At 37.2% G+C, this 230,686-nt stretch carries 220 protein-coding genes, 7 tRNA genes and 2 pseudogenes (2 of these 229 running past the window's edge); 128 read left to right on the top strand and 101 right to left on the bottom strand.

Annotated elements, in window-relative coordinates; all coding sequences use genetic code 11:
• Window positions 1-117, bottom strand: partial view of a hypothetical protein gene (locus NSCAC_RS05070; RefSeq protein ID WP_197743774.1) — the 5' portion only. The gene continues 63 nt to the left of window position 1, outside the view; only the first 117 of its 180 coding nucleotides appear in the window; its start codon is at window positions 115-117; its stop codon lies off the left edge, out of view.
• Between the two features lie 132 nt (window positions 118-249).
• Window positions 250-825 carry an HdeD family acid-resistance protein gene (locus NSCAC_RS05065; protein ID WP_197743773.1) on the bottom strand — a complete coding sequence of 192 codons (576 nt, stop codon included), beginning with the start codon at window positions 823-825 and terminating at the stop codon, window positions 250-252.
• A gap of 701 nt (window positions 826-1,526) precedes the next feature.
• On the opposite strand from NSCAC_RS05065, the gene NSCAC_RS05060 reads away from it, so the two are divergent.
• Complete coding sequence (locus NSCAC_RS05060; RefSeq protein WP_197743772.1) at window positions 1,527-2,684, top strand: GNAT family N-acetyltransferase; 1,158 nt, start codon at window positions 1,527-1,529, stop codon at window positions 2,682-2,684.
• A 16-nt stretch (window positions 2,685-2,700) separates the two neighbouring features.
• Window positions 2,701-3,339, top strand: coding sequence for an MBL fold metallo-hydrolase (locus tag NSCAC_RS05055; protein ID WP_197743771.1), 639 nt, complete (start codon window positions 2,701-2,703; stop codon window positions 3,337-3,339).
• A gap of 2 nt (window positions 3,340-3,341) precedes the next feature.
• Here NSCAC_RS05055 and NSCAC_RS05050 read toward each other — a convergent pair whose 3' ends face one another.
• The 3 genes from NSCAC_RS05050 to NSCAC_RS05040 all read right to left on the bottom strand — a co-directional run bounded on the left by NSCAC_RS05050 (window position 3,342) and on the right by NSCAC_RS05040 (window position 4,880).
• Window positions 3,342-3,749, bottom strand: a complete 408-nt coding sequence (locus tag NSCAC_RS05050) for a thiol-disulfide oxidoreductase DCC family protein (protein ID WP_197743770.1) — start codon at window positions 3,747-3,749, stop codon at window positions 3,342-3,344.
• A gap of 3 nt (window positions 3,750-3,752) precedes the next feature.
• Window positions 3,753-4,079, bottom strand: a complete 327-nt coding sequence (locus tag NSCAC_RS05045) for a YkvA family protein (RefSeq protein ID WP_197743769.1) — start codon at window positions 4,077-4,079, stop codon at window positions 3,753-3,755.
• Window positions 4,080-4,454: 375 nt separating this feature from the next.
• The gene (locus tag NSCAC_RS05040; RefSeq protein ID WP_232085888.1) at window positions 4,455-4,880 is read right to left on the bottom strand and encodes a methyltransferase family protein; all 426 of its coding nucleotides are present in this window, start codon (window positions 4,878-4,880) and stop codon (window positions 4,455-4,457) included.
• Between the two features lie 159 nt (window positions 4,881-5,039).
• On the opposite strand from NSCAC_RS05040, the gene NSCAC_RS08955 reads away from it, so the two are divergent.
• Window positions 5,040-5,378: an ArsR/SmtB family transcription factor gene (locus tag NSCAC_RS08955; protein ID WP_197743767.1), complete on the top strand. Its 339-nt coding sequence runs from the start codon at window positions 5,040-5,042 to the stop codon at window positions 5,376-5,378.
• 177 nt (window positions 5,379-5,555) lie between these two features.
• Window positions 5,556-6,278 carry an arsenical resistance protein ArsH gene (gene arsH, locus NSCAC_RS05030; protein ID WP_197743766.1) on the top strand — a complete coding sequence of 241 codons (723 nt, stop codon included), beginning with the start codon at window positions 5,556-5,558 and terminating at the stop codon, window positions 6,276-6,278.
• A 47-nt stretch (window positions 6,279-6,325) separates the two neighbouring features.
• Here the strand turns inward: arsH and NSCAC_RS05025 are convergent, their stop codons facing one another.
• Complete coding sequence (locus NSCAC_RS05025) at window positions 6,326-7,468, bottom strand: aminoglycoside phosphotransferase family protein (protein WP_197743765.1); 1,143 nt, start codon at window positions 7,466-7,468, stop codon at window positions 6,326-6,328.
• Between the two features lie 10 nt (window positions 7,469-7,478).
• Window positions 7,479-7,805, bottom strand: a complete 327-nt coding sequence (locus NSCAC_RS05020; RefSeq protein WP_197743764.1) for a YbjQ family protein — start codon at window positions 7,803-7,805, stop codon at window positions 7,479-7,481.
• 150 nt (window positions 7,806-7,955) lie between these two features.
• Here NSCAC_RS05020 and NSCAC_RS05015 point away from each other — a divergent pair, with 150 nt between their 5' ends.
• The 4 genes from NSCAC_RS05015 to NSCAC_RS05000 all read left to right on the top strand — a co-directional run bounded on the left by NSCAC_RS05015 (window position 7,956) and on the right by NSCAC_RS05000 (window position 10,699).
• Window positions 7,956-8,675, top strand: a complete 720-nt coding sequence (locus NSCAC_RS05015) for an LOG family protein (RefSeq protein WP_197743763.1) — start codon at window positions 7,956-7,958, stop codon at window positions 8,673-8,675.
• Window positions 8,676-9,896: a hypothetical protein gene (locus NSCAC_RS05010; RefSeq protein WP_197743762.1), complete on the top strand. Its 1,221-nt coding sequence runs from the start codon at window positions 8,676-8,678 to the stop codon at window positions 9,894-9,896.
• 60 nt (window positions 9,897-9,956) lie between these two features.
• Window positions 9,957-10,574 (top strand): inorganic pyrophosphatase, encoded by a 618-nt coding sequence (locus NSCAC_RS05005; protein ID WP_197743761.1) that lies wholly within the window; start codon window positions 9,957-9,959, stop codon window positions 10,572-10,574.
• A 49-nt stretch (window positions 10,575-10,623) separates the two neighbouring features.
• A tRNA-Asn gene (locus tag NSCAC_RS05000) sits at window positions 10,624-10,699 on the top strand.
• 128 nt (window positions 10,700-10,827) lie between these two features.
• Here NSCAC_RS05000 and NSCAC_RS04995 read toward each other — a convergent pair.
• The 4 genes and pseudogenes from NSCAC_RS04995 to NSCAC_RS04980 form a co-directional block, all read right to left on the bottom strand.
• Window positions 10,828-11,245, bottom strand: a pseudogene (locus NSCAC_RS04995) (IS607 family transposase); the annotation flags it as partial.
• A gap of 296 nt (window positions 11,246-11,541) precedes the next feature.
• A complete protein-coding gene (locus tag NSCAC_RS04990) occupies window positions 11,542-13,221 on the bottom strand; it encodes a hypothetical protein (RefSeq protein ID WP_197743760.1) in 1,680 nt (559 codons plus the stop codon).
• A 243-nt stretch (window positions 13,222-13,464) separates the two neighbouring features.
• Window positions 13,465-15,273 (bottom strand): DUF8189 domain-containing protein, encoded by a 1,809-nt coding sequence (locus tag NSCAC_RS04985; RefSeq protein WP_197743759.1) that lies wholly within the window; start codon window positions 15,271-15,273, stop codon window positions 13,465-13,467.
• A 12-nt stretch (window positions 15,274-15,285) separates the two neighbouring features.
• Window positions 15,286-15,804 (bottom strand): PLL family lectin, encoded by a 519-nt coding sequence (locus NSCAC_RS04980; protein WP_197743758.1) that lies wholly within the window; start codon window positions 15,802-15,804, stop codon window positions 15,286-15,288.
• A gap of 529 nt (window positions 15,805-16,333) precedes the next feature.
• Between NSCAC_RS04980 and NSCAC_RS04975 the strand changes: the two genes are divergently transcribed.
• From NSCAC_RS04975 to NSCAC_RS04965, 3 genes are read left to right on the top strand one after another with little or no spacing between them, the layout of a single operon-like run.
• On the top strand, window positions 16,334-16,759 hold the full coding sequence (locus tag NSCAC_RS04975) for a pentapeptide repeat-containing protein (protein ID WP_197743757.1): 426 nt from the start codon (window positions 16,334-16,336) through the stop codon (window positions 16,757-16,759).
• 29 nt (window positions 16,760-16,788) lie between these two features.
• Complete coding sequence (locus NSCAC_RS04970; protein ID WP_197743756.1) at window positions 16,789-17,226, top strand: DUF29 domain-containing protein; 438 nt, start codon at window positions 16,789-16,791, stop codon at window positions 17,224-17,226.
• 56 nt (window positions 17,227-17,282) lie between these two features.
• Complete coding sequence (locus tag NSCAC_RS04965) at window positions 17,283-17,912, top strand: GIY-YIG nuclease family protein (protein WP_197743755.1); 630 nt, start codon at window positions 17,283-17,285, stop codon at window positions 17,910-17,912.
• Window positions 17,913-18,043: 131 nt separating this feature from the next.
• Here the strand turns inward: NSCAC_RS04965 and NSCAC_RS04960 are convergent, their stop codons facing one another.
• Entirely contained in the window at window positions 18,044-19,228 is a 1,185-nt protein-coding gene (locus NSCAC_RS04960; RefSeq protein ID WP_269474117.1) for a pyridoxal phosphate-dependent aminotransferase, read from the bottom strand.
• A 91-nt stretch (window positions 19,229-19,319) separates the two neighbouring features.
• On the opposite strand from NSCAC_RS04960, the gene uvrB reads away from it, so the two are divergent.
• From uvrB to NSCAC_RS04900, 12 genes are all read left to right on the top strand, one after another.
• Window positions 19,320-21,332 (top strand): excinuclease ABC subunit UvrB, encoded by a 2,013-nt coding sequence (gene uvrB / locus NSCAC_RS04955; protein ID WP_197743754.1) that lies wholly within the window; start codon window positions 19,320-19,322, stop codon window positions 21,330-21,332.
• An 80-nt stretch (window positions 21,333-21,412) separates the two neighbouring features.
• Window positions 21,413-21,489 (top strand) — tRNA-Val (locus NSCAC_RS04950).
• A 70-nt stretch (window positions 21,490-21,559) separates the two neighbouring features.
• On the top strand, window positions 21,560-23,494 hold the full coding sequence (gene thrS, locus NSCAC_RS04945) for a threonine--tRNA ligase (RefSeq protein WP_197743753.1): 1,935 nt from the start codon (window positions 21,560-21,562) through the stop codon (window positions 23,492-23,494).
• Between the two features lie 3 nt (window positions 23,495-23,497).
• On the top strand, window positions 23,498-24,028 hold the full coding sequence (infC, locus tag NSCAC_RS04940; RefSeq protein WP_456298417.1) for a translation initiation factor IF-3: 531 nt from the start codon (window positions 23,498-23,500) through the stop codon (window positions 24,026-24,028).
• Window positions 24,029-24,099: 71 nt separating this feature from the next.
• Window positions 24,100-24,297, top strand: coding sequence for a 50S ribosomal protein L35 (rpmI, locus tag NSCAC_RS04935; protein WP_197743752.1), 198 nt, complete (start codon window positions 24,100-24,102; stop codon window positions 24,295-24,297).
• 25 nt (window positions 24,298-24,322) lie between these two features.
• Window positions 24,323-24,682 (top strand): 50S ribosomal protein L20, encoded by a 360-nt coding sequence (gene rplT / locus NSCAC_RS04930; protein WP_197743751.1) that lies wholly within the window; start codon window positions 24,323-24,325, stop codon window positions 24,680-24,682.
• 31 nt (window positions 24,683-24,713) lie between these two features.
• Window positions 24,714-25,736 (top strand): phenylalanine--tRNA ligase subunit alpha, encoded by a 1,023-nt coding sequence (gene pheS, locus NSCAC_RS04925; protein WP_197743750.1) that lies wholly within the window; start codon window positions 24,714-24,716, stop codon window positions 25,734-25,736.
• A 21-nt stretch (window positions 25,737-25,757) separates the two neighbouring features.
• A complete protein-coding gene (pheT, locus tag NSCAC_RS04920) occupies window positions 25,758-28,142 on the top strand; it encodes a phenylalanine--tRNA ligase subunit beta (RefSeq protein ID WP_197743749.1) in 2,385 nt (794 codons plus the stop codon).
• Between the two features lie 3 nt (window positions 28,143-28,145).
• Window positions 28,146-28,445 carry an integration host factor subunit alpha gene (locus NSCAC_RS04915; RefSeq protein ID WP_197743748.1) on the top strand — a complete coding sequence of 100 codons (300 nt, stop codon included), beginning with the start codon at window positions 28,146-28,148 and terminating at the stop codon, window positions 28,443-28,445.
• Window positions 28,426-28,788, top strand: a complete 363-nt coding sequence (locus NSCAC_RS04910; protein WP_197743747.1) for a MerR family transcriptional regulator — start codon at window positions 28,426-28,428, stop codon at window positions 28,786-28,788. Before NSCAC_RS04915 ends, NSCAC_RS04910 begins: the two co-directional genes overlap by 20 nt.
• A gap of 15 nt (window positions 28,789-28,803) precedes the next feature.
• Window positions 28,804-28,880 (top strand) — tRNA-Pro (locus tag NSCAC_RS04905).
• Between the two features lie 140 nt (window positions 28,881-29,020).
• Complete coding sequence (locus NSCAC_RS04900) at window positions 29,021-30,205, top strand: O-succinylhomoserine sulfhydrylase (RefSeq protein WP_197743746.1); 1,185 nt, start codon at window positions 29,021-29,023, stop codon at window positions 30,203-30,205.
• 522 nt (window positions 30,206-30,727) lie between these two features.
• Here the strand turns inward: NSCAC_RS04900 and NSCAC_RS04895 are convergent.
• The gene (locus tag NSCAC_RS04895; protein WP_197743745.1) at window positions 30,728-32,101 is read right to left on the bottom strand and encodes a uracil-xanthine permease family protein; all 1,374 of its coding nucleotides are present in this window, start codon (window positions 32,099-32,101) and stop codon (window positions 30,728-30,730) included.
• Window positions 32,102-32,142: 41 nt separating this feature from the next.
• On the bottom strand, window positions 32,143-33,051 hold the full coding sequence (locus NSCAC_RS04890; RefSeq protein WP_197743744.1) for a ring-opening amidohydrolase: 909 nt from the start codon (window positions 33,049-33,051) through the stop codon (window positions 32,143-32,145).
• Window positions 33,052-33,230: 179 nt separating this feature from the next.
• Here NSCAC_RS04890 and NSCAC_RS04885 point away from each other — a divergent pair.
• Both NSCAC_RS04885 and NSCAC_RS04880 read left to right on the top strand, forming a co-directional pair.
• A tRNA-Gly gene (locus tag NSCAC_RS04885) sits at window positions 33,231-33,304 on the top strand.
• A 62-nt stretch (window positions 33,305-33,366) separates the two neighbouring features.
• Window positions 33,367-34,467, top strand: coding sequence for an acyltransferase family protein (locus NSCAC_RS04880; RefSeq protein ID WP_197743743.1), 1,101 nt, complete (start codon window positions 33,367-33,369; stop codon window positions 34,465-34,467).
• Here NSCAC_RS04880 and NSCAC_RS04875 read toward each other — a convergent pair.
• Both NSCAC_RS04875 and NSCAC_RS04870 read right to left on the bottom strand, forming a co-directional pair.
• Complete coding sequence (locus tag NSCAC_RS04875; protein WP_197743742.1) at window positions 34,444-35,268, bottom strand: type ISP restriction/modification enzyme; 825 nt, start codon at window positions 35,266-35,268, stop codon at window positions 34,444-34,446. The genes NSCAC_RS04880 and NSCAC_RS04875 overlap by 24 nt on opposite strands.
• Window positions 35,269-35,480: 212 nt before the next feature.
• A complete protein-coding gene (locus tag NSCAC_RS04870; protein ID WP_197743741.1) occupies window positions 35,481-35,705 on the bottom strand; it encodes a type ISP restriction/modification enzyme in 225 nt (74 codons plus the stop codon).
• A 170-nt stretch (window positions 35,706-35,875) separates the two neighbouring features.
• On the opposite strand from NSCAC_RS04870, the gene NSCAC_RS04865 reads away from it, so the two are divergent.
• From NSCAC_RS04865 to NSCAC_RS04855, 3 genes are read left to right on the top strand one after another with little or no spacing between them, the layout of a single operon-like run.
• The gene (locus NSCAC_RS04865) at window positions 35,876-36,595 is read left to right on the top strand and encodes a retropepsin-like aspartic protease family protein (RefSeq protein WP_197743740.1); all 720 of its coding nucleotides are present in this window, start codon (window positions 35,876-35,878) and stop codon (window positions 36,593-36,595) included.
• Window positions 36,596-36,604: 9 nt separating this feature from the next.
• Window positions 36,605-38,533: a S9 family peptidase gene (locus NSCAC_RS04860; protein ID WP_197743739.1), complete on the top strand. Its 1,929-nt coding sequence runs from the start codon at window positions 36,605-36,607 to the stop codon at window positions 38,531-38,533.
• Between the two features lie 18 nt (window positions 38,534-38,551).
• A complete protein-coding gene (locus NSCAC_RS04855; protein WP_197743738.1) occupies window positions 38,552-39,103 on the top strand; it encodes a YbhB/YbcL family Raf kinase inhibitor-like protein in 552 nt (183 codons plus the stop codon).
• A gap of 3 nt (window positions 39,104-39,106) precedes the next feature.
• On the opposite strand, the gene gshA is transcribed toward NSCAC_RS04855, so the two are convergent.
• On the bottom strand, window positions 39,107-40,675 hold the full coding sequence (gshA, locus tag NSCAC_RS04850) for a glutamate--cysteine ligase (RefSeq protein WP_197743737.1): 1,569 nt from the start codon (window positions 40,673-40,675) through the stop codon (window positions 39,107-39,109).
• 89 nt (window positions 40,676-40,764) lie between these two features.
• Between gshA and NSCAC_RS04845 the strand changes: the two genes are divergently transcribed.
• The gene (locus NSCAC_RS04845) at window positions 40,765-41,661 is read left to right on the top strand and encodes a DNA-3-methyladenine glycosylase 2 (protein WP_197743736.1); all 897 of its coding nucleotides are present in this window, start codon (window positions 40,765-40,767) and stop codon (window positions 41,659-41,661) included.
• A gap of 70 nt (window positions 41,662-41,731) precedes the next feature.
• On the top strand, window positions 41,732-43,438 hold the full coding sequence (locus NSCAC_RS04840; protein WP_197743735.1) for a carbon-nitrogen hydrolase family protein: 1,707 nt from the start codon (window positions 41,732-41,734) through the stop codon (window positions 43,436-43,438).
• A gap of 671 nt (window positions 43,439-44,109) precedes the next feature.
• Here the strand turns inward: NSCAC_RS04840 and NSCAC_RS04835 are convergent.
• The 4 genes from NSCAC_RS04835 to NSCAC_RS04820 form a co-directional block, all read right to left on the bottom strand.
• Window positions 44,110-44,430 (bottom strand): hypothetical protein, encoded by a 321-nt coding sequence (locus NSCAC_RS04835; protein WP_197743734.1) that lies wholly within the window; start codon window positions 44,428-44,430, stop codon window positions 44,110-44,112.
• Between the two features lie 42 nt (window positions 44,431-44,472).
• The gene (gene gorA / locus NSCAC_RS04830) at window positions 44,473-45,822 is read right to left on the bottom strand and encodes a glutathione-disulfide reductase (RefSeq protein WP_197743733.1); all 1,350 of its coding nucleotides are present in this window, start codon (window positions 45,820-45,822) and stop codon (window positions 44,473-44,475) included.
• A 6-nt stretch (window positions 45,823-45,828) separates the two neighbouring features.
• The gene (locus NSCAC_RS04825) at window positions 45,829-47,259 is read right to left on the bottom strand and encodes a c-type cytochrome (RefSeq protein WP_197743732.1); all 1,431 of its coding nucleotides are present in this window, start codon (window positions 47,257-47,259) and stop codon (window positions 45,829-45,831) included.
• Window positions 47,260-47,322: 63 nt separating this feature from the next.
• Window positions 47,323-48,486 (bottom strand): lipocalin-like domain-containing protein, encoded by a 1,164-nt coding sequence (locus tag NSCAC_RS04820; RefSeq protein WP_197743731.1) that lies wholly within the window; start codon window positions 48,484-48,486, stop codon window positions 47,323-47,325.
• A 433-nt stretch (window positions 48,487-48,919) separates the two neighbouring features.
• Between NSCAC_RS04820 and NSCAC_RS04815 the strand changes: the two genes are divergently transcribed.
• Entirely contained in the window at window positions 48,920-50,803 is a 1,884-nt protein-coding gene (locus NSCAC_RS04815; protein WP_197743730.1) for a S8 family serine peptidase, read from the top strand.
• A 121-nt stretch (window positions 50,804-50,924) separates the two neighbouring features.
• Complete coding sequence (locus NSCAC_RS04810; RefSeq protein ID WP_197743729.1) at window positions 50,925-52,994, top strand: S8 family peptidase; 2,070 nt, start codon at window positions 50,925-50,927, stop codon at window positions 52,992-52,994.
• A gap of 16 nt (window positions 52,995-53,010) precedes the next feature.
• Here the strand turns inward: NSCAC_RS04810 and NSCAC_RS04805 are convergent, their stop codons facing one another.
• The 3 genes from NSCAC_RS04805 to NSCAC_RS04795 form a co-directional block, all read right to left on the bottom strand.
• Window positions 53,011-54,351, bottom strand: coding sequence for an FAD-binding protein (locus NSCAC_RS04805; RefSeq protein WP_197743728.1), 1,341 nt, complete (start codon window positions 54,349-54,351; stop codon window positions 53,011-53,013).
• A 30-nt stretch (window positions 54,352-54,381) separates the two neighbouring features.
• Window positions 54,382-55,245 carry an MBL fold metallo-hydrolase gene (locus NSCAC_RS04800; RefSeq protein WP_197743727.1) on the bottom strand — a complete coding sequence of 288 codons (864 nt, stop codon included), beginning with the start codon at window positions 55,243-55,245 and terminating at the stop codon, window positions 54,382-54,384.
• A 306-nt stretch (window positions 55,246-55,551) separates the two neighbouring features.
• Complete coding sequence (locus NSCAC_RS04795) at window positions 55,552-56,415, bottom strand: MBL fold metallo-hydrolase (protein ID WP_197743726.1); 864 nt, start codon at window positions 56,413-56,415, stop codon at window positions 55,552-55,554.
• 326 nt (window positions 56,416-56,741) lie between these two features.
• On the opposite strand from NSCAC_RS04795, the gene NSCAC_RS04790 reads away from it, so the two are divergent.
• A complete protein-coding gene (locus NSCAC_RS04790) occupies window positions 56,742-57,317 on the top strand; it encodes a TIGR00645 family protein (protein ID WP_232085886.1) in 576 nt (191 codons plus the stop codon).
• A 69-nt stretch (window positions 57,318-57,386) separates the two neighbouring features.
• Here the strand turns inward: NSCAC_RS04790 and tal are convergent, their stop codons facing one another.
• The gene (tal, locus tag NSCAC_RS04785) at window positions 57,387-58,484 is read right to left on the bottom strand and encodes a transaldolase (protein WP_232085885.1); all 1,098 of its coding nucleotides are present in this window, start codon (window positions 58,482-58,484) and stop codon (window positions 57,387-57,389) included.
• Window positions 58,485-58,628: 144 nt separating this feature from the next.
• Window positions 58,629-58,961, bottom strand: coding sequence for an EF-hand domain-containing protein (locus tag NSCAC_RS04780; protein ID WP_197743725.1), 333 nt, complete (start codon window positions 58,959-58,961; stop codon window positions 58,629-58,631).
• 137 nt (window positions 58,962-59,098) lie between these two features.
• On the opposite strand from NSCAC_RS04780, the gene NSCAC_RS04775 reads away from it, so the two are divergent.
• From NSCAC_RS04775 to NSCAC_RS04760, 4 genes are read left to right on the top strand one after another with little or no spacing between them, the layout of a single operon-like run.
• Window positions 59,099-61,780 (top strand): PD-(D/E)XK nuclease family protein, encoded by a 2,682-nt coding sequence (locus NSCAC_RS04775; protein ID WP_197743724.1) that lies wholly within the window; start codon window positions 59,099-59,101, stop codon window positions 61,778-61,780.
• A gap of 3 nt (window positions 61,781-61,783) precedes the next feature.
• Window positions 61,784-65,197, top strand: a complete 3,414-nt coding sequence (locus NSCAC_RS04770; RefSeq protein WP_197743723.1) for a UvrD-helicase domain-containing protein — start codon at window positions 61,784-61,786, stop codon at window positions 65,195-65,197.
• Window positions 65,198-65,208: 11 nt separating this feature from the next.
• Window positions 65,209-65,412 (top strand): hypothetical protein, encoded by a 204-nt coding sequence (locus tag NSCAC_RS04765; RefSeq protein ID WP_197743722.1) that lies wholly within the window; start codon window positions 65,209-65,211, stop codon window positions 65,410-65,412.
• 8 nt (window positions 65,413-65,420) lie between these two features.
• Window positions 65,421-65,996: a thioredoxin family protein gene (locus NSCAC_RS04760; RefSeq protein ID WP_197743721.1), complete on the top strand. Its 576-nt coding sequence runs from the start codon at window positions 65,421-65,423 to the stop codon at window positions 65,994-65,996.
• Between the two features lie 61 nt (window positions 65,997-66,057).
• On the opposite strand, the gene pyk is transcribed toward NSCAC_RS04760, so the two are convergent.
• Together pyk and fabB are read right to left on the bottom strand one after the other, a co-directional pair.
• Window positions 66,058-67,503 carry a pyruvate kinase gene (gene pyk / locus NSCAC_RS04755; RefSeq protein ID WP_197743720.1) on the bottom strand — a complete coding sequence of 482 codons (1,446 nt, stop codon included), beginning with the start codon at window positions 67,501-67,503 and terminating at the stop codon, window positions 66,058-66,060.
• A gap of 101 nt (window positions 67,504-67,604) precedes the next feature.
• Window positions 67,605-68,843, bottom strand: a complete 1,239-nt coding sequence (fabB, locus tag NSCAC_RS04750; protein WP_197743719.1) for a beta-ketoacyl-ACP synthase I — start codon at window positions 68,841-68,843, stop codon at window positions 67,605-67,607.
• A 635-nt stretch (window positions 68,844-69,478) separates the two neighbouring features.
• Between fabB and NSCAC_RS04745 the strand changes: the two genes are divergently transcribed.
• The 3 genes from NSCAC_RS04745 to folE all read left to right on the top strand — a co-directional run bounded on the left by NSCAC_RS04745 (window position 69,479) and on the right by folE (window position 72,254).
• Window positions 69,479-70,330, top strand: a complete 852-nt coding sequence (locus tag NSCAC_RS04745) for a DUF4114 domain-containing protein (RefSeq protein WP_197743718.1) — start codon at window positions 69,479-69,481, stop codon at window positions 70,328-70,330.
• Window positions 70,331-70,514: 184 nt separating this feature from the next.
• Complete coding sequence (locus NSCAC_RS04740; RefSeq protein WP_197743717.1) at window positions 70,515-71,576, top strand: NAD(P)-dependent alcohol dehydrogenase; 1,062 nt, start codon at window positions 70,515-70,517, stop codon at window positions 71,574-71,576.
• A gap of 78 nt (window positions 71,577-71,654) precedes the next feature.
• Complete coding sequence (gene folE / locus NSCAC_RS04735) at window positions 71,655-72,254, top strand: GTP cyclohydrolase I FolE (RefSeq protein ID WP_197743716.1); 600 nt, start codon at window positions 71,655-71,657, stop codon at window positions 72,252-72,254.
• 56 nt (window positions 72,255-72,310) lie between these two features.
• On the opposite strand, the gene NSCAC_RS04730 is transcribed toward folE, so the two are convergent.
• From NSCAC_RS04730 to NSCAC_RS04715, 4 genes are read right to left on the bottom strand one after another with little or no spacing between them, the layout of a single operon-like run.
• Complete coding sequence (locus NSCAC_RS04730) at window positions 72,311-72,973, bottom strand: class I SAM-dependent methyltransferase (protein WP_197743715.1); 663 nt, start codon at window positions 72,971-72,973, stop codon at window positions 72,311-72,313.
• Window positions 72,974-72,982: 9 nt separating this feature from the next.
• On the bottom strand, window positions 72,983-73,804 hold the full coding sequence (thiD, locus tag NSCAC_RS04725; RefSeq protein ID WP_197743714.1) for a bifunctional hydroxymethylpyrimidine kinase/phosphomethylpyrimidine kinase: 822 nt from the start codon (window positions 73,802-73,804) through the stop codon (window positions 72,983-72,985).
• 26 nt (window positions 73,805-73,830) lie between these two features.
• Window positions 73,831-76,386: an ABC transporter permease gene (locus NSCAC_RS04720; RefSeq protein WP_197743713.1), complete on the bottom strand. Its 2,556-nt coding sequence runs from the start codon at window positions 76,384-76,386 to the stop codon at window positions 73,831-73,833.
• Window positions 76,387-77,070, bottom strand: coding sequence for an ABC transporter ATP-binding protein (locus NSCAC_RS04715; protein ID WP_197743712.1), 684 nt, complete (start codon window positions 77,068-77,070; stop codon window positions 76,387-76,389). It lies immediately after the preceding gene.
• Between the two features lie 41 nt (window positions 77,071-77,111).
• Here NSCAC_RS04715 and NSCAC_RS04710 point away from each other — a divergent pair, with 41 nt between their 5' ends.
• On the top strand, window positions 77,112-77,783 hold the full coding sequence (locus NSCAC_RS04710; protein WP_197743711.1) for a CPBP family intramembrane glutamic endopeptidase: 672 nt from the start codon (window positions 77,112-77,114) through the stop codon (window positions 77,781-77,783).
• Between the two features lie 6 nt (window positions 77,784-77,789).
• On the opposite strand, the gene hflD is transcribed toward NSCAC_RS04710, so the two are convergent.
• Genes hflD through queF form a run of 6 tightly spaced genes read right to left on the bottom strand, consistent with a single transcriptional unit; the run spans window position 77,790 to window position 83,383 of the window.
• Window positions 77,790-78,434, bottom strand: a complete 645-nt coding sequence (gene hflD / locus NSCAC_RS04705; RefSeq protein WP_197743710.1) for a high frequency lysogenization protein HflD — start codon at window positions 78,432-78,434, stop codon at window positions 77,790-77,792.
• On the bottom strand, window positions 78,431-79,537 hold the full coding sequence (gene mnmA, locus NSCAC_RS04700) for a tRNA 2-thiouridine(34) synthase MnmA (RefSeq protein ID WP_197743709.1): 1,107 nt from the start codon (window positions 79,535-79,537) through the stop codon (window positions 78,431-78,433). Before mnmA ends, hflD begins: the two co-directional genes overlap by 4 nt.
• Window positions 79,538-79,595: 58 nt before the next feature.
• Window positions 79,596-79,919 carry a YnfA family protein gene (locus NSCAC_RS04695; protein WP_197743708.1) on the bottom strand — a complete coding sequence of 108 codons (324 nt, stop codon included), beginning with the start codon at window positions 79,917-79,919 and terminating at the stop codon, window positions 79,596-79,598.
• On the bottom strand, window positions 79,919-81,703 hold the full coding sequence (locus NSCAC_RS04690) for an AMP-dependent synthetase/ligase (RefSeq protein WP_197743707.1): 1,785 nt from the start codon (window positions 81,701-81,703) through the stop codon (window positions 79,919-79,921). Before NSCAC_RS04690 ends, NSCAC_RS04695 begins: the two co-directional genes overlap by 1 nt.
• Window positions 81,693-82,985, bottom strand: a complete 1,293-nt coding sequence (locus NSCAC_RS04685) for an FGGY-family carbohydrate kinase (protein WP_197743706.1) — start codon at window positions 82,983-82,985, stop codon at window positions 81,693-81,695. The genes NSCAC_RS04690 and NSCAC_RS04685 overlap by 11 nt, the downstream gene beginning before the upstream one ends.
• Before the next feature lie 8 nt (window positions 82,986-82,993).
• Window positions 82,994-83,383, bottom strand: a complete 390-nt coding sequence (gene queF / locus NSCAC_RS04680; RefSeq protein ID WP_197743705.1) for a preQ(1) synthase — start codon at window positions 83,381-83,383, stop codon at window positions 82,994-82,996.
• Window positions 83,384-83,447: 64 nt separating this feature from the next.
• Here queF and smc point away from each other — a divergent pair, with 64 nt between their 5' ends.
• From smc to NSCAC_RS04660, 4 genes are all read left to right on the top strand, one after another.
• Window positions 83,448-86,972 (top strand): chromosome segregation protein SMC, encoded by a 3,525-nt coding sequence (gene smc, locus NSCAC_RS04675; protein ID WP_197743704.1) that lies wholly within the window; start codon window positions 83,448-83,450, stop codon window positions 86,970-86,972.
• A gap of 18 nt (window positions 86,973-86,990) precedes the next feature.
• The gene (gene zipA / locus NSCAC_RS04670) at window positions 86,991-88,001 is read left to right on the top strand and encodes a cell division protein ZipA (RefSeq protein WP_197743703.1); all 1,011 of its coding nucleotides are present in this window, start codon (window positions 86,991-86,993) and stop codon (window positions 87,999-88,001) included.
• Between the two features lie 9 nt (window positions 88,002-88,010).
• Window positions 88,011-90,044 carry an NAD-dependent DNA ligase LigA gene (gene ligA, locus NSCAC_RS04665; protein WP_456298404.1) on the top strand — a complete coding sequence of 678 codons (2,034 nt, stop codon included), beginning with the start codon at window positions 88,011-88,013 and terminating at the stop codon, window positions 90,042-90,044.
• 95 nt (window positions 90,045-90,139) lie between these two features.
• Window positions 90,140-90,343 (top strand): (2Fe-2S)-binding protein, encoded by a 204-nt coding sequence (locus tag NSCAC_RS04660; RefSeq protein ID WP_197743702.1) that lies wholly within the window; start codon window positions 90,140-90,142, stop codon window positions 90,341-90,343.
• Here NSCAC_RS04660 and NSCAC_RS04655 read toward each other — a convergent pair.
• Window positions 90,340-91,197 (bottom strand): HAD family hydrolase, encoded by an 858-nt coding sequence (locus NSCAC_RS04655; RefSeq protein ID WP_197743701.1) that lies wholly within the window; start codon window positions 91,195-91,197, stop codon window positions 90,340-90,342. The genes NSCAC_RS04660 and NSCAC_RS04655 overlap by 4 nt on opposite strands.
• Before the next feature lie 30 nt (window positions 91,198-91,227).
• Between NSCAC_RS04655 and NSCAC_RS04650 the strand changes: the two genes are divergently transcribed.
• Window positions 91,228-91,653 carry a secondary thiamine-phosphate synthase enzyme YjbQ gene (locus tag NSCAC_RS04650; RefSeq protein ID WP_197743700.1) on the top strand — a complete coding sequence of 142 codons (426 nt, stop codon included), beginning with the start codon at window positions 91,228-91,230 and terminating at the stop codon, window positions 91,651-91,653.
• Between the two features lies 1 nt (window position 91,654).
• On the opposite strand, the gene NSCAC_RS04645 is transcribed toward NSCAC_RS04650, so the two are convergent.
• The gene (locus tag NSCAC_RS04645) at window positions 91,655-92,317 is read right to left on the bottom strand and encodes an esterase/lipase family protein (RefSeq protein WP_197743699.1); all 663 of its coding nucleotides are present in this window, start codon (window positions 92,315-92,317) and stop codon (window positions 91,655-91,657) included.
• A gap of 100 nt (window positions 92,318-92,417) precedes the next feature.
• Between NSCAC_RS04645 and NSCAC_RS04640 the strand changes: the two genes are divergently transcribed.
• The 3 genes from NSCAC_RS04640 to NSCAC_RS04630 are packed head-to-tail and all read left to right on the top strand — an operon-like array spanning window position 92,418 to window position 94,293.
• On the top strand, window positions 92,418-92,993 hold the full coding sequence (locus tag NSCAC_RS04640; protein WP_197743698.1) for a Slp family lipoprotein: 576 nt from the start codon (window positions 92,418-92,420) through the stop codon (window positions 92,991-92,993).
• A gap of 5 nt (window positions 92,994-92,998) precedes the next feature.
• Window positions 92,999-93,583, top strand: coding sequence for a DUF1134 domain-containing protein (locus NSCAC_RS04635; RefSeq protein ID WP_197743697.1), 585 nt, complete (start codon window positions 92,999-93,001; stop codon window positions 93,581-93,583).
• Window positions 93,584-93,615: 32 nt separating this feature from the next.
• Window positions 93,616-94,293, top strand: a complete 678-nt coding sequence (locus tag NSCAC_RS04630) for an EipA family protein (protein WP_197743696.1) — start codon at window positions 93,616-93,618, stop codon at window positions 94,291-94,293.
• 1 nt (window position 94,294) lies between these two features.
• On the opposite strand, the gene NSCAC_RS04625 is transcribed toward NSCAC_RS04630, so the two are convergent.
• From NSCAC_RS04625 to NSCAC_RS04615, 3 genes are all read right to left on the bottom strand, one after another.
• A complete protein-coding gene (locus NSCAC_RS04625; protein ID WP_197743695.1) occupies window positions 94,295-95,593 on the bottom strand; it encodes an OprO/OprP family phosphate-selective porin in 1,299 nt (432 codons plus the stop codon).
• A gap of 68 nt (window positions 95,594-95,661) precedes the next feature.
• On the bottom strand, window positions 95,662-96,462 hold the full coding sequence (locus NSCAC_RS04620) for a sulfite exporter TauE/SafE family protein (protein WP_197743694.1): 801 nt from the start codon (window positions 96,460-96,462) through the stop codon (window positions 95,662-95,664).
• A gap of 512 nt (window positions 96,463-96,974) precedes the next feature.
• A complete protein-coding gene (locus NSCAC_RS04615) occupies window positions 96,975-98,402 on the bottom strand; it encodes an OprO/OprP family phosphate-selective porin (RefSeq protein WP_197743693.1) in 1,428 nt (475 codons plus the stop codon).
• 87 nt (window positions 98,403-98,489) lie between these two features.
• Here NSCAC_RS04615 and NSCAC_RS04610 point away from each other — a divergent pair, with 87 nt between their 5' ends.
• The 6 genes from NSCAC_RS04610 (at window position 98,490) to NSCAC_RS04585 (ending at window position 103,156) form a co-directional block, all read left to right on the top strand.
• Window positions 98,490-99,776 (top strand): glycosyltransferase, encoded by a 1,287-nt coding sequence (locus NSCAC_RS04610; RefSeq protein ID WP_197743692.1) that lies wholly within the window; start codon window positions 98,490-98,492, stop codon window positions 99,774-99,776.
• Window positions 99,777-99,836: 60 nt separating this feature from the next.
• Entirely contained in the window at window positions 99,837-100,079 is a 243-nt protein-coding gene (locus tag NSCAC_RS04605; protein ID WP_197743691.1) for a DUF4342 domain-containing protein, read from the top strand.
• A gap of 94 nt (window positions 100,080-100,173) precedes the next feature.
• Window positions 100,174-100,902, top strand: coding sequence for a 6-phosphogluconolactonase (gene pgl / locus NSCAC_RS04600; RefSeq protein WP_197743690.1), 729 nt, complete (start codon window positions 100,174-100,176; stop codon window positions 100,900-100,902).
• Entirely contained in the window at window positions 100,899-101,915 is a 1,017-nt protein-coding gene (locus NSCAC_RS04595) for a glucokinase (protein ID WP_197743689.1), read from the top strand. Before pgl ends, NSCAC_RS04595 begins: the two co-directional genes overlap by 4 nt.
• A 19-nt stretch (window positions 101,916-101,934) precedes the next feature.
• Window positions 101,935-102,315, top strand: a complete 381-nt coding sequence (apaG, locus tag NSCAC_RS04590; RefSeq protein ID WP_197743688.1) for a Co2+/Mg2+ efflux protein ApaG — start codon at window positions 101,935-101,937, stop codon at window positions 102,313-102,315.
• 4 nt (window positions 102,316-102,319) lie between these two features.
• Window positions 102,320-103,156 carry a symmetrical bis(5'-nucleosyl)-tetraphosphatase gene (locus NSCAC_RS04585; protein WP_197743687.1) on the top strand — a complete coding sequence of 279 codons (837 nt, stop codon included), beginning with the start codon at window positions 102,320-102,322 and terminating at the stop codon, window positions 103,154-103,156.
• A 68-nt stretch (window positions 103,157-103,224) separates the two neighbouring features.
• Here NSCAC_RS04585 and NSCAC_RS04580 read toward each other — a convergent pair whose 3' ends face one another.
• From NSCAC_RS04580 to NSCAC_RS04570, 3 genes are read right to left on the bottom strand one after another with little or no spacing between them, the layout of a single operon-like run.
• A complete protein-coding gene (locus NSCAC_RS04580) occupies window positions 103,225-103,809 on the bottom strand; it encodes a beta-class carbonic anhydrase (protein ID WP_197743686.1) in 585 nt (194 codons plus the stop codon).
• Window positions 103,810-103,866: 57 nt separating this feature from the next.
• Complete coding sequence (locus NSCAC_RS04575; RefSeq protein WP_197743685.1) at window positions 103,867-104,508, bottom strand: hypothetical protein; 642 nt, start codon at window positions 104,506-104,508, stop codon at window positions 103,867-103,869.
• 32 nt (window positions 104,509-104,540) lie between these two features.
• Window positions 104,541-105,497, bottom strand: a complete 957-nt coding sequence (locus NSCAC_RS04570; protein WP_197743684.1) for a DNA/RNA non-specific endonuclease — start codon at window positions 105,495-105,497, stop codon at window positions 104,541-104,543.
• Window positions 105,498-105,705: 208 nt separating this feature from the next.
• On the opposite strand from NSCAC_RS04570, the gene NSCAC_RS04565 reads away from it, so the two are divergent.
• The 5 genes from NSCAC_RS04565 (at window position 105,706) to NSCAC_RS04545 (ending at window position 109,006) form a co-directional block, all read left to right on the top strand.
• Window positions 105,706-106,251 (top strand): hypothetical protein, encoded by a 546-nt coding sequence (locus NSCAC_RS04565; protein ID WP_197743683.1) that lies wholly within the window; start codon window positions 105,706-105,708, stop codon window positions 106,249-106,251.
• Between the two features lie 31 nt (window positions 106,252-106,282).
• Window positions 106,283-108,115 carry an excinuclease ABC subunit UvrC gene (uvrC, locus tag NSCAC_RS04560; protein ID WP_197743682.1) on the top strand — a complete coding sequence of 611 codons (1,833 nt, stop codon included), beginning with the start codon at window positions 106,283-106,285 and terminating at the stop codon, window positions 108,113-108,115.
• A gap of 89 nt (window positions 108,116-108,204) precedes the next feature.
• A complete protein-coding gene (gene pgsA, locus NSCAC_RS04555; RefSeq protein WP_197743681.1) occupies window positions 108,205-108,768 on the top strand; it encodes a CDP-diacylglycerol--glycerol-3-phosphate 3-phosphatidyltransferase in 564 nt (187 codons plus the stop codon).
• A gap of 53 nt (window positions 108,769-108,821) precedes the next feature.
• Window positions 108,822-108,897, top strand: a tRNA-Gly gene (locus tag NSCAC_RS04550).
• Between the two features lie 35 nt (window positions 108,898-108,932).
• Window positions 108,933-109,006 (top strand) — tRNA-Cys (locus tag NSCAC_RS04545).
• A 490-nt stretch (window positions 109,007-109,496) separates the two neighbouring features.
• On the opposite strand, the pseudogene NSCAC_RS04540 reads toward NSCAC_RS04545, so the two are convergent.
• Window positions 109,497-109,641: pseudogene (locus tag NSCAC_RS04540) on the bottom strand (type I restriction-modification system subunit M N-terminal domain-containing protein); the annotation flags it as partial.
• A 166-nt stretch (window positions 109,642-109,807) separates the two neighbouring features.
• On the opposite strand from NSCAC_RS04540, the gene treZ reads away from it, so the two are divergent.
• From treZ to NSCAC_RS04405, 27 genes are all read left to right on the top strand, one after another.
• Complete coding sequence (treZ, locus tag NSCAC_RS04535; protein ID WP_197743680.1) at window positions 109,808-111,643, top strand: malto-oligosyltrehalose trehalohydrolase; 1,836 nt, start codon at window positions 109,808-109,810, stop codon at window positions 111,641-111,643.
• Window positions 111,644-111,663: 20 nt separating this feature from the next.
• Window positions 111,664-114,600, top strand: a complete 2,937-nt coding sequence (gene treY, locus NSCAC_RS04530; RefSeq protein WP_197743679.1) for a malto-oligosyltrehalose synthase — start codon at window positions 111,664-111,666, stop codon at window positions 114,598-114,600.
• A 7-nt stretch (window positions 114,601-114,607) separates the two neighbouring features.
• Window positions 114,608-115,117, top strand: a complete 510-nt coding sequence (locus NSCAC_RS04525) for a hypothetical protein (RefSeq protein WP_197743678.1) — start codon at window positions 114,608-114,610, stop codon at window positions 115,115-115,117.
• 53 nt (window positions 115,118-115,170) lie between these two features.
• A tRNA-Leu gene (locus NSCAC_RS04520) sits at window positions 115,171-115,255 on the top strand.
• Window positions 115,256-115,325: 70 nt separating this feature from the next.
• The gene (tig, locus tag NSCAC_RS04515; protein ID WP_197743677.1) at window positions 115,326-116,627 is read left to right on the top strand and encodes a trigger factor; all 1,302 of its coding nucleotides are present in this window, start codon (window positions 115,326-115,328) and stop codon (window positions 116,625-116,627) included.
• Window positions 116,628-116,685: 58 nt separating this feature from the next.
• Window positions 116,686-117,297 (top strand): ATP-dependent Clp endopeptidase proteolytic subunit ClpP, encoded by a 612-nt coding sequence (gene clpP, locus NSCAC_RS04510; RefSeq protein WP_197743676.1) that lies wholly within the window; start codon window positions 116,686-116,688, stop codon window positions 117,295-117,297.
• Between the two features lie 69 nt (window positions 117,298-117,366).
• Window positions 117,367-118,647, top strand: a complete 1,281-nt coding sequence (clpX, locus tag NSCAC_RS04505) for an ATP-dependent Clp protease ATP-binding subunit ClpX (protein ID WP_197743675.1) — start codon at window positions 117,367-117,369, stop codon at window positions 118,645-118,647.
• 73 nt (window positions 118,648-118,720) lie between these two features.
• Window positions 118,721-121,132, top strand: coding sequence for an endopeptidase La (gene lon, locus NSCAC_RS04500; RefSeq protein ID WP_197743674.1), 2,412 nt, complete (start codon window positions 118,721-118,723; stop codon window positions 121,130-121,132).
• A gap of 42 nt (window positions 121,133-121,174) precedes the next feature.
• Window positions 121,175-121,696, top strand: coding sequence for an SPOR domain-containing protein (locus NSCAC_RS04495; protein WP_197743673.1), 522 nt, complete (start codon window positions 121,175-121,177; stop codon window positions 121,694-121,696).
• A gap of 8 nt (window positions 121,697-121,704) precedes the next feature.
• Window positions 121,705-122,199, top strand: a complete 495-nt coding sequence (locus tag NSCAC_RS04490) for a CvpA family protein (protein WP_197743672.1) — start codon at window positions 121,705-121,707, stop codon at window positions 122,197-122,199.
• A gap of 2 nt (window positions 122,200-122,201) precedes the next feature.
• Window positions 122,202-123,719, top strand: a complete 1,518-nt coding sequence (gene purF, locus NSCAC_RS04485; RefSeq protein ID WP_197743671.1) for an amidophosphoribosyltransferase — start codon at window positions 122,202-122,204, stop codon at window positions 123,717-123,719.
• Between the two features lie 24 nt (window positions 123,720-123,743).
• Window positions 123,744-124,223, top strand: coding sequence for a YceD family protein (locus NSCAC_RS04480; RefSeq protein WP_197743670.1), 480 nt, complete (start codon window positions 123,744-123,746; stop codon window positions 124,221-124,223).
• Window positions 124,224-124,274: 51 nt separating this feature from the next.
• Window positions 124,275-124,469, top strand: coding sequence for a 50S ribosomal protein L32 (rpmF, locus tag NSCAC_RS04475; protein ID WP_197743669.1), 195 nt, complete (start codon window positions 124,275-124,277; stop codon window positions 124,467-124,469).
• 7 nt (window positions 124,470-124,476) lie between these two features.
• Window positions 124,477-125,499: a phosphate acyltransferase PlsX gene (plsX, locus tag NSCAC_RS04470; RefSeq protein WP_197743668.1), complete on the top strand. Its 1,023-nt coding sequence runs from the start codon at window positions 124,477-124,479 to the stop codon at window positions 125,497-125,499.
• Window positions 125,472-126,467 carry a beta-ketoacyl-ACP synthase III gene (locus tag NSCAC_RS04465; RefSeq protein ID WP_197743667.1) on the top strand — a complete coding sequence of 332 codons (996 nt, stop codon included), beginning with the start codon at window positions 125,472-125,474 and terminating at the stop codon, window positions 126,465-126,467. The genes plsX and NSCAC_RS04465 overlap by 28 nt, the downstream gene beginning before the upstream one ends.
• 9 nt (window positions 126,468-126,476) lie before the next feature.
• Window positions 126,477-127,421 (top strand): ACP S-malonyltransferase, encoded by a 945-nt coding sequence (gene fabD / locus NSCAC_RS04460; RefSeq protein ID WP_197743666.1) that lies wholly within the window; start codon window positions 126,477-126,479, stop codon window positions 127,419-127,421.
• Window positions 127,418-128,161, top strand: a complete 744-nt coding sequence (fabG, locus tag NSCAC_RS04455) for a 3-oxoacyl-ACP reductase FabG (protein WP_197743665.1) — start codon at window positions 127,418-127,420, stop codon at window positions 128,159-128,161. The genes fabD and fabG overlap by 4 nt, the downstream gene beginning before the upstream one ends.
• A 97-nt stretch (window positions 128,162-128,258) precedes the next feature.
• Window positions 128,259-128,498, top strand: a complete 240-nt coding sequence (gene acpP / locus NSCAC_RS04450; RefSeq protein WP_197743664.1) for an acyl carrier protein — start codon at window positions 128,259-128,261, stop codon at window positions 128,496-128,498.
• A gap of 66 nt (window positions 128,499-128,564) precedes the next feature.
• Complete coding sequence (fabF, locus tag NSCAC_RS04445) at window positions 128,565-129,809, top strand: beta-ketoacyl-ACP synthase II (protein ID WP_197743663.1); 1,245 nt, start codon at window positions 128,565-128,567, stop codon at window positions 129,807-129,809.
• Between the two features lie 25 nt (window positions 129,810-129,834).
• The gene (pabC, locus tag NSCAC_RS04440; protein ID WP_197743662.1) at window positions 129,835-130,677 is read left to right on the top strand and encodes an aminodeoxychorismate lyase; all 843 of its coding nucleotides are present in this window, start codon (window positions 129,835-129,837) and stop codon (window positions 130,675-130,677) included.
• Complete coding sequence (gene mltG, locus NSCAC_RS04435) at window positions 130,670-131,689, top strand: endolytic transglycosylase MltG (RefSeq protein ID WP_197743661.1); 1,020 nt, start codon at window positions 130,670-130,672, stop codon at window positions 131,687-131,689. Before pabC ends, mltG begins: the two co-directional genes overlap by 8 nt.
• Window positions 131,690-131,700: 11 nt before the next feature.
• Complete coding sequence (gene tmk / locus NSCAC_RS04430; RefSeq protein ID WP_197743660.1) at window positions 131,701-132,339, top strand: dTMP kinase; 639 nt, start codon at window positions 131,701-131,703, stop codon at window positions 132,337-132,339.
• On the top strand, window positions 132,332-133,330 hold the full coding sequence (locus NSCAC_RS04425) for a DNA polymerase III subunit delta' (protein WP_197743659.1): 999 nt from the start codon (window positions 132,332-132,334) through the stop codon (window positions 133,328-133,330). The genes tmk and NSCAC_RS04425 overlap by 8 nt, the downstream gene beginning before the upstream one ends.
• Before the next feature lie 6 nt (window positions 133,331-133,336).
• Complete coding sequence (locus NSCAC_RS04420) at window positions 133,337-133,687, top strand: PilZ domain-containing protein (RefSeq protein WP_197743658.1); 351 nt, start codon at window positions 133,337-133,339, stop codon at window positions 133,685-133,687.
• Window positions 133,688-133,697: 10 nt separating this feature from the next.
• Window positions 133,698-134,465, top strand: a complete 768-nt coding sequence (locus NSCAC_RS04415; protein ID WP_197743657.1) for a TatD family hydrolase — start codon at window positions 133,698-133,700, stop codon at window positions 134,463-134,465.
• A 14-nt stretch (window positions 134,466-134,479) separates the two neighbouring features.
• Window positions 134,480-135,697, top strand: coding sequence for a TerD family protein (locus NSCAC_RS04410; RefSeq protein ID WP_197745197.1), 1,218 nt, complete (start codon window positions 134,480-134,482; stop codon window positions 135,695-135,697).
• 28 nt (window positions 135,698-135,725) lie between these two features.
• Window positions 135,726-136,301: a TerD family protein gene (locus NSCAC_RS04405; RefSeq protein ID WP_197745196.1), complete on the top strand. Its 576-nt coding sequence runs from the start codon at window positions 135,726-135,728 to the stop codon at window positions 136,299-136,301.
• Here the strand turns inward: NSCAC_RS04405 and NSCAC_RS04400 are convergent.
• Both NSCAC_RS04400 and NSCAC_RS04395 read right to left on the bottom strand, forming a co-directional pair.
• Entirely contained in the window at window positions 136,298-136,708 is a 411-nt protein-coding gene (locus NSCAC_RS04400; protein WP_197745195.1) for a DUF6691 family protein, read from the bottom strand. The two genes, NSCAC_RS04405 and NSCAC_RS04400, sit on opposite strands and share 4 nt — an antisense overlap.
• A gap of 14 nt (window positions 136,709-136,722) precedes the next feature.
• Window positions 136,723-137,160: a YeeE/YedE family protein gene (locus NSCAC_RS04395; protein WP_197745194.1), complete on the bottom strand. Its 438-nt coding sequence runs from the start codon at window positions 137,158-137,160 to the stop codon at window positions 136,723-136,725.
• A gap of 55 nt (window positions 137,161-137,215) precedes the next feature.
• Here NSCAC_RS04395 and NSCAC_RS04390 point away from each other — a divergent pair, with 55 nt between their 5' ends.
• Window positions 137,216-138,064, top strand: coding sequence for an FkbM family methyltransferase (locus tag NSCAC_RS04390; RefSeq protein WP_197745193.1), 849 nt, complete (start codon window positions 137,216-137,218; stop codon window positions 138,062-138,064).
• A 51-nt stretch (window positions 138,065-138,115) separates the two neighbouring features.
• Here NSCAC_RS04390 and NSCAC_RS04385 read toward each other — a convergent pair whose 3' ends face one another.
• Complete coding sequence (locus NSCAC_RS04385; RefSeq protein ID WP_197745192.1) at window positions 138,116-138,517, bottom strand: DUF4168 domain-containing protein; 402 nt, start codon at window positions 138,515-138,517, stop codon at window positions 138,116-138,118.
• A 230-nt stretch (window positions 138,518-138,747) separates the two neighbouring features.
• Here NSCAC_RS04385 and NSCAC_RS04380 point away from each other — a divergent pair, with 230 nt between their 5' ends.
• The 6 genes from NSCAC_RS04380 to NSCAC_RS04355 all read left to right on the top strand — a co-directional run bounded on the left by NSCAC_RS04380 (window position 138,748) and on the right by NSCAC_RS04355 (window position 142,691).
• A complete protein-coding gene (locus NSCAC_RS04380; protein WP_197745191.1) occupies window positions 138,748-139,416 on the top strand; it encodes a hypothetical protein in 669 nt (222 codons plus the stop codon).
• 175 nt (window positions 139,417-139,591) lie between these two features.
• Window positions 139,592-139,816: an SHOCT domain-containing protein gene (locus NSCAC_RS04375; RefSeq protein WP_197745190.1), complete on the top strand. Its 225-nt coding sequence runs from the start codon at window positions 139,592-139,594 to the stop codon at window positions 139,814-139,816.
• Window positions 139,813-140,256: a DUF29 domain-containing protein gene (locus tag NSCAC_RS04370; protein ID WP_197745189.1), complete on the top strand. Its 444-nt coding sequence runs from the start codon at window positions 139,813-139,815 to the stop codon at window positions 140,254-140,256. Before NSCAC_RS04375 ends, NSCAC_RS04370 begins: the two co-directional genes overlap by 4 nt.
• 196 nt (window positions 140,257-140,452) lie before the next feature.
• Entirely contained in the window at window positions 140,453-141,196 is a 744-nt protein-coding gene (locus NSCAC_RS04365) for a hypothetical protein (RefSeq protein WP_197745188.1), read from the top strand.
• A gap of 60 nt (window positions 141,197-141,256) precedes the next feature.
• Window positions 141,257-141,913, top strand: a complete 657-nt coding sequence (locus tag NSCAC_RS04360; RefSeq protein ID WP_197745187.1) for a hypothetical protein — start codon at window positions 141,257-141,259, stop codon at window positions 141,911-141,913.
• A 37-nt stretch (window positions 141,914-141,950) separates the two neighbouring features.
• Entirely contained in the window at window positions 141,951-142,691 is a 741-nt protein-coding gene (locus NSCAC_RS04355; RefSeq protein ID WP_197745186.1) for a hypothetical protein, read from the top strand.
• An 87-nt stretch (window positions 142,692-142,778) separates the two neighbouring features.
• Here NSCAC_RS04355 and NSCAC_RS04350 read toward each other — a convergent pair whose 3' ends face one another.
• Both NSCAC_RS04350 and NSCAC_RS04345 read right to left on the bottom strand, forming a co-directional pair.
• A complete protein-coding gene (locus NSCAC_RS04350; protein WP_197745185.1) occupies window positions 142,779-142,949 on the bottom strand; it encodes a hypothetical protein in 171 nt (56 codons plus the stop codon).
• Between the two features lie 2 nt (window positions 142,950-142,951).
• A complete protein-coding gene (locus NSCAC_RS04345; protein WP_197745184.1) occupies window positions 142,952-143,329 on the bottom strand; it encodes a DUF937 domain-containing protein in 378 nt (125 codons plus the stop codon).
• A gap of 230 nt (window positions 143,330-143,559) precedes the next feature.
• Here NSCAC_RS04345 and fumC point away from each other — a divergent pair, with 230 nt between their 5' ends.
• Both fumC and rpoS read left to right on the top strand, forming a co-directional pair.
• Complete coding sequence (gene fumC / locus NSCAC_RS04340) at window positions 143,560-144,969, top strand: class II fumarate hydratase (RefSeq protein ID WP_197745183.1); 1,410 nt, start codon at window positions 143,560-143,562, stop codon at window positions 144,967-144,969.
• A 209-nt stretch (window positions 144,970-145,178) separates the two neighbouring features.
• Window positions 145,179-146,093, top strand: a complete 915-nt coding sequence (gene rpoS, locus NSCAC_RS04335; RefSeq protein WP_232085998.1) for an RNA polymerase sigma factor RpoS — start codon at window positions 145,179-145,181, stop codon at window positions 146,091-146,093.
• Window positions 146,094-146,105: 12 nt separating this feature from the next.
• Here rpoS and NSCAC_RS04330 read toward each other — a convergent pair whose 3' ends face one another.
• The 13 genes from NSCAC_RS04330 to NSCAC_RS04270 all read right to left on the bottom strand — a co-directional run bounded on the left by NSCAC_RS04330 (window position 146,106) and on the right by NSCAC_RS04270 (window position 160,200).
• On the bottom strand, window positions 146,106-146,531 hold the full coding sequence (locus tag NSCAC_RS04330; RefSeq protein WP_197745182.1) for an Mth938-like domain-containing protein: 426 nt from the start codon (window positions 146,529-146,531) through the stop codon (window positions 146,106-146,108).
• 25 nt (window positions 146,532-146,556) lie between these two features.
• Window positions 146,557-146,838 carry an integration host factor subunit beta gene (locus NSCAC_RS04325; protein ID WP_197745181.1) on the bottom strand — a complete coding sequence of 94 codons (282 nt, stop codon included), beginning with the start codon at window positions 146,836-146,838 and terminating at the stop codon, window positions 146,557-146,559.
• A gap of 42 nt (window positions 146,839-146,880) precedes the next feature.
• On the bottom strand, window positions 146,881-148,554 hold the full coding sequence (gene rpsA, locus NSCAC_RS04320; RefSeq protein WP_197745180.1) for a 30S ribosomal protein S1: 1,674 nt from the start codon (window positions 148,552-148,554) through the stop codon (window positions 146,881-146,883).
• Window positions 148,555-148,665: 111 nt separating this feature from the next.
• On the bottom strand, window positions 148,666-149,346 hold the full coding sequence (gene cmk, locus NSCAC_RS04315; RefSeq protein ID WP_197745179.1) for a (d)CMP kinase: 681 nt from the start codon (window positions 149,344-149,346) through the stop codon (window positions 148,666-148,668).
• 16 nt (window positions 149,347-149,362) lie between these two features.
• Window positions 149,363-150,010, bottom strand: coding sequence for an HAD family hydrolase (locus tag NSCAC_RS04310; protein WP_197745178.1), 648 nt, complete (start codon window positions 150,008-150,010; stop codon window positions 149,363-149,365).
• A 43-nt stretch (window positions 150,011-150,053) separates the two neighbouring features.
• Window positions 150,054-151,382, bottom strand: a complete 1,329-nt coding sequence (gene aroA, locus NSCAC_RS04305) for a 3-phosphoshikimate 1-carboxyvinyltransferase (protein ID WP_197745177.1) — start codon at window positions 151,380-151,382, stop codon at window positions 150,054-150,056.
• 25 nt (window positions 151,383-151,407) lie between these two features.
• The gene (locus NSCAC_RS04300) at window positions 151,408-152,262 is read right to left on the bottom strand and encodes a prephenate dehydrogenase (protein ID WP_197745176.1); all 855 of its coding nucleotides are present in this window, start codon (window positions 152,260-152,262) and stop codon (window positions 151,408-151,410) included.
• Entirely contained in the window at window positions 152,262-153,371 is a 1,110-nt protein-coding gene (gene hisC, locus NSCAC_RS04295; protein WP_197745175.1) for a histidinol-phosphate transaminase, read from the bottom strand. The genes NSCAC_RS04300 and hisC overlap by 1 nt, the downstream gene beginning before the upstream one ends.
• Before the next feature lie 20 nt (window positions 153,372-153,391).
• Window positions 153,392-154,486: a prephenate dehydratase gene (pheA, locus tag NSCAC_RS04290; protein ID WP_197745174.1), complete on the bottom strand. Its 1,095-nt coding sequence runs from the start codon at window positions 154,484-154,486 to the stop codon at window positions 153,392-153,394.
• Window positions 154,487-154,504: 18 nt separating this feature from the next.
• Complete coding sequence (locus NSCAC_RS04285) at window positions 154,505-155,668, bottom strand: phosphoglycerate dehydrogenase (protein ID WP_197745173.1); 1,164 nt, start codon at window positions 155,666-155,668, stop codon at window positions 154,505-154,507.
• Window positions 155,669-155,724: 56 nt separating this feature from the next.
• Complete coding sequence (serC, locus tag NSCAC_RS04280) at window positions 155,725-156,810, bottom strand: 3-phosphoserine/phosphohydroxythreonine transaminase (protein WP_197745172.1); 1,086 nt, start codon at window positions 156,808-156,810, stop codon at window positions 155,725-155,727.
• A 30-nt stretch (window positions 156,811-156,840) separates the two neighbouring features.
• Window positions 156,841-159,378 (bottom strand): DNA gyrase subunit A, encoded by a 2,538-nt coding sequence (gene gyrA, locus NSCAC_RS04275; protein ID WP_197745171.1) that lies wholly within the window; start codon window positions 159,376-159,378, stop codon window positions 156,841-156,843.
• Between the two features lie 111 nt (window positions 159,379-159,489).
• Window positions 159,490-160,200, bottom strand: coding sequence for an ABC-type transport auxiliary lipoprotein family protein (locus tag NSCAC_RS04270; RefSeq protein ID WP_232085997.1), 711 nt, complete (start codon window positions 160,198-160,200; stop codon window positions 159,490-159,492).
• A gap of 89 nt (window positions 160,201-160,289) precedes the next feature.
• On the opposite strand from NSCAC_RS04270, the gene NSCAC_RS04265 reads away from it, so the two are divergent.
• Together NSCAC_RS04265 and NSCAC_RS04260 are read left to right on the top strand one after the other, a co-directional pair.
• Complete coding sequence (locus tag NSCAC_RS04265; RefSeq protein WP_232085996.1) at window positions 160,290-160,811, top strand: adenine phosphoribosyltransferase; 522 nt, start codon at window positions 160,290-160,292, stop codon at window positions 160,809-160,811.
• A 66-nt stretch (window positions 160,812-160,877) separates the two neighbouring features.
• Window positions 160,878-161,054 carry a hypothetical protein gene (locus NSCAC_RS04260; RefSeq protein WP_197745170.1) on the top strand — a complete coding sequence of 59 codons (177 nt, stop codon included), beginning with the start codon at window positions 160,878-160,880 and terminating at the stop codon, window positions 161,052-161,054.
• Window positions 161,055-161,400: 346 nt separating this feature from the next.
• On the opposite strand, the gene NSCAC_RS04255 is transcribed toward NSCAC_RS04260, so the two are convergent.
• Together NSCAC_RS04255 and nhaA are read right to left on the bottom strand one after the other, a co-directional pair.
• Entirely contained in the window at window positions 161,401-163,182 is a 1,782-nt protein-coding gene (locus tag NSCAC_RS04255; protein ID WP_197745169.1) for a M61 family metallopeptidase, read from the bottom strand.
• 15 nt (window positions 163,183-163,197) lie between these two features.
• Window positions 163,198-164,520, bottom strand: coding sequence for a Na+/H+ antiporter NhaA (gene nhaA, locus NSCAC_RS04250; protein ID WP_197745168.1), 1,323 nt, complete (start codon window positions 164,518-164,520; stop codon window positions 163,198-163,200).
• Window positions 164,521-164,677: 157 nt separating this feature from the next.
• On the opposite strand from nhaA, the gene NSCAC_RS04245 reads away from it, so the two are divergent.
• Complete coding sequence (locus tag NSCAC_RS04245; RefSeq protein ID WP_197745167.1) at window positions 164,678-165,727, top strand: 3-deoxy-7-phosphoheptulonate synthase; 1,050 nt, start codon at window positions 164,678-164,680, stop codon at window positions 165,725-165,727.
• An 8-nt stretch (window positions 165,728-165,735) separates the two neighbouring features.
• On the opposite strand, the gene NSCAC_RS04240 is transcribed toward NSCAC_RS04245, so the two are convergent.
• Both NSCAC_RS04240 and acpA read right to left on the bottom strand, forming a co-directional pair.
• Window positions 165,736-166,341, bottom strand: a complete 606-nt coding sequence (locus NSCAC_RS04240) for a DUF938 domain-containing protein (protein ID WP_197745166.1) — start codon at window positions 166,339-166,341, stop codon at window positions 165,736-165,738.
• Between the two features lie 26 nt (window positions 166,342-166,367).
• Entirely contained in the window at window positions 166,368-168,056 is a 1,689-nt protein-coding gene (acpA, locus tag NSCAC_RS04235; protein ID WP_197745165.1) for an acid phosphatase, read from the bottom strand.
• A 156-nt stretch (window positions 168,057-168,212) separates the two neighbouring features.
• Between acpA and NSCAC_RS04230 the strand changes: the two genes are divergently transcribed.
• The 5 genes from NSCAC_RS04230 to NSCAC_RS04210 all read left to right on the top strand — a co-directional run bounded on the left by NSCAC_RS04230 (window position 168,213) and on the right by NSCAC_RS04210 (window position 176,011).
• A complete protein-coding gene (locus NSCAC_RS04230) occupies window positions 168,213-169,163 on the top strand; it encodes a LysR family transcriptional regulator (protein ID WP_197745164.1) in 951 nt (316 codons plus the stop codon).
• Window positions 169,164-169,277: 114 nt separating this feature from the next.
• Window positions 169,278-171,686, top strand: a complete 2,409-nt coding sequence (locus NSCAC_RS04225; protein WP_197745163.1) for a TonB-dependent hemoglobin/transferrin/lactoferrin family receptor — start codon at window positions 169,278-169,280, stop codon at window positions 171,684-171,686.
• Between the two features lie 183 nt (window positions 171,687-171,869).
• Window positions 171,870-174,242, top strand: a complete 2,373-nt coding sequence (locus tag NSCAC_RS04220; RefSeq protein ID WP_197745162.1) for a TonB-dependent hemoglobin/transferrin/lactoferrin family receptor — start codon at window positions 171,870-171,872, stop codon at window positions 174,240-174,242.
• A gap of 76 nt (window positions 174,243-174,318) precedes the next feature.
• On the top strand, window positions 174,319-175,020 hold the full coding sequence (locus NSCAC_RS04215) for a DUF6607 family protein (protein WP_197745161.1): 702 nt from the start codon (window positions 174,319-174,321) through the stop codon (window positions 175,018-175,020).
• 148 nt (window positions 175,021-175,168) lie between these two features.
• Window positions 175,169-176,011 (top strand): inositol monophosphatase family protein, encoded by an 843-nt coding sequence (locus NSCAC_RS04210; protein WP_232085995.1) that lies wholly within the window; start codon window positions 175,169-175,171, stop codon window positions 176,009-176,011.
• A 4-nt stretch (window positions 176,012-176,015) separates the two neighbouring features.
• Here NSCAC_RS04210 and NSCAC_RS04205 read toward each other — a convergent pair whose 3' ends face one another.
• The 24 genes from NSCAC_RS04205 to apbC all read right to left on the bottom strand — a co-directional run bounded on the left by NSCAC_RS04205 (window position 176,016) and on the right by apbC (window position 200,868).
• Window positions 176,016-177,410 carry an undecaprenyl-phosphate glucose phosphotransferase gene (locus NSCAC_RS04205; RefSeq protein WP_197745160.1) on the bottom strand — a complete coding sequence of 465 codons (1,395 nt, stop codon included), beginning with the start codon at window positions 177,408-177,410 and terminating at the stop codon, window positions 176,016-176,018.
• 9 nt (window positions 177,411-177,419) lie between these two features.
• Window positions 177,420-178,160 carry a polysaccharide biosynthesis/export family protein gene (locus NSCAC_RS04200; protein WP_197745159.1) on the bottom strand — a complete coding sequence of 247 codons (741 nt, stop codon included), beginning with the start codon at window positions 178,158-178,160 and terminating at the stop codon, window positions 177,420-177,422.
• Window positions 178,161-178,170: 10 nt separating this feature from the next.
• Complete coding sequence (locus tag NSCAC_RS04195) at window positions 178,171-179,007, bottom strand: polysaccharide biosynthesis/export family protein (RefSeq protein WP_197745158.1); 837 nt, start codon at window positions 179,005-179,007, stop codon at window positions 178,171-178,173.
• Between the two features lie 88 nt (window positions 179,008-179,095).
• Complete coding sequence (locus NSCAC_RS04190; RefSeq protein ID WP_232085994.1) at window positions 179,096-180,349, bottom strand: glycosyltransferase WbuB; 1,254 nt, start codon at window positions 180,347-180,349, stop codon at window positions 179,096-179,098.
• Window positions 180,350-180,392: 43 nt separating this feature from the next.
• On the bottom strand, window positions 180,393-181,514 hold the full coding sequence (gene gmd / locus NSCAC_RS04185; RefSeq protein WP_197745157.1) for a GDP-mannose 4,6-dehydratase: 1,122 nt from the start codon (window positions 181,512-181,514) through the stop codon (window positions 180,393-180,395).
• Window positions 181,515-181,608: 94 nt separating this feature from the next.
• Complete coding sequence (locus NSCAC_RS04180; protein ID WP_197745156.1) at window positions 181,609-182,775, bottom strand: glycosyltransferase; 1,167 nt, start codon at window positions 182,773-182,775, stop codon at window positions 181,609-181,611.
• A gap of 57 nt (window positions 182,776-182,832) precedes the next feature.
• Window positions 182,833-183,024, bottom strand: a complete 192-nt coding sequence (locus NSCAC_RS04175; protein WP_197745155.1) for an NAD-dependent epimerase/dehydratase family protein — start codon at window positions 183,022-183,024, stop codon at window positions 182,833-182,835.
• A 97-nt stretch (window positions 183,025-183,121) separates the two neighbouring features.
• Window positions 183,122-185,539 (bottom strand): right-handed parallel beta-helix repeat-containing protein, encoded by a 2,418-nt coding sequence (locus tag NSCAC_RS04170; protein ID WP_197745154.1) that lies wholly within the window; start codon window positions 185,537-185,539, stop codon window positions 183,122-183,124.
• A gap of 124 nt (window positions 185,540-185,663) precedes the next feature.
• Window positions 185,664-186,797 (bottom strand): glycosyltransferase family 4 protein, encoded by a 1,134-nt coding sequence (locus NSCAC_RS04165; protein ID WP_197745153.1) that lies wholly within the window; start codon window positions 186,795-186,797, stop codon window positions 185,664-185,666.
• Between the two features lie 16 nt (window positions 186,798-186,813).
• Window positions 186,814-188,217 carry an oligosaccharide repeat unit polymerase gene (locus NSCAC_RS04160; RefSeq protein WP_197745152.1) on the bottom strand — a complete coding sequence of 468 codons (1,404 nt, stop codon included), beginning with the start codon at window positions 188,215-188,217 and terminating at the stop codon, window positions 186,814-186,816.
• Entirely contained in the window at window positions 188,214-189,155 is a 942-nt protein-coding gene (locus NSCAC_RS04155; RefSeq protein WP_197745151.1) for a sulfotransferase family protein, read from the bottom strand. The genes NSCAC_RS04160 and NSCAC_RS04155 overlap by 4 nt, the downstream gene beginning before the upstream one ends.
• Before the next feature lie 3 nt (window positions 189,156-189,158).
• Window positions 189,159-190,484, bottom strand: coding sequence for a flippase (locus NSCAC_RS04150; RefSeq protein WP_456298409.1), 1,326 nt, complete (start codon window positions 190,482-190,484; stop codon window positions 189,159-189,161).
• A 304-nt stretch (window positions 190,485-190,788) separates the two neighbouring features.
• Window positions 190,789-190,938 carry a hypothetical protein gene (locus tag NSCAC_RS04145; RefSeq protein ID WP_197745149.1) on the bottom strand — a complete coding sequence of 50 codons (150 nt, stop codon included), beginning with the start codon at window positions 190,936-190,938 and terminating at the stop codon, window positions 190,789-190,791.
• A gap of 134 nt (window positions 190,939-191,072) precedes the next feature.
• On the bottom strand, window positions 191,073-191,315 hold the full coding sequence (locus tag NSCAC_RS04140; protein WP_456298416.1) for a nucleotidyltransferase domain-containing protein: 243 nt from the start codon (window positions 191,313-191,315) through the stop codon (window positions 191,073-191,075).
• A gap of 48 nt (window positions 191,316-191,363) precedes the next feature.
• Entirely contained in the window at window positions 191,364-191,786 is a 423-nt protein-coding gene (hepT, locus tag NSCAC_RS04135) for a type VII toxin-antitoxin system HepT family RNase toxin (RefSeq protein ID WP_197745147.1), read from the bottom strand.
• Window positions 191,786-192,208 (bottom strand): type VII toxin-antitoxin system MntA family adenylyltransferase antitoxin, encoded by a 423-nt coding sequence (gene mntA / locus NSCAC_RS04130; RefSeq protein WP_197745146.1) that lies wholly within the window; start codon window positions 192,206-192,208, stop codon window positions 191,786-191,788. Before mntA ends, hepT begins: the two co-directional genes overlap by 1 nt.
• A gap of 15 nt (window positions 192,209-192,223) precedes the next feature.
• The gene (locus NSCAC_RS04125; protein ID WP_232085992.1) at window positions 192,224-193,573 is read right to left on the bottom strand and encodes an O-antigen ligase family protein; all 1,350 of its coding nucleotides are present in this window, start codon (window positions 193,571-193,573) and stop codon (window positions 192,224-192,226) included.
• The gene (locus tag NSCAC_RS08815; RefSeq protein ID WP_232085991.1) at window positions 193,543-193,731 is read right to left on the bottom strand and encodes a hypothetical protein; all 189 of its coding nucleotides are present in this window, start codon (window positions 193,729-193,731) and stop codon (window positions 193,543-193,545) included. Before NSCAC_RS08815 ends, NSCAC_RS04125 begins: the two co-directional genes overlap by 31 nt.
• Window positions 193,732-193,747: 16 nt before the next feature.
• Window positions 193,748-194,230 carry a hypothetical protein gene (locus NSCAC_RS04120; RefSeq protein ID WP_197745145.1) on the bottom strand — a complete coding sequence of 161 codons (483 nt, stop codon included), beginning with the start codon at window positions 194,228-194,230 and terminating at the stop codon, window positions 193,748-193,750.
• Between the two features lie 124 nt (window positions 194,231-194,354).
• Window positions 194,355-195,548, bottom strand: a complete 1,194-nt coding sequence (locus NSCAC_RS04115; protein ID WP_232085990.1) for a tetratricopeptide repeat protein — start codon at window positions 195,546-195,548, stop codon at window positions 194,355-194,357.
• Window positions 195,549-195,671: 123 nt separating this feature from the next.
• The gene (locus NSCAC_RS04110) at window positions 195,672-196,472 is read right to left on the bottom strand and encodes a J domain-containing protein (protein WP_197745143.1); all 801 of its coding nucleotides are present in this window, start codon (window positions 196,470-196,472) and stop codon (window positions 195,672-195,674) included.
• 20 nt (window positions 196,473-196,492) lie between these two features.
• Window positions 196,493-198,793, bottom strand: coding sequence for a GumC family protein (locus NSCAC_RS04105; RefSeq protein WP_197745142.1), 2,301 nt, complete (start codon window positions 198,791-198,793; stop codon window positions 196,493-196,495).
• Window positions 198,794-198,919: 126 nt separating this feature from the next.
• Window positions 198,920-199,723, bottom strand: a complete 804-nt coding sequence (locus NSCAC_RS04100) for a tyrosine-protein phosphatase (protein ID WP_197745141.1) — start codon at window positions 199,721-199,723, stop codon at window positions 198,920-198,922.
• A 62-nt stretch (window positions 199,724-199,785) separates the two neighbouring features.
• Window positions 199,786-200,868 (bottom strand): iron-sulfur cluster carrier protein ApbC, encoded by a 1,083-nt coding sequence (gene apbC, locus NSCAC_RS04095; protein ID WP_197745140.1) that lies wholly within the window; start codon window positions 200,866-200,868, stop codon window positions 199,786-199,788.
• Between the two features lie 142 nt (window positions 200,869-201,010).
• Between apbC and NSCAC_RS04090 the strand changes: the two genes are divergently transcribed.
• The 10 genes from NSCAC_RS04090 (at window position 201,011) to NSCAC_RS04045 (ending at window position 210,718) form a co-directional block, all read left to right on the top strand.
• Window positions 201,011-201,730: an ion transporter gene (locus tag NSCAC_RS04090; protein WP_197745139.1), complete on the top strand. Its 720-nt coding sequence runs from the start codon at window positions 201,011-201,013 to the stop codon at window positions 201,728-201,730.
• Window positions 201,731-201,791: 61 nt separating this feature from the next.
• Window positions 201,792-203,930 carry a methionine--tRNA ligase gene (metG, locus tag NSCAC_RS04085; RefSeq protein ID WP_197745138.1) on the top strand — a complete coding sequence of 713 codons (2,139 nt, stop codon included), beginning with the start codon at window positions 201,792-201,794 and terminating at the stop codon, window positions 203,928-203,930.
• Window positions 203,931-204,515, top strand: coding sequence for an electron transport complex subunit RsxA (rsxA, locus tag NSCAC_RS04080; RefSeq protein ID WP_197745137.1), 585 nt, complete (start codon window positions 203,931-203,933; stop codon window positions 204,513-204,515).
• Complete coding sequence (gene rsxB, locus NSCAC_RS04075; protein ID WP_197745136.1) at window positions 204,515-205,039, top strand: electron transport complex subunit RsxB; 525 nt, start codon at window positions 204,515-204,517, stop codon at window positions 205,037-205,039. The genes rsxA and rsxB overlap by 1 nt, the downstream gene beginning before the upstream one ends.
• A 5-nt stretch (window positions 205,040-205,044) precedes the next feature.
• A complete protein-coding gene (gene rsxC / locus NSCAC_RS04070) occupies window positions 205,045-206,541 on the top strand; it encodes an electron transport complex subunit RsxC (protein ID WP_197745135.1) in 1,497 nt (498 codons plus the stop codon).
• 11 nt (window positions 206,542-206,552) lie between these two features.
• Window positions 206,553-207,548, top strand: a complete 996-nt coding sequence (locus NSCAC_RS04065) for an RnfABCDGE type electron transport complex subunit D (protein ID WP_197745134.1) — start codon at window positions 206,553-206,555, stop codon at window positions 207,546-207,548.
• Window position 207,549: 1 nt separating this feature from the next.
• The gene (gene rsxG / locus NSCAC_RS04060) at window positions 207,550-208,161 is read left to right on the top strand and encodes an electron transport complex subunit RsxG (RefSeq protein WP_197745133.1); all 612 of its coding nucleotides are present in this window, start codon (window positions 207,550-207,552) and stop codon (window positions 208,159-208,161) included.
• Window positions 208,161-208,880, top strand: coding sequence for an electron transport complex subunit E (locus NSCAC_RS04055; protein WP_197745132.1), 720 nt, complete (start codon window positions 208,161-208,163; stop codon window positions 208,878-208,880). Before rsxG ends, NSCAC_RS04055 begins: the two co-directional genes overlap by 1 nt.
• A gap of 3 nt (window positions 208,881-208,883) precedes the next feature.
• Complete coding sequence (gene nth, locus NSCAC_RS04050; protein ID WP_197745131.1) at window positions 208,884-209,525, top strand: endonuclease III; 642 nt, start codon at window positions 208,884-208,886, stop codon at window positions 209,523-209,525.
• Window positions 209,526-209,617: 92 nt separating this feature from the next.
• Entirely contained in the window at window positions 209,618-210,718 is a 1,101-nt protein-coding gene (locus NSCAC_RS04045; RefSeq protein ID WP_197745130.1) for a hypothetical protein, read from the top strand.
• Between the two features lie 183 nt (window positions 210,719-210,901).
• Here NSCAC_RS04045 and NSCAC_RS04040 read toward each other — a convergent pair whose 3' ends face one another.
• Both NSCAC_RS04040 and NSCAC_RS08810 read right to left on the bottom strand, forming a co-directional pair.
• Entirely contained in the window at window positions 210,902-211,726 is an 825-nt protein-coding gene (locus NSCAC_RS04040) for a 23S rRNA (adenine(2030)-N(6))-methyltransferase RlmJ (protein WP_197745129.1), read from the bottom strand.
• Between the two features lie 291 nt (window positions 211,727-212,017).
• Window positions 212,018-212,161, bottom strand: coding sequence for a hypothetical protein (locus NSCAC_RS08810; RefSeq protein WP_232085989.1), 144 nt, complete (start codon window positions 212,159-212,161; stop codon window positions 212,018-212,020).
• A 651-nt stretch (window positions 212,162-212,812) separates the two neighbouring features.
• On the opposite strand from NSCAC_RS08810, the gene NSCAC_RS04030 reads away from it, so the two are divergent.
• Entirely contained in the window at window positions 212,813-212,989 is a 177-nt protein-coding gene (locus NSCAC_RS04030; protein ID WP_197745127.1) for a hypothetical protein, read from the top strand.
• A gap of 357 nt (window positions 212,990-213,346) precedes the next feature.
• Here the strand turns inward: NSCAC_RS04030 and NSCAC_RS04025 are convergent, their stop codons facing one another.
• The 4 genes from NSCAC_RS04025 to NSCAC_RS04010 form a co-directional block, all read right to left on the bottom strand.
• Entirely contained in the window at window positions 213,347-213,595 is a 249-nt protein-coding gene (locus tag NSCAC_RS04025) for a BrnA antitoxin family protein (RefSeq protein WP_456298415.1), read from the bottom strand.
• 32 nt (window positions 213,596-213,627) lie between these two features.
• Window positions 213,628-213,783, bottom strand: coding sequence for a BrnT family toxin (locus NSCAC_RS04020; RefSeq protein ID WP_197745125.1), 156 nt, complete (start codon window positions 213,781-213,783; stop codon window positions 213,628-213,630).
• Between the two features lie 199 nt (window positions 213,784-213,982).
• Window positions 213,983-214,738 carry an Npun_F0296 family exosortase-dependent surface protein gene (locus tag NSCAC_RS04015; protein WP_197745124.1) on the bottom strand — a complete coding sequence of 252 codons (756 nt, stop codon included), beginning with the start codon at window positions 214,736-214,738 and terminating at the stop codon, window positions 213,983-213,985.
• Window positions 214,739-215,060: 322 nt separating this feature from the next.
• Window positions 215,061-215,816 (bottom strand): HAD family hydrolase, encoded by a 756-nt coding sequence (locus NSCAC_RS04010; protein WP_197745123.1) that lies wholly within the window; start codon window positions 215,814-215,816, stop codon window positions 215,061-215,063.
• 150 nt (window positions 215,817-215,966) lie between these two features.
• Here NSCAC_RS04010 and dksA point away from each other — a divergent pair, with 150 nt between their 5' ends.
• Window positions 215,967-216,407, top strand: coding sequence for an RNA polymerase-binding protein DksA (gene dksA, locus NSCAC_RS04005; RefSeq protein ID WP_197745122.1), 441 nt, complete (start codon window positions 215,967-215,969; stop codon window positions 216,405-216,407).
• A gap of 64 nt (window positions 216,408-216,471) precedes the next feature.
• On the opposite strand, the gene NSCAC_RS04000 is transcribed toward dksA, so the two are convergent.
• Window positions 216,472-217,071, bottom strand: coding sequence for a peroxiredoxin (locus NSCAC_RS04000; protein ID WP_197745121.1), 600 nt, complete (start codon window positions 217,069-217,071; stop codon window positions 216,472-216,474).
• A 142-nt stretch (window positions 217,072-217,213) separates the two neighbouring features.
• Between NSCAC_RS04000 and acs the strand changes: the two genes are divergently transcribed.
• The 12 genes from acs to wsfD all read left to right on the top strand — a co-directional run bounded on the left by acs (window position 217,214) and on the right by wsfD (window position 230,122).
• On the top strand, window positions 217,214-219,187 hold the full coding sequence (gene acs / locus NSCAC_RS03995) for an acetate--CoA ligase (protein WP_197745120.1): 1,974 nt from the start codon (window positions 217,214-217,216) through the stop codon (window positions 219,185-219,187).
• A 3-nt stretch (window positions 219,188-219,190) separates the two neighbouring features.
• Window positions 219,191-220,153, top strand: a complete 963-nt coding sequence (locus NSCAC_RS03990) for a hydrolase (RefSeq protein ID WP_197745119.1) — start codon at window positions 219,191-219,193, stop codon at window positions 220,151-220,153.
• A 10-nt stretch (window positions 220,154-220,163) separates the two neighbouring features.
• Window positions 220,164-220,553, top strand: a complete 390-nt coding sequence (locus NSCAC_RS03985; protein WP_197745118.1) for an RNA-binding S4 domain-containing protein — start codon at window positions 220,164-220,166, stop codon at window positions 220,551-220,553.
• Window positions 220,554-220,631: 78 nt separating this feature from the next.
• A complete protein-coding gene (locus tag NSCAC_RS03980; protein ID WP_197745117.1) occupies window positions 220,632-221,501 on the top strand; it encodes a UbiA prenyltransferase family protein in 870 nt (289 codons plus the stop codon).
• A gap of 20 nt (window positions 221,502-221,521) precedes the next feature.
• Window positions 221,522-222,688: a hypothetical protein gene (locus NSCAC_RS03975; protein WP_197745116.1), complete on the top strand. Its 1,167-nt coding sequence runs from the start codon at window positions 221,522-221,524 to the stop codon at window positions 222,686-222,688.
• Between the two features lie 209 nt (window positions 222,689-222,897).
• On the top strand, window positions 222,898-224,034 hold the full coding sequence (locus NSCAC_RS03970) for a hypothetical protein (protein WP_197745115.1): 1,137 nt from the start codon (window positions 222,898-222,900) through the stop codon (window positions 224,032-224,034).
• Window positions 224,035-224,048: 14 nt separating this feature from the next.
• Complete coding sequence (locus NSCAC_RS03965; RefSeq protein ID WP_197745114.1) at window positions 224,049-225,644, top strand: ArnT family glycosyltransferase; 1,596 nt, start codon at window positions 224,049-224,051, stop codon at window positions 225,642-225,644.
• The gene (locus tag NSCAC_RS03960; protein ID WP_197745113.1) at window positions 225,635-226,021 is read left to right on the top strand and encodes a GtrA family protein; all 387 of its coding nucleotides are present in this window, start codon (window positions 225,635-225,637) and stop codon (window positions 226,019-226,021) included. Before NSCAC_RS03965 ends, NSCAC_RS03960 begins: the two co-directional genes overlap by 10 nt.
• 9 nt (window positions 226,022-226,030) lie before the next feature.
• Window positions 226,031-227,305 (top strand): FAD-binding protein, encoded by a 1,275-nt coding sequence (locus NSCAC_RS03955; RefSeq protein ID WP_197745112.1) that lies wholly within the window; start codon window positions 226,031-226,033, stop codon window positions 227,303-227,305.
• Entirely contained in the window at window positions 227,302-228,042 is a 741-nt protein-coding gene (locus NSCAC_RS03950) for an SDR family oxidoreductase (RefSeq protein ID WP_197745111.1), read from the top strand. The genes NSCAC_RS03955 and NSCAC_RS03950 overlap by 4 nt, the downstream gene beginning before the upstream one ends.
• A gap of 13 nt (window positions 228,043-228,055) precedes the next feature.
• Entirely contained in the window at window positions 228,056-228,649 is a 594-nt protein-coding gene (locus tag NSCAC_RS03945; RefSeq protein WP_197745110.1) for an HAD family hydrolase, read from the top strand.
• Between the two features lie 12 nt (window positions 228,650-228,661).
• A complete protein-coding gene (gene wsfD, locus NSCAC_RS03940) occupies window positions 228,662-230,122 on the top strand; it encodes a glycan biosynthesis hexose transferase WsfD (protein ID WP_197745109.1) in 1,461 nt (486 codons plus the stop codon).
• On the opposite strand, the gene ampD is transcribed toward wsfD, so the two are convergent.
• A protein-coding gene (ampD, locus tag NSCAC_RS03935; protein WP_197745108.1) for a 1,6-anhydro-N-acetylmuramyl-L-alanine amidase AmpD crosses the window boundary here: on the bottom strand, window positions 230,112-230,686 show its 3' portion. 7 nt of this gene lie beyond the right edge of the window; the window shows 575 of its 582 coding nt (coding positions 8-582); its start codon lies off the right edge, out of view; it ends in the stop codon at window positions 230,112-230,114. The genes wsfD and ampD overlap by 11 nt on opposite strands.

Below are 230,686 nucleotides of genomic sequence, written 5' to 3'. Positions count from 1 at the left end.
TTCTGCTTTTTCTACAGAAACAATGATTTCATCACTGATTCGAATTAATCTTTGGGCTTCTTCATAAACATCTTTATATAATTCTGGATCGCTACTTTTCTCAATGTAAATACCCATTTATAAATTCAAAGAGTTTTTAGAAATGCTCATAGGGATCTTTACCTCAATGAAGGCAAGATAAAGATCCCTAAATGTTTTTTGAATTAATTTGTAAGACGGAGATGAGCTATTCTAAGCTTCTGTTTATGATTATGCTTTCAGCACCGTGGATAAGCTTCTTAGATCAAAGGCTAGGAATATTTGGGTAAGTCCAAAACTGAAAAAAGTAAAGGCAGTAAGAAAGATAATGCTAATACCGGCAAATAATGGATTATCAATGAGAATAAAGGAGAGGATAAGGCTTAATATCCCAAGAATTAGCGAAATCCACCAATACCTTACTTTAAATTTTTGTAATTCTATGGCAACTCCAATTGCCCAAAATCCCCTAAACATCACCCAAAAGGCAAATAATATGGGTAAGATTATCATGGTGATCTGAGGATAAATAATTAGGATGATACCAAGAATAAAATCTATAATGCCCCCAGCTAAGTGCCAACCCCAGCCATGAATCTTATTTTTGTTAGAAAGAGCAAAAGAGATGCCTGATATTCCTGAGACAAACATCATAACACTGAAAAATACGCTCAATGCTAAGTAACTAGCCATAGGGGTTTTAAGCACCCAAAACCCACCAATAATAAAAAGAATACCTACAACTAAGTGGGTCCACCAATTTTTTATGGTATAGGTTTCTTCAGTTTTTTTGGTTATTTTTTCCATATTTCATTGTGCTCCAGTGATTAAAATAAGCAATCTGTTCTATTGTGTTATGGGGGCAAATCTAGGAATTACAAGTAGATTGAAGTGAGCGAGCATAGACTAATTTTAGGCTTATAAATATCCTTTGCTGCCCTCGCTAATTTCTTTCGACTATTGTTTGTGCTGTTGGTTTCATTTGTTTTTCTTTTAGCTCTGGTGCTTCTTGTTGTTAGGGCTATCTATCCGATAGGGATTACCTGCCCCATAGGGATTATTGATACTATCAGGAGAGAATCGATTGCTATAGCGTCCATAGAGATTAGAGATAGAATCTGGATAATAGGGGTTGCTACTTAATTTTCCTCGATAGTTCCCTTAGTTATCATAAAGTTTAGGGGTATCAGTGGCATAGGGGTTTTGTGCTAAATTGATTTAAATAAGTGTCCGCATGGGCACTGGAAAAAAGCATTCTTAAAATGCCAATCAGTATTTTAGATTTATTCATTTTTTGGGCTCCTTGTGTTTATAATTAAAACTCTACTAAACTAGAACAATAAATAATATATTGAATTTATTAATAAAATTAATTTTATATAATTAAACCTATAAGGGATAGAAAGCATAACTTACTGATTACTGATATTTACTCCTCATCTTTTTATTTTGAAAAGATCTTTTAGATTCAGTCGGGCTTAAGATAGGCTATAACTTAGGAGACTTATTTGCCTGATTTTGATTCAAAGTTAATTTTTACTCTTAGTCAATCTATCCAAATAGTTTCTGCTAACCAGTGGAATAGATTAGTAGGAACGGATAATCCTTTTCTTCGCTATGAGTTTTTTGCTGCCCTTGAAGTAGGCAATTGTCTTGGATCTCATATAGGTTGGTTTTCCCAATATCTTTTAGGTAAAGATCCGGAAGGTAATTTAATTGGGGCGCTTCCTTTATTCCTAAAAACCAATTCCTTTGGAGAGTTTGTGTTTGATTATCCTTGGATTGAAGCGTGGGAACAGATGGTAGGGCACTATTATCCTAAACTGGTAGTAGCTGTACCTTTTAGTCCAGTCACTGGATTTCGCTTGCTTTTACAACCTAATATAAAAACAGAAGTAGCCCAATCTTTTATTCAACAAGTTATTACCTTAGCTGAAAAATGGGGTGTTTCTTCTCTTCATTGGCTATTTCCTCAAGAACAAGAGCTAACTTCTCTTACCCAAGGTGGGCATATTCAACGGTTAGGCTATCAATTCCATTGGTATAACCAAGGCTATCATAATTTTGATGAATTTTTAGAAAGATTTACCTCTAAACGGCGTAAAGAGGTACGGCGAGAGCGAAAACAAGTACAAGAACAGGGGATTACCATTTCTATTATTCACGGTGATGAAGCTTCCGAATCCCACTGGCAAGCCATGTATCAGTTTTATTTGACCACTTTTGAAGAAAAGGGAAATTATCCCGCATTAAGTTTGGCATTTTTCAAATCTCTTGGAGATTCTATGGGAGATTCGGTGATTTTGATGCTAGCACAAAATTCACAACAAAATTGGATTGCTGGGGCTTTTTATTTACGTAGTGATACTACCCTCTATGGTCGTTACTGGGGGTGTACAGAAAATATTCCCGGGCTACATTTTGAGCTGTGTTACTATCAGGGGATTGGCTATTGTATTGATCATAAAATTCATGCTTTTGAGCCGGGGGCACAAGGAGAGCATAAAATTAGCCGTGGTTTTTTACCTACCCCCACTTGGTCTGCTCATTGGTTTAGTCACCCTGGATTTCAAACCCTAGTCACTCAATTCTTTACTAAAGAGCATAAAGTAGTGCTACAAGATATGACAGAATTATCAAAACATAGTCCCTATAAACAGACATAAATTTTGTAACCAACCTATGGATTTTGAAATTATTCCTGTCACTAAGTTTCATCAAAACTGTACTTTGCTGATGTGCAAAAAGACGAAAAAAGCAGCGGTGGTGGATCCGGGAGGAGAAATAGATCATATTTTGGTTACAGTGGGAAAACATGGAGTAAGTCTAGAAAAAATATTGCTTACCCATGGTCATATTGATCATGTAGGGGGAGCAAAAACACTGGCTAATCAGTTAAATCTTCCTATTGAAGGTCCTCATATTGAGGATCGAGCTTGGCTTCAAATGCTCTCTACCCAAAGTGAAATGTTTAGTTTTCCACCTACCCAAGGATTTAGCCCAGATCGATGGCTTGCTCAAGGGGATCAAATTTCTTTTGGAGAAATTACTTTAGACGTATATCACTGCCCAGGACACACCCCCGGTCATGTGGTATTTTTTCATCCCCAAAGTAAGCTAGCTTTAGTGGGGGATGTGTTATTTAAAGGATCTATTGGGCGGACAGATTTCCCCCGGGGAAATTATGAAGATCTAGTTCGCTCTATTCGAGAAAAACTATTTCCTTTAGGGGATGAAGTACAGTTTGTACCAGGCCATGGTTCCATGTCTACTTTCGGGGTAGAACAAGAAACCAATCCCTTTGTAGGGAAAAATATCTAAAGCTAGTCTTTAGATTGATATGTGCTAGGTTGCCAATGGTTTTTCCATAAATTCCAACGGTACAATCCTTCGGCAAATAAACTATAACCTAACGCAGAAGCCTGTTTAATGACAGGTTGGGTAATTAACTTGCTCTTCCAAACTTCTTTAGGGGAGTGCCTCCAGATTTCTGCAAAAGCATCAATACCTATTTTTACTTCTCCTTTTTGATCAATTACATGAAGTTTCTTTCGTACTAACTCAAGATTATGAGAAACATCATGATAAACCCTTGTTTGGGTATGTACATCATGCCAAATGACACCTTTATTAGGCATTTTTGCTTTTTGAGACTTGATCCCTGCATTGCAAACAGGGCAGGCACTATTGTAGTAAACCTTAATCGGCTTACTCATATCTCTTTTATCCATACACTAATCTACCAAAAACCACTCTTGGACTTTAGCTTTAGCCTGCACTCCATGCTCTTCTTTAATATGAGCAGAAATAGTTGCCGCAGCAGCTACTAGCGTACCTAAATCATCTGTGTAACCAGCAAAAGGTAAAATATCAGGAATTGCATCAATGGGGGAAATAAAATAGATTAAAGCTCCGTACACTATTCTTTTTGCCCACTTTGGGGTTTGCTCATCCCGGGAAGCATAATAGAGCTTAAGTGCCGTTTCTATCACCTCAATCCCTGCTGATTTACCATGGGTAACAACTTTATTCCAAAAAGGATGATGTAAACGTGACTGCATTGATAACGTGCTTTACTGGTTAAAAATTTCTAAGATGTGCTGAGAACAGGAGTTTTTAAATTTCTAAACTTTGGAGCAATTTAACTTAATTTATTCAGTATTTCTCATATTATACACTGCAGCTAGCAGTTATATGCCACCGGTTATGATATAAAAGCTGGATGAAGTTAATGGCTTTTAGAGCGGTATAGTTATTAAGAGTTTATTAAAAAATTTAGAATTTTTTCTAAAGGTAAAAAAATTTTTGCAATAATGGATGAGTAATCATATTAAGTATTCTAGTGTAATTATTCTTGTAGATATGAAATTTTAGAAAAGAGAATCGTAATTTACAATATAGAAAATTACCTCATTGCAGGAAAAATTCTAGGAACGCTAGAAAATACAGGGAATGAATCGTTTGGTTTTCGTCATATATTCCCTGTATTCTGGGAATTTCTCTAATAATAACTTCTCTTCTTTATAAGATTTACTTATAAGCACCATGGCTAGCAGGACTAATCCTAAAAAATTAAGAAAATAATCATTATAAATTACTATCCCTGACATGGCAATAAAGAGACTAGTGTACATGGGATGGCGAATATATCTATATATTCCTGTGGTGATGAGTTGGGCATGATCCTTAATTTCAGGGTAAACGCTAAAATTGCCGGGACGATTAAAGTATAAAGTAATACAGCCAAGGAAAATACCTATCGCAAACAAATATAAACCTAAGTGAATACCCGGAGTATTACCAAAAGGTAGGACACAAAGGGATATGGCAAGAAGTTGTAGAACAACTAATATTTGGCTCATTGCTAACATACTCTATTTAGGGTAAAGATTTACATTATATTTACCAATCCTGATCTTTAAAATTTTCTTTTTTCTTATTTTTCAGTAGAAAATTAATCTATACTTCACATTGAATTATGTTAATTGACATACATACATTATGTCAATAATATATGACATATGGACATATACAATGCTATTGACAGTTTTGCAGCCCTCTCACAAGAAACTCGCCTGAAGGCACTCCGGATTCTTGTACGTGAAGAGCCTCAAGGACTTGCTGCCGGTGAAATCGCACGCCGACTATCCGTACCGCACAATACAATGTCTGCTCATCTTGCAGTGCTTTTGCGATCAGGCTGGGTTATTTCGCAGCGGCGGAGTCGATCGATTATCTATCATGCAAATTTGAAGCACATGAACGAGACGATACAGTTTCTTGTACATGATTGTTGTGCGAATCATCCGGAGATCTGTGAGCCATTTATGGTTCCGCAGTGTAGTTGTTTCGAAACCTAAGACGAGGAATAAGGTTATTTATGGAATCGCTAATTTACTGCGGACTTGAATAGATGATTAAAATCTCCAGTAAAGTATCGGAAATCGTCAAAGGTCTCAAAATATCGTTGGGTCGAGTGAGGAACGATTGGTAGATTTGCTTGGTAGTCCAATAATTATCTTTAAAAGAATGAAATCATGTATTACGCTATCGACAGTCTTCCTAATATAAATCCGGATAAATTACATCCGATTGATATCGATATATTAATTGCGCCGGGAGCATCTCGCCACCCGCCAAAAATCCTAGTACTCTACGGCTCTCTTAGAAAACGCTCTTATTCTCGTTTTGCCTCAGAGGAAGCTAGCAAACTACTAAGTTGGTACGGGTGTGATGTACGTACCTTTAATCCTTCTGGGTTACCACTACCAGATGATGCAGAATCTGACCATCCCAAAGTCATAGAGCTACGTAATTTGGTTGAATGGTCGGATGGCATGATGTGGGTAACTCCAGAACGTCATGGTGCTATGACTGGCGTTATGAAAACTCAAATTGATTGGATACCATTAGCATTGGGTGGTGTTCGCCCCACTCAAGGCAAAACACTTGCTATCATGGAAGTATCTGGTGGCAGCCAGAGTTTCAACGCAGTTAACCAATTGCGAATTCTTGGTCGTTGGATGCGAATGATCACCATTCCCAACCAGTCTTCGGTACCTAAAGCATTTGCGGAGTTCGACGATGCGGGTCGCATGAAACCATCGCCGCTATATCTGCGCATTGTCGATGTGTGTGAGGAATTGGTGAAGTTCACTTGGCTCATACGTGGTCGTACCACCTATCTTACCGATCGTTATTCAGAACGAGTTGAGAGTGCAAAAGCAGTTTCACGCCGTGTTAATCAAAGCACACACTGAACCAGAGTAAGTTGCACATGATCCTCAATTTCAGGAGTTGTGCAACATTAGCTAGACTGCTGGCGGTAGTCGGCCACCAGCCCACCTATGACCTGCCACGACGATTCCTGTTCGGGCTGGCCCTTGCCTTGGTCTGCGACGGTAATCAGTGCTTTCCACAAGGCCCACCCGCGAGCCCGATTCCACGTGTCCCTATCGAGGGGAAGCGCGGCGCGAAATGCTTCCCGGCTCTCGCCGGAAAGCAGCGTCCATGCAATCACAAGATCGCAAGCGGGGTCGCCTGCTGCCAAGCAGCCAAAATCAATCACAGCACAGAGAGCACCATCCTTCGCGAGAAAGTTGCCGGATGACATATCGCCGTGAACCCATAGCGGCGGGCCATGCCACTCCGACGATAGCGCGGCCGTCCATATGTCACCTGCAACCGACGTATCCATACGCCCGGCGAGCGCCAGCAGCGTGGAGCGGGTTTCCGCATCATAGACAGCGAGGCGGCCGCCACGTTGGAAATTATGCTTTCCGGGCAGAGGCCCGCCCGTCGCATCTATCCAATGTAAGGCAGCGAGAAAGCGGGCGACCGAACGGGCAAACTCGGTCCAGTCAGAAATACTATCTGCCGTTACCGGCTCGCCATCCAGCCATTCGTAAATCGACCAAGGCCAAGGATAACCCTCGGCCGGTGACCCCTTCGCCAGCGGGACGGGAATCGGCAGCGGCAGCGCGAGTCTCGGCAGCCATTCGTGTTCCTTCTCTACTTGCGCAACATAGGCAGAGGCGCTTGGCAGGCGCACCGACATATGATCGCCGAGGCGGAAAGTGCGATTGTCCCACCCACCGGGTTCTATGGACGTGATCGGCAAGTTCGACCATTCTGGAAACTGCGCAGCTATAAGCCGTCGCACCAGTTCGGCGTTTATGGATACGCCACGATTTTCAAGACTACCCAACATCCGCGATCCACTCCCGAAACCTGCAACATAGCGCGTTTCAGGATAAACGCTAAAATTGCCGAGACGATTAAAGTATAAAGTAATACAGCCAAGGAAAATACCTATTACGAATAAGTATAAACCTACTCTAATCAAAAAAATCAGAATAATTGGAATACTCAGAAGGATAGCAATTTCTATGATAGCAATGAGTTTGAAGATTAAATCCACAAATTTAGATGTCAAAGAGATGATATTCAAAGTATATCAATTACTTTAATTTAACTGCAGTACCATAGGCCATTACTTCTGAGGCACCTGCCATAATCATACTGGTGTTAAATCGAACATTAATAATGGCATCTGCTTTTAGCACTTTGGCATCTTTTATCATTCTTTGGAATGCTTGATCCCGAGAATTCGCTTGTAGTTTGGTGTATTCAGAAATTTCTCCACCAATAAGGGTTTTTAACCCTGCAATAATATCTCGACCCACATTTCTTGCTCTAACAGTACTTCCTCGAGCAATGCCTAGAATTTCAATTACTTCTCTGCCAGGAATAAAATCAGTAGTAGTTACAATAAGTTCATTCATCATGGGTATTTTATTTAGCTAACTGTAATGTATCGTTTTTTTTGAAAAAAAAATAAAAGGATTTTCTTAACCCCTAATAAATCTCTATGAGCTACGGTATGATAGTGCTTAACTATTGTAAAAGGTACTTAAAAGTTAAGTTAAAAATCTCCTATGAAAAGTGATGTGATTAACGCTGCATATTCTTCCTTGCTTGAAAAGGTCGCTGGTTCAGAGAAGAAATTTTTCTCAGGTAGACATCGCCATAGTCATTCGGATCTTGAAAATGCAGTTATTTATTTTTTAGAGTTTTTGCGAGGCTTTGAGAGTTTTAAAGATTTACGCCAACCCTGCGTTACTGTATTTGGATCGGCGCGTTTTGCAGAAGGACATCGTTATTATCAATTAGCAAGAGAGCTTGGCAAAACATTAGCCACTGCAGGCTATGGAGTGATTACAGGTGGTGGCCCGGGAGTGATGGAAGCTGCTAATCGGGGAGCAAAAGAAGCAGGGGGATTAAGCCTGGGATGTAACATCCTCTTATCTAAAGGGCATGAACAAAGTCCTAATCCTTATCTTGATAAATTTATTGAGTTTGAGCATTTTTTTGTCCGTAAATTAATGCTAGTAAAATACTCTACTGCTTTTATCATTATGCCCGGTGGATTTGGCACTTTAAATGAAGTTTTTGAAGTAACTACTTTGATTCAAACGGGAAAATTAGAGCGTTTCCCTGTGATTGCCATGGATAAAGCTTTTTGGCAGCATTTGATTCATTTTGCCCATGAAGCTATGGTAAAGGAAGGCGCAATTAATCCTAAAGATATTGAAGTGCTACAAATTGTAGATAAAGCAGAAGAGGCAGTTAATACTATCCAGCAAGCAACCAACTAGATGTCTACTACTGTAGATCAATTTTTCTTAGCCCTTAAAAAAGCAGGAATACCCTCTGTTCCTGATGATTTTTCTGTAGTTTCTGAAGCCCAAATTATCTCTCGGCAAGCATTTGAAGAAATTAAAACGGTTGTTCATGTATTTGAGCAAGTAACCACTCGACCAAGTTGGCAGATTGGGGTTACGGAAACCATGCCAGAGATTACGCAACATAGGAGATCAGAATCTTGCTTTTTTAGTGCATGGGATTTTCATATTCCTCCCAGTGAGAAACCTCAAATTATTGAGTTTAATGACAATGGATCAGGGTTATTTTATGCAGGGCTTATCAATGAGCAATATCATTTAGCTTTTCACGCAGATCAAGCTATAGGCATTGAATCACCTTTATCTTTTGTTCAGTTAAAAGAAAAAATCCTTGCATGTATTGCTCAGGAGATCCATCATTTTTTTAAATCCCAGCCTCAAGGAATATTTCTCATATTAGAGCACGCAGAAGTTCTTCAGCACAGCAAGTTCAAAGAAGAGCTTTACTTATTACAAAAACTTCTCCAAGATCAGGGCTATGAGGCTGTTATTGGTGCACCCGAAGAAACCAGCTATCATAATAATCAGTTATTATGGCAAGGTAAGCCAGTCATATTTATTATTAATCGCACTACAGATTTCCTCTGGGAAACAGAGAATTTTTCAAATATTCGTACCGCTTACCTTGCTGATCAATCCTGTTATATTGCCCCTAACCCTTTTACGTATGGTACTCGAAGTTACAAAGGACTATTAGAGCCTCTTTCTTTACCTGATTGGGATAAAAAACTAGGAATTAGTTCTGATGAGCGAGAAATTTTAAGCAAGCATATTCCAGAAACCCATATTTTACGGGAAGAAAACTTAGAGTTAATTGCAAAACGAAAAGAGGAATTTATCTTTAAACCTGCTCAAGGGTTTGCAGCTCAAGGACTACTTAATAATCGCCAAGTAGGGCGTTCTCGTTTGCGCCGGTTACTTAAAGACAATCGAGGTTATGTAGCCCAAAGGAAAACCCCAAAAAGCCAGCTTAATGATAAAAATGGAAAACCTATGAATTTATGGGTAGATCTTCGAGTATGGGCTTATCAAGGAGAAATTTTGGCATTATCGGGCAGGGCTTCTACCCGTGCAGATGGGATGGATTTATCACTCCCCGGTGGTTGGGTGCCTACCTATGTGGGCCAGCCATGAAAAGATTAGAATACACTATTTACTTACATTGACATAACCAAGAAATAATTAGGAGTCATTATGACCGCTACCCGAGATTTCCCTAAATACCGGCTTCATCCCTGGCATGGGGCAGAGACAGGTGCCACCCCCCCAGAGTTTGTTCATGCTTATATCGAAATTACTCCTTTTGATCCCATTAAGTACGAACTAGATAAGGTTACTGGATGCTTACGGGTAGATCGTCCTCAACATGGTTCTTCACTACCTCCTAGTCTCTACGGATTAATTCCTCGTACCTATTCAGCGGATAAAGTCGCCAGTCTATGTGATGGAGCAGATAGGGGTGATGGAGATCCTTTAGATATTTGTGTAATAACTGAGCGACCTGTTAACCGTTCAGATATTCTCTTAGAGGCTCGAGTCATTGGTGGGATTCAAACTATTGATAGGGGAGAGGTGGACGATAAAATTATTGCAGTATTAAAGGGAGATAGTGCCTTAGATTCTGTAAAAGATATTATAGATTTACCTTCTATTTATGTAGAGCGGCTTCGCCATTACTTTGTCACTTATAAAATGGTGCCCGATCAGCTCTCTCCAGTCACCCTTGGTAAAACTTATGATCGTGACCACGCCTTTCAAGTAGTACAGGCATCCATGGAAGATTATGCTGCTGCCTATATTCATGATAAATAAAAAGAATGGTTGACGAAAAGGGCAACCCCTCTTAAAATAGCTTCAATGTTCCCCGGTAGCTCAGTCGGTAGAGCGGGTGGCTGTTAACCACTAGGTCGGCGGTTCGAGCCCGTCCCGGGGAGCCAATTTTGAGTTTCAAGAGTAGAAATAAGTTCTGAGAAGGGCTTCAACAGATTAAGTTGAAGCCTTTTTTTGTTGATTTGGCAGTTTGCAAGTAGCATTTTCAAAATGTCGTGTCCGCATCATTACCCTGCCCAAAGCGCAACAACCGATCCTTGTGGGTGATGACCATGCTGCCTGATCTGGCCATCGATGATGGCCTCCAGCAGCTTCTTGAGTCCCTTCTGGTGGTAGTGCATGCCAGAGCCAAGATCGGCGATGACCTCGAACGTCCAGCCTTGGCGGGCGCAGTACAGCTCCAGCACCTGTTTTTGGCGTTCCAGATCGTCCTTCTGGTCGTGGCTGGAGACGCGGGCATAGGCCACGGTGCGACGGCTGGCTTCGACAGCAGCACGGAACAGTTCGCGTTTGCGTTTGGCGAGGTCATAGCGGCGGTGGCCGCCCGCCGTATGCTCGGCGACCAGCTTGCCCGATGCCTCCCAGCGGCGCAGGGTCGTGATGGGCACTCCCAGCGCCGAAGCGGCTTCACTTATGCCAACAAATCTTTCCATTTTGCGGATATTAGCATAGTAGATATGGGTAGATTCAAGCCAATCTGTTCGAGCCCCTTTTAATGAGCAGCTAGCACTTCTTGGTTTGCTCTTCATCTATGCCTACGGATTTAAACGCTGTGTAAACTTCTTCAACCATTAGTGCCATCACGTTCTCCTTTTAACAAAGCAATGCTTTACTGACTATCGTTGCACACTGGTTTTTAACTTATCTAAATTATGGGCGTAGATCTGCGTTGTTGTAATGTTGGAATGGCGGGCAACGAGCTCCCGCCTGCCTACACGGACAAAGGCAATCATCGGCTGGTATTGAAATCCTTTGGCCTTGACCCTCCCATGTCCACCGCGAACCCAAGCAAGAGCCCAATAAAGCTGATTCCATCGGCCACCACCAGAATAACAAATGGGACATTCTTGAAGATTTCGTTCAGAGAGCTGATCTTACAGAAAGTAAGAACCTCCGGAATACACAACATCATATCAGAGGCTATTTTTATACTGTTGCACCCGCTTTTGATGTTCTTAATTATTAGCAGGACTGCTTCGACAGCTCCAAAAATCGAGGCAATTACGGCTCCTCTATCGCCTGAAGCGCGCGCGATCCGGCTGTTCCGTTGCTCGTCGTCGAACTCATCCTCGGAAAAAAAGAAACTGGCTTCTACAATCAATGGGAGCAATTCGTATATCCAAATAATGTTTTCAAATCCCTCCCTATCGCACGAAATGAATTCAGTACTCCATGGCCAAGGGATCTTGAACGCTTGGCCGACGAATTTGAAAGTTATTGCATAAGTCGACATAGCTTTTGAAAATCTTTCGCTGCGTTGCTTACTGAGTGGATTACTGTTACTGAGTGGATTAGCATCGTTAGCATCCAGAAGAGTCCTGCAGCCTGCGTAACCAATGTCTGCTATATAGCCTAAGATTGTAAAGATCTGAGCTCCTGTTTTTCGCCAATCTTCGAGATTCGCGGACTGAGTTGCTTGGAGCAGTTGAGCATGTGTTTGTTGTGACGATTTCAGACCGCTGGATTGATGCAGCGTATCAACGTTGAAAAATGCCTTGAAGCTTGCGATGCTCTCGGTGTCTGGAAACGGGGCGACTTTGAAGATGCCCTTGTAGATTACTGTCGTCGGCACGGCGAGCAGCAGCGCCCCCAGATCCAGAGCCGTGAGTGTCGAACCACCCGTAACCTTCAAGTAGAGATCCGAAACAAAAGGAATATTCCATTCTTGGTTGAGCATCAGATTGAGCTCTGCAATAAGGCTTCTGGCTGCATTAAAGATTGCAGTAACAATTGTATTCGCAGCAACATCAAGACTCCAAACCACAACACCCTCCACAACGGACAACAATCCGGCAAGGGTATTCGAGACGAACTGATCCGGGCCGCCGGCGGTCATTGCCCGAGACAGATAGTCCTTTGCCTGGTTGAATGCGTCCGAAGACTGGAAGTCACCTGCGCTCTGTTCGAGCAGCTCCATGAGATTCGCAGCTGCCGCTCGTGCTTCCGGTCGTATTGCCGACAGATTCACACTTCCACCGGGCATCGACGGACTATTCGTCATATTATTCATTAAGCCGTTCCAAACGATGTTGTGGTCCATCGCCATCATCACTGTCATTTGATCCGGCTGTGTTGGCACGTACTTCTGTTGGATACTCTGTTGGATACCAAGTATGCTGCTTTTTCCAATGCCTTTTATGGCTTGTTGGAACGTATCCTTTACCTGACCATCGATAGCCTTGATGTATTCGCTGATTTGCTCTTGAAGCGTTGTCAGAACAGTTGGTACGAATTTGGAGACTTCGTTGATGCTGTACTTGATCACCTCGTGAGTGCGCAGGATGTCCTGCCAGTTAAAGATAAAACCGAGCCAGCGATACAACTCCTCGAAGCCGACGCTTACGGCCTTGAATACCTCCTCTACCAGATCAAACGCCTGCTCGACTGTCTGGACCGCGGCATCAAACACATAACAAGCACCCTTGATTAAAAGCTTGAACGTTGCCCGGATACCGTCTTTGGTTTTGTTGACAACGTAGCTGAAGACACTAGCGACTCCGTTCTTGATCGCGTCAAAAACATCTCCCCAGTCGACATCGATCCCAAAGAAACTGCTCGCCGTTGGAAGCCGTCTGTAATCCGATAGGAGAACATCGTATTGAGCCGGGGTTAGCGTTTTAAACGCAGGTCGACCCGAACTGAAATCAACCTCCTAGGACTGCTCAGGCACGGACGCTAGATGTATCCGGCCGGCCGAAGCGTCATCGTAGTTTTGGATGTAGCGGGCGACCCTAGGATCGGTGCGCTGATGCACGCGATTGGTGGTCATCGGTATGGTTGACGGAGCCGTCTGGGCGAGTGACATCGCACTAGTAACCGCGCCCACAATTGATTGCAAAGTCTTCCCATCTTGATGATTCGGAAGTAACAGTGTCTGAGTGCCGTCATCGGCAGTCCATGTGGCCTTTTGCAACGTATCAGCATCAATTTTTGAAAGCGTGGCTTGAACTGGCGCACTCGGATCAACGGCGATCCGGTGGTCTACCGGCATGAAGTTGGTCCACACAGTGAGCGGCGGTACTCCGAGCGATTCCGTCTTCATCGCTATGGCAATCTGTCCGCCGCTGTTGGTTGTTCCGGTCCACGGATTTAACATATCTATAAACGTGGTGGAGCCGTTGATCTCGATTGTAACCGGATCATCGCTGAAAACTCGGACTTTGGTATTGATAGCCGGTACGCCGTCGCCGTCGTAGACTGACATCAGCACGCTGTAGGAACTAAATTCCTCGATCTTTCCACGGGTTGAAAGCTCGATCTCATCAAAATGCCAGTCTCTGGATTCGGGATCTTGCCAAATGTGGTAAAGGTCATTACTGGTGGTGACCGCAAACAGATCGGAGAATCCGGCAGGGTTCTTGCTCACCACGAGTCTTGAAAACGTAAGCTCGGTGTTGAGCTTGAGGAAGAATTCCCACTTTTGGGGATCCTTTGAGTCCTGACGGCAATGGTAAAGTAATCTGTCACTGCTTATTGCGAAGACCTCCAACAGGCCGGAACAGTCCGAGCCTGCCGCCATCGACAGGATTGCGGTATCTCCACTCAATTTGAGTCTCGACAACTGATGGTCGTTTGGATTCCCTGGGTACAGATAATAAATCCCCTGATCGTCATCACACAGTGCAAAAACAGCCGAGTAACCCTGATTGCCATTGGCGGTCGCAATCTGGGTGTATTTGCCCAGGCAGTACTTACCGTCGTCGGCTAGGTTCTGACCGAGGATGCCCCTATCCCCTATAGTTACTACATTTGTTCGGCTGGCGTAGACTCCGCGGTGAATACCTCTGTCATGACTGGAAAACGGAACAAGAGCAGGTGCCCACCCGAACAACTGATGAGCATCATAGGGGATACGCATCCAGTCGCCGTTCACAGGAATCCAAAAGCTAAAAACATCACCAGCCTCCTGCAGTACAGCGGTTAAGAACGGAACATTATAGGTGTCGTAGCCCACTGCCAACCCGATCACTGAGTTTGGGCCGCTCCTCAGGCCATAATCCGGCAACGGCACCCACCCAATGGCGAGAAGGCGACCGTTTGTCCAGTTACCTTGTGCATCCTGCCAAGCAACGAGGTATGCAGAACCATCTGTTCCTAGACCAATAACTTGGAGATAGCCCTTGTTTCCGTTGCCCACAGCTAGTGTGGACCATTTGACACCGGGTGGTGGAGAGGCCAGCTTACGTCCTGCTGACCAGTTACCTTGTGCATCCTGCCAAGCAACGAGGTATGCAGAACCATCTGTTCCCAGACCAATAACTTGGAGGTAGCCACCGTTTCCGTTGCCCACCACCAGCGAGGTGATTTGAGCCGTTTGTCCGGCAAACTTTCCCCCAAGATCCCAGTGGCCGTCTTGCGCATTATTCCAGTTACCTTGTGCATCCTGCCAAGCAACGAGGTACGCACCATTTGTTCCCAGACCAATAACTTGGAGGTGGCCATCGTTTCCGTTGCCCGCCACCAGCGAGGTGATTTAAGCCGTTGGTCCGGGAAGCTTTCCCCCAAGATCCCAGTGGTCGTCTTGCGCATTATGCCAGTTACCTTGTGCATCCTGATAAGTGACTACGTAAGCAAACCCATCTTTTTGAATACCAAACACCTGAAGGGCATTATTGCCAATGCCGCTGGCTAGGCTCAAGTATGAGCTTTCGATGTAGATCTGGCTATTTCTATTTTGTTCGTCGGACGCATAAATGTCGACACTGCCGTTCAGATTCCCGGCAACCGCCAAGTGAGTTGCTTTTCCCGGAAATTTCCTATCGCTGACGTTCCACCCGGTATCGCTGCCGGAGTCCATGCTAATCCTGTAAACATGTCCGTCAGTACCGATCGAGTAAACCTCCGATTGACCATTCGATCGATTCGGCGCTGCGGCGATCTGCGTTCCAGCAAAGATAGGAGCGGCGAGTCGATAGTTCTGCATAAGCTGGGATGTGCATGTCGGTGGGATCATTGCAGTTTGTGCTGATACTTCACTCAGTGATTTATTCATAGGGTTAACTCCTCTTGCTCATATTAGGTCCCATCGTCAACTATAGACTATAAACTGTGTTATGCCAGTGAATTTTCTAAGGCTACCCAAGCTCAGCACTCTTATCTAAAACCCTATATCGTCTATATATAGCCTCCTATTATTGATTAGTTTTACTTGTGTATTCTGTATCGAATACAGTAAACGGCTAGATAAAGAATCATGATCCTCCTTATAGAGGCATTACGTACCCAACTACGGGCTTTTCGTAGCCAAGAAGCGAAATTTAACCACAGAGAGTAAGTAGCTCCTAACTAGAGCAAAATCCGTCCTTAAACCAATTATTCAAACGCTGTTTTTATGGTAGCCATATTCTGTATATCCTCTTTTTATTACTCGCTATACTGAAGAGGTGATTTATCCTTTATAGAGGATAGAGAATGGCCATGAAACTTTCTTCTAAAAATGAGCATTTTTAAAAATTAAAAACCTTGATTAGCTTATTATGATCTGGATATATGCCCCTCAAGGCTCTTGGTAAGGTGTTTTTATGGTAAAAAATAAAATATTGTTTACCATTATAAGTCTATATTTGCTTCTTTCTGCTTGTGCTTATACCCAAACTAGCACTCCTGATTCAGGAATAATATATAGTTACCCATATTGGCTTGGATTTTCTGGTGGCTTTGATAGCTTTCCGTATTACTATCCATATTACCCATACTATGGTTACTATCCAGATAGTGGACAGTATCCTGACAACGGCAATGATATGAATGGTACTGATATGAATGGTACTGATATGGGTGGTACTGATATGGGTGGTACTGATATAGGTGGTACTGATATAGGTGGTACTGATATAGGTGGTACTGATATAGGTGGTACTGATATAGGTGGTACTGATATAGGTGGTACTGATATAGGTGGTACTGATATGGGTGGTACTGATATGGGTGGCGATGGTGATTTTTAAATAAGATGTAACGATCAGAGAGCGAAACTATGAGTACCTACGAATCCGATTTTTATGGCTGGACCCAAGAAACAGCCCAATTACTAAGACAACAACGATTTAATGAAATTGATCTAGCCGCTTTAATTGACGAAGTCGAAGATATGGGAAAAAGCGAGCTACGCGCCTTAGAAAATAGGCTAATTATATTGATGGCACATTTGCTTAAATGGCAGTACCAACCAGAACATCGAAGTAATAGCTGGAAAAGTACTATTAAAGATCAAAGACTAAGGATTAGTAGGTTACTTAGAGAAAATCCCAGTTTAAAACCTAAAATAAACGAAACCATTATAGAGGCTTACGAAAATGGAATATTGCAAGCGTCTATTGAAACTAACTTGGATACAGAAATCTTTCCTACTCATTTTGAACAAACAGGATGGACAATGGAGCAAGTGCTAGATAATCGCTTTTATCCTCAGTAACCATATTTCAATAAACTTATAAGTACCTAATAATATTAATATATTTTATAACTCTTATGGCAAAAGGTATTATTTATCTTATGACAACAGCCGTACCTGGTTTAGTCAAAATCGGTCAAACTGGAACGGACAATTATCAAGAGCGTATGCGTACCTTGGAAGCTAACGGCTACTACAATGTGGTCGGACTAAAGCGGTTCTTTGCTATCGAGCTTGAAGACTATGAAGCTAAAGAAAAGCTGCTACACGAAATTTTTAGCAAACACAGGTTAAGCATTAGTGAGCTATTCGCACTAGATAAAGATTTAGTGCGTCAATTACTACTATCATTTGATGGTAAGGTTATCTACCCTGAAAAAATTAATAAAGAAAAAGAGTTTGAGGAAATAGCTATCACTCGTAATTCTGAGGAAACAGCTACCACTCGTAAGCAAGGTGCTTTATTCAGTTTCTACAAAAAAGGCTTAAAAGATGGTGAGCAGATTAGGTTTGCAGCAGATAATGCCATTATAGCTACGGTAGCTGGTGAACGTGAAGTGGAATATGGCGGTCAGACATGGAAGCTATCGCCACTTACTCACAAAGTGTATAAAGACAAAGGTCAGTTAAATATTAGTGATTCTTATCGTGGTGCTAGCTACTGGCAATACAACGGCAACAAACTAAAAGATCTTCCAGATATCTAGCAAATTCTATTTTTTTCGCTCCATGAAAATAGCCCTAATCACCACGATGAGGGGTATATTAGAACGTGTTAATAAATTCTTTAATTGTTTACTAATTGTCGTTTGTACTTACATAATTTTTAAAAATCTTTCTACTCTAAAAATCGATGGATTCTCTCTAACGCTTGTTCTAACTGCTCCATGCTGGTCGCAAAAGAAAGACGTAAGTGATTAGGCACACCAAAGGCAGATCCGGGGACAAGGGCAACTTCAGCTTCATTTAAAATTTTTTCCGCTAGATCTATGTCATCTTTAATATCTTTTCGAGAATGAATGATCTCCTCTACATTTGGAAAAGCATAAAAAGCCCCATCCCCAGAGGCACATTGCACATGAGGCATGCTGTTGAGTTTTGCTAGGACAAAGTCATGACGAGCCTTGAATTGCTGGCACATGGCTTTGACACAGCTTTGATCTCCTTCGAGCGCGGCTTGAGCAGCCACTTGGGAAATAGAAGTAGGATTTGAAGTACTTTGAGATTGAATAGTTTTCATGGTTTTAATCAGAGGAGCTGGTCCTGCAATATAACCAATGCGCCAGCCAGTCATGGAGTAGGCTTTTGAAACTCCATTGAGTACTAAAATTCGTTCATGAAGATCTGGGCAAGCATTGGCAATGTTACAAAAAGAATCGTTACCCCAATAAATATGCTCATAAATATCATCCGTAATAACAAATACTTGAGGATGCCGCGCAAGGACTTCTCCTAACGCTGCCAATTCTGCTCTACTATAGGCTACGCCAGTAGGATTAGAGGGGCTATTGATTACAAATAAACGGGTACGGGGAGTAATGGCGGCATCCAGTTGTTCTGGCGTAATTTTAAACTGTTGCTTTTGAGTGGTAGGAATAATCACCGGAATGGCTTCGGCTAAAGCGACCATATCTGGATAGGAAACCCAGTAGGGAGCAGGGATAATCACTTCATCTTCTGGATTGAGTAGTGCTTGAGCAAGGTTATAAAAACACTGTTTTCCTCCTACCGAAACTAAAATTTGATTGGTTTGATAATGCAGGTTATTCTCTCGAGCAAATTTAGTAAAAATCGCTTGCTTTAAACTCGGAATGCCGTCCACTGCAGTATATTTAGTAAATCCCTTTTCAATGGCTTCAATCGCAGCCTGTCTAATATGCTCTGGAGTATCGAAATCTGGCTCGCCAGCACCTAAACTAATAATATCCTTCCCTTCTGATTTAAGCGCTTTAGCTCGAGCAGTAATGGCTAAAGTGGGGGAAGGTTTAATCGTTTTAGTGCGTTTAGCAAGGCGAATGTTCAAAGGATATTCCTACCTAATAAATAAAATGAAGAAGCAATTTACGCTTAATATAACTAATTTATATTTTTTCAGAAAGTGTCTATATTAAAGAATGAAACATCAATTTCAGCTGGTCAGTGATTATCAGCCAGCAGGGGATCAACCCACAGCTATTCAAAACCTTGTTCAAGGGTTAAATCAAGGAGAGAAACATCAGACTTTATTGGGTGTAACTGGCTCAGGTAAGACCTTTACCATGGCTAATGTAATTGCCCAAACCCAACGACCTACTATTATCCTTGCACCTAATAAAACTTTAGCTGCCCAGCTTTATAGCGAAATGCGGGATTTTTTCCCTCACAACGCAGTAGGGTATTTCGTCTCTTATTATGATTATTATCAGCCTGAAGCCTATATGCCTGCCTCAGATACTTATATTGCTAAAGATGCTGCTATTAATGAATATATCGAGCAAATGCGCCTTGCAGCTACTAAGAATTTTTTAGAACGAAACGATACGGTAGTAGTAGCGAGTGTTTCTGCTATTTACGGCTTAGGGGATAAAGATCGCTATCAGCAAATGACACTTTCTCTAAAAGTAGGAGGCATTATTGATCAGCGGAAAATTCTACGGCATTTAGCAGAGTTACAGTATCGGCGTAGTGAGGGGGATCTGCAACGGGGTATGTATCGGGTACGGGGAGAAATTGTTGATATTTATCCTGCTGAATCTGATGAGAACGCTATTCGAATTACTTTATTTGACGATGAAATTGAGCAACTTACTTACTTTGATTCATTAACAGGGGAGCTTTTCGATTCTGTTCCAGAGTTTACTATCTATCCTAAAACCCACTATGCCACCCCTCGAGAGATTTTGCTCCAAGCGGTAGAGGCAATTAAAGTTGAACTTGCTCAGCGATTGGATTTTTTTTATCAAGCCAGCAAACCGGAAGAAGCTCAACGATTAGAACAGCGTACCCGTTATGATTTGGAGATGATTTTAGAGTTAGGCTATTGTTCAGGAATTGAAAATTATTCTCGCTTTTTATCAGGAAGAAATCCAGGCGATCCGCCTCCTACTCTGTTTGATTATCTGCCTCAAGATGCGTTATTAATCATTGATGAAAGCCATGTGACCGTACCTCAATTAGGGGCTATGTATCGAGGAGATCATTCCCGTAAACAAACTTTAGTGAATTATGGATTTCGGCTTCCTTCTGCCTTAGATAACCGACCTTTAAAGTTTGAGGAATGGGAAAACTTAGCCCCTCAAACTATTTTTGTCTCCGCTACCCCCGGATCTTATGAAGGGCAAAAATCAAGAATTATTGTGGAGCAAGTGGTGCGACCCACTGGATTGGTGGATCCAGAAATTGAAGTGCGATCTGCCAGTACCCAAGTGGATGATTTATCATCAGAGATTCATCAAAGAACTGTAGTCAACGAGCGAATACTTGTAACTGTGCTGACTAAAAAAATGGCTGAGCATTTAACGCATTTCTTAGATCAAAATGGGGTTAGGGTGAGATATCTTCATTCGGATATTGGTACGGTGGAGCGGGTGGAAATTATTCGGGATTTACGCTTAGGTGCTTTTGATGTTTTAGTAGGGATTAACTTACTTAGGGAAGGGTTAGACATTCCAGAAGTTTCTCTTGTAGCAATTTTAGATGCAGATAAAGAAGGCTTTTTACGCTCAGAACGATCTTTAATTCAAACTATTGGGCGAGCAGCGCGTAATCTCCATGGTAAAGCAATTCTTTATGGAGATAAAATTACTGGAGCAATGAAAAAAGCCATTAATGAAACAAAACGGCGGCAAACAAAACAAATAGAATTTAATCAAACCCATAATATTACCCCTCGAGGGGTACAGAAATCAGTGCGAGAAACTATTGATGGGATTTATACAGATCAGGATACTCATCAATATGATTCTAAAATAGCCGAGAAATCGGCTGACTATGCAGATCTTTCACCACAGAAGCTGGCAAAATATTTAAAGCAATTAGAAAAACAAATGTATGTCCATGCTCAAAATCTAGATTTTGAGCAGGCGGCACAAGTGCGTGATAAAATTAAGCAGGTAAAACGATATTACTTTGGTGAAGCAGTAGATTAAAAAAATAACTAAAGAAAATCTTAATCACTTTATTGTATTATTTGCAGAACTTGATCTAATTGTTGTAGAATTGTAAGTTCAGGCGCGTAGCTCAGCTGGTTAGAGCATCACCTTGACATGGTGGGGGTCGTTGGTTCGAGTCCAATCGCGCCTACCACCTATTAGATATCCATAATTTTTTGTTCAACAGGCTTTTAGTATGGGCCATGGACGGGATTTATTAAAGAATGCCTGTAATTACTTTACCGGATGGTAGTCAACGTCAATTTGACCACCCAGTTACTGTTTATGATGTTGCTGCTAATATTAACGGAAATTTAGCAAAAGCAGCCCTTGGTGGCAAAATCCCTAAGGGGTTAGTAGATACTTCTCATTGTATTAAAGAAGATACTACCCTTACCATTATTACCGATCGGGATCCAGAAGGGCTAGAGATTATTCGCCATTCCTGTGCTCACCTTCTTGCTCAAGCAGTAAAGCAACTCTACCCAGAAGCTCAAGTTACCATTGGACCAGTGATTGAAGATGGGTTTTACTATGATTTTGTTTATCCTAAGGGATTTACCCTTGAGGATCTTCAAATCATTGAAGATCGGATGAAGCTACTGGCTGATCAGGATATTTCAGTTCATCGGCAAGTAAAAAGCCGAAATGATTCAATTTCCTTTTTTCATGATCTTGGAGAAGAGTATAAGGCAAAAATTATTGAATCTATCCCAGAAGATCAAGATATTTCTTTATATCAACAGGGAGATTTTACCGATCTTTGCCGAGGACCCCATGTTCCTTCCACTTCAAAAATAAAAGCTTTTAAACTTACTAAAGTTTCTGGTGCTTATTGGCGAGGAGATGCTAAAAATGAAATGCTACAAAGGATCTATGGTACTGCATGGTCTGATAAAAAAGCCCTAAAAGCCTATTTACACCGTCTTGAAGAGGCTGAAAAGCGAGATCACCGGAAGATTGGTACAGAGTTAGATCTGTTTTCGATTCAAGAAGAAGCAGGAGGGGGGCTAGTCTTTTGGCATCCTATGGGGGCAAGAATCCGCCGAGTAATTGAAGATCTTTGGCGAGAACGCCATGCGGCTGCCGGGTATGAAACTTTGTACACGCCTCATATTGCTCACGAAAATTTATGGCATATCTCAGGACACACTAATTTTTATCGGGAATCCATGTACCAACCCATGGAGGATGACAATCAGTTCTACCAACTCAAACCCATGAATTGTCCTTTCCATGTATTAATTTATAAAGGACGGCTTCGCTCTTATCGAGAATTTCCTTTACGTTGGGCTGAGTTAGGTACCGTTTATCGCCATGAGATGTCCGGTGCATTGCATGGACTAATGCGAGTACGAGGATTTACCCAAGATGATGCCCATATTTTTTGCCGAGAAGGGCAAATAGAATCTGAAGTGTTAGCTATTTTAGATTTTACCTTAAATATGCTAAAAACATTTGGGTTTCATCAATATGAAATAGAGCTCTCTACCCGCCCAGAAAATTCTGTAGGATCAGATGAAATTTGGGATCGTGCAACTAAAGCCTTACGATCTGCTCTGGAAAAGAAAGAGTTATCCTATGGGATAGATGAGGGGGGCGGTGCATTTTATGGCCCTAAAATTGATATTAAAATTGAAGATGCTATCGGACGTAAATGGCAATGTTCTACCGTACAGTTAGATTTTAATTTGCCTAACCGCTTTGAGATGGAATATATTGCAGAGGATGGTACTCGTCAACGGCCGATTATGATTCATCGAGCAGTACTTGGATCGTTAGAGCGTTTTTTTGGGATTCTCATCGAGCATTTCGCTGGTAAATTCCCACCTTGGCTGGCACCAGTACAAGTGGTTGTGATTAATATCACAGATCGGCAAACTGAGTATGCAGAACAAATTGAGCAAATATTAAAGAAACAAGGATTTCGCTCAGCTTTAGACTTGAGAAATGAAAAGATCGGTTTTAAAATTCGCGAACATACTTTAAAAAGAATACCTTATTTACTTATTGTAGGGGATAAAGAAGTAACGCAGCAGCAAGTTGCAGTACGTACCCGAGCTGGTAAGGATCTAGGGGTAATGAGTTTAGATAGCTTTTCTGAGTACTTAAAAGCTCAAATTACTCGTTTTAGTTATGATATATCTGAGGAGGATTAAAACATTATTTCAAACGTTAACTCAAACTCAAAGAAAAATCGTATAAATGAAGAAATTGTTGCACCTAAGATTCGCCTAATTGGTATTGATGGTGAACAAATTGGTGTAGTTTCTGTTAAAGAAGCACTAGAAATTGCAGATGAGGCGGGGGAAGATTTAGTAGAGATTGCTCCTCAAGCGGAACCTCCGGTATGCCGAGTCATGAACTATGGCAAATATCTTTTCGAAGAAACTAAAAAACGCCAAGCTGCGAAAAAGAAACAGAAACAAATTCAGATTAAGGAAATTAAATTTCGACCTACCACTGAAGAGGGAGATTATCAGGTTAAATTGCGTAGTTTAATTCGATTTCTCACCGATGGGGATAAAGTTAAAATCAGCCTCCGATTTCGTGGTAGAGAAATGGTACATCAGGATCTTGGCTTTAAGCTCTTAGAGAGAATCCGAGATGATCTTGATGAACATGGCGTAGTTGAACAAAGCCCAAAACGAGAAGGGCGACAAATGCTCATGGTGCTTGCACCTAAGCGATAAGTATTTTGGGCCTGAAGATTGGTTTGCCCAATTACTATGGAATTATTTAGTTAATATATTAAGGAGTCAAAATGCCTAAATTAAAAACCAATCGTGGAGCAGCAAAACGGTTTAAACGTACAGGTAGTGGTAAGTTTAAACATGGTCAAGCATTCCACAATCATATTCTTACAAAGAAAAGCAGTAAGCGTAAACGTCATTTACGCCATAAAGCGATCTGCAGTGCCTCAGATCAAATTGGTTTAGTTCGTTTATTACCTTATCTTTAAAAAATTTTAAAAGGAATTTACTACTATGCCTAGAGTTAAAAGAGGCGTTACTGCTCATGCACGTCACAAAAAAATTATTGCCCAAGCCAAAGGATATCGAGGACGGCGTAAAAACGTTTTTCGAGTTGCTAACCAAGCAGTCATTAAAGCTGGACAATATGCATATCGAGATCGTCGCCAGCGTAAACGTCAATTTCGGAATCTTTGGATTGTTCGTATTAATGCGGCAGCTAGAGAATGCGGGCTTTCCTATAGCCGCTTTATCAATGGTTTGAAAAAAGCATCTATCGAGATAGATCGAAAGGTACTTGCTGATTTAGCGGTACAGGATATGACCGCATTTACTGCTATTGCAGAGCGTGTAAAAGCAGCCCTTGCGGCTTAAGCTCAACCTAAGATAGCCTGTTGAAATCCCCATGAATGAGTCTTTAGATGAAATAACACTGCTTGCGAAAAGAGCGGTCTCAGACGCTTCTGATTTGGAATCTCTAGATAGAGTACGAGTTCATTATCTAGGAAAAAAAGGAGTATTAACAAGCTATCTTAAAACTTTAGGGCAAATTAGCCCAGAAGATCGTCCTGCCTTTGGAAAAGCAATTAATGATGCAAAATTATTGCTTCAAAGCGAGCTTCAATCCCGTAAGGAAGTATTAACTCAAATATCTTTGGCAGCTAAACTTGCCTCTGAATCTATAGATATTTCCTTACCGGGACGAAGGATGGATATAGGTGGGCTACATCCTGTTACTCAAACTTTAAATCGAATTGAGAATTTTTTTTACCAGATCGGATTTAAAGTCCATGAAGGGCCAGAAATTGAGGATGATTATCATAATTTTGAGGCATTAAATATCCCCGATTCTCATCCTGCAAGAGCAATGCATGATACTTTTTACTTCGATTCTCATCAGTTATTACGAACCCATACTTCTCCCGTACAAATCAGAGCTATGATGAAGGACAAACCTCCCTTGCGAGTGATTGCTCCGGGTCGAGTTTATCGGAGAGACTCCGATTTAACTCATACCCCTATGTTTCACCAAGTAGAGGGGTTATTGGTAGATGATCAAGTATGTTTTACTGACCTTAAAGGGATTCTCTCTGATTTTCTTCGCTTCTTTTTTGAACACGAAGATTTAAAAGTACGATTTCGCCCTTCTTATTTTCCTTTTACCGAACCATCGGCAGAGACAGATATTCAATGTGTCCATTGCCATGGAGCAGGATGTCGAGTATGTAGTCACACAGGCTGGTTAGAAGTGCTTGGTTGTGGCATGGTTCACCCCAAAGTTTTTTCTAACTTAGGGATTGATAGTGAGCATTATTTAGGATTCGCTTTTGGTTTAGGAGTAGAGCGTCTTGCTATGCTCCGTTATGGAATTAATGATTTACGCTTATTTTTCGAGAATGATTTACGCTTTCTCCGTCAGTTTAATTAGTATCCTTGCGATTACATCACTATGAAATTTAGCGAATCTTGGCTAAGAACTTGGGTTAATCCGCACTGTGACACGGAAACTTTAACAAACCGATTAACTTTTTCAGGGCTAGAAGTTGATAGCATCACACCTGCTACACCTAGTTTTAAGGGAGTAGTTGTTGCTAAAGTGATAGAGCTAAGAGCTCTTGAAGGTAGTAATAAACTTCATGTTTGCCAAGTAAGCGTAACCCAACGTGAAACTTTTCAAGTAGTTTGTGGCGCCTCTAATGTACAAGCAGGACTATATGTAGCTTTTGCTCAAGTAGGTGCTAGATTACCCAATGGTATTTTCATTGAAAAAAAGAAATTACGAGGGATAGAATCTCATGGTATGCTTTGCTCTGCTACTGAGCTAGGACTGACAGAACAATCTCATGGAATTTTAGAACTTGCTCAAACCGCCCAAGATTTTTTAGGTAAGGATATTAGGGAATTTCTTAACTTAGATGATGTAATTATAGAAATTGGTCTTACTCCTAATCGAAGTGATTGTTTAAGTATTGCAGGGATTGCTCGGGAAGTAGGTGCACTTTTTAGTCAGCCAGTACAGCACCCTGAGATCGCTTCAATTCCTCCTGAAATCGATAAAACCTTACCGGTTGAAATTTTAGTTCCGGAGTCTTGTCCTCGATATTTAGGAAGGATTGTACAAGGCATTAATCCACAAACCTTAACCCCCGAGTGGATAAAGGAACGGCTACAGTGTTGTGGTATCCGTAGTCTAAATCTTCCTATTGATATTACTAACTATGTAATGGTAGAACTAGGGCAGCCTATGCACGCCTTTGATTTAAATCAAATCTCAGGTGGCATTCAAGTTCGCTATGGAAGATCAGAAGAATCTTTAACCTTATTAGATAATTCTACAATTACCCTAGATCCAAATGCATTAGTAATCGCTGATCATCAAAAAGTACTTGCTTTAGCAGGTATTATGGGAGGCAGTGATTCTGCAATTGGCGATCAAAGCCAAGATTTATTTTTAGAAAGTGCCTTTTTTATTCCTACGGCTATTGCAGGACGTAGCCGAAACTATGGGTTACATACCGAATCATCCCATCGGTTTGAACGGGGCGTAGATCCTAATCTTCCCCGCCAAGCTTTAGAACGTGCTACAGGCTTGCTGCTAAAAATTGCAGGCGGCAAAGCAGGGCCTATTGTTGAAGCTACTCATAGGGACTTTCTACCTTCCCAGCCTATAATCCATTTACGAGAACATCGTATTAAACAAATTTTGGGAATTTATCTCCCTCAAGATCAAGTACTAACCCACCTAACTGGCTTAGGGTTAGAAGTAACAACGATAGAATCAGGATGGGAAGTAAAAATTCCTAGTTTCCGTTTTGATTTAACTTATGAAGTTGATTTAATCGAAGAGTTAGGGCGTTTGCATGGTTATGATAACTTTCCAACTACAAGACCTACTGGAGCTATCAAACCTCAATTTCATACGGAAGCAAAAATTTCTACATATGATATACAGCAGATTCTAGTCAATCGAGGCTATCAAGAAGTAATCACCTATAGCTTTATTGATCCTCAAATACAACAGCTTTTAGATCCTAATCAGAAAGCTATTTCACTTGCCAATCCCATATCTTCAGATATGGCAGTGATGCGTACTAGCTTATGGCCCGGGCTAATTCAAGCATTTAAATATAATCAATATCGCCAACAAGAGCGAATTCGCTTATTTGAATCTGGACTTATTTTTACTGGTCAGTTACCCTCTGTTACCCAAGAACCTGTGATAGCTGGAGTAGTTTCTGGTCTTTATCATCCAGAACAGTGGGGTATTTATTCTCAATCTGTTGATTTTTTTCATATGAAAGGGGATGTGGAATCTTTACTTACTCTCAGCGATAAACAATCCTCTTTTCTTTTTAAACAAAGCCAGCACCCTGCATTACATCCTGGGCAAAGTGCAGAAATTATTTACCATGGTAAATCCATAGGGTGGCTAGGTGCACTACAGCCCGAACTTGCTAATAAGCTTGATCTTACACAGCAAGTTTATCTTTTTTTCTTAAAAATTAATTTACTTTTCTTAAAAAGGCATCCCGTTTTTCAACCTCTATCTAAATTCCCAGAAATCCATCGAGATATTGCATTTTTAATCGATAAGAGTATTTCAGTAAAAAGCGTTTTTGATTGTATAAAAAGTCTTAAATCTGATATACTTAAAGAACATTATTTATTTGATCTGTATACTGGAAAAGGAATTGATCCTGATAAAAAAAGTTTGGCACTCAAATTTGTTTTACAACACCAGGATTACACTTTAACAGATGAAATTGTGCATAACTTTATGGAGCAGATGGTGAAAATGCTTGTAAGTGAGCTAAATATAATCATTAGGGAGTAACTGATGGCACTCACTAAAGCAGATATGATAGAAGCGCTGAATCAGGAACTTGGCTTAAATAAACGAGAGGCTAAAGAGATTGTTGAAATGTTTTTTGAAGATATCGCAATGGTCTTAGAGCAAGGAGAAACAGTCAAGCTCTCTGGGTTTGGTAATTTTGAGCTTCGTAGTAAAGGAACACGACCTGGGCGTAATCCAAAAACTGGAGAAGAAATTCCTATTACCGCTCGGCGTGTAGTTACTTTTCGACCAGGGCAAAAATTAAGAACACGGGTAGAATCTTATGTTGGAAGCGAGCAATAATAACGAATTACCAGTAATACCCAGTAAGCGTTATTTTACTATTAGTGAAGTAAGTGAGCTTTGTGCTATTAGGCCCCATGTGTTAAGGTACTGGGAGCAAGAATTTCCTCAGCTTAAACCAGTGAAGCGTCGTGGAAATCGACGTTACTATCAACGTCATGATGTTATCATGATTCGCCAAATTAAAGCATTACTCTATGATCAAGGCTTTACTATTGGTGGAGCAAGACAACAACTCTCTAGTGATGAAGTAAAAAACGAGAATACTCAGAGTAAGCAGATTATCCGTCAAGCTCGTTTAGAGCTAGAAGAAGTTTTAGACATATTAAACAATACCATTTAATATATTCTCCATCTTCGGGGCGTAGCGCAGCCTGGTAGCGCACTTGAATGGGGTTCAAGTGGTCGGAGGTTCAAATCCTCTCGCCCCGACCATAGACTATCCTTAATGTGGGGAAAATAGCTTTCCCCTATACCACCCTTTGTTATACCCTAATTTTGTTGTACCCTAATAAAGATCTAATTTTATTTAAATAATTTTCTCGCTTCTACTTGCACTATTAGGATTAAACTCCATGGATAATTATGATCTATATGATTTTGCGACCCTTGCAGTAAGAGCAGGACAGGATCGCACCCATGAAAGAGAGAATTCTGATCCGCTCTTCCTGACTTCAAGCTTTGTTTTTGAGAGCGCTGCTCAAGCAGCAGCTTGCTTCTCAGGTAATGAATCAGGGAATATCTATTCAAGATTTACTAATCCTACAGTCAGAGCTTTTGAACAACGATTAGCAGCCTTAGAAGGTGGGGAATCTTGTGTTGCTACCGCATCAGGCATGTCTGCTATTTTAGCTACTTGTTTATCCCTATTAAAATCAGGGGATCATATCGTTTCTTCAAAAGATATTTTTGGTACTACTCGGGCTATATTTAATAAATATCTAGCACGCTTTGGGATCGAAACCACCTTTGTACCTTTAGCTGATTTAACAGCTTGGGAAAGAGCAATTCAGCCTAATACTAGATTATTCTTTCTCGAAACCCCTTCTAATCCTCTTAATGAAATTGCTGATATTGCCCAACTTGCCCAACTTTCTAAAAAATATCAGACCCTGCTAGTAGTAGATAATTGTTTTTGTACGCCAGCCCTACAACGTCCCCTAGAATTAGGAGCAGATATTATTATTCACTCTGCTACTAAATATCTTGATGGACAAGGGCGATGTGTAGGTGGTGCAGTAGTAGGGGATAAGCAACGAGTAGGTGAGGAAATATTTGGTTTTTTGCGTACGGCAGGTCCTACCTTAAGCCCATTTAATGCATGGGTATTTCTTAAAGGGTTAGAAACCCTAACGCTACGGATGGAGGCACACAGTCGACAAGCCCAAGCGATCGCAGAGTGGCTAGAAAAAAAGCCAGAAGTAGCTAGAGTATACTATGCAGGATTAGCTTCTCATCCACAACATCAGCTAGCAGCAAAACAACAATCTGATTTTGGAGGTCTACTTGCCTTTGAATTAAAAGGAGGAAAGGCAGCAGCTTGGACAATTATTGATTCAGTTTCTTTTATCTCTATTACCGCAAATTTAGGAGATACCAAAAGCATTATTACCCATCCGGCTACGACTACTCATAGTCGCCTTAGTCAAGAAGAGCGAGAGTCGTCAGGGATTAAAGATGGTCTTGTTCGGCTTTCTGTAGGTTTAGAGTCCGTAGAGGATATTAAAAAGGATTTACAACAAGGGTTTGATAAATTATAAATTAGCTTAGAGGCACTAGCTCCTAAGCTAATTGTTAATTACTAAATAATAGTTACGTTGATTTCTTTCTGAAGAACAATAAATCCAAGCCCAACAAACTCTAATAGCATCATAAATAATGAAGAAGACTCTGGTATGGATGATGAGTTATTAGGATCTCCTGAATAAAGAACGCTGTTAATTGTGGAGCTACCTATTTACCTACTAATTAGTAGTACTACTAAGAAGCCACCATAAATATAGAGAAATCCCTAAAATACATAGCAAAACAATTGTTAATATATCTTTATTCATAACCTTTAATACTTCTATAATTGTGCTAATAAGGATAATAGGGGCAAAATATGTTCCAAAAAGAACAACTCACTGATTATATTTTCTAAAAAATTGAAATTAATAGCTTTTCTTGGAAAAGAATGCTACTTATTGTCAGAATTGTAACAAAATTGGTTAGTTTAAATAGCAGTAAATAGAGTTCATGAGGGCGAGGATTAGCGATGATAACATAACCATCTGTGCACTTCATCTAAATTTAAGTATCTTTGGCATCTCGTTTAAAATTAAATTCAATACAATAGCAGTAATTGCACTAGAGGCAATACCAGATCCAAAAATAATATTTACCCATTGGGGGAAGTTCACGTAAAATTGAGGAGTTACTAAAGGGATTATACCTACTGTAATTGCTGCAGCAACAATAAGACCATTGATTGTGCCTTGTTCAGAAGTTAAATCTACATGGGATAGGGTTTGAATGCCGGTAACAGTAACAAGACCGAACACAGCGAGACATCCTCCACCTAGTACAGGCAATGGTACACTAGCAATGATTGCAGATAGTAAAGGAAATATACCCAAAATTACGAGGAGAATCCCAGTGACTGCTACCACATAGCGGCTATGTACCCGACTTAGTTGAATGATACCGATATTTTGACCATAGGCACTACATTGAAATCCATTGAGAAATGCTGAAAAAATAGATCCTAAGCAATCTGCCCTTAAACAGTTTATAACATCCTGCTTTTTAATATCTTTCCCAATAATTGCTCCGATTGCCATAATATTACAGGTAGCTTCCATCATAATAACTAACATTACAATCATCATGGAAATAATGGGAGCTATCTCAAACCTAGGCATGCCAAATGAAAGAAAGTGTGGTAATGCAAATAAATCTTGAGCCATAGCCTCTGAAAAATCTACTAATCCTATAGGCATGGCTACCAGTGTACCGATAACCACTCCAAATAATACAGATACTCGCTTTATCATTTTTGGACCATAACGGACAGCTATAATAGTAACTATAAAGGTAAAGAGACCTAAGCTAATAATGCAAGGAGATTGATAGAACGGATTATTTTCCTCTCCTTGTATCCACTCAATGGAAATAGGGATTAAAGTCAGCCCAATGACTATCACTACTGATCCTAAAACAAGGGGTGGAAAAAATCGCAATAAACGAGCATAAAGAGAAGTACCAAATATCATAAATGCTGAAGATGCGATGACAGCACCCATAATGGTTTGCATTGCAGTAAATGGGTCTGGGGACATCTGACTAATAATGAGCATAGGTGCAATACTTGAAAAAGAAACCCCTTCTACAAGGGGGAGCTTTACTCCAACTCCCGGTATACCGATTGACTGTAATATAGTCACTGCACCTGATGCAAGAATACTGGTTGATAATAAAATAGTTATATATGGAAGTGGCAAATGAATTGCTTCACCAATAATTAAAGGAGGGGCAATAATTCCAGCATAAGCAGCACATAAATGCTGAACAGCTAAAAAAAATGTTTCTTTAGCTGGGAGAGGCTTATCAAGAGTAGGGTATCTATCTTTAACCACCTCAGTAGTTTTATCTATGCCATTATCATGGTGAGCCATTTTATTTTAATATTATCCACTTTTTTACTAGGCGCATTTAACTAAGAATAAGAATCGGCTACCTTCACAATGACAGCAATAGGTGCATATCCAAGGGCACATTGATGTTCAGTGGCACCGGATATAAAAATTCTAGAGTCATGGGTTACCGAGGTAATAACTGCACCTAAGGCAGCCCGTGCATGGCGTTCGTAGTGAATATCTGCATCAGAGAGCATCGTGGTTCGCTGTCCCCATAAAACGCCATGAATGGGTGCATCTGCTTTGGCAAATATTGCAGCAATTTTTTGTACTTCTGCTTCAGTGGCTTCAGCATGAATATTTAAGCCTGCAGAGCGAATTGCAGCCCGAACTCCATCGATATCGGTGACATTAGCCAGTGTTGCATGACCAATACGATACTGACTTGTTGATGTGGGAGAATTTCCAAACACGACCACCTCGCAGCTATTGATTTCTCCGCCTGCCGATGTAGATGCCACTGATGAGTAAAGAGACATATCATGTGCAATAGACTCATTTGTTACTGCATTTTTAGGTATTTCTTTCAATCCAATTGCAACACCTAATGCCATTGCTCCTCGGGCATATTTTTTAGAGAGATTAGGATCTTCTCGTTTATCATCACTGGGGTTAGGGTTATTTGCAGAAATATCTCTTGTAAATACGGTCATATGGGGAGATAAAACCCCTTCACATCCCCCAGACCATGCTATAGCGATTCGATTTATCACTTCAGAGGAAGGCATATTTAATGCTTTGCTAAGCACTGCTGTAATGGCATGGGTGGCTAAAGCACGGGTAAAATCATTGGCTCCTCCATTACCCTCTGTTTTTCCAATGATAGCTACTATTTGAGATGCTTTAATTAGATTATTATCTAGCAGTTGTTGCAATCCTTGAGCATCGCCAGGATTTTCCATTGATAAGCGATATATTTCTATTTTCATAACCATCCTCCTTACACTCATTCCTTTGTAAGAAATACTTACATAATGTGAAGTGTAGACGTAAATTATAGAAATGGTTGTTTAAGTGCTAATTTTTCAAGGAGAAATCTAATATAAAGTGTTGCTAGTTGTTTGCTACCTAGATTTTCCCTATAATCTAAGCAAGCAATAAATTTCAAGCGGGTGTAGTTCAATGGTAGAACTTCAGCTTCCCAAGCTGATAACGTGGGTTCGATTCCCATCACCCGCTCCATAAAATGACTATCAGCTTTCCTTAATTTATTACAATTACTACTAAAGATATTACCCCTTGTCATGAATGCTTCCTTGAAGCAAAGTAATAGACTTTCCGGACTAGATTTTCTTCGAGCCTTTGCAGCGGTATGGGTTTTTCTCTTTCACTATATTGACCTTAGCCCAAATCAGCTAAAGCCCGCATTAGGTAACAATTTTTATGTAGGCGTAGGGTGGAATGGAGTAGATTTATTCTTTGTCCTTAGCGGTTTTTTAATTGGTACTATTCTCTGTCGAGAACATGAAAATATTAAATCTTTTTTAATTCGACGATTCTTTCGTATCTATCCTGCCTACTTAGTGGTTTTATTCCTTTGCCTTTATATTAATAAGCCCTATTTTTTTGATAATAAGCTACTTATCATCAGCCATTTATTAATGTTCCATAATCTAATGCCGGGGTATGGCGGTGCCATTAATGGAGTATTGTGGACTCTAGGTGAGGAGTTTCAATTTTACCTGCTTGCCGCCTTAATCCTGTTTCTACCTAAGAGAAACAAAACCTCTTTCTGGTATGGTTTATCTGTAATACTCATTACTAGTAGCGCTCTTTACCGCTGGGGGATATTTGGAATTACTACGGATACCACTATTCTTTTTTTTCTCACAACCCAGCTACCCGGAATGCTTGGGCTGTTTGGAGTGGGATTTTTGGCAGTGCAAATCAAGAAATTAGCTAGAGTTTATATTACTCGGTTTTTCCGGTTTTTTTTAACCTTAAGTATAGTAGGAGTTTTTTTCTATTTAGAATGGCTATATCCCCATGTTGGAGATTATTGGGAGCATCAAGAGGTAGTGCTATTAGGACGGGTTTACTCAGGAGCAGCGTTTTCTTTCCTGGTGCTCGTGTTTTCCTGTGCCCCTGATTCAGTCAATGATTGCCTTAAAAAAAGTGGGTTAGTGTTTATTGGTGAGATTAGCTACGGGATTTACCTCACCCATTTATTTTTCATGGATTTGCTAAGATCCTACGAGCCTTTTTTTCTTCAGCACCATTGGACGCTCTATTTTGTCATACTTGTTACTTTAATTGGGATAACTTCTAGTTTGATTTATTTTTTAGTCGAGCGTCCGTTTATTAAGCTTGGTGCTTATCTGTCAAAGAAGATGGCTAACAGGTAAGATTGCTTCAGCTAAAGCTATAGTTTCAATCTCTCCTAGTTGAGAAATTTCTGCCACAATTTTCATGGTTTCAAGGCTGACCGTAATCACCCGTTGAACCAGTTCCAGTGGATAACCTCTGTTATCCATGGTTTTATTTGCCCAATCATTAGCATTATTTTTAATTTGGCTGTCTTTATCCTGCCGCACTGATTGTCGTTTTATCACCCATTCTAGAGCAGATTTACCATTGACCACATAATTGTAGGTAGGCACGCTCTGGGATATTTCTATGGTGATAAAGTCATTGTAAATCACCCGAGTCCGATCTTCTTTTTTTACAAACTTCATTTTTCGTGCATAGAAATGCTCCGGGCGAGCATTCACAAAATCTGTACCCTTATGAATTAATGTACCTAAAAAGGTGACAGGGTAAGGAAGAGCCGATTCGTAATTTAAATGGAGATCTGCGAGCCTGCGTCCTGCTTGAGAAAGGGCAGTGAAAATAGCATAATTTTTAGCTAAAAAAATTCGGGGCAGTTGCTTGGAAAGATTGTCCTTGTACTGACCCCGATAATTCTCACAATGGAGCACATCATAAATATAGTAGAAAATATCTGCTTTGCAAATTTTATTTTTATAAGTATTTTGAAAATGAGTCAGAGTCTCATTTGTAATCCCATCCACTTGTTGATAGCCAGATTGCAGACTGCTATGAGTAAATAAATCCTGTTTTTCAGAGGAAATTTTTTCATAAAGATATAAAGGGAAATATTGCCCCTTTGAAATCATTTCTAAGTCAGGAATTACATTAGTGATCACTGCTGAAAACTACTTTGATTGCCCCTCGCCCGGTGACCGCAATCACTATATTTTCTGCCCTTTCATAGGGAAAAATTTGAGGCATTTAGTAAACCCTTTGATTTAAGTCACGATTGAAATACATCCATTGCTTAGTAAAAGGATTGGTTTTTCAACAAATTCTTTTTTAAATCATCTGTCCAGCTTATTTGGGTTGAATCAGTGTTAACAAATCAATTAATCTTTTTCTCTTGTTCTTGCTTGGTTAGGTTTGAGAAACCCTGATGAAACCGCTCTCGCTCTTGATTATAAAATCCAATGGTGGCTGTTATATTTCGTGCCAATTTATCTTTACTGCTTTGATATACCCAAGCGTCCCTATTTGTTCCTACTCCTAGTGAGGAGTTGTTAAAAATGACTAAAGCAATTTTATTCTTTATTATCCCCTTTAGTGACAAAAAAAATCCCGATATTAATATCGGGATTGTGCGTATTACCTTGGTAAGATAGTTATTAGATATAAAATATATAAATTATTAATATAATTAATTAATTATATTAATAATTCACTTTAAGTATATCTAATTTTTATTTTGTTGTATAGAAATAAATTTCCTATACTGAAAATATGAGATACAAACAGCAATTTAATTATCTTTTATTTATCTCTGGTTTATGGCTAGGAGGCTTATTGGCCATCGCAGATGAGGACTTGCCCTTATTTGAAGATAGCTTGGCCAAGGAGCTGGGAGAAATTGGGGTAAGAGAGCATATTTTAATTAAAGGATTAGAGAGAACTCGGGATATTGCGGCTCGACCTCTAGTTCAGGGCTCACTTCAAAAGCAAATTCAAAAATTACTGGTAGATTTTAATTATATTCTGGTACACACAGCCGATAATCAAAGAATTAAGGAAATTCTGATTTTAAGTGAAAAGACTGCAGCTCCTCCAGTACTTCCTAATAAAATTATTTTAAATACAACCCGTAGTGGTACCCATCATTTAGTTCAAGCATCTATTCAAGGGGTAAGCACTACTATTAACATGCCTTTATTAGTGGACACAGGGGCTTCTCTGGTGGTATTACCCGCTTCTATTATGCCTAAGTTAGGACTTAACCCTAATCAACTTAAGGATCAAGAAATTCAAACGGCTAATGGAGCACTGCAAGCAAAACTTAGCCGATTAAAAACACTCACTCTAGGATCTGAAAAAATTCCTAATGTGGAAGCTGCTTTTATTGAAGATCAGTTGTTGGGATCCTATGGTTTATTAGGAATGAATGTATTGAGTCAGTATGTGATCACTATCGATGATCAGCATAATCAAATTGTTTTAAATAAATAAAAATTATCTATGACAGTTTCCATAAAACCTTATGGTACTTGGCAATCTCCTATTACCATAGAACAGATCACTCAAGGTACCATTGGTCTAGGACAAACAACTCTAACTAAAATAGGAGTTTATTGGTTAGAAACCCGACCTCAAGAGGGAGGCCGGGGAGTATTAATGTATCGAACCCATAAAGGAGAAATTTATGAAATTAATTCAGCTTCTTACAATATTAGAACCCGAGTCCATGAATATGGAGGTGGTGCTTATTTAGTTACAGATAAAGATCAGATATTTTTTTCTCATTTTGATGATCAAAGACTATATAAGCAGGAACTAGATTCTGATCCACAACCTATCACTCCGGAAGGGGTTTATCGCTACGCAGATGGAATTTATGATAAAAAACACAATCGACTAATCTATATCCGTGAGGAGCATAGTAGTGATAGTAAAGAGCCTGTGAATACCATTATAGGTATTAGTTTAGATGGTAGTAACGTTACTGTATTGGAATCAGGTGCAGATTTTTATGCCACACCTCGATTAAGCCCCGATGGGAATTACTTAGCTTGGATTTGCTGGCACCATCCTAATATGCCTTGGGATGGTACCAAACTGTGGATTGCTCGAATAGATGATCAAGGAAATCTAGTAGAGAAGATACAAGTTGCTGGGGGTAATACAGAATCTATCTTTCAGCCTCAATGGGCTCCCACAGGAGCTCTATACTTTATCTCTGATCGTTCAAACTGGTGGAATTTGTACCGATGGGATGGGGAAAAAGCGAAAGCCATCCTACCTATGAAGGCAGAATTCGGGTTACCTCAGTGGATTTTTGGGCAATCTACTTATGGTTTTATTTCTCCTCATAAAATTCTCTGCACTTATAGTCAAGAAAGTATTCATCACTTGGCTTATATAGATACCCAGAATGGCACCTTAGAAAAAATTAATACTCCTTATACGGGAGTTAGTTTTTTACAAGCTAATGAGCAACAAGCGGTCTTTATTGGAGCAGCCTCTGGCTTATTTCCAGAAATTGTTACTCTAGATGTTAAGACGGGTAAATGTACTACCCTTCATCAATCTAATAGTACTAAATTTGATTCAGAAACTATTTCTTATGGAGAACCTATTTCCTTTCCTACAGGAAATCACGCTACTGCTTACGGGTTTTTCTATCCTCCTAAAAGTAAAGATTTTATAGGATTCGAAACAGAGCGACCTCCTTTAATAGTCATCAGTCATGGCGGACCTACTGCAGCCACAGATAATACCTTAAACCTTAAAATTCAATATTGGACTAGCCGAGGATTTGGGGTGTTAGATGTGAACTATCGAGGCAGTACCAATTACGGCCGTGCTTATCGTCAACAACTGATAGGACAATGGGGTATTGCGGATGTGGAAGATTGTATTTATGGAGCAAAATATTTAGTCCAGCACAATAGAGTGGATCCAAAGCGGTTAGCTATCCGAGGCAGTAGTGCTGGAGGATTTACTACTTTAGCTGCCTTAACCTTTTACAGCCTATTTAAAGCTGGAGCCAGCTATTATGGAATTAGCGATCTAGAAGCTTTAGCTAAAGATACCCATAAATTTGAATCCCGTTACTTAGATCAGCTTATAGGTGCTTATCCAGAGCAAATACAACGCTATAGGGATCGATCTCCAATCCATAGTATAGATAAGATAGATTGCCCAATCATTTTCTTTCAGGGACTAGAGGATAAAGTGGTACCACCTAATCAAGCAGAAGCAATGGTAAATTTATTGAAGGAGAAAAAATTACCTGTTGCCTATATTACTTTTCCTGATGAGCAGCATGGGTTTCGTAGAGCAGAAAATATTAGTCATGCATTAAAAAGTGAGCTTTATTTTTATGGAAAAATTTTTGGCTTTACTCCTGCCGACGAGCTTAAGCCAATTTATATTAATAATCTTTAAATGAGAGGTAACAATGTTATGAATAATAGATTTGAGCAGTATTTGTTTGTATTTCTATTGGGAATAAGCATGAGTAGTTTTGCTGCCGATAATTTTACTTTTACCTCGCCTGCCTTTGATCATCAAGCAGCAATTCCTGAGAAATATACCTGTGAAGGGCAGGATATTTCCCCTGAGCTTACTTGGAATCACCTTCCTGAAGGCACGAAAAGTTTGGCACTCATTATGTATGATCCTGATGCTCCTGACCCTAAAGCCCCTATGTTTACTTGGGTTCATTGGGTACTTTATAACATTCCCCCTTCCGCTAACGGACTAACTGAGGGAATAAAACTTAAAGATTTGCCTAAAGGTACTTTAGCAGGATCAAATAACTGGGGTTGGAGTAGACCGACTTATGGAGGCCCTTGTCCCCCCATTGGTCGTCATCGCTATTTCTTTAAACTATATGCTTTAGATACCATATTACCTGACTTAAAAGCGTTGACTAAGGATAAGTTAGAACAAGCAATACAAAATCATATTATTGAGGAAAAAGAATTGATAGGTACCTATCAAAAACATGGGTGATCATCATTTTTGAGCAAAATAATGGGCTAGATATTCTTTAAAAGAAAGGGTATCTGTAGCCTCCATATGTCGTTGTTGTTTCCAAGATATTTGAGCCAGTTGAGTAAAATGCTCTATTTTATCTTGAGTTAAGGGGAGCTGCTTAAAATAATTAGCATGCTGATGAGAGAGATCCATGGCTAATCGATAAAAGGTTTTTCCTGTTTTTTTCATTTCTGCCAAGATTTGTGCAGAAGGGGTTAGATTCGGATCTTCAATAAGAGGATACTGTTGGGTAAGTGCAGTAGTGTAAGATTGATTTTCTACTCCTTGATCCAGTAAAGAACAGATCTCTTCCATTTCTTGATAGATTTCTAATGCCCAAGTTTTAAGTAGTATACTCTCTCCGTTTCGTTGTAGGTTAAGCATTGGATCTCGCCCGCAACAAGCTACTTTTTGCTGGTTGTGCTCTGCCTCTTTACGCTGATCTGAATCTAAATTAGGACTTGCTTTTAACAAGCATAAAATAAGAAAAGCTTCTAAAAAGTAGAGGTGCTGCTGATTAATCCCTAGAGGTTCATAGGGGTTAATATCTAATGCTCTGACTTCAATGTACTGTATGCCTCGGCGTTTTAGGGCGAGAGTAGGTTTTTCGCCAGATTCGGCAATCTGTTTTGGGCGAATAAAGCTATAAAACTCATTTTCAATCTGCAGAATATTTGCATTGAGTTGACGGTAAAACCCATCCACTTCTACACCGATTTTTTCATAAGGAGGAAAAGGAGTTTCAATCGCCTTAGTAAGGCCTTCAATATATTCTGCAAGGCTATTGTAGGGAATATCTACCCCTGCTTGGGTATCGTTTTTATAGCCAATATCACTCATTCGCAACGAAGTAGCGTAGGGTAAAGTATAAGTAGATGAATCAGAATGGATAAATTCTTCATGGGGTGTTTTTAAAAAACACTGACAAACCGCAGGGGAAGCGCCAAATAAATAGGAAATAATCCAACCTAAGCGATGAAAGTTACGAAGTAAGTGAATATAACGCTTGTTAATAAAATCAGCTAGGGGTAATTGGCTGTGATCCTGCTCTTGTAATATCGGCCAAAAAGATTCGGACAAGGAATAGTTAAAGTGAATTCCTGCAATAATTTGCATTCCTCGTCCATAGCGATAGCCTAGCCCACGACGATACACATGCTTCATCTGCCCCACATTAGAAGTGCCATAGTAGGCAATAGGAATTTCTTTTTCATCGGTGACCGCACAGGGCATACTGGCTGCCCAAAGAATTTCTTCGTTTAAATTCGTATAGGTAAATTGATGAATATATGCTAAGAAATCGAGGGTTTGCTCTGCTTGCGCACAAGGTGGGGTTACAAACTCGAGTAAAGCCTCTGAATAATCGGTTGTAATATAAGGGTGGGTAAGGGCTGATCCTAAAGATTGAGGATGGGGTGTTTGGGCAATATTACCTTTAAGGGTAATGCGTAGGCTTTCTTTCTCTAACCCTTTTTTACTCTCCTTAACAAGCATTTTATAGTCAGGTTTAGTAAGCCATCGTAGGTGGTATTTTAGCTGTTTGTCCACGGATTATTTAGATATTCGTTACAATAATATAAACTCAGGATTATAGCTTACCTCATTTATTTATCCTTAGGGGAGGAAGATTAATCTCTATGGCTATTTCCTATTCAGGATATCTTAATTTACCCCATGGATTTCGCAGTCATGACATACTGGCATTTCATGATCGGGATTCAGAGCAAACAGCCGAACGAGTAAATTACAGTAAAAATTTATTAGAGAAAGGAATTTTATGGCAAGGCATGCCTGCTTGTCTTATTTTACAATTTAAGAAAAAACAACAAGTTGCTATTACTTTGCTAGCAGAGGGAGGCAAGGATGTTTCTGAATTAGAAATACTCCCTATAGTACAAAGAATGCTAGGGCTTAACCAAGATATTGATGATTTTGAAAAAGCGCACTATCGACACCCTCAATTAGGTACTCTGGTTAAAAAGCAAGCGGGTTTAAGAGTACCGTTATCCAGCACTCCCTTTGAAGCTCTTGCTTGGGCTATTACTGGGCAGCAAATTAGTCTTGCAGCGGCTATTTCCATTAGGAGAAAACTCATTAAAGCCTTAGGAATAACACATTCCTGTGGACTGTATTGTCATCCTAATGCAGAAGTAATTACCCAATTAGGTCAAGATAAATTGCATCAGGTAGGCTATTCTAAAACTAAGGCAAAAACACTATTCAATTTAAGCAGAGGAGTTATAGAAAATACTCTTCCCTTAGATGATTGGCTTACCCAGCAAACACCTGTGGAAGAGATTTCTAAAAAGCTTATTGAAGTGCCGGGCATTGGTCCTTGGACTATTAGTTATGGTTTACTTCGAGGTTATAGTTGGTTGAATGGATCCCTCCATGGTGATGCAGGAGTGCGAAGAGGGTTACAAAAATTGTTAGGATTAGAGTCTAAAGTTACTGCTGAAGAAGCAGAAAAATGGCTTGCTCCTTTTACACCTTGGCGTGCTTTAGTAGCAGCGCATCTATGGATGTCTTTATAAAGGAGTAGTAATAACTACTTTAGATTTAGGGTAGTTAAGATAGTAATTAATTGAGGAGAGATAATTTTAAATGAAATCTTATGAATATCGAGCAGCTGCAGTGCAGACTCTCGCTAAAATGGGTGATGTAGAAGCAAATCTTGAAATTTGTGCTCATTATGTAAAACAAGCTGCCCAGCAAAATATTCGGGTCATTGTGTTTCCAGAATGTATGAATGTGGGTTATTTATATGATTCTCAACCCCATGCTAGGCAAATTGCAGAAACGATTAAGGATGGCAAGTTTATTCATGGATTGGCAAAACTAGCCCGTCAATACGATGTGTATATTGCCAGTGGGCTTTCTGAATGGGATCCGCAAGCAGAGAAGATTTTTAATACAGGAATTCTCCTTGATCGCAAAGGAGAATTAGTTGTTCACTATCACAAGCAATTTCTCACTACCCATGATCAAAATTGGTTTAAGTTTGGGGAGCGAGGCTTTCCTGTGGTGGAAACAGAATTGGGTCGAGTGGGGATGATGATTTGCTTTGATGGTCGGATTCCGGAAATTCCCCGTTGTACTGCATTAAAAGGGGCGCAAGTCATTTTAGATATGGCTAATTTCTTTCTGATTGATCAAGCAGAATTATGGCGACCTGCTCGTGCATTAGAAAATGGGGTTTGGATTTGTGCAGCGACTAAAGCAGGGCAAGAACGATCTATTTACTATCCTGGGGGAAGTATGATTGTAGATCCTAGGGGTGAAGTAAAAGCAAAAGTGGCTTGGGATATTCATGGGATGGCAATTAGCAATATTGATCCCACCCTTGCCGATGATAAACACTATGCTTTAACCGCTGATAAATTTACCGATCGCCGTCCAGATACTTATGGTATTTTGACTAAACCCTACGAACAAACCCCTGTTTCAAAGACCAGCGTAGAACCGATTATCCCTTCTCAGATGACCTTTAATATGGCAGCGGCCCAAACCCATGTGTGTGAATCCCATCCAACTACCCTTGATCGGGTGATTGAGCAAGTGACTCATGGTGCACGGTTTGGGATTAAGGTGATGGTATTACCTGAATACGTTGCTTCACCTAATTGGCGTATTGATGAAGCTGAGGCTCGGCGGTTAGCTGGAATGAATCAGGAGTTACTGCAAAAGTTCGCAGAAGTATGCAAAACAGAAAAGTGTGCTCTGCTGGTCCCTAATGTGGAAGAAGTGGACAGTAAACTCTATCCTACTTCTTTTCTCATAGGGCTTGAAGGTGAAATTATCATGTCCTATCGTAAAGTGCACCTATTTAGCGATGAACAACAATGGGGAACAGCTGGATCGGAATATCCTGTAGTCAATACCTCCTATGGTCGCATGGGGATTATGATGGGTTATGATGGTCTCTTTCCAGAGGCGGCTCGCTGCTTAGGAGTCAATGGAGCCGATGTGATCCTATGGCCTACTCGAATGCAAGATAAAAAAGAGCGGAAGTATTTATTAGTACCTCGAGCAGCAGATAATCGCTGTGCGGTGATCCTTGCAAATCGAGTGGATGCTCCTTACGGAGGAGGCAGTATGGTAGCACTTCCTGCCCAATTCCCTGTATGGGATGTGGATAAAATAGCACCAAACTACCCTGATATGCACAAAATTGTGCTAGAAGTAGTAGAAATTGCTAGTGCTCGCCAAAAGAATATGATGGCTAATGTTCATATGTTTGCCAAACGCCAGCCTTGGACTTACGGTGCATTAACGGCACAACATAAGGTAGTAAGTGTTGCAGGTAAATAAACATATTCTGGTGGTACGATAATTTTGTATCGTACCACTTTTTTGTTGCTCATCATTTTACTTTATCTATTTGTTACAAGTTATGCGATTAGAGCAGCTACATACGTTGTAGTTATTTAATTTACCATTCTATATAGCTTAAAGCTATTTAAGTGATTTAACTAAAATTGTTATAAAACAACTATGGTAAATCACGTAAAATCATCTAATGATAAAAATGAATTATTATTAACCTGTTGTTTTTATAAAAAAATAAAAAATGGTATAAATGTTGCATTATATATGAGTGTACCTTTTATTTTTAACTACTCAATTAAAAGGAGGTGACGACAGGAAAGTATAGTTTTAATTTATTAAATCCAGTAAGTTTTTTCGCTGTCTCTGCCTAATTACCGGGGTAAGGTTTCCGTGCTTACCCCGGCTTTTTAGGAGTACATTATAATAGAATGATAAATAAACAAAACATTCTATTAAATATAGCTACATAAACAAGTAATCAAAAATAAGTACTACCCTAACTTCATACTTTTATTATCAACTAGATTCACAAGGGAGATTTTAACCACCTAAGATCAATAAAGAGTTTCGTTAGTACTGTTGCCTGTTCTTCACCTAACTATTGGGATAAGCACTTTGTTCTTATCCCAACTTTTTTATAATCATATTCCAACCTAGCTCTCTAATAATCTCATGAAAAATGGCTTCCAAGCAATGATTAAAGCAGTAATCATGGAGAGATCTAGCCCAATAATAATCCAGTAACGTAGGCGTTCTTTAGCGTCTTTATCTAATTTACCAATAAAGCTCATGAGAATATCAAGGGAAACCACAAAAAGCATAATAAAGGTTAGGGCAGGTGCTACTGCACTTGCTACTAGTCCAAATTCAGTTTCAAGTGTTACTTTTTCAGCATAGAAAGAGAACCAAATTAAAGTAATGGTAATTACAACTAGAGCAATTCGTAAAGGGCCAATATAAAAAATAGATTTCATTATTTTTTCCTAAATCCAATAGGGTTCAAATATTTTTTTATCTTAAGTTACATTCCGCATCGTGACAAATTCTTCTGCTGCGGTGGGATGGATGCCAATGGTACTATCAAATAGCGCTTTAGTTGCTCCTGCTCTAATAGCAATGGCAATTCCTTGGATGATTTCACCTGCCTCTGGTCCTAGCATATGAGCACCTACTACTTTGTCTGTTGTTTTGTCTACGATAAGTTTCATTAGGGTTTGCTCGTCCCGACCGCTTATAGTATGTTTTAGGGGGCGAAAACGGGTGCGATAAACCTTAATATCACCTATTTTATCTCTAGCCTGAGTTTCCGTAAGCCCTACAGTAGCTAGATTAGGTTGGCTAAATACACAAGTAGGAATATTGGTGTAATCTAAGGGAGTGTTGGATCCTTCATAAAGATGATGGGATAAAACCATGGCCTCTGCAGTGGCAACTGGAGTAAGGCTAATTTTTTGAATCACATCCCCAATCGCATAGATAGAGGGTAGAGTACTTTGATAAAATTGATCTACTATAATTCCTCCTGTTGGATTAAGGCGCACACCTAATTCGGCTAATCCTAAGTTAGCTGTATTAGGACGGCGACCAATAGCATACATAATTTTATCTGCTTGAAGTATCTCTCCATTATGAAGTAGCGCATTTAGTCCTTGCCCTTGTTTTTCAATGGCTTTCACTTCTGCATTAGATCGAAGGATAATGCCTCTTTTAATCATTTCAGCTTCAAGAGCTTGCCTTAACTCTTGATCGAAATGATGAAGTAATGAGTCTCCTCGATAAATAAGGGTAGCATGGCTCCCTAATCCATTTAAAATACCGGCAAATTCTACTGAAATGTAGCCTCCGCCTACAATAATAATGTTTTCTGGTAGGGTTTCAAGGAAAAACATTTCATTTGAGTCAGTGATATGTTCTTTACCTGGAATATTTGGAGTAAATGGCATACCTCCAGTGGCAATTAAAATTCTTTCCGTGCTGTAAGAGTGATTGTTTATAGTGACTTGATGGGGATTATCCACCTTAGCCCAACCATTGATTAGTGTTACATTAACTTGTTCTAAGAGGCGTTGGTAAGTTTGATTAAGCCGCTCAATTTCCTTATCTTTATTTTTAACTAGAGTGATCCAATCAAAACGAGGCTGCTCTGCCGTCCAGCCGAAATTCACTGCATCTTCAAAATCTTCTGAGAAATGAGCTGCATAGTGGAGAAATTTTTTAGGAATACAACCCACATTAACGCAAGTACCCCCTAAGTATTGGGATTCTGCTATAGCCACTTTAGCTCCTAAACGGGCAGCTACTCGGGCAGCACGAACTCCTCCTGATCCAGCACCAATAATAAAAAGATCAAAATTGTAGTTTGCCATTATTATCTATAGGGTTTTTAAGTATTCTAATAATTGATGCCTTTCCTGTTTGGATAGCACATCTCCAAAAGTATGCCCCATGTTTCCATAGCCGGAGAGGCTGGTATCATAGATCTTCTTCTGTTCCTCTGATTTTTTAGCTCCTGATTTTCCATAGTCTAACTGGGTATAATTCCAACCTAGGGTTTTATCATTGTAATCTTTAGTATCGAAAGTTCTGGTCCAGTATTTAGGTCGTTGAGCACTATTGAGTAAGGATTCTAAGGTAGGCACTGAGCCATTATGTAAATAAGGGGCCGTTGCCCAAACTCCATCTAAAGGAGGGGCTAAATAGCCGTCAACTTTTGCTACATGAGTTCCTTGACCATAAAAAGATTGTGCAAGCCAAGGTCCAGACCGATCTAAATCACTACCCATTGCCGTTTTAATATACTCAGGATCGGTACCTATTTCTGCAAGGGAAATTACTAAATTGGGATATTCTTCTTTTTCTCCATAAGTACCATGGCAACGAGCACAATGGGTATTAAAAATATCTTTACCTTGACTGGCAAGGGATTGATCTATTTTAAAAGGATAAGTAGGTGGTTTAAGGGAAGCAATATATTCTTGAATATCCGGAGCATAAGAATCCACCATTTGCGCATCTTTAACTGATTCGGCACATAGACTAGAGGCCATAATTTCAAGGCGAGCATGATCGCCACGGCCAGCGGCAGAATAAAACATCCCATTTTGTTTTTTCATTCGCCACCAAGGGGGAACACTTACTGGGAGGGGTTTTTCTGATGGAGGATCCATAAGTAATTCATTTGACCATGCGAGAGTTTTTGGATCCCTATGGGCAAAAATTCCCCAAGTGAGATTGACTGCAGAGTTCACACCGATGGTATCTGTTCTCAAATAAGGAGCTATCCCAGTGACCCGATCCACCCATTTACGCCATTCTTTAGTTTCTTTTTTACCCTCTACATAAACCCCAATGCTTTCTGCATTGGCCACTATATCTTGAGTGAGATCCAAAGACTCATTGCCTAATCCTACAATTAGCTCGCCATTAAAAGGACTGCCATGGCAGAGAAGACAGTTATTTACTACAAGACCAGTACCCTCTTGAGTTTCATAATAGGTTTGGTAATAGGGGAGATTCTTATTAATTCCTTTTCGTTCAGGAAGAGAGTATTGGGGTGGAGGAAAAAGAGTACTTTTCTGATAGGCAGAATAGGGAATGCCGCAGGTTAAATAGGGTTTATTAATGATTGCATTATAACCTGCTTTTGGATCTCCATGTCTTTGCGGTTCTTCAGGTACAAAGCCAGGAGTTACTTGAGTTATTTTTGCTGCTTCATAAGATTGAGGTACTTTATCTGAATCACAAGTAACTAATACTAATAGCATCCATCCTAAAATAAACCATTGTTTTAATAATATTTTCATTATCTTCTACCATAATAATATATTTTCTTTCATTTAATCATATTTTTAGAGTAGGCAGTTAATCTATGGTCGATAGCCAGTAAGCTCTTGAAAACCTTTTCCTATTACGCTATTGCCTTGATAGTAACCATCTACTGTAACTGAGCCACTCCAATAATCTATACTTGAGTTAAGTTCCTGATTTTCTATGCTAGGTGCAATCTTAAGATTAATATTATGCTCGGGAATTTGCAGTTGCCAGTGGGTAGGATAGGAAATATGAGTATTAGGGCTTTTCCAATTACTCAGTGGATTTAGTGCAATATCTTCTCTAGTTAGAACTTCTGCCTCTCCTTGGGTAGTCACTAAAGTACCATGATTAATAGGAGTGCCTGTGCCATCTGTACGATGGAGTCGAAGGATAAGTAAATCTACCCCATTATCTAACTGAAGTAAAAATCGATCCCATACGGTAGATCCGGTTGGGATAGGTATCTTTCCCCAACTATGATCAAACCAAGATAGACCTGTCACTGGGTAGCTACTATCTTTCATTTTTATGGTCCCTTTAGTCATCAACCGTGGTAGGGTATAAGCATAAAAGCTTCCCATTGAGATTTGGGAATCGTCGCCAAAATAGAAAGGAATCTTTAATGGCTCTAATACTAAATCAATGCTCACATTTTCAGTTTTTGCTAATAGATAAAAACTACTTTTTTCCTCTTCTTCGTTCAATATTTGGAATTGCCAATCTTCTAGCCATACTTTGATAGAATTATTTGTAGAAGAAGCACCGCTTAGCCCCACAGCTACACGGCTAAATCGTTCAATAGCATAAAATTGAGATTTTAATATATCAGTGAGCCCAAAATAACCTCGATAGAATTCCTTAGCCACCCATGGAGAAGATCGTTTGGAAGAATTTGGATTTAAACCTACCCGAAAAAAATTAAACTGAAATCCAAAATCCCTTCTCTGATCTGAGCTTAAATTACCAACAAAATTCCACGATTCATTTTGATAGCTTGAGTGTGTTCCATGATCTCTAGGAAATAGAAACTGCCATGGAATGTCTACTTGGGAGAATCCTATGCTTGTTGTGTTTAATAATTGATTAATAACAGATAAAGATTGCTTACTTGAGACTATCTTTTTCTCTTTTTTCAAAGAGATGGTTCCTTGATAAATCCAAAATAGAGTTAAAGCTAATAATGATAGATAGGTAATTATTTTTTTATAAATAATCATTTATGAATTTAGATAGTTTTAATTTTTAATATTTTTAAATAAGAAATACAAAAAATGTCATAAATAGTGACATGTAATAGCTAAATTCCTATTTGATAAATCAGTTAATTTTTATTAAAAACCGTTTTTAGTAGAATTACGTTAAAAAATTTTTTACATATAACTATAAAGTTACTGAATAACTAAAAGATTAATTTAAAAAAAGCAACATAGGTTGGCACAGCTTTTGCCCCTCTTTTTTAGAACAGTAAAGAGGAATACAGCAAAAGTGAGTGCTCATATGTGGTTAAAAATAATAATTTCTGTAGTTTTAATTAGTATTAATAATACTAGCTATGGTGCTAATTTGAATTCCCAAATAGCACCCCTGATTCAGAATTTGCTGATAAAAGAGGGTTACATTCAGAATTCAAATATACCGAGCGCTTCGTTAATGACAAAACAATCTGTTACTTTACGCTCAGAACCATCAAATAATCCTCAATTATTAAACCCTAGCTTATCTCCTACAGCCATAGTAAACGGCATCGCTGTTCGCTTTAAAGATCAAAAAATTCAAGACCTAGCAGCAGAGAATTTGCCTCCCTCTGATGAAATTATGAATGAATTAGAATCTATTTTTGGAGAAAAACTAATTTTTTCTCAATCAATGGGTAATAAAACCCATATATTTCGCTTTCAAGCTCCTAAGTCTGGAAAAGAGCTAACAGAGCTGATTGAACAAGCCAGAATGCTACCTAGTATTGATCAAATTGAAGCAGATATCCGAGTAAAAATGCAATCCATTCCCAATGATCCTTTATTTGATCCCTATCAATGGAGTATGAAAGGACAAGGCCAAGGATATATTGGCGGGATTAACGCTACTGGTGCTTGGGATACGACTCAAGGAGATTCTAGTACGATTATCGCAGTAGTAGATACTGGCGTTAATCCCCATCCGGAATTTGCCGATCGGTTACTACCTGGCTATGACTTTTTTGTAACTCCTTATGCCCCTGGAGGATCAGATCCTGGAGATTGGACAGCACAAAATGAATGTGATGACAACGAGCCTGCTGAAGAGAGCTCTTGGCATGGGACGCATGTAACTGGGATTATTGCAGCTCAAGGTAATAACGATATAGGGATGGCGGGAGTAAACTGGAATACAAAAATTTTACCTGTCCGTACCCTTGGAAAATGTGGAAGTTCTTTAAGTGATATGATAAATGGTACTTTATGGGCTGCAGGTCTACCTGTTCCCGGAGTACCCATAAATCCGTACCCTGCACAAATTATGAATTTAAGCTTATCGGGGGAAGGAGTTTGCCCACCTCTTTATCAAGAGGTAATCAATCGTGTATTAGATCAAGGGATCTTAATTGTAGTTGCGGCAGGAAATAAGCAGGGGGATATCAGTCAGTATTTTCCCGGAAATTGTGATGGAGTACTGACTACCATTGCCACTAATTTTAATGGGGATGCCACTTCTTATACTAATCTTAATGTAATCAACCCCAATACTATGGGTATTATTGCTGCCCCTGGAGGAGATGGAAGTCGCAGCCTAGGAATCATCTCCACCATTAGTATAGGTACTACAGTACCTGAAGGGTTTAGCTATAGCTTACAAATAGGCACCAGTGAATCGGTGCCTCATGTCGTTGGAATTGCCTCTTTAATGTTAGCTATTAACCCAGAGCTCTCTGGAATTGAATTAAATTCCCTGCTACCTGCAACAAGTCGAGATTTCCCTGAAGGCACTCTATGTGCTCAGTATAATAATTTGTGCGGATTAGGTATTGCTGATGCAGAAAATGCGGTTCAAGCGGCAACTACTTTTAAAAAGTACACACTTATTTACGAGTTTTATAACTCAAGTTCTCATGATTATCTTTTAGCTACTTCAAAAGCACAGATGGCAGCAATCAATCGAGGAGAAGCCGGTCCAAATTGGCAACTGACTGGGAATTTATTTTATGCTTGGTCTGGAGCTACTAATGGGGCACAATCTGTGTGTCAATTTTATAATCAAGGGGCAAATTCCTATTTTTATACGGTAAACTCAGGGGATTGTAATTATTTACAATCGCTTAATCCTACCAATGCTGTTGCCAATGATCTATGGACTTATGAAGGAATTTCTTTTTATGCCCTCTCTCCTGTTAATGGCACTTGTCCTAATAGCTCTGATCCTATTTATCAGGTTTATAATCTGATACAGGGTAGGGTAAATCATCGCTTTGCTACCTCTCTTGAAGAATATAATAGTATGATTGCTCAAGGTTGGCTCGGTGAGGGCATCACTATGTGTGTCGCTATTATAAGTTCATGATTATTTCTTCAGTTGAAAGAATTAAATAGAAAAACCATACCTATATAATATTTAAAGGTTCTATACTGAAAACAGTGCTTAATAATTTATATAAAGTTTATCTTATCTTAATAAAGCGAACATGAGTGTTTATATTATGTGGTTAGGATTATTAATCAGTGTAGTATTGAGTTTAAACAGCTTGGTTGTTCATGCTGATCTAAAATCTGGTCAGGGTATTCAGTTACCTTTAGATTCAAAGATAACGACTATGATGCAACACCTACTCACAAAAGATGGTAAGATTGAAAATCTAAGCATACCCGAATCTAGTGCGATTACCAAGCAATCTGTAAATTCACAATCAGAGAAATCAAATCCACCCCAACTCAATTCTAACTTATCTCCCAGCGCTATAGTAGATGGTCTAGTGGTGCGTTTTAAGGATCAAAAAATTCAAGACCTAGCAGCAGAGAATTTGCCTCCCCCTGATGAAATTATGAATGAATTAGAATCTACGCTAGGAGAAAAACTTACTTTTTATCGCTCCATGGGAAACCAGTCCCATATTTTTCGCTTTCAAGCACCAAAATCTGGAGAAGTAGTCACCGATCTAATTCAAAAAGTAAAAACCTTATCGAGTATTGATCAAATTGAGCCAGATATCCGAATAAAAATGCAGTTAGTTCCTAACGATCCTTTATTTGACCCTTATCAGTGGAGCATGAAAGGGCAAGCTCAAGGATATATCGGAGGAATTAATGCAACTGGAGCTTGGGATAGCACACAAGGGTCTGCTAGCACAATTGTAGCGGTGGTAGATACTGGGGTCAATGCACACCCAGAATTTGCTGATCGACTACTGCCTGGTTATGATTTTTTTGTCACCCCCTATGCACCGGGTGGATCCGATCCTGGAGATTGGACGACGGCAAATGAGTGTGGAGACAAGGAGCCGGCAGAACCGAGTTCTTGGCATGGTACTCATGTAACTGGGATTATTGCTGCTGAAGGGAATAATGATATGGGGATGGCGGGAGTAAACTGGAATACAAAAATCCTACCTGTACGTACGCTTGGAAAATGTGGAGGATCTCTAAGTGATGTTATCAATGGAATTCTATGGGCGGCTGGATTATCCGTACCTAACGTACCAATTAACCCCAATCCTGCCCAAGTAATTAACTTAAGTTTAGCAGGAGAGGGAGCCTGTCCACCTCTCTATCAAGAAACAATTAGCCTTGTGCTAGGGCAAGGGGCACAGATCGTGGTTGCCGCTGGTAATGATCAAAAAGATATTAGCCAAGCATTTCCTGGCAATTGTAATGGAGTACTTACCACGATAGCTACCAATTTTTTTGGAGATGCAGCTTCTTATACTAACCTTAACCTTGCTAACCCTAATATAGGTGGTATTATTGCCGCTCCTGGAGGTGATAGTAATGGTATTATCTCAACGACAAGCACAGGTACTACAACCCCTGAAGGATTTGGCTATAATCAACAAATAGGCACCAGTGAATCAGTCCCTCATGTCGTGGGAATTGCTTCTTTGATGTTGGGGATAAATCCAGCACTCTCTGGCATAGAGCTAAACTCTCTACTGCCTGTTACTAGTCAAGCCTTTCCTGAAGGTAGTCTATGTGCGAAATACCAAAACCTATGCGGATTAGGTATTGCCGATGCTCAAAACGCCATTGAGGCAGCAACTACCTTTAAAAACTATACCCTCATTTATGAATTTTATAATTCCAGCTCAAATGATTATCTTTTAGCCACTTCAAAAGCACAAATGGCAGCAATCAATCGAGGAGAAGCTGGTTCAAATTGGCAACTGACTGGGAATTTATTTTATGCTTGGTCTGGAGCTACTAATGGGGCACAACCTGTGTGTCAATTTTACAACCAAGGGGCAAATTCTTATTTCTATACGGTAAACTCAGGGGATTGTAATTATTTACAATCACTTAATCCTACCAATGCTGTTGCCGATGATCAATGGACTTATGAGGGGATTGCCTTTTATGCATTATCTCCTACCAATGGGGCTTGTGCTAGTAACTCTGATCCTATTTATCAGCTTTATAATAACCAAGCAGCAACCAACAACCCAAACCACCGCTTTGTTACCTCTCTTGAAGCGTATAATAGTATGATTGCTCAAGGCTGGCTCGGTGAAGGCATCACTATGTGTGTCGCTGCAGTAGCTTAGATTATACGTAAATTTTTTACTTATTCTCAACTGCTTTTTCAAACAAAGTAGGAGCTAAAGAATTAGGATCATATTTCTCTTTTAGAGCTTGGTAAGCAGTACCATTATAAAGACGATCAAAACGCCTTTTATCAATAAAAGTTGAAGAATAGAGCATTTTCCTACCACTTAGACGAAAACATTCATTATCCATAATCTTAGTATAGTAATAGTCTATATCTTCTCTTGGTTTTTCTGTAAGACAATAACTGCCTAAATTAAAGTAAGTTTTTTTTGCACGAATAGGGTAGAGAGTAGAATATTTAGAAGAAATAATTGGGAGTGCTACCCAAGGTTTATCATTTAAGTTAACGTAATTTAGAGCAAATTTAATTAAAGTAGCTGCTCTTTCCCAAGGTACTTCCCAGTCTTGAATTAACTGTTCTTTAGTATTACCAACAGAGGGCAGGAAGCTCAAAATTTTCCTCTTCCATGTGCTATAACGATTATAAAATCCAGAGCTTCTTAAAGATTTAGGAGCATATTTCCTGAATAATTGAGAAATACCAACTTCTGGGATATTCCAAAACCAATCAGGATCATAGCGAAAGATATACTGCTCTGTAGGTAAAAACATTTCTGATTTTTCTCGAGCGACTTTATAGTAAATATTTTGATAGATATCATCTAGATGAGGCGCTTCATCCACAAAATAAGCTTCAGTAAGATAAAATTCGCTTTTGCTATAAAAAAGCCCTTCAATAAAATCAGCTCGTTTTTGTCTTACTGCTTTTTTCATTGCCCATAGATAGGATCGTACCCAAGTAAAACGGGTATGATTAATTTTTACATAAGATTTAGCAGGGATAAGCTCAATTTTCGCTTTTAAAATATAGCCTAAGGTGCCGTAAGAATTAGGTAATCCATAAAATAAATCTGAATATTCATTATTTGCATTACAAGTGATTACCGTGCCATTGGGTAGTAATACATCCGCTTCAATTAGACCATCATGAACAAAGCCATAACGATAAGAACTAGATTCAATACCAATACCTACAATTGCTCCTCCCACAGTAATGTGCTTTAACTCTGGAGTAATCGTAGGTAAAAATCCTTGAGGAAGAAGCTCTGCAACAATTTGTCCATAAGTAGTTAGCCCCTCTACCTCAAGAGTAAGGTTTTCCTTATTAATCGTGAGTACATGGTTAAATTCTTTAAGTGGAATTTTAGTAGCTCTTTTAAGTTTTTGTCCTTGATAGCGAAAAAGATTAGAGGTAGTCCCTTTCTTAATACGAATATTTTTTTTCTTTTGGCTGCTATTAATACGCTGTTTTAACTGATCTAAACGTTGTTGGTAAGTGAATGCTTGTGCCATAGGATTGCCTCTAGTACTTTTAATGCCCTATTAGAATTGGTTTAATGGAATTTTAAGATAAGTAATATTGTTATTTTCTGGTAGTGGAAGATCCCCGGCAGAGATATTAACTTGTAGTGCAGGTAATATTTGGCTTGGGTTAGGTAAGTTTTGTTCTTTTGCTTTTCTTTTTTCTACAAATTCTGCTTCACTAATCCCTTGTCTAGCAATAGGATTATAGGCTTTTTGGTCCGCCACAGTAGATTCCCAACAAAGTTTACGATTATTCGGCGGGTAGTCATGGCAGGCAAGTAATCGTGTTTCATCAGGAAGTTGGTAAATCTTTTGAATAGAGCGATATAGGGCGTGAACATCTCCTCCAAAGAGATCCGTACGACCTGTGCCATAATCTGGCATGAGTAAAGTATCCCCTACAAAAGCAATGCCTTCTTCTATTAGATAATAAGTGAGACAAGCAGGGGTATGCCCTGGAGTGTGTATCGTCTGTACTTTTAAACTGCCAATTTGAAATAATTCTCCATCAGTAAAAAGATGATCAAACTGGGAGCCATCAGTTTTAAAGTCTACACCTAGATGATAGATTTGGCTTAAATCTTTTTGAATTTGTGTAATACAAGCACTTATTCCTATTTTACCGCCAAGTTGTTTTTTTAGATAGCTACTCGCACTAAGATGATCACCATGGAGATGAGTCTCTAAAATCCATATTAAAGTTAAGTTTTCTTGGTGAATATATTCAATGATTGAGTCTGCTGCCTCGGTATTTGTTCTTGCAAAGGCAAAATCATAATTAAGTACTGGATCAATGACTGCACACTGTTTATTTTCTCCATAAACGATATAGGAGATTGTATTCGTTTTTGGATCAATAAATGATTGGATATAAGCACTCATAAATAAATCACATAGCTTGAGATAAGATCAACTCTATCTAATCTTAATATATTAAGTGATTAAATTATACTTTCTTTTATTAAAAAATTTTTAGCTGTTAAGTACTTAGATTTTATCTTTATATTTAACTAGAGAAAATATCTAACAATAGATAATTAAACTATCTAAATTGAGCTTTATTTAACTTAAATAAGATGAGTAGACATAACCAAAAGGTAGATGAAATAAATCCCCTTCTTAGGAGCGTTATTTCATCTTGAGTTATTCAGTAATTAGTATGTAATGAAAGGCTATCTTTAATATTTTCTAGAATTGATTGAGTGGAATTTTTAAATAGCTAATATTATTCTCTTCAGCAGAAGGGAGTTCTCCTGCACGAATATTCACCTGCAATGCAGGTAAAATTAATCGTGGCATTGTCAGACTTTCATCTTTTGTTTTTCTTTTTGTCACAAATTCTGTCTCACTAATTCCTTGTCTGGCAATAGGATTACGGGCTTTTTGGTCAGCTACAGTAGATTCCCAGCGAATCTCACGACCATCAGGAGGATAATCATGACAAGTAAACAATCGAGTTTCATCCGGTAATTGATAAATTTTATGAATAGAATGGTACATGGCGTGAGCATCGCCTCCAGGAAAATCTGCACGAGCTGTGCCATAATCTGGCATGAGTAAAGTATCTCCTACAAAAGCAATACCTTCTTCTATTAAATAATAAGTCATACAAGCAAGGGTATGCCCTGGGGTATGAATTGCTATGGCTTTTAAACTACCGATTTGAAATAGTTCTCCATCGGTAAACATATGATCAAATTGAGAGCCATCCGTTTTAAAATCAGTGCCTAAATTATATAACTGCTTAAAGTGATGTTGGATTTGAGTAACATAAGCGCCTATCCCTGTTTTTCCACCAAGCTTCTTTTTAATATAACCCCCTGAGCTTAAATGATCAGCATGGGGATGGGTTTCTAAAATCCATGTGACGGTTAAATTTTTTCTACGGATACACTCTATCATTTGATCTGCCATTTCCGTACTTACTCTGCCTGCTGCAGGATCGTAGTCTAATACTGGATCAATTAAAGCGCATTGTTTATCTGCTCCATAAACCACATAGGAGATTGTAGAAGTTTTTGGGTCAAAAAAGCCGTGAATATTAGTGCTCATAAATTTAAAAGGATTATATAATTAAATCAATAAAATAATTATTTAATTTAAGGAAATAAATATATAAAATTTTTATATATTTATAAAAATTAATTATAACTAATAATTAATTAAAATCTATCCTGTAAGGTAGTAAAGTAAGGTTAACAGATTCTAAATTGACACTAGATAGGAGGAATATCTTAGATTCTCTAGAGAATTTAGACTAAGAGAGCGCAGTAATATCTGATTAGAAAAATATCTATACGTAGGATTGTTAAAAGTAGTATTTTATTGAAATTAGAGGATTTATAAATGATTTTTATGAAATTCTTAAAAGGTATGATGTGAAAAATATAAAAGAAAGATTAATTGAAAATACAGCGCTAAGTAAATATTTTGGAAAATATAGAATAAGAAATATAGAAAACTTACTAGAAACCATGATCTTTGCCAGTCGCTGGCTCCTCACTCCTTTTTATGTCGGGCTTGTCATTGGTATTATGCTCTTATTGGTTAAATTTACTCAAGAACTCATTCATGTGATTTGGCATATTTTTTCATTTTCTGAGAATGAAATTATCTTGGGAATTCTTAGTTTAATTGATATTTCCCTCATTGCTAATTTATTGCTGATTATTATTTTCATTGGTTATGAAAGTTTTGTTTCTAAAATTCAACATATGAAAACTCATATTGATCGACCTGAATGGATGGGGCAGGTGGATTTTTCCGGCATGAAAATTAAACTCATTGGCTCTATTGTGGCTATTTCTGCTATTGAATTACTTAAAATTTTTATTGATGTAAAAGCTTATAGTAATACTGAGTTGAGCTGGAAGGTGGGTATTCATGGAATGCTTGTAGTATCTGGACTCATGTTTGCTTTAATGGATAAAATTTCAAGCAAGCATCAAGCATAAAAGTTAAATTTTAAGAAAAAAGCCAGGGATATTCCCTGGCTTCCATATTTTAATTCCTTTAAGTGAATTTTATACACCACATTTTTTCAATGAAGTTAATATCTCTTCATAGGCATCAATAAATTTTTGTACGCCTTCTCTTTCTAATTGATCAGTGACGTCCTTAAAGTTAATTCCTAGCTTTGCAATATCTGCAGCAGTTTGTTCTGCCTCATTCATGCCTTGTTCTACTGTATTTGCTGCTACTCCATGATCAGCAAAAGCTGCCATAGTATTTTCAGGCATAGTATTTACTGTATGAGGACCAATGAGAGGATCCACATAAATCACGTCAGAATAGCTTGGGTTTTTAGTACTAGTACTTGCCCAGAGTACTCTCTGGAATTGAGCACCTTTAGCCTCTACCGCTTTCCACCGATCGCTATTAATAATTTCCTTAAAAGCTTTATAGGCAAGTTTAGCATTAGCAATAGCCATTTTACCTTGTAATGCTTTAGCCTCTGGGGTATTTTTGCAGTTTAAGTGCTCATCTATCAGTACATCAATTCGGCTAACAAAGAAACTAGCTACTGATGCAACTTCCTTAATAGATTTTCCTTCCTTTACTCGTCTTTCCAGTGCTCTTAAATAAGCATAGGCAATTTCTTCATACCGATCTACAGAAAACAATAGAGTGACATTGACATTAATGCCTTCATAAAGCAAAGTTTCAATAGCAGAAATTCCTTCCTTTGTTCCTGGAATTTTGATCATTAAATTAGGGCGATCTACTTCTCTCCATAAGCGTCTGGCAGCAACTAATGATTTTTCCGTATCATGTGCTAGGTGAGGAGAGACCTCAAGACTCACATAACCATCTAATTTATCTGATTTATCATAAACAGGACGAAGTACATCACAAGCGTCCCGAATATCAGTTACCATCAGTGCTTCACAAACTTCAGCAGGCGTTTTATTTTCTGCACATAATACTTTAATTTGTGGGTTGTAATCGCTGCTTCCAGTAATAGCTTTATCAAAAATAGAGGGATTTGAGGTCACTCCCCGTAGCCCTTCAACCTCTACCCGGCGTTTTAAATCTCCATTATGAATCATCCCTCGGGTGAGATTATCCATCCAGCAACTTTGCCCAAATTCAAACAGCTTTAAAAAAGAACTCATCATCATTCTCCTTGTTGTACGTCTGAATAGTTAATAATAGGAATTTGGTAAGGGTAATAATCTATAACATCCTTACCGGGGTAAATAAGTATTTTTAATATAGCTTAAAAAAAGAAAAAATACTTCTCTAAAATAAAAAGAACTAGCAGGTTAATTTTTTATAAAATCTTTAATAGATTCTTTTATTTTCTTCGTTTCAAAATCACTAAATTCACTTTGATCTATTTTACTGTTTTGATCTTGATCTACTGAAGCAAAATTTTTATTCAGAGAATCCCATTGTTTTGCCTCTTCTCTGCTAATCAGATTATCTCCATTTTTATCTAGTTCTGAAAAGGTAGGTTGGCGATTGCCCCAAGATTGTGCTTGCTGTAAATCAGCTCTAGGCATAATGGGTTCTACTGAATAACTCATTTGCGGGAATAGCCATGATAGAGTAAATAAAAATATAAATACTGTTCTATATGCAAATAGATTTGTCATGACCGACCTCCCATAAAATCAATTAAATATTTGAACATGCTTTAAGGCTTAAGGCTAAGGATTATTACCTCTTAATTAACTATTTGTGTGTATTACAATTTTTATTGTAACATCCATTTCAAATACTCAAAAAAGTCATGAACCAGATTACCCACCTTTTTCAGCTTTTTTCTGCTTTAGAATCAGGTGCAACCCTGATTACCGTAAATAATCGACTTGCTCGAGAATTTAATCATCGTTATGGAAAAACACAGGAAGAAAAAGGAAATTATGTTTGGGAAACACCTCAGATTATGCCTTGGTTTTCTTGGCTTCAGTCTTGTTACAATCAAGCTGCATTACTAGGGCTAACCCCTATTCTACTCAATAACGTACAAGAGCAAAGCCTATGGGAACAAATTATTAAGGAATCTAAATACTACCAAGAGTTACTTCGAGTTTCAGCCACTGCTAAAGTGGCACAATCTGCATGGCAGCTTTGGCATGGGTGGCGATTATCTATTAATCCTTTATCTCACTACGATACGGAGGAAAGTAAAGCTTTTCAAGAATGGTCAGAATCATTTAAATGCTATTGTGAAAAACATAATTGGCTGGATTCTGCAAGACTACCAGATAGCGTTAAGACTCTATTTGCCACGAATAAAATAACACTGCCTAAAAAAATCACTTTTGTAGGGTTTGATGAATATACTCCTCAACAACAGGAGTTTTTTATTGCCTTACAAAATCATGGCGTAACGATTGAAGAATTTCATCATGAGGCTGAATATAAAACAGTACAACAGCTTCTTCCAGTAACAGATCCTACTGAAGAACTGACCCTAGCTGCAAGCTGGGCGAAAAAACAGCTAGAAGTTGATCTAACCAAACGGGTTGGAATTATAACTCCTGAGTTAAATACCTTACGCCCTAAAGTAATAAAAGTTTTTGATCAAGTACTCCACCCAAAATCTACATTTTCTTTATGGGAAAAACCTAGTAATAATCGAGCTTACAATATCTCTTTGGCGCCTACTTTAATTGCCTATCCTATCATCCAAACAGCATTACTCATTCTTAAGCTAGCAAGTGATAAAAGTTTATCTGTAGCAGAAATGACAAAACTGCTCCTTTCTCCATTTCTGATAGGAGCAGATCAAGAGTATTCTAGTCGGGCTTTGTTAGATGCTAAGTTACGAACAAATCGAGAGACAGATATTAACTTGGATCAAGCCCTTGCATTAAGCCACGCTCAATCTCCTCTATTATCTAAAAAACTAAGGAATTTTAAACATGCAATAGTAAAACAACCTTCTGAACAACCCCCAAGTCAATGGGTACACACTTTTATTCAGTGGCTTAAGTCTTTTGGTTGGCTAGAAGGGCAACCTCTAAATAGTGAGGAGCGTCAATTATTAAATTCATGGCATGAAGCCCTAGAATCTTTTGCTAGCTTAGAGCTTATTCATAGGAATATAAATTTAAAGCAAAGTATTCAAATACTTAGAAATTTACTTTCAGAAAAATCATTTCAACCTAAAACAGAGCGAAATGTGCCTATTCAAATTCTAGGAGTTCTGGAAGCTGTAGAAACTCGTTTTGATGCTTGTTGGATCTTAGGACTTCACGATAGAGTATGGCCACAAGTATCTAATCCTAATCCACTGATCCCTATTTTATTACAGCGGAATAAAAAACTACCCCATAGCTCTGCAAGAAGAGAGCTGGAATTTACGCGCAGAATTACCCAGCGGTTATTGCACATTTCCCCCGAAGTAATTGTAAGTTATCCTCAGCAGCACGAAGATCAAAAACTAAGGCCTAGTCCCTTAATTACTCATTTGCCAAAAACTTCTAAAGTAGACTTAAATCTAAGATCACCTATCAATTATACTTATCATGTTTGGTTGGAACGACCCAATTTAATTAAGTACTCCGATAAGAGTGTTCCTCTAATTCAATCTTCAATAAAAGGAGGCACAAGTTTCTTAAAATCCCAAGCTCTATGCCCATTTCAAGCTTTTGCTACCTATCGTTTAAATGCTCGAGCTATTGAAAATCCTTGTTCTGGACTCTCTGCTATGGAGCAAGGAAATCTTATTCATAGAGTACTACATATTTTTTGGCAAGATACCCAAGATCATGCCACCCTTATAGGCTATACAGAAAAAGAGTTACAAGACAAGGTAGCTCTAGCAGTAAGAGAAGCTATTGAGCAGCAGAAAAAACAAACTTCACAGGTATTTACTGAAAAATTTAGCTATGTTGAACAAAATCGTTTAGTACAACTTACCCTTGCCTGGTTAGAAAAAGATAAAGCACGCTCTCCGTTTAGAATTATTGAACTTGAAGGTGAGGAAAAATTTCATTTTAATGGTCTAGATTTTAATATTCGAGTCGATCGGATGGATGAATTGGATAATAGCTTATTTGCGATTGTGGACTATAAAACAGGTGAACCTAAAGTAAAACATTGGTTTGGAGATCATCCAGAAGAGCCTCAACTTCCCTTATATGCCCTTGCTCATAAAGAATTGATTAGTGCACTTTTATTTGCCCAAATTCGCCCCAACGAAATGAAATATTTAGGCGCTACTGCAGAACAAGAAGTAATTTCAGATACTCCTTTTTTTAAAGAGGTTAAATATTTTTTTGATCTTAAAGAAGTAAAAGAAAATGGCTTAGAAACCTGGGAGGAATTATTAACCTATTGGCAACAAAACTTAGAAACGCTCACCGATAAGATAAAACAAGGCGACAGTAGGGTAGAGCCAAAAAACCAGGATACCTGTCGCTATTGTTTCCTATCGAGTTTTTGTCGTGTCAAAAGAAAATAATTTATGATAGCTCAAAATGTTTCAGATAGTAAGATTCGTAAACAAGCCTTAGATCCTAGCCAATCTTTTATTATTCAGGCCCCGGCAGGCTCTGGAAAAACAGAATTGCTTACGCAACGGTATTTAAATTTACTAGCTCGGGTAGATTCTCCTGAGGAGATTATCGCTATTACCTTTACTCGTAAAGCCGCAACAGAAATGCAGACTCGAATCATTGAAGCACTGATGATGGTAGAAGATAATCAACCTATAACAGAACCTAAAAAAACCACATGGGCATTGGCAAAAACAGTACTTATCCATGATAAAAAGCAAGGCTGGGATTTACTCCAGTATCCTAACCAGCTTCGAATTCAAACCATTGATTCTCTTTGTGCAGGACTCACCCAACAAATGCCTTGGTTGTCTTGTTTTGGTGCTCAACCTAAAACGATAGACAAGGCAGAACCCCTTTACCAGCAAGCAGCACATCACACCTTAATGCTTCTCGAGCATGGAAATGATCAACAGTCGGCGAAAATCGTACGCTTATTACATCATTTAAATAATCGCTGGGGTAATATTGAAGAATTACTGGTAGAGATGCTCGAACATCGAGATCAATGGCTAAGGCATTTTGTAGGTGAACAGCTTAATAGGGATATTTTGGAAAAAATGCTACAAGCTATCATCTCAAAAGCCTTAGTTCAAGTGCACGCTTATTTTTCAAAAGAAGTCCTTACAAAATTATTAGAATTAGCTTATTTTGCAAGTCACCGTATTGAGAAACAAGACTCTCTAATTCGAGCTTTTCAAAATTTTACTCCGCCTTTAAATATAGATGCCGCCTCTTTACCCTATTGGCAGGGGCTTGCTGAGCTATTACTTATTGAGAAAGGACAGTGGCGTAAGAGTATTAATAAAACCATTGGTTTTCCGCCAGAATATAAGGATGAAAAAACATCTTTTATGAATCTCCTTAATGAAATCCAATCACTGGAAGCCAGTGAGCAGTTGCAGAAACAATTACACCAACTACGGAGTTTACCTACCAGCCGTTACGAAGATGATCAATGGGAAATTATTCAAGTACTCTCTGAAATCTTGCTACTTGCGGTTGCTCAACTTCAATTAGTATTCCAAGTTCAAGGAGCAGTAGATTTTACTGAAATTTCTCAAAGAGCCTCTCAAGCTTTGGAGGAAGCAAATAAAACTCCCACTGATCTTGCTTTGGTTTTAGATCATAAAATTAGCCACTTACTGGTGGATGAATTCCAAGATACCAACTTAAGTCAGTATCTTCTGCTGGAAAAACTTACTCATGGCTGGGAACGAGAAGATGGACGTACCCTATTTATTGTAGGAGATCCCATGCAGTCTATTTACTTGTTTAGAGAAGCAAATGTAGGTCTTTTTTTGCGTACTTGGCACTATGGTATAGGTAATATTGCCCTCACGTCTTTAAAATTAGAAGTGAACTTTAGATCTCAGCAGTCTATTGTAGACTGGGTAAATCATGGATTTTCCCAAATTTTTCCAACACAAGAAAATATTTCACTAGGAGCAGTCCCTTATAGCCCCTCTAAACCATTTCATTCATTTGATCAACAAGCTACTGGAGTACAGATCCATCCTTGTTTTGAAAAAAATAGAACACAAGAAGCCATTAAAATTATTGAGCTGATACAACAAACAAAGGCACAAAATCCTAAAGATACTATTGCAATTTTAGTAAGTAGCCGATCCCATTTAAGAGAGGTTATTTCTTGTCTTAAAAAGGAAAATTTATCTTTTCAAGCAGTAGAGATTGATTTACTAAAAGATGAGGAAGTGGTGCGAGATTTACTCTCCTTAACTAAGGCATTATTTCATCCTGCAGATCGAATTAGCTGGTTTTCCATACTACGAGCACCTTGGTGTGGCTTAACTTTAAATGATTTGTATCAATTAGTACATGTAACACCGGAAAAAACAATCTGGGAGTGTATCCAGCAGAACAAGCAAACACTAAGCCAAGAAGGCAGGCAACAACTGGCTAAAATAAAGCAAGTATTTACTGCTGCTTTTAAGCTAAGACGATATCGTTCTCCAAGGCAGTTAGTGGAAAGTACATGGCTTACCCTAGGCGGTCCAGCTTGCATAACGGAAGAAATCAAACTGGAGTCGGCAAAAATCTATTTGGATTTTTTAGAAGCTTATACTCAAGATGGCAATATCTTTGATTTTCAAGATCTAGAAAACCATATCCAGGAACTCTATGCCCCCCCGAATAGTAGTGGTGAGCTACAAATCATGACGATTCATAAATCTAAGGGGCTAGAATTTGATACGGTGATTATGCCAGGACTTGGTTATTCTGGAAGAGCAAGCAGCCCTAAACTGCTTATGTGGGCAGAGTACTCAGCTAATAATCATATCGATGAACATATAGATAAGAATCAACTAATTCTAGCTCCTATAAAAGAAGCTGGGGGAGAGGATCATCCTACCTATAAATACATTAAAGAAATTAAAAGAGAAAAAGAGAATTTAGAAAAACAGCGGCTACTTTATGTAGGGGCTACTCGGGCTAAAAAGAGCCTTCATTTATTAGGACATACAAATTATGATCCAGAAGAGGCAAAGATTGAGGATCCTCAAAAAGAATCATTATTATCTATCCTATGGCCGCTCATTAAAGAACAGTTTGAAACAAAAATAGCTGAGATAGAACATGATACTTTAATAAGTATTGCAGAAGAAAAAAGAGAAAATACAGCAGATTCTCATTTATATAAATTAGATTCCCACTGGCAACCACCTGACTTATCTGCTGATATAGATGTTATCTACAAAAATGAAATAGAATTTATCAATAGTAATTCGGAAAGTCCCGTTTTCGATTGGGCTGGAAATTGGGCACGTTGTATTGGTATTGTAGTCCACCGCTATTTACAAATCATTGCTCAAGATGGTATTGAGTGTTGGGATCTACAGAAAATCTCCCAATTAGAGCCCAATTTTAGGCAAGCCTTACTTAAACAAGGGTTAGTGGATCAAAAACAGCTTGATGATTCTTTGCGAAAAATCCAAAATATATTTACTCGGATTTTTGAGGATAATTCAAAAGGAAAATGGATTTTATCATCTAGGCACCAACAAGCCCATAATGAATATCCTTTAAGTGGTATTGTAGATCAAGATCCAGTTCGGATTATTATTGATCGAACTTTTATTGATGAAAAAGGCTATCGTTGGATTATTGACTATAAAACTAGTACTCATGATGGAGGAAATCTAGATGAATTTTTAGATCATGAGCAAGAACGCTATCGTTCACAACTAGAGCATTATGCTAGGCTGATGGCAAGAAAAGAGCTTCATCGGCAGATATATTTAGGACTATATTATCCTGCTCTTTCTGGTTGGCGACAGTGGTGTTGGCAAAATAATAAATAGTTAGAGATAAAATGAAAAAATACGGCATATATATTACATTACCTTCAAATAGCACTATGCGTGCTGCTCATTTATTGGGAGAGAATTGGGATTCCTACCATTGGTACTATACTATAGAAGATAGGGATAAAGCCTTTGAAGAAATGCGATTTCACCTTCCTTATTATCAAAATCGTGATAATCCTAACCTGATAATAAAAAAAGTGGAACAATAGGAGAAATTATGGTTCGCACTGAATCTACAATGCTTGCACTAGGCACTCAAGCCCCTGATTTTGAATTATTGGAGCCTAAAACAGGGAATTTAGTTTCCCTTACAGATTTTAAAGATTATGCTGCTTTATTAGTGATTTTTATGTGTAATCATTGCCCTTATGTAAAACATATTGGCAAAGAGCTTGGGTTATTTATTCATAATTATCGGGCAAAAGGGTTAGCTACTGTAGGGATTAATGCCAATGATGTGGAAAACCATCCAGATGATAGCCCTGAAAAAATGATAGAGGAAATTAAAATACAAGGCTATGATTTTCCTTATCTATACGATGAATCTCAAAAAGTGGCTCAAGCTTATAGGGCTGCCTGTACTCCGGATTTATTTTTATTTGATAAGGATCGCAAGCTAGTTTATCGAGGTCAATTTGATGATAGTCGCCCCGGAAATAGTGTCCCTGTCACTGGTAAAGATCTTAAAACAGCAGTGGAGGCAACTTTAAAAGGACAAGTAGTAGCTGGCGAGCAACTACCCAGTGTAGGTTGTAACATTAAATGGAAACCTGGAAATGCGCCCAGTTATTAAGTTATTTTTGTAATGAAAAAATACAAAGTAGCTCGGCTATAGCTACTTTGTATTGTAGTAATTACCCTAAAACATGAAGCTTAATTAAATAGGATTCTTGCATTCCTGCTTTTTCCTGCCTTGCTACCACTACCACTGAATCACCAGGCTGGATAATTTCTTTTTCTTTTAATTGCTGAAAAGTAGGAGCAATTAAATTCTCTAATTGTTTTTCTTCAGGAATTGCAATCATTGAATGGCCTCGGTAAAGTATTAATCTGCGCAACAGTTGCTCTTCAGCTACCACTCCATATACTGGGGTACGGCTTCTTACTGCCGCTAAAGATTGGATAGTCTTACCTGTAGCGGAAAATACAAGAATACAACGAGCTCCCGTGTTATAAGCTAAATTCACTACAGAAGCGGCTACCTTATCACGGGTGGTTTGTTGTTCATAAATAGGAATTTCTTTTTTTGTGCTATGGAGCTCTTTTTCTGCTTCTCGCACAATCCGATCCATTTCTTGCACCGCATAAACAGGATAAGATCCTGCTGCTGTTTCCCCGGAAAGCATCACCGCATCTGATCCACTTATTACCGCATCATGGACATCAGTGACTTCGGCTCGAGTAGGCTTATTATTATAGGTCATACTCTCCAGCATTTGAGTAGCAGTAATGACTGGAACGCCAGCAGCATTTACTTGCTGAATTATTCTCTTCTGAATACCAGGGATTTTTTCTCGAGGCAGCATCACGCCTAAATCACCACGAGCAATCAGAATCCCATCGACTACTTTTAAAATTTTATCTAAATTTTCTAATCCTTCTCGATCTTCAATTTTTGCCACAATGAACGCATCTTGCTTCCCCCATGTAGCTAATCGTTTTCGCATTTCCACGATTTCTACATCAGATCGGACAAAAGACATGGCAATCATATCTACATTAAGGCTGACTCCAAATTGAGCATCCGCATTATCTTTTTCATCTATCAATGGAAAATCCAAATGAGTATCAGGAAAAACCACTCCTTTTCTACTTTTAAGATTTCCACCAAGGCTTACTTGGCAGGTAATATCTTCCCCATCTATGCTTAGTACTTTAAGCTCAATGGCACCATCATCTAAGTAAATGGATTCACCGGTAGAGACTTGTCGAGCAATTCCTTTATAGTCAATCCCAATACACTGATCTGAGACTGTTTCTCCATGACCTAAATAAATTGTTTGTCCTTTTGTGAGAGGAATATATTCTTGGTTTTGCACATGACCTACACGAATTTTATGACCTTGGAGATCTTGTAAAATGGCTACAGGTCTTCCTAAATTTTGAGATACTTTTCGAATAATTTCTGCTGTTTTTTTATGATCTTCATAGGTACCATGAGAAAAATTAAGCCGAGCTACATTCATACCAGAAAGAATCATTTTTTCAATCACTGTTTCTGAGTAACTGGCAGGACCAAGGGTACATATAATACGGCAGGAGCGAAAATCTTTTTCAAAACTAAACAGGGAAGAACTCATTGTTCACCTCTACGTAAATTAGAAAAATACTCAAGGTATTAAACCAGCTTTTAGTAATTTCACAAAATGAGAAAAATTTAGAAAATAGATAAAATTAAAAATTACCCTTGGTATTTTTGTAACACAATACAAGCATTAGTACCCCCGAAGCCAAAACTATTAGACATGACTGTATCTATTGGCTTATTGTCAATCCTAGTTTTTGCAATAGGAAGTGATACTGCTGAGGGATCCATATTCTCAATATTAGCTGAAGCAGAGATAAAGCTATGTTCCATCATAAGTAAAGAATAAATTACTTCATGAACCCCTGTAGCACCTAAACTATGACCGGTTAAAGATTTAGTAGAGCTTAACGTAGGGGTTTGTTCATTACGTTTTTCAAATACTGTTTTAATCGCTTCAAGCTCTTTAACATCCCCTACAGGGGTGCTGGTACCATGGGTATTAATATAATCAAGGGGGCGATCTACTGTAGCTAAAGCCTGCTCCATGCATCGAACTGCCCCTTCTCCAGAAGGAGCAACCATATCATAACCATCGGAAGTTGCACTATAGCCTACCACTTCTGCATAAATTTTCGCACCACGGGCAAGGGCATGATCTAAAGATTCAAGAATCACAACACCGCCACCGCCTGCAATGACAAATCCATCTCGGTTTATATCATAAGGGCGAGAGGCAGTTTCAGGGCGATCGTTATATTTAGAAGAAAGGGCACCCATCGCATCAAACATCTGGGTAAGAGTCCAATCTAATTCTTCACCACCGCCTGCAAAAACAACATCTTGCTTTCCAAATTGGATTTGCTCGACTCCATTGCCAATACAATGGGCACTGGTAGAACAAGCAGAGCTAATTGTGTAATTGACTCCTTTAATTTTAAAAGCAGTGGCTAGACAAGCTGAATTCGTGCTACTCATGGCCCTTGGCACTATATAAGGCCCCACCCTGCGTATTCCTTTTTCCCGTAGAGTATCTGCAGAGGAGACTACATTTCTAGTAGAAGGTCCTCCAGAGCCCATAATGATTCCTGTACGTACATGTGAAATAATTTCTGGGGTCAGTATTGCATCAGCAATTGCTTGTTCCATAGCAAGATAGTTATATGCGGCACCATCCCCCATAAAGCGTAGAATTTTACGGTCAATAAAATTACTTACATCAATTTTTAATGACCCATGGACATGACTACGCAAGCCAAGATCAGCATAAGTTTGACAGAACTCAATACCTGATCGACCTTCTTTCAAGGATTTTAGAACTTCTTCTTTATTGTTACCAATACTAGAGATAATTCCTAGCCCGGTAATTACGACACGCTTTACATTACTTTCCATATTATCCCAGCCATATTTAGTTTTGATTATTTAAGTACCCCAAAAACTTTATAAAAATAGGGATATTATAAAAAGATATAGAAAATACGCCAGTTTTTCTAGCTAGAATGATTTATTAAAGCGTATTTGCTCTTTTTAGTTATTTCATAGAATGAGTAATAATAGGTGTATTTTACTAGGGATGCTTTCATTTAAATCCGTACCAAATTAATGCAGAATTGTGACAAATAATGTCATTATAAATCAGGTATTTTATATGCATATGTTAATAGGTAATAGCTATTTGATTATTATAAAATATAGATATTACCTATAGATTACTTAACATAAGTATAAAATAAATACGTCTTTTAGTAGAAATTAATTCTTTATAATGAATAGGTTTGACAAAAAAGGTCACAATAATACACAAAACTTTCCTTTTTTAACGTAAAAACTGCTTTTTGTATAGTACAAAATTTTGCATTTTGCGAAGTAAAAAATTTTTTTTATATATAATTATATGATTTTACTTAGCAGTGATTATTAAATAAGTTAGTTTATTAATTTTTGGCATAATTTTTGCTCTTTTCTAGTTATAAATTTTCTTAGCCTAATGAAGGTTAAGTTTTTTAACTATAGAAAGGAGCATATTGATGCACAATTATAAAAAATCGTTTTTTTTAAGCGTTGCTGGGCTAACAACTACTTTACTCGCTAGCCAAGCCATGGCAGATCCTATATCAAGTCCGCCTTGCCCAGTTGGCTATGATGGGAATGTAACTTGTATTAATACAGTAAGTAGTGATGGTCAAAACCTACAAGATAAGCTAAATAGCATCACTACAAGTAGCACTGGTATTGATGTTTACACAGATCAGATCAATCCAAGTGCCCTATGGTCTATTGGTTCAACCGGCAGTAGTGAAAATGCCTTAATGTTTGAAATTGCAGGTAATGCAGGCTTAAATACATTTGGGATCTATGATCCTACTAATAAAGATAATAAGTTACAGCTGTTCAGCGGATCTGCATCTGATGCTTATTCAACCACCTTAAAAAATATAGGCGGCGGAAGTTATAAGGCTACCCAATTTGACAGCAGTGGAGATGTTCTGGGGCAGCAATCTGCAAATTTTGGTACTAACAATCTATTTGGGTATTATCTAGAGGGTCCAGGAGGTACTTTCTACTCTGATCCATCTTTAAATCCAAATGGGAATGCTCAAATGGTGGCTTATGAAGGCGGTCATGGGGTGAGCCTAAATCTTGGTGCGGGTTCTTCTAAGTTTCTTGCCAATGAATACATCCTTGCTTGGGAAGATATGGCTTATGGTACTGGAGATAATGATTTTAATGACTTCGCTGTCATGGTAGAGTCAGTAGATCCCAGTGGTCCTTCTGTACCAGAGCCTCATGTTTTAGGATTATTTGGTTTGGGCTTACTTTTAATGAGTATTACTCCAAAGCTTAATCCACGTAGAAAGCTCAGCACGATTGCTGCATAAGTTTAGTTCTAATCTCTAGTACAATAACTAGATACATTATTTATTCCAAACTTCAGAATACCTCCCTAAACACCATAGGGGGGTATTTTTTTATAAAGGGTTTTTACTAATACAAATTTAGTAAAGTGGCACTATACTGAAGTATAGTATTTTATAAATTCTTTTCAGAATATAGGAGAGATAAATGCCTCAGATTGCTGCTTATGCTGCTCAAAGTGCAGATCAGCCTTTAGTTCCCCATACCATTGAACGCCGTACGCCTAACTCTAAAGATATAGCTATTAATATTCGCTACTGTGGCGTGTGTCACTCTGATTTACATATGATCCGTAACGAATGGGGAAGCTGGGGAGAAACGCTCTATCCCTGTGTGCCTGGTCATGAAATTATTGGGACTGTGGTCGCAGTAGGCAAAGAGGTTACTAAGTTTGGAGTAGGAGATACGGTAGGGGTAGGCTGTATGGTAGATAGCTGTGGACAGTGTAGCCCTTGTCAAGCAGGAGAAGAGAATTATTGCGAGCAAGGCTTTACCTTAACCTATAACAGTAAAGATGATTATGGTCATACTTTTGGTGGCTATTCAGCCCATATTGTAGTTGACGAGCAGTTTGTACTCTCTATCGCTCATAAGAATAATTTAGCAGCGGTAGCCCCCTTATTATGTGCTGGAATTACCATGTATTCTCCGTTGCGTCATTGGAATGTTGACTCTACTAAAAAGATAGGCATTGTAGGTTTAGGTGGGTTAGGTCATATGGGGGTAAAACTTGCTCATGCGATGGGTGCTCATGTGGTACTGTTTACCACTTCTCCAAATAAAGCTACAGAGGCTAAAAATCTGGGAGCAGATGAGGTAGTGATTTCTAAAGATCCAGGGCAAATGAATGCCCATGCTGCTAGTTTGGATTTTATTATCAATACGGTGGCAGTGCCTCATAATCTAGATAATTATCTTAGTCTCTTGAAAAAGGATGGTATTTTATGCTTAGTGGGTATTCCAACTACTCCTCATCCTTCATCACATGTTTTTAATCTCGTTGCTAAGCGTAGAGCAATTGTTGGATCTTTAATTGGGGGAATTAAAGAAACGCAAGAAATGCTAGATTTTTGTGCAAAACATAATATTGTAAGCGATATTGAAATCATCCCTATGAAAGATATTAATCAGGCTTATGAGCGGATGCTTAACAACGATGTAAAGTACCGATTTGTCATTGATATGCAAACCCTTAGGGATGAAAGATAGCTTAGTTTTTTTAGCCCTATTTATCTAGGCTGTTATAATAAAATACTTTTAAGCTCTAGCATAAAATAGGTAAGTTACATGGATAAAAAAATTACACAGGAACAATGCAATGATTACTACGATCCAGAGCTTGAGAGTGCAGTAAAGCAGATTCTAACTTGTGTTGGTGAAGATCCAGACCGAGATGGGCTTAAAAAAACACCAGAACGAGTGGCTAAAGCTTTTGGTTTTTTAACCAGCGGCTATCACTTAACGGTAGAAGAAGTAGTGAAAGATGCTCTGTTTGATGATGAATGTGAAGAGATGGTCATTGTCAAAGATGTGGAATTTTATTCTTTATGCGAACATCATATGCTCCCTTTCTTTGGTCGAGCCCATGTAGGATACTTACCTAATAAAAAGATTGTGGGATTAAGTAAAATTGCTCGAGTGATTGACGTGTTTGCAAGAAGACTTCAAGTACAAGAACGATTGACTAATCAAATTGCTCAAGGGCTGATGTCTATTTTGAACCCTCGTGGAGTAGGGGTAGTATTGGAGGCTTGCCATTTTTGCATGGTAATGCGAGGGGTGCAGAAACAAAATAGCCATACGGTGACCAGCTCCATGTTAGGCACTTTTCAAAAAGATCCTCGTACTCGATCTGAATTTATAGAGTTGATCCATCGTACTTCTTAGGTTTTTGTAGCTAGAGTCTTTGATTTCAACCAGACTCTAGCTTTGTTATTTATTTTTTAAGATTTACGAATCAGTGTTAAACCATCGGCAATAGGAACTAAGCTTAGGGGTACGTTTTTATCATTAAAACGAGCTAAGTTAAAGTTACGAATAGCATTTGTATCTTCATCATCGAAATCTGGATCGATTACCCGTCCAGAACGAAGTACATTATCTACTGCAATTAAACCACCTGAGCGTAGAAGTTTCCATGTCCGTTGGTAATAATCTTCATATTCCACTTTTTCTGCATCTATAAATGCAAAATCAAAAGTACCACTTTCACCATTGTTAATCAGCTGATCGAGGGTTTGAATAGCAGGACCTAGCCGTAAATCAATTTTATGAGATACTCCTGCTTTCTCCCAATAACGCTTTGCTACTGCGGTCCATTCTTCGCTCACATCACAGCCTACTATTTTTCCATCTGGCGGAAGAGCAAGGGCAGTACAAAGGGAGCTATAACCGGTAAATACCCCAATTTCCAAGGTTTTTTTAGCCCCAATCAGCTCAATGAGTAATGCCATAAACTGACCTTGCTCAGGGGAAATTTGCATATTAGCACGGGGCATGGTGCTGGTTTCTTCTCGAAGCTCTTTTAAAACATCAGACTCCCTTAAAGAAACCGAGAGTAAATAATCATATAGTGCATCAGTAATTTGAAGGGTTTTTTTAGACATAATTTATTCCTAATTGTGAATTATTTCCTTTGAAAAAGGAGAAGTAACAGTATGGTTATGGTTTAAAGGACCTTTTCCCTTACCGTAGCCTACGGCAGTTTGAATAGCCTTTTGTACATAGTGATGGGCATAAGTGCAAGAATCTTCAATAGATTGCCCTTGGGCAATACCTGTGGCAATAGCTGAAGCTAAGGTACAACCCGTACCATGGGTATGAGGGGTAATAATTCTTCGGCTTTTAAAAATCTTTCTATTATTTTTAGAGATCAATATATCGTAAAGATGATTACCAAGTAGATGACCACCCTTCATTAAGATCCAAGGTATACCTAGCTCTTGTAATTGATAAGCCGCTTCACCCATTTCTTTTAAATCTCTAATGGTTAGCTCAGTTAATGCTTGAGCCTCTGGAATATTTGGGGTAATCAAAGTTGCTAATGGAAAGAGATCATGTTTTAAAGTAGCTACGCCTTCTGGATCTAGAAGGGTAGTGCCATCTTTTGCAATCATTACGGGATCTAGCACAATAGGAATATCAAAGGCAAATGATTTTAAAGTAACTGCTACCGTTTCAATCACTTCTTTAGAGTGGAGCATCCCAATTTTAATACAGTCAGCACCAATATCCATGAGTACACATTTTATCTGTTCTGCAATAAAATTAGGATTAATAGGTAAAATATCAAATACCCCTTGGGTATTTTGCACAGTCAAAGCAGTAATGGCAGTAGCTGCATATCCTCCAAGGGCAGTGGCAGTTTTAATATCTGCTTGAATCCCCGCACCCCCACCAGAATCCGATCCTGCAATTATAAGCACCCGACCTTCCATAGCACTAGTGTAAACTATATTGAAAATTATTCTTCATAAAGAGTAATAGCGGGAACAACTTGAGAGGCACGCCAAGCAGGATAAATCCCTGCCAGTAGGGAAGCAATGAGGGCAAGTAAAATTCCTTGGAATAGCTCCATAGAATCAATATGAAACCCCATAGTCCAACCAAAAGAACGATAATTAATAATATAAATTAGCCCAGCAGCAGAAACTAATCCTAAAGGAATCGCAAGTAATCCGCATATGATTCCCATTAACCCAGTTTGACCAATAATTAACCAGCGGATTTGGTGAGGGGTAACACCAATTGCTCTTAAGGTACCAAACTCTCGAGTTCTTTCCAGTTGAAGCGCCATTAAAGCACTTAAAATTCCTGCAAAAGCAATTAATCCAGCTAAAAAGCGTACTATTTTCGTAATGGCAAAGGTTCGATCAAAAATTTCTAATGATAGATCTCGAACTTCACGGTTGGTGCTGATTTCAACGCCACTATTGGGAGAGATTAGCGTAAATAACGTACTACGAAGTGCATCAAAATCAGTATGAGGCTTTACGTAGATACCCACACTAGATACTTTAGAATCAGACCAATAGCGTTCATAGTTCTTTTTATGGACAGTCACTACCCCTTGGTTTGATCCATAACTGAAATAAACCCCGGAGACCGTAAAAGCATGGGAGCCTTGCACCGTAGGTAGTACTATTTTGGATCCAGGGGATAATTGATGATGGGTGGCGTAGGGTTCAGAAATAAGCACTGCCTCGTCATTTAAAAAAGCATCCCAAGCTTTTTGAGGGTTACCTGCAACAAATTGAAAACTCTCTATGCTCTGGGGGGCAGGGTTAAAAATCACCATATCGGTAGGATTACTATCTTCACTCTCAAGGCGAAGCCAATAAGTAGTACTTACGGACTGTGTTTCAGGTAATTGAGTAATTTGCGTCACAAGCTGTGGATCTAAAAAACGACTATCTGGTCCAGTATGAGTGCCAGTGGTAGATACATAAAGATCAGCCTGTAAGGTGATTAATAACCATTGATTTACTGAATGACGAAAGCTACTGATCATTATCCCAATCCCTATAGTAGCAGCCACAGCAAGGGTAAGAGCTGCCATAGCAATACCTGAACGGCTTAAACTAGCAATAATGCTTCGAGCTGAGAGTTGACCTAGAGTGCCAAAAATATTTTTTAAAAAGGGTAATATCACTTTAAGTAAAAAAGTACCAAAAACAGGAGCAAGTAAAGTTCCGCCAATAAGGACCCCGGTGACTCCTAAAAAACCAAGGATAATACTTTTACTAGGAATAAATGAAATAATTACTCCTAGCATAAATAACCCACTGCCTATTAAAGCCGCACCTTTTATCCAACGGCGAGCTTGGGCTTCTAAAGGGGCGCGTTTAATACTTACCCCTGGAGGAGTATGAACAATTTCTAATGCAGGAATAATGGTAGCAACTAAAGTAGCTCCTATTCCCAAGAGGGCTCCTTTAAACAGGGTACTCAAGGAGATAAATAAACCTTGCACCTGCACTTGGGCGTAGAGATCATTAAAAGTCTGAATGATAGGATCTAGTAGAATCTGTGCTAGAAAAATTCCTAAAAATATGCCTCCTATGGATCCTACGATTCCTATTCCTAAGGATTCAGCAACAAGCAGTAAAAAAATTTGTTGCTGCGTCACCCCTAAGGTACGAAGTAGTCCAATGGTACGTCGTCGTTGTAACCAGAGAAAAGTAATAGTATTAAACACAATAAATGCCCCTACTAGTAAAGCAAGCAGGCTTAATGCAGTTAAATTAATTTTAAATGCACCAGTAAGCGTTCTTAACGCTTGGCTACGTTCATTAGTGGTCCTGAGTATTGTTCCTGCTGGCAGGAAATGCTTAATCTGATTTTCTTGGACTATTCTCTGCTCATCTGCAGGAAAAATAAGATCAATCCGGGTAAGCGTACCTATTTGATCTAAAATTTCTTGAGCAGTAGCAATATCAGTAATCAGTACTTGGGATAATCCTTTTTGAGTAAGAATATCTTCTTTAAAAATACCTACGACGGTAAGTAGGTGGGTTGTATTGTTAAATACAACTGGAATTTTATCTTTAAGAGCAACATGGAGTACTTGAGCAGTTGCCTGTTCAAGGATAATGGTATTAGGTTCTGTTAATAAGGCAGTGAGGTCTATTTCTGCTAAGTTATTTTTTTGATTAATATAATCTCGGAAAGGGGCTTCAGCGAAAGGATCAACACCTAAAACCCTTAATAGACGTGTTTCATCTCCTGCTAAGGACGCAAATCCTTCTAGGACAGGTGCTGCTGGTATAGATGAGCAAGTCAGTCGTAGTTGAGTATAAATTTTTTCATCTAAACCACTAGGACCGCTAATTATTTCATGGGTTGCACGCCCTGCCATGCTATTTGCAGTTAGCGTAAAAGATTGATAGGCACTCCCATTTGCAAGATCAATGGCAATTACTACAGCAACCCCAAGAATAATGCCAAGTAAGGTAAGTAAAATTTGCCAAGGATGATTAAATAGGCTTCGCCAGCTAATTCGCCAGAAAAAAGAGATCATTTAATTAAATTTTTCTGGTATTAATCCCGTCGAACCTAGTTTTAACACCCGATCTGCTTGACCTATCATCTCTAAGCTATGGGTTACCATAATTAGAGTCTTACCTTTTTGTTTGATCATCCGATCTAAAAGGGCAAGAACTTGTTGCCCTGTCTCGAAATCTAAATTTCCGGTAGGCTCGTCGGCTAAAATTAATACAGGATCATGGATAAGTGCGCGCGCAATGGCTACTCTTTGCTGTTCACCCCCAGAGAGCTCATCAGGACTACTATAAGCTCGATCGGATAATCCAATTTCTTGAAGTAGCTCTTTTGCTTTACGTTGACCTTGGGAGTTATTTTGATCATTGAGTGCTAGAGGTAGCAGTACATTTTCTTCAACCGTAAGGGTAGGAATAAGATTAAAAAATTGAAAAACAATACCCAGATAACGTCGCCGAAATAGGGTGCGTTGCTCTTCTGAAAGTTGAGTTAGATTTGTATCGTCGACTCTCACTTCTCCAGCGTTTGGATAGTCAATACCAGCAACTAGATTAAGGAGGGTAGATTTTCCTGATCCACTACGTCCTAAAAGGACAATATACTCACCTGCTTCAATTGTAGTATTTAAATTTTTCAGAATGATATGTTCTGTATTTCCCTTCCAGTAAGATTTACTTAGGTTAACTAATTCTAATGCAGGCATTACTATAGTGTAGGATTTAAATTTATAGGTAATAAATCACGATGAACCGTAGCCAAGCGTGGGCAGATATATTTTTTACATTAGCTCTTGTTGGAATCAGTGCAATAGCTGTGAAATGGTTAGGTACGTTTATCACTGCTCATCAATTATTTGTTCTATTAATTTTGCAAGGTATAACCATTTTATCTGGGATAAAAATTTTATTGGTGTATCGTAATCAAAACTGGCAGTACATAAAATTACAGCCCCTAAGACTTAATCATATCTTACAAGCCTTTATTGTGTTGGGTAGTGGTATAGGGGTCAATATATTATTGAATGTTTTTATCGCACTATTCAATATGCCACTACTTGAACAGCACCTTAGCCAACTACAAACCATTGCAAATCAATTAGATAATGATCTATCCGTATTAGAGCTGAGTTTTATGATGCTTTTTGTGGGGATTTATGAAGAAATTATGGCACGAGGCGTTTTATTAAACCGCTGCTCGATAGCCCTTGGGAGTACTCATAAAGGAATTTTACTTTCCTCACTTCTTTTTGGGTTGGGTCATCTATACCAAGGGTGGATAGGGGTAGTGCAAACTGGGCTCTTTGGCATGGTACTTGCTTTTTTTACTATCCGCTGGAATACCCTATGGCCTGCTATTTTTGCTCATGGTAGTTTAAATACTCTTTCTCTAATTGCTCTAGGTTATCTTGCTCCATAGATTTATTTACCGGTTCGACTCAATATCAGAGAGCCTTTGTAGTATAGATTCTGTTTCTCGTAATAACTGCTGATTATTAAAGAGCAGTTGGTAACGTCGTCCTCCTACTTGTCGCCAAAGCACTGCTGAACGAATCCCTGAGAGAAGCAAAGCTCGAACTAATTCAATATTCTCTGCCTGCTTTAAATGGGTTTGCTCTCCTCTAATTTGGATTCTTGGGCTAAGAGTGCTAATAGTATTGAGATAAATTTGGGCAAGACGGGCAATAGTTTCTGGCTGCATTGGGGTTAAGTTTTCTGTCTGCAGCTTAAGCACCTCTATTTCATGACCAATTTTATCTAGCATTTGGGTGTTATGTTTTAATTTTTTTTCTAGATAAATGATAGTAATTAAATAACGAAGAAGTTCAGGCTCTGCTCGGCGAAGTTTTTTATTCAGCTGCTGATTCAGGAATTTTAACCCTACGGAAAGTCCTTGGATACCTCCATAAATGTCTTCAGTAGTTTCTGGGTTAAGCTCAAAAATACTAAATAAATTAGCATTTATCGTATCAGTAGCGACACTACCATGGCGTGCTATTTGTTGTACTGAGTGCAGTGCCTGAATTATACCTGCTAGGGCTAGTACCCTATCATGCCATATTGTCTTCATAGTGCTCTTCCTGGTGCATCTGTGGTTGTAATTGTTCCACCTCCAAGGCATTCCTCATTTTTATAAAAAACAATTGCTTGTCCTGGGGTTACTGCTCGTTGTGGTGTATCGAAAATAACTTCAATAGAATCGCTAGTAATTTGTGTCAGAGTACAAGATTGATCTGGTTGGCGATAACGAGTCTTAGCAGTACACGAAAAAGGTAGTATAGGGGATTGTCCTGCGACCCAATGCAATTCATTTGCGTTAACTCTCTGGCTTTGCAACCATGGATGCTCCTTATCTTGAGCAACATATAGAGTATTTGTTGCCAGTTGTTTACTGACAACATACCAAGGTAGCCCATTACCATTTTTGTGTCCACCAATACCCAATCCTTGTCTTTGCCCTAAGGTATAATACATTAACCCTTCGTGATAACTCACAATTTCTCCTTTTGGCGTACGGATTTCTCCGGGCTTATTTAACAAATAGCGGCTGAGAAAATCCTTAAATCGACGCTCACCAATAAAACAGATTCCTGTACTGTCCTTCTTATTATAATTAGAAAACTTTGCTTTGGCAGCAATTTTGCGTACTTCTGTTTTCTCAAGATCGCCTAAGGGAAATAGGGTATAAGAAAGTTGTTTCTGACCTAAAGTGTATAAAAAATAGCTTTGATCCTTATTATTATCTTTGCCTTTAAGAAGATGGTATAAGCCATCATCAGATCGCCAAATCCGTGCATAGTGTCCAGTAGCAATGAAATGGTTACCTACACTTAGAGCATAATCTAAAAATACTTTAAATTTTATTTCTCGATTACATAGAATGTCCGGATTAGGGGTACGCCCTGCCTCATATTCTTTTAAGAAATGCTGAAAAACATGATCCCAATAATCTTCTGCAAAATTTGCTTCATAAAAAGAAATGCCTAGGGTAGAGGCAACGTTTTTAGCATCCAGCCGATCTTCTGCGATGGTACACTCTGATTCTTCTGCAAAATCCACCCAATTCTTCATAAAAAGGCCGCTCACCTTATAACCTTGCTGCTGTAATTGCAAAGCGGCTACTGAAGAATCTACCCCTCCGGATAAACCCGCTAATACTTTGGGTTTAAGCATATCTAACCATAATAAATTGGTTACTGTTTATAAAAATTAATATTATGATTATATAACTTTATGCACCTAGTATAATAATTGCCATCCCTAATAAACATAGCCCCACACCAAGCCAATCTGTCCAAGTTGGCATTACTGAATTAACTGCCCATAACCAAAATAAAGCCACACTAATATATACGCCACCGTAAGCTGCGTAAACTCTTCCCGTAGCTTGCGGGTGCAAAGTAAGTAGCCAAACAAAGCCAATTAAACTTAATGTTGCTGGAATGAGTAACCAAGCTGATTTAGCTTGTTTGAGCCATAAATAAGGAAGGTAACAGCCAATAATTTCAGCTAAAGCTGTTACTAAAAACAATATTAAGCTTTTTAAAAAAAGCATTATGAATACAGATCCTCAATTTGTCGCTGGTACTGGGAGAGAATTTTATTACGACGAATTTTAAGAGTTGGAGTAAGCAATCCATTTTCTACGGTCCAAGGTGTTAGGCTAAGGAATACATTGCGTATCTTAGCGTAACCCGGAAAAGATCTAGTATGAGATTTTACTTTCCCTAGTACTTGTTTGATCACCTTTGGATGCTTTAAGGAACACTCCTGATTGGGATTAAGATCTAAGTTTTTGGCAAGATCAACCCAGCTATCAGAATTTAATACGATCAATGCACCTAAATAGGGTTTATGCTCACCCACTACCATAATCTGCTCAAATAGCGGATCCATGCCAATCATTGCTTCCATTTCTGCTGGAGGAACTTTCTCTCCATTAGTGAGCACAATAATTTCCTTAATTCTTCCCGTAATATAAATTCTATTTTGATCTATCCGTACTTGATCGCCGGTGTGGAGCCAATAATCTTGATCGATCACTTCGGCGGTTGCCTGTGGATTATTCCAATACCCTAACATTACTCCAGGGCTTCTTATGAGTAGTTCACCAGTACCCTCTACTTTAATTTCCACATCTTGCAGAGGAGTACCTATACTACGAGGATCATTATTATCGGCAGCATTTGCACAGATTGTAGGGCTTGCTTCTGTTAAACCATATCCTTGAATAAGTGGTACGTTTAACGCTAAAAATTCTTTAGAAATTTTATAGCTAAGGGCTGCACCACCACATATAGCAACTCGGAGATTTCCCCCAAATTTTTCTAAAATGGGTTGGCTCACTTGTTTTTTAAGTAGAGGACAAAATAAACAGAGGAGATGCCATGGGATTTGCTTTTGTCGCACTCTAAATTGTTGCCATCCACTAGCTATGCCCAATCTAAATAAGTATTTCACCCATTTAGGTTTTTTCTCTAAGGTTTGATGAATTTTATCGTAAATCCGTTCATAAACCCGAGGCACACTAATCATGGTGGTAGGTTTTAGAGTTACTAAGTCTTCAGCTACCTTAGTGGAGGCTCGAGCGTAACTCACAGAGGCACCTACCATCATAGGTAGGTAATAACCTAAAGTACGTTCAAACATATGAGAGAGGGGCAAGAAGGAAAGTAAAGAATCCTCTGGATAAACAGGCACTCTTTGTAAGCTACTACAAGCATTCCATAAAATGTTTTGATGGCTGAGCATTACCCCTTTAGGATTTCCAGTAGTACCCGAGGTATATACTATCGTAGCTAGATCACTGGGCTCACAGGGAGAAAGTGCTATCTCTTCTCCATAGAGTGGCAACCATTGATCCATAGTATAAAGTTTACTTTCACTATTTTCTGCTTGGGTCAAAGAGACTACCTTATTAAGCTCGTCTAATGATGATTCCTGTTTTACTTCCTGCCATTGACGACTATTTTTAATGATGAGTAACTTTACATTAGAATCTTTTAAGATGTAACGAATATTTTCTGCTCGATCAGAGACATACAAAGGGACAACCACAAAACCTAAGCTTAATGCTGCTTGATCTGCCAGCACCCACTCGGGGCAATTTGGCAGCATAATAGCAACCCGATCTCCTTTCTTTAAATCTTCTTTAGTAAGTGCTGCTTGCCAACGTTTTAGCTCAGTATCCATATCAGCCCAGCTTAATTGCACCCATATTTTTTTCTCTGTATTAAAATATTGATATGCAATCTTATTTGGAGTCAGTCGTACTCGTTCTTGAAATAAGCCAGCTAGTGTTTTTGCTTTCTCTGGAGTAATTAGGTAATTAGTATTCATGACAAAGGGCTCCTTGCTGTGCTAATAATGCACTACCGTAAGCTGCCTCAGTGTGGGTAGCAACTGTTATTTTGGCACCTGTAGTTTGTTCTCGAATTTTTTTCCAAGGAAGATTTTTCGCTCCACCGCCTACCGTCTTAATATGGTTAGGAAAAGGTGCTCCAAGCTTATGTAACTGGTGATAACCTTGAGTTTCAATCTGAGCAATGCCCTCAAGGATTCCTTGAAAAAAAATAAGATCACTTTTAGGGCGAGGAGTCATTCTTGGTGGATAATCGGAATCACAGGTAGGAAACCGCTCTCCGGGATTAACCAGAGGATAATAGTTTAACCCTGTCGGCTCGTTAGGTTTTAATAGGGGAGTCATCTTATCTATCTGGTTTTGAGTAAAGTACTGTTGTAGTACGGCACCACCGCTATTAGAAGCACCTCCTGCCAGCCAGAAATCCCCTAATCTATGGCTATAAATTCCTTGATCCTTATTAAAAATAGACTGAGGTGTAATAATTTTTAGTACTAGGGTTGAACCTAGGGAAGTTACTGCATCTCCAGCTTGTTGAGTACCGGCTGCAATAACCGCAGCCACGCTATCGGTAGTCCCTGCAACTAAGGTAGTATCTTGATTTAATCCAAAGTCATTTACCATCTCTTGATTAACTTTACCTATAGGGGTACCTGGAGGAACTACTTTAGGTAGTAAAGAATTAGAGATGGGAAGATGATTAAGCCAAGTAGGCCACATTCTATAATAGGGATCATAACCTGTTTTCAAACAATTGTTCTCATCGCTAATTCCTAACGATGCTCCCAAACAAAAAGCAATCCAATCAGCTTGGTGGACTAAATAAGCTGTATATTTAGCCTCTTCAGGATAGTGTTGTAGTAAATAGAGTAATTTAGCCAACCCTGAAGTAGCCCCTAAAGCTCCACTTGTGGGAGGAGCATATTGAGCAATATATTGTGCTTGTTCTTTACTTAGATTATGGTGGTAAAGCAAGGCAGGAGTGATAGGTATACCTTGTGCGCTCACTAGAAATACAGTTCCAGAAGTTCCATTTACCGCAATGGATTTTACTTGATAAGCAGGTACTGTTTGAAACAGATGGGTGAGTACCTGTTTGATTCCTGCCCACCAATCTATTGGGTTTTGCTCTTTTGCCTGAACAATTTCTATAGAAGATGAAAGATAACTCTGTCCTACAATAGTACCTTCTTGCGTGATTGCAATAGCACGATAACCAGAAGTACCTAGATCAATTCCTACAAAAAAGGCTTCTGCCATATTATTTATTAGGGTAACTGTACAACAGGATCAGGACTCCAGTTTGGTTGGCGGTATTGGGCAACTACGTTAGTATAAATTCCGCCTCGTACGTTAAATTCTGAGGTCAGTCGCATAAATCTAGGATTACAGACTGCAACTAAATCCTCTAAAATTTGATTAGTGACTGCCTCATGAAATGCTCCCTGATCTCGATAAGACCAGATATAAAGCTTAAGAGCTTTTAGCTCCACACAGTGACTATCAGGGATATACTCCAAATGAAGGGTGGCAAAGTCTGGCTGACCCGTTTTTGGACAAAGACAGGTAAATTCCGGTATTTTAATCCGAATAGTATAATCCCGCTTTGGGTATGGATTAGGAAAAGTCTCTAATGTTTTGCTAGGCTGAGTACTCATTATTTAGCCATATTCCTGTAAAAATCTCCAATCTAAATACAGTATTATCCCTTAAAATAGAAGGATGCGGTTAAAAAAAATTAAGCTGACAGGCTTCAAGTCTTTCATAGATTCAGTGAATTTCCCTCTACCCAGTAATCGAGTAGTCATAGTGGGACCTAATGGGTGTGGGAAATCCAATATTATTGATGCAGTACGTTGGGTCATGGGAGAGAGTTCTGCTAAATACCTTCGTGGTGATTCGATGGCTGATGTTATTTTTAATGGATCTACTTCTCGTAAACCTATCGGTCAATGTTTTGTAGAACTTATTTTCGATAATAGCCAAGGTAGATTAGGGGGACAATATACCACTTATGCCGAACTTGCCATTAAACGGCAAGTAAGCCGAGATGGGCAATCGAGCTATTTTTTTAATAATAGCCGTTGCCGTCGTCGAGATATTGCCGATATTTTCTTAGGTACAGGGTTGGGTCCTCGTAGTTATTCTATTATTGAACAAGGAACCATTTCTCGCTTAATTGAAGCAAAACCTGAAGAACTGCGTGGTTTTCTTGAAGAAGCTGCAGGTATTTCTAAGTACAAGGAACGACGAAGAGAAACCGAGCTCCGAATGAAAAATACAAGAGAAAATCTAGCACGGATTGAAGATTTAAAAAACGAAGTGGAACGACAGCTCAATACTTTGAAACGCCAAGCAGAAAATGCAGAAAAATACCAAACCTTAAAAACGGCAGAGCACGAAATTAAAAAGAAAATATATACATTACGCTGGCAACAACTGATTGAAGAGGGAAAAAAACAACAACAAGCTATTCAAGTGCAAGAAAATAAGTTAGAGAAAACTACTACAGCCTTAGCGCATTTAGAGTCTCAATGGGTATCTTCTCAAGTAAAATTGCAAAATATCCGAGAACAAACGGAAAAAATACAAACACAGTACTACCATCAAAGTACTGAAATCACAAAATTAGAACAAAATATCCACTATAATCAAACCCAACAAATACAGACTAAAAAAGAATTAGAGCAAGTATCAGATCGATTAACCCAAATTGAGATAATTAGGACTGAGAAACTAGCAAGTATTGATCAAGTAGATTCCTTAATTATTAAAAGCAACCAAGAGTATAGTGATGCGCAAACCCAGTGGAAAAGAGCCCAAAAACTTGCCAATGAATCAAAAAATGAAATAGAGAATTGGCAAGTTCAGTGGGAGAAATTAAACCAATATAATCATAAGTTAGTACAGCAATCACAAGGAGTCCAGGCTAGCTTAAAACAATTGGAGCGAGAGCAGCTTCAGCTTTCTCAAAGAATAGAGCGACTTAATTTAGAAAAGCAACAGCTTGTTGAAAAAAAAGGAGAAGTACAAATTGATTCTATAGAAAATAAATGTTTTTTCCTAACCCAAGAAATTACAGAACAAGAAGCAAAACTTGAACAATGTAAAACCAAAATCCTAGCCAATGAGAAAGAAGAAAAACGACTGATACGAACCCTTCAAGAATATGAAAGTCATTGGAACCGATTGCAAGGACAGCTAAGTTCATTACAAAAGTTACAGAAAACAGCCCTTAGTTACAGTAATAAGGTAGGCCAATGGATTCATCAGCAAAAATTAGAAAACTATCCTAAGTTACTCAATAAAATTAAAGTAGAAGTTGGATGGGAATTGGCAGTTGAAAGAGTTATTGGTACTTATCTAGGAGCAATTTGTATAGATAATATTTCTACCTTGGATCCAATTGAGCTCGTTCCTCTAGCTGGAGAAGAGCTTATGTTAGTGGATAATACTCCAGATTTTGCATATTCAGACTCCCAATCTACTGAAGATAAATCTACCTTATGGGATAAGGTAGATACCTCTCTTCCCCTAAATTCTTTACTTTTATGGATTTATACCACTGAAACCTTAGAACAGGCCTTAATGTTAAGGCCTAAACTTACTATAGGTAAATCTGTAATTACTCGCAATGGAATTTGGCTTGGAAGTAACTGGATAAGTTTAGGAAATAAAAAAGAAAAAACACAAACAGGAATAGTGACTAGAGCACAAGAAATAAGTCAGATACAAGAAAAAATAAATGTACAGCACCAAGAATCTACCCTAATTAAACAAAAGCAAAAAGAATTGTATAATCAAATCTGTTTGTTTAAAAAAGAGCGAATTAAATACCAAGAAAATATTGATTCTTTAAAAGAGAAATTACACCATCAACAGACTCGTTTAACTCGAGCTGAGGCACAAAATGAACATTACCAAATTCGCTGGGGACAAATTGAACAAGAGTGTAATGAAGCTAGTCATCAATATGGTGATAATAAAGAAGAATCAAAACAACTTATCATTCAACTCCAAAAAATAACCTATGAACTGGATCAATCTAAGAGCTTTCAAGCCAATTACTTGGGGAGAAAGAAAGAGATCTGGGATAAAAATGAAAAAATTCAAAATGCAGCTATGCTGCAAAAAGAAGCCATCCATCAATTAGAAATGAGGGGTAAAGACCTAGAGAATAGAAAATTGACTGCAAAAGAAATTTTAGGGCAAATCCAAAAAGAATATAATGATCTTATGCAACGTCAAGTAGCACTGACATTAAAATGCTCAGATAATCAATCACTAATACAAGATTTAAAACAACAATTAGATATACAGCTTCAAGAACGGCTTGTGATAGAAAAACTGCTTAATACTCTCAGAGTAGAAATAGCCGATGAGGAGAATAAAGCATATCTATGCCAACGGCAAAAAAAAGAACAAGAAATAATTATTTCTGAAGATAGATCCCATTTATCACAGGTACAAATAGAATCTCAGGAAATTAAAGTGCGAATCCAAACTCTTGAGGAACAAATTATAGAGCAAGGGTTTGATATTGAGGAAGTATCAGCAAATTTATGCATAACGGAAAATAGTGTTTCTCAATTAGAATCTGAACATAAGAACACCTCCAAAAAAATCCAGCAGCTAGGTGCAATTAATATGGCTGCTATTGAAGAATATCAAACGCAGCAAGAGCGTCTGCAGTACTTACAATCTCAATATACAGACTTGACCGATGCTTTAAATACTTTAAATGGTGCTATTGAACGTATTGATAAAGAAACGCGCAGTCGTTTTCAGGAAACATTTGATAAGGTTAATGAAGGATTAGAGCTTCTTTTTCCAAAACTATTTGGTGGTGGAAAGTCTTATTTAGAGTTAGACAGTAATAACTTGCTCAATTCTGGTGTAACTATTATGGCACGTCCTCCAGGCAAGAAAAATAGTACTATTCATCTTCTCTCTGGAGGGGAAAAAGCACTCACCGCTATTGCCCTTGTTTTTGCTATTTTCCAACTAAATCCTGCTCCATTTTGCATGTTAGATGAGGTAGATGCTCCTCTTGATGAAGCAAATGTAGGGCGTTTTTGTAATTTAGTAAAAGAGATGTCAGAAAAAGTACAATTTATTATTGTGACTCACAATAAAACTACTATGGAAATAGGAAATCAATTAACTGGCGTAACAATGCACGAACCAGGAGTTTCTCGTTTGGTTGCAGTAGATATGGATAAAGCCATAGAGTTAGCGGCTATATAGAGAATAAAGAGAGATTTTATGAATAATTTACGTCTTACGTTATTTATTATTAGTATTCTATTGCTTGTATTAATTTATTTTTACTCTCGCTGGGAGTTAAAGAAAAAAGGAGCAATCTCTAGTGAGCAAAAAGTTACTGATGATGATCATCAAAAAGATATCGTTGATACTCATAAAGAGGATTTAGATTTAGCGGAAACTACAGCGGAATCTAGTACCTCCTATCAAGAAAAGGATTCCTTTACTTCACATCCTACTACGCTCAACGATGGCGTAGATACATCAAGCACAATTCAATTTAGGAGGAATCAAGAAGTTAAAAAAGATCAAATAAGCTCTGTGAGCTTAGATGAATCCTATGAAGTAGAGGATCCTTTTAATGAAAAAACACCCCCTTATTCTCAAGAGAAATCAAGATATTCGACCTTTTCTACGGATGAAATAAAAGGAAATAAATATTCCTTAGAAGATAGGCAGAAAGAATCAGCACTACCTTCTTCTCAAGATATTCGGTCTAAATCACCTGCTTATTCACCTAAACCTCCATTTAAACCTCAATCTAGTTTTATAGAATCTCCTACTAAAAAGCAACCTACTACGGAACTGGGGCCAGAACTTATAATTGCTCTAACTGTCACGGCTCGGGGGAAAGGGGTATTTCAAGGTAGAGATATCGCTTCCATTTTTATAGAGCACGGACTCCAATTTGGGGAAATGAGCATTTTCCATGCTTATGCCCGTGACAAACCTATTTTTAGTATAGTCAATATGGTTAAACCTGGAACATTCAATTTGGATAAAATGAATAGTTTTACCACACCAGGGCTTACCCTATTTATGAGATTACCAGGTCCTTCTGGGGGATTTGCAGCTTTTGAAGCAATGCTAAATTTTGCTCGTATTCTTGCAAGAAATCTAAATGGCGATCTAAAAGATGAAAAAAGAAATATCCTAACCACAGAAACAATTGCTCATATTAAGGAGCGAATTCTTAGTTTTAATCGTAACCGCCGATCCTTAGGAATGTAAATTTAGCGTATGTTTATGCCTACTCCTTATAATAATAGGGACCAAGGGCGCATTAAAGAGTTACGACATTTAATTTATGAGTATGACTATGCTTACTATGTACTTGATCAACCTTTAATTGCAGATTTTGAGTACGATCAACTTTTCAAGGAATTAGAGGATTTAGAGAGAAAATATCCAGCCCTTATTACACCTCAATCCCCTACCCAACGGGTAGGTTCTGCTCCACTAAAAACCTTTGCTAAGCTACAGCATAAGGTACCTTTACGCTCACTAAATAATGCTTTTGATAGGAATGAGCTAGAACATTTTGATCAAAGAAATAAGGAACGACTAGATTTATCTAAGATTTGCTATGTGGCTGAGCCTAAATTAGATGGGCTAGCGGTTAATTTGTGCTACCAAAATGGAATACTTACTCAAGGAGCCACTCGAGGAGATGGTCAAGTTGGAGAAGATATCACTCATAATATCCGTACTATTCCCACTATTCCTTTACAACTTAGGGGAAGGAATGTGCCTAATATTTTAGAAGTACGAGGGGAGGTATATATGCCTAAGGTAGCTTTCTATCAATTAAATCAAGAGAGTAAATTAAAAGGAGAAAAACCTTTTGTTAACCCAAGAAATGCAGCAGCCGGAAGTGTACGCCAATTAGATTCTAAAATTACCGCAACTCGATCCTTAGCTATATTTTGTTATGGGATAGGAGAAGTAGGACAAGGCAATATTCCTACTTCTCAAAATAGAGTCTTAATGCAGCTAAAGGAATGGGGATTTCCTATTTCTCCTTATAGTCAACTTGTTTGTGATATGGATGAATGTTGGGCATATCTTGAAAAACTATCAGGGCTACGATCTCAATTACCTTATGAAATTGACGGTGTGGTATTCAAGGTAGATGATTTAACGCAGCAAAATAGTCTAGGTTTTACTGCTAGAGCACCCCGCTGGGCAATTGCCTATAAATTTCCTGCCCAAGAAGTCTCCACTCAAGTGCTTGCCATTGAAGTTCAGGTGGGACGTACTGGTATGCTCACTCCTGTTGCACGATTAGATCCTATCTTGGTAGGCGGAGTAGTGATTCGTAATGCTACCCTGCATAATGAATCAGAAGTGCAGCGAAAAGACATTCGGATCGGAGATAGAGTCTTAGTCCGCAGGGCTGGGGATGTAATTCCTGAAGTAATAAGTGTTATCTTAGAAAGTCGCCCAGAAAATAGCACTCCTTTTGTTATGCCTCAATGCTGCCCTGTTTGTAACTCTGAGGTAGTTAAGGATCAGGAAAATACCATAGCTCGTTGTAGTGGTGGATTGTATTGTCCAGCTCAGCGAAAAGGAATGATTAAGCATTTTGTTTCTAGAAAAGCCATGAATATTTGTGGTTTAGGAGAAAGAATCATTGCTCAGCTTGTAGAGTCAGACTTAGTTAAAGATCCGGCTGATTTATATCAGCTCACTATAGAAAAATTGTCAACTTTAGAGGGTATTGGAGAAAAACGAGCTACTCAGATAGTAAGTGCGATTGAGCAAAGTAAAAAAACTACATTTGCTCGCTTTCTGTATGCGATAGGTATTCGTGAAGTGGGGGAGACTACCGCACAACTGCTAGCAAGAGAGTTTGGTTCTTTAACTGCTTTAATGGCAAGTGATGAAGAACAACTTCAAAAAATCCCGGAGATAGGTTCTGTTGTTGCTTTTCATATTGTGGTTTTTTTCCGCCAAAATCATAATTGTGAAGTGATATATAAACTACAAGAAGAAGGAGTTTTTTGGGCAGAAGATGGCATCTATAAGGAAGAAGATTCTCATCACTTACCGCTTTTAAATCAAATTTTTGTCTTTACTGGTACTTTAGCTGCAATGACTCGCAACCAAGCTAAAGAGAAAATACAAACACTAGGAGGTAGGGTAAATAGTCATATTTCATCTAAAACAAACTATGTGGTTGTCGGTACTCAACCGGGATCAACATTAAATAAAGCACAAAATCTAGGAATAGCTATCTTAGATGAATCTCAGTTTCAAGGATTACTTGATTGATTTCATTAATATATTTATTTTTTATTAAAAGTACATTGACAATCATTCTCATTTGTATTTATATGGAGGTATAAAAACAATAGAGGATAGTAGTTATGTATATCTGTGTATGCCGGGCAGTCAGTGATAAAAAATTACAACAAGCAATTGATCAAGGAACGAATAGTATTCACGGTCTGCGAGATGAACTTGGTGTTATTCAAGATTGTGGCAAGTGCGGTTGTTATGTACGAGATATGCTACAAAAAGTACAAAACAGCAGCAATCCTACTGCCGAGCTTGAAAAAATAGCTTCTTAGGTTTTTCTGCTTATTTCATGTAGCGTATGTGTTGCTACTACTCTGTCAATCATCGCTTTGACTGCCCGATCGATTGTTTTATTTTCTTCATAATTTGCAGTGGCTACTAAAGTAGTACGCCCATCTGTTACTAATTGATGCACTTTAGCTTGAGATTTACGTTTTTTTCGATTGTATACATATACAGCAATAGAATATCCTCCTTTATCTTTTACTAACCGCATACAAGGAATATCGGCTTCCCCATCTCCAATAAATACTATATTTTCAAAAGGCACTGACCGTTTCTCTAGAGCAACGTATTTATTAATTTGATTAATTTGAGAATCATCGTGCTCCTCAAGAGTGCCTTTGTTGATACGAAATAAATATTGTGTTTTAGTCGTATAGTTAATGGCAAGAGCAGGCCAGTTTGCAACTCCATTTTCATCAAACATAAATCCAGAGGCATAGATTTTTTTAAACTTCTTTGCAATGGGTGTTGCTTTTATCATTTCTCGTAATCCTGAAGAAATAATAAAATGCTCTACTTTAACTCCATGTGCTTTTCCGTATTTATCAATCCGATCAAACCAATCTTTTACACCGGGAAATAACTCAATGTCTTTTCCATATTGGATAAAATCTTCCTTTCGAATGGGTATTTGAGCTGTGCTTGCTTTTTGCAGCATAAGCTTCATATAAGCTAAAATTTTATCCGCACTTTGCTCTTTGGCGATTTTCTCTGTTTCAGTCCAGAAATCTTTTGGTTCAATGTTGAGTGCGGGAATAAAATTATACTCCTGCATATTACCAGGGGCTAAGGTACCATCAAAATCATATGCAATAATGAAAAGTATGTTTTGTTTAGCCATTTCTTTTTTAATATTTAAATACGCTAATTTATGTGGATTCAAAAAGAAATTCAATTAAACTCGTATCGGCGGGGATTTCATTTAATCACGCAAGAAATTAAAGTAGCTTGCCAGCCAGAACTTGCGCAAATCAAAACAGGGCTATTACATGTTTTCATTAAACATAGCTCCGCATCATTAACGATTAATGAAAATGCCGATCCTATTGTTCGAACTGATTTTGAAAGTTTTTTTAACCAAGTAGTACCTGAAAATGAGCCTTATTATCGCCATACTTTAGAAGGTAGTGATGATTTACCTGCCCATATTAAAAGTAGTATTTTAGGATCGAGTGTACAGATTCCTATTACTCAAGGTCAGTTTAACCTAGGAATTTGGCAGGGAATCTATTTTGGTGAACATAGAGATCATGGAGGTAGTCGGAACATTGTTCTTACCCTTTGGGGAGAGCTATAATTTATTGTTCCTTAAAACGACCCGTTTGTAAAAATCGATCAATAAAGGGTACTACTAGTGGAGAAAAAAGTAACCCATTGTGGTTGATTTCTAGCAAGCAATGTTCTGTCATTCCTTCTTGTTTTGTTTCTTCAACGGTGACGGTTCCATCATTTGGTAAAGAAAGCTGAGCAATGATTTTGCCTAAATCTGCACTGCGAGTACCGGAAATAACCCCTAGCTCTTGTTTAAAATGCCAAGGTGCTCTAGGCTCAAGTAATAATTTCTCTCCTGCACATTTTCCTAAAATATGACGGCCTAGAGGAAGAGTATAAACTCGATGAGCAGCTTTGCTGCTTGCAAAAGGGCTACCTAACGCAATCACACGTCCTGGTTTTTGATCAGGATAGGTTTCAAAAAAATGCTGAATGAGCAATCCGCCTAAGCTATGACCTACAAAATGAATAGTTTCATTTTCTAAGTGAATCACTTTTTGATGTAACGTCTCAACGATCTCCTTAGGGTATTTTCGTACGGAGGGATAACCAAAACAAATGACATGATATCCATAGCTTCTTAAGCGTTTCGCCATAGGATATAGACCAAGTTTATACATCCAAAGTCCATGAAGTAAAACAATCGTTTCTTGTTTATTTGTACTAGAATAAGATGAAGTGGGTTCCATAGTGAAAATTAGGTGAATTGATACTTGCTTATTAAAAAATTAGCCAAATAGTTTATAACTATCTCATGAATTAATTACTCTAATTTAAAAAAAATACTCTATGCTAAAAAAAATAGCACTTATTTTTACTGCTTTGATATTAATCGGTTGTGAGAGCCAAGTGCCTCAATTGATTCGAGATCAGCCTCCTAAAAACCCTAGTATTCAGGCAGTACAAGCTGATGTTCACCGATATCAAGGCAGTTTTATACGTTGGGGAGGAAAAATTGCTAGTATCCATAATAAAAAAGAGGGTACTGTTTTTGAAATCCTTGCTCAACCTTTAGGAGATGAAGGTCGACCTGTAGGAGGGGATAAAAGCGATGGCCGTTTTATTGCTACAGTTGCTGAGTTTTTAGATCCAGAGATTTATAAAAAAGATCGAGAAATTACGATTTACGGCAAAGTAATAGACTTGGAAGAAAGAAAAATTGGGGAGCTCTCTTATCCATTTCCGGTAATACAGACTGTAAAATACTATCTTTGGGAGCCGATTACAGCTCGTTATTATTATCCTTATTATGGTGGTTATGGTGGTTATGGCGGGTTTGGTTTTGGTTACCCATACGGATATGGATTTGGTTATCCCTATATGTATCCCTATGGCTTTTCTCCCTTTGGTTATTATTGGTGGTGATGCTAATGATTAAGATGAAAAGTAAACTGGCTATAGTGAAATACTTTTTATTATTTTTCTTAATAAGCTATGGTACCTTGCTTTATGCAGATACTAAGACACAGGATCAAGAGTATTCTCAACAAGGAGTCATTAGTGCAGCTTCAGACTTCTTTGGAGAATCAACCAAGGCACTGGCTGAAGTGATTGAAGGGGTATTTAAGAAGCAGGGTAACCCTAATGGTTATATTACCGGTACCGAAGGGGGAGGAGCATTAGGGATTGGCCTTCGCTATGGAGAAGGCATACTCCATAGCAAAACTTGGAAAGATAAAAATGTTTACTGGAGTAGCCCTTCTATAGGCTTTGATGCAGGGGGTAATATTTCTAAAGTATTTATTTTAGTCTATCACTTAAAAAACCCTAATGATATCTTTCAGAGAATTCCGGGTGTTGGTGGAAGCTTTTATGTAGTAGGTGGTATAGGGGTTAATTATCAGCAGGCAGGAGATCTCATTTTAGCACCTATTCGTACTGGTGTAGGTTGGCGAGCAGGGGTAAATATAGATTATATGAAATTCACTGATAAAAAATCATGGATTCCATTCTAAAAAATAAAGGGAAGTAAAAAAGTGGAGGGAATATGAATAGGATCTGGCATTTTGTGCTAACGGTTATATTTCTAGCTGTTTATACCATAGCTTATGGAGCTACAGTCAGTACAATTGATTTAATTAATGATAACAATGGTGAAGAAATAGAAGCACAACAGCTTGAATCTTCAGAGATTGAAGAGAGCAGTGATGCATCAGAGACTGAAGAGAGTAGTGATACAGCAGAAGATTTTATCCATACAGATCTTATTCGTATAGCAGCCCAATCTCTTGATGTTTCTATTAATAGCTTTCAAAAAGCAGTAAAGAATATATTTAAAAAATATGGCGATCCTACCGCCTATATTTCTGGTACAGAAAATGGAGGAGCTGCACTTTTTGGGGTGCGTTATGGTAAAGGGATATTACATGGAGAGGATTGGCAGGATCAAGAAATATACTGGCGTATCCCGTCAGTAGGGCTTGATATTGGCGGTAATGCCTCCAAAGTATTTATTTTTATTTATCATTTGGATGATCCAGAAATGCTTTTTCAAAGAATTTCGAATATGGGGAATAGTGTAGATTTTCCTGGAAATATCAAAGTCAGCTATATGAAAAAAGATGATTTAGTACTGGCAGTCATGCGCAATAGTTCTGGTTGGCGTGCCGGAGTAAATGTGGAGTACATCCGCTTTACTGAAGAGAAATCATGGACTCCATTTTAAATTAAAAGGCATATTGTAGCCTAGCCATCAGTAAGTGTTCTACCCCATTATTTCCAAGTGTTTTTCCTCCTACTCCTTGGAAAGTGACTTGCTGATAGTCCAGCATCATTTTTGTTTGAGAGGTGAAATACCAGTTCACCCCTATAGCCCATCCTTTGGCACTACTTGCATTTTGGTTGGGATTAGCAAATAAAGGAAAAGCATGAGAATCTACATAAAGCGCATTGTAGCGAGCTTTAATTTCCACTGCACCCCAATGTCCTTGGAATGGATTAAAAATTTCTTTTACGATGACTCCACCTGGAATTCTATTTGAATCAAAAATAGTATCGTCCTTGGTTAAGATATAGGAAGCGGCAATTTGCCAAGCTTGATAATAAAGGGTACGTTGAACAGCTATGTTTTGCACATTTTGGGTACGGAACACATATTCTCCAAACGCTCTAAAAGGGCCTTGAATATAATGAAATTGAGGAACAATAGTAAAATTTTGCCCAGCAGCAATGGTGCCATCTTGATAATTAAAAAAATAAATTCCTCCAATTCCTTGGGCAGGCTCTCTAAAATTAGAGAGCTCCCCATTTGTATTGCCATACATGCTGCCTATCCCAATATCAAGTGCCTTTAGCCAATGATCGGTTTGATTGATAAAAGGATGGGTCATTACTCTTGCGGCAAAATTATAGCCATGAGACTCATCAAAATCAGTAGTGTTTGTATTATCCTGCATACCTGCAAAGACTCCAAATTGATAACTTAAGCGATTTTCCCATAGATCCCCATAAAATTGTATTCCAGTACTTCGATTAGGAATTAAATCCATAGTAAGTCCTCGCTCAATGAATAAAGCATCTCGAGTAGTTTGCTGCATTTCTAACCCCACAGGAAGGCGAAATTTTCCTGCCATGATTCGAAATTGAGACCAGTAACTAAAATCAACAAATCCATCCACAACAAGGTTAGTTCTAAATTGACCTAAATCAGGTGCGTATTTAAAACTAAAATAGCGAAATAGCCTGCCATCAATAGAAGGACGGGCACGTCTAGCCATTAAAATATTAGGAGTGGGCCCAAAAAAAGATCGCTGATCTATTTGTAAATAGCCGTGAATACTTATTTCAAAATCTCGATCGGTAGTACGTAAATAAATTCCTTTTCCAGATAGAAAATCCGAACCCCACTCAAGGGATTTAGGGTTAGTTTTATCGAATTTATTGGTAGATAATTCCTGAGAAAAAACCCCTTTTGAAAGAAAAAAAATAAAGCTAAAAAAAATAATAAAAATAGTATGATATGCCATATATTCTACTACAAAGCCAGATACGAAGCAGATAAGTACATATTGCATTAATGGTTAAATTTTTATATTTAAAGAATGAATTTAATACCAATTAGCATGAGCAAAGTAGAAAGAGTAATTTGTATGGCTCTATCTGGAATACTAATACTTAAACGACTACCTAGAAAAACCCCAGGAAGAGAGCCTAAAAGGAGATTAAACAAAATATGTGTATCTACTGATCCTAAATGCCAATGCCCTAAACCAGCAATGATAGTTAAAGGGACTGCATGAGCAATATCAGTAGCTGCGAGCTGATTCATGTATAGATTTGGGTAGAGATACAATAAAGCAACAGATCCTAAAGCACCTGCTCCGATTGAAGACATAGTGACGATAAACCCTAATACCCAACCAGTAACAATCGTACTTATCATAATAAAATCTTGATTCGATCGCAGATGTCGAATGATTAGTACAACCTTAGAGGAATTGTTAGCTTTGATAGTATTTATTAGCCAACCTTTTAACGATAACGCAAGGGCTGTTAAAATTAATGCTATGCCTAAGATTAAATTAATTACATAGGTAAGCTGTTGATCATGATATTGAAAAGTTTTTAATATTTGTAAAGTAATTAATGTTGAAGGGATACTGCCTAAGGCGAGAAATCCCACAATGTGCCACTGAATGGTGTGATGGTGCCAATGGCTCCAAACTCCACCTATCTTGGTAAGTGCAGCAAAGAGTAGATCAGTACCGACTGCTCTTAAGGGAGAGAGACCAAATCCAAAAATTAAAATTGGAGTCATAAGCGAACCACCGCCTACTCCCGTCAAACCCACTACAAATCCCACGAATAAGCCAGATACTATATATCCTAGTTCCATATGTAATTTCCTATAATTAAGACAAGAATGATCTGATTAAAACTTCCTTGAATAATATTTAATATTTTATATTAAATAAAATTATATTTTTATAGTTATATATAATTAAAAATTATATATAACTATAGGGCTAAGGCTACAAAAGTTGCAACCTGCATAGGAAATAATGCAGTGGTAAAAGAAATTATTTGATAGAAAAACACAGGGAGATAGCTTAAAGCTACGAGCACTTTAACTGTCAGCATTGCCTTGTCAGGGTGCGATGAAAATCACAAGCAGGTTCTTAGTGGGAGAAGGAATAGCAATCCTCCCGACCTATCTGACTGTTTTAAGAAAGGTTAATTGAGTTAGAATTTTTAATCTAACAGGTAATTAATTTAGAATAAGAACTACTTAGCATGTATGGATATATACATTATTAAGTTTAAAAAACTGTGCATGATAAAGCGGTGGGTGTAAAAAACAGCAGACTGGTGAGCTTATTATAAAGAAATTATAAATTTCCTTTTAAGCTAGAAAACATATTGTAGCCTAGTCATAAGCAAGTGTTCTACCCCATGATTTCCAAGGGTTTTACCTCCTTTTCCTTGAAAGGTGGCTTGCTGATAGTCCAACATTGCTTTCATTTGAGAGGTGAAATACCAGTTTACGCCTACAGTCCATCCTTTTGCACCAGTTGCACTTTTATTAGGATCAGCAAATAAAGGAAAAGCATGAGGATCTACATAAAGCTCATTATAGCGAGCTTTGATTTCCACTGCCCCCCAATAGTGTTGAGATGGATCAAAATTGTGTTTTACAATGACTCCACTTGGAACAAAAACAGCATTTTCTCCGGTGAGGATATAAGAGGCAGCAACTTGCCAGGCTTGGTGATTAAGCGTTCCTCTAGCGGTAGTATTTTTTATATTCTGATTATGAAACACATACTCTCCAAAGGCTCTAAAAGGACCTCGAGTGTAGTAGAACTGAGGGGCAATATCAAAGTTCTGTCCAGCGGCAACAGTACCATTTTGATACTGAAAAAAATAAATTCCTCCAATGCCTTGACCTGGATCTCTAAAATTAGAGATCTGCCCACTTACATTACCATACATACTACCTACTCCGATCCCAAGCTCCTTTAACCAATGATCGGTTTGATTAATGAAAGGATGTGCCATCACCCTTGCGGTAAAATCATAGCCATCATAGGATTGGAAATCAGTAGTAATGGTATTGTCTCGCATACCGGTAAAAAAACCAAATTGGTAACTCAGCCGATTAGCTAGCACATCTCCGTAAAATTTGATTCCAGTTCCTCGATTGGGGACTAAATTCATAGGCAGACCTCGCTCAATAAATAAATTTTCTCGAGCAGTTTGCTGCATTTCTAGTTCTACAGGAAGACGAAATTTCCCTGCCATGATTCGAAATTGAGACCAATAGCTAAAATCAAGAAACCCATCCACTGTAAGTACTTGCCTAAATTGACCAAAGTCCGGCATATACTTAAAGTTAAGATAACGAAATACTCTGCCAGCAATATAGGGGCGGGCACGTCTTGCCATTAAAAGGTTAGGCGTTGGGCCAAAAAAAGATCGGTGATCTATTTGCAAATAACCATGAAGACCAACTTCAAAATCCCGATCAATTGTGCGTAAATATATTCCATCCCCAGAGAAAAGATCTGTACCCCACTCAAGGGATTTAGGATTAATTTCATCTAACCTGTTTCTTTGAATAAATCCTTGTTCAAATCCTTGTAGTCTTTTTGATTCTTTAAACTCGATTTCTGATTCTGATAGTTGCAGCGGCTGATTTTTACTTGCTTGAAATGCGTTAATCTTTGCCTTTTCTGCTAAGTGATGAGCAGAAAATTCTTGAGAAAAAATCTTAAACGGATAGAAAGAAAATATTATGTAAAATGTAATAAAAATAATATATTGAAAACTAATCATGACAAACTTAAATAAATGCCTATAATGTAGGCCATTTTTTAGTTATATTACTGAAACAAAAATCAATCGCTTCGGAGCCTTTTATTCATGACTCATTTTGGTATTGTTTGCCCTGCAGCAACTGGGCATTTAAACACGTTTCTCCCTATAGGGCAAAAATTAAAAGAACGTGGACATAAAGTAACTGTAATTAATTTTTTAGATGCACAAGCTAGAGTGGTCGCCGCAAACCTGGATTTCTCGCCTATAGGTACGCATGATTTTCCATTAGGAAGTATGGATGATCCTCTTGCGGAAATGGGGAAAACAGATGGACTCACTGCATTACGCCATGCAATTGCCTTATTTGGAAGAAAGGCAGCTGCTATTATGGAAGATGCTCCTCAAATAATTAAAACAACCGGGATTGATGTGCTACTTATCGATCAAACCTCCCGAGGTGCAGATGGGGTTGCTGAATACTTACAGATTCCTTTTGTGAGTATATGTAGTGCCGTAGTGCTTAACGCAGATTCATCTATTCCTCCTGTATTTATGCCTTGGCATTATCGCCCTAATAGCCTGCTTGGCAATATGAGAAACTGGATGGGATATCAGTTACTCTACTATATATCAAAACCTATTAGTAGGGTGCTAAGTAGCTATCGGAAGCAGTGGGGGCTTCCGCTTCATCCTAATCCTAATGATGATTATTCCTCCCTTGCTCAAATTAGCCAACAACCTAAAGGATTTGAATTTCCTAGAACTGATTTACCTCCCTATTTTCATTTTACAGGACCTTACCATTCGGAAGAGCACCGAGAAGAGATAGGGTTTCCATGGGAGAAATTATCATCAGATAAACCTTTAGTTTATGCCTCTTTAGGTACTATTCAAAATAAGGCAGAAAGTACTTTTCATATTATTGCTGATGCTTGTAAAAATTTAAATATTCAATTAGTACTGTCCCTAGGAGGATCGGGGGATAAAACAATGCTTCCTTCTCTGCCTGGAAATCCAATCGTAGTCAATTATGCTCCTCAATTAGAATTATTAAAACGAGCTACATTGATGATTACCCATGCAGGATTAAATTCAACTTTAGAAGCACTCACTAATGGTGTACCCTTAGTTGCTATTCCTATTACTAGCGATCAACCAGGTGTTGCCGCACGTATTGCATGGACTGGGGTAGGGGAGGTAGTACATATTTTTCGACTAACTGCTCCTAGGCTCACTGAGGCAATTAAAAAGGTGCTAGAAGATAAATCTTACAAAGAGAAGGCATTGAAAATGCAAGAATCAATAAAAAAATCAGGAGGGGTTGATTTAGCCGTTAAAATTATTGAACAGGTTGCCGCTACAGGAAAACCTGTTTTACCTAATCAAGTTTAATATATAGTTATTAATATTTTTTTTAAGTACTATCAGTACAAAATATAGGTAGTGTAAAATATGCAAAATACAGATATGTTTAAAGAACAATATGAAAAATTTATAGCGCTCATCACTAAAGTAGTAAAAAATATTAGTTTATATCGGCTCTCTATTTATGGTAATCAAGGAAGTATTTTAACTGATGTACCTCTAGCGGCAGCTCTTGTGGTAGTAGGTATACTTATTATCTTTGTGCCAAAATTAACTGCAATAAGTGCATTATTTGCTTTATTTAAGCAAATTAAGGTTGAGATCACTTAATTTAACCATGCCAATTAAGTTTAAGCCGATTGGCTAATTGCAAATAAACTTATATGGTATTTTAATCATTAATATAGGATAAATGGGGTGAATTATGGATAGAATCCGAGTATTTCCTACTCAATCTGATCTTTATCAAGGTGCAGCAGATTATTGGAAAGAGGTGGCTAATTCAGCAATTAGTCAAAAGGGTTCGTTTCATGTTGCCTTATCTGGAGGTAACACGCCAAAGGGTTTATATAAACTGTTAGCAAGTACACCCTATATAGATGAAATAGATTGGACACGAGTATATATCTATTTTGGCGATGAACGCTATGTACCTATGGATGATAAGGATAGTAATTACCGTATGGCACGAGAGTCCTTTCTCGATCAAATACCTACTCCCCCCTATCAAGTATTTAGAATACCAACCGAAGATCCTAATCCTCAAGTATCAGCAAATAGCTATGCTGAACTTTTAAAAAATTACTTACCCGATAATAAATTTGATCTTATTCTTTTAGGGGTAGGGGCAGACGGGCATACTGCCTCTCTTTTTCCTCATACTTCTATTTTGGAAATACATGATCGTTTAGTTGCGGCAGTATATGTAGAAAAATTGAGTACATGGCGAGTTAGTATCACCTATCCTTTAATTGAACAAGCACATCAAGTTTTATTTTTAGCTGCTGGAATAGATAAATCTCCAGTGATTGCTAATATTTTAAAAAATCCAGAAGGTAGGGATTATCCAATTCAACTCCTGCTACAAGCTAAAAAAGAAGTTTTTTGGTATTTAGATAAGCAGGCAGCACAAGTGTGGGAGAATAAACAATGAGAGTATTAGCAGCAGATATTGGAGGCACTAAAACCCTATTTCAGATTATCGAGTGGGCAGAGAAAAGAGAGGATCGCCACGTTCTGGTAGAACATCGTTATCATAGTAATGATTATTTGAGCTTTGATACTTTACTGCAAGAATTTTTATCTGAAGTGGATAATAAAATCACTAAAGATCTTGTAAGTGCTTGTTTTGCTGTAGCAGGTCCTGTGGTTAATGGGGTTGCTAAAGCAACTAATCTTCCTTGGCAACTTGATCCAGAGGCACTAAAAGTAAAATTTAAAATACCACAAGTCATTTTAATTAATGACTTTCAAGCACAAGGCTATGGTATTGAGTGTTTATGCCCAGATGATTTTGCGGTGTTACAACAAGGAGATCCTGAACTAAAAGCACCGCAAACACTTATTGGAGCAGGTACAGGATTAGGTCAAGCACTTTTAGTGTGGCATGAACAATTAGGACATTATCAAGTATTAGCTACTGAAGGAGGACATGTAGATTTTGCTCCTTCAGGGCCATTTCAAATTAAATTATTAGAATATCTCTCTCAGAGTTTAGCTAGGGTTTCCTATGAGCGCTTATTATCGGGTAGCGGACTTGTTAACATTTATCGTTTTCTCAAAGAGCAGAGTCCAGCTGCTGAAAATCCTGCACTAAAAGATGCGATGCGAGAAGGAGATCCCGCAGCAGCTATTAGTCGCTTTGCTATGGAATATGAAGATTCTTTGGCGAATAAATCATTGGAATTATTTGCTCAAATTTATGGAGCACAAGCAGGTAATTTAGCGCTTACTTGTATTTCTCAAGGGGGTGTATTTATAGGAGGAGGTATTGCTCCTAAAATACTTAAATATTTACAGGCAGGTGGATTTATGAAAGCTTTCCTTAATAAGGGGCGTTTATCTGTATTGTTGGAGCATATCCCAGTTAAAGTGATTTTAGAACCGAAAGTTGGCTTGTGGGGTGCATCTCTAGTTGCTGCAAGATATAAAGACAGAAAAATGTAATATTTTAATAGCTAGTCTCATGGAAGATTCCGCTTATAAAGTTGCAGTAACAGCAGAGACCTTTTTTGTTGAGGAGCAGTCAGATCCTACTGACTCTAGGTATATTTTTGCTTATACTATAAAAATTCGTAACTTAAATACGGTAGCAGTAACCCTATTAACAAGGCACTGGGTGATTACTAATGGGGAAGGGCAAATACAAGAAATACATGGACAAGGCGTGGTTGGAAAACAGCCCTATCTAAAGCCAGGTGGAGAATTTTGTTATACCAGTGGTGCCATGCTTGAAACTCCGGTAGGTACGATGCAGGGTAGTTACTGTATGGTTACCGAGGATGGGGTTGCTTTTGAAGCGAATATAGGCATTTTCTCATTGGCTGTACCTGGATGCATTCATTAAAAATATGGCGATTTATGCCATAGGGGATATTCAGGGATGCTATGATGAGTTGCAACAACTTTTAAATCATATTCAATTTAACGCTAAATGTGATCAATTATGGTTTACTGGAGATTTGGTAAATAGGGGACCAAAATCTCTTGAAACACTGCGATTTATCCGTAGCTTAGGAGATAGAGCAGTTACCGTCTTGGGTAACCATGATCTTCATCTACTTGCACTTGCTGCAAAAATTAAAGAGCCTAGCCTTTCCGATACCTTAAGCACAATACTGGATGCATCAGATAGGGAAGAGTTAATAACTTGGTTACGGTATCGTCCTTTACTTTATCAGGGCTCTTTATTAAATATTATTATGGTGCATGCAGGGTTACTGCCCCAATGGGATATTCCTAGAGGAGTAGTTTATGCACGATCTTTAGAAAAAGTGTTGCAGGGAGAGAGTTGGCAAGAATTTTTAGCCCATATGTATGGAGATACCCCAAATAAGTGGCGTGAAGATTTAAGAGGTTGGGATCGTCTACGACTCATTTCTAATGGGCTTACTCGAGTACGCTATTGTAATAGTGTAGGTGAGATTTCCTTAAAAGAAAAGTATTCTCCAAATAGTGAAACTAGCAATAAAGGATTGATTCCTTGGTTTGACATGTCTATTCGAAAACACCAAAAAACTAAGGTTATTTTCGGTCACTGGGCTACATTAAATCCAGGTATTTATAATCAATCTATGTTTGCACTAGATGGGGGATGTGTCTGGGGAGGAAAGCTAGTTGCATTAAGAATTGATAGTGATATTCCTCAATGGTTTTCTATTCCTTGCCCATGCTATAAAAACATTTAAAATAAGTAGCCATTTTTATTATTTTATTAGTTTTAAAATGGCTACTACTTTTTTCTTCCTGCAAATTCTTATTTAAGTACCGCACCTATCTCTGTTGCTTTAGGTACCTCTATGAGTCTCCCTGATTTTACATCATAAATATAACCATAAATAGGTATATGACTAGGAACTAGTGGATGTGTGCGAATCCGCTGTACATCTTCAAAGACGCTCTGAGCTTGATCAGCAATAGGGAGCCAATTAATATATTTACCTTCCAAACTTCCAGGCTTTACACCTACATCTTTCCAACCATTTTCATCTAAGACAGCAGTCTCTAAACTTTTGGCTAAAAGATCGGTCATAATTTCATTAGTAAATACTTCCATACCACAGTCTGTGTGGTGCACTACAAACCATTCATAGGTGCCTAGTAATTTATAAGAAATTACTAAAGAGCGGATAATATCATCAGTGGCTCTTCCTCCAGCATTGCGGATTACATGAGCATCTCCTTCGGAAAGGCCAGCAAATTTTGCTGGGTCTAATCGTGCATCCATGCAGGTTAAAATAGCAAAGTGTCGCCCTGGAGGCATAGGCAATTTACTTTTTTCACCAAAATTTGCCGCATATTTTTGATTAGCTGCAAGTACCTCTTTTTGAATTTCACTCATATTGCCTCCTTATATTTCACAGGGTTCTTAAATTACCTAATCATCATAATAGATTACCTAATCATCAGTACAGTACTTTGAAGCAAGTGCAGATAACTTAATTTGAGTTTCACCTAGAGATTGAGCAACATCGTACATAGCTAAGTTTAAGATACAATGTAGTTCTTTATTGAATCTATAGTCATGTTTATTATCAATATCAATCATGACTTGATTATGAATACTATGGGGGATAATGTTATCAAACATCCACCCTCCCCAATAGGCACCATCTGGTGCAGTACCTGACTTAATTAGTGTTTTAGCAAGAACTACTCCAGTCATGTTAGTAGGAGCATCAGGAAATTTAATACCACGGTCATTCATATGCTTAATTGCAGAATTAACCGCAAAATCCATTCCAGTCATCCAGCTATTAATCATCTTTGTTCCATGCTTTTCAGTTAATTTTATCACTTCTTGATTAACTGCTTTCTCTCCTAGCATAGATACTAGTGCTTTTTTAAAGCTAAAGTTTTTTTCTCCTCCACCTGCTTGAATAAGTGCAGCACTGATACTTAGATCTGGATCGCCATCATAAACAGGACCACCAAACCAACTGGTTCGAACCAGTTCTTCCTCCGCTAATAGTATTGGACTGTTTAATAAGCAGAAAATTGTAATAATGCTTATCGCAAAATTTCTTTTATTGTTAATCACGCATTACGCTCCATTATTTTATATTTTATCAATTAATAGCGGCTGGGTAGTTTAGATACTGATTTCAAATCCCAAGGGTTAGGATTAATTTCAGCTTCTAATTTTTGCTCTATCTGGTCATCTAATTTATGAAAAAAATCAAATCCTGTTTTTTCTTCTACCTCATCCACACTGACAAGATAGCGATCTAGCGGCTCATTACCTCTTACTTTTTGTGGCATGATAAATGCCAGTACTTTAGGTATTTCACCTTTTTCTTTAGGTGGAACAAGATATATCTTGTAAAAACTCTCTGGAACTTGTATTAAAAAAGAGGATTTAAGTCGCTGGGGATTATCTCCAAAAATAGGGCCAGTAAATACCCGTACTTCGCCAAATTGTTTGGCAAAGTGATTAATCCCTACCTCTTCTAACCGCTCCCAGAGCTTTTCATTCAAGTTTTTAGTTTGGGGTGTGATATTAGTGATTTTGAAAGTATCTAACTGTCCTATTTGTCCATAGATATGACTAATTGCATAATTCGGTGCCATATGTCCTCGATCATAACCACTCCCTGTATATGAATCATGATCTGTAAGGTAGAAATTACGCCAGTCTGAGCTAAATCTAGGAGGACGTTTATAAGAAGGGGTATTTTCCGATACCGGTTTTAATAAATAGCTTACCCAGAGAGGATTGCCTCGAAGATCTGAATAACCCACTATATAGCCATGATTACGAAAGATACGAGTCCATGTATAGGGAGATGTCTTATCTAAGACTTTAGGGATACCCATATATATCATTTGGGAACGGGCATATAACTCATATCCATATAATCCACCTAGGATTAAAAGTATTAAGGGGAAAAAAAGACGAGGATAGCGTTTTTCAAGTGTAAAAAGATTAGGAATAATTTTTATGAGTAAACTAAGAACAAGGGGACTGCGTTTATAGTTTCTTCTTAAGAGTTTAAAAATAAAATCTAAATTCTTTTTTTTCCCTTTCATACCAGATAGCTCTTATTTAAAGCAGATCAATAGGCAGATATAGTAAAGAACTCTGTTAGGAAAATAAATAAAAAATTAATTTTTTATAAGCTAAAAAAATGGATTTATACTATGTTAGTCATCTAATGATGTATTTATTTAGCTAGTTTTAAATAGCTATCGAATTTTTTGTAACCCCTTTCTTGAGTTTAGATAGGATAACAAGTAGATGAGCAACGATAGTAAGAAAGAAATCAGTAGTGCCCATTTAGATGGAATAAGAAAAGCATGGCTAGTTATTATTCCTTCAATCATTGCCATTATAGGTACAGCAATATTTACTGGCAGTTGGTTAGCTTTAATACACACCAGAGAGAAATCTCCAGTTAATACAGTAAAAGAGCGGATGCACCTAGCCGATCGGGTTTTATATGAGGAAATACAAAAAGATACACGCAAAGTTTATCTTCAGCTGCTTGAAGCTAAAATTGGATCAGACACAGATCAGGTTGATAAGCTTAGCGGCGTCTTAGATAATCTCGATGCACAACGAGATGAATTAATTGCTAAATATCTTCCTTCCTATGCTGCTAAAAAATCTTCTAAAAAGGAAGAAATATTAGAAACCATGGTAGGAATGCCTTACCCTGTAATTTTTACGATGGGATTATCTATTGCTATTTTACTTTTTATCCTTGTGCATTATTCATCGTTAATAATTATTAATAGAAAATATCCACCACCATCCGAAGATGAACATGTTGAGGAGATCTAATATTCATCGAGCTTTAGCTCTTTGAGTAATTATGGAAAATGATGCATCGTTTGATATTTCTCATTTTTTAAAGCATCTGACTACCTCTCCGGGCGTTTATAAAATGTTACATAAAAGCGGAGAGGTATTATACGTAGGTAAGGCTAAAAATTTAAAAAATCGGGTAAGCAGCTATTTTATAAAGGGTAATTTAACGTCTAAGAATAGTGTACTTATTAGCCAAATTAATAGTATTGAGGTCATCATTACTCATAGTGAAAGTGAAGCACTGATCTTAGAAAATAACTTAATTAAAGCATTACAGCCCCACTATAATATATTACTTAGGGATGATAAGAGTTATCCCTATATTTTTATTTCCAAGGATAAGTTTCCTAAACTTACCCTCAGTCGTAAAATAGATTACTCTCTTGGTCAATACTTTGGTCCCTATCCCCATGCAAATGCCGCACGGGAAACAATCACGCTATTACAGGAAATATTCCTTGTACGGCAATGCACTGATACTACTTTTAACAACCGTACTCGACCTTGCTTAGAATATCAAATTAAACGTTGTACTGCCCCATGTGTAGGATTCATCAGCGAGAAGGATTATCAAGAAGATATTCATCTTATTACTTTATTTCTAAGTGGAAAAAGTAAAGAAATCATTGATTCACTTGAAGTAAAAATGAAAAAAAGTGTACAAACGCTACATTTTGAGCAGGCGGCCCATTATCGAAATCAAATCGCTAGTTTAAAAAAAACCCAAGGACCGCAGTATATTGATAGTAAGTTGGGTATAGATTTCGATATTATCAGTGTAATAATCAAGCAGGATATTGCCTGTATCGATGTTTTTTTTATTAGAGGTGGACATAATTTAGGGGATAAGGCTTTTTTTCCTAAGTTTCAAGGAGAAACTACCTCACAAGAATTTATAGCTGCATTCATTTCACAGCATTACTTAAAACTTGAGCAAGATATTCCTGCTACCCTTATATTAAGTCATGAGCTTAAGGATAAAGAGTTACTCTCTGAGATACTTAGTAACAAGAAAGGAAGTAGCGTTAAATTACTTACGCCTACTCGAGGTCCAAAAGTAAAGTGGGTTACTATGGCATTGGCTAATGCAGAGAATCGTATAGAACAACGGTTGATTAAAAAGGGAAATGCTTTTACCTCCCTCGGAGATTTACAGAAACTACTTCAATTGCCCATACTTCCTAAAAAAATTGAATGTTTTGATATTAGCCATACCCAAGGAGGAGAAACAACAGCCTCTTGTGTTGTATTTGATTCTGGATCCCCGGATAAAGCTCGCTATCGTCAGTTCAATATCAGTAATGTTACTGCTGGTGATGACTATGGTGCGATGAAACAAGCACTTACTCGACACTATTCAAGAGCAAAAAAAGAAAATAAAGTACTTCCTGATCTACTAATTGTAGATGGAGGTAAAGGACAGCTAAGCTGTGCTGCTGCCAGTTTAGCAGAGATAGGACTATCTCAAATTAATATACTAGGTATTGCTAAAGGAGTTGAACGTAAAGAAGGGGAAGAAACCTTATTTTTTTTAGATAAAACCCCTATAAAACTTCTCTCTGATTCTAAAGCGTTGCACTTATTACAACATATTCGTAATGAAGCACATCGCTTTGCAATTACTCATCACCGCAAACGTAGCCTTAAAAAATACAATCACACTTTTTTAGAAAAATATATTTCTGGGCTAGGAGTATCACGTCGTCAAAAATTATTTGCTCAGTTTGGGGGAGTGCAAGAAATTTCTAAACTAAAAATTGAAGATTTAACTCAAGTGAAAGGGATAGGTGAAAATCTTGCTCATCGTATTTATAACTACTTTCACAATAGAGGTTAATTAATGATATTATTTAACCCTAAAATGAGTAATATTCTATAGTTATAAAATACTTATTCATTTTCACAAGTGAAAAATGCTATATATATATGCCTATCTATACAATTCCTAATGTAATCACCATTCTTCGTCTTATTGCTATTCCAGCTTTGGTGGTTATTTTTTATCTTCCTGATACTCGGGAGATTTGTGCTGCATTGTTTATTTTTGCTGCGATTACAGATTGGTTAGATGGCTATTTAGCAAGAAAATGGCAACAGACTTCATCTTTTGGTGCTTTTTTGGATCCAGTAGCGGATAAACTTATTGTGGTGGTATCCCTGATATTGCTTTTACAAAGTTATCCTTCTACCCTTATGGCAATTTCAGTCATGATTATTGTAGGTAGAGAAATTTTAGTCTCTGCTTTACGTGAATGGATGGCTGGCATTGGAATGCGTGATACAGTTGCCGTCTCTAAGCTAGGGAAATTTAAAACTACCTTTCAAATGGTTGCAATTTCCCTACTTTTGTATCGAAATTCAGTAGGATCTATCTCAGTATGGGATATTGGGTTAATGTTATTGTATATAGCTGCTATTCTTACCTTAGGTTCTATGTTAATATACCTTAATGCAGCTTGGACAGCACTAGTACGAACTGGGGATTATTAGTTTATATCAGTTGACATAGCTGTACCCACTGATAGAATATCTATCTTTAAGAGGCGGGAATAGCTCAGTTGGTAGAGCACAACCTTGCCAAGGTTGGGGTCGCGAGTTCGAGTCTCGTTTCCCGCTCCAGTTATATCGTATATGTTGATTAGGCCAATGGATTAGGCTGGGTGGCAGAGGGGTTATGCAGCGGCCTGCAAAGCCGTGGACGCCGGTTCAAATCCGACCCCAGCCTCCAATTATTTCAAGCCCGGGTGGCGAAATAGGTAGACGCAAGGGACTTAATAAATTTGAGCACCTAGAATGGAAACATCTAGTGTGAATGGAGTCAAATTCGGGGAAACCTCAGCATAACATAGATGGTGGTAATCCCGAGCTAAGCCTTTTTTTAAAAAGGAAAGTGTAGAGACTTGACGGCTCCTACCTAAACTATGAAAGCAACATAGCAGGGTAAAGAGAAAGTCCAAGCCACAAATATATATCGAATTTAAGATATATAGCAGTGAAAACTGTAGTAGGTATGAAAATCCCTTGGGGGAAACCCCGTGCCGGTTCGATTCCGGCCTCGGGCACCACATGAAATAAGCAATCATAGGTACACCTGTCTTTAAAAATCTGCTCTAAAATTACTAGGTAGATTAAATTTTCCTTTACTTTAACCATCTTGTTTATATTCTTGAATAGATTCCTCGCATAACGCGCTACGTAAATTGCAGCATAGGGATCGTCTTTGTATTTATCTGAAATGTATTTTACAAACAATAAAGGTAGAGTCAGGACGTAGTCCTTATACTGGGTAGTATCCATCTCTCCACGCAGCTTATCGCAAGATGTCCGAAGAGAGCTGTATAGTTCTGATTTTTTTATTGCCATAGTATTTTGTTTTGTTTATTTATTTCAGAAAGAAACTATCTTAAAGATTATTTGGTAGAGCCATGTAATAATTCCATTAATCTATCTGCTATTTCTATATTTGGTACCGTGAGAGCATCTTATCTCTGTTACAATTATCTAAGTTGGTTTAGATAGAGTATTAAAAATGCAGTACTACCATCATATGCCTTTTGGTGCCGAATTAACTCCAAAAGGTGTTCGTTTTCGCCTTTGGGCACCTTCTGCCCAGAAAGTAACCCTATTACTAGGAGAAGATGCCAGCTCGCTTGAAATGACTTCACAAAGTGAGGGCTGGTTTGAGCTAGAGACGAATCAAGCAACCGAGGGAACTCTATATAGATATAGGATAAATGATGCCTCGGTTGTCCCTGACCCTGCTTCCAGGTTTCAGCCTCAAGATATTCATGGGTTTAGCCAAGTAATAAATCCAGAGAAATTTCAATGGAGCAATGAAAAATGGAAAGGCAGGCCTTGGGAGGAGGTGGTTATTTATGAAGCACATGTGGGTGCCTTTACCCCAGAGGGTACTTTTAAAGCACTTGAGGCAAAAATTCCTTACTTAATAGAGTTAGGTATTACCGCTTTAGAAATTATGCCTATTGCTGATTTCCCGGGACACTGGAATTGGGGCTATGATGGGGTTTATTTATTTGCTCCGGATGATAGTTATGGAACTCCTGAGGATCTGAAATCCCTAATTCAAGCAGCACATCGCTATGGCTTAATGGTGTTTTTAGATGTGGTTTACAATCACTTTGGACCGGAAGGAAATTATCTACATCAGTATGCCCCAGATTTTTTTACTGAAAAATATCATACCCCTTGGGGGGCAGCTATTAACTACGATCAGGAAAATGCTGATTGGGTTCGGCAGTTCTTTATTAACAATGCATTATTTTGGCTACTAGAATACCAATTTGATGGTCTTAGGTTAGATGCGGTTCATGCTATTTATGATCATTCCGATCATCATATTCTTAAGGAATTAGCCGAAACAGTTTATCGTACGATTGATTCTGATCGGCATATTCACCTCATTCTTGAAAATGATAGTAATGAAGCGCATTACTTGATTCGTAATAGAAAGAATCAGCCTAAATGGTATGTGGCTCAATGGAATGATGATATTCATCATATTCTGCATATCTTAGCCACCCAAGAAAAGACAGGGTATTATGTGGATTATGCAGATCGTCCTACTACTCATTTAGCAAAATGCTTGAGTCAAGGGTTTGGTTATCAGGGCGAAATATCCCATTTTAGAAAAAATCAACCTAGAGGAGAATCGAGTAAAGACTTGCCGCCAGGTGCTTTTATTTCTTTTTTACAAAACCATGATCAAATAGGAAATCGTGCTTTTGGAGATCGGATTAATACCTTAGCCGATGATAGGAAGATAAAAATGTTAACAGCACTTATATTACTTGCACCATTTCCGCCTATGCTATTTATGGGGCAAGAGTGGGGATCTAAGCAACCTTTTTTATTTTTCTGCAATTTTGGTGATGAGTTATCAGAGAATGTACGGGAAGGACGAAAGCGAGAGTTTGCTGCATTTCCTGATTTTAAAGATCCAGAAACCTTAGAGCGAATCCCGGATCCAACAAAACCTGTTGCATTCCAAAATAGCAAGCTTAATTGGAAAGAACCTGAAAGTAATGAGGGAGAGGCCTGGTTAAGTTTATTTAAGCACTTATTAATGTTACGCCATGAAGTGATTAAACCTAAACTAAGCCAAATGATTTCAACCAATGGAACCTACACCTTCTTAGCTGAGAATGGGTTATGTGTTACTTGGCAGTTTAAAGATTGCTCCCAATTAATTGTATTTATAAATTTAGGAGAAACTGCTATTCAATTGCCAAAAACCCTTCCTAATCAAGCTATTTTTTCTACTGCCGAGTATTTAGATGAAGTAATTAAAACCCATATTCTACCCAGCTGGTCTCTTATTTGTTTTTTACATACTTTCTCTGATTAATATTTGGGGTTTAAAAAAATATGCCTACAGAGGTATCTTCTATTAATATTCCTCGTGCTACCTATCGATTACAATTTAATAAATTTTTTACCTTTGCTGATGGGGAAAAACTCATTCCTTATCTTCATAAGCTAGGGATTAGCCATTGCTATGCCTCACCTTACCTTAAAGCTCGCTCAGGTAGTCTCCATGGTTATGACATTGTGGATCATAGCCAGCTAAATCCAGAAATAGGTAGTTTAGAAGATTTTGAATCGATGGTAGCCTGTCTACACCACCATGATATGAAACAAATTCTAGATATTGTACCTAACCACATGGGTATTGGAGGAGATGATAATCATTGGTGGTTGGATGTGCTAGAACATGGTCCAGCATCTAAATATGCTGCTTATTTTGATATTGATTGGCGCCCTTTTAAGGAAGAGTTACGTGGTAAAGTTTTACTGCCAAGATTAGGAAAGCACTATGGTGAAGCATTAGAAGATGGAGATATCAAGCTTTTTCTTTCATCGGAAACTGGTCAATTTACTATCTGTTTTTATGATCAGTATCTACCCGTTGATCCTAGTACTTACCCTTATATTTTAGAATATAAATCTGATTCATTATCAGGGGGTAATTCGATAGAGACAGATCCCTATTTTTTAGAATACCAAAGTTTAATCACTGCTTTTAAAAACCTTCCTGATCGAAATACGCTCTTAAATGATCCGGAAAGAAGAGAAGAGCGGCTACGAGATAGTATTATTTTTAAACGACGTTTAGGGGAAATTTGTCAGAAATGTCCTGCAATTAAAGAATTCATTTTTAGTATTGTTTCTATATTCAATGGAGAGCAAACAAAAAACTTTGATTTACTGCATCATCTACTAGAAAATCAAGCTTATCGCCTCACCTATTGGCGAGTAGCTGCTTATGAAATTAATTATCGCCGCTTTTTTGATGTCAATGATCTTGCTGGAATTAATATGGAAATTCCAGAAGTTTTTATGGCAACCCATAGCTTTATTTTAGAGCTCATAAAAACAGGAAAAATAGATGGATTGCGGATTGATCATCCAGACGGTCTTTATGACCCTCCGCAATACTATCAACGTCTCACGCAGTATATTGCAGAAGCCAAAGAGCAGCCTAGCCAAGTTCAAGTGATAGATAACTCTGCTAAGCCTAACTTTTATATTGTTATTGAAAAAATTCTTGCTAGCTATGAACATCTCCCTCAAAGTTGGTCCATTTGTGGCACGACTGGTTATGACTTTGCCAATATATGTAATGGAATTTTTATTTATTCACCCACACAAAAGGAATTAGAGCAAATTTATGCTCGTTTTATTAAGTATCAATTTGATTTTGATAGATTGCTTTATAAATGTAAAAAAGTAATTATTAAAACTCGTATTTCAAGCGATCTCACTGTATTGGTGAATATGCTGGATAATATTGCTCAATCCAGCCGGTACTCTCGAGATTTTACGTTAAACGGTTTACGGGAAGCTTTAATTGAGATTCTTGCCTATTTCCCAGTATATCGAACTTATATTAATGTAGATCGAGTTTCCGAAGAGGATAAACGATTTATCCAGTGGGCTATAGCACAAGCTAAGAAAGTAAACCCCGGAGAAGATACTAGTATCTTTGACTTTATCCAAGGAATTCTTCTTTTAGAAGTACCTACGGGGGTTGATATTTATCAAGAAATTATTCCTTTTGTCATGCGATTTCAACAGTATACAGGTCCTGTGATGGCAAAGGCCTTTGAAGATACCGCACTTTATACGTATAACTATCTTACGTCATTAAATGACGTGGGCTGTGATCCGAGAAATTATGGCACAACGGTTGCGGCGTTTCATCGAGAAAACCAAGAACGAGCACAAAAATGGCCTTATGCTATGATCGCTTCCTCCACTCATGATAGTAAGCGAAGCGAAGATGTTCGTACCCGCATTAATGTGCTTTCAGAAATTCCTGCTAAATGGCGTAAATTTTTAAATCTTTGGCGAAGAATCAATATTCTAAAGATTAGAAAATCTAAAGATCATCGAGTACCTAGTTATAATGATGAATATTTATTTTATCAAACAATCTTAGGTACTTGGCCGCTCTATGAAATGGATGAAAAAGAATTAGCCAGTTATAGAGATCGTATTGAAATTTATATGATTAAAGCAGTACGAGAGGCTAAAATCTATAGCTCTTGGATTAGCCCTGATCATGAATATGAATCAGGATTAATAGAATTTATACATAGCACTTTAAGCAATATAGAGAAAAATAGATTCTTAGATAATTTTTTACCCTTTCAAAAGGAGGTTGCTTCCTACGGGTTATTAAATAGTGCATCCCAAGTTTTTTTAAAGTTAACCGCACCCGGTGTACCTGATATTTATCAGGGCAATGAACTGTGGGAGTTTAGGTTGGTAGATCCAGATAGCCGTGCGCCTGTTAATTTTTCATTAAGAGAGCAAATGCTAGAGGATTTAATTGATACAGCTAATAAGGCTCAGTCTCTTAGTACTTACACTTATGATCTACTTAAGAATAGAGAAGATGGGCGTTTAAAGCTTTTCTTAATTTGGAAGGTGCTCAATTTTAGAGCTAAATGCTCACAACTATTTGAAAATGGAGAATATGTACCTCTATCTACTCAAGGAGAAAAGGCAGATCATTTATGTGCTTTCTTAAGAAAAAATGAAAATCAAGTAGCAATTATTGTAGCCTCTCGTTGGTTCTCCATCTTGGGAAGTGATGATAATGGACTTCCTTTAGGTGAATCTTGTTGGCAAAATACCCAAGTAGAAATTCCAGAGGCGGTAGAGTGTAAGATATTTAGAAATATATTAACCGATCAGCAAATAGAAGTAATACCAGAGTTAGGGAAATACTATATAAATAGTAGTCAAGTTTTTACTCATTTTCCTTTAGCTTTACTGATACCATCAACAATGGATTAAAGACACAATGAATTTCTTACTTATCTTAAGAAATCCACGGATATGGTTAATTTTAATCATTGTTCTAATAGTTTTTACCTCTTTTCGTAAATCCCGTCCTTACATACTAGGTATTCTTGGATTATTAATTTTTGCAGGCTTTATCTTTTCAGAACCAGAGGAAATCTCGGAGCGAGCTAAAACTTTAATTCCTATTAACCAAATAAATTTAGCAGAAGTAGATTTACAGCCTAATCGAGGGGTTGGTTGGAATTTTATTGGAGAAATCTCTAATCAATCTTCTTATACACTCACTGGTTTTGATATTGAATTGATTGTACAAGACTGCAAGAGCGTACAAAATCAAGATAATTGTAGTACTATTGAAAAAACAGAGGCTCATATTGATTTATCTGTTAATCCTAACAAACAACAGTCTTTTACTAAGAGACTCTATCTTAGGGAGTTTCATCCAGAGGGTCAGATAAAATGGTCTTATCATATTCTCTCTACAGAAGCTAAGGTGAGTAAAGAGTAGGGTAGTATATATCTGTGTTTTTAGGATAGAATAACAACATTGTTAATTAAAAAGCGAAAGTGGCGGAATAGGTAGACGCGCTGGTTTTAGGTGCCAGTGGGGTGACCCGTGAGAGTTCGATTCTCTCCTTTCGCACCAAACTCATTCTAGTAAATCTGCTTTATCTACAAGGAATTAAAATAATATTAAACCACTGAGGTAAATTTTTATGGAGGTTATAGTAGAAAATATTGGCAATCTAAAACGTCAATTGACAGTTAAATTACCGTCAGAAAATATAGAATCTCAGGTTAGGACACGAATTCAGGCAATGGCTCCCAGAGCGAAAATTAACGGATTTCGTCCTGGAAAAATCCCTTACAAAGTATTGGAACGTCACTACGGTGCTGCAGTACATAAAGAAATTATAGACCATTTAGTGCAAAGCAGTTTTCAAGATGCGATTAAGCAAGAATCTCTCCAGCTTGCTAGTACACCAAAGATTGACTTTCCTCAACTTGCCTCAGAAGATCAACCTTTTCAATATATAGCAACTTTCGAGGTTTTGCCTCAAATTGAGGAAGTTAATCTATCAGGAATTAAAGTCAAGCGTCCAGCTGTTCAAATTACTAAGGATGATATACATCAGGTCATTAATAAACTTCAATACCAATATGTTCAATGGAATCCTGTAGATCGCCCTGCGCAAAAAGAGGATGGGGTTACTATTACTTACCGCGGCACTATTGATGGGCAATCTTTTCCCAGCGGTGAGCGAGAAAATTTTTTCGCTATCTTAGGTAAGCACACTATGCTTGAGGATTTTGAGGATCATTTATTAGGTACTCAGAAAGATCAACAACTCACATTTAAAATTACTTTTCCGGAAGATTATCATAATCAAGATCTTGCTAGTAAAGTTGCTCAATTTACCGTAGATGTTTTATCTGTAGCAGAGCCAAATCTTCCAGAAATCGATGAATCATTTGCGAAAAAGTTAGGAATTAGTGATGGTAGTGTAGAAACGCTTCGGCAAGAAGTTAAAAAATCTATGAATCTTAGCTTAGAGCGAGGAATTCATGCCCGTGTACGAGATCAAGTGATAGATTTACTCTTTGCTAATCACCCTATGGAAGTGCTACCCGAATCTTTAGTAAAAAATGAAGCAGAGTCTTTGCGTAAAAGAGCAAAAGAGAATCTATCTAAAAAAGGAATCAATGATCAAAAAATATCTTTAGAATCAAGTCAATTTGAAGAACAAGCACGCAAGCGTATTATCTTAGGTATTATTCTAGAGGCTATTGTTGAAAAAGCAGATATTAAAATAGATCAAGAAAAAATAAAAGAAAAAGTAGCAGAACTATCTGCTAATTATGAAGATCCAGAAGGGTTTGCTCGATGGGTTTTCAGTAACCGAGCACAACTTTCAGAAATTAGAGGTAGTATTATAGAGATGGAGGCAATCAATTGGGTATTAAGCCAAATTGAAGTTTCAGATGAGCCTATGGGATTCCAAGAAGTTGTATATTGATTTCTAAGGTTTCTAGTGGATCTCACCAAGAGAGTATATTAAATGGACAAAATAGGACATGGCTAATTTTAATACCTTAGTCCCTATGGTTGTGGAGCAAACCAACCGGGGTGAACGGGCCTATGATATTTATTCTCGACTATTAAAGGAACGAGTAATATTTTTAGTTGGTGCAGTTGAAGATCATATGGCTAATTTAGTTGTTGCTCAGTTGCTTTTTTTAGAGTCTGAAAATCCGGATAAAGATATTCATCTATATATTAACTCTCCGGGAGGATCAGTTACTGCAGGGTTATCAATCTATGATACGATGCAGTTTATTAAACCTGATGTAAGTACGCTTTGCCTTGGGCAAGCTGCAAGTATGGGAGCGGTGTTGCTTGCTGGAGGAGCTACTGGAAAAAGGTATTGCTTACCCCATTCTCGTGTCCTTATTCATCAACCTTTAGGAGGATTTCAAGGTCAAGCAGTAGACATTGATATTCATGCAAAAGAAATTTTGCTGATACGAGAGCGATTAAATCAGGTACTTTCCTATCATACAGGTCAGTCCATTGAAAAAATCCAAAAGGATACGGATCGAGATTATTTTATGAGTGCAACAGAATCTGTCACTTATGGAATAATCGATACTGTTATTGAAAAACGAGGTGAGATACCTGCAGACTAGCGTAGTGGTGTGTACTATCTATTAAATTATGAGAGCAAATTAGCTCACTTTAATGGGGAACTTTAAGTTATGAGTGATGATAAGCCTCAGAAAAGCAAGGATGACAAACTTCTTAATTGCTCCTTTTGCGGTAAGAACCAACATGAAGTAGTTAAGTTAATTGCAGGACCTGACTCAGTATCTATTTGTGATGAATGTGTAGAGCTTTGTAACGATATTATTCGAGAGGAGTTACGGGATAAACCGTTTACCGACAAAAATAGCCATCTTCCTACGCCTCATGAAATCAGAGATATTCTTAATCAGTATGTAGTTGGGCAGGATCATGCTAAAAAAATATTAGCAGTTGCTGTTTATAATCATTATAAGCGACTACAGCTGGGTAAAAAAAATAATGAGATCGAATTATCAAAAAGTAATATTTTACTCATAGGCCCTACTGGAAGCGGTAAAACTTTATTAGCGGAAACCCTAGCTCGTCTATTAAATGTACCTTTCACTATTGCTGATGCAACAACCCTCACGGAGGCAGGCTATGTTGGTGAAGATGTAGAAAATATCATCCAAAAACTGCTGCAAAAGTGCGATTATGATGTTGAAAAAGCACAAACAGGCATTATATACATAGATGAGATAGATAAAATTTCCCGTAAATCAGATAACCCATCTATTACTAGAGATGTCTCTGGTGAGGGTGTACAGCAGGCACTGCTTAAGCTTATTGAAGGAACTACAGCATCAGTCCCTCCTCAAGGAGGGAGAAAACACCCACAACAGGAATTCTTGCAAGTAGATACTACTAATATTCTTTTCATTTGTGGTGGTGCTTTTTCTGGGCTTGAGAAAGTAATTGGAGATCGATCTAAAAAAAGTGGGGTTGGATTCTTTGCTGAAGTCAGAAGTACTGAAAGCAAGCGTAGTGTTGGTGAAATACTAAAAGGGGTAGAGCCTGAAGATTTAATAAAATACGGGTTAATTCCAGAATTTATAGGACGTATGCCTGTTATTGCAACTTTAGATGAATTAGATGAGGATGCTTTCGTACGTATTTTAACAGAGCCTAAAAATGCCTTAGTTAAGCAGTTTTCTAGTCTTTTTGAAATGGAAAACTGCACTATAGAGTTTCGAAAAGATTCGTTACAAGTTATTGCAACTAAAGCGATGGATCGCAAAACAGGTGCTCGAGGACTGCGATCAATTCTTGAAAATATATTACTGGATGTAATGTATGATCTTCCGTCTATGGAAGGGGTAAGTAAGGTAATCGTTGATAAAAATGTAGTTTATGGAGAGTCTGAACCTTTACTAGTTTATAGGGATCAAGAAAACTACAGGGTAGCACCAGACTAACTTAGTAATATTATCTGTTTAAATACCGCTCTCTATTATAAATATAAATTTAAACATAAGATCAGGAGCATATATGGATAAAGATAGTACAGTACTTGATACAATTGAAGAGGCTATACCTGTTTTGCTATTACGTGATGTTGTAGTTTATCCATATATGGTTATTCCCCTGTTTGTAGGTAGGGAGAAATCTATTAAAGCACTTGATGTGGCTATGGAATTTAAACAACAAATATTATTAGTAGCCCAAAAAAATCCTAGTCTTGATGATCCTAAACTAGAGGATATTTATGATATTGGGACTTTAGCCAATATCCTTCAGCTATTAAAGCTACCAGATGGTACCGTTAAAGTACTAGTAGAGGGTAGTATAAGAGCCAAAGTGCAACATTATGTAAATAATGATAGTTATTTTTGTGCTCAACTTTCTCAATATAAAGAGAAAGAATATAAAACTGATGGTCAAGAAATAAAAGTTCTAGTTCGCTCTTTACTCAATCAATTTGAGCAATATGTTAAGTTAAACAAGAAAATTCCTCATGAGATTTTATCTTCCTTATCAGGTATAGACAATCCTAGCCGGCTTATAGATACAGTTGCTGCACATATAGCACTCAAAATAGAGGAAAAACAATCTATTTTAGAAATAGACGATATTCAAGAAAGACTTGAGCATTTATTAGCTTTTCTAGAATCTGAAATTGATATTCTACAAATAGAAAAGCAAGTACGTAATCGAGTTAAAAAGCAAATGGAAAAAAGCCAGCGAGAATATTATTTAAATGAACAAATAAAAGCTATTCAAAAAGAGCTTGGAGACATTGAAGATATACCGAATGAAGTCGAGGATCTTGCTAGTAAAATTGAAAAAGCCGGAATGCCACAAGAAGTTAAATCTAAAGCAAGAGCTGAACTTAATAAGCTACAAATGATGTCTCCTATGTCTGCAGAGGCAACTGTAGTAAGAAATTATCTTGATTGGTTGGTGGATGTACCGTGGAAAAAAAGAAGTAAGATTAGTGCAAACCTTGTTAAAGCTGAATCTATTCTTGAATCTGATCACTACGGCTTAGAGAAAGTCAAAGAAAGAATAATAGAATATCTTGCAGTACAACAACGGGTAAAATATCCTAAAGGACCAATTTTATGTTTAGTTGGACCACCAGGGGTAGGGAAAACATCAATTGCCCGCTCTATAGCTCGTGCGACTAATCGTAAATTCTCTCGTATATCTTTAGGAGGGATTCGGGATGAGGCTGAAATTCGCGGTCATCGAAGAACCTATATTGGTTCCATGCCAGGTAAAATTGTTCAAAATCTAACAAAAGTAGGTACAAAAAATCCCTTATTTTTGCTAGATGAAGTAGATAAAATGGCAATGGATTTTCGTGGCGACCCTGCATCAGCACTACTAGAAGTCTTAGATCCAGAGCAGAATCACGCTTTTAGCGATCATTACTTAGAAGTAGACTATAGCTTATCCGAAGTAATGTTTGTTGCTACTGCAAATACTTTAAATATTCCTGCTCCTTTATTGGATAGAATGGAAGTGATTAGAATTTCAGGCTATACAGAGGATGAAAAAATTAATATTGCCCAGAATTATCTCCTCTCAAAATCTATCAAGAATCATGGCTTAAAGAAGAGCGAGATATCCATGTCTCAATATGCAATTCAAGATATTATTCGCTACTACACTAGAGAGGCTGGTGTTCGTAACTTAGATCAAGAAATATCAAAAATTTGCCGTAAAATTGTTAAAAATATTCAGCTTAATGTTGCTAAGAAAATAGTAGTAACTAATAAAAATCTAGAGAAATTTTTAGGGGTAAAACAATATCGTTTTGGCCTCGCTGAAGATCAAGATCGAATAGGGCAAGTAACTGGATTAGCTTGGACTGAAATGGGGGGGGATTTACTTACAATTGAAGCAGCAACCATGTTAGGAACAGGTAAATCGGTTTATACTGGTCACTTAGGTGATGTGATGCGAGAATCTATTCAAGCAGCGACTACAGTGGTAAGAAACCGTACTGATCGTCTAGGAATCGCTCAAGATTTTTATCAAAAGTATGACTTACACATCCACGTTCCTGAAGGTGCTATTCCTAAAGATGGACCTAGTGCTGGCGTGGGAATGTGCACTGCTTTAGTTTCTGCACTAACAAATATTCCAGTACATGCACATGTTGCAATGACTGGAGAGATTACCCTACGTGGCGAAGTTTTAGCGATTGGCGGTCTTAAGGAGAAACTACTTGCAGCATTGCGGGGCGGAATAAGTGTTGTTATTATTCCTGAAGAAAATTGTAAAGATTTAGTAGAGCTTCCAGAAAATGTTAAAAGTGGGCTTGATATTCGCCCTGTTAGATGGATTGAAGATGTGCTTGCAATTGCATTGCAAAAAATGCCTCAGCCTAAAGAAATTGAAAATCACCCTGTAGATGTGAAAAAGGGAAACGAGTATCAAAAAAGTCTAAACTAATTGGAATGGATTAGTACTTGAAATACTCAAGTAGTGGTATTTATGATAGAAGGGTTAATATTAGAAAAAGAAATTAAGCAACGACTTATCGGAGCATTAGTCCTGTTAGGGTTAGGTATCATTGTAATACCTATATTATTGCGGTACCCATCTAACTTAGAACCTAATAGTTTAGGGAATAATAATACGCTTGGATCTGATCGTGAATTTTCATCATCAGTAGAATTATTGTCTAATAATGATCAGAATTTAGATGATCTTGATTCTTTTTTTGAAAGCGAAAATAGAAAGGTTATTCAAAATTCTAATATAGCTAGTAGCTATAACAATAGCTCTCCTCTATTAATTCAAGTAGGAAGCTTTTCTCATAAAGAAAATGCGATACAGATCAGAGATAAAGCCGTTTCTTCAGGATATAAAGCATTTATAGAATCAATGCAAAATGGTAATCAAATAATTTATAAAGTGAGAATTCGTTTAAACTCTAATCAACCAACTAATCCGGCAACACTTAAGAAATTATTAGAACAACAATTAGGTACAAAATCTATTTTTATTAAATAGGATTCGCCATGGTGAATCATTTCATTTGGATCGATTACTTAATTACAGGAATAATTTTAATCTCTAGTTTTATTGGTTTTTCTAGAGGGTTTGTTAAGGAATTTTTATCTCTTATCTCTTGGGGGGTAGGATTTTTAGTAGCTTGGCGTTTTTCATCTCAGATAACTTATCTAGTTGATGAAATACTACCGTCTATCCCACCATCGTTTCAAACAGTTATTGCTTTTTTTTTATTGCTTATTACAGTTTTGTTATTAAGCACTATTGTTAGTGTTCTCTTAGGATTTCTTATAAAAGAGATGGGATTAACAAATATAGATCGAATTTTAGGTATCTTTTTTGGTGCCATTCGAGGTGTAGCAATTATTGTAATTTTAATTGCTCTTTCCGACATTACTTTACTCTCCCAGGAGACATGGTGGAAACACTCTCAATTACTGGGTTACTTTCAAGGTTTTGCACTTCAAATTAAGTCTTATATACCCATGGATATCTTAAATTAATTATGTCCGGTGTTATTGGGATTGTTGCAACAGAGGCAGTAAATCAAGCTCTATATGATGGACTTACTGTACTACAGCATCGTGGGCAAGATGCTGCTGGAATTGTCACTTATGACAATGGTAAATTATATTTACGAAAAGGTAGCGGTCTTGTTAAGGACGTATTTCGTATTAATCACATGGTAACCCTTAAAGGATGTATGGGAATAGGACATGTACGCTATCCTACTTCCAATAGTTCTTCCCCGACTGAAGCCCAACCATTCTATGTAAACTCTCCTTATGGAATTACTATTGCTCACAACGGTAACTTAACTAATGCAGCAGAATTAAAACAAGCATTGTTCCAATCTGATAAACGCCATATAAACACTAATTCTGATTCAGAGATATTACTCAATGTGCTTGCTCATGAATTACAGAAGCTAGATAAAATAACGCTTACTCCAGATGATTTGTTTGCAGCGGTTTCTCAAGTTTATAAACGCTGTCATGGTGCATATGCAGCAATTGTGATGATAGCAGGTTATGGCATATTAGCTTTTCGTGACCCTTGCGGTATTCGTCCATTAGCCTTTGGTAGCCGTTTTATAGAATCGGAAAATAAACAAGAATATATTGTTGCCTCTGAGAGCGTAGCAATTGATTCTCTTGGATATAATCTTATTCGAGATATAAAACCAGGGGAGGCTATTTTTATTGATTGTAATAGCAATTTCTATACTCGTAAGTGTGTAGAGAGTAATATATATGCTCCTTGTATTTTTGAATATGTTTATTTAGCTCGCCCAGATTCTATTGTCGATAATATTTCTGTACACAAATCTCGCATGCGTATGGGGGAAAAATTGGCAAGGAAAATTCTACAAGAGTGGCCAGATCATGATATTAATGTGGTTATTCCAATTCCAGATACAAGCCGTAGTGCAGCTCTACAGCTCGCTTATGTTTTAGGAGTTGTATATCGAGAAGGTTTTATTAAAAATCGATATATTGGACGGACATTTATCATGCCGGGTCAGAGGCAAAGGAAAAAATCAGTTCGTCAAAAATTAAACCCAATTAGTTTGGAATTTAAAAATAAGAATGTATTACTTGTAGATGACTCTATTGTACGGGGTACAACCTCACAGCAGATTATTCAAATGGCTAGAGATGCTGGGGCTAAAAAAGTTTACTTCGCCTCTGCATCCCCCCCAGTTCGCTATCCAAATGTGTATGGAATCGATATGCCTGCAGTAAGCGATTTAATTGCTTACAATCGATCAGAAGAAGAAATTTCTATTTTACTAGGCGCCGACAGACTTATTTATCAAAATTTATCGGATTTAATTGAAGCTGCACAAAAATATAACCCTAATATTACGAAATTTGATACTTCTTGCTTTGATGGGGATTATGTAACAGGTAACATTAGTCCCGAATATTTCGAGTTAAATGCGATAAATCATATGGAAGCTACCTCTCCTGCTTTAGAAATAAATCCTATGAGTGCAATTGAAATTCATAATTTTATCTAGTAAAAATTAGATTTTTCTCTTTTTATGCTAGCATACTTGCCTAATGAGATATCCCCTTGGCAGCTAATAAAATCTAGTAGCACTTTAGAAGGAGAGATTTTATTTACGAATATGCCACGAGTAATAACTGATAAAGAAGTTTTAAATAAAACAGGATCAGTATGGGCAGATTTAAAATTTGGGTATGATAATAAGGGAATCCCAATTATTCAGGGTAGTATTAGGGCTAATGTATATTTTACTTGCCAGCGGTGTTTACAGCCAATGGATACTGAAATAAGTAGTAAAATAGCACTATGTTTAGTTTATGAAGATACGAATATCGATCAATATGATAAATTACTCTATGAACCTATCGCATGTAATGCTATAGATAATCTATTTCTATGGGATCTGATAGAGGATGAATTATTATTATCTTTTCCTATAGCACCTAAACATATGCAACAATCAAATTGCTTAAGTGAAAAAATCTCTTCTATACGCAATTTAAACAATACGTAAAATCCATTTTCTGTTTAAAATAAATTACTAATAACTAGGATATTTTTAAATATGGCTGTTCAAAAAAGCAAAAAATCTAACTCTAGAAGAGGTATGCGTCGAGCTCATGACGCATTAACTGGTCCAACCCTGTCTACAGACTCTTTATCTGGAGAGATTCATCGTAGGCATCATATTACCCCTGATGGTTATTATCGGGGAAGACAGGTAATAGTAAAAAAGAATAATACCGAGGAAGAGGAATAAATAAGTTTTGGCTATTACAATTGCACTAGATGCAATGGGTGGGGATTATGGTCCCCAAGTCGTTGTTCCTGCTGCATTGAGTGTACTTCTAGAAATAAAGGATGTAACCCTTATTTTAGTAGGAGATCATAAGTCAATCTATGATTTAGTAATAGCAAATAAAGGGGTACTAAATGAACGACTAGTTATCCAACATGCCTCTCAAAAGGTAGAAATGGATGAGTTGCCTTCTCAGGCATTGCGTAGTAAAAAAGACTCTTCCATGCGAGTAGCTATTAACCTGATTAAATCAGGAAAGGCAGACGCTTGCGTAAGTGCGGGTAATACGGGTGCTTTAATGGCAACTGCTCGATTTGTATTAAAAACCTTACCTGGAATAGATAGACCAGCGATTGTTTCTACCTTACCTACCGTATTAGGACATTGTTATGTACTTGATCTAGGGGCTAACGTAGATTCTAGTGCTGAGAATCTATATCAGTTTGCTTTAATGGGATCGGTGTTAGCCAGCGCTATTGATAATGTACCTAATCCTAGAGTAGGTTTATTGAATATAGGAACCGAACTTATTAAAGGTAATGATCAGATTAAAAAAGCTGGACAGATGTTGGCTAGAAGCCGCTTAAATTACATTGGATTTGTAGAAGGGGATGATATTTATAAGGGTAACACTGATGTAGTAGTATGCGATGGGTTTGTAGGTAATGTTGCTTTAAAATCTAGCGAAGGAGTAGCCCGGCTAGTTAAACATTTCTTAAAAGAATCTTTTAATAGTAATTTGCTCACCAAGCTTATGGGTTTTTTAACTTTACCTGTTCTCAATAAATTCCGCAAAAAAATGGATCCAAGGCGATATAATGGCGCTAATTTAATTGGATTAAATGGTGTTGTTATAAAAAGTCATGGCGGAGCCGATATTATGGCTTTTGCCCATGCAATCCATATTGCTATTATTGAAACTCAAAAGGACGTACCTAAACACATTAGTACTCATTTAGAGCCATGGTTAACAGAGGGGCAAGTCAATTGAAAAACTATGCTCGTATTATAGGTACTGGAGGATATCTTCCAGAGAAAGTACTTACTAATGCTGATTTAGAGCAGATGGTGGATACTACAGATGAGTGGATTACAAAAAGAACAGGTATCAAAAAAAGACATATTGCAGATACTGGGCAAACTGCTTGTGACTTAGCTGAAATGGCTTCCCGTAATGCTCTAAAAGCGGCTCAGATCTCCCCTTCAGATATTGATCTTATCATTGTAGCAACGACAACTCCTGATCGGATTTTTCCTAGTACTGCATGCTTACTTCAGCAAAAATTAGGTGTTTCTGGGTCAGCAGCTTTTGATATACAAGCGGTTTGCACTGGATTTATTTATGCCCTAAGTGTTGCGGAAAAGTTTATTCGTACAGGGAGTGCACATACTGCTTTGGTTGTAGGTACTGAAACTCTTTCCAGAATTATTGATTGGCAGGATCGAACTACCTGCGTACTTTTTGGCGATGGAGCAGGTGCTGTTGTATTACAGTCAAGCGAAGATCTTGGAGTTATCTCGACCCATTTGCATGCAGATGGTAATTATCAGCAGTTACTTACTGTTTCTGCTGGAATTTCTGAAAATTATCATAAATTAAGGGAAGAGGGAGCATTTATCCAAATGCAAGGCAGTGAGGTTTTTAGGGTAGCTGTACGTACTTTAGAGCGAATTGTAGAGGAAACCTTAGTTGCAAATAATATGGATAAGGGGGAAATTGATTGGTTAATTCCGCATCAAGCAAATATTAGAATAATTGAAGCAACTGCAAAGAAGCTAAATCTTCCTATGGAACGAGTTGTTGTAACTGTAGATTCCCATGGGAATACTTCAGCTGCTTCTGTACCTCTAGCACTTGATATCGCAGTTCGAGATGGTAGGGTTAAAAGAGGAGATACACTATTTCTTGAAGCCTTTGGGGGCGGTTTTACTTGGGGTTCAGCATTATTAAAGTATTAATATACGTTTATGAGTAGTAAGCTCGCTTTTTTATTTCCAGGTCAAGGATCACAAACGGTGGGTATGCTTGCTGAGTTATCTAGTGTGTATCCAAAAGTGAAGGAGATATTTGTACAAGCATCTACTGTATTAAATTACGATTTATGGCATCTTGTGCAAAACGGACCTAAAGAGCGTTTAAATTTTACTGAGCATACTCAGCCTGCGATGTTAGCAGGGGGAGTAGCTGTTTGGCAGATTTGGTGTAGCATGGGTGGAAAACTTCCTGAATTTATGACTGGTCATAGCTTAGGCGAATATAGTGCATGGGTTTGTGCTAATAGTTTAGAGTTTGAGACTGCAGTAGGTGTAGTAGCCCATAGAGCTGCTTATATGCAAGAGGCAGTGCCAAAAGATATAGGAGCAATGGCAGCAATCTTAGGACTTAAAGATAAAGAAGTTAAAGATATCTGTCAGCAATTAAACGATGATGGGGTTGTTGAACCAGTTAATTTTAATGCACCTGGTCAAATAGTTGTAGCCGGACATAAGTATGCTGTAGATAAAGTGATTGAAAAAGCACAAAGTATTGGTGCAAAAGCGTTACTTTTACCTGTAACTATTCCTTCTCATTGCCAGCTTATGTTACCAGCAGCAACTAAATTTAAGGAATATTTAGCCAATATTTCTATTACTTCTCCATCTATTCCAGTAGTGAATAATGTAGATGTGGCTATTAATAATAATCCTGAAGATATTCAGGATGCTTTAATACGCCAGCTTAATCATCCAGTACGCTGGGTAGAGATAATTAAGTTTCTAATAGATCAAGGAGTGAACACATTTATTGAATGTGGGCCGGGGAAAGTCCTTACTGGATTAGTAAAGAGAATAGATAAAAATGTAACTGTATTATCTATTTTTGATGTAGATAGCTTTAATAAGGCATTAAAAATTACTGGGGAAAGTAAATGAGCTTAGAAGGAAAAATTGCCCTAGTAACAGGTGCTAGCCGAGGAATTGGTTATGCTGTAGTCCAAAATTTAGCTACACAAGGTGCTGTTGTTATAGGTACAGCCACATCACAAGCTGGTGTAGATAAAATTAATTCGCTTCTAAGTAAAAATAGCTGGCTTGGTAGAGGTATTATTCTAGATATTTCTCAACCAGAATCTATTGATCAAGCATTAACTATGACCTCGGAACAAATAGGTGTTCCTACTATTCTTGTAAATAATGCAGGTATTACTCGAGATGGATTACTTATGAGAATGAAAGATGATGATTGGGAAGCAGTTATTAATACTAATCTTACTTCGATTTATCGACTCTCCAAAGGGTGCGTTAGAGGAATGATTAAATCTTCATGGGGGCGTATTATTAATATATCTTCTGTAGTAGGTATTATGGGAAATGGGGGGCAAACTAATTATGCAGCTTCAAAAGCTGGCATGATTGGGTTTACTAAATCTCTTGCCCGTGAGGTAGGTACTCGTGGTATTACAGTAAATGCTGTAGCTCCTGGATTTATTCAGACAGATATGACTGATATGCTTACTGACTCTCAGAAAAAGGGGTTACTAGCTAATATCCCATTAAATAGATTAGGTAATGTGCAAGATGTAGCATCAATTGTTGCCTTTCTTGCAAGTCCTGAAGCAGGGTATATTACAGGAGAAACAATTAATGTCAATGGTGGGCTTTGTATGGCCTGATAGGTAGTATTAAGGAATAGTGAAGATAGTATTAAAACTAATGGGATACTTCTAAACTTATTATTTTTATAGAAATATTTTGGAGAAATAAACTATTATGAGCGATATAGAATCTCGAGTTAAAGAAATTGTAGTTGAACAATTAGGTGTAAATCCCGAAGAAGTCACTAATGAATCATCATTTGTTGATGATTTAGGTGCCGATTCTTTAGACACTGTAGAGCTCGTGATGGCACTAGAGGAAGCTTTTGAATGCGAAATTCCTGATGAGGAAGCAGAAAAAATTTCTACAGTTCAGGAAGCAATTGATTATATTAAAGAGTGTCAAGATAAATAAAATATAGGCCGTGCAGTAATCAGTGCGGCCTTTTTTCTTTTTTTAGTTTAGTAATATTAAAAGCCATTGATCAATAGAAGAGTTGTTGTTACTGGTCTAGGTACTATTTGTCCGGTAGGATTAAATATAAAAGAATCTTGGAGTAATATCCTTAAGGGTAAATCTGGGATTAGACCTATTACTGATTTTGATGCGACTCGTTTTCCTGTTCATTTTGGCGGTACTATTGAAGGATTTGATGTTAAGAATTATATTCCTTCTAAGGATTCTAAGAAAATGGATCTCTTTATCCATTATGGTATTGCTGCTGCTAAAGAGGCAATTGACGACTCAGGTCTAGAAATTAACGAAGAAAATGCAACTAGAGTTGGAGTAGCTCTAGGTTCTGGTATTGGCGGGCTTCATGCTATTGAATTGTCTCATGAAGCTTATCTAAATGGAGGATCAAGAAAAATCTCTCCATTTTTTGTACCTAGCAGCATTATTAATATGCTTGCAGGAAACCTCTCCATAATATATGGCATAAAAGGTCCTAATTTAGCTATTGTTACTGCCTGCTCAACAGGTACTCATAACATCGGGGAAGCAATGCATATTATTAAACGAGGTGATGCAGAGGTGATGATTACTGGTGGTGCAGAAATGTCTACTTCTCCGATGAGTTTAGGTGGCTTTGCATCTGCCCGTGCTTTATCTACCCGTAATGACGATCCAGAAGCTGCAAGCCGTCCTTGGGATATAGATCGTGATGGGTTTGTGCTAGGCGATGGTGCTGGTGTTTTGGTATTAGAAGAATTAAACCATGCTCAAAACCGAGGAGCTAAGATTTATGCAGAACTTGCAGGGTTTGGAATGAGCGCTGATGCCCATCATATGACTCAACCTCCTGAAAATGGAGAAGGTGCAATTCGTTGTATGAGCAGTGCACTTAAAAACGCTCAAATTAATGTTGAATCATTAGATTATATTAATGCTCATGGCACTTCTACACCAGTAGGTGATCAAATTGAAGCCCTAGCAATTAAAACCTTTGTTGGGAATTTTGCGAAAAAAGTTGCTGTAAGCTCGACAAAATCTATGACAGGACATTTACTAGGAGCTGCAGGGGGAATAGAGGCAGTATTTTCTATACTATCCATCAGAGATCAAGTTATCCCTCCCACCATAAATATTTTTAATCTCGATCCTAAGTGTAAAGGATTAAATTATGTTATTGGTACATCTCAAGAAAAAGAAGTTAAAGTTGTGTTATCCAACTCTTTTGGGTTTGGTGGCACAAATGGATCTTTAGTATTTAAGCAATTTAGCTAATCCTACCTATTACTGATAATCTATATTGTTTTTCTCTGAAAAAACACTAATTAACGGTAGACCATCTTCTAAAGTCTCATTCTCTGATCGAGGGTTTCAGTATGGGGATGGTTTGTTTGAAACCATTGCCGTTTATAAAGGAAAAATTCCTTTCTATGATTTTCATCTTAATCGCCTAAAAATAAGTTGCCACCGATTAAAATTATCTATCCCAGATTTAAAGAGTTTAGATGAAGAAATAAAAGAACTCTGTAGTGAAGTTTCTCAAGGGGTTCTGAAGATTATCCTTACTCGAGGAATATCAGAGCAACGGGGTTATCGTATTCCACATAATGAGAAACCTACTCGAGTGCTTTCTATCTATCCTTGGCCAAACTATCCTATAGATTTCTTTAAATATGGTATTACACTTCGAATTTGTGCTACTACTTTAGGACATAATCCGATGCTCTCTGGGATTAAACATTTAAACCGATTAGAACAAATCCTTGCCAGAAGTGAATGGAATGATCCACAAATTCCAGAAGGGGTAATGTTAGATAGTAGAGGACAAGTAATTTCTGGAACTATGAGTAATATTTTCATCTTCATATCAGATTACTTACAAACTCCGGATCTTAATAACTGTGGGGTTGCTGGAGTAATGCGAGAGTTTATCTTACAGAAAGCTTCTACTTTAGGGATAAAAACTATCGTTAAACCAATAAACTTAGATGATCTGAAACAAGCAGAAGAAATGTTCGTTTGTAACAGCTTAATTGGTTTATGGCCAGTACGTTATTTAGAGGAAATATCCTCCTATCCAGTTAGTACTAAAACTAGGAATATTCAAAATTTTATTCAAATGTGGATAGAGAGTTATGAGTAAAAAAGGACTCTTCTTTTTTTTTCTATCTATTATATTATCTTTAGGCGTATGGATTAAACTTGAATATGGTAAATTTGTTAACACATTATTTCAAGTAAGGAAAGGTGGCTATTATTTTGAGATTTCTAAAGGAGCAACTGCTCATTCTATAGCTAGAGGGTTATATGACCAAGGGTTACTACTAACTAATCCTTTATATTTTTATTTACTTACTCGTTGGAAGGGAAAAACTCAAGCAATAAAAGCCGGAGAATACTATATTCCTTCTGGGACTACACCGCTTTCTTTTTTAGAGCAAATCGTAAATGGAAAAGTTGTACAACACAGTTTTACCATTATTGAGGGGTGGACTTTTACCCAACTAATAAACGCAATTAATAACACCCCTTATGTACAGCATACCCTGATCCAACAAGGTGGACCTACTGAAATTATGGAACGTATAGGCTATACAAGTATACATCCTGAAGGTAGGTTTTTTCCAGATACTTATTTTTTTTCTGCTGAATCTACTGATATTTCTATTTTAAAACGTGCTTTTCAACTTATGGAAAAGCATTTGGCAAGTGCGTGGGATAATCGTGCTTCAGATCTACCTTATCAGAATCCCTATGAAGCATTAACTATGGCCTCTATTGTTGAACGAGAGAGTGCACTTGAGATAGAACGACCTATTATTTCTGGTGTACTTATAAGAAGATTAAAAAAGAAAATGCGGTTACAAACAGATCCTACCGTCATTTATGGGCTAGGAGAATTATTTACAGGCACATTACATCGCTTGGACTTAAAAAAAGATACTCCTTACAATACTTATACCCGCTTTGGACTGCCTATTACTCCTATCTGTATGCCTAGTCTAAAATCATTGTATGCAGCTTTGCACCCTGATAATGGAGACACATTATATTTTGTTGCTCGTGGTGATGGTAGCCATCAATTCTCTACTACTTATGAAGATCATAAAATCGCTATTCAAACCTATATTTTAGGTAAAAATAAGCAGCACTAAATTTTTACCCTATGAGGAAAGATGAAAAAGGATATTTTATATCTCTTGAAGGTATTGATGGTGCTGGAAAAAGTACCCAAATTAAATTTATTCAACAGTTACTAGAGAGGTTAGATAAGGAGGTTATCTTAACTCGAGAACCTGGTGGTACTCCCTTAGGGGAGAAAGTTAGGGAAATACTACTCTCTAAAGATGAAGATAGTATACTTCCCTATAGTGAGCTTTTGCTTATATTTGCAGCTAGAGTTGATCACCTTGAGAAAGTAATTATGCCTGCATTAGCAATGGGTAAATGGGTCATCTGTGAGCGATTTACCGATTCAAGCTATGCTTATCAAGGAGGAGGTAGAGAGTTACCTTTAGAATTTATTCAACTCGTTGAAAAATGGACAATATCTAGGTTACAGCCTAATCTTACCTTTCTACTTGATCTCCCTGTAAATATTAGAACACAGCGGAAACAGAGTAGCGATCGTTTTGAACAAGAACAGAATGATTTTTTCGAACGGGTGCGTGTATCTTATCTTCGGCTAGCTAAACAGTATACTAATAGATACTGCATTATTGATGCTTCTTTAGAGAGGCTAGAGATACAGAAAGTTATAGAAAAAGAGGTTATAAATTTTTTAAGCAAGATAAAATATGCATGAGCTTTACCCATGGTGCCAATCCCACTGGCAGAGCATAATGACTGCGAAATCTATTGAGAGGATGCCGCATGCTATATTGCTCTATGGTCCTAAGGGTATAGGTAAATATACTTTTACTGATCACTTAGTAAATAATTTATTATGCGATTCTCCTGGAGAAAATAAGCTAGCTTGCGGTGTTTGTTCTAGCTGTGTTTTGTTTAAAGCAAATACCCATCCCGATCATCTTAGAGTGTCAATTCCAGACGAAAAAAAAGTAATTTCAATAGAACAAACTAGAGAGATTTATCATCATTTAATGCTAAAAGCTAAAAAATCAGCGTTTAAAACTGTAACCATTTTAGCTGCTGATAAAATGACTATTAGTGCTGCTAATAGTTTACTAAAAATATTAGAAGAACCCCCTAGGAATACAGTCATTACTTTAATAAGTACTTCATTGTTTGCGTTACCCGTTACTATTCGTAGTCGGTGCCAAAAATTTCAGTTTTCTATCCATAAGAGAGAAGCTGAAAAATGGCTCGCTCAGCAATTACTTTCTATAAATTCTAAGCAAGAAGATATTAACTTAATGTATCTGCTAAATTTGGTAGGAGGGGCACCATTAAGAGCATTATCCTATCTAGAACAAGATCTTTTATCACAAAGGATTAAACTAGCCCATAATCTATTTTCTTTTAAAGAAAATATTAACCCTTTAAAGACAGTAGAAGATTATATTTTGAAAATATGGGAGGAAGCTCTATATTGGATGATACTATTTACGATGGATATGATTAGAATTAAAAGAAATGTATCTACTGAGCTTTTAATTAATACAGATATAGAAGATTACCTTAGGGAATTCTCCAGAAAAGTAGAATTAAAACCATTATTTTCTCTTTTAGAAAAGATAGAATATAGTTTATGGTTACTTACTAATCGCACTCAAATTAATACACAACTTTTATTAGAGAAATTGCTAATCGATTGGTTTCTTCTTTTAGCTTAAATTCTTATGAGTGATATTACTGGATCACCTTCTATTTATCATCTATCCCTAACTATTCGGGATATTGATGCGCTTTACCAAGCTTATATTCCATTTATAAAACATGGAGGATTATTTATCCCTACTTCTAAACACTATAAAATTGATGACAGAATATCAATACAACTGACTTTACTTAGTGAGATTGAAGAAATAACCTTTTCAGGGAAAGTTATTTGGATTACTCCAGAGAGTGCACATAATAGAAATCCTGGCGTTGGAGTACAATTTGAGTCAAGCAATGATGATGTGCGTACTAAGATAGAAACCTATCTTGCTGATAGACTTAATTCTGAAAAGCCTACTTATACTATGTAATAAATACATTATGCTTGTTGATTCCCATTGTCACATTAATTTAATTGACCAACCTGCTTCTCAAACTATAGAAGAAGCCCACCAATCTGGCGTAGGACACATGCTATGCGTATCGGTAGATATGAAAAGTTTTCCAGAAATTTATAAGATTGCTCAAAAAAATGAAGATATTTCTATCTCAGTGGGGATTCATCCTAACAGTAATGAAATTAAGGAATCTACTATAGATCAATTAATTGATTCTGGTTCTCTTCCGGAAGTAGTGGGTATTGGAGAAACTGGGTTAGACTATTTTCGTAGTGAAGGTGATCTATCTTGGCAACAAGATAGATTCAGAGCACATATTACTGCCGCGAAGATTTGTAACAAGCCCTTAATTATCCATACAAGACAGGCAAAAGAAGACACTTTACGTATTCTAAAAGAAGAAGGTGCAGAAGAGGTCGGTGGCGTACTTCATTGTTTTACTGAGGATTGGGATACAGCAAAAAAAGGAATGGATTTAGGTTTTTACATTTCTTTCTCTGGAATTATTACTTTTCCTAGTGCAAGGGATTTACAGCAGGTAGCTACCAAAATTCCAGCAAATAGATTATTGATAGAAACCGATTCTCCTTACTTAGCTCCAGTTCCTTATCGAGGAAAAACTAATACCCCAGCTTATGTACAGTATGTAGCAAAACACATTGCAGAGCTAAGAAAAACTTCATTAGCTTGTATTGAAGATATAACTACAGAGAATTTTTTCTCTTTATTTACCTATGCAGCAAAACACTAGAGTATTTTTAACTTATGAATAATAGGGTAATTTTAACACCTGGCGGTAATACGCCTGTAGAATCTAAACTACCACTTTCTATAACGATTAACTATACTCCTATCACTGGGATAGATATTGATATATCAGCGTTTGCTCTGACTGCTGAAGGGAAAGTTCGTGGTGATAGTGATATGTGTTTTTATAATCAAAATAATATTTTGAGTGGTGCCCTTCAAATGAAGGGTAGCTTAGCGGGGAAAGCTGAGTTTTCACTAGATCTACACCACTTAGATTCTAATATTTGCAAAGTTGCATTAACTGCAACGATACACGAAAATAGGGCAGTATTTAATCAGGTTTCATTTTTATCGTTAGGAATCAATGATAATATTGAAGCTCAAGTTCCTACTCAAGGAATGAAAGAGGCTGCCTTAATTCTTGGAGAATTTTATCTACATAAAAATATGTGGAAATTTCGTTGCGTGGGACAAGGGTTTGAAGGCGGTTTAGAGCCGCTGGCTAAGCACTTTGGTGTTGAAATTGCTGATTCTATGCCACCATCTATAACTACCAAAGCAACAAATAATACCCAGCAATCCAACAAGTCTAATCTTAACCTTAATAAAATCACCTTAGATAAGGCTAGATCTAGTATTAGTTTAGAAAAACCTGATTCAGCAGATTATGGTGAAATAAGAGTTAATCTAAATTGGAGCAATGAAACACTTCAAGGTCAAGGAAGTAATAAAAGTGGAAGATTCCTTGGGGGTATTTTTGGTAACCAAAATAAAGGAATTGATCTTGATGTGGGCTGTCTTTTTGAGCTTAAAAATGGTAATAAAGGCGTGGTGCAAGCACTAGGAAACACATTTGGTGCTCTAGATCATCCTCCTTTTATTAAGCTTATGGGGGATGATCGTACCGGATCGATTTCTGGTGGAGAATGGCTTTATATTAATGGTAAAAAGTGGAGTGAAATAAGGCGCATTCTAATCTTTACTTTTATTTATGATGGTGTGCCTAGTTGGAAGGAAACGGATGGCGTAATTACGGTTTTTGTGCCTAATCATCCGGAAATTGAAGTTCATCTTAATGATGAAGGGGGCGATTATAGAATGTGCGCAATTGCTCTTCTTGAAAATATTAATGATACGATTAAGGTAACACGCCGGGTAGATTTTCATCGAAGACATGATGAAATGGATCACGCTTATCATTGGGGACTACACTGGCGTGCAGGAACGAAATAATAGATAAAATAATCAATGGAGATTTTTTATGGCATTGACCTTACAAAAAGGTGGTAACTTATCCTTATCAAAAACTGATCCAAGCTTGACTAAGATTATTGTTGGTTTAGGCTGGGATCCAAGAGCTACTGATGGAGCTGAGTTTGATTTAGATGCGAGCGTGTTTTTATTAGGATCAAATGACAAAGTTCGTAGTGACAGCGATTTTATTTTTTATAACCAGTTAAAAAGCCCAGAAGGTGCTGTAGAGCATACTGGAGATAACCGAACTGGAGCAGGTGAAGGAGACGATGAGGTAATAAAAGTAGATTTAACTTTAATTCCCTCAGATATAGAAAAAATAGCATTTGCGGTTACCATCCATGAAGCAGATGCACGTAAACAAAATTTTGGGCAAGTTAGTAATTCATTTATTCGTCTTGTGAATGAAACTACAGGGGCTGAGGTTGTTCGCTATGACTTATCAGAAGATGCTTCTACTGAAACTGCTATGATCTTTGCTGAAATATATCACCATAATAATGAATGGAAATTCAGGGCAATAGGCCAAGGCTACGCAGGTGGGTTACGTGCCTTAGCTAATAATTATGGTATCAATATTTAAGTTTTTAGCTTAAATTCAAAAATACCCATACCTACTACCATTGCTATTACAAATGCAATAGCTTTCATTTCTCCAAATCCTAAATTTACTAAGGCAGGTCCGGGGCATAATCCAGCTATGCCCCAACCAATACCAAAAATAAGACTACCTAGAATAAGTCTTGCATTAATTAGATTAGTGGTAGGGATTTTCATATCAAAGCCTAAAAAAGATTTAACTCGCTGACGTGTATACTTAAAGGAAATAAATCCTACAAGAACTGCACCTAACATTACAAGGGCTAGGGAAGGATCCCATTGACCCTTAATATCTAAAAAACCTAGCACCTTCTCTGGAAACACCATACCAGAGATTAATAACCCCAAACCAAATATTAGCCCAACTAGAAATGAAGTAATAATGCCCATTTTTTTCTACTAACTTATATAATTAAAACATGTCTTATAATATACACTGTTGCAAATCCTGCACTCATAAAGATAAGGGTAGCTACCAAAGATCTCGGCGAGAGTCTAGATAAACCACATACCCCATGACCAGAAGTACATCCTGATCCTAAGCGAGTACCTATCCCCACTAATAACCCTGCTGTAATTAATACAGCATAGCTAGCATCAATATTTATATTATCAAGATAAAATCCTGTATATGAAAGCAATAGAGGCGATACCATCAATCCGGTAATAAATGCTACTCTCCATGCAAAATCATATCGGGTTGGAGTAAACAATCCTCCCACAATACCACTAATTCCAGCAATTCTTCCATTAAAAAATAAGAACATTCCCGCTGCAATGCCTATGAGTATCCCACCACCTAATGCAGTCCATGGAGTAAAAGCATTCCAATCAATTGTCATTGAGATAACACCTCCAAATATTTAATTTACTATTATTATGAGTGGATATGTGGATATGAAAAAGATTATTAAAAGCTTCATTGAAAAAATAAAAATAGTAACAAGTAGCTTATTTCAATTCATTAGAGAAAAATACTGGCAATTTGTTCACATTACAACGCCCATTGTTAAGATAAAAAACACATATCATCATATAGATTATCCTACATTGAAGTGTGCTATTGCTTATAATCAATATGGTGGATATTGCGTTCCTCAATCTTCAGCGTATAGATCTGAAGTGCAGAGAATTTTACTGGGTAAAGTGCATGAACCTGAAACAATTGAATATTTACTAAATCACTGTGGAAATAAAGATATTATTCATGCAGGTACTTTCTTTGGTGATTTTTTACCTGCCTTATCTAAAGGAATTGACAAAAATGCGTTTATTTGGGCATTTGAGCCAAATATAGAAAATTTTCGCTGTGCAAAAATTACGCTAGCGTTAAATGAAATTAAAAACGTTAAATTAATTAACGTAGCTTTAGGAGCTAAAGCAGGGCAATCCTTTGTGAAAATTGCTAATAGAAAGGGTCAAGCGTTGGGTAGTGGATCGTATATTAGTCCAAGTACATTAAACAAAAATACCGTGCAATACCAACCAACTAATATTAGTACAATAGATGAAATTATTCCTAACGATAGAAAAATTGGTATTCTTCAGTTAGATATTGAAGGGTATGAAAAAGAAGCACTGTCTGGTGCACTCCATACGATTAATCGTTGCTTGCCCATCATTATGCTTGAGGTTAATGATACTAGCCTTATACAAAGCCATTGGTTCTTAGAAAATATTATAAACTTAGGTTATAAAAAACACATTAAGGTGCATAATAATTTTGTGTTTTTACATAAGGCATAATAAAAAAGAGGATTTATATGTTTTAAATATAAACCCTCAACTAATATATTGTTATTTCTTTTGCATGAGTTGCATTAGTTTTTTCTGAAGTGCTTGATCAGTTTGCATCGCAGAAGCAATTTGTTGGTATCGGTTTATAGTCAATTTATGACTCTGAACTGCAGATATCATTTTTTGTTGTGCGTCTTGTTGTAGCTTTATACGATCGTCTTCTGATTTTGCCTGTTGAATTTGAGGCAACGCATTTTGTTGTATTTTCTGTATATCTGTAGCTGCATTAGCAAAGTGACGTAATTCACTATCACTTGGTGAGCTAACATTTTGCTCTTCCTGCATTGCAGAAGAAGGTGTTTGCCCCTGTTGGGATTCTTGAGCAAAGACAACAGAAGTAAATAACACTATACCTAGTGCCGTGGTTAAAGCGGTGATTATTTTGTAAAACTGGTGAGTCATAATAATACTCCTTCGTTTTATTTGATTAGGATATATGTATTTGGAAACATATATAGAGAAGTTTTATGATTTACAAATCACAATTCTCTATCATACCACTCTTATACTTCAAGGCTCAAAATACTTTCGATCACTCCAACCCCTTATTCACTATAAGAATTACATGATAAAATTTAAAGATGCAAAGATATAAAAATAGATGCATTAAGCTGGCTTTAGTATTATTTCCTATGAGTGTTACTGCTGGAGCAGATACTTACCCGTATGACCCGAATATGCCACCATCGGCTATACCACCCCGCGTAAATCAGTACAATCAGAACCAACAGAACCAACAGAACCAAAATCAGTACAATCGCCTAAATCAATTTAATCAAGGTTCAAACCAGTTTAATCAAATATATAGTCGATCTAATGCTTGGGTTGGGGCAAAAGAATACGATCCCATTGATGAACGCACAAATTACTATGTTACAGGAACCGCTACTAGCGGAGAAAAAATTATATTTCAGTGCATTCAAGGTAAGCTAAATAGTTTTATAGAATGGCACAGATATATGGGGTTTAGCACTCACCATTTATCTATCTATAAAGTTGATTACAAAATAGATCAGGGGGGAAGAAGGGAAACCAAAATAAGAACAAGTCAGGACAATGGAGAAATAACTTATATTTATGGCGGCTCTAATTGGTATAGCCCCTCAGATTTAATGGCACAATTCTCGGAAGGCAAGCATCATGTTGTCATGCGAGCAATGCCAAATTATGAGGAAAGTGGCGAACATAACAGAAACCCTCATTTTACAAGTAATAATCCTTTATTTATTACTATCGATCTACAGGGTGCTAAAGAAGCACTTAAACCAATATTAGATCATTGCGAATGGAGACGCGAATAAATGATTACTTAGTTAGTAAATCAAAAATAATTATTAATTTATTAGAATAAGAAAGTAAACCATGGGTAACCGAGTATCGTCGTTGGATTTTTACTTTATCTTTTTATCTTAGAGAATTTCTACAGCAAGCCTATGCAAAACAATGCACTATTGATTCTCGCCTCTAAGAAAAAAGATGAGTCAAGTAAGTATATTAAAACAGAAAATTATAACAAGTCATTCTGTGGCAGATGAGTTATTAAAATGGAAAGAGCTAAAGGAGCAAGGGGTTATCTCTGAACAAGAGTTTGAAGATATGAAAAAGAAAATCATGTTCTTAAAAATCGCAATTAATCGCTTTACGATAGCCTGCTTTTTGGGCTTCTTCCTCGTAAATTTCAATCCTACGGAGAGAAGATGAGTAATATTACCTACAATACTGATTTCTACGGCTGGATACAGGAAACCGCTAAACTTCTAAGACAAGGCCGAATAAGTGAGGTAGATATGGAACATATCATCGAGGAACTAGAAGACATGGGCAGGAGTGAGCGCAGAGGATTAGAGAGCCGATTAACTGTACTACTAGCCCATTTGCTGAAATGGCAGTATCAGCCCGAACATCGAAGCTATAGCTGGCGAGGAACGATTGCTGAACAACGTTTACAGATCCGAAAATTAATCGTTAAAAACCCAAGCTTAAACCCTGAATTAAAAGAGGCTGTATTGGAAGCTTATGAAGCTGCAGTTATGCGAGCTTATACTGAAACAGGTTTAGTACCTAAAACATTTCCCACTACATTCCAGCACACTGGCTGGACAGTGGAACAAATCTTGGATGATGGGTTTTATCCAGAGTGAAATCTAGACTGTATAGAAGCTAGTATTTATGGAGATTATAGGTTTTCTTAAGTTCGTATAATATATATTATGTTAAATAATATATATTATAATTATAGTTGAAAATATTTTTAATCATGCATCTTAAATATAGATTTAATAACAAATTTTAGTTATATTTGTATAGTATCTTATTTTAATAATGGAGGATTATTAAGTGAAAAAGATAAACAAGTTTACTCAAAGATCTTTGAGTATTATTGGATTAGTAGGACTAGTCATTGGGGTTTCATCTGTGGCAAATGCAGAGGATACCACTACTCCAGCTCCAGCAGCACCAACGACTCCTGTTGCTGCCCCAGCACCAGATGATTCAGATCCTTTAGCCCCAGGATCCCATGTTGGGTCATTTAATAGCGTACGTGTGTATGCTACTATTACAACCAATGGAAGTGGCTGGTTTAGTGATGATAATGCTAGATTTGCATCAGTTATCGGTACTGTTGAAGACCATGATCAGGATAATCCGTTTAAAGCTGCAACTGGTTATGATGGAGCACACTGTGCGCCAACTAGCCTTTCTGTAACCAGTGAAAATTTAGCTGAAAATACAAATGACCCCGTAGTAATTACTCTATTTAGCGGTGCTACTCCCGATACAATGAGCGCATTACCAGTTACAGGTACAGTATCTGCTGGTCCAAATGTTGCTCCTGATAATAACAATACTCCTGATGATGAAGTAAGCCAAAATATTCTTTCTAACGGGCAAAACTTCGGTTGCACTATTCCAATAGGAAGTGATAGTTGTACCTTCACTGCTAATCCTCCTGGTACAGCAAATTCAGCTTCAACAGCTATGAATTTCTTAGCTTTCGAAATACAAAATGCCCCAAGTGACAGCACAAGGATTTACACTACGCTTGGCTCCCAATGTAGTATTAATTACTCTATTCCATAAGTCCATAAGAGTAAGGCAGTTTTTTTACTTTTTAAAAAGAGCAGCAATGGAGAATTGTATATGAAAGAAATGAATAGATTTACTCAAAGATATTTGAGTATGATTGGATTAATAGGACTAGCCATTGGTTTTTCACCTGTCATAAATGCGGAAAGCAGTACTACTAATCCAGAAGAAATAACTCCAGTTACTACTATCACTTCTGATCCCTCGCCTTTAGCTCCAGGATCTCATGTGGCAAGCTTTAGTAGCTTGCCTATATATGCCACCATAAGAATCACCGATGATAATATTAGATATGCACCTGTAATGGGTGAAGTTGATGATTCAGATCAGGATGAGCAGTATAAAAGTGCCATTGGTTATGACGGGAATCACTGTACGCCGCTAAACTTATCTGTAACCAGTAAAAATTTAGCATCAAATGCACAAAATGATGTGGTTATTACCCTATTTGCTGGGGCTACACCCAACGCAATGAATCCTGTTACAGTGGCATTACCAACATCAGGCACAATTACTTCTAGTTCTATGCCTTTTAGTTGTACCATTCCACTCGGTGGCAACAGTTGTACATTCTCCACAAATAGTCCTAGTGCAACACACTTAACAGGAGTAAATTTTTTAGCCTTCCAAATACAAAATCCACCGAGTGATAGCACAAGAATTTATACTACACTTAACTCCCAATGTGATATTAAATACTCTATTCCATAAGGGTATTTTTTAAAAAAATAGCAATGGAGAATTATATATGAAAGAAATGAATGGATTTACTCAAAAATCTTTAAGTGTGATTGGATTGGTAAGCTTAGTTATTGGGTTTTCACCTGTAGTAAATGCAGATGATACTACTACTGCTGCTCCAACACCTACTGCCGCTGCAGATCCGGATCCTTTAGCTCCAGGATCCCATGTTGGGTCATTTAAGAGTGTACGTATGTACGCTAATATTACAACTACTGGAGGGGGTTGGTTTAGTAGTGACGACACATTTGCACCTATTATGGGTGTTGTTGAAGACAATGATAATGATACTACGTTTAGAGCTGCAACCGGTTATGATGGAGCACACTGTACGCCAATCAGCCTTTCTGTAAGCAGTATAAATTTAGCTGAAAATGCAAATGATCCCGTAGTTATTACCTTATTTGGAGGTACTACCCCTAATACATTGAGTGCACTACCAATTACAGGTACAGTGTCTGCTGGTCCAAATGTTGCCCAGAATGGCAATAGCAGTGACTCTAGTGATAGCGATTCTAATACAGGTACCAATAATATTTCTAATGGGCAAAACTTTGGCTGCACTATTCCAGTAGGAAGTGATAGTTGCACTTTTACCGCTACTGCTAATCCTTCTAGCACGACAAATTCAGCTTCTTCAACAGCTATGAATTTCTTAGCATTTCATATAGAAAATGCGCCAAATAACGATACAAGAGTTTATACTACGCTTGGTTCTCAGTGTGATATTAAGTACACCATTCCATAATCGCTATAAACAAAAAGAGGATACAATCTTTTTCTATTGTGTCCTCTTTCTCTTTTTTAATCCTATTTTCTTCTACTAAAAAAGCTTTCAAGTAAAAAAGCTTTCAAGAATATTACTTAATCCTAGTTTTTTTCCGCTCAAAAGAGAAGAAATAATACTAGTGCCCAAAGCAGAGGAACTACCCTTTAATAAAGAACCTAATAACCCAGATAGATCTTTATTTCCAGACGCACCATGTTGTTTTCCAAGATACCCCATAATTATAGAGCTAGATAAACAAGAGCACTGGAAACTTTAGAAGCATCAGCTCCAGTTTTAGAAGCAAGGGTTTCTTCAACAGAATTCCTATCTTCTCCTAATATATTTCCTAAAATTTTATGCCCATCTATAGCTGTATTCTCGTGGTCAAGAGATTCAGGTATATTATCTAAAATACTTCCATCATGTTGTTCCAGAGCTTTTGACAAACTCTCCTCTCCCTCTTTGCTAGAAGAATTTTTATGAAGCATCTCCAATAATACTGATGCTGCCTCATTAAGCATTGAGCCTACTTCTTTATCTGTAGATCCTATTTTTTTACTAATTTCACTAATAATCCGAGAACCAGTCTCTCCTTGCAAAAATTCTGAAATATTCATTTTTTTATTTATCTCTTAAATTTTTAATAAAAAATTTTTTAGCATATATCTATACAATGGTAGTTTTCTAAACTTGAAAATGTAGAGCATAACTGCTGAAAATACTGCAATAATGCATAAAAGTTATTATAGATAATTCTATTAGAATAGATCTCAATCAGCACACTCCTATGGGCAAATTAACTAAATATTAATCAGCTTATTATATTATTATAAATATATTTAAATATATGATAAATATAGAAAAAAAAAGAACTCGTATTGAAAAAGATAGCTTGGGAGAAATAGAAGTCCCCATTAATCGCTACTGGGGAGCACAAACCCAGAGATCCATTACCTATTTTTCCATTAGTGAGGAATTTATTCCTAAGGAGGTGATTGTATCTTTTGCCTTGCTTAAAAAAGCAGCTGCTCTCGCAAATACAGAATTAAATAAGCTTTCTACTGATAAAGCTCAAGTTATTATTCAAGTAGCCGATGAAATTATTGATGGGAATCTTAATAATCATTTCCCACTTCATGTTTGGATGACGGGAAGTGGCACTCAGGCGAATATGAATATTAATGAAGTAATTTCCAATCGAGGAATTGAAATTTTGGGAGGGATTATTGGCAGTAAATCCCCTATCCACCCTAACGATCATGTCAATTTATCTCAATCTTCCAATGACACTTTCCCTACTGCTATGCATATCGCTGCCGCCGTAGCTATTAAAGAGCAGCTTATCCCTAGTGTGGAAGAATTAAAAAACACACTTCATAAGAAAGAAAATCAATTTAATCATATTGTGAAAATTGGTCGTACTCATCTACAAGATGCTGTTCCTCTTACTCTAGGACAAGAGTTTTCTGGCTATGTCGCACAGCTTAGCGACAATATAAAAAGAATAAAATCTACTTTACCGGATCTTTATGAACTAGCAATTGGAGGAACTGCAGTAGGAACAGGGTTAAATGCACCTATTGGTTTCTCAGAAAAAGTATGTGTTTATCTTAGAAAGTTTACAGGACTTTCTTTCTTACCTGCTGCTAATAAGTTTGCTGCACTTGCAGCACATGATGCTCTGGTAATGACAAGTGGTGTACTTAAAACACTTGCATGTTCTCTTATGAAGATCGCAAATGATATTAGATGGTTAGGATCAGGGCCTCGTTGTGGTTTAGGAGAATTGTTACTACCAGAAAATGAGCCAGGCTCCTCAATTATGCCAGGAAAAATTAACCCCACTCAATGTGAAGCAATCACTATGATAGCAGCTCAAGTGATAGGAAATGACGCTGGTATTGGCGTTGCTGGATCTCAAGGAAATTTTGAATTAAATGTATTTAAACCAATGATTATATTTAATTTAATGCAATCTATAAGAATTTTATCTGATGGGTGTCGTAATTTTAGCCAATTTCTTATAAAGGATTTAAAGGCGGATGAAAATAAAATAGCTAGTTATGTAGAGCAATCACTTATGTTAGTAACTGCACTTACTCCAAAAATTGGTTATGATAAAGCGGCAGAAATTGCTCATTATGCTCATCACAAAAATCTATCCCTAAGGCAAGCCTGTTTAGAGCTAAATATACTTTCATCTAGTCAATTTGACGATCTTATAGATCCAGTCTTGCTTACTCAACCTTCTGGTTGAATGCATAAAGTTTAGTGGTTTATTTAAACTATATATTTGGGTAGCTAGAACAATATATATTGTTTTATGCGAGGTTGGTTTAATAAAAAATTAATAAAATCAACTACTAATAAGTAACTATATATAATTTTAATTTCTGGCACGAAAGTAGCATATAGATATTCATAATAGATTTATCGCTAGTAATATCTAGTAGAAAGGAGAATATCTTGTTTACATTAGAGCCAGAACATTACAAAACTCAGAAAAGAACCCATCCCAGAAATTCTTCAGCTTCAAAGTATAACGCACTGGAGATCGATAGCACTAGGCAATACCTAAATGAGATTCGTGCAACACCTCTACTCACAGCAAAAGAAGAGATTTACTACGCACGTCTAGCTAAAAGAGGAGATGGTATTGGACGTAAAAAAATGATTGAAAGCAATCTTCGACTTGTTGTAAAGATTGCAAAACGTTATATAAATCAGGGATTATCACTACTCGATTTAATTGAGGAAGGTAATTTAGGACTTATTCACGCTGTAGAAAAATTTGATCCAGAAATGGGGTTCCGATTTTCCACTTATTCTGCTTGGTGGATTAGGCAATCTATTGAGCGAGCATTAATGAATCAGACAAGAACGATACGGTTACCAGTTTATATTATAAAAGAGATAAAGAGCTATCAGAAAGTTGCTAAGAATTTAACTCAAGAATTAAAACACGATCCAAGTTTTCAAGATATAGCATTACAAGTGGATAAGCCTACTGAAGAAGTAAGAAGGATATGGAATTTTAAGCGAAATAACACTATCTCTATGGATGAAAATAGGGACGATAAGGATGTAAATTTTCTGAATAATATTCCAGATGATAGGTCAGCCAGTCCTGATATTTTACTACAAAAACAAGATATACAATCTAAATTTAACTCTTGGGTAGATCAGTTAAATAAAAAACAAAAAGAAGTAGTAACAAGGAGATTTGGACTCTTTAGTCATGAACCACAGACGCTAGAGCAAATTGGTAATACTATTGGTATTACTAGGGAACGAGTCCGTCAGATCCAAATAGAGGCTATAAAAAAATTAAGGCAAATTTTAGACAAAGAAGAAATTTCAAGTGATTTAATCTTTCATTAAGTCACTACTTAATTAAATTAATAGTGCTGCAGCTACTCTACGATTTTCATTAACAAGAATATTGTAAGTTCTACATGCTGCAGCAGTATTCATAAATTCTACACCTATTCTATGATCAAATAATTTTTTAAATAAAGAAGGAGGTGGAAAAAAGAGATTATTCCCTGTACCTAGTAGAATAACTTCTGGGTCTATATCCAAGAATATCTCAAAATAACCCTCCTTTAATTCATCAAAAGTTCTAGGAGTCCATTCCCTAACTTTGTCTCTTGTAAGGATGACACTATGATGTATTATCTGTTTTCTCTTCTCCTGAAGATATTCATCCTCTCCATCACGTAATACTAATGAAATTGGAGAAAGAATTTCTATATACCCAATACCATAGGATTTTACTATATAAGAGTCATTTATTCTTTCATCTATCCCGAATTTCATTATAGATAATAATGCATTTGCTTCACTACAAATTATCTACTCTTTTCCTTAATTCCTTACCTGCTTTAAAATGAGGGATATATTTAGGTGGAAGAGACACTAACTCTCCTGTCTTTGGATTACGACCAGTTCTAGGAGGACGATAGTGTAGAGAAAAACTACCAAATCCACGAATCTCGATTCGTTGATTATCTGATAATGATTTACTCATTAATTCCAGTAAAACTCGAACTGCATCATCCACATCTTTATGGGATAATATTTTTTGCTGCTGAGTAAGTTGATCGATCAAATTTGATTTAGTCATATATAAGCCCTAATCCTTTGAAGGAATTAATAACGTATAGCATTACTCATTATTTTCTTTTTTCTCTATCTGCTCTTTAAGGATATCTCCTAAAGTAGTTGAGGTACTTAAATTAATATCAGAGTACTCCTTAATTGCTTCTGCCTCTTCCTCAATATCCTTTGCTTTGATAGAAATAGTAATTATTCTATTTTTACGATCAATATTGATAAGTTTAGCTTCTATTTCATCACCAACCTTCAATAGATGTGAAGCATCATCTACCTTCTCTCGAGAAATATCAGCGGCACGTAACTGCCCTTCTACTCCGCTACCTAAGTCAATAATTGCCCCTTTGCTCTCAACGTTTTTCACTATGCCTTTTACAATACTACCTTTTGTATTGTTAGTAATGTAGCCAGAGAACGGATCATTTTCTAATTGTTTAATTCCTAAAGAAATTCTCTCTCTCTCAGGATCTACTGCTAAAATAACAGTATTGATTTGTTCACCTTTCTTGTAATTATGGATTACATCTTCTCCAGTACTATGCCAAGAAATATCCGAAAGGTGAATTAATCCATCAATGCCTCCTTCTAAACCGATAAAGATACCAAAGTCAGTAATAGACTTGATTTCACCTGAAATTTGATCACCTTTATTATATTTTTGAGAAAATTGATCCCATGGATTAGGTTGGCATTGCTTCATCCCTAATGAAATGCGCCGGCGTTCTTTATCAATATCGATAATGACAACTTGAACTTCATCACCAACCTGAACTATTTTTGAAGGATGAATATTTTTATTAGTCCAGTCCATTTCGGACATATGCACCAATCCTTCTACGCCTGGTTCAATTTCGACAAAACAGCCATAATCAGTAACATTAGTTACTCTACCTGTCAGCGGTGTATCACCAGATGTTCGCTCAGTTAAATTCTTCCAAGGATCTTCTTCTGTTTGTTTAAGCCCGAGAGATACACGTTGACGTTCCTTATCAAATTTTAGTACTTTAACTGAGATTTTATCATCAATACTAACTATATCAGATGGATGCTTAATCCGGCGCCATGACATATCAGTAATGTGAAGTAATCCATCTAAGCCTCCTAAATCGACAAAAGCACCATAATCGGTTAAATTTTTTACGGTACCAGTAACAATCTTTCCTTCTTCTAAATTAGCTAGCAGTGCCTCTCGTTCTGCACCATGTTCAGCCTCCATTACCGCACGTCTGGAAACTACAATATTATTTTTCTGCCGATCTACTTTAATTAATTTAAAATCAAGGTTTTTACTTTCTAGATAATTAGACTCTCTAATAGGTCGTACATCTACTAACGATCCTGGTAAAAAGGCACGCACTCCATCTAAATCAACAGTAAAGCCGCCTTTTACTTTACCTGTTAGGGTACCAGTAACAACTTCTCCTGTACTAAAGGATTTCTCTAAATCATCCCAAACTCGGACAGCTTTAGCTTTTTCTCGGGAAAGTCTTGTGGCACCAAAACCATCCTCAATAGTCTCTAGAACAACTTCAACTTGATCTCCCTTCTGAACATTTATATTTCCATCGCTATCCCGAAATTGATCTACTGGAATTTCTCCCTCTGATTTAAATCCAGCATTAACAATGACTATATCAGGTCTAACTTCTATAACTGTTCCTAGTTTAATTGTTCCTGGGGCCTCTAATTGGCTTTCCTCAAACAATTGTGCAAAGCTTTCGCTCATTAATTTCACCAAAATCCTTAATTTGCGGAATATACTACATTAATTAGATAGCAATCCGCAGTTTATGTGTTTATTAATTAGTCTCAGCATAAATGCTAAAGACTTCCCATTTTAACTACTTAAATTTTTCTGAACTTCTAAAAGTACTTGCTGAAATACACCATCAATACTCATTGCCGTAGAATCTATAATGGCGGCATTTTCAGCCTTACGCAATGGGGAAACACTGCGATTACAATCTCGCTTATCCCTTTCAACAACTTCTTTTTCTATAGTGGTGAGATTAGCACTTATACCTTTTTCTTTCAACTGGTTATAGCGCCTTAGAGCACGTTGTTTTGGGCTTGCTGTTAAGAAAAATTTAAATACTGCATCTGGAAAAACTATGGTACCCATATCCCTACCATCAGTGACTAATCCCGGCAATTTACGAAAATCTCGCTGCTTTCCGAGTAAAGATTGACGTACAACAGGTAATGTAGCTAATCTTGAAGCGATAGCTGCATTACCTTCACTTCGAATTTCTTGGCTAATATCCAGTTTATCCCAAATAATTTTCAGTCCTAGTGTGGATAAGAAAAATTGAATATCCAATTCTTCTATAAGAGAAGATAATTTCTCTTCATCGGATAGGGAGATTTCACGCTTATTTGCTACTAAAGCTAAGATACGATATAGGGCACCACTATCTAAATAATTCCAATTTAAGTAAATAGCAAGTTTTTGTGCTAATGTACCTTTCCCAGAACCACTTGGACCATCTATAGTAATAACTGGAATATTCCTATCCATTAAATATAAAGATAACCTAAGTGAGTAACCAGTGATGAAGTTCTATTACTGAATCGAGACAATCTATTGGTGAAAACTCCTCCAGACGCTTTTTCTCATGTACGCCGTAACTAACAGCTAAAGCATCCACGCCAACATTCTTAGCCATCAAAATATCATATTCTGTATCACCCACCATTAAAGTTTCGTGTATATCTACTTGGGTATCTTCCATAATTTCTTGTAACATCTTAGGGCTAGGTTTAGATTCAGTTTCCTCTGCACATCGGGTAGTATAAAAATAATCCTTAACTCCAGAGTCTGATAAGGCTTGGTTCAGTCCAGACCTGCCTTTACCTGTAGCAATAGCCATTAAATAATTATGTTTATGTAGTTGAGCTAATAACTGTGGAACCCCATCAAAAAGCTGGCTACTTGAAGGATTACTAAAATAATTAAATCGATATCGCTCCCCTATTGTTTTTAAGTGAGATGAATCTGAATTAGGATATAGAGTATATAGTGCCTCTTTTAAACCTAATCCAATCACATTACGTAATTCGCTATCTGTACGTTGTGGGAGGTCTAATTCTTGAATAGTTTTACGCATACTATCCACAATATGTCGCTCAGAATCCATAAGTGTACCATCCCAATCAAATACAATAAGTTTATAAGAACGCATAAGTTAGATTTAAATAATTAAAAGATATCTCAATATATATTAGTTAGATAGTATGAATTGCTAATCCAGCATTTGAAGCTAATTCTAAAAACCCTGGAAAAGAAGTAGCTACATTCGCACAGTCATTAACTGTAATAGTGTCTTGGGAAGCAAGAGCTGCCATTGAAAATGACATGGCACAGCGGTGATCACCATGGCTATGAACAGATCCCCCTTTAATCTTTCCACCTTCAATAATAATCCCATCTGGTGTAGGTTGAGCTTTAATTCCTAAAGTATTTAAGCCATCGGCCATTACCTGAATACGATCGCTTTCTTTAACCCGCAGCTCCTCTGCTCCAGATAAAGTAGTGGTTCCTTTAGCACAAGCCGCAGCAATAAATAAAGCAGGAAATTCATCGATAGCAAGGGGAACTAAATGTTTAGGGATATCAATACCATGTAATTGACTGGAGCGAACATAAATAGTACCTACTAATTCACCACCTACCGTGCCTAATTCTTCTACTTCTATTTGTGCCCCCATAAGTTTAAGAATATTGATAATTCCAGTACGCGTTGGGTTAATACCTATATGTTCTAATATAACTTCTGATTCTTGACTAATAGCTGCACCTACCATAAAAAAAGCAGCAGAAGATATATCTGCTGGAATATCTATTTCTGTACTATGTAGTTTTCCGCCTCCTATAATGCAAATACAGTTATCTTTTTTTTCCACAGGATAACCAAATCCAGCGAGCATTTTTTCAGTATGATCTCGAGTAGGTGCAGGTTCAGTGATACAAGTTTTCCCTTTTGCATAAAGTCCTGCAAAAAGTAAGCTAGACTTCACTTGGGCACTTGCGATAGACATATCATAGTTCATGCCATTTAAAGTGCGATTTCCATAAATATATAAAGGGGGAGTCCCTTTATCAGTGGTTTCAATAACAGCACCCATTTTGCTCAAAGGATCGCATACTCTTTTCATAGGACGTTTGGAAAGAGAGATATCACCTATTAGGGTAGTATCAAAAGATTGACCAGAAAATAATCCCGCCAATATTCGCATAGAAGTACCAGAATTACCTAAATAAATAGGTTTACTAGGAGCTTGTAAGCCATGTATACCTACCCCAGAGATTTCAACTTTACTATTTTCTGGTCCCTTAATAGTGACTCCTAATTCACGAAAAGCCTTCAAGGTAGCCAAAGTATCTTCTCCCTCTAAGAACCCAGTAATAGAAGTCTTACCTTCTGCTAAAGCACCCATCATTATTGAGCGATGAGAAATAGATTTATCTCCAGGTACTCTTATATGACCTAAAAGAGATTGACTAGGTAATACAACAAAAGTGATCGAGTTATCTGAAGATTGGATAAAGGACATATTTTTTCTTTTAGTCTAAACTAGTCTATAGATTAGAATCTCGAATAAATTTAGCTCGAGTAAATAGCTCTGTGAGTGTATTTGCATCCTGTTGAACAATTGCTTCTCTAATATTGTCCAGCTTATCTATGTATCGATCGATTAAATTTAATAGGGGGATATGATTAGCTATACAAATATCTCGCCACATAATCGGATCACTACTTGCAACCCGAGAAAAATCTCGAAATCCACCAGCTGAAAATTGTAGAAACTCTTCTGGCTGTTCGCATTGGCTAAACAAATCAACTAAAGCATAAGCAAGAATATGAGGGAGATGACTAGTTATAGCTAATACTTCATCGTGATGAGAAATACTCGTTTTCACAACAGTTGCGCCAGCGTATTCCCACATTTTGGTCACTTGCTCAATTGCTAAAGGATTATTTTCTGGTAGAGCGGTTAGAATAACTTTACGATGCGTAAATAATTGAGAATCAGCTGCCTCTGGTCCATTTTTTTCAATTCCCGCAATAGGGTGACCAGGTATAAAATTACGAAAATGAGATCCAAGATAAGCATAGGCGGACTCAATCACAACACCTTTTACGCTTCCTACATCAGTAATAATAGTTTGAGAATTTAGATCAGGTGCTATTTTCTGAAATAAGCCCTTCATTGCACCTACAGGTACTGATAATACAACTATATTAGCCTCTCTTAAGGCATCTTTAAGCTCAGCCTCTACCCGATCAGCAATACCTAAACTTAATGCTTTTTCTCTATGCTCAGTACTGCAATCATAGCCTATGACTTCATTTACTGCTCCACAACGTTTTAGTGCAAGTGCAAGAGAACTACCAATTAATCCAAGGCCTACGATACATAAGTGTTGGATCATTAGATTGCCTCAAGTACTTGTCTTACAGATTGAATGAAAAACGTATTTTCTTCTCTCGTGCCTACCGTAATTCGTAAATGGTTAGGTAATCCATAATTTGCAATGGGCCTTACAATTACCCCCTTCCTAAGTAAAGATTCATAAACCACCCTAGCAGGCCTTCCCATATCTACTGTAATAAAATTTCCTACAGAGGGAATATAAGCTAGCCCTAGTTGAGTAAATGCCTCCACAAGCTGTTTCATCCCTTCACGATTTACTTTTAAACTACGCTGAATATGTTCTTGATCCTCTAACCCAGTTAGAGCAGCAGCTAGTGCAAGATTATTTACATTAAATGGGGGGCGTACCCTATTCATTAAATCGGCTAAATCAGGATGAGATAAACCATAACCAATACGTAATCCAGCAAGGCCATATACTTTAGAAAAAGTTCGAGTAATTAATAGATTATGATAACGATTAAGCCAATTTATAGATCTAGGGTAATTCTCTTCATCCACATACTCATAATAAGCTTCATCCAGTACAACAAATACATGTTTAGGAATAGAATCTAAAAAAGATTCTAATTCATTGTGAGATAACCATGTACCTGTTGGATTATTTGGGTTTGCAATATAAATAAGTCGAGTACGATCGCTGATTGCTGCAGCCATTGCTGTTAAATCATGACCAAAGTTTTTAGCAGGAATTTCCCTTCCTTGTGCACTTTGAATTTTAGTTAATAACGGATAAAGAGCAAAGCAATATTGGGAATAAAGCACTTCATAAGACTCGGAGATAAAAATACGAGCTATAAAATCTAATAAATCACTGGAGCCATTACCTAGGGTAATATATTCTGGATTAACACCTAAATGAGAGGACAATGCAGATTTAAGAAGAAACCCACTCCCATCTGGATATCGGGAAACACCTTTAAGGATATAATCCATTGCTTTTAATGCAAGCGGGCTAGGCCCTAAAGAATTCTCGTTTGAGGCAAGCTTAATTGCATTTTCTACTCCATATTCTCGCTCTAATTCTTCAATAGGCTTGCCAGGTTGATAAGGAGTAAGGCTTTGCACTCCTGTTGATGCAAATTGAATAAATAAATTTTCAGTCATTAATATTAATATTTAATCATCTACAAAACAGCTTTTGGATAAGATCCTAAAAGCTTAAAAAAAGAGGCTTGTTTTTTTAATTCAGGTAACGCATCTACCATGTTGGAAGAATCTTGATGTCCCTCCAAATCAATAAAAAAGATATATTCCCATAGCTGACCACACCGAGAAGGCCTTGATTCTAAATGAGTCATACTAATTTTATTTTCTGCTAGCGGTCGAAGCAAGCCATATAATAATCCTGGTCGGTTTGGTCCAGAAATAAGCAGTGAAGTTTTATCATTTCCACTAGGTGTTATCTTCTGAGTGCCAATGATAAGAAAACGAGTAGTATTTCTAGGATTATCCTCTATATGGGATGCTAAACATTGCAAGTTATAAATTTTTTGAGCACGATCTCCTGCAATAGCAGCACAATTTAGCTCATTTACAGCTCTTTGAGCGGCCTCTCCATTACTATGGATTGGAAGCCGTTCGCAAGATGATCCTAAATGAGTATCTAACCATTTCCTACACTGAGCGAGTGCTTGGGGATGAGCATATACTCGTTCTATGTTAGCGATAGTATTATTGCTGCTTAACAAATGATGATGAATAGGGAGTTCAACTTCACCACAAATTTGTAAGGACGTGTTAAAAAACTCATCTAAAGTATGGGTAACTGCCCCCTCTATAGAATTCTCTACAGGAACAACCCCATAATGGGCTAAACCTTCCTCCACATTACGAAAAATATCGCTAATGCCTGTAACAGGTCTAGTATTTACTGATAAACCAAAGTGTTTTAACACCGCAGTCTCAGTAAATGTTCCTTCTGGACCTAGATAGGAAACTGTTAAAGGTGTCTCTAATGCAAGACAGGCAGACATGATTTCACGAAATAGCCGAGCCATTTCTTTTCCACCTAGTGGTCCTTGGTTACGTGAAATAACCCGGCGTAATATATCTGCTTCACGCTCTGGGCGAAAACAGCTTGCATCCATATCCAGTGATTTCTTCAACTGTGCTGTTTTGCAAGCTAACTTTGCCCTATCGCTAATTAATGTCTGTATCTGCTCATCTATAATATCAATTTCTGCTCTAATTTTTTGTAGCTCTAATTGATTATCATCCATGATTGATGAGCAGCAAATTTATAAAACCCGTACTGAAAATATTCCTGAAGTATTTCGAAGCATATTAAGCAAATTCCCTGGAATATGCTGATCTATATCAATAAGAGTATAAGCAAGATTACCTTTTGATCTATTAATCATATCTACAATATTAAGGCCTTGATGAGCAATATGGGTAGAAATTTGTGCTACCATATTAGGAACGTTGGCATTAATAATGGCAAGTCGCCAACCTTCAGTTCTAGGCAGCATAGCATCTGGAAAGTTTACTGAATTACGTACCGTACCATGCTGTAAAAAATCACGGATTTGTTCTGCAATCATTACTGCACAATTTTCCTCTGCTTCATGAGTTGAGGCACCGAGATGAGGTAGCGTAATAATTTGTGGATGTCCTTTTAAGTGATTTCCTGGAAAATCGCAGATATAGGCAGCAATTTTACCTTCTTTAATTGCTTTGACAATTGCTTCTTCTACTACAATTTCTGCTCGAGCAAAATTAAGTATTCTTGCTCCTTTTTTAATCCCAGCTAAACTTTTTTCATTAATAAAACCTTTCGTTGAATCTACTAGGGGGACATGAAGGGATAAAAAATCTACTTGAGATAAAAGATACTCTAAGCTCTCCGCTTGCTCTACACTAGCAGATAATGCCCAAGCACGATTAACAGTAATCTGCGGATCATAACCAATCACCCGCATCCCTAAATTTAGGGCAGCATTTGCGACTTCAACACCAATTGCTCCCAACCCTACAATACCTAGAGTTTTTCCAGGCAGCTCAATACCTACAAACTTCTTTTTTTGTGATTCTACTTCTAAATGAATTTGATCATCAGTTCCAGTAAGTGCTGAAGCAGCTTGCCATGCTTGACAAATATTTCTCGCAGATAAAAATAACCCTGCAAGCACTAATTCTTTCACTGCATTGGCATTTGCTCCAGGTGTATTAAATACAGCAATACCTTGCTTACTTAATTTAGACACTGGAATATTATTAGTACCTGCTCCTGCACGACCTACCGCTTTTAGCGTAGAGGGGATAGTCATATCATGCATATTATGAGAGCGCAAAAGAATAGCATCTGGGTGTTTTGATTCTGCAACTATTTCATACTGATCTTCAGAGAGTCGTGCTAACCCTTTTTCAGAAATATTATTTAATACTTGAATTTTATACATAAAATACTCCCACTCTACTACTATATGGCTATAGTGCTAAGATGATTGATAATTAACTACCCTTTAGTACGCTCAAATTCTTTCATAAAATCCACTAAAGCGTTGATGCCCTCTTGAGGCATTGCGTTATAAATACTTGCTCTCATCCCACCAACGGATCGATGCCCTTTTAAATTGGATAATCCTGCTTGTTTTGCCAGATGAAGAAATTGCTCATCTAAATTAGAATTGGCTAAAATAAAAGGTACGTTCATCCAAGAACGACATGCTGGATCTACTGGGTTAGTGTAAAAACTACTACTATCAATAAATCCATAGAGAGTTTCTGCTTTCTTATGATTTATTTCCGCCATAGCCACAAGCCCACCTTTTCTCTTTAACCACTTAAATATTAGACTAGAGATATACCATGGGTAAGTAGATGGGGTATTGTACATAGAATTATTTTTAGCGTGAATTTGATAATCAAACATAGTAGGTGTTCCAGGTAATGTTTGACCCATCAAATCTTCTCGGATAATAATTATTGTTAATCCTGCACAGCCAATATTTTTTTGTGCTCCTGCATAAATCACACCAAATTTGCTAATATCAATGGGACGAGATAACAGGGTAGAAGACATATCCACTGCAAGAGGCACACTGCCTATTTCTGGAATCCAGTGAAACTCTACTCCAGCAATAGTTTCATTAGGAGTGTAATGAAAGTAGGCAGCCTCTTCTGAATCTAAATTCCAATCTTGTTGAGCAGGAATATGAGTAAATTTAGTACTCTTAGTATTTGCAACTACATTTACTTCGCAAAATTTTTGCCCCTCTGCTATCGCTTTTTCAGACCAATGTCCTGTGCATAGATAATCTGCTTTTTTCTTACCACGTAATAAATTCATAGGTACCATGGCAAATTGACTTGCAGCACCTCCTTGTAAAAACAATACTTTGTAATTGCTTGGAATTGACAGTAACTCTCTAAAATCCGCTTCAGATTCTTCAGCAATCTCTGTATATTGCTTGCCTCGATGGGACATTTCCATGACTGACATTCCCGTATTATGCCAGTTAAGCATCTCATCTCTTGCTTGTTCCATAACTTCATTGGGAAGCATTGCTGGACCAGGACTAAAATTATAGATACGTGCCATTGCCTCTAATTCCTCAATAATTTTAATTTATTATGTAGATTCACTTTCTTCAACAATTCGATCAATACCCACCAAACGATCGCTATTCAAAAGATTAATTAATTTAACTCCTTGAGTATTTCGCCCCATAAGAGGAATGCCCTGTACAGGGCTGCGGATTAAAGTACCATTATTTGTAATTAATACAATATCATCTTCTCTTTCCACTTGAGTAGCCCCAATCACCTGACCATTCTTAGGGGTAGTACGAATAGAAATAATTCCTTTCCCTCCCCGCCCTTGAAGACGGTATTGAGCAATCGGTGTGCATTTTCCATAACCTAACTCTGTTGTAGTTAAGATAGCACCACCTTCTGCAATTACTAGAGCAATCACTTGGCTGCCTGAATTAAGGTCAATCCCTTTTACCCCCCGAGCAGTTCTCCCCATGGATCTCACTTCCTGTTCTGAAAATCGAATCACTTTACCTTCAGAACTAAATAACATAATTTCCTGTTGACCATCGGTAAGCACTGCATTAATCAAATAGTCATCCTCATTTAAATCCAGAGCAATAATGCCATTAGCACGAGGTCTAGAAAATTCTAGTAGAGATGTTTTTTTCACAACCCCTGAAGCAGTTGCCATAAAAATATACCTGCCTTCATCAAATTCCCGGGTTGCAAGAATTGCATTTATTTTCTCATCAGAATCTAAAGGAAGCAGATTAACGATAGGTTTCCCACGAGTAGTTCTTCCTCCCTGAGGAATCTCATGAACCTTTTTCCAATATACTTTACCTCGGCTTGAAAAACACAATAGCGTATCATGGGTATTGCCGATAAAGAGTTTATCAATAAAATCTTCTTCTTTCATAGTTGTTGCCACTTTACCCTTACCACCTCGTTTTTGAGCACGATAAGTATCTAAGCTCTGTGATTTAATATAACCACCATGAGATAAAGTAACTACTACGCTTTCTTCTTGAATTAAATCCTCAAGGACAACATTAACTCGCTCATCTCTAATTTCTGTACAACGAGGATTAGTATATTGGCTTTTTATTTCTGTCAATTCTTCTCTAATGACTGCCATCAATCGTTTAGGATTAGTCAGAATCTCTAATAACGACTGAATTAAAGCAATAATTTGTACATATTCATCTATAATTTTATCTTGCTCTAATCCTGTTAATCGATGAAGGCGCATATCTAGTATTGCTTGTGCTTGAATGGGGGATAAATAGTAGCTATTTTCTATAATTCCATAATTTTTATCTAAATTCTCTGGCCTAGAAATATCACTACCTATCCGTTGTAACATGTCTGCTACAAAACCTAATGACCAAGATTGGGATAAAAGTGCTTCCTTAGCTGCTGCTGAATTAGGTGAAGCTTTAATCAAAACAATAATAGGATCAATATTGGTCAATGCTAAAGCTAATCCCTCTAAAATATGAGCCCGTTCTCTTGCTTTTCTTAAATCAAAAACAGTACGCCGAGTCACTACTTCTTGGCGATGCTCAATAAAATAGGTAAGTACTTGCTTTAGATTTAATACCTGAGGCTGCCCCTTAACAAGAGCAACCATATTAATTCCAAATACAGTCTGTAGCTGGGTGTGAAGATAAAGGTGATTTAGTATCACCTCAGGTATATCTCCTCTGCGTACTTCGATGACCATCCGCATTCCTTCCTTATCAGACTCATCTCGAAGACCTACAATCCCTTCAATCTTTTTCTCCTTAACGAGGCTACCAATTTTTTCAAGCAATCGAGCTTTATTTACGGTATAAGGTAACTCAGTAACAATGATACTTTGTTTAGCACTTTTTTCATTATTTTCTATATAAGTACGTGCCCGAACAAAAACTCGCCCTCGTCCTGTACGGTAGGCGCTTAAGATTCCATCGATACCATTAATGATTCCAGCGGTGGGAAAATCTGGTCCTGGAATATATTTTATTAGCCTATCTACTTCCAGATCAGGATCATCAATCAGAGCAATACAAGCGTTAAGCACTTCTCCAAGATTATGGGGTGGAATATTGGTTGCCATACCCACTGCAATCCCAGAAGAACCATTGACTAGCAAATTAGGTGTTTTTGTAGGTAAAACAACTGGCTCTTGTTCTACTTCATCATAGTTTGGAACAAAATTTACCGTTTCTTTATGGAGATCAGCAAGTAACTCATGGGAGATTTTCGCCATACGAATTTCGGTATAGCGCATAGCTGCAGGTGGATCACCATCCACAGAACCAAAATTTCCTTGACCATCTATAAGCGGATAGCGCATTGCAAAAGGCTGTGCCATTCTCACAATCGCATCATAAACAGAAGTATCTCCATGAGGATGGTATTTACCAATGACATCCCCCACAATTCTTGCTGATTTTTTGTAGGGTTTATTCCAATCATTGTGGAGCTGCTCCATCGCATATAATACTCGTCGGTGCACAGGCTTTAACCCATCTCGCACATCTGGTAATGCCCTACCCACAATTACGCTCATAGCGTAATCGAGATAAGATTGTTTCATCTCATCTTCAATATTAACGGGAAGAACTTCTAGGGCAATATCATCCATAACAATTTAATATTCCTTCTATGAATTTATTTAGATAGGGCAAGATGTTATTATATATCGAGATTATCCAATTGCCTAAAATAAGGAAATGAGTGATATAAATAACTAAAATTACTCATCTGGATATTCAGATGGGTTTCTCTCTTTAAAAAAATTATTTAAATCATTCTCAAAGTTTTGCAAAATACTCTCTAATCCATTATTCCATCCCTGTACTAAAGACTCTGGCGTAGGTTTTGCAATTTCCGTCTCAACCCTAAAACCTGTTTGGAGTACCATTTTTAAAGTGTCACTCTTAGCTGACTTTTTCTTCTTTTCATTCTTAATAAGGTCCTCAATAGAATAATCTGCAGGTGATAGCTCAAGGAGAAAAAATTGTATTTCCATGATAGCTAAAGGTCCTTTAGGGTTATCAAAATCCCCATACAATGCAGTAACTGCTCCCTCTAAAGTTTGAGTAATTTTAAGCTTAGTTTTACCCTGAACTACAGTATTAAAAAGTCCTGTGTGACTTAAATATCGACTGATCTGATCTGTAATCAAAATTTCTGGAGGCTGAATAAACGCTTGATTTCTTTCTGTTTGAAACCAAGAATTATTTTTTTGGTAAGTTAGGGTAATATCTTGATAACGAGGGCTTATGCGAAAAGGCTTTATCTCTAAAATTCGCTCTCTAGCCTCATCGGAGGGTTGTTCAATAACCCGATCTACTTCTAAAGTATATAGTCCTTGCTTCGCAATGTTTTTTTTATGGGATGTGCACCCGCTTACAGTGCATAGGATCAAAAAAATACAGAAAGATCTAAAAAAGGTAATCAACATAATATAAAAACTAAAAATTAATGTTATATACGCAAGAAGGGTATTAGTATTATTGTTTTATTTTCTAATATTTAAACACAAGGACACTTATGGATATAGATCAACTTAAAGGGATTGTGCGTGATATTCCAGATTTTCCAAAACCTGGCATTTTATTTAAGGACATTACCCCGCTTGTCAAAGATCCAGATGCTCTACGGTTTATTGTAGGTTACGGATTGAAATTATTCTCAGAACAAAATATTACAGCAGTTGCTGGAATCGAAGCTCGAGGTTTTATTTTTGGCTCTTTAATCGCTTGGGAGCTAGGTGTTAGTTTTATCCCCTTACGTAAACCCGGTAAACTTCCCTACAAAATACGAGAAATTTCTTATGCGACAGAATATAGTACTGCTTCTTTAGAAATTCACGAAGATGCCCTTAGCTCTAAAGATAACGTGCTATTAGTAGATGATTTATTAGCCACTGGGGGATCGGCTAAAGCAGCATGTGATTTAATTGAGCAGCTAGGAGCTACCATAGTCGCTTGCTTTTTCGTGGTGGAGTTAGATTTCCTAAATGGAAAAGAAATTCTTAAAGAATACCCAGTACACTCTTTGCTTCATTATTAGATATTAAGAAATTTTTAAAGTAATCTCAATGGTTCCGGGACAAGCTCTGAAGGCGGTAGGAAAGTAATGGTGACTAAGCCATTGCCCGAATTGACTCCGTTAAACTCCACTGAGTTCGTTGCGATTGATGCTAGAAAAGAGGGAGCACCGAAGCCGGGGCTGGCACCTTTGGTACTGCCGCCACCACCACCGACATTATCATCTGGGGTAACATCACGACCTACCCCCCCACAGCGATGGTAAGCACCTCACCCTGGGAAAGAATATCCCTCTCATCTCGTCACTAGAACCGTTACCACTAGAGTCCCCTGAGGCTCCATAAGCAATAATTTGGTAGGTACCTGATGATGTGGAAACTGTAAAGCTCTGGGCACTCCCCCTGTAGTTGAAAGTATAGGTAATAGGAAGCTGCTAAAGCTGGGGTAGCTAAAGCGGTTAGGGTGAGTAGTGCAGTACCAACCAATGTTGGTTTAAGTTGTTATTTTATCACAGAATAATATGAAATCCCCCCAAATCCCTTTCTTGAATAAATACATATGTGCATAGAAATAAATGTCTCTTATGACTGGTTATAATGTAGGCTAAAAAACTAATTAAGCCAAAATTTTTTAGCAATCATTGCCTCTGAAGAAGCCTGTTCGTTAAAACTCAAGATACAGGTATTTTTAGGAGTTGGTTTTAGGACGACTTGAAATACATGTAATACATCTATCCGAAAAGAATGAAATGTGATCGTTGCCCCTACGGGATAGGCAGCAATTAAATTTTCTAAATTCTCTGCAGTGGCTTTAATACCATCTACTGCAATAATGGTATCTCCTGCTGCCATTCCCCCAAGTTGGGCAGCACTATGATCAAAAACTTGACTGATTTTTGCCTCTAGCACTTTGGGTGTTAATTTAATCCCCAGGGTGGCTGAAGGTTGCTCCTCTTTTTTATTTGAGTAATATAACTGATAATGAATACCTACCCATTGAAACAAAGATTCTAAATCTAGATCTTCTGTGCTTCGCAAGGCATGATCAAAAAATGTGCTTAAATCTAATCCAGAAATCCTTTGGGTCATTTGTTCAATACCAATTTCACCTATTTCTGGTAGCCCTTTGCCCGTTTTACCATAGGACTGCCAAAGCACTTTTATCATTGTATCTAAGGAGCATTTTCCTTGGGTATCTCGCCTTAAAGTCAAATCTAAAGCTAGGGCAACTAAAGATCCTTTAGCATAGTAACTCACAATAGCATTAGGGGCATTTTCATCTTGCTGATAGAACTTAGTCCAGGCATCAAAGCTAGAATCAGCTAAATTTTGCTTCAGTCGCCCTGATCCTTGAAGCACTCTAGTAATAGTATGGGAGAGTAAGGACAAATAGCTCTCTGGGCTAATTAACTCTGCACGAACTAAAGCAAGATCATCATAGTAAGAAGTGATTCCTTCAAATACCCATAGTAAGCGGGTATAGTTTTCCTTAGTTAAATCATAGGGGATAAATACAGCAGGTTTAATTCGTTTTACATGCCAGGTATGGAAGTACTCATGGCTACATAAGCCTAAGAAAGTACGATATCCCTCTTTATTAAGAAGGCCAGCTAGCTGCGGAAGATGATCCCGATTGCAGATCAATGCTGATGACGCTCGATGTTCTAGTCCACCATAACTATCCCCTGTTGCTCTAATTAAAAAAACATAGCGTTTCATAGGGGCTGGCTCGCCAAAGAATCGAATATGATGTTCACACAGAATCTTCAAATCTTTGCATAACCGATCCATATCGGTTCGATGATGTCCTGAAATTACAATATCATGGGGTACCCCATCAGCCTGAAAAGTAGCCAAGCTAAATTGCCCCATTTCTACCGGGTGATCAATCAATTCTTCATAATTATCTGCCTGATAATTTCCAAAATCATAAGGCTTTGCCCCTGCGGTTTGAAAAGCAGTGGCTACTTTCCACTGACTATAAGACTCACCTATAGGAGGGGAAATGGTGATTTCACAGGGTTGATTTTCCTGCCCAGTCACTTGAAGAAAGACACTACTCCCATTAAAAAACCCTCGAAAAGTATCTAAATAAGCGGTACGCACTGAATCATCCCAAGCATAAACTTCATAAATCACTCTAAGAGGTGCAGAGACCGGAATGCATTGCCACGTAGATTTATCTATTTTTTCTATGGCTATAAGTTGCCCTTGAGATTCTGCTTTAAGTTGTATCACATGTTTTGCAAAATCTCGAATTAAATAACTCCCCGGAATCCAAGCAGGGAGTAACAATTTTTGCCCTTCAGGATCAGGTTTTAAAATAGTTAAGGTAATTTCAAATAAATGAGCTTGGAGATTTTTAGGGTAAATATGATAATGAATATCTGCCATAATTAATCTTAAGTACTAAGATTTGCGAGCGATTTGATAAAGCCAGCCTAATCCTATGATTGCAGAAAGGAAAGAGGCAAGAAAAATACCTAGTTTCGCCTGCTCTATATGGTTTATACTCGTAAAAGAGAGCTGGCTAATAAACAAAGACATAGTAAAGCCAATGCCGCCAAGCCATGCCATCCCAAAAAAATGCTGCCAAGCAACTCCGGACGGTAACCTTCCCCACCCTCGATGAACTGTAATCCAACTGAAAAGACTAATCCCAATAAATTTACCTAAGGCTAGCCCAAACATCACCCCTAAAGTTACATTTTCTGAGAACAAATCAGACCAAGTAATTTGGCTTAAATCAATCCCTGCATTAGCAAGAGCAAAAATAGGCACAATACCAAAACTAACCCAAGGATTAAGAAAATTTGCCATTCGTTTTAATGGGCTTTGGGTAACAATCCCAGTATCGATTATTTCTGAAATAGACTGATCAAGTTCTGAGTAAGATAAGTCTTTTTTATTTTTTATTTTAGAAAAATCACCAGTCTTCTGTTCAAAATCTTTAATATCCTTAGAGCCATAAATAGGAATAGCCATAGCCAGTAAAATACCTGCAACGGTTGCATGTACTCCAGATAACAACATAGCGTACCAAAGCACCACTCCTACTATTAGGTAAGGAATTAGATTTTTAATTCCGCTTAGATTAAAAAATAACAACAATAAAAATAAAAATCCTGCAGATAATAAGGCATGGGTATTAATAGCGTCAGTATAAAAAAGAGCAATGACTACCACGGCACCAAGATCATCGGCAATCGCTAAGGCAGTTAAAAATACAATGAGATTTTTAGGAATGCGATCTCCAAGTAAAGTTAAAATACCCACTGCAAAAGCAATGTCAGTAGCTACTGGAATACCCCAACCCGATATAGCTGAAGTACCTGTATTAAATCCTGTATAAATACACGCAGGAACAACCATGCCACCAAGAGCGGCAATAACAGGTAGTAAAGCGTTTTTGAATGAGGAAAGCTCTCCTACTAATATTTCATATTTAAGTTCTAGTCCTACGAATAAAAAGAAAAAGAACATCAGCCCATCATTCACCCAATAATGCCATGAGAGCTTTAGACTAACCCCTTGGCTGGCTAAAATCTCTAGAGACTGATCCCAGAAATGATAGATTGCTTCTTCCCCTAGCCAAGTGGATAAAACTAAAGCAAAAATAGTAGCAATAATTAAGATAATACCCCCAGATGTGGGGCGTTGGAGAAACGCTTTAATGGGTAGTAAAATGCAATTATAAAAAGATTCCAAAGGATAAGGGGTATTTTTCATCATAAATCATTATTTTTTAATTAATTCAAACCTGAAAATTTATACCAATCACTCTATACTATAAGCCTTTAACGTCAAAGACTAATTTATCCTAAGGAGTAAAGATCTATTTTTTTAGCATTTTTAACAAAAATGCAAAGCAATAAATCTAAGATAATTCATGAACTTTCCTACTGAAAATTTACGTATTAAAGAAATAAAAGAGCTTATTCCACCTTCTCAACTTCAGGCGGAGTTGCCCATTACTTATGAAGCAGCAACAACCGTCCATCAAACCCGACAAGAAATTCAACAAATTCTTAAAGGTGAAGACGATCGGGTTATTGTTATTGTTGGACCTTGCTCTATTCACGATGCTAAATCTGCTTGGGAATATGCTGAGAGGCTTAAGCAGTTAAAAACTAAACTAAAAGATAATTTATTAGTGATTATGCGGGTTTATTTTGAAAAACCCAGATCTACCGTAGGTTGGAAGGGATTTATTAATGATCCCCATTTAAACGATAGTTTTCAAATTAATGAAGGATTACATTTAGCACGTAAACTTTTACTTGATCTGGCTTCAGCTGGCATACCTGCGGCTACTGAATTTTTAGATTTAATTAGTCCCCAATATGTAGCCGATTTAATCTCATGGGGTGCGATTGGTGCTAGAACTATTGAAAGCCAAGTTCATCGTGAATTGGCCTCTGGACTTTCTTGTCCTGTAGGATTTAAAAATGCAACCAACGGCAGTCCAGATCCTGCTATCGCCGCTATTTTATCTGCTTCGAAACCTCACCATTTTCTTTCTGTCACTCGAGAAGGTCACTCTGCAATTGTTTCTACGACAGGTAATTCTGATTGCCATCTTATTCTACGAGGTGGAAAAGCCCCCAACTATGATAGAGAGAGTATTGATAGTACAGCTAAAAAATTGGCTAAGGCAGGACTTGTCCCTCAAGTTATGATTGACTGTAGCCATGGTAATAGCGGTAAGGATCCTCAACAACAAATTCAAGTGGCTAAAAACGTAGCAGCACAGATATCCGCAGGAGATCGGCGTATTACTGGCGCTATGCTAGAGAGTCACTTAATCCCCGGTCGCCAAGATATTGTTCTAGGACAACCGCTTACCTATGGACAAAGCATTACTGATGCCTGTATGGGTTGGGAAGAAAGTGCAGATATTCTCCATGAATTTGCGCATAGTGTGGCAAAACGAAGGTAAGTAAAATACTAAGTAAATTTCTGCCAAACTAGCAATTGATTATTTGCCGGCATGGCATAATCTTGTTGCAAGGATAATCCTACAGTCTGTGCCAACTTATTTACAGCTTCAAAATCTCGGATACCTTGTTTAGGGTTCCGGGATTTTAACCAAGTATCAAATTGTTCATTACTGGCACTAGTATAGGCATTATGATAGCGAAATGGTCCATAAATACATAAAATCCCATTGGATTTTAATATTTTTCCTACCCTTTTAAAGAAATTCTGTACCTCTTCCCAAGCACAAATATGCAAAGTATTAGCACTAAAAATACTTTCTATAGTAGAGACTGACCAAGGATTCTGTGCCACATTTAGAGTGATAGGATCATATAAATTTGTAGATGATCCTAATATACTTAAGTTTTCCTTTAAAATTTCTACAGATTCAGTATCTTTTTCACTTGGATGCCAAATTAAATATGGCAATTGCCTACTAAAATAGGCAGCATGTTGTCCGGTTCCACTGCCTATTTCCAAGACTTCACTTGTATTTTTAAGAACGACCTGAAGCCGCTCTAAAATAGGCTGCTTATTATTTTCACAAGCTTGGGAAAAATACTTTATTTGCATACAAAGCAATAAAAAATTAAAAGAAATTAGGCTTTCAAATCAAGAGCATTCGTTAAATCTCCAGGTGCAGCGGTGCCCGCTGCCTCCATTGCTTGATCCCGTCTAATAATTCCGGGTAGCGGCTCAAGCCCAAATCGTATATTTAAAAATCGTTGTATTGACCCTGTATCATAAATTGTATGATCTACAAATCCTTTTTTAGCAAATGGGGATATCACTATCGCTGGAATTCTAGTACCTGGCCCCCAACGATCCCCTTTAGGAGGTGATATATGATCCCAAAATCCCCCATTCTCATCAGGTAAAACCAAAATTAACATATGCTCCCATTGAGGACCTTGTTTAAGGGTATGGATAATATTATCAATATGAAAATCCCCAGAATCTACATCTGCATAACCCGGGTGCAGGCTTAAGCTACCTTGGGGTTTATAAAATGCCACTTGAGGTAAATTACCCGATTCTGCATCAGCTAAAAATCTATTAGCACGAGAACTATTTCCTATCCCTCCATCTCGTAGATGATTTTTTCTATCCTTAGTACCTGGAGCATAGCGCTTAAAATAGTTAAAAGGTTGATGATGGTATTGGAAATTTGGTGCTTCTGGAAAATTAGTATGAATACCATTAAATCCCTTACCCTCTAGTGCCATTTGAAATCCACCTCCATACCAAGCCCATGAGATACCAGCATCAGTTAAGCGATCCCCAATGGTCGCATGGTGTTGTGGCGGAAGGACTGCTGAACTATTCCGTTTAGTTAAGTGGGGATTTTTTTTATCCGCACCTATAGCTGAAGGCATATAAGGTGGCTCCATTGCATTGACACAATAAAAATCAGGAGTCAGCGATCCTATTTGAGAAAATTTTAAAGTTCCTTTTATAGGATTTAAAGGGGAATGTTTATCTAGTATAGGATGAATCCCATGTGCGTGATTACCCTTAATCAGGGTAATTTTATTTTTAGCGATACTCCAATCAGCGTTAGGGTAAAGTGGTGGCTGTGCAGCAATTAAATATTGATGTGCTAAAAAAGAACCTCCAAAGCTACCCATAAACCAGCGATCACATAGGGTATTTTCTTGGGCAAGCTGCCACATTTTTAAATTAGAATCGGTAGTTGCGTATCGAGCCATAGGTAAGGCACCACTATCGCTGTAAGCGACGAACATGTCATTACGCCCCCCATTAATTTGCAGCTGATTACGGTAAAATTCATGAACTAAGTCACGATGAATCACACTATGGGGTAATGGGTTGCCTTCTTCATCTGTTAAAATCCATGGAGCATTAGGAAGCGTATTGTTAAAATCTTGTAAAAGTTGGTATTTACGATCTCCTACAACTTGTTCATAGGGCACAAGACCTTTCCATATAGGAGGTAATCGCTTTAGTATATCTCCATTAATGTCCCGTTGAACTAAAAGCTCAGGAGGCATACTTGCGAGCGGATCTAGCAGTCCTGGGAAATCAGCAAATAAGCTATTAAATGAGTGATTTTCAAAATAAATGACAACTACATTATGAATTATCTCCTCTAGACGCTTCTGAATCGCCTGTTCAGTGCGGAATGTAGATGTACGAACAAAAGGAGAATGCCCAGTAGCAAATAGTGCTCCCGTTGCTGCTATTAGCTTTAATACTTTACGCCGCTCGGGATCCCTAAGAGAATTGTTATCATTAAAGCGTAGGCTCTCTTTAAAAATGTTTTCCACCACTAAGAGCTTTTAAGTATCTTATTCATTTTCTTCATCTTAATTTATTATTTATTATGAGAGAGGTGTAAAAATCTAATAAAACAGTAAAGATAAAGTAGTATAGAAAATTAGAAATAAATGCTAATGAAGGTGAACACTCACCCTTAATTCACTATGTTTATTGAGTTACGTCATTTAAAAACCTTATTAAGCCTTCACGAGCATGGTAGTGTAAGTAAGGCCGCTGATCATTTGCATCTGACCCAGTCAGCAATTTCTCATCAATTGAAATCCCTAGAAGATTATTTTGATTGTCCTCTATTTATTAGAAAAAGTTACCCACTACAATTTACTTCAGCGGGTATGCACTTATTGGAGTTGGCTACATCTATTTTACCTCAAGTAGAATCTACAGAGCGAGATTTAATTGGAATGGCTCAAGGGCAGCTTGAACGACTGCATATTGCAGTAGAATGCCATAGTTGCTTTCAATGGCTTCTACCTGCTATGAATAAATTTCGTACCCAATGGCCTAAGATAGAGATGGATCTCTCCCTTGGTTTTAGTTTTGAGCCGCTACCTGCCCTACGACGGGGCAATATTGATTTAGTCATTACCTCTGATCCAGTAGATCATCCAGATATTAGTTATGAGCCTCTATTTCAATTTCAAGGAGTATTAGTAGTTTCCCCCATTCATCCTTTAAGTAGAAAATCTTGGGTTGATCCTGCTGATCTTAAAAATGAAATCCTAATCACCTACCCTGTGGAAAAACACCGATTAAGTATTTACACTCATTTTTTAGATCCTGCGAGGATTAATCCTGCTGGACGTAGAACTGCAGAGCTTACCCTAATGATTCTACAGCTGGTTGTAAGTAATCGAGGTGTCACTGTACTACCTAATTGGGCAATTGTAGATGAGCTTGCCCGAGAGGAAGTTAAGTCTCTTAGTTTAGGCAAAGAAGGGCTATGGGCAACCCTATATGCTGCTATGCGTACTAAAGAAAGAGAATTTCATGCCATGAAAAGTTTTACCCAACTAGCTAGAGATACCTGTTTTAAACATTTGTCAGGTATTCTACCCGTATCTCATGAACATTATTCTCGCCATACAATATTTTAATCTTGACTTTCCAAAAATCGATTCTATACATAATTAATTAATATAAATAAAATTAATTATCATTTGTATTAATTAAATTATTCTAATAAATAATATGATTTCAAAGGAAATAGCATGGATAAAATATTACGAATAATAATGATTTATACTATGTTTACAGCAGCATCTGCATTTTCAGCGAATGCAGATGATAAATCAGAAGCAAAAGTTAAAGTCTTAACTAAAAAAAATAAAGATTCGAAAAAAGCGACAAAGAATCAAGAAAAAAAGTTAGAAAATATCAAAGTAACTTCGCCAGCACCGGAACCGGCACCCCTCTCATCCATTAAGATGGATGTGCCAGGAACCACTTCAACTATTGGTCGCACGCAGATGGATCAGCAAATGGATCTTACCATTCGTGATCTTGTTCGCTATGAGCCTGGGGTATCTGCTATTGGTACTGCGGGGCGATTTGGGTTAGATAGTTTTAATATTCGAGGTCTATCGGGTAACCGCACCTACATGGAAATGGATGGAGTGCCTATGCCGGATTCCTTTGGTGCAAATATTGCTGGAGGTGGCTTTCGTGGCGGACGAGATTTTATTAACTTAGATCAGCTCAGAGAAGTTGAAATTATTCGAGGTCCTGCCTCAGCCTTATATCCCTCCTCTGCTCTAGGCGGATCAGTCGTTTTTAGAACTAAGGATCCTGTTGATTATCTAAAGGATGATCAACTGTTAGGTGGATTTATTAAAGAGCAATACGATAGTGCAGATGGTAGCTTTTCTACCACCGCTTCTCTTGCGGCAGGCAACCAAGAACATAGCTTTTTACTGACTGGAAACCATCGTATCGGTCACCAACTTGCAAATATGGGTACGGTGGGAGGTAGTGGAGCAACCCGCACTTTACCTGATCCGTTGCAATATCATATTGAAAGTTTGAATGCAAAATATGTTCACAATGCAGAGGGTCGTAAGGATCTAGCAATATTTGATGTAGTGCAGCAATTTACAAATACTAATGATTTAAGTCAGTTAGTACCAGATCCAGGTGGGGTTACTCCAAATTTTTACCATTCTCAAGACAGTAGTACCCGAATTCGTGGAAGTGCAGGACAAGAGTATTCTAAACTCGACTCTATCTTTGCAAACAGACTTGATTGGACTGCTTATTGGCAGCAGAATCAAACCAAAAACAATACTCAAACTGATGCTGACGTGGGATCTAGCACAGGACTCATCGATCGGTTTTTTAACACACTGCCGCTACGAGAAACAGTGGTTGGAGGTAAGCTATTAGCTACTAAAGTATTTAGTGATCAAGATAGCCCGATTTACCATCAGTTTAGTTATGGTACTCAGATCTGGGTAACCCATGATGAATCTTCTGCTTCAGGTTACGGGGTGAATACCCTCACGGGAGCCACGGGTAGCAGTATGGAATTTTTACCAGGAAATTATCCTATGCACCTGATTCCAAGCAGTGATACCTATCGTTATCAGCTATTTGGGGAATATAAAATTGAGTTATTTGATCGTAGTTTAGTCCTGACTCCAGGGCTAAGAGAAGAATATTACAGTTACCAGCCAGAAAATGACATTTTATACCAACGGTTTAATCCTGTGTTTGCGAAACAAAACTATAATGTCAACCATCTTTCCCCTAAATTTGGACTGCTTTGGCACTTTAATAAAGAAATGAGTATTTACACTAACTATGCAAATGGCTTTAGACCTCCATTATTTAGTGATATTGCCGGCGGATGGGGTGAATCAGGACCTGGGTTTAATATTGGCTTTTTACCCAATCCAGATCTTAAAGCTGAATCTAGTCAGAATATAGAAATTGGAATTCGTGGCGAGGGCAAGCCCGGTTGGTTTAATGTAGCTGCTTATTATAATAGCTATGACAATTTCATATGGCAAGGATTTGCACTATCACCCTCAGCAGTACCTTCGTGGGCAACCCAAGGTATCACAGGGTCAGGTGCTAATTTGTTTTTCCAAACTGTAAACGCCTCTAAAGCATGGATTCAAGGGGTGGAAGTTAGCGGCTTGCTACAGCTTGGTGCCTTTAGTGATTCATTAAAAAACTGGTCTTTACGGGGCAATGCGGTGAGAACGGCTGGGCAACTTATTGAACCAGGTAATAATTTTTATTCACCCCTAAATACAGTTGATCCAGCTAAGTTAGTCGCTAGTGTTAATTACAACACTGCTACATGGGGTGCTCAATTAGTTGGTACATTAGTACATCAGCACTCACAGCTAAGTGACCCAAGTTTTTTTAGACCCCCAGGATATGGCATTATGGATTTTTTCGTCCACTACACCCCAGTTGAAAATTTAACACTATTTTTTGGCGCAAGTAATCTCACTGATGCTAAATACTGGGATTGGGGAAATCTAAACAGCGGGATATTAGGTAATTTTCTTAGCGGTAATGGGGCTAATGATGCAGGTACTGGTGGTATACCTGCTGATCGTCTTACCATGCCAGGTAGAACCTTTTCCGGGACTGTTCAATTTCTTTTTTAGTAAAATTTAATAATTATCATTTGAACTTTAATTATTATTAAAATATTTTTTATATTTTATTTTATTCTTGACTTTTAAAAGAATGGTTCTATACTCTGTTTCTTATACGAATGATAATTAGTTGCATTTGTATTAAAAAGCTTTTCTAATAAAAAATGCCGATCATGAAGAAAAAGAAATGGTATGGATACAATATTACGGATAGTAACAATTTGTGCTGTATTTACAACAGCTCCTGTACTTTCATCAGATAAATTAGAAAATAAAGATTCAGAGACGGAAAATAGTCAAACAAAAAAACTTTCAAAAATGAAGATAACTGCTCAGCCCCATGAAGCTGCACCCCTTTCATCTATTAAATTAGATACTCCAGGGACAACTTCTATCATTGGCCGTACGCAAATGGATCAGCAAATGGATCTTACTATCCGTGATCTTGTTCGCTATGAGCCTGGGGTATCTGCTATTGGTACTGCGGGGCGATTTGGTTTAGATAGTTTTAATATTCGGGGGCTATCGGGTAACCGCACCTACATGGAAATGGATGGAGTGCCTATGGCAGACTCTTTTGGTGGAGGCATTGCTGGAGGCGGTTTTCGTGGAGGTCGAGATTTTATTAACTTAGATCAGCTTAAAGAAGTTGAAATTATTCGAGGTCCTGCCTCAGCCTTATACCCTTCTTCTGCTCTGGGAGGATCAGTACTCTTTAAAACGAAAGATCCTGCAGATTATTTAAAAGATGATCAGCTCATCAGTGGGCTTATTAAAGAGCAGTATGACAGTGCTGATGGCAGTTTCTCTACCACCGCTTCTCTTGCTACAGGTAATCAGGAGCATGGTTTTTTACTGACGGGAAACCATCGTATCGGTCATCAGCTTGCAAATATGGGTACGGTGGGAGGTGTCGGTGCAACTCGCACTTTACCCGATCCCATGCATTATGATATTAAAAGCTTAAATGCAAAATATGTCCATAATGCAGATGGTCGTAGGGATTTTGCAATTTTTGACATTGTAGATCAGCATACAAATACTACTGGTTTAAGCCAGCTAGTAACCAATAGGGCAGGGTTTACTCCAAATTTTTACAATTCTCAAGACAGTAGTACCCGAGTTCGTGGAAGTGCAGGGCAAGAATATTCTAAGCTCGACTCTATCTTTGCCAATAGGCTTAATTGGACCGCTTATTGGCAGCAAAGCCAAACTAGAAATGATACCCAAACTGACACTGATACTGGGGACAGTTCAGGAACTATTGATCGATTTTTCAATACAACCCCATTACGGGAAACAGTGGTTGGCGGAAAGTTAGTAGCTACTAAAGTGTTTAGTGATCAAGATAGCCCAATTTACCATCAATTTAATTACGGTACTCAGATCTGGGTAACGAATGCTAAGTCCTCTGCTACAGGCTATGGAGTGAATACCCTCACGGGAGCCACCGGCAGCGGTATGGATTTTTTACCTGGCACTTATCCCATGCATTTGATTCCAGAGAGTAATACTTACCGATATCAGTTATTTGGGGAATATAAAATCGAGCTATTTGATCGTAGCTTGGTGATTACTCCAGGGCTAAGAGAAGAATATTATAGTTATCAGCCAGAAGATGATGTGATGTATCGGCGTTTTAATCCTATGTTTGCAAAAAAAGACTACACTGTAAACCATCTTTCCCCTAAATTTGGACTGCTTTGGCACTTTAATAAAAAATTTAGTCTTTACACTAACTACGCAAATGGCTTTAGACCTCCATTGTTCAGTGATATTTCTGGAGGCTGGAGTGAACAAGCAGGACCTGGGTTTAATATTGGCTTTTTACCCAACCCAGATCTTAAAGCAGAAACCAGTCAGAATATGGAAATTGGAATTCGTGGAGAGGGAGATCTAGGCTGGTTTAATGTAGCCACTTACTACAATAGCTATGATAATTTTATGTGGCAAGGCTATGCTCTCCCCCCCTCGGCAGTACCTTCGTGGGCGTCTCAAGCCATCACAGGTGCTGGCACTAACCTGTTTTTCCAAACTGTAAACGCCTCTAAAGCATGGATTCAAGGGGTGGAACTCAGTGGCTTATTACAGCTTGGTACTTTCAGCGACTCATTAAGAAATTGGTCTTTACGGGGCAATGCGGTGAGAACAGCTGGGCAGCTTATTGAACCGGGTAATGATTTTTATTCACCCCTAAATACAGTTGATCCGGCTAAGTTAGTCGCTAGCCTCGACTACACTACCTCTAAATGGGGTGCTCAATTAGTTGGTACATTAGTACATAAACATGAAAAATTGAGTGATCCTAGTTTCTTCCTTCCCCCAGGATATGGCATTATGGATTTTTTTGTCCACTACACCCCGGTTGAGAATTTAACACTATTTTTTGGCGCAAATAATCTTACTAATGCCAAATACTGGGATTGGGGAAATTTAAATAGCGGAGTACTTGGTAATTTTCTTAGCGGTAATGGGGCTAATGATGCAGGTACAGGCGGCCTACCGGCAGATCGCCTGACCATGCCGGGTAGAACCTTTACTGGAACTGTTCAATTTACTTTTTAGAAGAAATTAATAATTATCATTTACATTTAGTTTTTAATTTGATATATTATTTAAAGTGAAATATATAGGAGCTATTATGATACGTCACTACCATATATTGACATTAGCGACCATGATTGGAGGGGGAGTAAGTGTTGCTTTAGCACAAGAAACTACCCCTAAGGAAATGAGTAATGTAGAGAATATTTCAGGATGTTTTGATGTCACTTATCGTTTTATTGAAGATGGAGTGCATGATATGTTCTCTAAACAGCACAAGCAAGAATTGAACACGCCTAGTAGAGAGTGGATTAGCTTTAAGGAAAAAGAAGGTGAAAAGAACACATTCATTCTACAACATGTAACTTTTAGTAGAGAAGAAAAAGAACCTCAATCTCATTTCCACGAAATATGGAAATACCATCCTAATACAGGGAGCTGGACTCAAGAAGTTAGAAGTCAGGCCTATGGGAGCGAAAAAACTGAACTAAGATACCAATGCACTGCCTCTTGGAATATGAATCAATGGCAGTGTCATTCAACCAATGAAGCTGGAAAACCCTTTAGAGATAATGGTGCTCCTTTTGGCTTTAAGCGCACTGATTATGATCATTTAAATCGAAACAATTCGATATTAGTTACTCCTAACGGCTGGGTTCAAAGTGAGCAGAACAAAAAAATTTCTGCTTCAGGGGCGGTGGCTGCTTATGAATTAGGATGGATCACTTATCAACGACTTGAGGATGGATTTTGCGAAACAGCAATTAAACCTTATCCAAGAGAAATTGCGACTAAATAACGACCATAGCTAACGCTAAATTGCACTTCACTTACACTGGATTCTGTTTTAAAGAACTCCGCTTACGTAAGTCCCCGAAAAGCTCTATCCTCCTAGGGTTTTTCGGGTTTTTTTTTAGCTTTTCTTTATCTCTATATGCTGTAACATAGTGAATAGTTCACTATTTCGATATATTAAAAATAAATTAGCTATCACCATGTATCCTGATCTAGATCAACTACGCCAAATTGTTATTAATACGGCACAAGAGCATCTGCCTCACCGATTTGCAACGATTAAAAGCCGATGGAAAGCCGATGGTAGTTTGCTCACTGAAGCAGATTTAATCATGCAAAAGCAAATTAATGAATCGCTTACTACCTATTGGCCTCAATTTGCTTTTCTAGGTGAGGAGATGGATGAAATCCAACAAACTCAACTACTCTTAGATACCACTCAAGGGGTTTGGTGCTTAGATCCTCTCGATGGTACTCGAAATTTTGCTGCAGGAATTCCCTGCTTCAGCGTTTCTTTAGCTTTAATCGTTAAGCAAGAAGTAGTGATAGGGATAGTTTATGATCCTTTACGAGATGAGTGTTTTAGTGCACAAAAAAATCAAGGGGCTTGGGTAAATGAAAAAGTACTAGGGGAAATCTATCCCCATGAACCACTTAACAATGGCATTGGTTTAATTGACTTAAAACGATTACCTGCAGGGCTTGCAGCTAGGTTAGCAACCTGTCCTCCCTATAGCTCTCAGCGAAGTTTAGGATCAGTAGCGTTAGATTGGTGTTGGCTCGCTGCAGGCAGAGGTCATGTTTATCTTCATGGTAGACAAAAAATATGGGATTATGCAGCAGGAAGTTTGATTTTGAAAGAAGCAGGTGGTTATGCCACTACTCTATTAGGAGAATCCGTATTTAAACCCACACTTCAACCACGATCTGCAGTAGCTGCCTTAAAAAAAGAATTTTTTGATGAATGGATCGCTTGGTTAGGAATTAATTTATAGTTACTCAATAGGCGTTCCGATGAATAAATCCCTTATAAAGGGTAGTTAAGATAATTTTCATATCAAACCAAAAAGACCAGTTTTCAATGTAGTAAAGATCATACTCTACTCGTTTTTTCATTTTTTCAAGAGTATCTGTTTCTCCTCGCCAGCCATTGATTTGTGCCCATCCTGTAATACCTGGTTTAATTTTATGTCGTTGCATATAGCCACCAATAAGCTGTTTATATTCATCATTATGCTCTATGGCATGAGGTCTAGGTCCTACTATGGACATGGTTCCTTCTAGCACATTAAAAAATTGAGGAAGCTCATCAAGACTTGTCTTTCTTAAAAAAGCACCAAAAGGAAAAATTCTTGAATCACCCTTAGTTGCTTGGGTTACTTTCCTTTCTTCCTTGTGAATATGCATGGAACGGAATTTATACATAGTAATTGGAGCTGCCCCTAATCCATGCCTCTTCTGCTTAAAAATAATAGGTCCTGGAGAGCTCAATTTAATCCCTATGGCAATCACCAATAACAGGGGGCTAATTAAAAGCACAATTAAGAATGCTAGTACTTTATCTTCTATGTCTTTAACAAAAATATTAATACCTGTAATAGGCGTAGCGGATAAATTTAAGACAGGCAAACCAGCAATTTCAGAAATAGAATAATTAAGCAGATAAAAATCGTAGATATTTGGTATTAGACAAAGATCCACCGTTGAGTGATGTAAATTTTGGATAAACTCTTTAATTAACTCACCTTCTTCAAAGGAGATAGCAATCCACGCTTGGCTAATTTTCTCCCGCTCAATAAAATTAGCAGCCTCTTTAATATGCCCTACTACAGGTAAATTAAACTCATTTTCAAATACTTCCGGGTTCTCACAAAAAAAACCAATAATCTCAATACTTAACCAAGGCGAAGACTGAATTCGTTCAATCACTTCTAAGCTAGATTTTAGAGATCCTACTAGGATAATTTGCTTTCGATAGAATCTCTGATCAATAAACCATTTTGAAGATAAATGCCAAAAAAATCGCTCTGCTAATAATCCTCCCCAACCTATGACTGCCCACAGTAACGCCCAGCCTCTGGAAAATTTATCTCCTGTCTTCGTAATAAAGGCAATTAAAATTAAAGCGAGTAAAACACTCCCCCAACCTAAAATGATGGATTTAAACCCATCTAAAACAGAATCTTTATGCCATAATTTAAACTCATATAAACCAAATTGGGGGAACACGATTGCAGTAAGCAAAGTACTCACGCCCACGACAAAATAATATTCTGATGCAAGCAACCAAGTTCCCAAATACATTCTGTAGGCAAAACAAGCAGCAGCAAAAATAACTAATGCGTCATAAACAAAAAGTAAGCTTTGTTGTTGGTAAGGGTATTTTATTGCCATTTAGATTAGCTAAAAAAATGCAGCAGGACTTACAAATATATGAAAAAATCTGGTGAGTTCATCCCAAAATACATCAAACCTACTTTGATTCACAATCACAACATCATTAGCATGAATTTGAGGATCTATTGCTGTTTGACTACGAATTTCGTTCACATTATAAAAAGACATCTGCCTATTTCCTTTAATAGTGCGAATTAAACCTACCTTTGATAAATCTGCAAACTCTCCCTCTCCTTGAGCAGCAGAAATAGCTTGTACAAGTGTAGTGGGTCCTTCAATAGGATAAAGTCCCGGTTTTTTCACTTCTCCAGCGACCGTAAACCGCTTACTGATATGTTCTACAATAGACACGCTTACTTGAGGATTTTGTAAATATTTCTCTCCTAGGATTTTGGTAATATTGGCTTCTAGCTCGTCTGGAGTGAGTCCAGCTGCCTGAATAGAGCCAATTAAGGGTAAAGATATTGTGCCTCCATTATCTACTACAATTTCTTCTTCAGAAATTTCTTCCACCTGAAATACATCTACACTTAATACATCAGAAGGACCAATTTGGTAATCATGCTGATTTAGCGACTTTTCTAAATTTGTAATAGACAATTTTGATTTATCTGCAATAAAATCAGTATAGATAGTTGCTTTTTCTGTTTCAATGTGACTACTTAAGGATTTTTTCTGATAAGTATTGTGTGTACCACAAGAGATCAGAAATAAAGATACAAAAAAACAAGAAAAAATAGCTCTCATAAAGATATTTTTATCTAAAAATATTACCAGATGGATTAAAGAATACCCCAAAAAATCTAGTAATTTTCCTCCAAACCGCTTTACCAGCATCTTTACTTACCACAATCACATCATTAGCATGAATTTCAGGATCTACTTCTTTTTGATCACGGATTGCATTTATATTGTAAATATTGATTTTTTTACTACCCGCCACGGTGCGAATAAGCCCTACTTGGGATAAATTCCCATAATATTCTTCCCCTTCAGCAATAGAAATAGCCTCTAGTAAAGTGGTGGGTCCTTGAATAGGATAAAGTCCAGGCTTTTTGACCTCTCCAGCGACAGTAAATCGTTTGCTAATATGTTCTACCACAGACACACTCACTTGAGGATTTTGTAAGTATTTTTCCCCTAAAATCCTTTCCAATTCTATCTCAAGTTCTTTAGCCGTTAATCCTTCCACCGTAATTGATCCTACAAGTGGAAGAGACAGTTTTCCGTTGTTACCTACTCTAATTTCTTTTTTAGAAATTTCTTCTACCTGAAATACATTCACCCTAAGTAAATCAGAAGGACCGATTTGTTGATCATACTGATTTAAAACATCTTCACTATCATTAATAGGTAAATTTTCTGAATTAGGATCCATGATAGGTAATTCTTCTAATTTAAGAATATCTGCATCTTTAGTAGTTACTTCAGGAATAGACTCAACAGAGATTTGTTCAAATTTAGGTTCAGATTGGGCAGCTATTTTTTCTGATTTTTCATACCTACTTACTGATCCCCCTTGATAAGCATTGTGCACACCACAAGCAGTTAAAAATATAGAAATCAATAAATAGGGGAAAATAAGTCGAATCACTATTAAAAAATTAAATAAAAATAAACAGTAGCCGCCTAAGTTTGAAATAAATTTAAAGTAAAGTAAATAACTATTATAATAACGACTCTCAAAAACTGAGATTCTTTTCTAAATTGACCAGCACTTGCTCATAACCTAAATAATTGACTGCATAATCTCTCGCTGTCGATCCTAATTTTAATTGTAATTGGGGATCTTTAGCTAATTTCTGAATTGTTGTTATTAACCCTTTTGTATCTCCTGGAGCTACTAATTTTCCGCAAAAAGAAACAACTTTTCCAACTTGAGTTTCGGACAATGCGGTAGCAATAATAGGTCGACCACTAGCCAACATTCCTGTGAGTTTAGAAGGCATCACTAAATCTGCTGCATCTGCTTGTTGGGGCAGTATATGAATATCGGCAAGGTTTAACCAATCATTAAGCCTTTCTGTAGGCTGTAAAGGAAGCCATAGAATATTAAGTAATCCCTTACTTTGTTTCTCTAACCGAGAACGGGCTGATCCTGTACCTGCGAGAATGAATAATATCTCTGGGTAATTTTGAAGCTTACAAGCTGCTTCAATTAAGATCTCTAACCCCTGTTTTTCCCCCATCGTGCCAGAATAAAGCATAATAATTTTATCTGGACTAATATTTAATTCTTTCCGATAAGGGCTAGGATAAGATAGGGGATAAATTTTTTGGGCATCTACCCAATTAGGAAATAATATACAACGCTCCTTAGATATGCCCTTGTCATAGAGACGATCTACCATCTTCTCGGAAATGGTAGATACCCGATCAAAACTTCGTAAGCTACGCGTTTCAAAAAATTCAGCAGCTTTTCGCAACCCATTATATTGGAGTAACTTCAGCCCAACTGCAGCATCCAGCTCAAAGTCCTGAATATGAAGCCAAGCTTTAGCCCTAGAAAATTTAGCTGTTACCCAAGCAACAGGAGCACAAAATAAAGTAGGAGCAACTAAAAAAACAATATTAGGCTGCCAGAAAATTTGGCTAAACATAATGGTGATGCTAGTGAACATAAAACTAGCAAGATGAATTAATCGCTTAATTCCAGAAGGGCTACGGGGTACCCATAATGGACAACGCCATACTTTGATTTTATTACCTTGAGGAGATAAAAAATCCTCTTTATAATAACGCCAAGCTAAATAACCAGCATGTACATGCCAATCTGGATAATAAGGGGGGGCTGTCACTACCCTGACTTCATAACCATGATCTGCTAGCCATGAAGCCATTTCTCCCGTGTATTTTCCCGTACCTATAAGTTCTGGAAGAAAATTAATGCCATAAAGTAGAATTCGCATAAACCCATATAAGATGGTTAAAAACAAGAGGAAAAAGCTAGTTTAACTAGTCTAATTAAAAGAAAAACAACTACTCAAAATAGTTAAAAGTACGATACCCCTCTTGGCGACAAAGATTATCCCGTTGAGCAACTTTTAAATCTTCCATCACCATTTCTTCTACCAAAGTACCGAAAGAAATTTTTGGTTCCCATCCTAGTTTTTTCCTTGCTTTACTCGCATCTCCAAGCAAAGTTTCCACCTCAGTAGGGCGAAAATAACGGGAATCAACCTGCACAAGGGTATGCCCAGCTTTAATAGTATCTAGCTCTTGGGCCTTACCAGAAATCGACTCTACTATCCCTACTTCATCTACTCCATGGTTTTGCCAAGTCACTGTAATCCCTAAAATACTTGCCGCCTGGGTAATAAAATCTCGCACTGAATGCTGTAATCCAGTAGCAATTACATAATCTTCAGGCGATTCTTGCTGTAACATTAACCATTGAGCTATCACATAGTCTTGGGCATGACCCCAATCCCGTTTTGCTTCAAGGTTGCCCACATAAAGACAGTTCTGTAGCCCAAGGACAATTCGCGCTAATCCTCTTGTGATTTTACGGGTAATAAAAGTTTCCCCTCGTACCGGGGATTCATGGTTAAATAAAATCCCATTACAAGCATACATACCATAGGCTTCCCGATAGTTTACCGTAATCCAATAAGCATATAACTTTGCTGCTCCATAGGGAGAGCGAGGGTAAAAAGGTGTGGATTCATTTTGGGGAATAGCCTGTACTTTCCCATACAATTCAGAAGTGGAAGCTTGATAAAATCTAGTTTTTTGCTCTAATCCTAAGATTCGAATAGCCTCTAAAATTCGCAGCGTACCCAAGGCATCAGAATTTGCAGTATATTCCGGAGTTTCAAAAGAAACGGCCACATGACTTTGTGCCGCTAAATTATAAATTTCATCAGGCTGTGCTTCTTGGATAATACGAATGAGATTAGTCGCATCCGTTAAGTCCCCATAATGAAGCATAAACCGTCTTTTAGATTCATGAGGATCTTGATAGAGATGATCAATTCGATCCGTATTAAAAAGCGAAGCCCGTCGCTTAATCCCATGGACTTCATAACCTTTTTTGAGCAACAATTCAGCCAAATACATCCCATCTTGACCAGTAATACCGGTAAGTAGTGCTTTTTTCATTTTTTGCTTTAAACTAACTATATCTATATTAAACAGCTCTGAAATATAGTGCGATATTAATAAAAACTACTAGATATTTTCTTCTGTACTAGAGTTATTTATTATACTTTGAAGCCAAACTATATGCTTTTATGTGTTGCTCTGCACAAACTTCAAGAGCGGCATGCTCTTGAATGAAATGGCGACCTCGACTACCCATTTCATTTCTTATTTTTTCATCAAGTAAGTTATCTAAAGTATATTTAGCGATTAATTTTGGATCTTGATCCTGCACTAGATATCCTGTACAACCATGCATAATTAGCTCTCCAATTGATCCAACATCGAAGCTTACAATAGGTAGTTTCAGTGCCATTGCCTCTTCCATCGCAGTTGGTATTCCTTCTGAACGAGATGTCATCCAAAATATATCCATGGCTTGTACTAGCTCATGCACTCTTCCAGCTGGGTCTAAAAAAATTAAATCCTGGCCTATTTTTAGCCCGAGGTTATTTGCAAGTATTTCTAGACTCTTTGCATAATTTTTGTGATTGTTATGTATAGTACCTAAGATCAAAAAACACGTATTATGAACTTTAGCTTTCATTTGAGCAGCAGCATGAATAAAATTATCATGTCCTTTTACTAAATTTATATTCCCTACTGTACCAATGACTAGAATTGAAGTATCTATACCAAGTTCTTGGCGTACTTGATTTCTGGTAGATATTTTAGGAGAGAAATCAGTTAAATTAACTGGAGGAAAAAAATTGACTAAACGATCTGGTCTTTTTGTAACTCCTGGATGTTTATTAGCTACTTTTTGCCCCGTACACATGATTACGTCTGCATAATGCATCAGTAATGGCTTTATAGCATATCGTAAAATTACTGGTGTATGAATATCAAGAATTTGCCAAACAACTGGGACACCTACCCTATGTGCCGCAATCGCACCATGAGGGTTAATTAATCCATTAATTTGGACAATATCTATTTTTAATCGCTGAATAATTTCACTAATCTCTCGTATTTCAGCAGAAAATTGAGTGAAAAACTGAAAATGAGTACCAATGTTTAGAGTCGCTCTTGCCCTGTGTAGGGGAATCAATACTACCTGAATACCCGCATCTTTCAATTTCTCAGCAGCATTTCCATGCTCCTCTGGTAATAACACAGTTGTTTGAATACCCTTTTTTTGTAAAAAAGGTATAAGTCGCATATTACTATTATGAGGACCACCAAAAACTGGATAATGGATAATACTAAGGATATGGGTCATGAATCAGTGGTCTCACCAGAGAGTGTTTTATTTATACCTGAAAATGCTGATACAAGATCAGATTTCTCCATTATTTATTATGTCAACTTGCTTAAAATCAGCTAAACTAGGTTGCCAACCTGTTGGCGAGGAGCGTTTTAAATTATCTAAGACATGTAGGTCACAAGATTTTGAAAGTAATAATGAGGTTAAGTTAACGCCAATAAACCCACGTCCACCTGTAATAAGTACTGTTTTAGTTGGTAACATAATTAATTTAATATTATATTATTGTCATTAGCTTACTATGTATATCTTAGAGTTCAAGAACTCGTACCTGTATTTATAGCTTTAACATAAAGAGAGCTTATTTAATGATATTATTTTCTTGAATCGAAATACTATCTTTCAAATTTAATATTGGTAATTCACTTTCTTTAATATTTTTTAATAGTTCTTTGCTCTTCAAGTAAAATATATTTTCTCTAAGCACAGATGCTTGAGATCTCATATCAGAATTATAAGTTTTAGGTATATTTTTTACTATATTTTGTTCAATAATATTACCTAGTAATGAATATCCTTTATTTTTTATTGAACCCACAGGGGACCCACGCAACCCCACAGTAATCCCCTCTTTACTAGTAGTATCTATTTGATTATTCCATACTTTGTTTCCTACAGAAATAGGAAAAGCTATACCCCCTACCCTAGTACGAAAATCATCAACAGCTATGCTTATTCCGATTTTTGAATTTATTACCTTATTATTATGTACCTCATTAAAGTAACTTACTCCTATCCCAGAGTTGTATCCTGCTCTATGTAAATTACCAAATGGATAAGAGAGATCATCTTGTTTGGGATTCAATTTAAATTCAGAGGGTTTTCTACCTAATTCGCCATAAAGAAGAATACCCTCACGTTTAGTATCAGATAGTTCATTTCCAGCAATTATATTATCTGCTCCGGTAATCCATAACTGTATCCCGGATAGAGAATCAGAGATCTTATTATTTAAAATCAAATTGCGATATACTGCTTCAGAGATTACGATAATGGAGTTTTCATCAGGATTTACTACCCATGGCTTAGATAGATGTAAAGTGCGATCTTCTAATGATAATACTTGCCTAATCTGCCCCTGCCCTCTTCCAGAAACTACAATAATAAAATACCCACTAGGCAGTGTTCCTCTTTTCTCTTTATTGTTTAAGGCCTGCCAGTCAACTTCTTTATCAGGTAATACAATGAAATTATTACCTACCTTTGCAGGAGTTCCATAGTAAGGATGGCTTAATGAGCTCTCTATCAAAATTGCTTCTCCTCTGTCTTGCTCAGTGCCTTTAGGAGGATGAAAATGAGCTCCTTTATTATTAGCAATATAATTTTCATATACGGAGCCATATTGAGTACTCATATAGATTGCCCTAACACCAGATAAATTTTCTACTTGTGTGGGCAAATAAGTATTTCCTTCAATAATACAGTGTTTTACTATTCCTTCACGAGTATAAATAACACCTTCTGATAATCCTGTAACTTGATTATTAACAATAGCACTATCGGAAATATGCTCTAAAAATATAGCTGCACCATTCCCATACAACGTGCTATCTTTAATTTCAAGCCCATGTACATATCTTGCTAGTATTGCTTCTAATGATAGCTCTACACCTTTTTTACTAAGATGGCTAATTTTAATTTCTGATAATTTAATATTGTGCAATGGGTTTTTTACTGTACCCGAAATGGATATCCCTATTTGTGTACTCTTGTTACCAATTAAAGCAAGATTAGAAAGACCACTATTAGATCCAGCCACTAAAATAGCTGTCTTTGCCACAGAGCCTATGTTATATAATTCTATAGGAGACTGTTCAATACCTTTAGAAAAAGGTAATCCTTCGCCCACTAACCCTTTTATGGAGTGTAAATCTTTAACAATCTTTAAGATTGTTTTCTCTTTTCCAGCACCAACAAGCTGAATGTTCTCAGGAATAAATAAAGTTTTACCTAACTCATAAGCTCCTGCTGCTAAATGTATTTCTGTTTTATCTTTTGTATGAGAAAGTTGCGAGATAGTATTAAGCAGATCTGCAATATTAGAAACTTGTATTTTATTAATTACTTCATTTACTGCTGGATTAACTTCTATTACTAAAGGATCACTCCAACCTCTTTGTACCTTGCTAGCAGTTGCTACTCGTATTTGCCATTGTCCAGAGGTTATATCATTGGGCCATTTAAAAGTAAGGGCATATTGATTTTGCACACTAGCATTAATCCATTTACTTATTTCTGGATGATCAGTAGATTGCAAATATACTGCCGGATGAGAATTTTCAAGATAAGCTAAATTTCTGCCAAATAATCTAACCTTTTCATTTGGCTTAGGTATAGCTGGGTAATTCCACCATAGTTCGGGCGCATTTATAAAAACAGGTATACTCCAACAGTTATCCTTACCTATGCGTAAGGAATAAATGTCTTTTTTTATCGAATTAGGTAGGGTAACTAAAATGTGTGTTTTATCTACCCATTGGGTTTTTCCAGAAAAGTGAGCATTATCGCTTCCTTCAAAATTTATTTCAGAATCTAAAGGGAATAAATCCCCAATAAATAGAAGACTTTGATCTGGATTAGCAGTATGCGTCCAAGAACTAATTATAGGAATAGCGTTTTCAGAACAGGACTCAGCAGCAATCGTTTGATAAGCAGTAAAAAATAAAGTCTGGAATAGTAGAAAACTCTTTACTGTAAGAATGTCTATTAATTTTTTCATGACTACCGATAACCTCTTGTTATATTCATCAAATATATAATTCTTGAGAATAAATTTAGATTATATTTATTAATAATAAAGAGGGTTTCTAGCTTATTAGCTTATAAAAAAGATTACAAAATGATCACCTTAAGTCTGGTCTACTCATTAACTGATAAACAATTTTCTCAAAATTTTCTGCCCATCGCTCTAGAGTATGATCTGCTATTTTTTCTGCAGACGCTTTACTCATTTTTTTACAAAGCTTTGGATTGTTTACAAGATGAAGCATCCGATCAGCTAACGTTTCACTATCTTCTGGAGGCACAATATAACCATTAATTCCTTCTTCTATCCGATCGTGAATTTCTCCAGCAGCACTAGTACTAATGATAGGTAAAGCACAGGCCATCGCTTCGTCTACTACTAGCCCATAAGGATCACCTAAAGTGGGAAAAATAAAGATATCAGCAAGGGCATAATATTGGGGTAATTCTTTTTGTTGCTTAAACCCAGTAAAAATTACATTTTTAATATTTCTATCTTGACAAACTTGTTTAAGAACTGATTCTTCAGAACCATCGCCTACTAAAAGTAGGCTTACTGACACATTACTTTGTTGTTGCACTTTAGCAAATGCTTCTAATAAGTAATTTATTCCTTTACCCCACCATAGACGACCTACATAGATAAAAGTACATCCCTTTAAATTTAACTGCGTGCGTATCTCATCTCGATTTAAAAGTACTTTTTCTTGCCCTAAAGTATAATGTCTAACATTAATAACATGAATCAGAGTAAAAATTTTAGAAGAAGATGCTCCATAACGCATAGCATAGGATTTACCATTTTCCCCCGGACTAATTACTGCATCAACTAATGGGAAAATAATATGCTTTATCTTTTCTTTCCACCACCGTCGTTTTATCCAACGATCCCAGGTGATTTCACATATAAATACAGTTTTTACTCCCTTTAAATATGCAATTAACCAACTTATTAAAACTACAGGCTCTGAATACAAACTGATTAATATATCTATCTTATTAGTAAGTAATTGCATTGGTGGAAAGTGAAATTTCTTTCCAAAAAGACTAATTGCTGGTAAATAGCGATAATTAAATTTCCAGGTTGCTTCATCAATTGCCCAGCTTCTATCAGGTACTACACGATCGTTAAACCAAACTTCAAAATCTAAATTACTACGATCAGAAAGGGTATTAAACCTCTCTATCATATAAGGGGCAGGGATATTGTTCCAATAGATGATTTTAGTCATAAATAATTATACTTAGTTATTTAATATTTAAAGTAACACGAATACTACATAAGTATATAAATAGTACTATTGAGGATAAATATGCTATTGCAGGTAATAACGCCCCTCTTAATAAAAAAATTTGATAACCAGCATAAATCGGAACAAATATTAAGACTATTTTCGGGCTAAGGTTTTTTGTAGAAAATTGATACACATAATTCCAATAATCTAATGCTTGTACAAAAATACCATAGCCAATAAAACCTATAACTACGAATATCCATCCTCCATCAACGTAAAATTCCATCCATAAAGGAGCTGATAAATTAGTATATTTATACCCGACCTGCTCAGCAATAAATTCGCCTGTTGGTTTACCTTTATTGATCCATATAGATCTTGGTACCCAAAATAAAAAAGCACTACTTATTTGCTTACCTAGCTGATAGCTGGTGTTATCTATAACAACAACAGAATCCACAAGTAGTTGATATGCATCAAAATCACCTTTAGATATAAGAGTATCTATTACTGATTTTTGCTCAATACGCTCCTTTAGAGATACATCTAAAGTATTGCGAAAAAGATCTGAAAAAGGAAAAACAAGTACTAATGTTACAATTAATCCAAAAACAATATACAACCCATATTGACGCTGCCATGGAAGAATGAAAAAAAAACTCAACAATATAGTACCTATCATTAATCTTGGTGTAGATATAGGGTTATTTAATATAAGTACAAACCCAAACAGAATAATAGCTAATAATTTCCATTTTAAACTTATTTTTTTTCTATTTTTAATATAAGTAACCCAAACTACTAATGTGGCTATTAAAATAACATAAGTAGGTGTTCTTGCTAATTTATTCATTAGTGCTATTTTTGGAGCAATAGTCCCTGTTGTAGATTGATCTTGCAAATATTGGGTAGACTCTATTCTAGTTACAAATAGATTTGCTATACCACCTAACTTGTGCTGAAAATATATTGCTAAAATTATGGCTACAATAGCGAGTAGTCCTACTGTATTTAGTTGAATAGGTTTTTTTAGAATAGTAGGTGCTATAGTAGTTACAAATTTTTTTGGTAAAACACGATTTCCAATTTCAAATGAAAATATACTAGTTAGTATAATCATTCCTGCCTTAAATAATACAGCATCTTCGTAATACCCAGGCCAAGGAAATGTGTTTGTTGAGATTTGGAGAAATGGACAAATCCCTAAAAAAACATATATAAATACCCAAAAAGTAGTTGCTACTATCTCTTGTCTACCTATAGCAGAAATATATGCTAATCTATAGCCGCTATAACTAATACAAATAAAAATAGGAATTAGAGAAATTGAAAAATGCTTCTCGTACTGGTTAGTAAGTAACAATACCGGTAAAGCTAATAGAAATAACCAAGCTAGAAAAAATATTTGCGCTCTCACTTTGTTTTATTTTCCAGCCATTTATCTAATCTCCATCCTAGTAAATCTTGGAGAAGTAAAATTTCATCTCTAAATTCACATTGTAAGTATTGGTGAAATTCAGGGCGTAGAGGTAACCTTCCTCCTTTTATAATAATAAATTTATCTACCATTCTAAGTAATCCTGTTCCTGTTTCTACTCCTCTACCGGTTAGTTTTTTTAGTCTTCGTAAATTATATAAAGGCGTATAAAAATACCTTTTAATTGCTCTTAATGAAATAGCTAACCTTGGCCATTTATACCCCCGATTTTCATTAATCAGAGGGAATTCAACACGATTATCATCAGGCAAATTTAAAAATCTAAGGAGCTTTTGATATTCTTTATTTGTATCTGAGATAAAATCATCAAATAAGATGAAATGAATCTGATTACGCGGAAAAATATCTAAAAGTACCTTTACTTGGGATCCAATTTGGCAAACTTTTTTATATAAAAGAAGGCTAGAACTATAGCTACTATATTTCGGAAGTTTTCTACCCTGTTCCCGATCTGTCTGTATTGACCATGCATATTCAAAATCCAGTACAGATTCGATTCCTCCATAAACCATTTCGCTATGCCAAGCATGAGCCATATTTATAGGGTTTCTAAGCATAACAATAATTCTAGCTTCAGGGTTAAAGCTTCGAATTTTAGGGAGTGCTTCTTTAGAGTATAGATAGTGTACTGATCCTTCACCTATATATGTGTGATTAGAGTTTGCCGCAGCAAATAGAGATAAGTATTCCTCTTCACTTTGAAAGAGCGGTTTAAATATATCTTTTGAAAAAAAGCCAGGCTCCTTAGGATTGCTTAGGTAAATATTTGGGTGAGTACGAAGATATTCACTCATTGCCGTTGTTCCTGACTTAGGAGCACCCACTATAAAAAAATTAGGTTTACGTATATTTTTCATAAGCTATGAAATTTTTCCTATAACATGTGATACAAGCCCTAGGTTTTTTTGTACTTTAATAGTAAGTATTAAATTACAGATAACTATACTTATTCCTGTGGCTATTGCTGCTCCTGTTATATCCCAGAAAGGAATAAATAAAGCATTTAATAGAATATTCACTAAGGCACCTGTTGCCATTCCCTTAGCTGCATCTTTCTCATGACCTGTCATATTTAGAATTGCTCTAGATAAACCCATGCCTGCATTCATAGCTTGTGCAATACTTAAAATAATTAAGCAATTTGCTCCAGAGGTAAACTCTGATCCAAAAGCAATTGATAGAATAGATTGAGCGAATATACTTATAATTAGTGCAGTAGGTATTGAAAATAACAATATAACCCTAGTACTCATAGTAATTACTTTTTGTAGACGAGATAAATCACCACTGACATAGAGTCGTGATAGTATTGGCTGAATTACCATAGTAATAATAGTTAAGGAAAAAGTGACTAGTTCAGCTCCACGAACCGTTGCTTGGTAGATTCCAGCTGATTTACTACCAGAAATAAATGCAAGCATTAATACATCTGTTTGGGTATTAATTAAATATACTCCTCCAAGAAAGAATAAAGGTAGCATAGATTTTATCCAAGATCTGACTTGGTATTGTGGTCGTACCTGTTTCACCTCTTTAGGTATTTTTTGAAAAAAGAGATAAGTACCTATTAAAAAGGAAATTGTAGTTGCTACAACCCGCAAGGCAATTGCTTCTACTGAAGTAAAGTTAATTCCTATCAGATACCAAATAATCACTAAAATAAGAAAAATTATTGGCATAATAAAACTTTCTGGAAGCTGACCAAGAATGACATGGCTTAGCCCTCCTAGTCCAGCAGATCGCAACGTATTTAAAGGACTTATAGCCAATAGAGCCACTACCCACCATAAGATGGGTCCATGCATAAGTTCGAAATGAGTATCAAATGTTTGTACTACAAATACTACAATAGCTCCTATAGTTAAGGTAAGGATAAGTATTATAAAGTTTGCCCATAGCAATAACCCTCGCATAAATGCCCATTTTTTCTGTATTCGATAAGAGGCAAATAGTCGAATAATAAGAGTTGGTAATCCTATAGTTGAGGGTACACCAAGAAGCAATATGGATGCCATAACTGAAGCATATACCCCATAACCGCTCGCTCCTAACAAACGTGCGAGTAGCATACTGGTAATTAGCATTAAAGATTTAGATGCTACATATAATGCAAAACTACCTATTGCCCCCCATGCGAGCTCACGTTTTAGTGGTGATCCCCCTAAGAAACTTCTCCAATTGAACACTGTTTGTTATTTAGTATTAATTTGATTGTTGTAAGCTAATTACCTACTTACTTAGCTCGATTCCACAATGAAGTACATGGAATTTTGCTTTTGTCACAGCGATGAGCATACTTTTTGGTGATGTAAGTATTTTCATGGTTTTTTACTTTTATTTGTTAAGTTTAGTACTTGATAGATAAATTTTTACTTGATTAAAAGTACCAAATAATATAGGTACATAGCCGTAGATTTTATCATAGAGATTTAATAAATTATCAACCTCATATTCATGCACAATAATATTTCGTAGTTCTTTAATTTCAACCTATTGTCGAGCTGAATCTATAATTTTAAGTTTTTCCATAAAATTTAATACATCCAAAAATCTTTGCATGTCTGCAAATTCAGCAGCAATAATTGCTCGAAAAATACTTCGAGTTAAAATATCAGTCATCCGAGCAAAACGAGCTGCCAATACTGCTTGGGTTTCTAAAAAATCTAATCAGTATTAGGATTGATTTTTCATAGTAATATCAAAGTACTGCAACATTTCTTTCGCTAATATTATAAGACTAGCAAGTAGATGATATTATTCTTCTAGAATACTATTCATAAAAGAAGAGCATTTTTCTTAATACTTTTTTGAAAGGCAGTTTCAGATGTGTTGGCATAATTTATTACTAAGTCGATTTTCTGCTCATCGGTGAGCTGATAGAGTTGGGTTTTTAATTTAAAGCGAATAGAAGAATCAGCCACTCTATTTACTTCTACCAGCAAATCAATGTCTCCTCCAAGCTGAGTGTCATCAGTTCTAGATCCAAGCAAATATACTTTTGTATTTGATCCAAACAGCTTTGACTACTTGCTTTATTGCACTTATTTCTTGAGATTTAAGCCGCACTAAGGTGGCTGTTTTTTTGCCTGTTTTAAAATAATTTGTGTAAATTTTAAAAAATCATTTAAGTTATTTTCAATAATATAATGAATTATTAATAGATTTAATTTCTCATATTGATGGACTGCAATATTGCGAAACCCTACCATTTTTTTCATTTGCTGGCATAGAGTTTCGTCAATAATTTCTGCTTGATACAGTAGCTCAAATCCATCTCTACTTTCTTGAGGTGTACCTAGACGATGTGCTCGTACTACATGCATTGCGAGGCTAATCGCTGCTTCACAGGCTCGTTGTAAATTTAGTACAATAGAATCCTGACGAGTAAAATTGGTTTCTAGCTCAGTTTCATCATCATGGTATTCTTCTTTAATTCTAGCTAAGCATCGCTCAATCATAGCTATTTTGTTTAGAAGCACATCATCCATTAATAAATGTTGCCTCGTTGATAAATATCAGTGAGTATTCCTGCTCGCTCCTCGTTAAGTCGTGCATAATCGACAAAAACTCGATCTTCAAAAAATTCCACATCCAGCAATTCAGAATCTGCAACAAATAACCGCTGTCCTTTGTTGATAATTTCCATGCAAAATACGGTAGAGACTGTTTTTAGATCTACTAAATCTACTTCTTGTTTGAATATTTCAATCAGCTCTTCTTGGAGCTTATAGCGATATAATTCCTCTAAGGGCTGGGATGCCAGTACGGCTAAATCAATATCGCTTTCTTTCCAAACATCTCCTGTTGCTTGGGAACCAAATACATATACTGACCATAGATCTGGAATGTTTTGTTTTAGATAATTGATGCCATCAGAAAATTTTATTTGCAGATGCTGTATATCAAGCATAGAAATGCTCACTATCTAGTCAAACGGATTAGCTAAATTCTCTTTAGGAATTTCCTTAGGTTTAGGTGGGTAGTAAGGCAAAGAAGCGGTAGGCTTATTTTTTTTACTACGGATTTGTTGCTGCTCTAAGGGATAGAAGAATACCCCGAGTAAAAACGCAAAGAAAATAGCATTCGCTGGAATATGAAGATTAAAATCTACCAAAGTGTGGAACAATAATAATAATGTCCCAATCCCTGCTCCAATTTGGATAAAATAAAAAATTGATTCTTGTTCCCAACGCCAAACTTTGATCCATCTCCGACCATATACAAAAAGACTAGCTACAATCAAAATGGCAGCAGGTAGCCCCCCTACTAAAATCCATTCTAAATAGTCATTATGAGCTCGATGCACATAACCTGCTGTAAAATCAATAGGCTGAAATCGTTGAAATACTTCAGCAAAGCTTCCAGCACCACTCCCAAGAGGGAAAAATTCATTAATGGCTTGTAAGGTGCCAGAATAAATTAGCCCACGACCTTTTTCCATATTTTCATCTATCGCTGCAAAACGATTAAAAATAGGTGTAAGACCAATCTCGAAGGCAAAAATTAGGCTAGAAAAGATAATAAAACCAGCCGTGCCATAAAGTTTTTTTAAGTCTATTTTTCGGATAAAAACAAAAAAACTTAAAATTAGTCCAAGCATTACCAACATAATGCCAGTGCGAGATCGGGTGAAAATTGTACCTAATAGGATAATAATAGCGATTGTGAAGAAAAGTAAGAAATAATTACCTTGGTTATTACTCCAGCGTAAGAGAAGCTGATGCCAGCTTCCTCTATCTTTATTTGATGTAATATTAGGATTTTTTTTAATCACAGCTATTAATATGGATAAGACAATGGGCAGGACCATTTCTAATAAGCCTGCCAAGTGATTACGGTTTACATAAGTGCCAACGGCACTATCTCTGTAATACTCATTGCCTAGCCTGAAAAGGTTCTCTGATCCTTCGCCATACTGAATTAATCCAAGAATGGCTTCAAAAGAAGCAATCCCTAAGAATAAATAGGTTAGTTTTTTCAGTTGCTGGCTCGTCATATATCGAGTGGAAATGAAAACTGCAATAGGTGGAAGTAGTGCAAGCCAAGCAAGTTCTGTTGCACTCGGAATAAGGGCTATAGAGTGCCAGCGGTTAGAAATATCATCTTGATTTAAAGTTTGGGTAATATTATCAGCATAGAACGCTCTTCCCGGAAAAAGTTTTGAAAGTATTTCTATGGGTAGTGGAATCAGTTGAATTAAAGGAATAAGAGCTATCCCTATGAGGATAGCTCTTTCAGAAAAGGTTATCTTTTGTTTTTTTTTTGCCCTAAACAAGCCAGGGTAAGTAACGCCAGAGCCATCAATTCAAGAGTCATGAGAGGTAATGGCTGGATTCCCGCACGAAACAAAGGAGCAAACAAAATAACTGTTCCTAAAAGGAACCACAAAATATTATCCCCCTCTGATCTGGGATAAATAGTCCTAGCATTCATCAACTATTATACCTTCTTAGGCGCTTCCATCAGGGCTGCTAGGGGTAAATGGGTGATGTCCATGGTAAACAACATTATTACCCCGCCCATTTATGATAGGGCTATTATTAAAAGATACGTTATTAAAGTTAAACGTTTGATTATAATATATATTTATATAGTTGTTAATGATAGTAGTATTGAAACTAGAATTAAAGGAGTTACCCGAACCAGCGAATTGAAAGTTAGATCCACTACCTTGATTTACAAAAGAGGGATTACCTGTAAACATGCTGCTCACACTTGTTGTGCCACCTGAAAAACTTTGCAAGACTGAAGCATTTCTCATTCCTGCAGCTCCAGAAAAGTTCTGGGCGGATAGAGAAGAAAAAGATCCAGGCGTAAACGTACTTCCTTGACCGCTAGATTGGAAAAAACCCATATTTGAACGAGCATGGGCAGAAAAATGGATACCAATACCTAATGCTAGGATTAAGATAGTTTGGTTTTTTATATTCATAAAACACCCTTAATGGCAAGATTAAAATTTGAAGATGACTTATAAGTCCTTACAAGCCCATTGTGCCACTTTTTAGTGGCAAAACCAGTATGTATTTTACACTGATAATCATAATTTATTAATATTAATTAATATTTTCTTCTGCAACCTGCCTAATTATTAAGGAGTCAAACCAAATTGTTCCCTTAATCTTAAAATCGGCAGGTGCATGACCCAATAATTCTAAACGAAGTAGTTGAACCTCACAGGTTTTATCATCAGGCACATAAAAAGAGAAATTAAATAATTGCCATGAATTAGCACCTATAAACCGCTGACTTTCTCCAATTTGATTCCATTCAGGGGCAATACAGTACATTTTCCACTGCATTCCTTTAGTGGTTTCTAAATTATCTAATCTCACCTTTCCTTGCATTTCATAGCGCCCAGCAGTTAATAACATAGGCTGGGTGAAATGGCGAAATTGAACTCTTTTTCCTGAAAACGTAATACGCAATGCAGATCCACCATCTGCACCATAAGTAGCAGCTGTGCTAATTTTTACTCCTTTAGGTTGAAGAAAGCTCCAGTCAAATCCTCCTCCTGTGCTTTCCAAAGGAATTTCAAATCCCCCATTAAAAGGAGTGTTTATTGCTTTTTTTTCGTTTTTATTTAGGTCATTTAGCCAAATTTCATAAGCTGCTGTCCAATATCCTTCTTCCTGTAATCGAGTTACAAAAGCATTACGTTCTTCCTTCAGAGGTGACCCTGATTCACGCTTCATGTTATAAAGGCTATTTAAAATCTCAGGGCGAATTGTATTTTCTGTAGCGTAAATAAAGAAGTTAGGCCACCAATCTGGGGTATAGCGTACAATAGGTTCAAATACCTCTATAGTGTTAGGATTTTGAGCAATATTGAGTAAATAAGGGAAAATTTCTTTAGAAAGCCTCCGGTTCATTTGCAAGGCTACATTCCAGCTTTTTACTGCTAGTTCTGGTTGTTGTTGTCTTATCCAAAAACTAGCCGCTTCTAATCGTAGAGGCCATTGCCTTGGACTTAAATTTAGGGCAGTGTTAATAAGTTTTCGGGCAGAATAGGAATCCCCAGCTTTTTCTCGAAGTAACCCAAGCATAAGATAAGATCTAGAATCTACAGGATTTTGCCAAATTGATTTTTCTAGTAATTGTGCTGCTTTATTTGGATTACTTTCTAGTAACTGATCAGCTTGATTCCTGAGAGCAAGCGGATTTTTACTGCTCCAAGCTAGTGCTTTTTCTGGATCTTTATCTGCATAATATTCTCCTAGATTTACCGCTAGAATGTGCCAAGCAAGCATAGATCCTATACTTATTATTATTGATAACCTAGCCCAATATAGAAGCTGAAAACTAAATCTAGCTGTAATCATACCTAGTTAGAAATAAAGGTATTCTATAAATTTTTACTTTACATTTTATCTCTATTCTTTTATTTTTTCATTTTTTTCTGAAATATCTTCTTGGTTAATTGATTTAATTAAAGGTAATTCTAACTCCATTAGGTTTTTTCTTTCTTTTTCTTCAAGTTCAATTAATTTTTCTCGAAATAGATCTTTTTTTAGCAGTACTTTATTTTCCTGCTGGAAAGATATCGAGTTACTTTCTCTTCCTCTTTTTTCATACCAAGCAAGACCAATAAGAGCAAGGGTCAATCCAATACTACCCCACAGAATAATGTGAGGTAAATAGCGGATGCCTATTGGAAATCTCTGAATAAGATAGAGTAATACTCGACTTTCTTTTTCTTTATTTATGATAGGTTTATAAGGGTAGCTTTCTTTTTTTTCTGATTTATTATGGGATTGCTGATCATTTTTTGGGTCATTTTTTAATTGATGATAAGCATGATTGATTCGAGTCGCATATTTTTCTCCCCAGATTGTACGCTCTTTTGCCCTATCTGGATGATACACTAGCATAAGTAGATGGTAATGCTTTTGCAGATCGGAGGCAGAAGCAGGTCCATTAAATCCTAAAATTCGATAAAGATTCTGCTCTTGGTTTAAACAAGCCTGCTCAATGTAAAAAAGTGCTGCTTTTTGGAGTGCTTCTGAACCAGCAGTTTTACGAGAATCCAGTTGAATTTTCTTATTTGCCCCCAAACGCAGCACATCAATGAAAGGATCGGGTAAAGGAGCTTTTTTTAGTTGATCCTGATATTGAAGTGGGTTTTGATAAACTGCAGACAATAAATCAGCAATAGTGTGCCGTTTTTTAGGCATTTAAAATAAGATTGAATTAATTATTTAATTTCTTCGGGTTTATGGTGATCGGAAGATAAATAATCATAGGCCTCATCTGTTCCATAGGAGTAATGATAACCACTGTAATCATAGCTATAACCATAACCATGATATTTACTATCAAATTTATCCAAAATACCTCCAATGACTTTACTTTTTCCAGCCTTTAGTCGTTTCAATGCTCCTTGAGCAAAGGCTTTTCGTGTTTGCCCTGCAGCAACAACAAATAAAGTAGCTTCTACTAAATTACCTATGATTAATGCATCCGCTAACCCTAATACTGGAGGACTGTCTATAATAATATGATCAAATTTTTCTTGAGCAATAGAGAGTAAGGATATCATTTTAGCACTTCCTAATAATTCTGCAGGATCAGGAGGCAGAGGACCTGAGCTAATCATAAAAAGATTAGGTACAATAGTTCCTTGACTAATCTCTGCTGGACTAGCATTTCCAGCTAAATAATTAGTAAGTCCCACACTATTATCCATTTCAAAAATACGATGTAGTGAAGGATTACGTAAATCCCCATCAATGATCAGTGTTTTTTGTCCTGCTTGAGCAAATTGAATAGCAAGGCTTACCGCTGAAGTGCTTTTTCCTTCTCCTTGACTAGTACTGGTAATTTGTAATTTCTTAGGTGCCCCGGTAGAGGTTGCAAATTGCAATGCAGTACGTAAAGATCGATAAGCTTCTGCTAAAGCCGATCGTTTATCCAATACATTAATCAGTGCAGGAGATTGTTCATCAGGAAGCTCTTTAGTGCTAATTAAAGGAATAATACCTAGAGTATGTAATCCAAGTGTTTTTTCTATGTCTTCTGAGCGTTTTAATGTGTCATCTAAATGTTCAAATAAAAACGCTAAACCAAGACCACCAAAAAGACCAAGGAACATAGCAAGTAAGGTATTTAAAGTGATTTTAGGTTTATAAGGATCAATAGGGATTTTAGGAGGATCTACCACAGAGATATTATTTGATCCGATTCCACCAGAAACGCCTACCTCTTTGTATCGCTGAAGGAGTCCTTCATAAAGTTGGCGGCTGGTATCCGCTTCCCGTTTCAGCACTTGGTATTGAATATTTCTCCGGGCTAAATCTTTAATTTCTGCTTTGATTTCTTGGGATTTCTCTTCTAAGGTTTGCTCTAGTACAATGGCTTCTTCCCGATCGGCAGTAATTGCTGATTTTATATCCTGGACACTCTCTTGAATTTGTTCCTTTAATTTATCAGCCTGTTTTCGTAACTGCACCATTTTAGGATAATCTGGCTTATAGATATTAAGATTTTCCGCATATTCATTTTCAATTTTTGCCAGGCTTTCCTGTAAATCTCTAATCATTGGATCTTGTAAAATACGAGACAAACCCTTATCACTGGTTTTTAGCATCTGCTGGTAAGTAGCTTCCGTTCTTGCTCGTGATTCTCGAGCAAGCGCAAGAGATAGGGTAATCTTCTGCAGCTCATTAGCTGCTTGGGATTGGTTTTCTCCCACATCAATAATTTCGTGACTATTACCGTATTCAACTAACTTTTCTTCCGCTTCTTCTAATCGAGCTTTAATTTGTAGTAACCGATCTTTTAAAAAATCTCGAGCATAAGCACTAGCCTCATAACGTCGCTCTAAATTAGTATTAATAAAAGCTTGAGAAAGAGCACTCACCACTTGAGTCGAGAGTTTTGGATCAGGACTATCATAGTAAACTCCCACTAACCTAGAATTTTTCACTGGAGCAATAGTGAATCCTTCTTGAAACTCTGTGATTAATTTTTCGATGGCTAAATCTTCATCTTCTTCCTCATCTGCATCTTCTGCTTTTCCTAGGTTTTTTATAAATCCTTTTAATTTCCCAATGAAAGAAGGTTCTTTTTTAGCAAATAGTGGGTGATCAGCAAGTTCAAGTTCTTGAAATACTCGTTTTGTCAAACTATAGCTTTTTAAAAGTCCATATTGGGTTTGATAGAAGTCATCACGAGAAGCGGCCGATTCGGTGGGCAGTACATCATGATAATCAGTAATATTCTGTCCCTCTGGATCAATAAGCAAGGTAACTCCTGATCGATAAATGGGGGTCATGAGAAAACTTGCCGTCATACCAATAATAGTAACCACTAGGAAGAAAACAAATATGGTCCATTTACGGCGGACTAAAATATGCCAAAGTTCGGAGAGATGGATTTCATCTTCGTCTCCTTGTGGGTGTATTCTTTCATGGGAAAGTGCAAAAGAAGAAAGATCTCGCTCAGTGATGAAACTTCCTGAATTAGAAATAGGCTGGGAATGTTCCTCGTGATTCATTTAAATTATTTTTAGAATAACCATAAAAAATTGCTGCTTAACTCTAACTGATCTATCACATTAAGTTAAGTATAGATAAGTTAAAATTTAAAAAACGCTAGGGATGAATAAAGTATTGGAAAAATATTATCCAGAGCTTAGCCATGAAAATAAGCCTTTCTTTTTTATTTTTGTAGAACTTCTTCCTAACAAGGCTGGAATTTTAGGAATCGAATCGGGAGATTGATTATTGAGAATAGCTTGGGGACGATCCTCTACTAAATATCTTGCTTCTTGATCACCCACCCATTTTTCAGCAGCGAGCATCCCTTCTCCTAATAATGGGGGGCGTTTTTTTACCCCATGGGAATCGGTAGCCAAAATATGAACTAATCCATCATCTAACATTTTCTCTCCCCAGTACTGAGCACTACGACCAAATCTCCCTGTCAAGCTCCCTGCAGTGATTTGAATCCAAGATCCCTTAAGTGCTAAATCCTTAAATACTGAATAATGATCCCCTATCCAAGTGAGGCGTTCTGGATGGGTAATCACTGGCACATAGCCATGAGTAGCTACGTTAAACGCTAGATCAGCAAACCCAGGGGGGTGTACATGATGAGGTGGTTCAAAAAGAAAATAACGAGACTCATTCAAAGTAGGTACTTTCTTATCTTGCAATTTTTGCCTTAAATCAGGCGTAATTTGTATGTCTGCTCCAAGCACTAATTTCAGTTCAATGCCAGCAACTATTAGCTGTTGCTGTAGTTTTTCTATCGCCTCTTTAATTCCCTCTACCGTGTTATCGTAAAGGCCAGGGTAAATATGGGGGGTACACGCAGTGATGGTAATACCATCTCCAGTTGCTACCCGAGCCATAGCTAAGGCAGTCTCTAAGTCAGATGCACCGTCATCAATTTCAGGTAAGATATGGCAATGTAAATCAATCATTTTTTCTATACCAAGCTAAATTAGCTTAGCATAAGTGATTTACAAGAATATGAAAATACTTATTAATTATCTTCAATAGATATTTGCGGTGCTTGAGTCCGAGAATCTTTATTTCTTAGAGAAAGCTGAGCCGTTATCCGCCATGCCACTTCCTTAAATGTTTGTGCAATTCTTCCTTCTGGATCAGTGACTACGCTGGGGTAGCCGTTATCAGCATCTTCTCTAATTCGCTTATCTAAAGGGAGCTCTCCTAATAAAGGTACATTATATTGAGCCGCCATCTGTGCTCCACCACCCTCACTAAAAATAGCCTCTTCATGATCACATTGACTACAAATATGAAGACTCATATTTTCTATAATACCTAAAACAGGGATATTGACCTTTTCAAACATTTTAAGTCCTTTGCGTGCATCTAATAATGCAATATCTTGCGGAGTAGTAACAATCACTGCCCCGCTGACAGGTACTTTTTGGGCCAGGGTAAGCTGAATATCCCCAGTACCTGGTGGGAGATCAACAATAAGATAGTCAATGCCTCGCCAATTGGTATCTTGTAGCATCTGCTGTAATGCGGAAGTCACCATAGGTCCACGCCAAATCATGGGATCTTCTTCATTGATTAGAAATCCAATAGACATGATTTGGATATCATAACTAACTACCGGATTCATAGATTTACCATCTACCACATGGGGGCGTTGTTGAATCCCTAGCATTCTTGGTTGACTTGGACCGTAAATATCCGCATCCAACATCCCTACACTGGCTCCTTCAGCAGAAAGAGCAAGAGCAAGATTGGCAGCTACGGTAGATTTTCCTACCCCTCCCTTACCAGAAGCAACTGCAATAATATTTTTTATATCAGGGAATGGTTTACCCTGTTGTACTTGGTGCGCTGCAATATCCCAAGTAATCATGGTGTCAATTTTATAACCTAGGGATAGCGGAATCAGCTTTTCTCTGATTGCTTGCTCTAAAATAGGAGTATATCCTTTTGCTGGAAAACCAAGTTTAATTTTTACCGTAATTTTTTGCGATTCAATTAGAATATCTTCAACAGCTCCTGCGGAAATTAAATCTTGATTAAGATAGGGATCTTGATAACTTTTTAGGGCAATTTCAATTTGGGCTTGGGTTATCATAATAAACTGTATTCTTTATATTTAGATTAAAAACAAATATATCTAGTAAAGTGAGACAAAAAATTAAAAAGTATTTGAAATACATCTTTCATAGAGATAAATTATTCCTAAACACTCCGTTAGGTTTTAAATTAGTGTAGTCATGAGATCCCAACTGCGTAATATCATAGAAGATCATACCTCAAAAGGAGGAAGAATTTTTGATTCCATCATTCAATTTCTTATTTTTTCCTCACTCCTTGCCTATGCTATAAATACTTTGCCCAATAATACACCTGAGACAAAGTATCTTCTCAGAAAAATTGAAACCATTTCAGTAATCATTTTTACTATAGAGTATGTCTTGAGAATCTATGTAGCTAAAAAACCAATCAGATATATCTTTAGTTTTTATGGCATTATAGATTTGCTTGCGATCTTACCTTTCTTTATAAGTAATTCTACTCATCTACTCTCTCTAAGAGCTTTTAGGGCTCTGAGGATTTTTAGAGCATTTAAGCTAGTTCGCTACAATAAAGCATTAAATCGATTTTCTATAGCCTACAGATTAGTGAGGGAGGAGATGATTCTCTTCCTTACAGTAGCTGGTATTTTCTTGTTTCTTGCTTCTGCTGGTATTTATTATTTTGAGAACCCAATACAACCTAAAGTATTTGCCTCTATTTTTCATAGTGCTTGGTGGGCAATAGTCACCTTAACAACGGTAGGTTATGGAGATATTTACCCTATTACTATTGGCGGAAGAGTTTTTACTTTTTTTATTCTACTCATTGGGGTAGGTATTGTAACCATCCCTGCAGGATTAGTAGCTAGTGCTTTAACTGAAGCACGGAAAATAGAGGCAAAGATACAAAGAAATTGAACAAAAGCAAAAAGCACTCAACCCTGAGAAAAATTCAAAAATTTAAATTGGTAAATTTAATATGTCCCGTAAAATACTAGTCACTAGTGCACTGCCCTATGCTAATGGCTCTATTCATTTAGGTCACTTAGTTGAATATATCCAAACTGATATTTGGGTTCGATTCCAACGAATGCGGGGACATCAATGTTATTATATTTGTGCCGATGATGCCCATGGAACCCCGATTATGCTACGAGCACAAAATGAAGGAATAACGCCAGAAGCACTTATTCGTCGTTATAGTGCAGAGCACCAAGCAGATTTTGCTGAATTTGCCATTAGCTTTGATACCTACGCTAGTACCCATTGCCCTGAAAATAAAGCCCTCTCTGAGCAAATTTATTTAAGTAATCGAGATAGAGGTCACATTACGACACGCATTATTAAACAAGCTTATGACGAGGAAAAACAGCTCTTTCTTCCTGATCGGTTTATTCGAGGGACTTGTCCTCGCTGTCATGCCCCTGATCAATATGGAGATAGCTGTGAAATATGTGGCGCTACTTACTCTCCAACCGATCTTATTGATCCTAAATCTGTAGTTTCTGGAACGACCCCAGTTACCCGAGAATCCGAACATTATTTTTTTAAGCTCAGTCACTTTGAGTCTTTCTTGAAAACATGGATTGAAGAGAATAAAAATTTTCAACCAGAAGCAGTTAATAAACTTAATGAGTGGTTTAAAGCAGGGTTAGAAGACTGGGATATTTCTCGAGATGCACCTTATTTTGGTTTTGCTATTCCTGATACGGTAAGAAAATACTTTTATGTATGGCTAGATGCTCCTATTGGTTACTTAGCAAGCCTCAAACAGCTCTGCGATCGGCAAGAACTTAGTTTTGACTCTTTTATGGTATCAGAGAGCAGAGCAGAGCTATATCACTTTATTGGTAAAGATATTTTATATTTCCATGCTCTATTCTGGCCTGCCATACTCCATGGGGCGGGATTTCGCCTACCTACCGGTATTTTTGCCCATGGGTTTTTAACGATTAATGGTAAAAAGATGTCTAAATCCAGAGGCACCTTTATTACAGCTCGAACCTACCTACACCATCTAAATCCAGAATACTTACGTTATTATTTTGCCTCTAAACTCAATAGTAGCATCGAAGATTTAGATTTAAATTTTGACGATTTTATTGCTAAAGTAAACGCTGATTTAGTAGGGAAAGTAGTCAACATTGCAAGCCGTTGTGCTGGGTTCATTAATAAACACTTTGATCATCAGCTCTCTGATCGTTTACCTGATGAATCTCTATTTAAAAAATTTGCTGCAATTGAAGAAAAAATAGCACAACTCTACGAGGCTCGAGAATATAATGGTGCTATGCGAGAAATTATGACACTTGCAGATAAAGCAAACCGCTATATTGATGAAAATCAGCCTTGGGTGCTCATTAAAGATACAGATAGGGCTAAAGAGGTGCAAGGAATTTGCACTCTAGGGCTTAATTTATTCCGCCAGATCGTGATTTATCTAACTCCTGTATTACCTACCACAGTTAAAAAAGCAAGAAACTTCCTAAATATTCCACCTCTAGTTTGGGATGATATCTATACTCCGCTACTGAATCATACTATCCATGATTTTGAGCCCTTAATGGTACGCATTGATCAGGCTAAAATTGATGCGATTATGGCAGATACTCAAGAGCATTATAAATTACATTATCGCCTTACCCATCGAACTCATACAGCTACCCAAAGCACTTCTATTGAAACTACACGTCATGAAAGTATTGCTGTTCAAAAACCTATTGAATCGCTTTCTACACTTAACTCCTCCAAAGATAAAAATACAGTGACTGAGATTGATCATCCAATTAGCGAAGTGATTTCTTATGAGGATTTTGCAAAAATCGATCTTCGAGTTGCTAAAATTATCAATGCTACCTATGTAGAGGGCGCTGAAAAACTCTTACGCTTAGAATTAGACTTGGCTGGAGAAAAACGGCAAGTATTTGCAGGCATTAAATCGGCTTATACTCCAGAGGAGCTTATTGGACGATTGACGGTGATGGTGGCTAATTTAGCTCCCCGAAAAATGCGTTTTGGTACTTCAGAGGGTATGGTACTCGCCGCTGGTCCTGGGGGAAAAGATATTTTTCTATTAACCCCTGATAAGGGATCAGCCCCTGGAATGCGAGTAAAATAAATGGATCACTCCTATGGTTTTATATTAATCAGTACTATTTTTGTTAATAATTTTGTACTGAGTAGGTTTTTAGGGTTATGCCCTTTTATGGGCGTATCTCGAAAACTAGAAACTGCCTTAGGGATGGGATTGGCCACTACTTTTGTTCTGACCTTATCTGCCATGAGTAGCTATTTAGTAGATATTTATTTACTGCAACCTTTAAATATTGAATATTTACGTACCCTCACTTTTATCTTTGTCATTGCCTTTGTAGTGCAATTTACTGAAATTTCAATAAAAAGATTTAGCCCTCTTTTATATCGAACTTTAGGGATATTCTTACCCTTAATTACTACAAATTGTGCGGTATTAGGGGTTGCCTTACTGAATGTGCAAGAAAGCCATGGATTAGTAGAATCCGGAGTATATGGTTTTGGAGCAGCCACAGGATTTTCCTTAGTACTTATGTTATTTGCTGCTATGCGAGAAAGAATCGCTGCAAGTGCTGTTCCTATTCCCTTTCAAGGATCTCCCATAGGACTTATTACCGCAGGGATTATGTCTATGGCATTTATGGGATTTACTGGCTTAGCCAAAGGATAATGCTGCTTGGGATTTTAGCACTATCCCTGTTAGCTCTTTTGTGCGGTTTTGTACTTGGCTATGTGCATAGCCACCTTGATCCAAAAGAGGATTTTGTAGTTACCCAAATTGAATCCTTACTGCCTCAAATCCAATGCGCTCAATGTGGCTACCCAGGGTGCCGTCCTTACGCTCAAGCTATTGCTCAAGGAGAGGCAGAGATTAATCTTTGCCCTCCAGGCGGAGAAACTACAATTAAAGCCTTAGCCCAATTACTCGATCAAGAAGTTAAACCTCTAGATCCAAATTTAGAGCAAAAACCTAAATCCTTAGCAGTGATCAACCCTAATCAATGTATTGGCTGTACTTTATGTATCCAAGCCTGCCCAGTAGATGCCATTATTGGTGCCCCAAGGTATCTTCATGTGGTGATTCCAGAGGAATGTACGGGTTGCGAACTCTGTATTGCTCCTTGCCCAGTAGACTGTATTGAAATGATTTCTTTAGAAAATAATCGTCAAAATATTTTTAGAGGAAGGTTTTAATCTTCATGACAATACCTGCCCTTTGGTCATTTTTTGGTGGAATTAAATTACCGAGCTTTAAAGAGCAAACTGCTAAAGTACCTATTATTCAATCCACTCTACCTCAATATTTAACTATTTCTTTATCCCAATATAAAAACCAATCTGCTGATCCCTTGGTGGTTGTTGGTGAATCTGTACTGAAAGGACAAATTATTGCCCAACCGCAAGGAAAGGATGGCATACCTATTCATGCTTCCAGCTCAGGAAAAGTAGTAAATATCAAGCCATTTCCTATCCTCCATCAAGCTGGAGTTTATACGCCTTGTATCCAAATCGAAACCAATGGGGAGGATAGATGGATAGATCTTCAACAAACCAAGGATCCTTACCAGAAAAACTCAGAACAATTATGCCAGCTGATTGAGCAAGCAGGGATTTCTGGACTAGGAGGAGCTGGATTTCCTACCCATAGAAAACTCACTCCAAATGTTCCAATAGATACCCTGATTTTAAATGGAGCCGAGTGCGAGCCTTATATTTGCTGTGATGATGCCCTAATGCAAGAGCGGGCTAGTGAGATTTTTGAAGGGCTTAACATTATGGCTTATATCCTTAAAGCACAACAGTGCATTATAGGGATAGAAGATAATAAACCTAAAGCCTACCATGTTTTAAAATCAATAGCTCCTCCAGAAATTAAAATTGTTAAAGTACCTAATTATTATCCTGCTGGAGGAGAAAGACAACTCATTAAAACTCTAACTGGCAAAGAAGTACCGAGTGGTAAGCTGCCTCAAGATATCGGAGTAATTTGCCATAGTGTAAGTACAGCCGTTGCTGTATATCAAGCTATCTTCAAGGGAAAACCGCTTATTTCCCGAATTGTTACTATTACAGGCACTGGGATTACTCAGCCACAAAATATAGAAGTACGATTAGGTACCCCAATTTCTCATATATTAAATCAGTGTAAAGTAAACTTAACCAAAATAAATCGCTTAGTTATTGGTGGTCCTATGATGGGATTTACTATTGATGATATTAACTTGCCTATTACTAAAACCACCCAATGCATCATTGTTGGAATTCCTGAACAAAAGCAATTACCTGAGTTACCCTGTATTCGTTGTGGTGCGTGTGTAGAAGTCTGCCCATCCCAGCTACTCCCTCAGCAGCTTTATTGGTACGCTAAAGCTCAAGATTTAACTAAAGCTCAAGAATATCACTTATTTGATTGTATTGAATGTGGTAATTGTGCTTATGTCTGTCCTAGCCACATTCCCCTTGTTCAATATTACCGCCAGGCAAAAAATGAAGTGTATTTACAGGTACAGGAAAAAGCAGCTGCCGAAGATGCTAAAGCACGTTATGAATTTCGTCAGCAACGACTTATTAGGGAACAACAAGAATGGCAAGTACGGCAACAAGCAAAAAAGATAGCCACTTCAACAGAAGATAAAAAAGCAGCGATTCAAGCTGCCATTGAGCGAGCAAAAGCTAAGAAAAAAGATTCCTCTTAATTCATGCTGCTATGAGTTTCTCTAAAAACCCTGCTCCCCATATCCATGGAGGGGGTTCTGTTTCTCAAATGATGTATCAGGTGATTTATGGATTGGTTCCTGCGCTTCTTGTCCATATATGGTACTTTGGCTACGGTATTTTAATTAGCATTACTTTAGCAGTAATTGCTGGATTAATAGTTGAAGGATTCATGCTTCTCATTAGAAAGCAACCTTTAAACTATTTTCTATTGGATGGTAGCGCCTTAGTCACCAGTATTTTACTAGCTTTTTCCCTCCCTCCTCTAGTCCCTTGGTGGCTGCCCCTCATTGGCACTAGCTTTGCCCTTATCTTTGCTAAACATCTCTATGGAGGATTGGGCTATAACCCTTTTAATCCAGCTATGGTAGGTTATGTATTACTACTTATTTCTTTCCCTTTAGAAATGACTCAGTGGTTGCCTGCTCATCAAGGATTAAATTTTCACAAAAGCTTAAACTTAGTATTCTATGGCATAACTTCTCAGAATTTAGAGATTGATTCTTTTTCTGGCGCCACGATTTTAGATCAAACAAAAACACAATTACATCAAGGAAAGATACTTATAGAAATTCAAGAATCAGGCGAAGGTTGGTGGCAATTAAATTTAAGTTTTCTCTTAGGTGGGTTATGGCTACTTTATAAAAAGGTTATTTATTGGCAAATTCCTACTGGATTTATCGCTAGTTTAGCTTTATTGAGTACTGTTACTCATTTTTTTACCCCCGCTCATTACCCTACCGTATTTTTCCATTTAATGAATGGGGGTACGTTACTTGGTGCTTTTTTTATTGCTACCGATCCGGTAACAGGTCCTAGTTCCCCTAAAGGTCGATTAATTTATGGTATAGGGATTGGGATCCTTACTTATATTATTCGTACTTGGGGGGGGTATCCTGATGGGATTGCCTTTGCCGTATTACTGATGAATATGACCGTGCCCATCATTGATCAATATACCCAACCTCGAGCTTTTGGTCATAAATAATATGCTACGTACTGGAATCATCCTAAGCTTATTTGCGGCTATTGGGGTAAGTCTTATTGCCATCACTTCCCTACTTACTCAAGAAAAGATTGCGGCTAATGATCAAGCTATACTCCAACAACAAATTGAATCCGTACTTACTCATATTACTTACAACAGTTCAATTTTAGAAGATAAAATTCAAGTGACTGATCCACATTTACTGGGATCTAAGCAGCCTATTACTGTGTACCGTGCTTACCAAGATAATCTACCTGTAGCAACAGTTTTTACCCCCATCGCCTCCAATGGCTATAATGGAGGGATTAAGCTATTAGTAGGTATGGATTATAAAGGTATGATTACTGGCGTAAGAGTAATGGAGCATCATGAAACCCCGGGCTTAGGGGATAAAATCGAATTAGAAAAATCACCTTGGATATTAAGTTTTGATAATTACTCCCTTAATTACCCTAGTTTAAACCACTGGGCAGTAAAAAAAGATGGAGGAGATTTTGATCAATTTACCGGAGCTACCATTACCCCAAGAGCGATTGTCCAAGCCGTATATCATTGTCTTGAGTATTTCAATCAGCATCAACAAGATATTTTTACTACTCCCTTGGAGGAATAATGTCATTTCCCATTCGCCAGTGTTGTCAAATTAGCCAAGAAGGACTATGGAATAGTAATGTGGCTCTAAAACAACTCCTTGGCTTATGCCCTTTGCTAGCCGTATCTGCCACAGTGGTCAACAGTTTAGGATTAGGGTTAGCCACCCTATTTACTCTAATTGTTTCTAATCTTTTAATTTCTACCCTACGCCATTGGATCCCATCTGAAATTAGATTACCTATTTTTGTGCTTATTATCGCTTCAGTAGTTACCATAGTGGAGCTACTCATGCACGCTTATTTTCCAGAATTACACCGGATTTTAGGAATTTTCATTCCTTTAATTGTGACGAACTGTGCCATTATTGGTCGGGCAGAGGCTTTTGCTTCAAAACAAAAGGTAGGTTTTGCTCTTATGGATGGAATCACCATGGGATTAGGATTTACTTTGGTTTTAGTACTCCTTGGAGGATTACGGGAAATCATCAGCCAAGGTACTCTCTTTGCAGATGCTCAATTGTTGTTTGGATCAGCTGCTGCCCAGTTAAAAGTTACCCTTACTAACGACTATGGAGGATTTCTATTGGCTGCGCTTCCGCCCGGTGCATTTATTGGGCTAGGATTATTAGTCGCATTAAAAAATAGCATAGATGATTGGCTTACTCAAAGACGGTTAAAAACCCAAACCCTATCTAACATACATCAAGCTATCCAAACTTCTGTAGATCACGTTTCATAGCATATGAAAACTCTTGAAGAAATCCATCAGCTATTTTCTAGATTTCAAGCTACAAACCCAGAACCTACTACAGAGCTAAATTATCAAACCCCTTTTGAGTTGTTGGTGGCAGTAATTTTATCCGCACAAGCTACCGATAAAGGAGTCAATAAAGCCACTGCTCTACTCTTTCCGGTAGCCAACACCCCTCAAGCTCTCCTCAATTTAGGGGAAAAAGGATTAAAAGAGTACACAAAAACTATTAATCTCTATAACAATAAAACCAGAAATATCTTAAAAACCTGCCAAATTCTCCTAGATCAGTATCAAGGGAGTATCCCTAACAATCGAAAAGAGTTAGAAGCCCTACCAGGTGTAGGGCGTAAAACCGCAAACGTAATTTTAAATACTGTATTTAAAGAACCTATTATTGCAGTAGATACCCATATTTTTAGAGTTTCTAACCGACTCGGGCTAGCCCCCGGTAAAACCCCTCGAGAAGTAGAAGATACTTTAGTACAAGTCATTCCGGATGAATTTAAATACCATGCTCATCACTGGCTTTTACTCCATGGTCGTTATATTTGTACCGCCCGTAACCCCCACTGCCAAGAATGTATAGTCAAAGATTTATGCGATGATTATAAAGATAAATATTTTAAATAATTATTTGATAAACTTAATTTATATTCTATTTTTCATATGTATTTGTTTTTAACATGTACATTACCTCACTTTGAAATATAGAGAATGCAATTATGGCAAATCAATTTAAAATATATGTTGTAAATGATACTTCTAGTATCAAAGATTTTTATTTATTTTTAGCTGCCCCAGATGAGTTAGCAGGGGATAGTGAAGTTTATGCTAATAGCAACACATTTATAAAAATTAAAGGTAACAGTAGAGATCAGACAAATTCTTTTACAATCCCTATCCAATTTGTTTTTGAAGTTGGTGCATCAAATAGAGCAGTTGCCTTAAATACTAGAATAGATTCATCAACCCCTAGAGATATTCAGTATGGGGAACAATGGCAAGCAACATACTTTCCACCTAATCAGGGGCCAAATTTAATTAAGTCAGGTAGCACTAACAATCCAAAATCCGTGGCTATACGTACCATACCCTACGACAAGGATACGGATGAGGGAGATGGGTGGTTTGGTAGTCAAAGTTTTGGGATTAAAACTTCATCTGGATTTGCTGGTATGACTTGGTCTCCAGACCCTGGCGAAACTAGAACCTTAGTGCCAAAACTTGAGTTCTATATAGCCACCGGTACGTTTGGTGAAAATGTTTTGGCTGATTGGACTAGTGTATCTAGTGATCCCGCGATAATCACTGAGGATGATTTTAGCGCTGGAAATACTGGAGAAGCTACTGTAGTACGTACAAAAAGTGGTGGTTGGGATGTTTATACAGGTAAACTTAGGTCGTCCGCATTAGCTGCTAAAAGTAATCAACTCTCTCATCTTTACCAGAGTCATTTAGCAATATGCCGGGCACATGAAGAGCTTATAAAGACCGCTGGTATAAGTAGCGATCATAATCTATTGGGAGAAGAATGTGTCGAATGTGTCCTAGAAAGTGCTACCGTTGATATTGATGATCCAGGAAATTCTACTTTAATGGGAAATGGGGATAATAAAATTACTGGGACAATGACTGTTAGTAAGGTTTTAGGAAGTATAGGTGTAGGTGCTCTTGTGCTTGTAGGAGGATCCAGATTTTCGATTTCCAATATTTTAGGAAAAACTAGGTTTGCTTTTACTTATTCAGGACCCAAATCTATAACTGCAATATCAGCATTACTTGTTGCTGCTAAGTACGTATCTATTTGTCCTTCTAAGAAATAAACATCTTTACAGAAATAGCAGTTTTTTATTTATCATAGGGAAAGTTTTATCTAACTTTCCCTATGCTTTTGAATAAATACTAATTTCTGCGAGTAGGTGTTAAAGACGCTTCTATAATGATTCAAAGGCAGAAAAATTCAGAACATAGGTAAGCAATTCTCTGGATTGCTTGCCAAAATAGGCTTAAGGATTCTGCTCCTTAAATCGAGTTTGACTATGGGGAAACCATCGTTTCAATTGACTATGCCATGCTTGGCAAAAGGCTGAAATCCCCCAAGGGGGATTAATCAACAGAATACCACTGCCATAAAGCCCAGTGACATCATTAGGGTTTGCCCACTGCCATTCACTTTGGCACCAGCGAGGTAATTTTGCTAATTTTTTTACCATTGCTTGATGATAGTCTGTTGTAGCTAATAAAGGATACCACAGCATATAGCGACCCACCGACCATTTCTCATAAGCTTTAGAAATAAGATCTGCCAGTTTACGATACTCTTCTTTTACCTCGTAGCTAGGATCAATAAAAGCAAGCCCTCGTTTGGGGTGAGGAGGAAGTAGTCCAAGCAATGCTTCATGGGCATCTCTTTGATGAATATAGAGATTAGGGTTATTTGCAAAATTTTTTCTTAATGCTTGGTACTCTGTAGGATGTAATTCACAGAATTGCCCTTTATCTTCCGTTCTTAAAAGTTGACTAGCAAGCCAAGATGATCCGGGATAATAGCGTATCCTACCCTCAGGATTAAGTACCTTAAGTAAATCTTGCCAGTCTTGTAATTTATTAAGCCACGATTGATCAATGATTTGCTCAATCCCTGCTTTAGCTTCCATAGTTTTTAAGGAATCTGCTGAAGTTAAATCATAAAGCCCACGACCTGCATAAAAGTCAAGATAGGTAAAAGGTTTATCTTTTTTGACTAGTTGCTGCAGCAGCCAATAAACCATCCCGTGCTTATGTATATCAGCACGATTCCCTGCATGAAAAGTATGTAAGTAACTGAGCATTGGAAATAATAATTTATATAAAGAATCCTAAATCAGGGGGAGTGCGTTTAATGATAGTTATCATAAACTCATGAGGATAAGTTATCTTTATATAAAAATTTTATTTTCTTAAATCCTCTCTCGCAATTTTTAGAATTTTTTCATGGGATTTGAATCTCAATCTAATGATTCTCTATTCCTTAAATCTACCAATATTTTTACAGCATCATCAGCTATATAAATAGATCCTAAGTCTGTGGCTCGATGAATTTTTTTCATACCTATAAGACGTTTTTCCCATAATTCAGAAGATCATTCTTCAGAAATAAAATCCTGTTGTCCATAATCCTCTTTAAAGACTTTATAGAATTGAGTCATGTCATAAAGTGCATTAATTATTTCAGTATAAGCTAGTGCTTTTCTATCCCACCATTTTTCAGTATAGAATTTTTTCATTGTCCATATCGATGTTAGATAAGAAGAAAGACAAGAAGAAACTATAGCAATTACACAACCTGTTATGAGATTCTGATACATCCTATATACCTTCAAGTACATAAAATAAAAAAGAGCTGTGGATGTTAATAAAGAAACTAAAAAATACTAATTAGCTCGATGACTTTATCGAAAAACCTGTATATAAAGCTATTATTTAACTTACAATTTTAGAGTTACGTTCTAGAGTAATTATTTTGCATCCAAATATTAAAGTAATAATACCTTAAGATAAGCCCTGTAATTTTAGGGTTCTTTTTATAATAATAATGCTTAACAGATTAGCAGTTGTGAAAACTGTAGTATAGTTGAAGATTAGGTGGGGAAATAGGTATGCCAATATCTATCTCCCTTAATACCTATTAGCAGTAGGTATTAAAGTAAGAGAATTTGAAATTTTCAGTCTATCCGAACTCCTAGCAGGATTAGGCAAAGTAAGCTGTCTCATGATCGGCGGAGATTGGGAGGATTTCTTTTTTTCTTTGAACTGAAAAAGTAGAAATAAAGGGTAGGTTCAGCAGCTATAAAAAAAGATTGCTAGCGAGGCTTTAGGTTTTGCACTAAATCGCAATGCTCAGAGTCTCTATATTTGTTTTATTGATTTAAATAGTTATGCCATTTAAGAAAGGACAATCGGGAAACCTCAAAGGAAGATCTAAAGGGGTAAAAGATCAAGGGTATCTAGTAATGGTGTATTTTGCAGAGCATAAGCAAAAGCTACTGGATAAAGCCCTAGAACTAGTATTAGCTGGCGATTCTCAAATGCTCATATGTATTGATCAAATATAAGCACCGTTAAAAGCCATAGATAGCTCAGTAGAGATTGAATTAAAAGGAACGATTGAGCAAAAAGCTCACCAAATCCTAGAGGCTGTTGGTGCGGGGAAAACTACCCCATTACAAGCAAGCTCTCTAATAGAGAGCTTGGCTAAGGTAAAATCTATGACTCCACCTAAGTTATTTGGCTTAGAATGGCTAAAGCGGTAATTTAGTCTATTTCTTCCCTTCAAGGATGAGTAGGCGGGGTAAGTGTCAACAGAAAAAAGCAGGGAGTGAACTTAGATTTCCATCTAAATATAATATTAAGCCAACCTATTTTAGTCAACGAAGTGTTAACTAAAATAGGCATGAGTAATAAGGCTTTTTTCATTGTTTTATTTGCAACTCTTGTTGAATAGTCCGCCTGACTACATCCTGTAGAGATTCACCCAGCAAATATTGTTTCAGTACTTCATTAATTAGGCTTTGATAGTTTCCACCTGTTGTTTCTGCTTTCACTTTGAATTGGGCAATGATACTTTTATCAATACGTATCGTGATACGCTCTTTTTCAGTTGCTTGCAATGCTTTCAAAGCGGGGATTTCAGAAACTGGTTTAGCTTGCTTGACTAAAATCCATGTCCTTATATTCGTTATAGATCGAATCTTTATTGGTGGTCATACTGCCTCCGTTGGGTTGTATTGGCTTTCCATGATGAAATCAAGCGTATTTCATCATCTCTTAATGTCCACACCGCAATTAAAACTTGTGCATAGCAACTGATTCCTAACGTGATATACCTATGCTCCCCATAGTCTCTCATATTCTAATTTGTAATTGCATAAGGGTCTAGTAAAACAGAGAGAGACTGAAGGCAAGAAGTAAGAAAAAGATATTTTTTATAATTAAGCTCATAGCTATTTTTACTTTTTAATTATACCTTTATACAAAAAACCCCCTATTCGACTAGGGGGTATATAAATATATCGGAGTTTGTGAGTAAAACGCTAACTGAACAATAATTAAGCAATCATACTACTACTGATAGAATTTCTCCGATTAAAAAGAGTAAACCCCATTAACAACAACCCTAATCCAAAAAGCCCTAGTATTCCAGGCTCTGGTACATCTACATTATTTTTACTAAAAGCCATATTATCAAATTCAAAAGAAGGTGAAGTAGATGTTACTTCAACCTTATAAAATGCAGTATCTGAATTAATATTGACATAAGTGGTACCATTTATACCCTGATCTCCATTAGGTGATGTTAATACATCTGATCCAGTAACCGTACCGATCAAATCATCATTTGAATCGAAAAAACTTAATGTATTGTAATCATCTACCGATCCCCATAATAATCCTAAATACATCTGCCCTTGGCTAAAATTAAAAGTAATCGTGTCTTCAGATCCATCAGCACCTGCAGCTAGATAATATGATTGATCTTGACCAGTTGATGGACTATTACCAAAATTATCACCATTATCGCCTGATAAGTAAGGGGCAGCAGCCACCCCAGATTGTGAATCTCGGTAAACCATACCGCCATTAAAATCCACGGAAAGACCATTATCTAAGGTATAGGTACTATTATTAATATGGGTATTAGTAGGTGCACCTAGTGTAGGAAGTGAGTCGAAATTCTCATAAAAAATACTACTTGCATTAGGTGCACCTCCAACAGAAGAACTCACAGTGAGCGGTCCAGCATTTGCGGTTAATGCGAATAAAGAGCTAGTAATCAATAATGCAGTACAAGTACGGTAAGTCATCGTTAATCTCCTCTATTTTATTAAATCGTAATTCTTAAATTACGCAGCCTTTACGCTATAAAGGAGCAACGACCATGCCAAATTATCTAAATATTAAAGTTTGATTCTCTAACTTTAGATTAAATAAATTAATTATATTAAATAATATTTTTTATAAAGTAAGAATATTACCTCTAGCTATAACGCAATCATTAGCTAAATTCATTAATAAATGTGATAAATTTAGTACGTTCTAAATCCATTTTTTGTCACTCATACTATTTTGAATCTCTAAGTTTTAGAGAGGTGCTCATCAAATAAAAAGAAAGCTTGATTTATTATTTTATCTTTCTGTTAATAGCTGTATTAAAAAATCAATAGTCACATAGTTAAGATTTTTTTCATTTGGTATTTTTGTAGGAAATTGAGGATCACCTAAGTGCTCTAGTATTAAAGTTGCTCCAGAAAAGTTCTCATTTTCGGTATAATCATTAACGGTAACAATAGTTTTAATTTGAGCACCTATAGCGGCTCTCATACCATTTTCTGAATCTTCAAAGGCAATACATTGGCTTGCATTTAGATCTAATTTTTGTAAGCAGTAATAATAAATATCAGAAGCGGGTTTTTTATTTCTCACCATATCTCCCGCAGCAATACAATCAAACCATTTAGGTCCCTCAGCTCCAAAATGAGCTTGTAGTAAGCCTATTACATTTTCTTCAGTAGTCGTAGTTGCAATCCCAAGCTTTAAGTTACTTTTTTTAGCTTCAGAAATTAAGCGAGCAATACCAGGGCGAAGGGGTATTTTTCCCTCTTCAAGTAGTTGAAGATAATATTGGTTTTTAAGTTGGTGAAGCTGAGTAATAAAGTTATCAGTGGCAATTGGAGAAATAAAGTTAGGCTGATAGTGATTTATATAGTAAAGAATACGTTCTTTGCCTCCACTTATTTTTAAAAGTGTGCCATAGAGTCTACTGTCCCAATCCCAATTCAAGCCAAATTTCTTAAATACTTGATTAAATGCAATTCGATGCCCTTCTCGTTCTGTTTCAGCTAGGGTACCATCTACATCAAAAATTAATCCTCTTAGTTTCATTATGGTCTATATACTTTAGGGTAGATGAAAATATTAGCTACAAAACTACTTTCTTTACAAAAACTATTTGTTTAGAATGGTAAGTTTTATTGTGTTTTTAGTATATATTATTCACAATAATTTTATCCCATAGTGGTAGGATCCAAAGATATGGCTGTAAGTAAAAAAAAGAGCTCAGATGAGCCTGATGTTAAGCTCGCTCCCTATAAGCAGAGCCTAGGTGAGGAGTATATGAGCAAAAACCAAATTAATTATTTTCGCCAAGTGTTGCAGAGTTGGAAACAACAGCTTATAGAAGAAGTCAGTCGTACAGTGCATCATATGCAAGATGAGGCAATGAATTTTCCAGATCCAAGCGATAGAGCTTCTCAAGAAGAAGAGTTTACCCTAGAGCTACGAGCAAGAGATAGAGAACGCAAACTCATCACAAAGATAAATCAGTGTTTGAAAAATTTAGATCATGGTGAATATGGCTACTGTGAAGCCTGCGGTGCAGAAATAGGAATTAAGCGCTTAGAAGCAAGACCTACTGCAACCCTATGTATAGATTGTAAAACCTTAGATGAAATCAGAGAAAAACAACAGTATTAATATTTATAACATATAGAGTAGCAGCCGCTCAACTGTATGCTAGGCGGCTGCCAATATTATTACTTTATAAATTAGCTGCGTTCTTAGCTAAATACTGGGCCACTCCTTCTGCAGTAGGAGTAATTGCTTCATCACCCTTATGCCAACCAGCAGGACATACTTCCCCATGTTCTTCGGTAAATTGAAGTGCATCGATCAAGCGAAGCATTTCGTCAACAGAGCGACCTAGAGGTAAATTATTTACCACTTGGTGTTGTACTACCCCATCTCTATCGATTAGGAAAGAAGCTCTTAGTGCAACCCCATCTGGATGCTCTATTCCATAGGTTCTAGTGATTTCATGGGTTACATCAGCAACTAAAGGAAACCCAACTTTCCCAATCCCACCTTGGGCTACTGGGGTATTACGCCATGCGTGATGGCTAAATTGAGAATCAATGGATATGCCAATGACTTCCACATTGCGCTTTTTAAATTCATCTAAACGACTATTATGGGCAAGTACTTCTGATGGGCATACGAAGGTGAAATCTAAAGGATAAAAAAACATCACTACGTATTTACCACGAAAATCAGAAAGATGAAAATCCTCTTTAATGGTTCCATCTGCCATAACTGCCGGGGCAGTAAAATTAGGGGCGCTTTGAGTTACAAGTACGCTCACAACTATATTCTCCTTGATTTAAAAGATTATCAATAAGGAATTTGCTAAAATAGCATAGTTAGATCCTTCATTCATTTCTAAGATAAAAACAATGATTCTTTACTGTTAATATCTTATTTAAATTTAGAATAAACTTGGATTTATGAACAAAGAAAATATTGAATCCATCTTACACGAAAAACGTATTTTTTTCCCCTCTTCAGAATTTTCTGCAGCTGCACATATCCCAAGTAAAGATAATTTGCACAAGATTCATAGCATTGCAAATAGGGATTTTGAAGGTTTTTGGGCAACCCAAGCTAAAACAGAGCTTACTTGGCATCAAGATTTCACTACAGTTCTAGATAGGAGTAATCCTCCTTTTTATGGCTGGTTTATAGATGGTACTTTAAATGTTTCTTTTAACTGCATAGATCGGCATCTTGAAGCACATGGAGAGAAGATTGCTATCATCTCTGAAAGAGAATCTGGCGAAATCACTACTCTAACCTACCGTCAATTATACCAACGGGTTTGTCGCTTTGCTAATGTGCTTAAAAGTCAAGGAGTAAGTATAGGGGATCGGGTAATTATTTACCTACCCATGATATCTGAAGCTATTATCGCTATGCAGGCTTGTGCTCGAATTGGTGCTATTCATTCTGTAGTGTTCGGAGGATTTTCTGCTCAATCTTTAAAAGATAGAATTGAAAATACTAGGGCTAAGCTACTCATTACTGCCGATGGTGGCTATCGAGGTGGCAAAATTGTTCCTTTAAAAGCAACTGCTGATATAGCCTTAGCAAAGGGGTGCCCTACTATTGAACAGGTGATTGTACTTAAGTGTACAAACCAAAGTATTACTATAGAACAGGGGCGAGATATTTGGTGGCATGAGGCTGAAGCAAATGCTCATGATAAATGTACACCTACTTGGGTTAATGCAGAGCATCCTCTTTTTATTCTATATACCTCTGGATCTACGGGTAAACCTAAAGGGATTCAGCATAGCAGTGCAGGTTATTTATTAGGCACGATTACCACCATGAAGTGGGTATTTGATATTCGCCAGGAAGATATTTTTTGGTGTACTGCTGATGTAGGTTGGATTACAGGTCATAGCTATGTTGCCTATGGTCCCCTTGCTGCAGGTGCAACGATAGTCATTTATGAGGGAGCTCCTTCTTTTCCAGACGGAGGAAGATTCTGGAAGATTTGCCAAGATCATAAAGTAAGTATTTTCTATACTGCCCCTACCGCAATTCGACTCTTTATGAAGATGGGTAAGGAAATACCCGAATCCTATGATCTTTCACGATTGAGATTACTCGGATCGGTAGGAGAGCCCATTAATCCAGAAGCTTGGATATGGTATCACCAAGTGATTGGTCGAGAACGCTGCCCCATTGTAGATACTTGGTGGCAAACAGAAACAGGGGTTCATATGATTGCACCTGTGCCAGGGGCTATACCTACAAAACCAGGTTCTTGCACCTTACCCTTACCAGGCATTTGTGTTGCTATTGTGGATGAAGAAGGAAATCCCGTGACTTCTCCCCATGAAGGGGGGCATTTAGTTATTACTCAGCCTTGGCCTTCCATGGTGCGTACTATTTGGGGAGACAAACAAAGCTACTACGATATTTACTGGCGTAAATTTGAAGGTAAATACTATCTAGCTGGGGATAGTGCTCATTTAGATGAAGATGGGTATTTTTGGATTCTAGGCAGAGATGATGACATTTTAAATGTGGCAGGTCATCGTTTGGGTACTATGGAAATTGAATCTGCCCTAGTCGCTCACCCCCAAGTGGCAGAAGCGGCGATTATTGGTCGCCCTGATGGCATTAAAGGTGAAGCTATTCTTGCTTATATTACCTTAAAAGATATTGAACCTTTGGATGAAGAAAAGCAAAACCTTTTAATACAAGAGTTAAGAATTTGGGTTTCTCATCAAATAGGTCCCATCGCTCGACCGGATGAAATTAAATTTGTAGATAATCTCCCTAAAACCCGATCAGGGAAAATTATGCGCCGCTTGTTACGCTCTATCAGCCGAGGTGAAATAATTACCCAAGATATCTCTACTTTAGAGAGCGAGAGTACGCTTGCTCAAACCCCTCAATCTAAGTCTTAGTGCATGATTATTTCAAGTGATTTTCAAGCTCCTTGGTGGCTTTCAAATCCACACTTACAAACTATTTGGGGCGCTCGGTTTCGTACTCGTCCAAAAACCTTACTTTTATGGGAGCGTTTAGAGCTCCCTGATGGGGATTTTTTAGATCTCACTTGGAGTGGACAAGGGAAAGGTCCTATTGTTATTATTCTTCATGGACTAGAGGGATCCTATCGCTCCCGATATGCCTCTGGGATGTTAACAGCCATTGCTTATCAAGGATGGCGCGGCGTATTAATGCACTTTCGAGGGTGCAGTGGAGAGCCTAATCGCCTAAATCGTGGCTATCATTCAGGAGACACAGTAGATTTTCAAACCGTATTAAATATGCTACAAGAAAGAGAGCCTAATACACCACTTGCTGCTATTGGTTACTCCTTAGGTGGAAATGTACTCCTTAAGTGGTTGGGTACTCAAATAAAACAAAATTCTTTAAAAAGTGCAGTTGGAGTTTCAATTCCTTTTGATCTTCAACAGGCAGCACAGCAACTTTCTCAAAGATCTTCAAGAATTTATCAGATCGCTTTGATTAGAACTCTTAAACGCTCTATGCGTCGTAAATTTTCTAATAAAAATTGCCCCTTTAACCTAAAGGCTTTAAGAAAAGTACAGACATTTGAAGAGTTTGATAACTTAGTGACAGCTCCGCTTCACGGATTTAAAGATGCTTATGATTATTGGCAACAATCTAGCTGCAAACAATTTTTAGCTGGAATAAAAACACCTACACTTATCCTTCATAGTAAAGACGATCCCTTTTTGCCTCAAACAGCTATTCCTTCCGAGACAGATCTTTCCGATTCAGTACAATTAGAGTTAAGCCAACAAGGGGGACATGTAGGGTTTGTAAGTAGTCGTAGGCTATGGAATATGGAATATTGGTTAGATCAGAGAATTATCCGTTTTTTACAAACTTGTTTAAGATAACTTTCAATGTATGGCTGAAGATGAAAAAATCCGTATTGATAAATGGCTTTGGGCAGCAAGATTTTTTAAAACTCGTAGCCTTGCTTCAGAAGCAGTCAGTGGTGGTAAAGTACATCTTAATCATCAGCGAGCTAAATCTAGTCATAGAGTAAACATTGGGGATCATCTCTTAATTCGCCGTGAGCGGTTTGAATATGAAATTGAAATCCTAAGTCTTTCTAAACAGCGACGATCTGCACCTGAAGCTGCTTCTTTATATCAAGAGACGGAACAAAGTCAAGCGAAAAGACAAGCACTTGCAGCTCAGCTTAAGGAGGAACGATCCCATTTGGGAATTCCTACCCGACCTTCTAAAAAAGATCGGCGGCAAATTATTCGCTTTATTCGAAAAAGCGAATAAACTATTTATACTCTTCCCAAAAGTAAAGCACTATTTTTTTACCTTCCTAATTGATGTATAAAAATACAGCATAGAAATATGATTCACCATCTTATAAAACTTGCCAGACCTTACCAATACACGAAAAATCTATTTATTTTTCTACCTGCTTTTTTTGGATTCCAAATTACTAACACAGAAACTGTTATAAAAGCAACTATTGCTTTTATTGGCTTCTCCTTTATAGCCAGTGCAATATATATATTTAACGATTGGATAGATAGGCAAGAAGATGCTCGTCACCCACAAAAATACACTCGCCCCCTTGCTTCAGGACAAATCACAACATCTACTGCCTTTGGTTTTTTGATCTTATTTTTATTAAGTGGTGGATATATTTTATGGTATGTATCTTTAAAAACTTTGTTGATTACAATTATTTACTTAATTTTAAACTTTGCTTATAGTCTTAAGCTAAAACATATTGCTATTATCGATATAGTCATTATCGCTTCAGGCTTTGTGATTCGCCTTTTTGTAGGTGCAGAGGCTACTCAAGTCGTATTATCCCATTGGATCATTGTGATGACTTTTTTATTAGCTCTTTTTTTGTCGCTAGCAAAGCGACGAGATGATGTCCTCATTTACCTAAATACAGACCAAAAACTCCGTAAAGTAATTGATGGGTACAATTTACAATTTCTTGATTTATCCATGATCATGTGTGCCTCAATTGTAATTTTAGCCTATATCCTATGGTCTATTTCTGCTGAAGTTGCCTATCGATTACATACAGATAATTTATATTTAACCTCTGTTTTTGTGCTGCTTGGTGTGCTTCGCTATATGCAAATTACCTTTGTAGAGGAAAGAAGCGGTAATCCTTCAAAAATATTACTTAGAGATTTATTTATCCAATTTACCCTAATGGGTTGGATAGGTGCATTTATTTGGATTTTATATATATAAGTATAATTAGGAAAAGCCTAATGAGGTTCTTAAAAGAAAAAAACGATCTTATAAAAATAGGGCTACTAGGGTTTTTCGCACTTTTAACTTGTCAATATTACACTTACCTCTACTTTAGAAAGGAAGTAGCAACTCCTGCAGTATATACCCATTACTTATTTAACTATCAAGATGAATTTGTTAAACGAGGCTTAGTTGGGGAAATTCTGAGACAATTAGGATTCCAAATGAGCCATGATGTATTTTACATTTTAGCTTATTCTATTTTTTTCTTGGTTTGTATTTCATTAATTATAGCTATTACTTATCCCTTTAGAGGATATTGGCGCTCTACTGGTTGTTTATTATTTTTTCTCTTTGTATTCTTTCATCCAGGTACTATTCAACATTTTCATTCTGACTTTGGTCGCACTGATGGTATTAATTTAATTTTAACCCTGTTATGCCTGTTTTTAGTTTCTAAAATTAGAAAACCATATATTAATATTCCAATTTGTTTGTTAATGATAATTGTTATTCTAATCCACGAAGCTACCTTATTTATGTATGTGCCGCTGGTGCTTGCTTTTAGTTTTTATTTGGATAGTAGTAAAGAAAACGTATTACAGCTAGTGATCTTAGCCAGTATCTTATTGCTGACAACCTATATAGTTTCTACTCACGGATTAGTAAAAAACAGTACTTTAGAACAACATTATACGAAATTAAAGAATATGTATGGAGCGTGTATAGAAGAAGATAGTGCCTACGAAATATGTGTGCGACATGATACAGTAGCCATACTTCATGATCGGGGTATCAAGAAAAATATAAACCTTGTTATTGATCTTATAAAAAATAAAAGCACCAATGTAAAAAAAACCCACAAAAGGATTTTTATCCTCTTGTGGCCTACGTTTTTAATTTATATTTTATTAATTTATGAAGAAATTAAAAGAAATGGCTATAGCAAAAAACTATTAGTGTTTGTTGCTGCATTAGGTCCTCTTGCTCTATATCCTCTGGCGTATGATTTTTCAAGATGGTGGGCATTAGCAGTGACTAACTTAATTGTGAGTACTGCTTTGATTGCAGGTACCGATCATCGCTTTCGAAATTTACTTATTTCCTTTTTTTACCGGTATCAAATTTTAGTAGTTATTGCAATTGCTATTTCCGTTAAGTTAGGCCCTCTACAGCTTATTTAACGAGGTTTTTTCCAATGCTCTTTCTTACACCCCCTATTGTTCAGATTGGTTATATACACACCTGTTATTTAACTACCAAGATGAATTTATTAAGCGGAGATTAGTTGGAGAGATTATTCACCAGCTAGGCTTTGCAATGAATTATCAGTTAGCCACTTATATATGGGGGAGACTCTATTTTTCAAAGAGTTTGAGCTCTACAATTAAAAATGCTTTTTAGAGAAACAGGGGATATTAGAAAAATCCTTTGGCTAGGTGTTTTTATATTCCTAGCCTTGCTTGCTCATCTTCTTCATAGTCATGGTCATACTGGTTTAGCCTACATAAATAACTGGAATTACACTCAATTTTTATTTGATTATCAAGATGAATTTTTAAAACGAGGATTATTAGGTGAAATCGTCCGCCAGTTAGGCTTTCAAATGAGCTATGAAGTAGCCAATATACTAGCCTACGGGATTTTCTTAGGGGTTTGTATTGCTTTGTCAGTAATGTTTATTCTACCCTTCAAAAGGGATTGGCAAGCTACTGGTTTTTTATTATTTTCTCTCTTTGTTTTTTCTCATTCAGGCACTATTCAGCACTTTTATCATGATTTTGGCCGAACTGATGGGATTAGTTTAGTCATCTCTCTATTTTCTATATTTATTATTTATAAAAGTAGTAACCTATTTGCCTATTTCTTTACTTACTTGTTAATGACTATAGGAATTTTAATTCATGAAGCTACTTTTTTTATCTATATACCTTTAGTCCTTGCTTTTGGCTTTTATTGGGATTCTTCTAAAGAGGCTAAAATAGTACTTTATTTGTTAGCTGGAGCTCTATTATTTACTACTTATATCATCTCTACTTATGGATTAGCACAACATAGTACGCTAACTGAGCACTATGAAAAACTTGTTAATATTTATGGAGATCAAGTACAACAAGATTCAGTAGCGGTAGTCCATGGTCGAGAAATTAAAGAAAATTTTGATTTTACAGTAGCACAGTTAAAAACAGAGAAAACAAAAATAAAACACCTTAAGCGGTTTTTTGTACTACTACCTACTCTACTGCTCATTGTTAGCTTAGTATTTAAAGATATTTGCAAAAATAGGGTTAGTAAAAAATTACTTTTATTTAGCTCTGCCTTAAGCCCACTTGCTTTATACCCTCTAGGAGCTGATTTTTTTAGATGGTGGGCATTAGCCTTAACTAATTTGTTTATTACACTTGCTTTAATTTCAGGTCTTGATAGCCAATTTCGAAAATTGCTCATTTCTTTTTTCTATCGGCATCAAATATTAGTCTTAGTAGCCATTTTATTTTCCCTTCTTCAAGGAGATATTGGTGTTAGCTAAAAACAGGTCATTAAATGAAAAAAATAAACTTAAAAGACTATACTACCTTTTTAATTTCTCTAATCCCGGCAATTTTTTGGTATATTTGGCTAATCAAAAAAGGAATTGCCCTTAGCCCTGATTCGGGAAATTACCTTTATTCTTCATTATTTATATTTAACCATTTTGATCTCTCTGCTTTGAGAACTCAGTGGCCTCCAGGATATCCGTTGTTGATCGCAGTTATGGAATTTCTACACCTCTCTCCTGCGGTCTCTGCAATACTAGTTGCGGCTATCTCGTTATTTTTTGTTATTTATTTTGTAAATAAAATATTAGACTTTTTTGAATTTGAATACGGAGTCTATCTAAGAATTTTCGCAGTAGCATTACTCATCTTTAATATTAATTTTATATACATATATCAATACGCATGGAGTGAGAATCTTTTTACTGCTTTCTCCCTAGCTATTGTTTATTTTTTAATGAAACACTATAAGACAGATCATTTTAAAAATTTAATTTTTGTTTCCATACTTGTATCGCTGACGGCACTCACTCGATATCTTGGTTATTATGCTATTTGTTTATTTGCTTTATATGTTTTTTTTATCAGAGCAATTGATAAGAAATTATTTACTTTTAGCTCACTTAAATATTATCTACTAGTAATAGTATCAACCATCCCATCTGTATTATGGGTAATTAGGAATTATTTAAAAGATAAAACTTTCCATGGGCCAAGAACTCCATCCCCTTGGGGTGCTTCAATAAATATTGAAAGATTTATAAATACTATTACAGGTGATAACCAAGCGATTTTATTTTTATGCTTGTTTGCTATTTTTCTTTTTTTATATAGCATGCTGATAAAAAAACAATTTAGCGATCTCAAGCAATATATTCCCATATGTATTCCGGTATTTTCCATGTGTATTTATGTTGGGCTAACAATTTATAGTGCAACGGTATCTTATTTTGATCCACTAGATACAAGGTTTTTTGCACCTATCTACCCATTTTTAATAATTTTCCTTTTTTGGATAATTGGTTTTGTATTGCATTTAACACGTCCAAGGGTAATTAAAAAAATATTCATTGCTGGGTTTATTGCTCTTGGATTCCAAGCACTGGTTGTAGAAGCAAATAGCTTTAAGGATTTTATATTTAAAAAATACAATCCTTATATTTATACTGAACTTGGTTACTACGATTCTAGTTTATTTAAAGATACTCGAGCATGGTTCTCTAAAATCCTTGCCCAAAACCGCTCAGTAATTAATCTCTACCTATTTGCAGATTATTTCTATACAGAGGAGAATTTCGTAAGGCGAGCTATGGCTAGAGTAGTACTTTATCGGGATAGACATTTTGATAAATACCAAACCTCTTTCAAGGCTACAGATCAGCATAAATTGCATTTGTTGTTGAAGGATAATCACGAGATTGAGTATCAACTTATTTATCATCCTAAATATTTCCTAGATGAACAAAGTTATGAAAATATTATTCATCATGGCTATATTGCTATATTAGACGATACAAGGTTTAAACAATTTTTGGCGTATAAATCCAATCCACCTTGCCAAATCACTAATTCTAGTGGTCATCACTTTATCCAATGTTTATAATTCTATATACTCTTTTTGCATTTATTGCTACAGGCATTAATCTTTTATTTCAGTGGCCTATCTTTCATTTTTTTGAAGGTAAATGGGTTTTATATATGGCACTGATAGTAGGAACCTTAGCAGGCCTAGTGACTAAGTATATTTTAGATAAAAAATGGATTTTTCGTTATGAAACGAAAAGTAAAAAAGATAACTTACAAAAATTCGGGCTTTATTCTTTGATGGGCGTATTTACGACTTTCATTTTCTGGGGTACAGAAATGGAATTTTTCTACTTCTTCTCCTTTGAAGGAGCTCAATATATAGGTGGTGCCATTGGTCTTGCTGTAGGTTATATGGTGAAGTATTTATTAGATCGTAAGTTTGTATTTGTTTAAAATTGCGTTATGAAAATATCAGGATGGGGGCGTTACCCAGTTATTGATGCAGAACCATTATCACATAGCTACCAAATCTGGAAAAATCCTTTTGTAACTACAGGAAATTTTCGTAGCTATGGAGATGCGGCTTTAGCTAAAGCTTACCTGCCCCAGAATCGGCAAAACCATATGCTCTCTTTTGATGAGCAAAGTGGGTTACTCACTTGTGAAACTGGCGTTTTATTTTCAGAAATTATTGAAGCTTTTCTACCTCGTGGCTGGTTTTTACCTGTAACGCCAGGAACGAAGTATATTACGGTGGGTGGTGCCATTGCCTCTGATGTTCATGGCAAAAATCACCATACTCAGGGTTGCTTTAGCCAATACTTAAAATCTTTTGTACTGCTGCTTCCTAACCATCAGTACTTTATTTGCTCGCCTACAGAAAATACGGATTTGTTTCATGCAACCTGTGGTGGGATGGGCTTAACTGGAATTATTACTCAAGCCTCTTTTTATTTAAAGCCCGTATCTTCTCAATGGATTAATCAAACTACCATTAAAACCAGTAATCTTGCAGAAACTTTTGAAGCGTTTGAAGCTCATCAAAGTGCCCCTTATTCTGTGGCCTGGATTGATTGTCTCGCTCAAGGAGAAAAATTAGGTCAATCCCTGATTATGGTGGGTGATTTTGCAACGGATGGAGATTTAGCTTACCAGCCCTCAAAAACTAAGCTTACTATTCCCTTTAATTTCCCTACATTTACCTTAAATCAATGGAGTGTTAAGGCGTTTAATGCTCTTTATTACGGTAAAGCCCCCCAAGGGATTTCCCAGCAAAAACCCCACATAGACACTTTTTTCTATCCTTTAGATGTGATTTCCCAATGGAATCGAATTTATGGTAAAAAAGGGTTTGTTCAATTTCAGTTTATTTTGCCTAAAACGGTGAGTTTTGATGGATTGACCACCATTTTACAACAACTTAAAAGTTTAGGTAGCTTTTTAGCGGTGCTTAAATTATACGGAAAAGAAAATAATAACTGGCTTTCTTTTCCTATGGAAGGTTATAGTCTTGCTTTAGATTTCAAAGCTCATCCAATTACGGTGAGACTAATTCAAGAAATCACTGATCAAGTAGTAGCATTAGGAGGGCGAGTTTATTTGGCTAAAGATGCACTGTTGACCAAAACTCAATTTGAACAAAGCTATCCAAATGTAGCGCGTTTTCGTAAGTTACGACAAGAATTAGAACTAAATTTACACTTTCAATCCTTACTCTCAAAAAGACTTGCATTATGAATCAAGGACAATGGATATTAATTTTAGGCGCAAGTAGCGATATAGCGATTGCTTGTGCTAGACGCTATGGAAAAGAAAAATATAACTTATATTTAGCCTCTCGTAATACAGCGGTGTGTGAAAAAATAGCTACTGATATTCAAGTACGCTTTAAAGTGACTACCCGAACATTGACTTTTGATGCCGTAGATTTTGCCAGCCATCAAAGCTTTTATGAAAGCTTACCCACAAAACCGATAGGGGTTATTTTTGCAGCCGGCTTAATGACTGATCAACAATCGGCACAGCAGGATTTTAATCAAGCAAAAGCAATGATTGATACTAACTATGCAGGTGCAATAAGCATTCTGGAAATAATTGCTCAAGATTTTACCCAACGCAAAGCAGGATTTATTGCAGCAATTAGCTCAGTGGCAGGAGATCGAGGACGACAAAGTAACTATATTTATGGTTCTACTAAAGCTGGATTAACTGCCTATTTAGCAGGACTAAGTCATCGGCTAAGCTTTTCTGGTGTTACCCTACTTACAGTAAAGCCAGGGTTTGTAAATACTAAAATGACTGCTGGTTTAAATTTACCTGATCGGCTTACTGCTCAGCCAGAAGAAGTAGCAGACGCTATTTTTGATGGGCTAATTAAGAAAAAATCAGTCATTTATGTAAAACCTATTTGGCGCTGGATCATGCTGATTATTATTCATTTACCCAATTTTATCTTTCATAGAACAAAATTATAGTTAAGCACTTTATATGCATAAGGGTATTGCGTTTTTTGACTTTGATGGGACTCTTACCTATCGGGATAGTATTGCTGATTTTATTTTATTTTCAAAAAGTTGGTCTCAAGTTCTATTAGGAGGGATAGTACTTTCTCCCACCTTACTTGCCTATGGTTTAAAACTACAGAATAACAGCCTTGCGAAAGGAAAAGCCCTGACTTATTTTTTTGGTGGTATGCCTGAAAGTGAATTAATAGAAAAAGGGCAGCAGTACGCTGAGCAAAGAATCCCCCAAATATTAAAACCCACTGGATTAGAAAAAATACATTGGCATCAACAGCAAAACCATAAAGTAGTGATTGTCAGTGCTTCTATTGACCTGTGGTTACAAGGTTGGACTAAAAGTCTGGACATGGATTTAATTGCCACCCAATTAGAAACAGTCAATGGGCTCATTACGGGTAAATATGTAGGCGAGAATTGCTATGGAGAGGAAAAAGTACGAAGAATCAAAGCAGCCTATGACGTAGATAATTATTCAGAGATCTATGCCTATGGGGACACCCCTGGCGATAAACCCATGCTTGCTCTCGCCCATTTTCCTTTTTACCGCCCATTTAAATAAGCTTCTATTGTATTGAAATCGCTCATACTCTTTGCTAAGAGACGTCACATTCCAATCCTTACCTATCTACTGATTACGGTAACTTTTCTTAAGATAGCTTTAGTCATTTTTACTCACCCTTTTATGGGTTATGCTAATAATTATGACTTTACAAGGCAATCTAGTTGCATTGGAATTTGGCAGTTCTATCCAGATAAGTTTAAAACTGAATCTAATCGACTGTACTCAGTCAATACCCTTATTTTTGATGGAGATCAAAGAAAACAAACTTGCCTAAAATCTATTGATAATGTATTTCCTTGGATAACTACTATTTTTCATACTATAGGAGATAGGATTGATTTTAGGGAAGTCTCTTTTTATAAAGTTACTTTTTTATTGATTCTACTTAGTAGTTTACTTTTTATCATTAAAGATGGAATAAATAGGCTTATTATTGCTTGGCTTTTTTTCTTGGTCTTTAGCGATCTCAGTAACTTACTTTATATTAATACATTGTATACTGATTTTTCGGTAATTTTAGGGCTATTTTTTGCCTTATTCAGCATAATTTATCTTATTTCGGTAAAGAAAAAAGAGATAAGTCTATCCCTAATTCTCCTTACTCTAGGCTCTCTGATATGGCTTGGTTTAAGTAAGCAACAATATATGCCTTTAGCAGTGATTCTAGGGTTAATAGGCAATGTTACTTTATTTCTGAAAGGATACAAAAAAAGTTGTATAGGAATATTATTACTTTCTTTGATACTTCCCTTAGCGTACAACCAGTTAAATCAGCCGAATTCAGAGAATATGAAAAGTATCAATTTAGTTAATAAAACCGACACTTTTCTCCAAACCGTATTAGCTGCTGCTACCAATAAAAAACAAGTATTAGCAAAGCTTGGGTTACCTCAATCTTGTTTAGAAGGAGTAGGGGTCAGTTGGTATGGAATAGAAGATCCATCTCATCACCCATGCTCAGAGGTTGAATATCTTAATCGATTTCAGATTATTGGTTTATTTATCACGGATCCTAAAATATTTTTTATTCCAATGAGTAAAGGTATCGCTGGAACATATCCTTATTATCCTACTTATTTAGGGCATCTAGAATTTAAAGATCATAACTTTCAATATACTAATAAGTACGGATTATTAAAAACTTCTTCCTTTTCTTATGTATTTTCTCAAGCTGTTCCCAAGCAATTATTATCTTTATTTACTTTATTTTTAATGATAGCGAGCTTGACTGTTTGTGTACTTTTAGTAAAATCGACTGCTCAAAATTCCTATCTAACACTATTGATATCCATGAACAGTTTAGGAAGTTTTGTTATGTTTTATTCCGTGTTTTCATCAGTGTTTGGCGACGGTTATATTGATCTCCAAAAACATGGTGTAGGATTTTTACTGGGGATGGCTTTTAATCTTACTGGGCTGATTTTTTTATTACCCTATATAAACGATAGGAAAATTTTACTTAGTAGATAGTAAGTAATTTTTTTAAATAATTCCAATCAAAACCCACGCCTGGATCGGTTTTACGTCCTGGAGCAATATGTTCATGACCTACAATCCGCTCAGTAGATAAACTAGGATAGGCGGCTATTAGTACTTGAATTAGCTGAGCAAGGACTTGATACTGGATTAATTCATAAGTAGTGGTATCTGTACCTTCAAGCTCTATGCCAATGGTAAAATCATTACATCGATTTCGACCTTGGAGAGAAGACACTCCTGCATGCCATGCTCTTTTATGAAAGGATACATATTGGGTAATGATACCTTGGCGAGTAATCAATACGTGGGTCGATACTTTTAAATGATAAATTTCCCGAAAATAAGGATGGACATTAGGATCAAGGGTATTAGTAAATAATCTATCAATCCAAGGGCCACCATATTCCCCCGGTGGTAAACTAATACAATGAATCACTAGCCAATCTATTACAGTATCAACAGGTCTTTCATCATAATTGGGGGAAATAAGATGGCGAGTATGGGTAAGCCAACCTTGGGAATCTATGGAAAAATTATTTAAGGGGATTAAGGGCG

This window comes from Candidatus Nitrosacidococcus tergens, assembly GCF_902810445.1.
GTDB classification, from domain to species: Bacteria; Pseudomonadota; Gammaproteobacteria; order Nitrosococcales; family Nitrosococcaceae; genus Nitrosacidococcus; species Nitrosacidococcus tergens.
Note: the sequence above shows the minus strand (reverse complement) of the source record. Positions and strands in the feature narration are given on the sequence as shown.

Bases quoted from the DNA above. Each gene is read 5' to 3' on its own strand.
- NSCAC_RS05065 (WP_197743773.1), bottom strand. From the start codon at position 825: ATGGAAAAAATAACCAAAAAAACTGAAGAAACCTATACCATAAAAAAT.
- NSCAC_RS05055 (WP_197743771.1), top strand. From the start codon at position 2,701: ATGGATTTTGAAATTATTCCTGTCACTAAGTTTCATCAAAACTGTACT.
- NSCAC_RS05050 (WP_197743770.1), bottom strand. From the start codon at position 3,749: ATGGATAAAAGAGATATGAGTAAGCCGATTAAGGTTTACTACAATAGT.
- NSCAC_RS05045 (WP_197743769.1), bottom strand. From the start codon at position 4,079: ATGCAGTCACGTTTACATCATCCTTTTTGGAATAAAGTTGTTACCCAT.
- NSCAC_RS05040 (WP_232085888.1), bottom strand. From the start codon at position 4,880: ATGAGCCAAATATTAGTTGTTCTACAACTTCTTGCCATATCCCTTTGT.
- NSCAC_RS08955 (WP_197743767.1), top strand. From the start codon at position 5,040: ATGGACATATACAATGCTATTGACAGTTTTGCAGCCCTCTCACAAGAA.
- arsH (WP_197743766.1), top strand. From the start codon at position 5,556: ATGTATTACGCTATCGACAGTCTTCCTAATATAAATCCGGATAAATTA.
- NSCAC_RS05020 (WP_197743764.1), bottom strand. From the start codon at position 7,805: ATGATGAATGAACTTATTGTAACTACTACTGATTTTATTCCTGGCAGA.
- NSCAC_RS05015 (WP_197743763.1), top strand. From the start codon at position 7,956: ATGAAAAGTGATGTGATTAACGCTGCATATTCTTCCTTGCTTGAAAAG.
- NSCAC_RS05010 (WP_197743762.1), top strand. From the start codon at position 8,676: ATGTCTACTACTGTAGATCAATTTTTCTTAGCCCTTAAAAAAGCAGGA.
- NSCAC_RS05005 (WP_197743761.1), top strand. From the start codon at position 9,957: ATGACCGCTACCCGAGATTTCCCTAAATACCGGCTTCATCCCTGGCAT.
- NSCAC_RS04980 (WP_197743758.1), bottom strand. From the start codon at position 15,804: ATGAATAAATCACTGAGTGAAGTATCAGCACAAACTGCAATGATCCCA.
- NSCAC_RS04975 (WP_197743757.1), top strand. From the start codon at position 16,334: ATGGTAAAAAATAAAATATTGTTTACCATTATAAGTCTATATTTGCTT.
- NSCAC_RS04970 (WP_197743756.1), top strand. From the start codon at position 16,789: ATGAGTACCTACGAATCCGATTTTTATGGCTGGACCCAAGAAACAGCC.
- NSCAC_RS04965 (WP_197743755.1), top strand. From the start codon at position 17,283: ATGGCAAAAGGTATTATTTATCTTATGACAACAGCCGTACCTGGTTTA.
- uvrB (WP_197743754.1), top strand. From the start codon at position 19,320: ATGAAACATCAATTTCAGCTGGTCAGTGATTATCAGCCAGCAGGGGAT.
- thrS (WP_197743753.1), top strand. From the start codon at position 21,560: ATGCCTGTAATTACTTTACCGGATGGTAGTCAACGTCAATTTGACCAC.
- rpmI (WP_197743752.1), top strand. From the start codon at position 24,100: ATGCCTAAATTAAAAACCAATCGTGGAGCAGCAAAACGGTTTAAACGT.
- rplT (WP_197743751.1), top strand. From the start codon at position 24,323: ATGCCTAGAGTTAAAAGAGGCGTTACTGCTCATGCACGTCACAAAAAA.
- pheS (WP_197743750.1), top strand. From the start codon at position 24,714: ATGAATGAGTCTTTAGATGAAATAACACTGCTTGCGAAAAGAGCGGTC.
- pheT (WP_197743749.1), top strand. From the start codon at position 25,758: ATGAAATTTAGCGAATCTTGGCTAAGAACTTGGGTTAATCCGCACTGT.
- NSCAC_RS04915 (WP_197743748.1), top strand. From the start codon at position 28,146: ATGGCACTCACTAAAGCAGATATGATAGAAGCGCTGAATCAGGAACTT.
- NSCAC_RS04910 (WP_197743747.1), top strand. From the start codon at position 28,426: ATGTTGGAAGCGAGCAATAATAACGAATTACCAGTAATACCCAGTAAG.
- NSCAC_RS04900 (WP_197743746.1), top strand. From the start codon at position 29,021: ATGGATAATTATGATCTATATGATTTTGCGACCCTTGCAGTAAGAGCA.
- NSCAC_RS04895 (WP_197743745.1), bottom strand. From the start codon at position 32,101: ATGGCTCACCATGATAATGGCATAGATAAAACTACTGAGGTGGTTAAA.
- NSCAC_RS04890 (WP_197743744.1), bottom strand. From the start codon at position 33,051: ATGAAAATAGAAATATATCGCTTATCAATGGAAAATCCTGGCGATGCT.
- NSCAC_RS04880 (WP_197743743.1), top strand. From the start codon at position 33,367: ATGAATGCTTCCTTGAAGCAAAGTAATAGACTTTCCGGACTAGATTTT.
- NSCAC_RS04865 (WP_197743740.1), top strand. From the start codon at position 35,876: ATGAGATACAAACAGCAATTTAATTATCTTTTATTTATCTCTGGTTTA.
- NSCAC_RS04860 (WP_197743739.1), top strand. From the start codon at position 36,605: ATGACAGTTTCCATAAAACCTTATGGTACTTGGCAATCTCCTATTACC.
- NSCAC_RS04855 (WP_197743738.1), top strand. From the start codon at position 38,552: ATGAATAATAGATTTGAGCAGTATTTGTTTGTATTTCTATTGGGAATA.
- NSCAC_RS04845 (WP_197743736.1), top strand. From the start codon at position 40,765: ATGGCTATTTCCTATTCAGGATATCTTAATTTACCCCATGGATTTCGC.
- NSCAC_RS04840 (WP_197743735.1), top strand. From the start codon at position 41,732: ATGAAATCTTATGAATATCGAGCAGCTGCAGTGCAGACTCTCGCTAAA.
- NSCAC_RS04835 (WP_197743734.1), bottom strand. From the start codon at position 44,430: ATGAAATCTATTTTTTATATTGGCCCTTTACGAATTGCTCTAGTTGTA.
- gorA (WP_197743733.1), bottom strand. From the start codon at position 45,822: ATGGCAAACTACAATTTTGATCTTTTTATTATTGGTGCTGGATCAGGA.
- NSCAC_RS04825 (WP_197743732.1), bottom strand. From the start codon at position 47,259: ATGAAAATATTATTAAAACAATGGTTTATTTTAGGATGGATGCTATTA.
- NSCAC_RS04820 (WP_197743731.1), bottom strand. From the start codon at position 48,486: ATGATTATTTATAAAAAAATAATTACCTATCTATCATTATTAGCTTTA.
- NSCAC_RS04815 (WP_197743730.1), top strand. From the start codon at position 48,920: ATGACAAAACAATCTGTTACTTTACGCTCAGAACCATCAAATAATCCT.
- NSCAC_RS04810 (WP_197743729.1), top strand. From the start codon at position 50,925: ATGAGTGTTTATATTATGTGGTTAGGATTATTAATCAGTGTAGTATTG.
- NSCAC_RS04805 (WP_197743728.1), bottom strand. From the start codon at position 54,351: ATGGCACAAGCATTCACTTACCAACAACGTTTAGATCAGTTAAAACAG.
- NSCAC_RS04800 (WP_197743727.1), bottom strand. From the start codon at position 55,245: ATGAGTGCTTATATCCAATCATTTATTGATCCAAAAACGAATACAATC.
- NSCAC_RS04795 (WP_197743726.1), bottom strand. From the start codon at position 56,415: ATGAGCACTAATATTCACGGCTTTTTTGACCCAAAAACTTCTACAATC.
- tal (WP_232085885.1), bottom strand. From the start codon at position 58,484: ATGATGATGAGTTCTTTTTTAAAGCTGTTTGAATTTGGGCAAAGTTGC.
- NSCAC_RS04780 (WP_197743725.1), bottom strand. From the start codon at position 58,961: ATGACAAATCTATTTGCATATAGAACAGTATTTATATTTTTATTTACT.
- NSCAC_RS04775 (WP_197743724.1), top strand. From the start codon at position 59,099: ATGAACCAGATTACCCACCTTTTTCAGCTTTTTTCTGCTTTAGAATCA.
- NSCAC_RS04770 (WP_197743723.1), top strand. From the start codon at position 61,784: ATGATAGCTCAAAATGTTTCAGATAGTAAGATTCGTAAACAAGCCTTA.
- NSCAC_RS04765 (WP_197743722.1), top strand. From the start codon at position 65,209: ATGAAAAAATACGGCATATATATTACATTACCTTCAAATAGCACTATG.
- NSCAC_RS04760 (WP_197743721.1), top strand. From the start codon at position 65,421: ATGGTTCGCACTGAATCTACAATGCTTGCACTAGGCACTCAAGCCCCT.
- pyk (WP_197743720.1), bottom strand. From the start codon at position 67,503: ATGAGTTCTTCCCTGTTTAGTTTTGAAAAAGATTTTCGCTCCTGCCGT.
- fabB (WP_197743719.1), bottom strand. From the start codon at position 68,843: ATGGAAAGTAATGTAAAGCGTGTCGTAATTACCGGGCTAGGAATTATC.
- NSCAC_RS04745 (WP_197743718.1), top strand. From the start codon at position 69,479: ATGCACAATTATAAAAAATCGTTTTTTTTAAGCGTTGCTGGGCTAACA.
- NSCAC_RS04740 (WP_197743717.1), top strand. From the start codon at position 70,515: ATGCCTCAGATTGCTGCTTATGCTGCTCAAAGTGCAGATCAGCCTTTA.
- folE (WP_197743716.1), top strand. From the start codon at position 71,655: ATGGATAAAAAAATTACACAGGAACAATGCAATGATTACTACGATCCA.
- NSCAC_RS04730 (WP_197743715.1), bottom strand. From the start codon at position 72,973: ATGTCTAAAAAAACCCTTCAAATTACTGATGCACTATATGATTATTTA.
- thiD (WP_197743714.1), bottom strand. From the start codon at position 73,804: ATGGAAGGTCGGGTGCTTATAATTGCAGGATCGGATTCTGGTGGGGGT.
- NSCAC_RS04720 (WP_197743713.1), bottom strand. From the start codon at position 76,386: ATGATCTCTTTTTTCTGGCGAATTAGCTGGCGAAGCCTATTTAATCAT.
- NSCAC_RS04715 (WP_197743712.1), bottom strand. From the start codon at position 77,070: ATGCCTGCATTAGAATTAGTTAACCTAAGTAAATCTTACTGGAAGGGA.
- NSCAC_RS04710 (WP_197743711.1), top strand. From the start codon at position 77,112: ATGAACCGTAGCCAAGCGTGGGCAGATATATTTTTTACATTAGCTCTT.
- hflD (WP_197743710.1), bottom strand. From the start codon at position 78,434: ATGAAGACAATATGGCATGATAGGGTACTAGCCCTAGCAGGTATAATT.
- mnmA (WP_197743709.1), bottom strand. From the start codon at position 79,537: ATGCTTAAACCCAAAGTATTAGCGGGTTTATCCGGAGGGGTAGATTCT.
- NSCAC_RS04695 (WP_197743708.1), bottom strand. From the start codon at position 79,919: ATGCTTTTTTTAAAAAGCTTAATATTGTTTTTAGTAACAGCTTTAGCT.
- NSCAC_RS04690 (WP_197743707.1), bottom strand. From the start codon at position 81,703: ATGAATACTAATTACCTAATTACTCCAGAGAAAGCAAAAACACTAGCT.
- NSCAC_RS04685 (WP_197743706.1), bottom strand. From the start codon at position 82,985: ATGGCAGAAGCCTTTTTTGTAGGAATTGATCTAGGTACTTCTGGTTAT.
- queF (WP_197743705.1), bottom strand. From the start codon at position 83,383: ATGAGTACTCAGCCTAGCAAAACATTAGAGACTTTTCCTAATCCATAC.
- smc (WP_197743704.1), top strand. From the start codon at position 83,448: ATGCGGTTAAAAAAAATTAAGCTGACAGGCTTCAAGTCTTTCATAGAT.
- zipA (WP_197743703.1), top strand. From the start codon at position 86,991: ATGAATAATTTACGTCTTACGTTATTTATTATTAGTATTCTATTGCTT.
- ligA (WP_456298404.1), top strand. From the start codon at position 88,011: ATGTTTATGCCTACTCCTTATAATAATAGGGACCAAGGGCGCATTAAA.
- NSCAC_RS04660 (WP_197743702.1), top strand. From the start codon at position 90,140: ATGTATATCTGTGTATGCCGGGCAGTCAGTGATAAAAAATTACAACAA.
- NSCAC_RS04655 (WP_197743701.1), bottom strand. From the start codon at position 91,197: ATGGCTAAACAAAACATACTTTTCATTATTGCATATGATTTTGATGGT.
- NSCAC_RS04650 (WP_197743700.1), top strand. From the start codon at position 91,228: ATGTGGATTCAAAAAGAAATTCAATTAAACTCGTATCGGCGGGGATTT.
- NSCAC_RS04645 (WP_197743699.1), bottom strand. From the start codon at position 92,317: ATGGAACCCACTTCATCTTATTCTAGTACAAATAAACAAGAAACGATT.
- NSCAC_RS04640 (WP_197743698.1), top strand. From the start codon at position 92,418: ATGCTAAAAAAAATAGCACTTATTTTTACTGCTTTGATATTAATCGGT.
- NSCAC_RS04635 (WP_197743697.1), top strand. From the start codon at position 92,999: ATGATTAAGATGAAAAGTAAACTGGCTATAGTGAAATACTTTTTATTA.
- NSCAC_RS04630 (WP_197743696.1), top strand. From the start codon at position 93,616: ATGAATAGGATCTGGCATTTTGTGCTAACGGTTATATTTCTAGCTGTT.
- NSCAC_RS04625 (WP_197743695.1), bottom strand. From the start codon at position 95,593: ATGGCATATCATACTATTTTTATTATTTTTTTTAGCTTTATTTTTTTT.
- NSCAC_RS04620 (WP_197743694.1), bottom strand. From the start codon at position 96,462: ATGGAACTAGGATATATAGTATCTGGCTTATTCGTGGGATTTGTAGTG.
- NSCAC_RS04615 (WP_197743693.1), bottom strand. From the start codon at position 98,402: ATGATTAGTTTTCAATATATTATTTTTATTACATTTTACATAATATTT.
- NSCAC_RS04610 (WP_197743692.1), top strand. From the start codon at position 98,490: ATGACTCATTTTGGTATTGTTTGCCCTGCAGCAACTGGGCATTTAAAC.
- NSCAC_RS04605 (WP_197743691.1), top strand. From the start codon at position 99,837: ATGCAAAATACAGATATGTTTAAAGAACAATATGAAAAATTTATAGCG.
- pgl (WP_197743690.1), top strand. From the start codon at position 100,174: ATGGATAGAATCCGAGTATTTCCTACTCAATCTGATCTTTATCAAGGT.
- NSCAC_RS04595 (WP_197743689.1), top strand. From the start codon at position 100,899: ATGAGAGTATTAGCAGCAGATATTGGAGGCACTAAAACCCTATTTCAG.
- apaG (WP_197743688.1), top strand. From the start codon at position 101,935: ATGGAAGATTCCGCTTATAAAGTTGCAGTAACAGCAGAGACCTTTTTT.
- NSCAC_RS04585 (WP_197743687.1), top strand. From the start codon at position 102,320: ATGGCGATTTATGCCATAGGGGATATTCAGGGATGCTATGATGAGTTG.
- NSCAC_RS04580 (WP_197743686.1), bottom strand. From the start codon at position 103,809: ATGAGTGAAATTCAAAAAGAGGTACTTGCAGCTAATCAAAAATATGCG.
- NSCAC_RS04570 (WP_197743684.1), bottom strand. From the start codon at position 105,497: ATGAAAGGGAAAAAAAAGAATTTAGATTTTATTTTTAAACTCTTAAGA.
- NSCAC_RS04565 (WP_197743683.1), top strand. From the start codon at position 105,706: ATGAGCAACGATAGTAAGAAAGAAATCAGTAGTGCCCATTTAGATGGA.
- uvrC (WP_197743682.1), top strand. From the start codon at position 106,283: ATGGAAAATGATGCATCGTTTGATATTTCTCATTTTTTAAAGCATCTG.
- pgsA (WP_197743681.1), top strand. From the start codon at position 108,205: ATGCCTATCTATACAATTCCTAATGTAATCACCATTCTTCGTCTTATT.
- treZ (WP_197743680.1), top strand. From the start codon at position 109,808: ATGCAGTACTACCATCATATGCCTTTTGGTGCCGAATTAACTCCAAAA.
- treY (WP_197743679.1), top strand. From the start codon at position 111,664: ATGCCTACAGAGGTATCTTCTATTAATATTCCTCGTGCTACCTATCGA.
- NSCAC_RS04525 (WP_197743678.1), top strand. From the start codon at position 114,608: ATGAATTTCTTACTTATCTTAAGAAATCCACGGATATGGTTAATTTTA.
- tig (WP_197743677.1), top strand. From the start codon at position 115,326: ATGGAGGTTATAGTAGAAAATATTGGCAATCTAAAACGTCAATTGACA.
- clpP (WP_197743676.1), top strand. From the start codon at position 116,686: ATGGCTAATTTTAATACCTTAGTCCCTATGGTTGTGGAGCAAACCAAC.
- clpX (WP_197743675.1), top strand. From the start codon at position 117,367: ATGAGTGATGATAAGCCTCAGAAAAGCAAGGATGACAAACTTCTTAAT.
- lon (WP_197743674.1), top strand. From the start codon at position 118,721: ATGGATAAAGATAGTACAGTACTTGATACAATTGAAGAGGCTATACCT.
- NSCAC_RS04495 (WP_197743673.1), top strand. From the start codon at position 121,175: ATGATAGAAGGGTTAATATTAGAAAAAGAAATTAAGCAACGACTTATC.
- NSCAC_RS04490 (WP_197743672.1), top strand. From the start codon at position 121,705: ATGGTGAATCATTTCATTTGGATCGATTACTTAATTACAGGAATAATT.
- purF (WP_197743671.1), top strand. From the start codon at position 122,202: ATGTCCGGTGTTATTGGGATTGTTGCAACAGAGGCAGTAAATCAAGCT.
- NSCAC_RS04480 (WP_197743670.1), top strand. From the start codon at position 123,744: ATGCTAGCATACTTGCCTAATGAGATATCCCCTTGGCAGCTAATAAAA.
- rpmF (WP_197743669.1), top strand. From the start codon at position 124,275: ATGGCTGTTCAAAAAAGCAAAAAATCTAACTCTAGAAGAGGTATGCGT.
- NSCAC_RS04465 (WP_197743667.1), top strand. From the start codon at position 125,472: ATGGTTAACAGAGGGGCAAGTCAATTGAAAAACTATGCTCGTATTATA.
- fabD (WP_197743666.1), top strand. From the start codon at position 126,477: ATGAGTAGTAAGCTCGCTTTTTTATTTCCAGGTCAAGGATCACAAACG.
- fabG (WP_197743665.1), top strand. From the start codon at position 127,418: ATGAGCTTAGAAGGAAAAATTGCCCTAGTAACAGGTGCTAGCCGAGGA.
- acpP (WP_197743664.1), top strand. From the start codon at position 128,259: ATGAGCGATATAGAATCTCGAGTTAAAGAAATTGTAGTTGAACAATTA.
- mltG (WP_197743661.1), top strand. From the start codon at position 130,670: ATGAGTAAAAAAGGACTCTTCTTTTTTTTTCTATCTATTATATTATCT.
- tmk (WP_197743660.1), top strand. From the start codon at position 131,701: ATGAGGAAAGATGAAAAAGGATATTTTATATCTCTTGAAGGTATTGAT.
- NSCAC_RS04425 (WP_197743659.1), top strand. From the start codon at position 132,332: ATGCATGAGCTTTACCCATGGTGCCAATCCCACTGGCAGAGCATAATG.
- NSCAC_RS04420 (WP_197743658.1), top strand. From the start codon at position 133,337: ATGAGTGATATTACTGGATCACCTTCTATTTATCATCTATCCCTAACT.
- NSCAC_RS04415 (WP_197743657.1), top strand. From the start codon at position 133,698: ATGCTTGTTGATTCCCATTGTCACATTAATTTAATTGACCAACCTGCT.
- NSCAC_RS04410 (WP_197745197.1), top strand. From the start codon at position 134,480: ATGAATAATAGGGTAATTTTAACACCTGGCGGTAATACGCCTGTAGAA.
- NSCAC_RS04405 (WP_197745196.1), top strand. From the start codon at position 135,726: ATGGCATTGACCTTACAAAAAGGTGGTAACTTATCCTTATCAAAAACT.
- NSCAC_RS04400 (WP_197745195.1), bottom strand. From the start codon at position 136,708: ATGGGCATTATTACTTCATTTCTAGTTGGGCTAATATTTGGTTTGGGG.
- NSCAC_RS04395 (WP_197745194.1), bottom strand. From the start codon at position 137,160: ATGACAATTGATTGGAATGCTTTTACTCCATGGACTGCATTAGGTGGT.
- NSCAC_RS04390 (WP_197745193.1), top strand. From the start codon at position 137,216: ATGAAAAAGATTATTAAAAGCTTCATTGAAAAAATAAAAATAGTAACA.
- NSCAC_RS04385 (WP_197745192.1), bottom strand. From the start codon at position 138,517: ATGACTCACCAGTTTTACAAAATAATCACCGCTTTAACCACGGCACTA.
- NSCAC_RS04380 (WP_197745191.1), top strand. From the start codon at position 138,748: ATGAGTGTTACTGCTGGAGCAGATACTTACCCGTATGACCCGAATATG.
- NSCAC_RS04375 (WP_197745190.1), top strand. From the start codon at position 139,592: ATGAGTCAAGTAAGTATATTAAAACAGAAAATTATAACAAGTCATTCT.
- NSCAC_RS04370 (WP_197745189.1), top strand. From the start codon at position 139,813: ATGAGTAATATTACCTACAATACTGATTTCTACGGCTGGATACAGGAA.
- NSCAC_RS04360 (WP_197745187.1), top strand. From the start codon at position 141,257: ATGAAAGAAATGAATAGATTTACTCAAAGATATTTGAGTATGATTGGA.
- NSCAC_RS04355 (WP_197745186.1), top strand. From the start codon at position 141,951: ATGAAAGAAATGAATGGATTTACTCAAAAATCTTTAAGTGTGATTGGA.
- NSCAC_RS04350 (WP_197745185.1), bottom strand. From the start codon at position 142,949: ATGGGGTATCTTGGAAAACAACATGGTGCGTCTGGAAATAAAGATCTA.
- NSCAC_RS04345 (WP_197745184.1), bottom strand. From the start codon at position 143,329: ATGAATATTTCAGAATTTTTGCAAGGAGAGACTGGTTCTCGGATTATT.
- fumC (WP_197745183.1), top strand. From the start codon at position 143,560: ATGATAAATATAGAAAAAAAAAGAACTCGTATTGAAAAAGATAGCTTG.
- NSCAC_RS04330 (WP_197745182.1), bottom strand. From the start codon at position 146,531: ATGAAATTCGGGATAGATGAAAGAATAAATGACTCTTATATAGTAAAA.
- NSCAC_RS04325 (WP_197745181.1), bottom strand. From the start codon at position 146,838: ATGACTAAATCAAATTTGATCGATCAACTTACTCAGCAGCAAAAAATA.
- rpsA (WP_197745180.1), bottom strand. From the start codon at position 148,554: ATGAGCGAAAGCTTTGCACAATTGTTTGAGGAAAGCCAATTAGAGGCC.
- cmk (WP_197745179.1), bottom strand. From the start codon at position 149,346: ATGGATAGGAATATTCCAGTTATTACTATAGATGGTCCAAGTGGTTCT.
- NSCAC_RS04310 (WP_197745178.1), bottom strand. From the start codon at position 150,010: ATGCGTTCTTATAAACTTATTGTATTTGATTGGGATGGTACACTTATG.
- aroA (WP_197745177.1), bottom strand. From the start codon at position 151,382: ATGTCCTTTATCCAATCTTCAGATAACTCGATCACTTTTGTTGTATTA.
- NSCAC_RS04300 (WP_197745176.1), bottom strand. From the start codon at position 152,262: ATGATCCAACACTTATGTATCGTAGGCCTTGGATTAATTGGTAGTTCT.
- hisC (WP_197745175.1), bottom strand. From the start codon at position 153,371: ATGACTGAAAATTTATTTATTCAATTTGCATCAACAGGAGTGCAAAGC.
- pheA (WP_197745174.1), bottom strand. From the start codon at position 154,486: ATGGATGATAATCAATTAGAGCTACAAAAAATTAGAGCAGAAATTGAT.
- NSCAC_RS04285 (WP_197745173.1), bottom strand. From the start codon at position 155,668: ATGTATAAAATTCAAGTATTAAATAATATTTCTGAAAAAGGGTTAGCA.
- serC (WP_197745172.1), bottom strand. From the start codon at position 156,810: ATGGCACGTATCTATAATTTTAGTCCTGGTCCAGCAATGCTTCCCAAT.
- gyrA (WP_197745171.1), bottom strand. From the start codon at position 159,378: ATGGATGATATTGCCCTAGAAGTTCTTCCCGTTAATATTGAAGATGAG.
- NSCAC_RS04270 (WP_232085997.1), bottom strand. From the start codon at position 160,200: ATGTTGATTACCTTTTTTAGATCTTTCTGTATTTTTTTGATCCTATGC.
- NSCAC_RS04265 (WP_232085996.1), top strand. From the start codon at position 160,290: ATGGATATAGATCAACTTAAAGGGATTGTGCGTGATATTCCAGATTTT.
- NSCAC_RS04260 (WP_197745170.1), top strand. From the start codon at position 160,878: ATGGTGACTAAGCCATTGCCCGAATTGACTCCGTTAAACTCCACTGAG.
- NSCAC_RS04255 (WP_197745169.1), bottom strand. From the start codon at position 163,182: ATGGCAGATATTCATTATCATATTTACCCTAAAAATCTCCAAGCTCAT.
- nhaA (WP_197745168.1), bottom strand. From the start codon at position 164,520: ATGATGAAAAATACCCCTTATCCTTTGGAATCTTTTTATAATTGCATT.
- NSCAC_RS04245 (WP_197745167.1), top strand. From the start codon at position 164,678: ATGAACTTTCCTACTGAAAATTTACGTATTAAAGAAATAAAAGAGCTT.
- NSCAC_RS04240 (WP_197745166.1), bottom strand. From the start codon at position 166,341: ATGCAAATAAAGTATTTTTCCCAAGCTTGTGAAAATAATAAGCAGCCT.
- NSCAC_RS04230 (WP_197745164.1), top strand. From the start codon at position 168,213: ATGTTTATTGAGTTACGTCATTTAAAAACCTTATTAAGCCTTCACGAG.
- NSCAC_RS04225 (WP_197745163.1), top strand. From the start codon at position 169,278: ATGGATAAAATATTACGAATAATAATGATTTATACTATGTTTACAGCA.
- NSCAC_RS04220 (WP_197745162.1), top strand. From the start codon at position 171,870: ATGGATACAATATTACGGATAGTAACAATTTGTGCTGTATTTACAACA.
- NSCAC_RS04215 (WP_197745161.1), top strand. From the start codon at position 174,319: ATGATACGTCACTACCATATATTGACATTAGCGACCATGATTGGAGGG.
- NSCAC_RS04205 (WP_197745160.1), bottom strand. From the start codon at position 177,410: ATGGCAATAAAATACCCTTACCAACAACAAAGCTTACTTTTTGTTTAT.
- NSCAC_RS04200 (WP_197745159.1), bottom strand. From the start codon at position 178,160: ATGAGAGCTATTTTTTCTTGTTTTTTTGTATCTTTATTTCTGATCTCT.
- gmd (WP_197745157.1), bottom strand. From the start codon at position 181,514: ATGAAAAAAGCACTACTTACCGGTATTACTGGTCAAGATGGGATGTAT.
- NSCAC_RS04180 (WP_197745156.1), bottom strand. From the start codon at position 182,775: ATGACCCATATCCTTAGTATTATCCATTATCCAGTTTTTGGTGGTCCT.
- NSCAC_RS04175 (WP_197745155.1), bottom strand. From the start codon at position 183,024: ATGTTACCAACTAAAACAGTACTTATTACAGGTGGACGTGGGTTTATT.
- NSCAC_RS04170 (WP_197745154.1), bottom strand. From the start codon at position 185,539: ATGAAAAAATTAATAGACATTCTTACAGTAAAGAGTTTTCTACTATTC.
- NSCAC_RS04165 (WP_197745153.1), bottom strand. From the start codon at position 186,797: ATGACTAAAATCATCTATTGGAACAATATCCCTGCCCCTTATATGATA.
- NSCAC_RS04155 (WP_197745151.1), bottom strand. From the start codon at position 189,155: ATGAAAAATATACGTAAACCTAATTTTTTTATAGTGGGTGCTCCTAAG.
- hepT (WP_197745147.1), bottom strand. From the start codon at position 191,786: ATGGATGATGTGCTTCTAAACAAAATAGCTATGATTGAGCGATGCTTA.
- mntA (WP_197745146.1), bottom strand. From the start codon at position 192,208: ATGCTTGATATACAGCATCTGCAAATAAAATTTTCTGATGGCATCAAT.
- NSCAC_RS08815 (WP_232085991.1), bottom strand. From the start codon at position 193,731: ATGAATGCTAGGACTATTTATCCCAGATCAGAGGGGGATAATATTTTG.
- NSCAC_RS04120 (WP_197745145.1), bottom strand. From the start codon at position 194,230: ATGAATATAAAAAACCAAACTATCTTAATCCTAGCATTAGGTATTGGT.
- NSCAC_RS04115 (WP_232085990.1), bottom strand. From the start codon at position 195,548: ATGCTTGCTTGGCACATTCTAGCGGTAAATCTAGGAGAATATTATGCA.
- NSCAC_RS04110 (WP_197745143.1), bottom strand. From the start codon at position 196,472: ATGCCTAAAAAACGGCACACTATTGCTGATTTATTGTCTGCAGTTTAT.
- NSCAC_RS04105 (WP_197745142.1), bottom strand. From the start codon at position 198,793: ATGAATCACGAGGAACATTCCCAGCCTATTTCTAATTCAGGAAGTTTC.
- NSCAC_RS04100 (WP_197745141.1), bottom strand. From the start codon at position 199,723: ATGATTGATTTACATTGCCATATCTTACCTGAAATTGATGACGGTGCA.
- apbC (WP_197745140.1), bottom strand. From the start codon at position 200,868: ATGATAACCCAAGCCCAAATTGAAATTGCCCTAAAAAGTTATCAAGAT.
- NSCAC_RS04090 (WP_197745139.1), top strand. From the start codon at position 201,011: ATGAGATCCCAACTGCGTAATATCATAGAAGATCATACCTCAAAAGGA.
- metG (WP_197745138.1), top strand. From the start codon at position 201,792: ATGTCCCGTAAAATACTAGTCACTAGTGCACTGCCCTATGCTAATGGC.
- rsxA (WP_197745137.1), top strand. From the start codon at position 203,931: ATGGATCACTCCTATGGTTTTATATTAATCAGTACTATTTTTGTTAAT.
- rsxB (WP_197745136.1), top strand. From the start codon at position 204,515: ATGCTGCTTGGGATTTTAGCACTATCCCTGTTAGCTCTTTTGTGCGGT.
- rsxC (WP_197745135.1), top strand. From the start codon at position 205,045: ATGACAATACCTGCCCTTTGGTCATTTTTTGGTGGAATTAAATTACCG.
- NSCAC_RS04065 (WP_197745134.1), top strand. From the start codon at position 206,553: ATGAGTTTCTCTAAAAACCCTGCTCCCCATATCCATGGAGGGGGTTCT.
- rsxG (WP_197745133.1), top strand. From the start codon at position 207,550: ATGCTACGTACTGGAATCATCCTAAGCTTATTTGCGGCTATTGGGGTA.
- NSCAC_RS04055 (WP_197745132.1), top strand. From the start codon at position 208,161: ATGTCATTTCCCATTCGCCAGTGTTGTCAAATTAGCCAAGAAGGACTA.
- nth (WP_197745131.1), top strand. From the start codon at position 208,884: ATGAAAACTCTTGAAGAAATCCATCAGCTATTTTCTAGATTTCAAGCT.
- NSCAC_RS04045 (WP_197745130.1), top strand. From the start codon at position 209,618: ATGGCAAATCAATTTAAAATATATGTTGTAAATGATACTTCTAGTATC.
- NSCAC_RS04040 (WP_197745129.1), bottom strand. From the start codon at position 211,726: ATGCTCAGTTACTTACATACTTTTCATGCAGGGAATCGTGCTGATATA.
- NSCAC_RS08810 (WP_232085989.1), bottom strand. From the start codon at position 212,161: ATGAAAAAATTCTATACTGAAAAATGGTGGGATAGAAAAGCACTAGCT.
- NSCAC_RS04030 (WP_197745127.1), top strand. From the start codon at position 212,813: ATGCCATTTAAGAAAGGACAATCGGGAAACCTCAAAGGAAGATCTAAA.
- NSCAC_RS04020 (WP_197745125.1), bottom strand. From the start codon at position 213,783: ATGAGAGACTATGGGGAGCATAGGTATATCACGTTAGGAATCAGTTGC.
- NSCAC_RS04015 (WP_197745124.1), bottom strand. From the start codon at position 214,738: ATGACTTACCGTACTTGTACTGCATTATTGATTACTAGCTCTTTATTC.
- NSCAC_RS04010 (WP_197745123.1), bottom strand. From the start codon at position 215,816: ATGAAACTAAGAGGATTAATTTTTGATGTAGATGGTACCCTAGCTGAA.
- dksA (WP_197745122.1), top strand. From the start codon at position 215,967: ATGGCTGTAAGTAAAAAAAAGAGCTCAGATGAGCCTGATGTTAAGCTC.
- acs (WP_197745120.1), top strand. From the start codon at position 217,214: ATGAACAAAGAAAATATTGAATCCATCTTACACGAAAAACGTATTTTT.
- NSCAC_RS03990 (WP_197745119.1), top strand. From the start codon at position 219,191: ATGATTATTTCAAGTGATTTTCAAGCTCCTTGGTGGCTTTCAAATCCA.
- NSCAC_RS03985 (WP_197745118.1), top strand. From the start codon at position 220,164: ATGGCTGAAGATGAAAAAATCCGTATTGATAAATGGCTTTGGGCAGCA.
- NSCAC_RS03980 (WP_197745117.1), top strand. From the start codon at position 220,632: ATGATTCACCATCTTATAAAACTTGCCAGACCTTACCAATACACGAAA.
- NSCAC_RS03975 (WP_197745116.1), top strand. From the start codon at position 221,522: ATGAGGTTCTTAAAAGAAAAAAACGATCTTATAAAAATAGGGCTACTA.
- NSCAC_RS03970 (WP_197745115.1), top strand. From the start codon at position 222,898: ATGCTTTTTAGAGAAACAGGGGATATTAGAAAAATCCTTTGGCTAGGT.
- NSCAC_RS03965 (WP_197745114.1), top strand. From the start codon at position 224,049: ATGAAAAAAATAAACTTAAAAGACTATACTACCTTTTTAATTTCTCTA.
- NSCAC_RS03960 (WP_197745113.1), top strand. From the start codon at position 225,635: ATGTTTATAATTCTATATACTCTTTTTGCATTTATTGCTACAGGCATT.
- NSCAC_RS03955 (WP_197745112.1), top strand. From the start codon at position 226,031: ATGAAAATATCAGGATGGGGGCGTTACCCAGTTATTGATGCAGAACCA.
- NSCAC_RS03950 (WP_197745111.1), top strand. From the start codon at position 227,302: ATGAATCAAGGACAATGGATATTAATTTTAGGCGCAAGTAGCGATATA.
- NSCAC_RS03945 (WP_197745110.1), top strand. From the start codon at position 228,056: ATGCATAAGGGTATTGCGTTTTTTGACTTTGATGGGACTCTTACCTAT.